The organism is Paenibacillus amylolyticus, assembly GCF_003719335.1.
Taxonomy (GTDB): domain Bacteria; phylum Bacillota; class Bacilli; order Paenibacillales; family Paenibacillaceae; genus Paenibacillus; species Paenibacillus amylolyticus_D.
In genome coordinates, this window is record NZ_RIAS01000011.1 from 1 (window position 1) to 223954 (window position 223954).

Sequence of the window (223954 nt, forward strand, 5' to 3'; positions counted from 1 at the left end):
GCTACGCAGGGGCTTGGCCCCTCCTGCGACCGGACTTTCACCGGCTAGAAGATGCGTGCTTTGCTGGGCACGCCTCACAAAAAAAGCTCACGCCACTTGGGCGCAAGCTGCTCCATATTTCAACCTAATTTAACCTCGCAGACGTTCAGTGTACAGCCGATTCGTGCGTTCAAATCCAATATACCGGGTTCCCTTGAAGGAGAGCCGTCCTTCATCCCCCTCCGCACACATACCATATTCTTCGCCATTCACTTTGAATTCCAAGCGGTCACCGCTCTCTACTTCAAAAGTGACGTAATAGAACGTTCGTGCGGCAGTCGTGGTGCCGGATTCGGAAGGCGGCTGGCTCATCTTTACCCGTCTGCTGGTGATGCGAGAGTGTACAGTCAGCAGAGGCTCCGCATTGTTGCGCCCCCACCTCCATACTTCTTTGCCCATCGATAACAGCACGATACTCAGAATCAGGACAAATGCCAACGGAAAGACGGTTCCAAACAAATCAAACATCCAGGATGATTCAATGCCCATGTCTCTCCCCTCCGTTCATACTTCGGACAGCCAGAGTCTTGACCCGTCTTCTGTAATGTATATGCGGACGAACACAGAACTTGTTAACCTGATGAAATATTTAGATCGTATATCTTAGGCAGAAAACCGATTTTATTTTGAAAATACTTAGCAATCCTTTAACCTTTCTATAGGGTAATATATTACGCAGTTTTAGTTAGAGAATCAGGCTGCGGCTCAATCACAATATAGGAGTTACGGCTGAAAGGAAGCCATGTGTTCCATAACGACTCCAGTTCAGTTACACTCATCTTTCGATTGTACTGTGCTTCATCACAATTCCGCTTGAAATCCAGTGACTCTGCCAGATAAAAATGAGTTTCATCATACCCGACAACAGGCACAAAGTGCAAAAATCGCCGGTCCGAATGAACCCTGATGAACAAAATAACAGGTACGCCACGGCTAATCTGCCTCTTTAACGTAGTGACATTACCACGCAAATACGTTGCGGGGTACCCGAGTTTTTTGAAAAAAACAATTATCGCTTTTGGATAAAAGGTGCCATCCAGTAATTTGCGCGGATACCTCCGATACAGCTCATTTCCTTCTGACTCCATGCCGAAATGCCTTAACACATATGCACTGGAAAATGCCGCGCATTCGACGTTCTTCTGTACCTCTGTCTTATTCGGAGTCCGGATAAAGTATGTGGAGGGCACTTTGACACTGTATATATCATCCTTCTTCGGTAGGCTGTAATAGCGATAAATTAACCAGAAGACTATTAGCCATAAAAAAATATTGGATATCATGTCGAAACTTCCTCCTGCCAATCTCTGGAAAGTAAGCTGTAGGTCACAATGTTCTCATAATGATCATATAACCACTGAGCCTGTCTGGATGTGCCTTCGTTTATAAATCCGATCTTCTCAGGGATGGCTCTGCTTTTAAGGTTATTCTCTGCGCATTGAATCATAATTCGGTTTAACTTCAATTCATTAAATAAATATGTACTCAATTTTTGAATGGAGGTTGTAATGATGCCCTTCCCTTGAGACGATTCCGATAGGAAATATCCTATGCTCGTCGCTTTGTTTTTCCAATCGATATAGTGCAAACCCAGCATGCCCACCAACTCTTGGTTTAACCATATTCCTGCATCGAAACCATTTCTTTCTTCGTAGTTACGTGTCCACATTTCAATGACCGTATCCAAATCCTCAGGAGATTGTCGTTTATCAACCCACAACAGCCACTCTCTTAGAATCACCCGGTTCTCATCAATTAAGGAGTATAGTTCATCTCGATCTTGGTATTGTATCAGCTTTAACTGAATAGAATCATTGACTTGAAAAGGAAGCATGCAATCCCTCCAATCATCCATATATGTTACGTCCTGAATATTTTCGTAGTCCAGACATCCGAATTTTCTACCAGTTCGCTCTGACCCACTGCTCAATCTGTTTCGCAGCTTCCTCGGAAGACAGATCCGTAGTATCCACCGTCGGCATCGCCGGGTCAAAGGCCTTATCCGCATGCTGCAACAGCCAGTTCGCAAAATTACGATGATCTTCAATCGCATTTTCGTCCCAGCCCCGTGCTTGCAACCGTGTCTCACGCGTTGCATCATCACAGTGCAGGTTTATGTAAAGAATACGGTCAAATCGTTCGATATAGTTCGAGGATGCAATATTTTCGGGTACCATCGTGCCACATAAAATGGTGCCTCTTCCGCTTAACGAGATGCTATAAGCAACACGCAGCCAGTTCTCTTTGGCAATCTGCCAATCAACGTTGTCAATGATATCCATATCAAAGACATCAAATTCAGGCAATAGCTTGCGAACATGCGATGATACCGTTGTTTTTCCCGTACCGCTCGCACCTGTGATAACAAATAAAGGTAGTTTACTCATTAGAATAATCCTCCTGTTGTGTTTTATAAACTCTAATCTTGCTGAATATCTCTAGACTTCCATTCCGCCGCCCTTAATCCGTACATCACTCGGTGTAGAAATCTCCCATTCAAAAACTCATAATCTCGCAGCTCGCCTTCACGTTGAAAACCTAGCTTCTCAGGTATAGCACGACTTCTCCGATTTTCAGTTGCTGCACCAATCTCCACTTTATTCAAGCCAAGCTGCTCAAATGCATGCTCAATAAGTACGTTAACTGCTTTCGTGATAAGTCCATTTCCCTCGTATTCCTGGCCCAGCCAATAACCAATCTCAGCCTTCCTGTTTCCAAGGTCAATGTCACAATATCCAATCGAACCAGCCAGATCACCTTGAAACCAAATCCCTAACCAGTATCCTTCCTCCTGCGCATAGCGTAGACGGGTGCGTTTGATAAAACCTGCTGAATCTTCTTCAGTCAAAGTCATGTCTGGAATTCTGAGCCAGGCTCCGAGATGTTCCCGGTTTCGATCAATTAATCGAAATAACGCTGCTGCGTCATTGGATGTAAAAAGCGAAAGGTACGCTGTATCTGTTCTATCTAAGGCATGTTTAAACATAATCAATCCTCCCGGAGGTTTATTCTAAAGCCTCCTTAATCTGCTGCCAGCCAGCTTCAAATCTTAGATCGGTCTATATTCCCCTTGAAAATGGAATTGGTAGTCATTGCAGCCCTTCAACAATCTTGTGCGTCATTCGACTCGCAAAAGCAAAGTAACAACCACATGGAGCGAAGCAAACTAACCCTACAGAAGTTGCTTTTTTAAATCCATCCGTATGTACGTTTTGTCGTAACTTGAACCATCTTCATTATGGTAAACAGCATGCTTGGAGTAAGGTTCAGAGATGGCATGATAGCCGTGCTCCGAGATCAGCTTGATCATTTTGGGATTTTCAATAGGATCAACACTCACAAACATTTTGCTATAACCCAATTCTTTCGCACGTTCTTCTCTATACCGGATCAATGCTGACCCAGCACCTTGACCGCGATATATTTCCTTAACGTACAGATCACTTAATTTAGGAACCAGCTTTCCTTGTAATTTAAGAACAGCAAACCCCAGAATGGCGCGATCCTCATCATCGGTTTCAGCAACCGCTACGATGACTTCTTTTTTTTCCTGCTGTTCCATGTAGGACATGAATAACGGCTCGTTGTTACGAACAGAACAGAGTCCTGCGATGTCCCTAGCGACAGCTGTTCTTACAATATATTTCATGGCTTTGTACCTCCACATTCCGTTCACGACATTACTGACAAAGTCTCTCCAAAATAACAGCCACCCCGTCATTTTCATTCGTTTCTGTCATCTCTTTAGCTCTGCATTTCAAATCCTCAATGGCATTCCCCATCGCGACAGGCCAACCACATCGATCAAATAGACCGATATCATTTACATCGTCTCCAAACACCATCACCTCTTGCATTGCAACACCCTTGGCATCGCAGATCATAGAGACGGCATGTTCCTTGGAAGCATTTAGCGCCGAGACTTGCGTTAGTTCACCTTGATCGGTGACCAATATGTTCAACTTCCCTTCAAAGCGTTCTTGAAAAGCCAAACGGTCTAGATTTCCTGTGAAAAGGATCTTGGAAGCTTCTTGTTGTTTAAGTTCCATCAATGATCTGACAATCGGCTGTCCTTTTACTTTCATAATGGTCTCTGCATCATAGGGCTTCAAACTCATCCATACATCTCTCACTTCTAAACTAATGTCCAGATCCGGGTTACATGCCAAACAATAGTCTAGAACCTCAGCTGTTAACGCAGGTGTAATTCCAATATGATTGTGACTTCCAGTATGTCTGCAATTTGTATACGCGCCGTTGTAATACACAAATGAACCGATCTCCAGCAATTCTGCGGGCAAAAAAGCTTTCACTGCCCTCGGTGGACGCGCCGTCGCAAATATGAATTTCATCCCACGATGGGCACAATCCAGAATCGCCTTTACGTTTCGCTCGGAAACTTCTTTGTTTGCCTTCAATAGGGTTCCATCCAAATCTACAACGATAACTGGAAATTTCATAGGTTCTCCCCTGTCCCACTTCTGTACACTTTTCAAAAAAAGTTATATATTCCATCTTCGAAATATCGATATTCTTCTTCCGTTAATCTCCGTTTGCCATACGCATCATAAAAGATATGTTTGTCCCGCTCATCCTCGAATGCATTCGTTTTCGGTCGAATGGCTAAGGCCACGTCATAACGGGGATCACCATAAGCCGCTCCCGCCCAGTCGATCATTCCCACGACCTCACCATCACGGACGAGCACATTATCGATGGTAAAATCACCGTGAATTAAGGTAGGTTGCACCGTGCTTGGTCGGTTCTTTTTCAAATGTGTGAGCAAATGTTCATTCCCGTCTATTGAATAATGAGCCAGATTATACTCCGCCTTGGATAACATCGTATCGAGCCAAGCAGACTCTTTACGTTGCCATTCCATTGGACAAGGGCATTCATGCAATTTTCTCAGACAGCGTCCGAAGCTGGTAATTGCCCTTTCCTTATCCTCTTGAGACGGATGGCTGGCAAGAAATTGCCTCAACGATATTCCTTCTATATAATCCATCAACAGCCATCTTGATTGATGCTCTGCACAAAATGAATGCGTTTTCGGGATAGGTAACCCCTTTCCTTGAAGAAGCTGCATGGCGATATGTTCGTCAGATAACCATTCGTTGTAGAGTTCATGTTCTGTCTTTTTGATAACATATCTCTGATCTGCTGTCTCCAGAACGGCAACGGTAGACGTGTGACCTTGCCTTGGAAATGTAATTCGCTGTACGGTTCCAATCTGTCCCAATATCTCCGATGGAATATCTGCAAGTTGCACGGGATGTCCTCCTCCACCTAAGTGAGATGTTTAGTACAGTTATAGAGCGAGCAATCCCACCGAGGAGTTCCGCTATGCAAGTGTGTTACCGATGTGTTTGATAGATTTTCACGAATATCTATATGAGAAAGAAGTCTTTTCATGGTAAGGCTAAGAAATGCTCCGTGGCTTACAACTAATATATTCTCACCTGCGTGTCGGTTAGCTAAGTCGGCAAGGCACTGCCTTCCCCTTTTTACAATAGATTCATGAGATTCAATCCCCAAATCCAGCTTGGACCAGCCATAACCCCACCGATTTACACGTTCCTGCTCCGTCGTACCTTCAATCTGTCCGCAGTCCATCTCGCGTAACCGCTCATCCACACGTATTTCAATCGAACTCGCTTCGCCAAGGATCGAAGCCGTTTCCAATGCTCTGGACAAATCACTTGAATAGATATATTGCCATTGTTCCGATCGAATTCGGTCAGCAAGCAAATGTGCCTGTCTTCTCCCCTCTGCATTAAGCGGGATATCGGTGTGCCCTTGTGTCCGATATTGATCGTTCCAGTCCGTCACGCCGTGCCGAATAATTCCTAATGTAGCCATATGTATTCCTCTTTTCTAGTACCGTTCATCCATTCCTGCATCTTCCATGTAAAACGAAGCTAACACATACATCGACGGTTCGTCAATGATTGGTAGCGTGCACTTATTAATTCGCACAACATAGAGTCCTCGTATATGTATTTTCTCTATCAATCTCAACTTCAATTTGTTTAGTCACAACTGATGCATTATCATCAGCAAGATATTTCTGTAATTTGTCACTCATTTCGTTATTTCTTATATTTCATTTCTTCATAAAAAAATAGCCTGAAGAACTGCTCTCTGGAGCAGTCTTCAGGCTATTTCAGTCTATCTATTTTACGGTGATGAAATACATAATGGTATCTCCACCAGGAAGATCTGCCACAACTGCAACACTACCTGGCTTCAAGCCTATGACTAATCCTTGTCTATTTAGATAAATAGCGTCGTATGGTGGAGCACTGGAAATAAAAAATCCAGAACCTGTGAGATTAATCGACTCACCAACTTTAATAGTAATCTCAGCGTAATAATTGTCTTTGGCCGTTACATCTTGGTTAACCACGGTCATAGCTGGATTTTCATTAACTGCTGTACTACTGTTAGCAAAAGAAGTTGACCCTAAGGAGAAACAAGCAGTTAGTGATAACAAACCTAATAATAATTTCTTTTTCAAAATTATCACTCCTTATTATGGAATATATATCCATTATATAGTAATATAAGAATAAATAAATATATTCTAAATTTATATAATTATTTGAAATTTATATTATAATCAGCACCTCTATGCCATGCAATCAGGGAATTGCTCTATAATTCAGAGTCCGTAGCCGTTCCCTTCAACATCAATCCCTCTATTACTATCAATCTTAGTAACCAAGATATCCATGTTACCGTCTAGTTCCTCCAGTGACTTGAATTACTGACCAGTTACAAAGTGATTTCTTGGGATAAAGAAGAAAATTTTTCTCTATAAATAATGTGTTGTAGGATATTTGAGTTTTACAAAAAGAAAAACCCCCTTTCGGGGGTAAATCGTTGATACAGCGCTATTTTCAGCTCCATTTTCTTTCACTAGGCGTACATCATATCCATGAATCCACGGGTTACATCTACGCCTTCTGCTGGTTCCGGCTGGTCTTTCTCTGCATGTGCAGCCATGCAAGCTTTCACTGCTTCTTCAGTGGTACAACGGTTAGCATCGTCACATGTGTAGCATAAGTGAAGCATGTATCTTGTTAATTCATCCGCCTGCGTGAATTGAGTTTGACCGTTGGTTCTCATCTTCATCACTCCTTTTCTTCTTGAGTTAAATATAACATCATTTTCACGATTTATTTGTGATTTATTTCACAATGTATCAAAAAATTAAACTAAAAATAAAGGGAAAACCTCATCCGAGATTTCCCCCTACTCTTTCCACTTCTATGCTACTTCCATACCCGAGATTTAATTCTGATTAATGCTCGATCTCATTCGTTAAACGGAGTAGCGGCACATTAAAGAACTTTCCAATGTTCTCCGCCATCTACGGTTTGCAGTAGTAGCGATCGTTTGGCATCGGTGTTCTCCACTAAGATCCAGCCGAGCTTCGGCGATACCATCTGCATTTTCACAATTTCAGGATAGTCTTTGAAAATCTTTTCTAAAACACTGCTCGCAGGATAGGCTGTCCATGTTTTTCCTGTATCTTTCGTGTAATACATGATGCCCTTCTGCATTGCCCAGCCTTCGGACGGACTCAGAAACACAGGCGGCAGATTGCGGTTGATCCCTGTTTGTTTGTTCAAGTTAAACGAGTACTGCTTCCAGCTTACTCCACCATCTGCTGTGAAGAAACCGCTGAATGAGTTGCTCTCTCCACTGGCACAGGACAAGGACATCCAGGCCGACTTGGCTTCACGTCCAAAAAATTGAGGTGCACTAATCGTGAAATTACCACAAGCTTTGAATTTATCCCGGTCAAAAAAGGAAGAACCCGTTCTCCACTGTTCACCACCATCTGATGTCACATACAGCTTCGGTGTACCGAACTCTATGGCAGTCAGGAATCCATGCTTGGAGTCTGAAAATGTCATACCCGTGGTGTAGCCACGTTTTGAAATTTCACCCGTTTTGGATTTATCCTTGTCATCACTGGAAGTCATTCGCTCCCAAGTTGTACCTCCATCCTGAGTACGATACAGGTTCTTGTCCTGTTTACCAATTCCCGTATCTAGCGTCGTCAGAACCCAGCCTTTCTCGGGAGAGACAAAGGATATTGCTGTTACCTTATCCGTCTTCGACAAGGAAGACAAACTCCAGCTCACGCCTCCATTATTGGTACGCAGCACAATCGTATCTGTGCCTCCCATCCCCTCTCGCACAATCCAGCCATGCATACGATCTACAAAATAAATACTTTCTCCATATTTCGGATTAGCCGGGAATTGCACATTCTCTGAAGGTGAAATGTTGATCCACGTTTTTCCCTGATCCTGAGTGTAATAGAGCCGGAGCGCATTACGTGTAACTCCCCAGGCCAAGCCGCCGTTATCGTTAATGAGTTGAAAATCGGTCAAACGTGTCTGAATTTGATATTTGGCCATCTCCGCTGCTTCGGTGTTATTGTTTGTCGGGGGTACAACGGTAAGGGTCTGACCAACGTTACCGCCGTCATCCTGTTCCTGAGGTTCTGCAACTGGCGGCTGTTCCGTTTTGGTACATGCAGCCAGCAACATCATGATGCCTATAGACAGCAGGGCTGTCTGCGCGATTTTTTTCCATTGCAAACGCAAGTGGGTTCCACCTCTCTCATTCATCAGACAGACGCGCATGTCCTGTGACGAAGTTATATTTACGATTCATCAGAATCCACTGCTCCTATTCTACCACAAACTTCGACCTAAAGGCTCATACCGATGGGTAACTTGACGAATGTTGAATATGTTTGCCGATTTTTGTCCTCTAATAAAAAATGTTGGTTATTTTTTGATCGTGTGAAGTCCATTTAACTACGTTTTTAGCGGATTTTTTCTGGTAACTGGGATATGTTGTGAAAAAAGTTATAGACAAAACTCGCTTTATCTCCTCATATCCCTTAATATGGATGGTAGTATACCCAAAAAGGAGAGGATAAAGATTATGACAACAAGTTCAGCATTGAAGCCCAGTCGTGTCGTTATTATTGGCATGGGTGCGGTAGGAACAACAACGGGGTACACGCTTATGCTCAGACAGCGTTCGTCCGAGTTGGTATTTGTGGATGTGAATCATGACAAGGCAACCGGCGAAATGCTGGATATGAACCACGGTTTACCATTTACCGGTGGCGTTAAAGTGTGGGCAGGTGACTATTCCGACTGCAAAGATGCTGATATTATTATCATTACTGCGGGTGCTTCCCAAAAACCAGGCGAGACTCGTATTGATTTGCTGAAGAAAAATGCAAGCATTTTCAAAGACATCATTGATCGAATTACCGAAGTCAACTCGCACGGTATTTTGTTGATTGCTACGAACCCTGTCGATATCTTATCCTATACTTCCTGGAAACAAAGCGGCTGGCCGGCATCCCGGGTCATCGGCTCAGGTACATTGCTGGACAGCGCACGATTCCGTTATCTGATCGGTAAAAATAAAGGCATCGACCCCCGCAGCATTCACGCTCACATCATCGGTGAACATGGGGATTCAGAGGTGCCTGTCTGGAGTCTGGCAAACGTTGCGGGAACAGACCTTGAACTGGACGAAGAAACCCAACAAGAGATTTTCAACAGCACCAAAAATGCAGCTTACGAGATCATTAATGCCAAAGGAGCCACTTCCTATGCCATCGCCTTGGCGCTTGATCGTATTGTAGCTGCAATTCTTGGTAACGAAGGCTCCGTGCTAAACGTTTCCACACTGCTTGAAGATTATAACGGCGTTTCAGACGTATATCTGGGTGTTCCTTGTGTCGTCGATCGCCATGGCGTGCGTGAAATTCTGCCTCTTCCGTTGAATGAAACCGAGAAATTGGCTTTTCAGGCATCTGCGAACAAATTAAAAGAACAGATTGCCGGACTGGAATAACCTATACTTTTATACATTAGAATAAGACCATCCAACAACTCTGCATAGAGTTTGGGATGGTCTTTTGATATTATGTGACAGGACACTCCACTTCCTCACAAGATTATCGTTTAATTTCAGCCGTTCATGATTATCATTAATGATTTCAATCTTTGCCTTTTCTTTATTTTTAGTTTACATAATAATAATGACGGAAACTAAAATTCAGTTCACAATCATACCTCCAGCGAGACCTACTAAAACGATGATCCATGGTGGACACTTCCAGAAGGTCAGTAGTACAAAGAGGATACATACCAGCGCAAAATCAGCAGGCGACAACACAGCTGTTGTCCACAATGGTTGATAGAGTGCGGCTAGCAGAAGACCTACAACGCCTGCATTGATTCCAGCTAACGCACCTTGCATATGCGGATTACCGCGAAGCACATTCCAGAAGGGCAACGCACCGATAATGAGCAAAAATGCAGGTAAAAATATAGCCATTGTAGCAATAAACGCTCCTGCTCCGCCCATCGAAACGGCCCCAAGATACGCGGCAAAAGTAAACAAGGGGCCAGGAACCGCTTGTGTTGCCCCATATCCAGCTAGAAAGTCATCTCTGCTCACTAAACCGTGAGATACGAGCTCTTGTTCCAGCAAGGGTAACACGACATGCCCTCCACCAAATACCATGGAGCCTGCTCGGTACATCGAATCGAAAAGAGCGATCCACTCCATGTTTATGGCCTGCCGCAGGATTGGCAACAGGACAAGCAGACCTGCAAAAGCGATTAAACAAAGCACAGCCAAGCTGTGACGTATGGGAACATTCATTTTGACAGCAGGAGCGGCCGGTACATTGCGGTACACCCACCAACCAATGAAACCTGAGAATAGGATCAATACGACCTGACTATAAGGAACCGTCCATAGTAGAGCAGTCGCGGCCACGGACACAGCGATGGTAATCCTCACTTTATCCGGGGTAAGCTTCTGAGCCATGCCAAGTATAGCATGAGCAACAATCACCACAGCTACAATTTTTAAACCGCTAATCCAGCCCGCATGGCTCACATCGTAACCTTTTAAAATAAAAGCAAATGCCACTAATATGAGCACGGATGGAAGGGTAAATCCAATCCAAGCCATTAATCCACCAAGCAGACCTGCACGCATGACACCGATCCCAATCCCAACCTGACTACTGGCTGGTCCAGGGAGAAATTGACACAAGGCCACAAGATCAGCATAACTCTGCTCATCCATCCATTTTCGTTTGCGTATATACTCATTATGAAAATAGCCCAAATGCGCTGTCGGGCCTCCAAAAGAGGATAAACCCAGCTTGGCAGCAACCATAAGCACTTCCCATAGCGTCCGCCATCGGTTTCGTGTAACAGCTTGATCCTGGTCATTCGAAGCTGGATTGCCCGTCTTCATGCTCGCCCATCTCTCCTAGCAGGTCATGTGTTGTTGTGAACTGGAAGTTTGACATCCAGCAAAGCCATCGCCTCTTCTTTTTCCCTGCTGGTGACATGGGTGTATACCGTTGTCGTTTGAATGGAGGCATGTCCAAGCAGTTCCTGTACCGTGCGCAGATCTGCTCCACGCCGCAACATCATGGTCGCGAACGAGTGACGCAGCTTATGGCTGGAATAGCTTTGGCGCTGATGAACAGGAGCTTCCTGCTGGAAGCGTTCGAAGGTTTCAGTTGAGATGAGTTGAATGCTGCGAATGGACAGACGCTTTCCCTTTTGCGATACAAACAGGGCTTCTTCCTTCTCCCCTCTCCACGGATTCAGCCGCTCTTCAAGAGCCTGAGATAACACTTCTGCAACCGTCTCAGGAACTGGGATCGATCTCCATTTTCGTCCCTTCCCGAACACATCGAGTGTGCGTCGCTCGGGGTTGTAGTCTTTACAATTGAGGGCATGGACTTCTCCCACCCGAAGTCCCATATAACCCATTAGCAGGAACAACGCCAGGTTGCGGATGCGATATTTCCCTTCGACGGATGCCAAAAATCGCGTCAAACCGCCTTCATCTAGAAAGACCGGAGCACGATTTTTCTCGGTTTTGGACTTTTTGATGCCAGAAGCCGGATTGCTCGCCAGCACTTCGAGTTCAATGAGAGACTTGTAAAAGCAGTTGACTGCCGCGTGTTTACGGTTCCGGGTAGCATCACTCACGCCACGCTCCCGTGCACGAGACAGAAAAGCAAGCACATTCAACTTTTTCACCTGCTCCAGCGACTTTCCTTGGATAGAGGTAAGGAATTCTGTTACGTCCCCCGTGTAGGATTTGACCGTATATCCGGTGTATCCGGCATCCTTCATCCAGATATGAAAGGCTTGCAACTCATCCCCATACTGCTCCTGAACCTCTTCATTGATCATCTGCTCTTGTCACCTCCACTGACTTCAATTGTACTGACTGACGTGAATGCAATGTATTTCTACTTCAAAATCTGTTTACTATTGCAGAACGCAGATGCTTAACTTAGTGGAAAATCAAGCTCTTCGACGATCACGACATCAGCCATCAGCAAAATCATCTCCGGTTTCCCCTCACGACGTGTGAGCACAAACGACGGGATCGGATTTTCATGAAGCTCATTGACTGATTCCGCCACTTGAACATACAGATCCAGATGAAGTGTCTCGCCTTCACCTGAAATATCAATGACAGGCCAATCTTTTCGTATACAATCAGCCCACAAAGCCAGCTCATTCGCTGGAATGATACTTAACTGCTGCACATTTGTATCAATCGGATATATCGCTTGCCGCTCTGGTTCATCCCCAAGCTTGTCCCATGGTAATGCATAAGCAGCTTGATCGCTTGGTGGGGAATACAGGGAGTAACACCACGGGGTGATGCCCCATACAACCATCATCAGCCCTTCTTCGAGCAATACATCCAGGCGACCTTCCGTGAAATGTTCAATTAAATTATGATTACCTGGCCCAAAAAGTTCCTCGACTCGCTTCGCGAGACGATCCAGATCCGCCAGAATGAATCCTCTTCGGCCATAGGAGTCGAACACATGATGATTCCGAGTCCATGCTGCAGATGGTGAATCGAGTATTGAGGCAACTGCCGGGAACAACGTGATATGTACAGTATTCACTTGTGCGTATTTCACCATCGCTAGCTGTTCCGGTTCTAACGGACCTTCTGCGATTCGGGGTGTTTTTCGGTGCAAAGCAACGCGAACCTCATATTCCCCCTCTTTATAAGGTGCGAGATCAAGTTCAATCGGATAACTTATGCCTTGAATCGAAGCGATTGAAATCTTGCTGTTCTCAGTTAGACGAACCGCATATTGTACATATGATATTTCGGCTCCATACAGAACATTAGCATCCTCACGGTGCACAGGTGTCTGCAATAGCTGGGCGATGACGGATACTTTGCGACCATCCTCCAGATGTCGCTGCGGATCGATGTCCAACTGCAGATCTTCTGTTTCATTCACTTGTGATATGATCAGCTTCGCCTCGGCGAGAACGTTTGAATCCGCAAGTGCAAACCCAAAATTCGACGAGTGTTCATTAAAATGGTTATGTAATGGTTCTTTCATAAGTTAACCCCTCTCTTCGGTTCTGATTGCAGATCACACCCCCAAATATATTTCATATTTGGTTCAGCCGCAACCCCGACCTGCTGTTACATCCAACATGTTTCCTTTAACCTTTACCCATGTGAGTGACAAATTTAACTCTGCAAACTTCTTTTAATCTTTAGTTTTAAACATCTCATTTTAACCAGCTACCCCTATATTGCGGCACAGAAAAATCCCTGTTCCTTCGCTTGGCGAATGGGGAACAGGGAAAGATTCAAAGCTTATTTTTTTGATTCACTTCCGCCGAAGCGGATTCAGATGACTATGATGACGACCATAGGCAAAATAAATAATTAATCCGATAATTAGCCAGCCAAAAAAAGTAATCCATGTTAGCGCTGCGAGACGAGTCATTAAATAGAAACAGCCGAGAGCACTCAGAATCGGGATCAGCGGCACCAGCGGAACACGGAAACCTCGTTTGAGATCAGGGTTATTTTTACGCAATACGATAATCCCGATACTCACTACAGCAAATGCAAACAACGTACCGATGTTCGTAAGTTCGGCCAGATGGCCAAGAGAAATGAAGCCGGAGAACAGTGCAACAATGATACCTGCGAGCCAGCTACCCACGGCCGGAGTCTGACTTTTGCCACTTACCTTGGAGAAAACGGGAGATAATAGTCCATCACGCGACATGGAATAGAGCAGACGGGTCTGACCATACATCATGACGAGCAATACCGTTGTAATTCCCGTAATGGCTCCGAGGGATACAATCCATGACAAGCCGTTTAATTGAACAAATTCAAAAGCAAACGCAACCGGATCACTAACATTTAACATGTTGAATGGCACAATGCCCGTGAGAATCAGAGATACTACAATATATAGAACAGTACAAACGGCGAGGGATGCAATAATACCAATCGGCAGATCCCGCTGGGGGCGTTTTACCTCTTCCGCTGCAGTTGACACGGCATCAAATCCAATATAAGCAAAAAACACTGTAGCTGCACCCGCCGTTACACCCGAGAAGCCAAACGGTAAGAAAGGATGCCAGTTCGCTGGCTGCACGTAAAACACACCCACACCGATGAAAATAAGTACCACGATAATTTTAATCGCTACCATGATTCCATTCGCTCTGGCCGCTTCCTTCACTCCTCGGGTAAGCAGGAACGTAATGATTAATGTAATCAGAGCCGCTGTAATGTCAAAATACGTGCCTTTTTCCGGATTCAATGCACTCGTTAACGCATGAGGCAACTCTAATCCGAACCCGGATAATAAGGTCTGGAAGTACCCCGACCAACCGCTGGCTACAGCCGCACTCGCAAAGCCATATTCCAGAATGAGATCCCAACCCAGAATCCACGCGATCACTTCACCAAATGCGGTGTAGCTGTACGTATAAGCACTTCCCGATGCCGGGATGGTGGAAGCAAATTCAGAGTAACAAAGGGCAGCAAACGCACAGATGATGCCTGCCAGTAAAAAGGATAATACCAGACCCGGGCCTGCATACTTGGCAGCTGCGACACCTGTCAGTACAAATATGCCTGTACCAATGATCGCTCCTACGCCAAGCGTTGTTAAGTCGAAGGCACTGAGTGCTCTCTTTAACGCACCGCTTTCATTCGTTTGGCTGGCAATCGGTTTTTTGCGAAATAACACACTCATTCTTTCATTTCTGCTCATACGCATGTTCCTTTCATGGTGAATCTCGAATGTGTTGCCGCGTAACTACGAAGAAATAACATTTCTCATCTGTTCTACGAAAAACTCATTTGTTCTATCTTATCCATCACCTATAAAAACCTATCGAATTCTACACGTTATCGCGTTGAATGATTAAATTTATTTTTGAAGATGGCTTATTTTGACCTTTATGCACGAAAAATATCACGCTATGCTGCCTATGCTCCAATATGAAAATGGATTTAAATAAAAACTGCGTATAATTTATATTATACGCAGTTTTTTGAAGACTTTTTATAGATCTAAATCTAACTTTTATCGTTGTTAAATGAATTTATGTGAATGAACTTCTTTTTCGTCTTTTTTCGCTGTCATTTCTTCCCCTAATTCGTCTGATGATCTGCCTTCTGTCTTCCTTCCTACTGCTTCCTGCTCTTACTATCTAATTCGGATTGTGCCCGTATTGTTCGAAATGAAAGTAGCCGCTAAGAGTTTAGCGGCTACTTTCATTTCGAACAATACGGGATATATTCAATTCTCTAACCAATGATCATACTAACGGGTATTTCACTACGAAACTTTTAATCCTAACCCAGATCTTCCCCGTTGGATTCAATTACTTTTTTATACCAGTAGAAACTGTTCTTTTTACTTCTTTTCAGTGTTCCTTTGCCCTCGTTATCCTTATCTACGTAAATGAAACCATAGCGCTTGGCCATTTCACCCGTGGAAGCACTCACAATATCAATGCAACCCCAGGCTGTATAACCGATCAGGTTAACGCCGTCACGGACAGCTTCTCTCATTTGTTCAATGTGAGCACGCAAAAACTCAATTCGGTACGTATCGTTAATAGTGCCATCCTCTTCAACGACATCAACTGCACCCAAACCATTCTCTACAACCATCATCGGGATGCGATACCGATCATAGACGTGGTTCAAAACATACCGGAGTCCAACCGGATCAATCTGCCAGCCCCAGTCCGTCGCTTTCAGATATGGATTTTTGTATCCACCAAAGACATTACCTTGGGTTTCATCACCCTCTGGACGCGTACCGACCACGTGAGATTTATAGTAGCTAAAGCTATAGAAATCAACACAACCTTGTTTTAGCACTTCTTCATCGTCATCTGCCATTTGAATGTGAATATGTTTCTCTGTAAAATATCTCTTGGCAAAGTCAGGATATTCTCCTCTAACTTGTACATCACTGCTCATCATATTGTTGATTTGATCCATTCTTAGCGCTTGTAACATATCTTCCGGTTTACATGTACTTCCGTAGCCATGACTGTAATTGATCATACAACCGAGTTTGAAGTCTGGATTGATCTCATACGCAAGTTTGACAGCTTTGGCACTCGCCACGAATTGATGGTGCAATGCTTGAAATCTCATCTGCGTGCTGTCTACTGATGTGTTGTTAAATACACCGCCATTTTTATCAACCAGAAGTCCTCCTGCCAAGTAGGCACCTGCTGGAACAATCAGGCTATTAATCTCGTTAAAGGTGATCCAATACTTTACCACATCTTTGTAACGATTAAAGATTGCGTCGCAATACCTCACGTAACAATCGATCATTTCCCTGGAAGCCCAAGCGTTGAATCTCTTAGTTAAAGCAAACGGTGCTTCATAATGGGAAATTGTAACGATCGGTTCAATGTTATACTTTTTCAATTCATTGAACACCTTGTCGTAAAATTGAAGCCCTGCTTCATTTGGGGTCACATCGTCTCCGTTAGGGAAAATTCTGGACCATGCAATGGACATTCTGTAACAACGGAAACCCATCTCTGCAAACAAACGGATATCTTCCTTGTAATGATGGTAAAAATCTATCGCTTCATGTGAAGGGTAATGAACCCCCTCTTCAGTCGTTATCGTAATGCGACGGGGAACCGTGTGGGTTCCGCCTGTCATCATATCGGCTGTGCTTGCCTTTTTACCATCAAGGTTCCAGGCACCTTCATATTGATTCGCCGCTGTCGCACCACCCCACATAAAAGATTCAGGGAAACCATTGTTGTTATTCATGAACCATTCCTCCTTAAATTACCTTTAAATAATTTTGATCAGTTTTTCTCCAATCGTAATCGATGTCTTGTCCGTGTTGATCACATCTACAAAATCATGGGAGTTCGTAACGATAATTGGGGTAGTCAGGTCAAAGCCTTTCGACGCAATCGCATCTGTATCAAACTCAATGAGCAAATCTCCAGCTTTTACAGTATCGCCTTCTTTGACGTGAACCTTGAAATGCTCACCTTTCAGCTTTACGGTATTCATTCCGATATGAATAAGAAGCTCCGCACCATCATTCGAACTAATACCGATGGCATGGGACGTAGGGAAAACCGCAGATACCACACCGCTCGCTGGCGCAACGAGTTTTCCAACCGTAGGTTCAATAGCGATCCCTTTTCCCATAGCACCAGTTGCAAAAGCTTCGTCCTTAATCATGGATAACTCTAGAACTTTACCAGTCAACGGAGCAGTGAGGACATGTTCAGAAACACCAGCAACAGCTGTACGATCGTTCGTAGACGTTTTTTCTTGTGTTACTTGATTCTTTCCATCCTCAGGTACATCTTCAAATCCCAAGATCAGAGTCATGATGAATGTAACTACAAATGCAATCACACAACCAATTGCGGCATGAACCAAATTCCATGGATGATCCGTGATAAACGCCGGCAGGGTAGCTATACCTGCAATACCTAGAGCCGATCGAGCTACACCGAACAATCCGACATATATACCCGCTACAGCGCCACCAACGATTACTGCGATCAGTGGTTTTTTCAAACGTAGATTTACACCAAACAAGGCAGGCTCGGTAATTCCGAGCAAGGCAGTGATGCTCGTAGAATATGCAACTTGTTTAAATGCTTTATTTTTAGTTCTGAGAGCAACTGCAAGTGCAGCGGCACCTTGAGAAATATTGTGTACAAGCATACCCGGACCAACAATGCTATCCGTTTTCGTCTGTGCATAAGCCGTAAGCACAACAGGCCCCAAACTATAATGCATACCCGTCATAATCAAGAACGGGAATGCCCCGCCGATAATACCCGATACTAACCATCCTGCATGCGTATTAACAAAAGAAACGGCTGACGCAAGGTAGTTACCCGCGATGGCACCGATTGGACCCAGTACAATCAGTGTTAGTGGAGCCATAATAAGAATAACAATCAACGGTTTAAGAATGGATTTAATAACCGATGGAGAATACTTCTCCGCAAAGCGTTCAACATACGATAAGATCCATACAGCTAAAATTATCGGAATAACCGACGAAGTGTACGTCGCCGGAGTGACAGGCAGTCCTAAAAACTTAACAGGCTTACCTGCAGACATCAACGCCCCTAATGCAGGATGCAACAGAACACCAGCAATGGTTAATGCAAAGCCCACGTTAGCTTTAAGCTTAACAGCCGCACTCCAGGCAAGCAGCATCGGCAAGAAGTAATACGCCGCATCACCGATAAAGGTCATAATTGTATTGAATTGTCCATCCAGATCAACGAGATCAAATGTTTTCAAAATAAGAAGAACGGCTTTGATCATCGCACAACCAATCATGGCTGGCAGGATTGGTGTAAAGATTCCGGAGATCGTGTCCAGAAGCGTAGTCAGTTTTCCTTTTTTCACAGTAGGAGCATCATTGTTCGTTGCAAAGTTCCCCAGCTTCGTCAAAGCTTTATACACATTGTTTACCTCGTTACCAATAATGACCTGATACTGCCCGCCACTGCTGGCAACACCCACAACACCTTGTACATTTTTTAATGCTTCATTGTTCGCAACCTTTTCATCTTTCAGATTGAATCTCAATCTTGTAGCACAGTGTGTTACACTATCTACGTTTTTTTCTCCACCGACCAGTTTTAAAATCTCGGCGGCTGTGCTTTCATGTTTCATGTACTGCTCCCCCTCAAACTTTTTTAGGTATAAAAAAAGACCTAGAATTCTATCGAATATAGATATGCTCTATACACGATGGAACTCTAGGTCTTGCCTGCCTCACCAGTAACAATCCTAGTATATTCATTATAGTGGACTGATGGATCAATCCTTCTCTTCATCAATGACCCTTTTGATATGAACCGTTAAATATACCAATTCATCTTCTGTTAATTCTTTTCCATAATCGACCCGAATCAGCTGTGCAATTCGGATACTGCATTGATATTCATTTGTATACTTTTCTTTAATGATATGGAGAAAATCACTATCACCGCTTTTCAAAACCGTATTATTAAACAAGCGATAGGCGAAAAATTTCAAATGAGTAACAAGTCTGGAATAATGGAGTGAGCTTTCATTAAAATGAATATTAAACTGATATCGAATAATATTCAAGACTTTATGAATGAACTGTGTAATCTTCATGGTTTCTTCCATTTCAGATCCCAGTTCTGCATTGACAATATGAAGCGCAATGAACCCCGCCTCATCTTCAGGCAGTGTAATGTTAAATTCCTCATTAATCATATCCCGGGCTTTCATAGCCACGCGAAATTCATTGGAATAAAACGCTTTAATCTCTGACAATAAAGCATTATTGAAATTCATACCTTGCTTATAACGTGCCACTGCAAAATTAATATGGTCCGTTAACGTTAGATATATATTTTCATTAAGTTCCTTGTTTAAGGACTGCTTGGCGTACTGAATGATACTATCGGATACACGAATATACTCCATCGGGATTTGTGCCAGCAGGGCATATAATTTACCTGTAACATTTTTGGATTTCAGAAAAAATTCTTTTTCAATCTTGACTGTGTCCACATCGTCTCCCTTTTTCTTCTGAAAACCAATGCCACTGCCTAAAAGCATCATCTCCTGGCGCCGTTCATTGACTGCACAGACGACATTATTGTTAATAATTCGTGTGATCTTCATCGGAATCTCCTTTTAAAATGAAACGTTAACAGAATTTAGCAACAAAAAAAGACCATTAATTATGCAGACATGAAAAAATACAATTCTTCATGTTTGCATTATCAATCGGTCTTGCCTGCTGATCAGTAACAATCCTGATTAAATTCATTATTAACTTATATGGCTATCTTAGTAGAAAGCGTTCTATTTGTCAACATAGCTTACTTCAACCCCAATATAATGTGAAAACAACCTACGAAAAACGGATTAGAAAAGAGCCGTATTGTGGATGAACGGCCCTTTTGCTTTATTTATTTTATAGACAGCTCTATTATGAGAAAACAACCCGATTCGCATCGGACATCCGATATTGCATCAGCAAATATTCCTTACTCTGCGTGGCTTTGCGCCGAATTTCATCCAGATCGACATGCAACAGCTTACCCTCTCGCTTCACAGGTTTTCCCGCAACAAAGACCGTATCGACATTAGACGGATTCGCAAACTGCACAACAGCACCAATCGGATCATGCACAGGGAAAAGGTTCAAGTCCGTCGTGCGAATCATGATCACATCCGCTTCTTTTCCCGGTGTAAGCGAACCTGTTTTATGCTCCAGTCCTAAAGCCCTTGCACCCGCGGAGGTTGCGAATCGCAGCACCTGGCTTGCCTGCAAACTGAGTTCACCCGGCATCTCACCCTGTTGCAAAAGGTACTCATTCGTTCTGGAACGCTCAGCTTGCAACGCAAATTTCATCTGTGAAAACATATCTCCACCCGTCGAAGTCACGACATCTACGCCAAGTGTTGGCGTACCCCCATGCTCCAAAAAGTATCCTGTAGCCGGGTAACCATGTCCCATCATCATCTCGACTTCAGGTGTGACCGACAACGAGGCTCCGCTGTCCGCGAGCATTTTGAATTCATCCATGCCCATCGTATTGCCATGAACAACATTAATGCGCGGGCTGAGTAGTCCTGCTTCATACATTCGACTGATTGAACGATCTACTGATCCCCAGCTGCCGAACCCGACATGCATCGAACAAATCGCGTCCAATTCTTCTGCAAGCTGGATGTCCTGCACCGTTGCATCCCAATGGCTAAACTCTGGTCCTCGAATAGCAAGTCCATAAGTGAGTAATTGATCATTCGAAGAGAAATATCGCTCTTTAACACCTCTAACATTTTCGGGATACGATAACTTGCTGTCTCGATTCCAATACGCCGTTTCCCCTGGTACACCATGGGCAAAAACAGCACGAATTCCTGCATCCCCGAGTCCTCGAATCAACTCATCCGTATGTTCAGCCGAATATGGCATACTCCAATCCAGTACCGTGGTGACGCCTGCATTAAGCGCTTCCAGAGATCCCAGCAGATTGGCGATATAGCTGTCCTGGGGACGAAGCTTGCTTCCCATAGCTCCATAGTACAAATTTTGCAGATAGACGGGGAGCGACCAGTTTGTTCCGGCTGTTTTGACAAGCGATTCCCACATATGCCGATGTGTGTCCACCAGCCCAGGCATAATAATCATACCTGAAGCATCGATGACCTCAATATCTGCATCGGATACCTCGATATTGGGCTGAATAGCTGCGATCAAAGAATCCTGAATAAGTACGTCTGCCCGGTTATACTGACCAATACGAGCATCCATCGATAATACACAACCGTTCTTCAAAAGATAACCTGTCCTCATGAGACACCTCTCCAATCGTAATGGTTTGTAAAATGATCTGATCCGCATTGCTTGTTCTTACATAAGATTTATGACTATATTTTTGCTAGTATATATACATTATATATCAATTGTCGATATTTATCAAATTCTGGAAGTGCTTCCTTCGACCATATGAAGATTCACGGATTATAAAGGTTGGACTTCGTTGGTGAACTTGATTATTATGTTTCACTCTTTTCCCCATTAGAGTTCAGTTTACGTTTAGCTCGAAAACGCCTAACCTTCATTAGATTGCCGCACATCTTATCATCGCAATATTTCTGTGTTCTGCTCCGGGTATCATCATAGAAGATCCAGCGGCAGTCCGGATTGTCACAGGATCGAATTCTCTTTCCTTCGCCCTCTACGAGTGTCATGGCAAAATCAGCGGCAACCTCCGCCATCACCTGAACCCAATGTGCATGGATGGGAACCAGTGCAACTTCCAATCCTTGTTCCTGTAATACTAATCGTCTGATGACTTCCCCCGCCCGCATAAAATCGTTCAACCAAGCTTGATCCTTCTCAGTGAAGGGCGTTCCGATAGACAATCGAATAGCCAGAGACTGTAAATCATCTCTAAAACTTCTCATTGTGGATTCCTCTTCAATCGAAGCCGGTACTGGCGCTTCTAATTGCCACCGATTTAAAAAGTCTTGCTGCCAGCTTGCGTTTCCCAGCCTGTCTTCTGATCGATCCCCACCACGCCAATCATGATAATCACTGTTTACAAAATCAGTCCATAATCTATCCATAAGAACCCCCGTTTAATGTAACAATCTAAATTAGATAAAGATGGTTACATTCATTAAAATTGTGTTATATTAATTGTAACCATTTCAACCCATATTAGCTAGTTACCATCATGATGAAGCAAGAACGAGATGAGTCTGACAAGAGAGGAATGAAATTCAAAAAATGAAAACAGTCACCACAGCACTAGATGTATTGGTTATTCAGAATGAAGATACCTGGGATCAATGTAACTGGATCGTCCCATTGTCAAAAGCTCTTGAGGGACTGAACGCCGAACAGGCTGCCTGGGTTCCGACTTCAGGTGGACTGAGCATATGGCAACTGGCCAATCATATGTTTTATTACAACCAACGGATTTTGGAACGTCTTCAGGGAAAAGCACCGTCTGTACCCGCTGCTGATTCAAACGTAGCTACATTTGGTATTTCCGGTGATCCTTTGAATGAAGCTGGCTGGAGCAAGCTTATGGAACAAACCACTAAACTGGCTGAGCAGTTGCGCGATACCCTTGCTACATTACAGGAAGCGAAACTTGAGGAAGCTTATATGGATTCCGAACAAAACTGGGCTCAGACGCTTGCCCGCTGGGTTCTGCACGATGCTTATCATGCAGGTCAGATTGTGCAGTTGCGGAGGCAACAGGGATGCTGGAGTATTGTTTTCTAAAAAAACACTTGAACTGATAGCGTTTACAGGAATAAGATGAACTTCATAAGGTTACAACTTGTTCAATACACTAATTAATTGAATAGGATCTTCGGGGTAGGGTGCAATTCCCAACCGGCGGTGATGTTCTTATAGAACCAGCCCGCGACTCGCTGTCAATGATGACTACCTGGCAGCGACTGACTTGGTGAAATTCCAAGGCCGACGGTACAGTCCGGATGAGAGAAGATCAACACAACGGCAAGCCGTATTTGGGAAGTCTTTTTCCCTGACGTCTTGTCTTTGAATGATCCCCCGTTTATTTGGCGTACGCCAAGGACGGGGGATTTTGTCGATTTTGCCAACTGAAGATTCCGTGTTCTGACGAAGGAGTCCTGAATATGGAAAACACATCAACTGCATCAACAATGTATCGCAAGGAACGAAGCAACACCGGATTTTGGCTGGTTGTGCTAGGCGCAGCCCTCTGGGGCGTGGACCCCTTATTCCGCATCCTTTTGCTAAAAACGATGACTTCTACACAGATTGTTCTAATCGAACACATCATCGTCAGCCTTTTTGCCATACCCGTATTATGGAAATTTCGTGATGATCTGAAACAATTGCGTGCACGTCACTGGCTTGCTGTCATCTTTATCTCATGGGGCGGATCTGCCCTGGCAACGGTATTATTCACTTTGGCCCTTACCCATAACGATCCCAACACGGTATTGTTGTTGCAAAAAATGCAGCCACTTTTCGCGATTGTACTTGCGAAATTGTTATTAAAAGAAACACTCCCGCGTCACTTCGGCGGATTGTTCATCATTGCACTCGCTGGAACGTACCTGCTTACGTTCGGCTTCTCACTGCCGCTCGGCAACTGGAATAATTGGATTCATGCAGGCAGCCTCCTGTCTCTTGGTGCCGCAGCTTTGTGGGGCGGTTCAACAGTCATGGGTCGGCTGATGCTGGGGCAGGCTCGATATGAAACGGTGACCTCCCTTCGTTTTGTCGTTGCCCTTCCACTCCTGATCTTCATGACCTGGAATGAAGGTGCACCTTGGACACTGCCGACTGGAACAGGGGCACAGGCTGCTGTTATTTTGAATATTCTTGGTCAGGCGCTTTTACCAGGTTTGCTGAGTTTACTCTTGTACTACAAAGGATTGTCTTCCACCAAAGCTTCTGTTGCAACCCTCGCCGAACTCAGTTTCCCGATGGCCGGCGTGCTTGTAAACTGGATTGCTTTCCGTACGCTGATAACCTGGGAGCAATTGCTTGGATTTATCCTGATCTGGATCGCCCTGTTTGCAATCTCCAAACAACAGGAACGTTCTACACCGATTGCTGAAGCTGCACCTAAACTTCGCACGGAGTAACTCATTTTCATATATGCAAGCAAATAAAGCACTGTTTCACCTTTCGAGGTGAGCAGTGCTTTTTCTTCTGTTACTTTTCTTCTATCATGATGGCTTGTTATTTTGTCTTTTGTCTGCCTAGGTGGTACGATGGCTTATGGAACTTGGAACAAGATATCAAGCAGGAACTATTTTCAGAGAGGAACGATTACTAATGTCTTCATTCTCATATACCTCCTATGACGCTATAGGACTCGCGGAACTGATTCGCTCCCGGGAAGTATCCCCGGTTGAATTGCTCGAAGCTGCTTTTGCACGTCTGGAAGAAGTGAACCCACAACTTAATGCCGTTATTCGTACATATGAAACTCGTGCCAGGCAGGAAGCCACCAATGTTCGTCCTGGAGAACAGCCATTTGCAGGTGTGCCGTTGCTGCTCAAAGATATTTCTCAATCCTTGGAAGGTGAATTTCTTACCTCTGGCTCACGACTATTTAGCGAGCATCGTGCTCTTCGCAACTCCAATTTCGTAACTCGTCTGCTCGAAGCAGGCTTTATTGTGATTGGACATACGAATACACCAGAATTCGGGCTAAAAAATATAACCGAGCCACGTCTACACGGGCCAACGCGCAATCCGTGGAATGTGAATCATTCACCAGGCGGCTCAAGCGGCGGTGCCGCTGCCGCTGTAGCATCAGGCATCGTACCGCTTGCCGGTGCAAGCGATGGCGGTGGTTCCATTCGAATTCCCGCTTCCTTCAGCGGTTTGTTCGGACTGAAACCAACACGCGGACGCACTCCCGTTGGTCCAGGTGTGGGAAGACAATGGCAAGGAGCCTCGATCGATTTTGCAGTATCTCGCTCCGTCAGAGACAGTGCTGCACTGCTGGATACTCTCCAGATTATCCAACCGGAGGCCGCATTCCATACACCTTTATTCCCCGGAAGTTACTTGGCTGATATGAACTATCCTCACCAACGCAAGTGGCGTATCGCCTATACGACGGATTCACCTGTGGGCACACCTGTCAGTGAAGAGGCCGAAGAGGCGGTGATGAAACTAGTCCGCTTTCTGGAAGCTCAGGGTCATCATGTCGAGGAAAAGTTAAGCCCAGTCAATGGCGTACGCCTGATGGAAAACTATTATATGATGAACAGCGGCGAGATGGCTGCCATGATTTCATCCATGGAACACGGCTTGGGTCGTTCACTCACCGCAGATGATATGGAGATTGAGTCATGGGTACTGACTGAAGCCGGCAAAAAAGTATCCGCTGCAGAATTTGTGCACAGTTTGGCCGAATGGGACGTGGCGGCTGCGCAGATGTCTAGGTTGTTTGAAAGGTATGATTTTTACATCACACCTGTCAATGCTTTTCCCGCACCACGGGTCGGAGAGCTGACGCCACATGCGGAGCAGATTCAACATCTGATGACTATCAGTGATTTGGATAAAACAGCGCAACAAGAGCTGATTTATGAGATGTTCAAGCCGAGCCTAACGTACACCCCGTTCACACAACTTGCGAATCTGACAGGTCAGCCAGCCATTAGTCTTCCTCTGCATTTGACTGCAGAAGGTTTACCAATGGGCGTCCAGGTTATGGCAACCAAAGGCCGTGAAGATTGGTTATTACATCTGGCCGGTCAGCTCGAATCAACGGAGTTGTGGGTTGGCATGGAAGCCAATCCCATGTTTCCAACCTCGACAAAAGCTTAAACATTTATAATTAGGGAAAGAAGCCAGCAGAACATAACTGTCTGGCTTTTTTTAATGGTGCAGAAATGACATCAAGAGTGTGAATTTGGATAAATTTGAATGATTCTCTAATAAGTTCATAACATCATTTTGGATGATAATTACAGTTGTCTATGTAACCATCTTTCCGACAACAATTTATTAGTTTACATAATAAAAGTGATGTAAATTTTAACTTAGCACTATTTTTCAACCGGATAAAATATTTCCTTCATGTGAACCCTAACGTAGTAAAAAAACTATTTTTGGAGGGATCATGGATGGGCATTTTAAGCGGTAATCCCAAAAACGAGCCGATGCATTATGGTGAAATTTATAGTGTATGGGAGTGCTCCATGGTAGCCAAAGGAGCTGTCTCTTGTTATCAGGCTTATATGAATCACGCAGGAGACAAGGATTTGAGGAAAATTCTAGAAGACTTGCTGGATCAGGCCAAACTGGAGATCAAAGAATGTGACGCCTTACTAACAGAGAACGGTATCTCGCCCGCTCCGACTCTTCCTGAGAGACCCATTGTGACATTAGAGGATATTCCTCCTGGTGCAAGGTTTACTGATCCAGAGATAGGTGCCAAAATTGCAGCTGATACTGCTCTTGGATTAATCGCCGCGAGTCAGACTATCGGTCAATCCATCCGTGAGGATATTGGTGCATTGTTTGCGAAATACCACGTTACCAAAACGGCACTTGGTGTACGAATTCTTCGTTTGAGCAAAGAAAAAGGATGGCTTATTCCCCCACCGCTGCAAGTGAAAAGACCGGATGGCGAATAAATTCTGACGTTTTAAACGAAGACATTTAAAGACAATCAAACACACAACTAAACACACAACACCAAAGAGGCCGAAATGAAGAATAACTTCTTCTTTTCGGCCTCTTTTTATTCGTACGACGTTATAAGGAACTCGGTACGCCCGTTGCGAAGGAATGTTCGAGATTTTAAAGAAATCATTTTTCTCGAAAGGCACACATGCATACAGACACCTTTGTTCTTCATTGTTTCCCTCCATAACTTTTCTGGGATGAAGTTGACCTGTCTTTCTGAAGATCCGAGACATTATTCTACGAATCTCGTAATGATTATACTACTTGAAATATAATAATAAGACAGCAAAACACGACCCCAATTCTCAGAGATCATGTTTTATGATGAAACCATAGACAACTTAGATTCAGAAGTAACCACCTGTTTAGCTTTAGAATTTCCTGTTCTTCACTTGATTCTGTTCCTTTGCTTACGAATACCTGTAATATGGAAGACGGCTCCCTTCAACGGATTGTTCTCGTCAGCCTTCTCCTTCTGCTCGCCTTGCTCCGTATTTGCAGCGGATGATGTTTTCTTGCGCTTACGCTGCACGATGATATCACTTAAAGCAATCAGAGAAATCAGCAACAAACTAATAAAGAAACCGGGCCGGCTTAGGCCATGAAAAAGAGTTCCTGTTATCGCCATACTGATCAGCACCAACCCAGTCCAGCGTTTTATGACATCTATGGTGCGGGATTTCAGCAACCGACCTGAGGAAAGCAAGATAAACAGCCAGTTATACATCAGCATTAACCCAGCGGCGGTAGTTACATATTCGTAGACTTTGCCGGGAAGCAGCAACGACATAATAATGGTACCCATCAAACCACATCCAATCAGACACAAGGCTAACAGGGGATATTTCTTCTTCCATTTCTTTGAGAACACCTTTGGCGCATCCCCCTCCTGTGCCAGTGTAATCATCATGGACGTCACCGCATAGAGCGATGCGGTCATCGTAGAGAAACCGGCCACAATCAGGACGCCGTTAAATAAATGCGGTACAAAAGCGAGGTGATCACTGCTGAGAGAAAGTACAAATGGACTCTCCTTTGGATTAAATGCAGACAGTGGTACCATCGTTAACGCCAGTCCAATGGATATAACATAGACCAAAGACAGCGAAATAAGCATGACTTTACCCGCCTTCGGAGCATCCTCCGGTTTTTCCAATCGATACGACATAATGCCGAGCACTTCAATACCTCCATACGCATAGAACGCAAACAGAAATGCAGACCATAATCCTAATGCCCCTTTCGGGAAAATGGAAGCCATGTCCATGGGTACCTTATGTGCATATTTGGTGCCTCCAATCCAGCCAGCAAGCAAGGCGATCGCCAGAACAAGAAACATGATTATAGCCGCTATTTTAATGACTGCGAGTACATTTTCAACCCGGTCGAATCCCTTGTTTCCAAAAAACACAATACATAAACCGACGATTCCATACCCCGCGGCAAAGATCCAGAGTGGCACGCTGGGAAACCAGAAACGCGAAAAGATAGAAAGTGCGGTCAACTGGCTCCCCATAATGAGAAGCTCCGAAAACCAATAGACCCATCCACTCGCAAAACCTGCCCATGTGCCAAACGCCTTCTTCGCATAAGAACGAAATGATCCTTGTTCCGGATGGTCCGAAGTCATGCGTGCCAAAGCATCAAAAACAACGTATGTACCTAACGCAGCAAGTGCATAAGCAATTACTACAGCGGGTCCCCCGATGGTAATAGCTAGACTTGAGCCGAGAAAGTAACCCGTTCCTATGGTCCCCGCAACGCCCAGTAAACTGAGTTGCCACCATTTCAATTTCTTTTCTTCTGATGATTTGCTTGAAACCTGACTCATTTCGTCATTCCTTTCCCTCTTGATAATCGTTGCAACAGGTAGTCTTCCCCAATTAGAGCAAAACATCTCCTTGAATATTTCTTCTAGCCTCTCAGCATAATACACAGGTAAATTCAAACAAATAGGAGGCACCATCATGAACCAATTTTCACAATCGCAACAGATTACGCAACTCGCCCAACAACTGACGCAACAAACACAACAAGCTTCCATGCAATATCAACAATTGCTGAGACAAGAGCAAAACAATGCTCAACAATTGGAACAACTAGCCCAGCGCGAGCAACAAGCAGCGCATATTATTCAAACGGCACTGCAAGGACATCAGACAGCCATTCAACAATTGCAACAGATTTCGAACCTTGCTCAACAGCTTGCAAATACTTCTTCACAGCATGTATCCTATATCGATCAACCGTATAATACGCCTAACACGACAATCCAAGGCCAAGGTCAGTCATTCGGCAATTTCTCCAACCAGCACCGCCAATAGATTGAAATTTTAACAGTAAATTGCAAATAACAAGGAGCTCAATTATGAGCTCCTTGTTTGCGTTTCAGCTAGTTGCTTTCTCTCTATAGTTACTGCTTGGAACATAACTGCATCGTTGATACGCATTTCACTGAACAGTCTACCCAATGTTTACTTTCATAAATGGACAGTCACCATTTTGCTTGCAGACGATATCCTATAAGTAAAAGGAGGCTTACTGATGTCGCTACTGTTTTCTTCTACTGATATGGAAAATGGTGAGCTCCCACTGGCTCTTTGGCAAAGGGATGCTTATCGTTTGTTCTCCGCCAAGATGAGTGACCGGGAGGCCAGGTTTCCCTGCATTCCTGCGACCCAGGCATACGCACTGGGCCATCTCCGATATGGATTTGTCTTCCAGTCCACACGTCTTTCTCTTGCGGAGCAATTATCAAAAATTGTAACGGAATATGGAGCTTCTTCACGTTCCTTCGGAGATTATTCATCACTGGTCATTTTTTTTGAAAAAGAAAAGGAATCCAAAGATGTGCTCACTTACGAACAATCCTTCTGGAACCTGTTAAGTGAGATGCGAGCTCTCGATACCGAATCATGGCCAGCAGATATCCCGGAAGACCCCGAGAATCCATTATGGGAGTACTGTTATAACGAGGAACGGTATTTCGTTTATTGCGGTACACCAGCTCACATCTCAAGACAAAGTCGCCATTTTCCTTATCTCATGCTGGCTATGACGCCTCGCTGGGTACTTGATTTATGGAATGAGCAGCCACAGCGGGCCGCAGCCATCGGGCCGAGAATTCGAGCCAGGCTTGCTGCCTATGACACGATTCCCGCACATCCTGAATTGAAGCAATACGGAGCAGAAGGAAACCTGGAGTATAAACAGTATTTTCTACGAGATGATGACACTGCCCCATCCAAATGCCCTTTTCTGCACTCTTTGTTGCAACAACCACAAGCAAAAGAATAACATCAATCGCATTCTAAACAAGCTCTCCTTCGAATAAGCTGTATACGAGCCGAGGTCCTGAGGAGAGCGTTTCTTTTTTTATTCCCATTCCATATGAAGAGATACATAGACTGCTAGAGCAAGCATCTTTTTTAAGTGGACAAGCTTTTTTTCCAGCAGCCCATCTTCTCAGAAAGGAAATGATTATGGAGATTTATGTAAAGTTTATCCTGATTGGACTTGCTATTGCCATGCCCGTAGGCGCAATCACGGTAGAGATGACCAAGCAGGGACTGCGAAATGGATTCCTTCATGGCTGGGCGGTTGGTCTAGGTGGCATGACACTCGATATGGCTTTAATCATTTCTATGTATTTTGGATTTGCTACGCTGTTATCTGTTCCATTCGTTCAGATTCCGCTATGGTTGGCAGGTGCAGGATTTTTAGCTTATTTGGGATACGAATCCATCCGTAATTCAGATGTCAACCTCATGACTACAGATGGAAAGGTGTCTCCAACTAAACCCTCCTTTTGGCGGACTTATCGTAATGGTTTACTGGTTGCGATCTCCCCGGGGAATCTGATGTTTTGGGTTTCTGTCTTTGGTGTTGTCTTATCAGACTCCTATCAATCGGCAGGCAAACTCAGTTTTATTATTGCGGCTATTGGAATATTATGCGGCATTATGCTACATGATCTTGGTCTGCTCACCATTGTATCCATCACACGCAAAATGATGAGTGCCAAGATGGTGCAGCTCGTTTCGAGCCTTGCTGGAGTTCTTCTGATTGGCTTTGCGTTCTACTTTTTATATAAGTTTGTCAGCGCACTGTGGCAAGTTATTTTTGAAGTATAAGCTCCTGTAAATTGTGTTGCCTACCATCCGATCATCCGAATCGCTGCACACCTTGCGTACAGCATGATTGAAAAAGCTGCCCTTTGATTGAGAAAGGAGCAGCTTTTTCTATTGACATTCGCCTCAGAATGTGAAGGTCCGTTTATACATTGCTAGTAGTTGACTGGAGTGCGATTGTTTGATAAATAGCGATGTAGCAGTAGAGCACATTGGGTCTCTCTATTGTGAATTTTTCATATATTGAAATTTTATAATTTAACTGTAAATCTAAACAATTCCTCCAGTTGCTCATCAACCTCGTACAGTAAATTCATCATTTGATCAGCGTAAGGCCCAATTGCAGCTCTGCTCTCACTAAAATGAATCCATTCCAATTCAACCGGTACAGGAACATGCCATACTAAGCCTTCCCAGAGGGTATCCATATTTTCGAAATAAGCTGGTTGCAGCGAAAATTCGGTCTGAAGTATAGCGTGCAGATCCTCTACACTTCTTATCGCTTTCCCATCAATTATTACTTTTTTCATCATCGTGATCTCCTGCATCCAATTTGTTTAGTGATCTTGATCGACTTTGCGTCGATTTGCGATAAACAGAGCAGCAACCATAACCAAGATGGCCATAGACCACCAGAACGTCGACATCGCTTGATCATGGTCAATGATAATTAATCGGATTACCGCTGTAATTCCGATATAAATAAAGTAACGAAGAGGGAAATGAAAATTAGACTTGAAGTACTTCACAATTAAAGCGATAAATTCAAAGTACAAGAAGAAAACGAGCAGCTCTGCTAACATTTCATAATAGCTATCCTGACGAGTTACAAAAGACTGATACACAATTTGTACGATATACCATGTCTCACTGATGAGAAGTGCGCTTAAAGCTAAGGCCAGAAAGAACAGGCAGATATTCAAAAGCGCTTGTAAAATGTGTGGTGTTTTTTTGAATTTAGTAATTAAATCTTTCATTTGTCATATCTCCTATTTCAATACATGATGTCAACTAACTGTTGCTTCATATGTTTTCTTCCTCGAAAGAGATACGTTTTGGCCGTATTTTCAGGTATATCATTCAATACACTGATATCTTTGACGGTCATCTCCAAGTAGTACCGCTGATAAAAGTAATGCCTCCATTTGCCTGGAATCTGATAAAATGCATCATTGATCCGACGTTTGCGCTCGGAAGAAGTCTCGTTCTGAATCAGCCTTTCTTCAGGACCAGGTTCATGGGACATTAGCTCAGATGTGGCATCCGGAGATTTATTTGAATCCTCTACATATAAAGAAGTTGTGGCAAGACTCTGTCTCTTTTTCTTGCGCAGAACGTCCAAGCATACATTTCTCCCAATGGTATAAATCCAATTTACGACATTCTTTTGGCTGTTCATTTGTTCGATATGCGTGTATACCCGCAGGAATGTCTCTTGCACGACATCATCTCGATCCTGTGGGTCGCGGAAATAGCGCGAAGCCAATCTCCATACCATCGATTGATAAGCGGCCATAAGTGAGGTGAAAGTAGATTGGGTTGCCAATAAGGCACCTTTCATAGGTTTCTCTATCGGGTTCATTCTGATTCCTCCACAGATGTAGTTAAACCCCTTGTGTTTTATTAAATTCATTTTAATACTACGGTTAGATCTTGGATTTCCTAAACCTCAATACAACACTATAATGTGTCCCATCCTGGTTCCTGAGAAATTGCCCTTGCATGCGGCTCATCATCCGGCTTATGATTCTCTCTCCCAGCCCTGTACTTTCTGGAGAAACCTCGGCAATTTTGATCGTATTGGCCAGTTGAATCTCAAACTTCTCCAGGCTAGAGTTGAATCTAATGCAGATTTCATCTTTGGGTTCTGCATACTTCAACAGATTAGACAAAATATTATCAAAGACCCGCCCGAGTTCCTCCAAATTTACCGTGATATAGACTTGCGGCAGTTCACCAATAATGCGGACTTTGAATTGCTCCTGCCGCAGAATGGCAACCTGATCAGATATCAGATCATAAATAGCCTCCTGCACAGCTATGCTCTCAAGGTCAGCCTCTTGCTCTTTATCCAAAAGGAAATAATCAAACAAATTATCGGACAACTTTTTAAGTTGAATGGCTTTTCCGTAGGCATCCGTGATGTAATGGCTATGTTCCGTCGCTTGGTCTCCGCGTTCTTTCTTGGCAAACTCCAAATACATGATTAAGGAGGTCAGCGGGGTCCGCATATCGTGCGACATTTCAGTGACAAGACTGCGGCTCTCCGCTTGTAACGCTTCAATCGCATCCAATTTATCCAGAAAGGCTTTACGAAGTTCCTCGATACTCTCAGCGATCATCGCTATTTCATCGTGGCCCCGAATCGTCATCTCATACTCCAGTTCTCCACCTTCAAGAATGTGAATCTCTTCATGAATCTTTCTCAGATAAGCGAGGCTTCGACGAATGCCCAGCAGTACAATCAACAGAAAAATCATCGTGGCGCTGAGTAGTTCCAAGGTAAAGGCGATATCGTAATATCGGGATGAGAAAAACCCGTCTACCGTTACTCTTCCCTCTCCATCTCTGAACATGACCGAAAATGAGTGTTTCTGAGCATACAGCGTTTCCTGCTCTATCCCATATCCAGACTCATCTTCCGCGGAGTAATTCGAATCATATTGCAGTAACTGGTCTTTGTAGATGGTGAGCATGATATAATTCTCTTTTTTCACCCATTCCCCAAATGCCTTGCGATCCATTGAAGATAGATTATTCGCCTCAACATATTTGCTAAACTTTGCAATGGATTTGGACGATTCACTTTCATAGTACGCATCAGAGTTAAGATACCTGTCAATCAGCCCACTACTTACCTTCTGCATCGTCAAAAAAATCAGACCACTTACCGTAGCAGCCACCAAGATGATTAAGGCTAATTTTTTGGTCAGCGTAAATTTACGGTGTGCCAAAACGGTATCCTCTCCCCCATTCGGTAAGGATATAAACCGGGTGAGCCGGATCATCCTCGATCTTTGCTCGCAATTTGCGAATGTGTACCATCACCGTGTTGTTTGAACAATAAAAATACGGCTGTTCCCATACGCTTTCGTATATATTTTGTGCAGAAAATATTTTACTGCGTTTGCTCATCAAGAGCTTCAGAATCCGATACTCCAAATCAGACAGCTTCAGTTGCTGACCTTCTTTGGAGACATCATTAAAATGCTCATTGACTTTTAGTTTACCTCCAACAAGAAACGTATCTTCGCTCTCTTTTTTCTCCTTGTAAATCTTATATCTTCGCAGCTGAGCAATGACCCGGGCGTGCAGCTCCTCTTCTGAAAATGGCTTTGTCATGTAATCATCCCCGCCTGCAAGAAGACCTTCCGTTTTGTCCAGAGTGCTCGATTTAGCCGTTAGAAACAGAATGGGAACGTTGGAATACGTTCTGATCTGCTTACATGTTTCAATCCCCGAAATCCCCGGCATCATGATATCCAAAATGATCAAATCCAGCCCGTCATCCACAAGTTGTAACGCACGTTGCCCGTCTCTCGCTATTAATACTTCATAGTTTGCCCGATGAAGGGACTCTTCTAATAGATCACCAATATCCTGATCGTCCTCTACAACTAATATCCGATGGGTCATACCCTTCTCACCTCATGATTCCTGATGTTATTTACGGTGCCTCAATATATATCGTCCACAAGAAACACTTACGTAATAAGATAAATCACAAATCTTAACCATTTATGAAAGCAATCATGCGTCACAAAATCGTCACAACTCCCATGAAATATAGCTCCCTTTCAGAAACTGTTAAGAATCTATCTTTATCGTTATTCAAGGTAAGAGTAACGTTTGCACACACCATGATTCACTTGATGTTAAACATAACGATGAAAAGGAGCAATGTTATGAATGAAAAAAAAGAGAACCTTGCGCAACCACTTCGTCCGAAGGAACGTGTTCATTTTCTGGACATCGTCCGTGGATTCGCCATGCTTGGTATTATTATTGTGAATTACTTTCTGATTGTAGACTCGGTGAAGGGATTTCATATGGATTCAAGCGATCTAGTCCACAACCTCGTTTCCACATTCGCCGAAGGAAAATTCATCACGTTATTTTCTTTTCTCTTTGGTGTGGGCTTCATGATTTTTATGGATAGAGCCGTGCAACGAGTAGAACATCCTCGAAAGCTTTTTGCCCGCAGGTTATTGATTCTATTCTGTGTTGGCTTATTGCACATTACTTTTGTATGGGTTGGCGACATTTTGACTTTTTACGCCTTAGCCGGATTTTTACTACTCGCGTTTTATGCTCGCACGCCTAAAACGATATTGCGCTGGATTATCGCGCTTATATTGATCCAATTTCTAGCTTCCGTATTTATGATGCTCTATAATGCGGTGATGAAAACTGCATCTTCAGACATGCCCACTTATTTTGATTTCACATTATCCAGTCATACCAGCTTTACCTATTTGGAGTCATTTGTAGCTCGCTGGGCAGACATGGGTGTGATGGCAGCTAGTTCATTTTCTACAGTTTATTCCATGTTCCAGATGTTCCTGATCGGTATGTATTTTGTGAAGATGGACTTCTTCACGACCATGGAAGCAAAGCAATCGATCTGGAAGCGAATCTGGTTCATCAGCTTGGCTGCATTCATCCTCACTCAGTTCAGCTCCATGATGAATACGCTTATTCCAGCTGAAAATACATTTTGGATGGAGCTTTTCATGGTTCTGGGTCAACAGGGAAACTTAACTGGAAGCATGTTTTATATGAGTAGCCTCGCGATGCTGTTATTGTATGTTCCTGCACTCCGAAAAGCATTAATGGTATTTACCAAAGTTGGACGTATGTCGCTGACTTGTTACCTCCTTCATTCCATCATTGGAACCGTGCTTCTGCTTCCATATGGATTTGATTTGGCTAGTTCTATAAAACCTATTGATACACTTATGCTCAGTATTGCTGTGTATGTTGTGCTCGTCATTATTGCCTCGTTGTGGCTAAAACGCTTCAACATCGGGCCAATGGAATCGTTCTGGCGTAAGCTTACGTATGGTAAGACTAACCGCGCTTCCAAAACAACTCCAGTCACGCTCGTTCAGCCATTGAACAGCGATTTGCGTCAATAAACGCTGTTGAATTTAAGAATTTCGGATAAGTCTGCCCAATACCAAAAGCCCCTTCGGGGGCTTTTTTCTATCTTTTTCGAAAAAGCATTTTCTATGAATGTAAACGTCCATCACTATCATCTTCACTTGTCACTCGTTACTATCATTGTCACTTTTAGTACGTGATATATGCTTTTCATGATTTGCTATTGTGAATTTTTCATATGTTGAAAATATAAAATAATTATATGAAATGGACAGGTCATTTTTTCTGCTCCTTCTCCATCCACTCTCCTTAAACACAAAAAAACTGCCCGAAAAGGCAGTTTTTCAGTAATTTAAATCGTTTACAACCTAGGATTACACAATTAAAGTGATCTGTTAATATTAACTCAGATTATATACGGCCTGTCCAGTCGGGTCTTGCTACTTCCTTCCAGCGTGCACGAATAGCATCATATAGCTCCTGCTCAAGCGCCCCCTTCGCTACCAAATCGGCGTTTTGCTGCCAGCGATCAGGTTTGGCGGTACCTACAATGGCGGTATGCACACCTTCGGTGCTCAGCGTAAATCGCAATGCGATGTCCACCACTCGTTGTGCTTCCTCGGTTAAAAAATCATATTTCAGCTCATTTAACCGTTTCCAATAGTGATAAGCATAATCCTCTTCTGTCACCGTATCATACATCCATGCTACGTTGGCAATGGGCCTTTTGGCGATGATTCCCATATTTCTTTTTCGCGCCTCAGGCAAAGTCAGTTCAATCGCTTCCTGATCGGCAATGTTCAATGATGTCTCCAGACTGTCGAATACATCTGTCCGAATGGCGTATAGTGCATCGGTCGAATCACCGCTATATCCGATAAAGCGAGTTTTACCAGCCTCTTTCGCACGCTGCAATACCTCGATTACATCCCCCTGCCGAAGTACTTCTTCCGAACAGCTGTGCAGATGCACGACATCCACATAGTCTGTTTTCAAGCGCTTGAGACTACGGTCAATGGTCTGTGCCAGCACTTTGGCATCCCAGTCGGGTCCATCCACACCCGCTGCATGTCCACATTTGGTGAACAAAAAATACTCCTGCCGGCGGTGTCCCAGCACATCACCGATTTTCTCCTCACTGTCTCCATAACATTCCGCAGTATCAATCATATTCAAGCCAGCATCCAAAGCACGATTCAGTAACACTTCTACGTCTGCTTTGGACGCATCCCGTATCTCAGAGCCGCCAAAACCAAGTGTACTGACTTTCATTCCGGTATTTCCGTAATTACGAAGTTCCATCATGATCCTCCTCCAAATCAGGTTTGTCGCTTAGACAAGGCAAAAAATAAGATAAAATAGGTTTTGGTACTGTTCTTACTAACGTATATACATGTCTACCTGTTTTCGCGTCAATACTTTTTCATATCGTACCTTATGTTATTACCCGTTTAGTCACATGGCGGCACAGTTTCTTAAACTTCTATCTAGAATCATAAATGAGGCCACGGCAACTTTTAGAAACCGTAGATAGACATGCCACCATCAACCAATAAAGTCTGACCTGTTATGTATCCGGCTGCCTCCGAAGCAAGAAAAACAACAGGCCCAACAACTTCTTGTAATTCTCCTACACGTCCAAGCGGTGTGCGGCTAATAATTTCTTGCAAATACTGCGGATCATCAAGTAACTTCTCGGTCAGTGGAGTGCGGAAATACCACGGTCCAACCGAGTTTACGCGAATGCCGTATTTACCCCACTCCAGTGCCAGCACCTTCGTCATATGGATTAAGGCTGCTTTGGTAGAACCATATACAACACCTGTTCGCAATGCGGTATGTCCGCCTACCGAGGAGATGTTAATTATTTTACCCTCCCCATACTGCTTCATATGCTGCCCTGCCAATTGTGAAGCGAAAAAAGCCGATTTAAGGTTTGTTTGCATGATCGTTTCCCACTGATCCTCCGTTACTTCCAGCGCTGGCGTCCGAATGTTCATACCTGCATTGTTTACGAGAACATGAATACGTCCCATCTCCGAAATCGCCTTCTGGAACGTCTCTGCCAGCTGTTCCTTAGAAGTGACGTCTGCGCAGAGCGCCAAAGCTTTACGTCCTGTCTGTTCAACAATAGTTGCGGCTGTTTCTTCAATCTCCTTCATGGTGCGCGATACAAGCACGACATTGCTTCCTGATTCCGCTAGACCGATAGCAAGCGCTTTTCCAATACCTCTGCCTGCCCCTGTGACTAGTGCTGTTTGTCCTTCGAGATGAAATGCTGGTGCGATCATGTTGTTAGACCTCCTTTGTTGTACTATAGGGTTCCAATTTACAGACTGTTTTTACGACTTCAGGTAACAAAATACTGACTGGGATTGCCCAGTTCAGGATGAAATTTTTCTCGAAAACGCCCTCCGGTATAATCCCCAATAATTTTACGCCAAAATGCCTGTGCGATCACATTGTTCCGAACCTGTGTCACTTTCCACCGCCCAGGGAAACGTCTAAATAATTCGTAAGCGGCATTGGTTCCAACGCCACTGCGTCGGTATTTTTGCATAACAAAAAATTCAGTTAGATAGTAGTCATTATCCTTGCTCCCGGGATCTAACTTCTCCACAAGTGCAAACCCCGCTGGTGCCCCATCACTCGTGATCAAAAAAGGAAACTTGCGGCCTTTCTCCGTCCAGAACGCATCCAGTCCCGGATATTCTGGGAAAATACCATTCTGATCTACATCAATATTCAGATATTTCGTAAAATCATAGAGATAAAATTGCATGAGATGCCGAATCACCTGACTGCGTTCGCGGGGAACCAGCTCAATCTGCATATTCATTTGGTTCGCCTCCTCTAGTCTGTATGTATACATACTGTAAACCTTTATAACATGAAGGGCAACAACGCGACAAATCGTAACCTGTGTAGCCCAATGCCTGACTCTTCCTCTCAACATAATCAAACAAGAAGATTGCATGTAAATTATGGTACACTTACTATACTTGTAGAAAAATAACCGTTCACAGGAGGTGCCGAACTTGACCAACGTGCAAAAAGAGATTGACCGACGCAAATTAGATGAAAAACTTCCATCCATGCCCTGGTTTGTTCAGCAATTCATTGACTATAAACTGCCTGATCTGTCTCCGTCCACACTGCTGGAGTATTTGAGAGATTATGATACATTTTTCAGCTGGCTGCGTGCAGAAGGGTTATCCCAAGCTGGTTCTAACCAAGGGGTAACATTGACCGAACTTGAAGTGCTGCGTATGGATTCGGTTACTGCGTACCGACTATTTCTGACTACAAAGCGTGAGGGAACCAATTCAAGAATTACGGTTTCACGCAAGCTTTCTTCCCTGCGGTCGCTATTTCATTATTTAAGCCAAATTGCTGAAGATGAAGACTTTTATCCCCTGCTTAAACGTAATATCATGGCCAAGATTGAGATCAAGCGCACTCATAAACCCAAAGACACTGCCGCGAAACTCAAAGGCAAGATATTGGAAGAGAATGAATTACTCGAATTTATCGGTTACATTCTTGAAGGCTATGCTACAGATATGCAAAAGAACAAACAAGCTCTTTACTCACATGAGCTGAACAAAGAACGGGATGCCTGCATAGCTAGCCTCATCCTCAACTCCGGTCTACGGGTATCGGAAGTGGTTAACCTGAATGTGGATGACCTCGATCTGGGTAACAAACTGCTCTATGTTTACCGCAAAGGTAACAACGATGAAACGTACAAAACGCCGGTATACTTCAGGGAACAGGCCAAAGATGAACTGGCAACCTATATGAATCTCCGGCAATCACGTTACCGCACACCCAAACGAGAAAAAGCGCTCTTTATTGCACTGCGTAACGGGGAATCCGAAGGCAGTCGAATGACTAAACGTGCGATTCAGGCGATGATCATGAAATACGCTAAATGTTTTGGCAAACCGTATCTTACCGTGCACAAATTACGCCATTCTTTTGCCACCGACTATTATTTGCAAAATGATATCTACAAAACGAAAGAGCAACTGGGTCATGCTTCTACTGAAACAACCGAAATTTATGCGCATCTGACCGACAAAACGATGTCCGAGGCCATCGAACGCCGCGTGGATGACAACGTCTAAAGCTAGCTAGACTCCTGTCCTAGGTTAAACTATACTACGTCTCGTCTCAATAAATGTGTTATTACAAGAGTCTCGCGGACAGTTGCACATGTGGATGGCCACTCTTGTCATGAAACCGTGCGCCGCGTGTTATACGCGATGAGAAATAAGCTCCAAAATGAAGTAACAGGCCATTCGAAGAAACAAGGTTAATCCAGAAAGCCATTAGAAAGCTATTCAAAATTTGATGGTCATTAACCATTCGATCGATGGCCTGTTGTCTCATCTGTGCGTAATGTTTTTTAGAAGCATTGATCAAAAATCAGTTGAATTGGGCATTATAACAGTTATATATTAAAATTGTTTATATTCAATCGAAGTTTCGTTTTATTTTAGATAGTCAAAACCCGCTAATCTTGTAGATGTACATCTATAAATGAATTAAAAGTTTACATAATAATAGTTACGTTTAGTAACGAGAGCCCTTACAGACCTTGATCACTCTAACGATCTCAGATGAGCTTATTTGGCCCGTATAAATCCCTCCGGAATTCTAACGATCACCAGAGACCTTATTTGGCTAAATACGTAAGTAAAACGACCATTTTCATATAAAATTCTTGAAATAAGCTCTCCTGTGATCGTTAGAAAATACAGCGAACCCTACTTCCGCATTTGATTCCCAAGTATCTACTTTTATAGTCATTCTTTCACTCACTTTACTTCCACAGTACTTGCCTTTACACGACTTGCTTTCTTTTGTTTGTTTTTCTTTCTTTACACGATTCCACTTAACATTTATTGTTTGGAAACACATCACTTACTCACACTACTTACTTACTTACTTACACGACTTACTATACATAGATAACATCCATTCTACTTTTCCATTCATTTTACTCTTCCTGTACCTTCCGCCTTATTTCCTTCCATTTTTCTGACTTTGACCGTGCTTTACTCTCTCCGCCCTCTCAAATTTTTGTGTTTCTTAATTCAATCAACGCACTCATTGTCAGATTTGGTATAGGTCGATTTTAGCTGAAGCAGCGCCTCTAAAACGGCTTCCCGTTCATGGAACAGGAAACTGGCCATAGCTCCTTTGCTTATCCCCTGTTTCTTATCAATCTGAGCACTTAATTTTTCCGTTCCTGCTGCCTTCATCAACTCCGGTGTCCAAAAAACAATGCCAACTACCTGTTTAAGCTTGCCAACCAGGGTCAGGTCATCGGCTTCGCGCACCATCACCAATTTGGGATACGGAGCATCTTTGAAACCTTCAATCACAATCCAGTCATAGTCTGAGAACTGATTCAACATATCGTTAAGCCGGGTGTTATGCTGCTTAATGATCGCCGTTCTTTTCTGAGACATCACCGCAACAGCTGCTGCACCTGCCTTGCCAAACTGATACGAGTCCGTACCTTCCTGGTCCATCTCAAAATGGTCATGTCCATCATGTTTAATCGCAGCGACCTTCAATCCTTTTGAAGCAAGTCCGGCGATTAATGCAGCTGTCATTGTTGTTTTACCTGTATTTTTATATCCAACAACTTGAATGATCTTTGGCTCTGAATCAGTCTTTTTATCCATTCTCGTTACCTTGCCTGCCCGGTTGGAAGTTTAAGGATTTTGACCTGCTCCCCTGCAGCTATGCCCTTTTTCTCAGGCGGAATTACAATGAGGCAGTCACTGTCTTTAATGGTGATCATGACACTTGACTCATCCACACGCGATGCAGCTGGAGCCGCAAATACTCTTCCATCTCGAATGATCGTACGTCCACGTACAAAACGCGTGAAATTGTTCACCTTTGCATAGCCGTCCTCCAAAATTACATTCCATTCTTCCAAATAAGGATGGGCATCTGCTTGCATTGCACGAAGTGTGGGACGAACAAACAGATTAAATCCAACAAAACACGCGCCCGGATTGCCTGACAATGCAAATAAAAGCTTGTCCTTATATATGGCAGCCGTAGTTACACTGCCTGGACGCATCGTGACTTTGTTAAAGAGAAGTTGCATCTGTTCTTCCAGCACAAGTTCGCCCATAATATCGTAGTCCCCAACGGACACGCCACCTGTCGTCACAACGATATCATTGTCACGAATCGCTTCCTCCAGTTTTGCCCTGGCTGTATTCACATCATCTGCAATGGCTCCGTACATGACCGGCTCTCCCCCCGCTTCAACAACCAGAGATCGTAACATATAGCTGTTGCTGTTGCGGATTCGACCCGGTTGCAGCGGCTCATGAACTTCAAGCAACTCCGTTCCTGTAGCAAAAATAGCCACCTTAGGTCGTTCAAAGACCGGCACTTCTGCCACACCAAACGTTGCCAGCACAGATTGTTCGCCTGCTCCGATTACAGTACCGGCCTCAATCAGTTGTTGTCCCACCTGCACTTCAAGCCCAATGGGAGTAATATTAGCCCCAGTCTGGATCTGACGTTTTAGAGCAATCCAGTGCTCACCTTGTTCTTGCTTGCTTTCCGTCATCTCCATCATAACGACAGCATCCGTGCCATCGGGTACTTGAGCACCGGTCATGATTCTTGCGGCCGTTCCAGGTGTAATAGTGTGTTCTGGTGTATATCCGCACGGGATTTCATCAATAACGCGAAACCACACTTGATGATCACTTGTAGCTGCAGCCGTATCTGCACTTTGAATCGCGAAACCATCCATACCTGATCTGCGGAAAAAAGGATACGCGTGCGGGGCTTCAATCGACACTGCAAGTGTGCGGCCGTGTGAATCAGCAAGGGGCACATGTTCAATCCGACCTGCGGATACCTGAGCAGCGATTCTGCTCTGTGCTTCCGACACTTGTACAGCCGTACGATGGAATTTGGCGGTAGTCATATCATATGAATGGGAACTTTGTTTCACAGTAACATTCCTCCTGAAGTCTTTTCTCATTTAAGAAAGTGTAGCCCGAATATATGCCGATGACAAGTCGATTGCTCACTGAATCAGAACAAAAAGAATGTTTAGGATACTCAAGGCCAACAGGTAACATGAAATACGCTGCCTTTGCACATAATAGCATTCGATAACGGGAGGTGATCGCGATGAATCATCATTGTGAATTATGCGGGAGAGAACCCGTTGAGACTACAGTTCATCATTTAACGCCAAAGGAAATGGGCGGTAGCTTCTTGCCCACAGCCAATCTATGTATTCCTTGCCACAAACAAATTCACTCGTTATATACAAATCGAGACCTCGTCACGCTGGGACTGACGGATCTGCAATCTCTGCGGACAGATGAACGAATTATTCCTTACCTGCGCTGGATACGCAAACAACCTGCTTCTACGATCCCTCGCGTTCGCAAATCCCATCACGTCCGTAAATCATAAAAAATAACAGTAACAAGGTGCTGCTGACATATTCGCCAGTCTCACCATGCTACTGTTATTTCGTCTTACATCATAATTATCCTATAAATCATAAGTATGAGGCTCTTCGAAATGTTATCTTCGCCTCATAATCCTGCCGCCACCGACCCTGGTCTTTGGCTTTTTGTAAGATTTTTTCGGTGAATCAAACAAGCCACCCAAACCTCCGCTACTTTTGTTGCGATCGATGCTTCCTCTACTTTGATCCTTTTTGCGGTCAAACAAACCGCCGCCAGAACCAACACTTGTGTCCTTATCACTGCCGCGCCGTGTAATGGAGCCTTTTCGCTCAACGGTAATAGGCGGAGCCAACTTTTTATCATTGCTCGTTGGCGCCCGATAGGATCCCGCACTCGGTTTGTACGTATCCCGTTCCGTGTATCCCCGATAGTTGCCTGACCCGCGTCCACTAAAAGTATCAAACAAATTCCCAATCAGGGTTGCCGTCAGATATCCTTGTAAAAAGGAAGAGCTATAGTTCTGACGAACATATTCCTTGGAATCGACTTCGACGAGCGTATCTTCTGGTTTCTTAGGATCTTGTTGCAAATGATAATATTGGTCTTGATACACCAGGAACATACGCTCTGTATTTTCTGCCGAAATCTGGTCGGGTTTTCGTTGATCGGACAGCTCCTTTGCCACTTCAGGAACCGTGCGATCTACAGCCCGATACACATAAGACGTGGATTGACCGCTGCCACTTACCGATTCAAGAGGATATGTATCTTGTACGGAAGGAGCTGCGCCACACGCAGACAGCAGAGACATCACAAGGCTGAGGACCAGCATTAACTTTAATCCATGTGCCAAGCGTTTTTTCATTGGAACCTCTCCTAGTTCGAACGAATCACTTTGATATCCGCAGGAAGAATGGACTCACCCTCGTAGAGGTTAAACCTTCTGTCTTGCCATTCCACACGAAGAAGTTTGTTATCATCCGATTGATACTGCCACACAAGCTGCTCACCAGCCTGACCATAAGGTGTTCTCCCCACGGTCTGAACCATACCTCCATACTCTTCCTCCAAATGATACACATGATCATCCAGTTCAAGAATCGTTGGCACCTCGTCAGGGGCATCAAGTCTCCCATCAATAGGCGTATACAGGGCATAACGTGTTATTTCACGTTCTTCTACATGCAAATATCGAAATGCACTTCCGTCCTGCAACGTTAATACAACTGCATTACGAGCCCGATTTTGTACCCTGCCAACCACTTCATAGGTAACTAAAGACACTTCGCAGATATCCCCAGGAGCAAGCTGGAGCATCGTTTTTTCCACTTTGGGCGGCTCGGGCTTTGTTAGTATTCCTTTAATACGTTTCCATACACTCATGCCAATTACTCCTGTTCCTTATCTTATCGGCTTACAAGCACGCTGCAATAATCAATGCGCCTACGATATGCAAAGCGCCGGAGAACAATCCATACCCTGTCTTACCTTGTTGTATTCCCGTATCCAGATCCAATGTGGCCCATTTGCGAATCATAAAGTGAACGACACTTTCCAGAATCAATAAAATGATGAAAGATACGACTGAAACAAGCAACGCTTCTCCAAGATGTCCTGCTGTTGAGATGGATGTTGCAAGCACGTATCCTTGCGCAAATAACTTCATCACCATCCGGGTCGTGACTGCCATATTGCCAGCTTTAACTTCTGCAAAATCCTTGTATTTCGTAAAGAGTGAATCCACATACATCAGTACAAACAGCAAAACCGAACCTGAAAACGTCCAGACCAGCATCGCCAAAATGTTCAAATCCATTTACACAGCCTCCACTTATCAACATGATCCGCATTTAAAAGCGAAGGAGAAACGCTGTTCCCCTCCGCTGGTTAACCCTGCTGAACGCCAAGGTGTTAGTTTTTATTTTCGTACTGTTTCATGAGTGCAGCAAGTTCATCCTCAACAGCCGCATCTTTACCAAGTTTCTCAAATTCCTCGTCAAGTGATTTGCCTTTGGAAGACATTTCGTTGCTTGCTTCAGCCTGAGCTTCCATCTGCATCATTTTCTCTTCCATACGTTTCAGGCCAGCACTTGCCGTGTCTGAGCTAAATCCATTCAGTGCTTTGTTGATTTCGGTTTGTGCTTTGGCTGCGTTATAACGAGCGACCAGCGTTTCGCGTTTATTTTTCATCTGCGTTAATTGTTTGCGCATCTCATCGAGTTTACCACGAAGATTGTCTGCGGACGCTTTGTTTTGATCGTAGCTGGCTTTGTATTCCACCATTTTCTCTTCCGCTGCTTTTTTCTCTTCCAGAGCGCGGCGAGCAAGGTCCATGTTCTGTGCACGCGCTGCCGTGTGAGCCTGCTCTTCACGTTTTTTCACGAGTGCTTCCTGTTCCTCGAACAATTGCTTGAACTTCTTCTCGATCGCGATTTGTGCGGCTACTGCTTTCTCTGCATCTTCCAGATCTTCTTGCATGTCACGGATATATTGATCCGTCATCTTGATTGGATCTTCAGCTTTGTCGATAATCGCATTGATGTTAGACATTGTCAGGTCACGTAATCTTTTAAAAATGGACATTAGGTTATTCCTCCCAGTGGATTGTGCATTGTATATAAAGATACATACGTTACAATCTGCAACTCGTTTCAATTTTACAAAAAAAAATTAAAACTTGATGACCACATCTAATATTAGGAGGATTACCACTTCAGATTTCACTTATCCAGACATTTAACTTTTGACTTGTTACCCGGAGAGTTCTACACTATTTTTTTATTCAAATGTTCATCCATTAGTCTCTCAGCAGTCAGCACGATCTCATCGATCTGCACTCGTGTAATGCTGTCAAAATGAATGCCCATAATAACAGTTACCGTAACTTTCAGTTGCAGAGCCGCTTTGCGAGCAAGACGCTCACATAGTTCTTGTTCCTTATGTCCCGGAATATGTACCGTCGTTCCACTAACCCGATCATGGTCAACATAGAATGTAGCTACAGCCCCAATATGAGCTTTACCACCCGTAACCAGAAATACCTTGTCCTGCCCTGCCTCGAAAACCTCTAAACGAATCGACTTCAAATCATATGTACTCATCGTCTCTCCACCTATCCTTCTCTATATGTTATATATGGTGGAATTATGGCTTTCATGACCTGATGATGCAATGAAACTTCTCACACACGCATAAAAGAAGCATGCAGCGGGCATACCATAGAGAACGCAATTTTGAAAAAAGGAGGCCGTTAACATGCGAATACGCCTCGTCTTGCTCGCACTCGTTACCATTATATGTTCTGGGGTTTATACAGCTCCTTTAGCCCCTGCTCCTGTGTCCGCTGCTTCATCGGAGGAACCTTCTGCAAACCCCAGTGATACACCGGCTTCTGACTCAGGTGTTAGAGAAGAACAGTTGACTCTAGGCCAACTCCGGCAGAAGTACGCAGATACGTTCAAAACCAATGGCCCTTCCACCAAACAAGTTGCGCTGACTTTTGATGATGTGCCTGATCCGAGATTTACGCCGCAGGTACTTGATGTATTAAAAAAATATAAGGTTCGTGCCACCTTTTTTGTTGTCGGCAGTCGTGCAGAGAAACACCCGGACTTGGTGAAACGTATGGTGAAAGAAGGACATATCGTCGGTAATCACAGCTACAATCATCCTGAATTCAGCAAGTTATCGATGACTGCCTTTCGCAAACAAATAGTACATACCGGCGATATTATTCACCGCCTGACGGGATATACGCCCAAAATGATTCGTCCTCCATATGGGGACATTAACGAAGAACAGTTGCGATGGGCTGCAAAACAGCACTACAGCATCGTGAATTGGAATGTGGATTCTCTCGATTGGAAAGGACTAGACAAGGAAAAGGTAAAACATAATATTCTGACCGCGGTGAAACCTGGTTCCATCGTATTACAACATGCTGGTGGCGGTACAGGTTCGAACTTGAAAGGTACAGTAGAGGCTTTGCCCGAGGTTATTGAGGAATTGCGAAACCGAGGGTATGAATTAGTTACATTGGACGAGATGCTTAAACTGCCAAAAGAAAAACAATAAATAATAAAACAGGGTGTCTCTCTACGTAATCATGAATCGTGCCTATCATGATTACGCAAGAACACCCTGTTTATGTTAATTCTCTATTCAACTCATCCCCCATATACAGACAGGGGAGGGTTTAAGCCTTATTTTAAAATGTACAACTCAATATCCTGAAAACCAAACGAACTAACAAACTGTTTGCTCCCAGGGATAAAGATGTCAATGCGATTTCCCTTAATTGCGCTACCTGCATCCAAAGCCGTTGCTACGAAAGCCTGTTTCGGCAATCCAGGGTGCGTATGACCTGTCACCAACACCTTGGTTCCAAAAGGAATAATCTTTGGATCCACTGCGATCGTGCCGAGTTCGAGCGGGTTGCCAAAATAATCAACGGGGCCCCATCCACCGTTCTCGGATGCATCCGCGGAATACGCTGTTGCTTTAACATTCAGCGTTTTGCTGTAGTCAAACGTTTTTCCCCAAGCCTGTACAACTTTATTATCTGTATTCACATCCAGGCTTGCAGCAGTAACCGTTTTTTCCTGCGACTTCGCTTGAACCGGTGCCGCTTCTACTTTGTTTTCGTTACCTGGGATTGTAATTTTCAAACCACCATAGATGTTATAAGGTGAGATGTCTTTGTTCGTTTTAATCAATGTGTTCATGTCAACGCCGTATTGCTTAGATAAGGTGAAGAAGGTATCCCCTTCTTTGGCCACATGAACGGAATCCGCGTGAGCCGGGACGGCTTGAATGAATAGAATGGATGTCAGTAGTGCGATGGCAGTTTTGGCTAAACGTTTCTTGTTATACATGGTCTTCCTCCCTCATGATGCCTGCGAAGTTAGTTGTCGGATTCGGATGGAGGAGCCCACCCTATAGGCTGTACGTGACACGCTGAAGCATTATGTATTCCTAATTCACCCCAAGCAGCATATTTCTGATATGCCTTCATATGTCTGCATTGTTACATCCCCCGCACTTCCGCTTCGGAAGTTTCGGCAGTCTTGAATATATCACAATTTTGTAACCTAAAGATGTAGTAAATGTTTCCATTTGGCGTTTTAATTCAATATACAGGTAACAGAAAAGTTACTTTTTCGGCTCTACCTTTTCTGCAAACAACAAAAAAGCGTTACCGGATCTTTCAATCCGATAACGCTTTTATTCTTTGATTCTATATAAAGAATGGGATGAATTAAAGTACTTTTGCAAGAAAGTCTCGAGTACGCGGATGTTTTGGTGCTCCAAACACTTCATCCGGGGTACCTTCCTCAACGATGACACCGCCGTCCATAAATAGAATGCGGTCACCCACCTCACGCGCAAAACCCATCTCATGCGTTACAATGACCATCGTCATTCCGCCTTCAGCAAGACGTTTCATGACTTCCAATACCTCTCCAACCATCTCCGGATCAAGGGCCGATGTAGGCTCATCAAACAGCATCACATGCGGCTGCATCGCGAGCGCTCTTGCAATGGCAATCCGTTGCTTTTGTCCACCGGACAGCTGGTTCGGATATACATCTTTTTTGTCCGCCAAACCGACTGTCTTTAGTAGATCCTCGGCAATTTTGTTAGCCTCATCCGTGGATTGTTTTTTCACCTTGATCGGAGCAATCGTGATATTTTGCTGAACCGTTTTATGAGGGAACAGATTAAAGTGCTGGAACACCATGCCCATCTTCTCACGTGTAGCATTAATGTTATGCTTGGGATCAGTAATCGATACACCTTCGAAATCAATCTGTCCCGATGATGGTTGCTCCAGCAGGTTCAGACAGCGCAAAAATGTACTTTTTCCCGAACCCGAAGGACCAATAACTACAACGACCTCACCTTTGCCAATCGTCACGTCAATGCCTTTCAGGACATCGTTTTTACCGTATGATTTGTGTAATTGTCTAACGTCTATCACTTGCACCCAACTTCCTTTCCAATCGTCCGAGCAGCTTGGACAGAATAAATGTCATGACAAAGTAAATCGCTGCCGCAATAATGAACGGGTTCAGACCCTGGAACGTAAGATTTTTGACTACACTTGCCTGATACATAATATCCACCATGCCAATGACGGAAATAATCGATGATTCTTTAATGATCGTTACGAACTCGTTACCAATGGCCGGCAAAACGGCCTTAAAGGCCTGCGGCAGAATAATATAACGCATCGCTGCGCCTCTGCCCATCCCCAGTGAACGAGCTGCTTCCAGTTGACCACGATCTACACCTTGAATACCGGCACGGAAAATCTCGGCGAGATACGCACCGCTGTTAATAGAAAGCGTCATAATCCCTGCTTGAAGTGCTGAGAAGTTAATACCGAAGGTTAAGGACACCCCGTAATAGATAATCATGAGTTGTACCAGCATTGGCGTCCCGCGGATTACCTCTACATAGGTTGTACCAATCCAGCGGAGAATCGCCATATTATGAAGACGGAACAGGCAGATAATCAGACCGATAATAACTCCGAATAATACGCCCAGAGCCGACAACAGAAGTGTGTAACCGATACCTGTCGCATATAAGCCTTTATATTCCCAAAACAGTTGAAAAATGTTTTGAGATTTGTTGACTTTATCAGCCATCAAGAGACTTGCTTCCTTAACCATCTCGTTGATTTTATCTTCGCTTTTTAATCGCTCTAAAGTTTGGTTTACAGCGGTTAACAGCTCTGTGTTGCCTTTACGAATCCCGACAGCAGCCTCAGCCTGTTCTTCATCAGGAACTGCTGCAGCAAGACCGATAATGTCATCCAGGTAGCCAGCGGCTACGGTATCTTCTACAATAGCTGCGTCAACACGTTTCGTTTGCAATTGAAGCACGATGTCGGAGATTTTATCCAGTGAAGTCAGCTTTGCACCAGGGATCTTTTGTCCGATGGTTTCTTGAATGGATCCCTTTTGCACACCAATTTTAACATTTTCCAGTGATTTCATGTCCGGATATTTATCCTTGTCGACATTACGAACCATAATCACTTGTTTCGATTTGTAATACGTATCTGAGAAATCGATGCTTTTCTTACGTTCATCCGTCGGTGTCATGCCCGAGACGACTAAATCTACACGACCACTTTGAAGCGCGGGCAAAAGTCCGTCGAAGCCCATATCCTCGATAACGAGTTCAGCGCCAAGATCCGCCGCAATTTCTTTGGCAATGGCAATATCAAATCCGACGATTTCGTCTTTGCCATTGATGACTTTGTGGAATTCATATGGTGCAAAATCGGCACTTGTCCCGAGCACCAGTTTTTTACCGCCTGAGCTGTTGTCTGTTGTTCCGCTCGCCAGCGCTGCAGGTGCAGCAGCCGTCAGAAAAAGAAGGAACGTTAACAGCATTACGGTATAACGACTTATTAATTTCAACCTTGTTCTCCCCTTACAATGCTATAATTACGATTACTTACTGATTCGTCAGTCATGTTGATGACTGAGTCATTATAAAGTACAATGCATGATTATGCAATGCATTTTCAAGATCAAATCTTGACTTGTTTCTGAAAAAATACTGCAAACATGTTATACTCATGGAGTTATTTTCATTTTTGCCTAAGGAGTTAAGCCATGACAACAAATAAAACCCAAATTTTTAACGTTATTGATCAATATGCTTCCCGTTTCAAAGACATTTCATCATATATTGGAGCCCATCCTGAACTTGGAAATGAGGAATATCTAGCCTCCGCCCGTTTGAAGGAAGAATTGTCCTATCATGGATTTGAAGTACAAGCTCCAATTCTCGGACTGGAAACAGCTTTCATCGGTACTTATGCTTCGAGCAAGTCTGGCCCGACCATTGCCCTACTATGTGAATATGATGCTTTGCCTGAAATTGGTCATGCTTGCGGACACCACCTGATCTGTATGATGAGCCTTGGGGCAGCCGTTGGCCTGAAAGCCATTGTGGATGAAGTCGGTGGGACGATCAAGGTGTTTGGTACACCTGCAGAGGAGACACGCGGGGCTAAAGTTCCGATGGCGGAAGCAGGGCTATTTGATGATTGTGATGTTGCGCTTATGGCACATCCTTATTATGCCTACGAAAAATCAGGCAGTTCCCTTGCCATTGATGCTGTGCAATTTGAGTTTCATGGCAAATCTTCACACGCGGCAGCAAGCCCGCATGAAGGGATCAATGCTCTCGATGCGGTCATTCAAACGTTCACTGGAATTAACGCCTTCCGGCAGCAAGTGAAAAGCAGTGTTCGTATTCATGGAATCATTAACAGCGGCGGACAGGCTGCAAACATTATTCCGGACTATGCTTCTGCTCAGTTTTACGTGCGTGCAGCCACACGTAAAGAACTGAATGTGCTGACCGAACGGGTCGTTCGGATTGCACAAGGCGCTGCACTTCAGACCGGATGTAAACTCGTGACATCCAACTACGAAACATCCTATGATGAGATGGTTACGAATGAGACCTTCTCTGACGCGTTCAGTCACAATTTAATTGAACTTGGTATTCCGCAGGAAGAGATTGTCACTGGAAACGACCATGGCTCTATGGATATCGGTAATGTTTCCCTGAGATGCCCAGCGATCCATCCTTATATCCGTGTTGTTGATGAAGTTCATACACTGCACTCCATTGAATTCCGTGATTTGGCGTTGCAAGAACGCGCTCTGGACGGCATGATTTTGGGAGCCAAAGCGCTCGCGGCTACAGCTTATGATGTTCTGAGCAAGCCTGAACTACTGCAAGCCATCCGTGAGGAATTTGAGCAAATCGCTCGCTAAAACTGCTTGTATTCGATTACAGATACACCGAGCTATCTTTAAAAAAGAAGGACCGCATGTGATTCTGGGGTATGTTTGGACCGCATTGAATGATTTAATTCAAGTCTGGCATCCAAACTTACTCCATTTTTTGTAATAGCAAAAGCCGCAGTTTTTAAACTGCGGCACTCCATACGTAAATATAACCTTATTTCTAAATCACATCTGAATTCGACGATAAATATCCATATATTCCTCCGCCGATACATCCCAGCTGTATTCCCCGCTCATTGCGTTTTTCACAATTTTCTTCCACTCATCCGGCTTCCGATAGAACTCTTCTGCACGCCGAATGGTATTCATCATGTCATGTGCATTAAAACTAGTAAATGAGAAGCCGTTACCTTCTCCTGTGAACTCATTGTAAGCTTGGACCGTATCGTTTAATCCCCCAGTTTCCCTTACCAGTGGTACACTTCCATAACGCAATGCCAGCAACTGGCTGATTCCACACGGCTCAAATTTGGATGGCATCAGGAAGATGTCACTACCCGCATAGAAACGACGAGATAACCCGTCATTGAATGTGATCTGTGCTGACATTTTTAATGGATACCGATTAGCAGCCTCTTTGAACCAATGTTCATAAGCTGAATCTCCAGTCCCCAGCACGGCGAATTGAATGTCATCGTAGTAGAGCAGTTCATCCAGAACACGGCATACCAGATCCAATCCTTTGGAGTCAACGAGCCTGGTCACCATGACCATCAGTGGTGCATCTGGACGAACCGGAAGTCCCAGTTCTTTTTGCAATTCGATTTTATTCTCGATTTTTTTCGACAAGCTTGATCTATATTTGACTGCAATTTTATTGTCTGTTGCCGGGTTATAACTTTTGGTATCAATGCCGTTCACAATGCCGCTGAAGCGATCCCCGAGCGAACTCAGTAATCCATCCAGTCCATACCCATAATACGAAGTCTGCACTTCTCTGGCATAGGTTGGGCTTACCGTTGTCACATGATCAGAATACACAATACCTGCTTTTAAGAAATTGACATTCCCATAATATTCGGCGCCTTCCATCGTAAAATACCGATCATCAAGCTCCAAAATTTCGCTGAACAATTGGTGCGGAAATACACCTTGATACAACAAATTATGTATGGTGAAAACCGTTCGGATTTCACTATAAAACGCATCATGTGCATAGTGAGCCTTTAACAACAACGGAATCATACCCGCATGCCAATCATGTGTATGCAGAACGTCCGGCTTAAAATCAATCTGTGGGAGCACCTCAAGCACCGCACGGTTAAAAAATGCAAATCGCTCGCCGTCATCCATGTACCCATAAACGCCATCCCGTGCAAAATAGTACTCATTGTCAATAAAATAAACTGGAATTCCTTCATACTCCAGCATTTCAATGCCACAGTAGGCTCTGCGCCAACCAAGTGGAACATCTGTCACGAGCACAGGTTTCATCGCTTCTTTGTACTCTTCAGGTATCCCCTTATATTTCGGCAAAATGACACGTACATCTGCTCCGTTATTTTTCAACGCCTGCGGCAGAGCACCGATTACATCAGCCAGCCCCCCCGTTTTGATAAACGGATGGGCCTCTGCTGCTGCAAATAATATATTCATGCCTTAGTCCCCCTCTTTGGTTTAGACTTGCTATTTTCTTTTTTTTCAGTAATTTTTTCCGTCTTTTTTTTCGATTTCACGGAAGCGCTACCTTCAGCGATGGGCTCCGTTTTCCGGCGTGTATTCTTTTTTAAAATAACGATACTTAGCGGCGGTAAATCCACTTCCAGGCTGTTTGCATGCCCGTGAAATGGAATCTTTTCCGTAGGGATCAGCATATCATTAACTATCCCTGAACCACCGTAATCCGAATGATCACTATTCAATATTTCGGTATACATACCGGGACGCATGACGCCAATCCGGTAACGCTCCCTTTTGACAGGCTGAAAGTTAATGAGCACAAGGAGTGTATCCGCAGGTTTTTTTCCTTTGCGTACATATGAAATGACACTTTGGCCCTGGTCATCCGGAGTGATCCACTCATAACCGTCAAAGGAATGATCAAGCTCCCATAAAGCTTTTTCACGGACGTACAGCTCAGAAAGCTCGCGCTCGAACTTGTGCAGGCTGCGGTGACTATCATAGTCCAGCAAAAACCAGTCCAACTGATCTTCATCTTTCCATTCGATGAACTGGCCAAACTCTCCACCCATGAACAACAGCTTTTTGCCCGGAAATGTCATGAAATAACCGAGGAACGCACGCATACCCGCAAATTTCTGCTCATAACTTCCTGGCATTTTGTTCAAAAGGGACTTTTTACCATGCACCACCTCGTCATGAGAAAGTGGAAGCACATAATTTTCAGAAAAGGAGTATACAACCGGAAATGTTAGCAAATGATGTTTGGAAGCACGTTCATGAAAATCAGATTCCATGTAATCTAACGTATCATTCATCCAGCCCATGTTCCATTTATAGTTAAACCCCAGACCACCCTTGTCTACTGGCATGGTGACCATTGGCCATGCACTGGATTCTTCAGCCATCATTAAAGCATAAGGATAATATTCGAATACAGTGGTGTTCAACTGTTGTAAAAATGAGACAGCTTCTTTATTCTCCAGGCCACCTTCATCGTTTGTACGATATTGACCTGGTTCCTTTTCAAAATCAAGACGAAGCATACTCGTCACCGCATCAACACGGAGTCCATCAAAATGATACATCTCCATCCAGTACAGTGCGTTCGAAATAAGGAATGAGCGAACCTCAGGTTTGGAATAATCAAAACTAAGCGTTCCCCAGCCCGGCTTCTCGGCTAACATTGGATCTGCGTACTCGAAGAGAGGTGTACCATCAAACAGACGTAAACCATGCTCATCTTTGGCAAAGTGAGCCGGTACCCAATCCAGCAATACACCAATGCCCGCCTGATGTAGTGTATCCACCAAATACATCAGATCTTTGGGTTGCCCGTAGCGGCTTGTAGGTGCGTAAAAACCGGTATTCTGGTATCCCCATGACAGGTCATATGGGTGTTCACTAAGGGGCATCATTTCAACGTGGGTATATTTCATCTCAAGTAAATAAGGAACAAGCAAATCCGCCATCTCACGATAGCTATACAGGCTTCCATCGTCCTTACGCTTCCATGTACCCAAATGCATTTCATAAATATGTAGAGGTTTGTTATACATGGAGCGTTGTTTACGTCTCCATGCACCGTCATTCCACTTGTAACCTTCAAGGGAACTTGTGATTGACGCCGTTTGAGGACGAACTTCCGCTTCAAATGCATAAGGGTCTGCTTTGAGAATTTCAGTTCCGTTTTCCGTTAAAATACGAAATTTGTATAAAGTACCTTCTTCAATTCCCGGAAAAAAACGACTCCAAAATCCAGATTCGGGTATCTTATATAAAGGTTCCTTTTCCCCTTGCCATCCATTACGGTCCAGAGCCAGTCCCACTTCTACGGCATTGGGTGCCCATACGGTAAAACGGAATCCTTGACGGTGATCGCGAGTCTCAGGATGCGCGCCCAACATTCGATAACTGTGATGAAGATTACCTTCATGAAATAAATAAATATGATCAGATAACATATCCGGTTGTGCCAACGGTTCAATAGCCATGGGATCACCTTCTTTTCTCCAGAAAATAGATATAACGTTAACCATTACCCCATTCTAGCCAAGTTGAAAAGAAAAATGCGTTGTTTTAAAAAATGATGTATTTTTTCAGAATTTTTACAATAGCTATCGTTTCAGAAGCTTCGCTTTCGTTTACTAATGTACTACACTGCACAAATATTTTGGGAGGGAAACAATCATGTTTAATAAAGATTGCATCGCTATGCTGTTGGCGGGAGGAGAAGGAAAGCGATTAGCTCCTTTAACCTCGAGAATTGCAAAACCCGCTGTACCGTTTGGCGGGCACTATCGGATCATTGATTTTCCTCTCAGTAACTGCGTTAACTCAGGGATCGACACTGTAGGTGTTCTGACGCAGTACCAAGCGGAATCATTGCACGAACACATTGGTCAAGGAGAGCCATGGGCACATGGTGATTCAAATGAGACCGGAATCTCCTTGCTTCCATCTTATCATACAGGAAATGACGAATACTTGGGAACTGCGGATGCCATATATAAAAATATGGACTATATTGACCAGCAAAACCCAGAAAATGTTCTAATTTTGTCGGGCGACCACATATATCATATGAATTACCGCGAAATGCTTGAAACACACAAGGCTAATAATGCAGCAGCAACTATTTCCGTAATGGAAGTGCCTTGGGACGAAGCTCACCGCTTCGGAATTATGGCTGCAGATGAAAACATGCGTGTGACCGAATTTGCTGAAAAACCAGCTGAACCAAAAAGCAACTTGGCCTCCATGGGGATTTACATGTTTAATTGGCAATATCTGAAACGTCACTTGCTTAAGGATGCTGCGAATCCAAATTCCAGTCATGACTTCGGAAAAGACGTTATTCCACAGATGTTAAATGAAACCAATTCACTTTACGTATATAACTTCAATGGCTACTGGAAAGATGTTGGTACGGTGAAAAGCCTTTGGGATGCGCATATGGATCTGTTATCTAACGAAGAGAACTGGAGTCTGCAGCGAGAAGATTGGCCTATGTTCACCCGCGAATGGCGCTCCAAACCAAGCGCGATCAAAGCCAGACAAACTCAAATGGAACATCTGGCTTCCATGATTCACGACTCTTGCGCTATTGAAGGCCGTGCTGAACGCTCCGTCATCTTCTGCGGTGCTGAAGTTGGCAAAGGCTCTGAAGTGCTTGACAGTGTTATTATGCCTAATGCACGCGTAGGCCGTGGTGTTCATATCGAACGTGCTATTATCGGCGAAGGAGCCATTATCAAAGATGGTGCCATTGTTAAAGGTACAGCAGATGAAATTGTTGTAGTAGGTCCGAATGAGATCGTCGCACCTAAACCAGCCGTACGTACGCAACCTGTACGTATTCTCAAAGAAGTGTATGAAAAAAGTGGTCGTCTCCGTGCTGGTGAATTATCCTCATAATTTCCTTATGATGTTCCTTAGATGTAAAAAGGCGAGCCATTATGGCTCGCCTTTCTGGTCTCACTGTATATGATGTTTATTGTCTGCTACAACCGTATCTGTGACAATGACGAATTAGCGCTTCTCGCCCTCCGTTGATGGGTCATGAGCCTGTATTTGGTCATTCTGGTCTGACTCCGAAGTTACGTTTGCCGCTTTCCCAGGTTTATCAGCTTCAATCAGCGCTCCCCCACTTGTCATATCGTGTTCCACTGGCGCTATCTCTTGCTTAAGCATCGGTAAGGATACAGTCACCGTCGTCCCCGATCCAAGCTCACTTTGCATCGTAATGGTGCCCTCATGCAGTTCCACAAGCTCCTGGGTAATGGCAAGACCAAGTCCCGTACCCCCGTTTTGGTGATTTACCTGGAAGAAACGATCCCTTACTTTAATCAAATGTTCTTCGCTGATTCCGATACCTGTATCCTGCACAACGGCCACGATCTGATCATTTTCTTCTTTCACCGTGAGGAATATCCATGAGTTCTCATGTGAGAATTTGATCGCATTGTCCACGATGTTTAAAAACACCTGCTTCAAACGATTGCCATCACCATATACATTGTAAGCACGTGTCTCGTCCGTCTCCAACTTTAGATGTACCTGCTTTTGTTCAGCTTTAGCCCATACGTTCAGCATGGTCTCTTGCACAACTTCACGGATATTAACCGTGCCTTTAACCAGCTTCATCTGATTTTGCTGCAGTTTGGAGAAATCGAGCATCTCTTCCACGAGCCCAATCAATCGCTCCGTTTCCTTCGCGATGATCCCCATACCAATACGTGTTTCTTCCGGATCGTATCCACCTGAATCAAGCGTTTCACTCCAGCCTTTGATACTGGTCAGTGGTGTGCGCAGTTCATGGGAAATGGACGAAATAAAATCGTCTTTAATCTGATTACTACGCACAATTTCATGAGCCATGAAGTTAAGCGTTGATGCGAGTTCGCCCAGTTCATGTTTATAATTCCCTTTGACCCTGACATCAAGCCGTCCTTTCGCCATCTGAGCAGATACCGCTGTAATGCTATTAATTGGACGGACGATGGAGTTGGCCATTCCAATACTGATAATTAACACGATGGCCAGTACACCTACGCCTACGGCAATAGCCAGTAACCCCATGACAAGTAACTTGGAGTTTACAGATTCGAGCGAAGTCAGATAACGTACAATGTACGTATTTTCACCGCCCAGATCGAATTTATTGGCAACCGCCATCACTGATTCGCCGGTGTTGGGTTGTCTGCCAATCCATCGTCCCATATCCCCGTTTAAGGCTTGCATAATATCGCTCGTTTGTAATACCGCTCGATCTGATTCAAATGCTGTCGAACTCGCCAGCACACGACCATTCAGATCCAAAATTTCTAGTTCGGTATTATCTAACGCCAGACGCACCAGAAGCCGGGACAAGTTGTTATTGCCATCTTCCCCATTACTAGCTCTGGCAATGGGCTCAAGGAAGTCCCTGTTATTGGTAATATGCGTGCTGATGGTATTGTAAATGCTCTCATAATAATACCGCTGCACAGCTAGCATAAACACAAACTCAACAAGTACCAGAGCGAGGAAAACGACAATAAAGTAGTGTAATACGATCTGCCGCGTGATCCCCTTTTTGATCATTGATCCCGGCCCTTCCATTTGTACCCGTGACCCCATACAGTTTGCAGGTATTCAGGCTCGGAAGGATTGTTCTCAATTTTTTGACGTAGACGACGGATGTTCACATCAACAATTTTAGGATCACCCATATATTCTTTGCCCCACACATGGTCCAGTAGCAAGTCGCGGCTCAGCGGCGTATTTTCTTTTTCCAGGAAGAACTGAATCAAAGAAAATTCCGTGGGTGTTAATTCAATAGCTTCATTATTCTTTTTAAACTGTTTGGAGATGAGATCCAGTGAAAACGGCCCCGATTGGAACGTTACTTTAGCCGCAGTTTCACGGTGTACGTTAACACGACGAAGCAACGATTGAATTCGCGCAATCAGTTCAGTCGGGCTGAACGGTTTGCTTACATGATCGTCTGCCCCTACGGAAAGGGCATATACTTTATCCTGCTCCTGAACCTTGGCTGTCAAGAAAATAATACCGAGCCGTTCGTTCGTTTCACGAATCCGTCTGCATACTTCAAACCCGTCAATGCCGGGAACCATAACGTCCAGCAGTGCAAGATCAATATCGGGTACAGATTGCAAAATGCGTAAGGCCTCATGACCATCGCCAGCTTCCAGCACTTCGAATCCATTTCTTTTTAAATTAATGACGATAAAACTGCGGATGGATTCTTCATCCTCAAGAATAAGTACTTTACTCATCAAGTTCTTCCTTTCTATTCAGCTGAGAAGTTTTTGCTTAATGCGTCCTTGCCCGCCTCAGATTGTGCAACACGCGATGCAATCACTCGATCTTTCGTTCGAGTAATTTCCTTCCAGCTCTTTCCCTTTTCAAGATCCCACTGAGAAAACGTAAAATATTTGATCTCGGCTACGGTTTCATCCGTTTTGATCATTTTGAACCGAATATATTTTTCCTTCTCCGATTTGGTATCAATCGTGATCTTGCCATACCATTCTGGTTTTAGGTTCAGATGGAACAAATCCGCATCATCCCGGAACTGGAACGACACAAATTTCTTCCCCTCTTTACCATCCCACTGGTAGAAAGTATAAAACCACATTCGTGAATCAAATACGTAGTGCTCCCAGCCTTTGGGTGTTTCTTTTAATCCAAACTCAATAATACCATCATTATTCACATCACCGCTTAAAATTTTGTCATCTCTGTACGTTTGATCCGGTGATTTAAAAGCACTAACGAGTTTATTGTCTTTTACATACATGATCTGTGTAAACGAACTTCGATCATCGAGATCTGCATCCAGTACAATCCCCATTTTTCCATCCGCAATCTCACCGCCAAGGGCGTTGTACACTTCTTTAACCGTATAGTCCGTAACAACACGATCCATTTCCTTAAAACTATCATCCTGATACTGATATAATGCAATGCTGGCAAAACCACTGGCGTTCAGCGAAACCACAACAAAGTCACTCTTACCATCTCCGCTTAAATCCAGCGCGTTACCCTGCATATCATCAATAATCACCTGATTATACGGTACACCACCCAGCACTTGTTCCAAAACCCCGCCCTTGTAGGAGTATGCGGTCAAAGCTTTTTGATCCTGCAGGCTCACACCAAGAACGATATCCGGATTACCGTCATTTGTAATATCCATAACCTTGAATGATTCCAGTTCATTGCCTGGCACATCAAACGTCAGTTTTTTGACCCAGGCTCCTCCCTGCTCTTCCAAAATCATACCGTGGATACGCACATTCTCATTAGGGGTCTCGTAGAAAACACTCGCCTCGCGAATACCGTCACCGTTCAGGTCTTCCACACGAATCATACTGGTATTGCTCATATCTTTAGGCCGAATCAATTTACTTTCAGGCGGTGTTTCCTTTTGCACAATGTTATACAGTTTCTCTTTGTCCGTCGACATCATCGGCGGCTTCATTAGAAGCTTGGGGTCACTGATCACTGTACAGCCACTTAGCACGGTTCCGAGCAGAACAGCCATTGAACCCGCTGCCATGCAGCGTCCCCATCGCGAATTAAGCAATTTCATCACTCTTTTCATTAAGCACTCATTTTAAATCTGATTTTTCTCCTGTTGTGTCAATCTCCGTCCTCGTATATCAAAAACGATCCTGCCTTCTGCGATTCCCCAGATTCGCGAAGCATGTTTCTCTGCCAGTTCAATGGGCAACACGGCAATGACCGTAGCTCGTTCCTCTTCACACAATTTGCGCAGCGTTTCCAGTACAGCATCAGCCGTATGTGGATCGAGTCCAATGACAGGTTCATCTGCCAGAACAACCTTGGCACCATGAGCAAGTGCTCTTGCAATCGCTACTCGCTGCTTTTCGCCGCCGCTCATTTTTTCAGCAAGCTGATGCGCTTTATCCAGTAACCCCAGGCCTTCGAGGTGGTCCATCGCTCCCATGTAGTCATCTGATCGTACCATGCCTGTTGCCATTCTCCATAATGGTGTCTGACCAAAACGCCCGATAAGTACGTTCTTTAGAGCCGTTTTTCTAGGATATAACTGCGGGTTCTGTTCCAAGTATGCCCATTCCCGCCGGATTTTTTGTTTACCGCTCCAGCCCTCTTTCAAAATATCCATGCCGTCAACAGTAAAACGTCCTGAATCCCACGTCTCCTTCATCGCCAAACATTTCAGCAACATGCTTTTGCCGCTCCCGCTGGAGCCGACCACCGCAATCATTTCCCCTTGTTGCATATCAAAACGAATATCACGTAGAATCGGAATACGATCCGCTCCAACGGATTTGCTCAAGTTCTCCACTCTGATCATCGCGATGTCTCCTCTTGTCCATGTTTTTCCCTACTACTAGTGTACTCGGAAATGGACATCAATTTCCATGCGAACACCAGCTTCTATTTTAACACAAATTCCGCTTCGCGTTTACGTCGAAATGATAGTCCTGTGATACCAAAAATAAAGTACATACATCCAAGCATGACAAACATACTGCCAGGTGAAACCCAGTTGATCAACTGACCTCCCAGATTCGGTCCAACGATGCTTCCTATCGTGAAGTGAAAGGACGCTACCACATTGGCTGCGGGCAGCAACACTTTAGGTAAAATATCTGCGGCATAAGCGAGTCCCAGCGAGAAAAATGAACCGACGAGCCCTCCGGCAATAAGCAATAGCACAAGTGTCAGCCAGAAATGGGTACCCGCCAAAGGAACCAGCATAAATGCTAGACCGCCGCCCATTCCGGCTATCATAAGAATTATTTTTCGACCATATCGGTCACTTAATATTCCGAGCGGAAGCTGCAGGAATAGTCCACCAATCCCTATAAAAGGAAGCAAAGAGGCAATCTGATCGGTATCATATCCCACACGAAGTCCGTATACGGGAAAATTGCTGTTCATGCCTGCTTCCATATAACCGTATAAAAGAGCTGGCAACAGTGCATACCATGCCCAAGCGAAACTGCGGCGAAAGCGTCTTTCTGGAAGATGAGCATGTTCTGCTTTTTCCGGCTTCGTATCCGGAAGCTTCATAAGTACTAGAATGAGCACAGCCGCCATGCCAAGAAACAGCACTAAAAATGGAACAGCATCACCAAACCCGAGCAACTTGATTCCTAATGGCCCGATACTGAAACCCAGTCCATAAGACATACCATAAAGAGAAATATAACGTCCTCTTTTCTCTGGAGTAGTGACTAACAGCACCCACAGCTGTGCTGCATAATGTAAAGCACTGTCGCCGATACCAACAATCAGACGCAGTACAAACCATATTTTAATATCAGGAAAATACGGGAACAAGACCAAGGGAATCATAACCAGAATAAGACCACCAACAATTAGCTTTTTAAATCCCAATGCTCCCAGTAAACGTTCGGCTGCCAGTGTCATGGCGAATGAACCAATGTAGAGCGCAGCAGCATTTAACCCGTTTAACCCGGGAGACACCCCTTGCTGTTCCAGAAAAATGGATAAGACAGGCAGCAACAATCCCTGACTGATCCCCGCCGCAACAATCACGGTAATCAAAATCAAATAATTAAAAGTTGAGGGTGATATTTTAGATTTGAACATCAAAGCCACGATATTTCATTCCTTCTGCAAGCGCAAACAAAGAAAAATCGCCATCGCTGACGATCTCCAGGCTGTTATTCATATGGATGTATACTTTCTTATAAATCAGGACTAAGCCCTGAACTTGAACATTATAGTGGACAACGCCCGGTAAAACAAGCCATAATAGTACATAAGTCGCTGTGAATACCTAGATGTGACGGGAGGATTCTGCATCATTATGGCTTATCACGTTAAAATTGATGTTTCACCGATATATGAGATGCTCAACAGCTTTTTAGTTTATGTCACGAAAAAGTGGATTCAGCATCTGGACATTGGTCCTGAATGGATTCTGGACGTTGAGCGCAAGCTAAGTTCCAACGTGCGAGCTGCGCTTGCACCCGCTGCTACGTGGCCTTTTGACGATTTTGATGTCCTGTTCGCCTGGGCAGCATATAAGAATACAACTTTAGAAAATCAAGACTTTCTGGACATGCTCACAGAGCTTTCGGCTGACGAATTATTTGCGCGCGTATCGCCATTAATGCCGGAACTTACGATAGAAGAATCGACGCGTATTCGGAACAGCTACGTCCCATTATTGCGACTATGGGATCAGCACTATTGCCGGAACATTAGCGAAGATCATCGGGTTTGGCTCGAAGAGGATGCTGAAGAAAAACGCATTTTGCTCGAAAAAATGGGCCCTGAACTGTTAATTGAATATGCTACCGCAGGTGTTATAGTGGAGCCAATCGCTGGTTTAAACGAAGTGATTCTGTTCCCAACGGTGCATAACCGCCCTATTAATATGTACTGCTTTTATGAAGGCATGATGATTATTCAGTATCCCGTAGATATACCTGAAGAAAGTGAAGATGAGCCGCCAACGTGCTTGCTAAGGTTCACACATGCATTGGCCGACCCCGAAAGACTTCGTCTGTTAAGATACGTTTCCGACGAACCGAAGTCACTCTCGGAGATGTGTGAGGAGCTTGGTAAAGAACAAGATCCTGTCAAAGATCAGGTTACAGCTCTTCGCATTGCAGGTTTACTGCGCACACATTTACTAGGAAGTAATCGTAAAGAAAAATATAGCATCAGACCTGACGGAGTATCTGAATTGAATATGTTTTTAGAGTCCTACATTCGCATCTAACGAATTATTTTATAAGATAGTGAATGATCCGCAGGCAAGCGTAGGCAAGGAGTGAACTAGCGTTGACCTTATTTAAACAACATATCTTGTTTGACCTTGATGATACACTCGTGTATTGCAACAAATATTTTAATCTTGTTCTGGGTGAGTTCTTTGAGAACATGCAACAATGGTTTGACGGACATGCCCTGACCACACAGCAGATTCGGGAGAAGCAACTCGAAATCGATGTGACTGGCGTGAACAAAGTCGGATTTGCAAGTCACCATTTTCCACAGTCCCTGATTGATACGTATCGATATTTTTCTCGAAAATACGAGCGTGCGACATCAACCAAAGAAGAAACGTATTTGAGCAAACTGGGCATGAGTGTCTACACTCAGGACGTTGAGCCTTATCCGCATATGGTAGAAACGTTGGAGGAACTGAAGTCTGCCGGGCACTCCCTATACTTGTACACTGGCGGTGAGACCGTCATCCAGCAGAGAAAGATTGATCAGATGAAGCTCTCTATTTATTTCGATGATCGAATCTACATTCGTCAGCACAAAAATATTGAAGCATTGGAAGGCATTCTGTCCAAAGGTCCGTTTGACCGGCGAGCAACCTGGATGATTGGCAATTCGCTTCGTACAGATATTATGCCTGCCGTGAATGCCGGAATTCACAGCATCTATATTAAACAGCCTAACGAATGGCAATATAATATTGTTGAACTGCAGCCGAATCCGGAAACTTCGATGTATACCATCACAGCACTGGAGGAAGTCCCCAAAGTCATTCATGAGGATATCAAGCAGAAACAACAAAAAAGAACCCTTGGTTAAAGGGTTCTTTTTTGTTTACTTTCAATTATGCCTGTGATGCCTATGATTATGCTTCCTGTTTTTCACCGGATAATTGACCCGTGACTACATCTTTTAAAATAATACGAGCCTTCACCGTGCTTCCATCCTTACGTTTGAACGAAAGAACTTGCGTACTCCCCTTCTCTATCAAAGACTTCAGCATCGTACTTGTTATTTTTTTGCCAGCATATTCTTTCCAGACAACAAATGTACATCCTTCTTTGAAACGGGAACAGCCATAACCCTTCTTGCCCTCAATAATATGCCCGGTACAGCCAGGTGAAGGGCATGAAGCAAGTACTTCACGTGCGCCAGAACTTGCAGTGCCCGATTGCGCAGTTGCACCTTTGCTTGAAACCGAGTGTGCTGTTGATGTCTTGGTCGTTTTGCCAACACTCATAGCCTTATTGCCTGCTTTGTTGCCAGTTCCTCTCCCTTTCCCCTTACCTTTGCCTCTCGCATCTTCACCAAAGGCATCAGCAGCAGCCGGAGCCTGTACACGCACTTTTTCAATGATAGATAACGTAAACTTCTTGACGTTTTCCATGAACTTGTCCTGTTCAGCTTCACCTTTAGAAATTTGATGTAACCGGCGCTCCCATTGTCCCGTCATCTCAGGCGAGGTCAACAAATCTACACCGGCACGGCGGATCAATTCAATCGCTGTTCGTCCCTTCAGCGTCAGTTGCATCTTTTTCCCTTGCATCGTAATGTAACCTACGTTTTTGAGACGTTCAATCGTAGCCGCTCGTGTAGCTGGAGTTCCCAGACCGCTATCCTTCATCGCATCACGAAGTTCTTCGTTCTCGATCTGTTTACCTGCACTCTCCATTGCTTTGAGCAGTGTGCCCTCGGTGTAACTTTTGGGCGGTTGAGTGGCTTTCTCCTTGAACTCACTCTTCGTACATTGAACAGGCAAGTCAGGCTGTACAGCGAAAGCTTTGTCTGTCCATTCCTCTGCTTCCTCTTCTTCATTGCTATTTTTCTTCGCTTTTTTCTTGCCAGAAGCACCTTGTTCTTGATCGCCAGAACCAAGCACTACTTTCCAACCGATGGATAATAGTTCTTTTACAGACGTTTTGAACTGATGTTTCTCGACCTCCGTAAGAACCGTATGCTGTTTATACTCGGCTGCCGGATAGAAATGAGAAAGGAAACGTCTCACAATTAAATCATAAATATTTTGCTCATCCTTGGACAGCGTACCTGGTCGTTTCAACGTTGGCAAAATCGCATGGTGATCTTCCACCCGACTCGGATTGCAGACCCCTTTATTATTTTTATGCACCAATTCCGGCTTTGCACCCAAAGCCAGCTCACTGTACGTTCCGTTTTTAAGCAAATTCAGCGTTTTGTGCATACCTTCAATGTTCTGCTCTGTTACATAGTTGGAATTTGTACGCGGGTACGAGATCACTTTATGTTTTTCGTACAGGGCTTGAGCAATATCCAGCGTTTTTTTCGCCCCGTAACCATATTTTGCATTCGCTTCACGCTGTAAAAGAGTCAGGTCATACAGCCGGTATGGATATTCCTTGGTTTGTTTGGCTTCATATTTAATGATCTGACCTGTTTTGCCCTTTACACTGGTTGCAATAGCTTCTGCCGTTTCTGCATCCGTAAGTTTATCTCCTTGACGTACACCGCGGTATTCAACACCTTCCTGCCGAAACCAGGCTACTACTTCATAGAACGTCTGTGACTGAAATGCTTCAATCTCCATCTCACGATCATAGATTAGCGCTAGCACAGGTGTCTGCACACGTCCAACAGACAATAGTGCATTATGCCTGGTTGTAAACGCCCTTGAGGCATTCATGCCAATCAGCCAGTCCGCTTCACTGCGTGCACGGGCAGCATAAGTCAGATTTTCGAATTCTGCGGCATCTTTCAGTCCATCAAATCCACGCCGAATACTTTCAGCTGTCAAATCGGATATCCACAGACGCTTTACAGGCTGGCGCAGCTTCAATTGTTGCTGAATCAGAGCAAAAATATATTGCCCTTCCCTCCCTGCATCACAAGCGTTAACGATCGCTGAAGCACGTTTTGCGAGTTCGCCGATGATTTTGAGCTGATCCTTTGTCCGGGGATTCGGTACAATTTTGAATTGATCCGGAATGATCGGCAAGTCCGCAATGTTCCAGCGTTTGTACTTAGAATCATAGGCATCCGGTTCAGCCAGTCCAAGCAAATGCCCAATCGCCCAGGTGATAATGTACTGTTCACCTTCCAGATACGTGCGATTATTTTTGGCTTTTGGTTCTATGACGGCGGCAATGGTTCTCCCCATATCGGGTTTCTCCGCAATAACCAGTGTCTTCATCCGTCCATCTCTCCTCCTAACCGCCAGTATGACGGCAAAAAGGGGCCTTCCGCCGACGGAAGCCCCTGCTTCTGAAACTTATTATATCAGATTTTGGATTCAAGAGCACCTATCCGGGATGAATTAACCGGCTGCTGGCTCATCAAGCTCATGTTTTTGTCTGCATTCTTTACACACACCTTGAAAATCAAGTCGATGATCGGTCACAGCAAAACCATACTGACGCAAAACCTGTTGCTCCAATCGAAGCAATCCATCTTCCATAATTTCTTCCACACTGCCGCATTCCGTACAGATCAAGTGATGATGATGGTGTGAGCCGTCTGTGCTACGCAAATCAAAGCGTGCAGCTCCATCGCCAAAGTTAATTTTCTCTACAACCTGCAGGTCACTGAGTAGCTCCAAAGTGCGATAAACGGTTGCGAGTCCAATCTCCGGAAACTTTTCTTTCACCAGAAGAAATACTTCTTCCGCACTAAAATGATCTTTTTCATGTTCCAACAATACACGTACCGTCACTTCGCGTTGCTGAGTTAGCTTATATCCTTTATCAACCAATTGGCTTTTGATTTGATGAATTTGCTCTGAAATGGACTTGTCCCGATTACTTGCCATACGGGTGCACCTCCGTTATATGTTATGTTACCTGTTCTTACTTAAACGTATCTGCAATAATGTACTCAATTCATTGTCATTTTTATAAGACAGCATCGTCATAGTTAGCATTCAATTTCACACACCGAATCAATTGGTCTTCGATCTTATTTATAATAATTATAATATAATAATAAGTCTTTATCTTAGAAAATGCAATGCTCTTATTCACATTGTCATCAGAAATGGAAAAATTCACGGAAGATTTATAGATAAAAATGTATAGCAAATACCCCTCGCATATGCGAGGGGTATTCATGGCTTTATTCATAATGTAAAAAAATTTTATGAAATAAATTAAAAAGGCAGGAAGATTGAACGATGGTACTGGTTTATACCAGCACTGTTGCGCCCATCAAATATTTATCCACTTCACGAGCGGCTTCACGGCCTTCATTGATAGCCCATACCACTAGACTTTGACCCCGACGCATGTCACCCGCTGCAAATACTTTATCTACGTTGGTGTTGTATTTGCCATAACGTGCTTTCACGTTCGTACGGCGATCCGTTTCAAGTCCCAACTGCTCAACCAGTGTTTGCTCCGGTCCGTCAAAACCGATGGCAATCATCGCCATCTGCGCAGGGAATACACGCTCTGTGCCTGGAATTGGCTGATAAATTTTGCGGCCTGTCTCATCAACAATACGTTCGATTTGAATAGTGTGCAGTTCTTTGAGATTGCCCTCTTCATCACCCACAAATTTGGTGGTCATGATAGAGAATTCACGTGGATCTTGGCCAAACAATGCTTTGGCTTCTTCTTGTGCATAATCCAGTGTATAAACGTTTGGAAATTGCGGCCAAGGGTTGTTGATTGGATCACGCTCAAGCGGAGCCTGAGTATGTGTACCAAATTGCGTGATCGTACGGCAACCATGACGCAACGATGTAGCAACACAGTCAGAACCTGTATCCCCGCCACCAATTACAATGACATCTTTATCCTTTGCAGAGATATAGTTACCGTCCTCCAGGTTGGAGTCTAGGAAGCTTTTGATGCTTCCATTCAGGAAGTCCATCGCATAGTGCACACCTTTCAGGTCAGCACCTTCAATGTTAAATTCGCGTGGCTTGGTTGCACCGCCACACAGAACAACAGCATCATAATCATTAACAAGTTGCTCAGCCGGAATATCTTTTCCGATCTCTGTATTCGTAATAAACTGGATTCCTTCTGCTGCAAGCAGGTCTACACGGCGTTGTACCACTTTTTTATCCAGCTTCATCGTTGGAATTCCATACATTAATAATCCGCCGACACGGTCTGAACGTTCATATACTGTTACCGTATGTCCAGCCTTGTTCAATTGAGCCGCTGTTGCAAGTCCCGCCGGACCTGAACCGACTACAGCTACACGCTTGCCTGTACGTTTCTCCGGTGGCTGTGGAACAACCCAACCTTCTTCGAAACCTTTCTCAATAATAGCTTCTTCAATGGTTTTGATCGTTACAGGCTGACCAATCAGGCCCACTGTACATGATCCTTCACAAGGAGCTGGGCAGATACGGCCTGTAAACTCCGGGAAATTGTTTGTTTTGTGAAGGCGCTCCAGCGCTTCCTTCCACAAACCGCGATAAACGAGATTATTCCATTCTGGAATCAGGTTATGAACCGGGCAGCCTGACGTACCCCCAGTCATATCTATACCTGTATGACAATAAGGGGTACCACAATCCATACACCTTGCACCTTGTGTTCTGAGTTCTTCTTCAGCCATATGTTTATGAAACTCTTCCCAATCCTTGATACGCTCCGTTGGCTCTCGATCCGCAGGGAGCTGCCGTTTGTATTCCATAAATCCAGTAGGTGTAGACATCTTACGTTTCCCCCATCCGTTCTTGTCTTAATCCCTTCATGCGTATGGCTCTATATGAAATGGATTACTCTTTTAACCTGAGTTTTTGTCTATTGTATCACAAAATCTACTCAAAGATATTTCAATTATAGTAGCATTTACGACATTGAATATTAAATGGATTATCCGCATAATTATTTGTATTTTATACATCATATCGTTCAAATGAACGTATGGTCAATAGCTTAAATTTGGTCTTAAAACAGAGTATAATGCTTTTTTGCAAGCGAAAGTTGAGAACTGAAAAAGTAATAACGTCATATAAATGTAAGATAAATTATCATTAAATTCAAGCTTTTTAGAAAAATTTATGCTCATTCACGAAAATAAAGTTTGATTTAAAGCTTTACAACGTTGAAATCCTACAGTTCTTATACTATTCAACCATAAACGCAAGTTGATCCAATGTATATTATGCAAAATTCACCAGTCTATATGTCATATTGATGTAATAAAGTAATATTTCAAATGACTGTTCACAATCATTTCAAAAAACATAGAATAAAAAAAGACACTGTTCACGGAAAATTAGCGTGTTCAGTGTCTTTAACTTTTTTCTAACGTTTGCGCTCGTAAAACTCGAATGTAAAAGGATATACGTTTTTCTCATCCTGCTCGCCTTCGATCTGCTTCTTTAACTCCCACTCGCTCCAATCTACTTCCGGAAAAAACGTATCTCCCTCAAATTGTTCATGAATTTTGGTGACGACAAGCCGATCCGCAAACGGTAAAAACTCCCGATATACCTGAGAACCTCCAATCACGCAAAGCTCTTCACCTTGAGCAGCCTTCAGACCTTCTTCAATCGTATGTACGATCTCTGCTTGATCTGCTCTATAATTCAAGTCCCGGGTTACAACAATATTACGACGGTGAGGGAGTGGCCTGCCGCCGAATGATTCCCACGTATTACGTCCCATAATAATCGTTTTGTTTATCGTTTGCTGCTTGAAAAAAGCCATATCTTTTGGCAATCGCCAAGGAAGAGAGTTATTACGTCCAATCACACCATTCTCTCCCATTGCCCATACCAATTCAATACTCAAAAGCCGCACACTCCTTTCTATTTGAAACCGTCCATTTATAAAGGCTTCATCCTCACCGTTTCACAGATAATCGCTTATCGCTCATTTAGATTAGACTGCAATTGGAGCTTTGATGCCCGGATGATGCTCATAATTTTCAAATTCAAAATCTTCAAATTTGTAATCAAAAATCGAATCAGGCTTACGTTTGATCACCAGCTTAGGCAGAGCAAAAGGCTCCCGCTCTAACTGCGTTTTCACCTGCTCCACATGATTGGAATAGATGTGCACATCTCCACCCGACCAAATGAAGTCGCCCACTTCCAGGTCACATTGCTGTGCAATCATATGTGTCAAAAGCGCATAGCTGGCAATATTAAATGGCAGACCAAGGAACGTATCCACGGAGCGCATCGTCAGCATACAAGATAGTTTACCCTCAGCCACATAAAATTGAAACGCGAAATGACAAGGCGGTAATTTCATATTGTTAATCTCGGCCACATTCCACGCACTCACCAGATGACGGCGGGAATCCGGATTATTTTTAATGGAATCTACAACAGCAGCGATCTGATCTATTTTTTCCCCGTTTGGCGCTTCCCATGTCCGCCATTGAGAGCCATAGACAGGTCCAAGATCGCCATTTTCGTCTGCCCAATCATCCCAGATCTTCACACCATTTTCTTTCAAATAAGCAATATTCGTATCCCCACTCAAAAACCACAGCAACTCATGAATAACTGACTTCAGGTGAATTCGTTTGGTCGTTACAAGCGGAAAACCTTTGGATAAGTCATAACGGAGCTGTCTACCGAAGACAGATTGTGTCCCTGTTCCAGTACGATCCCCTTTGTGAACGCCGTTATCCAATATATCTTGTAATAAATCGAGATAGTTTTTCATGTTGGTATCTCCTCGCATCTCTATATATGTTACGCACTCATACCCAACTGGGCCACAGACTTCGAGAGGTCTGATCATTTAATTAGTTTACCATACTGGTCACGTTGGCAAAAGGCTCGAAACTTAATCAAAGCCATAGTACTTAAATACGAATAGTTTAAAACCCATATAACGCTTCAAAAGCAACATTTAACACAAATCAAAAAGAGGCGAACAACGCACTAGCGTTATTCGCCTCTTTTGAATTAACATATAATGCCGGACGAATCCGATGCTTCGATGATCTTAACGGGAAATGATGTGGATCGGGTGACCCATTACCAATTCCGCTGCTTCCATCACGATTTCGCCCAAAGTTGGGTGAGCGTGAATAGTAAGCGCCAGATCTTCCAAAGTTGCGCCCATCTCGATTGCAAGACCAAGCTCAGCAATCAGATTGGAAGCTTCCAGACCAACGATTTGGCAACCCAATACAAGGCCACTTTCTTCGTCAGCAACGATTTTCACGAAGCCTTCAGCATGGTTCAAAGATACTGCACGGCCATTGCCCGCGTAAGGGAATTTACCTGCTTTTACTTTGTAACCTTTTTCTTTTGCTTCTTTCTCCGTGTAACCTACGCTGGAGCACTCAGGATCTGTGAATACAACAGCTGGCATACATTTGTAGTCTACTACAGATGGTTGTCCAGCGATTGCTTCCGCAGCCACTTTACCTTCATAAGAAGCTTTGTGTGCCAAAGCAAGACCAGATACGATATCACCAATTGCGAAGATGTGCGGGATGCTAGTGCGACCTTGGTGGTCAACTTTAACGAATCCGCGCTCATCAACGTCAACACCGATCATATCAAGACCGAGTTCTCCGTCTGTATTAGGACGACGTCCTACAGTAACGAGCAGGTAATCTGCAGTTACTTCTTTGGACTCACCATTTACAGAATATTTAACAGTTACATCTTTATCCGTTTGCTCAGCGCTTTCCGCTTTTGCACCCGTTACGATTTCGATGCCTGTTTTCTTCATGTTTTTAGCCACAAGGCTAGTCATGTCTTTATCGAAACCTGGCAGTACAGTATCCAAACCTTCGATGATTGTTACTTTAGCACCGAATTTGGAGTACATTTGACCAAGCTCAGCGCCGATATAACCGCCGCCGATAACGATCATGCTTTTTGGTACTTCAGGCAAGTTCAATGCTTCTGTCGAAGAAAGGATGCGTCCGCCAAACGGGAAAGGTTTAAGTTCGATTGGACGGGAACCTGTTGCAATGATTGCATTTTTGAATTTGTAACGTGGTGACTCGTGATCGTTGAATACACGAGCTTCGTTTTCGTTGATGAACATGCACTCACCGTTGAAAACTTCAACTTTGTTGCCTTTGAGCAAACCAGCTACGCCGCCAGTCATTTTCTTAACAACGCCGTTTTTGAATTCTTGAGTTTTAGCAAAATCTACTTTTACGTTCTCGGCGGAGATACCGAAAGCTTCGCCGTGAAGAGCAGACTCATATTGATGCGCAGCAGAGATCAGAGCTTTGGATGGGATACATCCGCGGTTCAAACATACCCCGCCCAGCTCGGATTTGTCTACGATCAATACGCTTTGGCCCAGTTGTGCAGCACGGATGGCAGCTACATAGCCGCCAGGTCCTGCACCAATTACTAATGTGTCGATATTGAGAGAAGCGTCGCCTACTACCATATCTTACACCTCCATAACAAGCAACTCAGGGTTAGCGAGCAGCTGTTTAATGTAATTCATAAAGTTTTGTGCTGTTGCGCCATCGATGATACGGTGGTCGAAGCTTAAGGACAATGCCATTACAGGTGCTGCAACAACTTCGCCGTTTTTGATAACCGCTTTTTCGCTGATGCGTCCTGTACCCAAGATAGCAACTTCTGGGAAGTTGATGATTGGAGTGAAGAACATACCGCCAGCAGAACCGATGTTACTGATGGAGATTGTGCTTCCTCTCATTTCGTTCGCGCTCAGTTTGCCGTCGCGTCCACGAGCTGCCAGATCACGAATGGAATCAGCGATCATCCAGATGGATTTGCGATCAGCATCTTTGATTACAGGAACGATCAGGCCGTTGTCTGTATCTGTAGCGATACCGATGTTGTAGTATTTTTTGTATACAATTTCATTTGCTTCTTCATCAATCATTGCGTTCAACGCTGGGAATTGACGGGAAGCTGCAACCAATGCTTTAACGATGAATGGCAAGTAAGTAACTTTTGTGCCTTTTTTCTCTGCAATTGGTTTCATGCGAGTACGGAATGCAACCAGTTCAGTTACGTCCACTTCGTCCATGATTGTAACGTGCGGTGCAGTGTAAGCCGATTTAACCATTGCATTGGAGATCGCTTTACGGATACCTTTGAAAGGTACGCGCTCTTCTTCAAGGCGTTGATCAGCCGCTGCAGCTGCAGGTGCTGCGGATTTTTTCTCTTCTTGAGCCGGAGCTGCGGAAGAAGTTGCCGCTGCGGAAGATCCGCCGCCATTTTTGAAGGATTCCACATCTTCTTTGGTTACTTTACCGTTGTTGCCAGTACCGTTAACCTCAGCGATGTTTACACCTTGCTCACGAGCAAATTTGCGAACGCTTGGCGTAGCCAAAACGTCTTTTGCAGGAACAGCAGGAACGCTGTTGTTGCCGCCTTCTTGAGCTGCATTGGAGCTTGAAGCTGCTGCAGAAGAACCGCTAGTGTCTGCTCCGCCTTGTGCTGCGTCTTTCTCTTGCGCACCTTGGTCTTCAGCAGGAGCGTCGTCTTGCTCAGGCAGTTCGCCTTCTGCATCGATAACCGCTACAACTTCACCAACGTGGCAGATTTGACCGTCTTTAGCGAAAACTTCAGTTACTGTTCCGTTTACCGGACAAGGAACTTCAACAACCGCTTTGTCGTTCTGTACTTCCATGATGATATCGTCGTCAGTTACTTTGTCCCCGACTTTGATGTGCATCTTGATGATTTCGCCTTCGTGAAGGCCTTCGCCCAGTTCAGGGAATTTATATTCAAATTTAGCCAACTGAAAAACCTCCTTGATTATTTGCTCAATCCTGAAAACAACCCTTAGCTCCAAAAACCAACTGTTACTGCGAGCGCAAATAACTGTCAATCAAGGGACTAATGGCTGTTTACAGTGCAGCTTGCGCTACGATGTGAATCACCATACTGCGCCTTGCGGCATGTCAGATGATTGAATTAGAAGTTCATGACTTTGTTAACCGCAGCAACGATACGCGCCGGGTTAGGCAACCATGTATCTTCGATTTGTGCAAAAGGATATACCGTATCCGGGCCAGCTACACGCAGAACCGGTGCTTCCAAGTGCAGGATTGCTTTTTCATTGATTTGCGCAATGACTTCAGCCGCAACACCTGCGCTCTTTTGAGCTTCTTGTACAACAATTGCACGGTTTGTTTTCTTCACGGAAGCAACAACTGTATCGATATCGATCGGGCTGATCGTACGAAGGTCGATAACTTCAACTTTGATACCTTGTTTTTCAAGTTCTTCTGCAGCTTTTACAGAAGTATGAACCATCATACCGTAAGTAATGATGGTAACATCGGAACCTTCACGAACAACGTTCGCTTTACCCAATTCAACAACATAGTCTTCTTCAGGTACTTCTGCACGGAAAGCGTGGTACAGGTTCAAGTGCTCCATGAAGAATACTGGATCGTTGTCACGGATGGAAGCGATCATCAGACCTTTCGCATCGTAAGGGTTAGAAGGAACTACCACTTTAATACCCGGAGTTTGCGTGAGCAAACCTTCCAGAGAGTCAGTGTGCAATTCTGCCGCTTTTACGCCGCCACCAAATGGTGTACGGAATACGATCGGAGAATTGTATTTACCGCCAGAGCGGAAACGCATACGAGCAGCTTGAACTACCATTTGGTCAAGGGCTTCGAAGATAAAACCTACGAATTGAATCTCAGCTACCGGACGGAAGCCTTGAATACCCAAACCTACAGCCAAACCGCCGATTGCGGATTCAGCCAGCGGTGTATCAAATACACGCTCTTCGCCAAACTCTTTTTGCAAGCCTTCCGTTACACGGAAAACGCCGCCTACATTACCTACGTCTTCACCGAAAAGCAGAACGTTAGGATCACGTTTCAGCTCTACGCGAAGCGCATCACGAATTGCTTCTTTCATGTTCAATTGTGCCATTTGCTTCATTTCCTCCTTAAACATTGACAGTTCACATTTGAATTCATACATGTATACCGAGACACCAGTGCCGGCGCCGGATGTTTATGCTTTATCGGAAAAAACTTATTGGAAATCAGCTTTTTGCTCTTCCAAGTGCTTAGGCGTTTGTTCGAACATGCTGTCGATCAAGCCTGAAATCGTCATTTTCTCGGTTTTTTCCGCTTTTTTGATCTCTTCGTTCACTTTTGCTTTTGCTTCTTCTTTCACACGTGCTGTATCTTCTTCAGTCCACAGACCTTTTTTCTCCAGATATTTAGCGAAACGTGCGATTGGATCTTTTTCGCTCCACTCAGCCTCTTCTTCTTTCGTACGATACTTGGAAGCATCATCAGAAAGGGAGTGTGGACGGAAACGATAAGTTACCGCTTCGATCAAAGTAGCGCCTTCTCCGTTACGTCCGCGTTCAGCAGCTTCCTGAACCGCTTTGATAACAGCGAAGATGTCCATACCGTCAACTTTAACACCTTTGATCCCTGCTGCTACCGCTTTATGAGCGATGGACAGAGCTGCTGTTTGTTTAGCAAAAGGAGTTGTGATGGCATAACCATTGTTTTGTACAAAGAAGATAACTGGCAGTTTGTAAACACCAGCGTAGTTCAGACCTTCATAGAAGTCACCTTCGGAAGATCCGCCATCACCTGTGTACGTGATAACCACTTGTTTTTGTTTCTTCAATTTGTAACCCATAGCAATACCCATTGCGTGCAGAATTTGAGCACCAATGATGATTTGCGGCATCAATACGTTAACGCCGTCCGGAATTTGTCCACCATGCTGGTGTCCACGGGAGTACAAGAATGCTTGATAAAGAGGAAGTCCATGCCATACGAGTTGCGGAATGTCACGATAGCCAGGACATACAAAGTCTTCTTTTTCAATTGCAAATTCACTACCAACCATTGTAGCTTCTTGACCAGATACTGGAGCATAGAAACCAAGACGGCCTTGACGGCCAAGGTTTACTGCACGGTCATCCCAAGTACGGGTAAATACCATGCGATACATAATTTCTTTTAATTGATCGTCGGAAAGCTTAGGCATCATGTCTTTGTTAACAATTTCGCCGTCAGGAGACAGCACGGACAGAGCTTCTACATCCTCCGTGTATACTTCATAAGGAACCTTGCTCATTTTTTTCTTCACCTCAACAAAAAATTTGAATATCAAGTTCCGCTGTTATATTATTATTATACACCTGTTTCACTGCATACGTCAAAGAAATCCGTAATATTTTTATGTTTCCTTTTGGATTGTATGTATAACAGGGGTTTAATATTGGTATAACAGCATAATACATGATTGCGTGTTTGACCCATCCCCGCACCAGGTTAATCTTACCGTATTGCGCGGTCGAATGCAAAAATAACCCGGAAAGGTGACGTTTTATGACGGATTCCCGCTATTTGAAACGGACAATTGTTAAGGAAGAGATTGAAAGTCGTTACCTCGGTGAGAAACGGACCCTTCGCATCTATCTTCCTCCAGGCTACAACGAACTGCTTAGCTACCCTGTGGTGTACTGCCAGGATGGCGAAGAGTTTTTCAACTTTGGCCGCATCGCTACCACAGCTAACCGCATCATTCTCGATGAAGGTGCTGAACCTTTCATTATTGTAGGAGTTCAGGTAGACGTCTCTGTAAGGACTCAAGAGTACGCTCCGTTCGGCAGCCGGTTCGAAGCTTATACGAAGTGCTTTGCAGAAGAGATTATTCCCTATGTAGAAGAGAAATATCCTGTAAGACGCTCTCCGCAGGAACGTGTTCTTGCTGGTGATTCATTGGGAGGCAGTGTTTCATTGCACCTTGCACTAAAATATCCTGAGCTGTTCACCCGTGTCATCAGCATGTCTGGTGCATTCTACTCCGCTTCTCAGGAAATCTACGCTGCAGCCGAAGACTTGTCCTGGTTGTCGATCTGGATGATTGTTGGTTTGCAGGAGACGGCTTTCGAAGCCGATACCGGAACGTATGATTTTGTACAGCTCAACCGGGATACGCATGATCTGCTGGAGAAACGTGGTGCTCTTGTCTCCTATCAGGAGAAAGACGGGAATCACCAATGGGGCTTCTGGCAAAAGGAACTGCCTGATGCCTTGCTTTACTTTTTACAAGAAGGTTAATAGAAGACTGTTTCAAAAAGATCATGCAGAATGAACTAGAGGTTCAAGCAACAAATCAAATATTTCGTTGAACAGGCGGCTGCATAGCCGCTTTTCTTTTTAAGATTTTTCGCCGATTCGTTGTTACCGCTTACATTCATGCCCTGAAAAAGAAGCAGGAGCTTATCGTCGTTACGTTCCTGCTTCTTTGCCATTTCACCAATCATAACGGGCCACTCAAACTCGGCTTGTATTTCATCTAATCAAAATCAGGTTAAAGGATGCTCTTCTTCGATTCTCTTCAGCAGCACATCACAACCTGCATTCACCAGCTCGTACACTTCTTCAAAGTTCCCTGTGTAATACGGATCAGGCACTTCTCTCAGCTTTTCGTTCGGCAGCAAATCCATGAACTTGATAATCTGTGCCTCATCTCCGCCTGGCAGGCTGCGTACATTCTCTGCATTGGAATTATCCATACATATAATGTAGTCAAATTCAGTGAAATCTTCACTGACAAATTGTCTTGCTGTCATGTTGGCATAAGAGATTTGATAGCCATCAAGCAACTTACGGGTACCCTCATGAGGAGGCTTGCCCACATGCCAGTTGCCAGTACCAGCCGAATCAATCCGAATCTGTTCGCCAAGCCCCTTTTCAATCACTTTGTGGCGCATCACTGCTTCCGCCATAGGAGATCTGCAAATGTTACCGAGACATACATATACAACGTTAATCATGATAAAGTTACTCCCCCTTGCTCAAAGTTCCTTGGATTACGGATGGTGCATGTTGCGGAATAAGTTGCTCCGGCTTCAAACCGATGGTTTCGCTAGGCGTCAACGAGCGGCGCGGCAACTTCCATTTGTAGTGCACAGAACACATCCGGAAAAAGACTACTGTTGCAAAGCAGATCAGCAAACCAATATTTGTTGTAAACCAGCCCATTCCGATGGCAAATCCCGCTGCCATTGCCCATACCGCATAGATCTCATCACGAAGAACAAGTGGTTTACGTCCGGCAAGAAGGTCCCGAATGATGCCTCCGCCAATTCCCGTCAGTACAGCTGCAACGATTACAGCACTGATGGGATGACCCATATTAGCCGCATACAATCCGCCTTGAATTGCAAAGGCAGCCAGTCCAATTGCATCAAACAAAGCTTCAGTTCGTTTCCAGTGACTGATCCACTTCAAAGGCAATACAAAAGCAACAGCTACAGAAACCAATGCAAGCATGATTAAAGAGCCCTGACTCCATAATGTTGTTACAGGCACACCAATAAGCACATTTCGGATGACTCCGCCTCCGAATGCTGTTACAAGCCCAAGCACCAGTACACCCAAAATGTCATATTCCTCTTCCATAGCTACAAATGCACCGGACATCGCAAATGCGATCGTACCGATAATGCTGAATACTTCAAAAATGTGTAAGTCCAACCTGTTCAAACCTCACTTTTCAAGTCATCTCCATGTCGCTCTCCCCATTGTATCCGCGAGTACGGAAATTGTGCAACCACATTTTGTCGATTATACTGGTTTGGTGTATAGTTTTATACCTTAGCGTAGTATTTAGCTTATGATAAAAATCAAATGTTTTCCCTCTATAAATAAGGAAGGATGAAATAGAATGGACTATAAACGTATTGTCATCTTCACAGGTGGCCAACTCACGCAGGAATTTCTCCAGGAGATTCAGCCCGATGACGTTATTATTGCGGCAGACCGTGGTGCCTTGTATTTAATACAGCATGGCATCAAGCCACATATCGCAGTAGGCGACTTCGATTCGATAACAGAAGAAGAACGAGAGATTGTAAACAGTAACAGTGTAGAATTCATCGCTTGTGATCCAATCCATAAAGATCTGACAGATACCGAAATGGCATTTGAAACCGCTTTGGATCATGAGCCTACTCATATTCTCATCTTTGGTGCAACGGGCACACGAATGGATCATACCCTAGCGAATGTTCATATTATGGTTCGTGCTATGCAGCATCACATCTCCTGTGCGTTGCAGGATGAGCACAATTATATGACGTTAACCACCTCCAGTGCTATCGTCGAGCAACGTGGTTATACCTACGTCTCTTTGCTTCCATTAACGCATGAGGTCACTGGGATCTGCCTGGAAGGATTCATGTATCCTTTGGATCAAGCCACTATTCGCATGGGACAATCATTAGGAATTAGTAACAAGCTACTGGACAAGTCAGGAACAGTTACGATTGACAGCGGCCTGCTGCTCATTATTCAAAGCAAGGACTGAACATTAAAATGCTAAAATAGTAAGGTGTTTTAGAAGTTTATATGTGTCAAAAGCTAAAGCTCGACGTTCGTTTATTACGTTTTTGTAACCTTTATTTTGTGTTCTATATTAACTCAAATTAAGAAATCCCCTTGATTATCAAGGGGATTTTTGTTTTTCATCCTTTTCTAGATTCGTCAATGATTAATTTTTTGACATTTTTAATCGTATTTTAATAATTACACCTAAACTACTGTCCTATCAGCCTTTTTGCTTATGTATCCAATTTCTAGGGTGTTACAAACCTGTTATACTCGCTCTAGCAACTTAACGAAAACGAATTTTGGAGGTACTAACTACATGAAAACAAACTTCTTCATCCAAAAGGCCGTAACCGTCGGGTTGTGCGCTACACTAGGTTTTGGAGCTGTATTAATGACAAATGCACCTGTTGCACAAGCCGCAACGGCATCCGTATCAACAGGACAGCAAATTGTAAACTATGGTAAAAAATTTACTGGAACTCCATATAAATTTGGTGCTTCAACAACAACAACCAGATACTTTGACTGCTCTTCTTTCATGAAGTACATTTTCAAAAAGTATGGTGTAGATCTTCCGCGCACTTCCGTACAACAATCTAAAGAAGGTAAATTCGTCTCTAAAGCCAATCTTCGTGTTGGTGATATGGTGTTCTTCTCGAGCGGTAGCCGCTCTACGGGCTCTAACATTACTCACGTTGGCGTGTATGCTGGAAACGGCAAAATTCTGCATACGTACGGCTCTCCAGGTGTAACCATATCTGATCTGAACTCCGGTACGTGGAAAAGAACGTACATTACAGCTCGCCGCGTCCTGTAGTCCATCTGTTTCTATATAATCTAACTGACGACCGGATCAATTGATCCGGTTTTTTCATATCATCCTATCTTTTCTTACCCGGATTAACCCTTGTTCCAAACTGGAGAATGGTGGAATATTTAATAATCAGCTATCGACTAGCATATAACCTATCCCTCGAACCGTCTGGATCAACTTCACCTCTCTGCCTTTATCCACTTTCACCCGCAGATGTTTAATGTAGACATCAACTACGTTCGTATCCATGGCGAACTCATACCCCCACACCTCGCGTAAAATATCTCCCCGTGTGCAGGCCTCATTCAGATGTGAGGCTAAAAACTCCAATAATTCATATTCTTTCGGAGTCAGGTTCAAATATTGCCCTCCACGGCTAACTCTTCGCGAACGCAGATTAAGTCTGAGGTCTTGAACCATAATTATTTCCTCCCCTTCATGGGAAGAACTTGCGAATAACCGAAGCAGGCTGCGAATTCTCGCAAGCATAACCTTCCAATGAACAGGTTCCTCCATTACATCATTCGCTCCAAAATCAAGCCAATCAATCACCCGTTGCGGCGAAGCTTCAGGAATAATAACCATTAAAGGTGTAGATGAAATTGAATTCATCCATTTCTTCAATGCTATTCTATCCTGTTCACTCTGATTCACATCCTCAAACTCTCGCTCCACCAAAATAATGAGATGCGGACGAGCAGTCTTAACGTCCACCATGTCGTTCAATTCAAACCATTCTATATGCTTCACCTCATAGCCTGCGTCTTGCATGATACGCTCTATACGGCGCACTAAATCCCCAGTACCCACTAATATGATCGCTGTTTTCATCATTTCTCACCCGGCCCGTCTGGTTTCCGTTGCTACTTGGCATGCATTGTACCGTTAGGATGCCTTAAAATGAAAAAGTCCATCCCCGCGGAGAACAGACTTTGTCAATGAATGAGTTTTGATATTTTTAATGAGGGCTTAGCCGAAATACCGATGAACCAGCGTACGTGCTTCCGACGTATCTTTTGTACCATGAACAAGAACACGACCATCTTGAAAAATGACCAACCGATGTTGACCTGTTGTGAATGACACCAGAAAAGGATTCATTTCCACCTTTCCTTCACCAAGCCGTTCCAATCGATCTGCTGTCTGCGGAAGGTCCAGTTGCATGCGGCGCGCAGGACGAATCTGAACGGTATCCCTGCCACATAACACATCGGTTTTCTCAAGATTGGATGCAGAAAGAAACGGGTACGTAGCTGCCGGGCTGCATGATGCACATTCTTGCTTTTTTGCCCCGTCTACATTAATGGATATGTACTCATTCCTCCACACATCAAATGACAACAATTTACGGCGCAGAGCAGCTGTGTTACCGCTTAGCAGCTTCATCGCTTCCGCTGTCTGATTGGCCGTCACCATCTGCACCGCTTGAGGAATGATGCCAGACGTATCACAAGTATCCCCACCAAGCGGCACTTCTCCCAAGAGGCAGTTTAAACAAGGTGTGTCACCAGGAAGAAATGTAAACGTAATACCATAGCTGCCCACACATCCTCCGTAGATCCAGGGAATGTTGTGCTTCTGTGCCATATCATTAATTAGTAATCTTGTATCAAAATTATCCGTTGCATCCATGATTAAATCGGTATGCCCAACTAGTTCTTCGAGTTCATCCACTCGCACATCCATCACTTTGGCCTCGATGCGAACGGTTGAATTAATTGCTGTTAAACGTTTGACAGCCGCCATCGCTTTTGGCATGCGTTCAATCGCATCCTGTTCAACATAAAGTTGTTGCCGCTGGAGGTTACTCCATTCCACATAGTCCCGGTCTACAATGGTAATTTGCCCAACACCGGAACGCACTAACGTTTCTGCAATACCTGTTCCAAGTGCCCCAGCTCCAATAATTAAAACTTTGCTGTCTTTTAGCCTCGCTTGACCTTCTTTGCCGAGCGGAGCATATCGTTCCTGTCTGGAGTAACGACTACTCTGCTCCGCATGATGTAACTGATCTGTCATGTATGAACCATTCCTTCCACCGGACTGCTTGCTGCCGCATAACGTTTCACTGGAATTAAGCCTGCCGTATACGCCAGCCTGCCTGCTTCAACCCCGAGGCGCATCGCTTTTGCCATGACAACCGGATCAGCTGATCCAGATACAGCTGTGTTAAGCAATACACCGTCAGCCCCAAGTTCCATGGCATAAGCGGCATCTTTGGGGGAGCGTAAACCTGCATCTACAATAACAGGCACTGCCGCTTGCTCTATGATGATTTCAAGATTATAAGGGTTTATGATTCCTCTACCCGCTCCAATTGGCGAAGCTCCAGGCATGACTGCATGTACACCAAGCAATTGAAGCCGTTTAGCTAAAATAACGTCGTCCGAAATATAGGGCAACACGGTAAATCCTTTTTCGAGCAAAATGCTGCAAGCCTTGTACGTTTCAAGTGGGTCAGGCAGTAACGTTACTCCGTCTCCGATGACTTCGACTTTTATCATATCACAAAGCCCCGAAGCTCGCGCAAGCTCAGCGATTCTCACCGCTTCTTCCGCAGTCGAAGCTCCTGCCGTATTAGGCAGCAGCGTGTATTTGCTCAGATCCAGCGTATCCAGAAAGTGCTGCGCGCCTGTATCCTCCAGATTCAGACGGCGTACAGCAAAGGTAAGCACTTCCGTACCTGAAGCTTCCACGGCCTGACTCTGTACTTCCATATCGCTGAACTTTCCTGTTCCAAGCAACAACCTTGATTCAAAAGAGTATTTACCAATTGTCAACATCTTCTAACCTCCTAGGTTTTAACAACTTCCCAATACCAACTACCAAATCAACAAGATTCAGCCACGTCTACGAATTACTTTGCTCAGCCCCCTCCGACAAAATGAACAATCTCTATCCGATCTCCTTCTCTTAGCGTTGTTGTTTCATGGTGATCTTTGGTCAAAATATTACGATTCAACTCAACTACCACCGTTTTCACTTGCAAGTTGAATGAATGCAGTAATTTGTCAACACGATTTAACCCGTCGTCAACCTCCATCTTTTGGCCGTTCACGATAATGTTCACAACATCACTCCCTTTCTGTTCAATCGTTCGGGCGACAATGCTTCAATCCCGATCTCTTCCGCACGTTTCCCCTCTAATAGGTCTGCAATCCAGCGACCTGTGATTGCACTAAGCAATATTCCATTACGAAAATGACCATACGCTGTGTACAAGCCAGGTATTTGCTCGTATTTCCCTATATACGGTAGCCCATCAGGGGTGGAAGGTCTTATACCTGCCCATGCCCGCACAAAGTCTGCTTCTTTGATTCCCGGAATCCAATAACTTGCCGCTCCAAGTAATCGTTGCACACTATTAGCCGATACGCTGTGATCTTTTCTTCCTGGCAAACTGGTTGCGCCGATCCACACCTCTCCGTTGGCTTTCGGAACAATATAGACATCTTCTGCATATACCGTGCGATCGGGTCTGCCTCCAGCCTGATCTATAGGAAACCGAACGGCCATAATTTCACCTTTCACCGGACTTGAAGGCAAAGCGACCCCCACTTGATGCATGAGTTGCTCCCCTTGTAGGCCAGCAGCTATGATGATATGTTTGCAACACACCTCTCCCTTAGCAGTTTTAATCCCTCGAACACCATGGTTATCTACGACCAGACGAACATTTTGAACGCCTTCCAAAATGCGGGCACCCATCATTTCAGCCGACCTCGCATAAGCTCTCGTCAATGACACGGGCAACACTTCGCTCTCGAGCGATCGGTAATAAGCGCCGTACGTATCCCGATTCAACCATAGCGCTTCTCGTTGCACCGTGCTTCGATCCCACCAAAGTTGTTGCACTCCCGAAGTAGTATTTCGTCTATCCTTGTACTTACTTAGATCACTGTATGATCGAAAGGGTGTGATAAATCCGCTACGCCTTAAGCCAATATCCATACCAGTTATAGCGGATATTTGCTCTTTGTGCTTATGCAACAATTCCCTGCTTTCATGCGCGGCTTTTGCCATGAATGGATGTGCAAAATCTTCGCTTTCTGCTGCCAGCATGCCGGCAGCTGCACATGAAGCTCCGCTGGCAATCTCCGACTGCTCAACAAGAAGTACCTCCTGACCTCTGGATGCCAGTTCAAAAGCAATCGCACAGCCTATGACTCCACCGCCCACAATGATGGTTTCTGCATGACAGATTTCTGGGGTCTTCGTTGAATTTTCAGATGGGGTCAGCAGCTTAAACTTAGCATGATTATATGATGAACCTATGACTTTCTCAGGTTGACTCAGTCCGCTCTGTACCATTTTGTCATCTCCTTGTTTGAACAACGTTCACATCTTCTCGGCTTGGCATTATTTCCAGCTCTTGATCGGAAAGAAATCACATCACGCTTCCACAGCCTGTTTAAGGAGCGCAGCAGCATAACCAGGGTTTGCATGTTTCAACACACTTGAGATCACAGCAGCACCCCCGGCTCCCGCAGACCTGACAGCCCGAATGTTACACGGCTGAATCCCGCCGATTGCAATAACAGGAACCTTTACACTGGAGCATACTTCCGCCAATGCATCTAACCCTCTCGCTGCTACATCAGGTTTGCTTGCACTTGCATACACATGCCCAAAAAAAAGGTAATCTGCACCATACTCTTCGGCAATTTTCGCTTCGTGCAACGAATGCACCGATATCCCCAATCGAAGCCGCAGATCATGCTTGTTTTCCGGCTTTACTGTTAGTTTTGCTCTTTCCAGCATGTCTTGGCTCCAATGTATCCCTTGAAAAATATCACCAGGTGCAGCCCGTTTCGCGCCATTAATTACAATGCGGGAAGATGGAATACCAGACTCTGCCATCAACTTTGCCCAGTTGTATCGTTCATACAGTGAAAGATGCTTTTCCCGGATATGAATGTAATGCACGTAAGGCCAGATTTGCTTGGCTGCCTTCAACATAACTTCTTTTTCCCCTCTATTCGTGGATATTACATGTAGTTCAAATAAGGGGCAATCTTGTTCACGCTCTTGATCTTGCTCTGACATCCTGGCATTCAACCTTGTTCTCGCTCCTTTCAGCTACAAGCTTGGAGAAGTTGTAATGACAAATTTGTAATCAAAAAAGCCACTCCCGTAGGGGAGTGGCTGCGTATAAAAAGGTTCAGTTCAATAACAAACGTGTGACAAACCTGGTAAACAGTTCAATTAGTCAAACCGATAACTGTTTATTCGATATTCAAACGCTTGTCATTACGATGTAATAAGATCCCATTTTTACGTTAGGAATCAATTTACTACCGTTTTCGCTGAAACGCGCCACTTCCCTACGCTGGTATGATCCAGATCAGGTGCAAAGGGTCCAGAATCGCATTCTTCCATCTCAGCCGCATCGTGCGGCCCCCCTAGTGTTCATATGAAGTTGTAGCCTATATTACCACAATCGGATTTTTTTGTCATCGTGCTTTTTCGGACCACTCTTCTACATTCCATGTTTTGGTGACCCAGCCTTCATAAAAATCAGGTTCGTGCGATACAAGTAAAACGGTTCCCTTATATTCTTTCAACGCACGCTGCAGTTCAGCTTTTGCTGTGACATCCAGATGGTTCGTCGGCTCATCAAACAAAACCCAGTTGCTTTCACGCATCAACAGTTTGCACAATCGGACTTTGGCTTGCTCCCCACCGCTAAGCATGTTAAGTGGACGCGTAATATGCTCATTTTTGAGCCCACAACGCGCAAGATGTCCTCGCACCTCGTTCTGTGTCAAATGTGAAAACTCGTTCCACACATCATCGATCGGTGTAATATTTCCAGCTCGTACTTCCTGTTCAAAGTAAGCTGTCTCCAAATAATCTCCGAGAAACGTTTTTCCGCTTATTGGCGCTATTTTGCCCAGGATCGTTTTGAGCAGTGTAGATTTACCTACACCGTTGCATCCCACAATCGCGATCTTTTCGCCACGTTCAATCGTCATGGTCATCTTGGGGAGTAATGGATACGTATAACCGATCTCAAAATCAATGCCTTCAAAAACGGTTTTGCTGCTTGCGCGGGCATCCTTGAACTTAAATGTTGGTTTTGCTGCTTCGTCTGGCCGATCAATTCGCTCGACCTTTCCAAGTTGTTTTTCCCGGCTTTTCGCTCGACCAGAGGTCGAAGCTCGAGCCTTGTTGCGTTGAATGAAATCTTCCTGCTTTTTGATGTATTCCTGCTGCTTCTCGTAGGCATCAATATGCTGTGCTTTCTGCATATCTGCCATTTCAAGAAATTTTTCATAGTTGGCCGCATAACGCGTCAGTTTTGCAAATTCCAAATGATAGATGACATTAACCACTTCATTCATGAACTCTGTATCATGGGAAATCAATAGAAAAGCATATGGGTAGTCTTTCAAATATCTTGTTAGCCACTCAATATGCTCTACATCCAGATAGTTTGTCGGCTCATCCAATAATAGGGCAGTGGGTTTCTCCAATAACAATTTCGCAAGCAGGACTTTCGTACGTTGTCCACCACTAAGAGCAGCAACATCCCGATCAAGGCCAATTGCATTTAATCCCAAACCGTTTGCCATTTCTTCTACTTTTACATCGATCAGATAAAAATCGCCCTGTTCGAGTTGCTCTTGAATATCGCCCATTTCTTCAAGTAACTGCTCAAGTTTGTCTGGATCAGCATCAGCCATCTGATCCGTAATTGCCATCATTTGCTTCTCCAGTTCCAGTAGCGGCAGAAAAGCATCTTTAAGCACATCACGAATGGTCTTGCCTGGTGTTAACTTGGTGTGTTGATCCAGATAGCCATATCGAACTTTAGGCGTCCATTCCACTTTACCGCTATCTTTAAGCAATTTTCCGGTGAGGATATTCATTAGAGTTGATTTTCCTGCACCATTAGCTCCAACTAGACCCACTCGTTCTCCAGCAAGCAGACGAAACGAAACATTTTTAAATAACGTACGGTCTCCGAAATTGTGACTGACGTTCTCTACTGACAATAAACTCATAAGATGAGACTGCTCCTATCTATTTACATTACTTTTAGTTCACGTTCCAAAACCCTATTCTAGCACAGGTTCAGTCTTTTCTGAAAGTAATGACACATGGGCGGAGCAATCATATTCGAAATAACCTCTAGCGGCTGCCTGCTTTGCAGTTGTAAACACCTCTTCAGCACGAAAACCGGGGTTACAGGTGGCAGGATGATAATATTTAATTCCTGTTGAGGGGTCAATCCCGCCAACAACAGCCGTTTTTTTGACCAAACGGCCTCCACCAATGGCATAATTGTTAATCTTCTGATCCCCTACAGCGATACCCTGTATAAAAGCCATAATGCCCGTATCATTGATCGAATTGTACCAATCTTCCTGTGAGACCAAAGGCATCGTGAATACATAAGAGACACCATTTCTCCTAGCAAATTCATTATGTCGATTGATTACGTCCGCAAGCTCGTCCTGTATTCGGGTCACGATTCGGCTGCGCCGCACCTGTTCAAAAGTTGTAGAGTCCTGAAGCAGTGTAATCGTGGAATTCGAGGCCAGCTCCTCCTGAAATCCTTCGATCCATTTCCTTGCACCAGCATCATATGCATACACATAACCGTCAAGTGTAAAATTAATGCTATTTCCGTCTGAATCTGAATATGTATAAGGCTTTTTGGGACTCCACACATGCTTATGAGACTTTTCCATCTCCCCAGTCATCTCGGTTTCCTTGGCATAAATGTAATAACCATCGTAATCCATAACTACAATCGCTGGAATATAATCAAACATATGTTGAATCGCTGCCTTGTCATCCTGTATGCCCATGTTTAATGCCATCGTTTGGGTAAAGGTGGTCAGCGCCAGTTCCTTATCCGCTTTAACAAACTTGGCAGAATCATAACCTGCTTCAGCATGTTGTTTTTCATTCTGGTGCATGACTGCGCCAGCATCCATCACTGCAGTTTGTAACGCTGTTTTGTAGCGATAAGCCAGTTCATTGGCCTCTTGCGCATCATGCGTATGAAACGTGAGGATGTAAAAGAACGGGAAGAAAATGAGTACAAATACGATAGAAAGCTCAGTAATCTTCATTCAATACCATACCTCCATAAGAAGTAAAAACCGCAGAAGCCTGGACTGTACCTTGTAACCATTCTCGTATCATCATAGAAGGTGTGCGATTGGTACTTTTAAGTCTCACCGTGAAGAAGTCGCCCATATGGAGCGTATATCTGCGCCCAGGATCATCGATGGACAATGTGCTAGACAACGGATATAACCGGTCCTGAATCTGTGACAAGTAAAATGCATCATGAACAACTTCATATGTACCCGTGAAGCTACTCTGAATCATCGGATCTGAATAATGGGGGACATATTTTTTGTGTAAATGTTCCATCGAAATGTCATAGTTATTACCCGTTTGGGCTAACTGTTCTTGAAACTCCGCGAGCATTCGAGGTGAGATATATCCCTTAGTGCGGACAGCATCCACAAATCGTGTGACACTTTGAGTCGCTGCCAAGCGCGCAATATCATCCTGACGTTCAGCGGTCTCGGCCGCAGGATACACATAGAGCAGTAAAACAGCAAGCAATACCGCAAACAGTTTGGATACTGCATTGATCACTGACTCTCTACCTCCTTCCAAAAAGAAAGCTTTAACAATTCACCGGATTCACTTCGGTTATATTCAGATCGATATTTCCCATCTAGCTCAACTGGAATCACAACTGATCGATGTTCAAGTGGATCAATCACATACTCATGACCGTCTACCTCAACCCGAACCCTTGTACCTGTCATTTGCCGAACCGTATGCAGAACCTCAGCTCCGGTGTATCCGACCAAGCCACTTGTGTGAAGTGTCGTATGGACTCTGCCTTCCATAGCCGCATTTGTTTTCACCCTGTCGTTCAAGGCATCGTTTAAAATACGGATGTTCCTCTGCCCGTACAGGCAGGCTGTCACAAAAAGGACAACCGCCGTACAGAACAGCATCAGATGCTGTGTGTTCCGGGACATATTCAACCAGCTCCAGTCAGGATTGCTGGAAAATCAGACCTCTAACCACATTCGATCGGTCTTTTACGATAATTGCCTTAAATTTACCACTAGGATTAACATATTGATTGTCCTTTTCACTCATCGTCTGATTAATACTGCCTACCTTGTCATCAGGTGCAATGACAGAACCATAGTCCGCGTTATTAACATCCTGAGAGATGTTAAGCTGATTACCGTACCACTGTCCGCTTTTGTTTTTACCCGTAATAACCCGGATACCAAACTGGTCCTTGTCCGCATATTTCCGTAAAGCATTGGTCACTTGTGATCCACTGATGGTTGTTCCGTCATACACTGTAAATGCTGCCTGAGAAAGCTCGGTTTGAATATCTGCAAAATTATTTTGCGCCGTTTTGGTTGCCTCCTGCGCCGAAATAAATAACAAAACTACAATCGTAATCAGGGCAATCGTCAAAAATATCCCCGCTGCCACCTTTAAAGCACTAGATGCATTATTCATATTAAATACCCTCCTAAAGTGTTATGAATGATTATTTTTCAGTTCTTGTTCTTCGTAAAAGTCAAACACTACAGTTTCTGGATTTGCTCATAGTACATGTTCATCTGTACAAAACTCATGCCGACCAGCGGAATAACGAGGTACATGAAGATCAGAGCATACATGGGCGTAAAACCGATCGTCCTTCCCCATCCAGCCTTGATATCAATAATTTTGCTGTACTCCTGTTTGCGCTGTTCAAAATAAAAGGCCATCATGCTTTCTAGATCATCAAAAGCTTCACGAATGGATATTTTACCTAAAGCCAGTTGCAGTTTATCAATCAAACGTTGAAATTCAGGCAAACCTACCTCCTCTTTTAATTGTTCTAGCGCTTGTTCAGGGCCATGTTCGAAGTGCAACAAACACTTTTGTAGTGGCCTTTTGAATATGACAGCGAATCGATTAAGCCATTCTACAATCTCCTCGACAGACATCCGATCCATCTCTCGCAAAATCGATATCACCGTCTGAAATTGATAGATTTCATGCCTCATATCCAACCTTCGCATTTTACGCTGGAACAACATGAGCCAGATGGGCAGATTATAGCCCCCTATCCCTATGAGCAGCGCCAAAATAATCTCCCACCATCGCATATATTGGTTGTTATATGCCTCAATCTTGTCTATAATCCGCTGAATTGTCGCCGTCTGAGCATCGTGATCAAGCTGGACTGGTGCAAGCTGCAGCAGTGCATTGGAAATATCTTCGTATGTGGCTGCCCGCTTCATCTCAACATACGCCATAACCGCTCCATCCAGCGCCGTCTTCTCTCGGGCCACTTTCAAATCCGCCTCAGACATTGCACCAAACATGCGGTCATCCCTGATTGGATCGTGCAATATATGATTACGCTCAACTTGATGTAGTAAAAGAATCAATCCTACAGTCAGAATCAGACAACTTGCGAATAGCAATAATCTGCGTATAGCTACCCATTCATATTTCAGATCGGTACTGCTCTCTCTCATTAATCTGATCGTCTGATTGTATGGGGTCGTTCCCGGTTTGGCAGCAAAAAGCATAGCCAACCTCCGTAAAACAACATGTTTATACAAAAAGCGATCCAGTCTGGATTGTTTCTTCCCGGAACGGTAGCGGATTTCATCATATTGCTGAAGACGCTGTAACAGCAAGTAAGCAACAATGATGATAATGTAGATGGATATTTTAGTGATAAAACCAAGTTTGCCGCGATAAAAATCATCCATTGTCGGGAAACTGACCCGAGCCCAATGCTCAATTGGCCCTGTAAACAGTACAGGTGCAAGAGCAATTACGTTTAACCCTTGAAGCAGATAATCAAGCTTGTCACGCCTTAAAATCTCCAGGTGTATCTCCTGAGTCAGATTACCTAAACCTTGCAGATAAATGGAGCCCTGCTCCTTGTCCTTATCTCCGAACTCCATCACCATATAAGACACACCGGCAAAACCTTTGAGAAAACGATTTGGTGCCACTTCATAATATCGTTCAAGTGCTTCATTGGGGTCGGGAGAAGTCAAAGCTTCATAGATCAGCCTCACTTGCTCGGCGGCTTCTCCTGTACCTGCTTCGGACGCTTCGTACAATGCTTCCTCAACCATGCCATGCTGATGATACCGGTGTCTTACATCTGCGAACAAATCTAGCATTTGCACCAGCAGTTTTTTCTCGATACGACTCAAACACATATCTAACACAAGACTGTTCAGCACGATAGCGCACAGCATAGCCAGAAGAATAAAAGTTATCCCTGGCTGTAACCAAAACAACACGGTACTAACACTTCCGTACCCGCCCATAATAATCAGAACAACGTTCATCGTGACTCTCCGAAGCGCTGGTTCATCCCTGGCATAACGATATGAGATTCTTTTTTGCACTTGCAAAATATACATTGAAAGCAAGGGTATTTTCATACCGACATGATACGCCTGCAAGAGGAAACTTCCCCAATCTCTGTACTTCTTACCTTGAATATTCACGATTTTCCCCGTAGCGTACGTCGAAGCTGACTCTCTCCGCCTTAGCATATGAAGAATGATTAACGTGATGGCTAAACCAACTACACAAAAACTGACTACAACCAACAATATCCATTTAATGCTCATAGGTTCCACCCCAGTGTTGTCCAATAAACCGACCAAACTTCTCGGCATCTGGAAGTGTCATCTGCTCCTGCATATCCACGATGCTAGAAGCCGAGATCGGAGCAGTAGCCACATATTTTCCTTGATGATACTCTACGACATTTCTAAAAGTGAACCCTGCTCTTTCTTCCATGCTTTCCGCTTCGCGGGAATGGGGAATACATTCGGTAATCCGCTCAATATATCTGCGGCCCTCTGCATCTTTTTTCATATGAACATCAAAGTTAATGACACTGACAACCTGTTCTTCAGCAATATGTTCATGATGGAACATGCCTGTCTTGAGTAACGAATTCCGGAGTGAAAACACCAGATCACGGAAAGTTTTGGCGTGATGCGTAAACAGGGTAAACAAACTCGCCACCTGTGACATCTGAATCATCCAGGCAGCAACCTCATCACTCGCAACCTCACCGAGAATGTTCACTGTCCCATCTGTTTTTTTCTGTAGATCCAGTCCTTGCTGACCCGATATATGTTCCGTTTCCCGAAAACTCAGAATGTTACGGCGACTGTATATCCGTCTTAATTGCAGCTCAAATGCCATCTCCTGTACTCGCAAAGTATAGGAAGCATAGATATGTTTCACCATGGCCATCAGCAATGTAGTTTTACCAGAGCCCTGTGCACCCGTTACTGCCGTGATCCGACTACCTTTCATCAAATATTGCAGCAGTTCTATTGGCAATTGTGCGTTGTTACCTGTAATCAACTGTTCAAGGGAGGCGTTGGGAATATCAAACTTCCGAACAAAGAATGCCCAGGATTCCGCAAAAGGAGGACGCACAACGACCACACGTGAGCCGTCTTTCATCTCATTCACTTTATAACCGCTTGCTTCCGACAATTGACCAGGATAATTGTATTTATATATGTTCTGACACACTCGTTTCAACTCCCGGATGCTGCCAAAACTTAAGAAAGACAAATGAATGGACTTCCCTTTATAAAAGATCCACACACTCTCCATCCCGCTTAGCGGTTCCTCATTAATCTCATCCTCAAAAGCATGCTCCAGAAGATCATTCCAAGAAGCGGGTACATGATTTCCCGTATGTGGCAGTATCTCCAGAGCCCCGCTCACCCCTCCACTAACACCATCGATCCGTTGATCCCTGATTTCATCCACAACAGAGAATCCTTTGTATTGTTGGTAGATACGTTGCACGATAATTTCTACCTTTTCTCTAAATCCCAATTCCCGATATTCACATTCAAAGACATGCTGGATATCTTGCTCGGAAATATAATAACTGCCGCCATCTTCTGAGCCTTCTTCCAGCCTTAGTTTACCTAAGTCATAGGTATCAATCATTCTGGAGAGAGCATCTACTCCAAATCGCTCGCGGTATAAATAAAAGATAATATCGAAGCGATCTTGTACGCTTAACCGCTCTGGTTCAGCAAACATCATCACTTCATCGACATTAGACTTATTCAGACCAATACTTCGTGTCAGCAAGTCACCAATCAGATTTTTGACATACGTCTTGTCACTGATGCTTCCTGATACACAGCTTTTGAGCGCTTTTCTCATCTCAGCACGTTGATTGATTCTGCGGCGATACTCTTCTTCATGTAAACCCGCATCGGCAAGCTGGCTATGGCTTATTTCATGCAATGAATTTTTCACTTGTTCAATCAATGTCTCAAACGTAAAGGACTCCTGCTCAGGTATACGTTCACTTCTTTCCCGCATAAAGGCCCGATACTTAAACCATACATAACATATACCTGTAATTATAATAATTGTGATGAACGTCGCATTCCAGACCACTAGAGATTCAGGCTCCCCTTTCCAGCCTCTTCAGCACAGTACGCATCCCCGCACCGTCCATAATCAGGCAAGCGAGTTCAGCCATACTTGAGGCAAAACTCCCTTTTTGAACTTGTTTTTTCTCAGTCAGACTCTCAAGTTGCAAGTATCTGGGGACATCTCTGCGGTTGATCGCATCCAGATACCCGGTCGTATACGGAACTGCGGAAAGACTCCCCTTGTATCTAAAACCACGCTTAATATTGGCGAGTGTAGCACGAGAATTCGAATCATATTTATTGATAAGAACATGTAGTTTTCGTTCCGTTATTTGTTCAGGCAGAATTTTTTCGAAAAAGTGTTCCAGATTCCTCATATTCTGATTCAGAACAACGACAACAACATCAGCCTGCTGCAATATAAGTTGTGAATTCACATTAGATTGATCAGCATCCAGAAGTACAAGATCATAACATTGATTAGCAATCTCCAGCAGTTTTTTTATCAACTCCCCTTTTTCAATCGCAGAGCGCTCATTTCCATATACGCTTCCAGTCAGCAGATCGAGCCGCTCTTTCAACAACGGTTTGGTGTAATCCTTTAGGTTGTGTTTGTTAAGACTACCGCTAATAAATAGCCGTTCAACAGCATCCCAACCATTTTCTTCAAAAGAATACGATTTTTCGGTTGAGCTCTTCTCATCCTGAATTATGCCTGATTCTACCCCACAATTCGCGGGGCCTGTATTCACGAGCAATACTCTGGCTTTATACTGGAATGCTGTCGCATAGGCACTCATCAATGCACTTGAGGAACATCCCATTTCAGCAAAAGGACTCCAAAAAGCGATCGTACTCATGCCCTCATCCTCCCTGCTTCTTTGATCGCACGACAGCTGCGAACGCTCTCCCATCCAGTCAATTGTTCCACAACGCGGCATAAGGATTTTTTGTAATTTCTGGACAGTGGGCCGATATGCACACGGTTATAATGTTCATTTTCTAGCTTAACCGCAGCGCTCAGCTCATCCCACGGAAGAATCAGAGACTCCCCAGTCCACCGAAAAGGACCACCCTCAAAATAGGCCCAAAGATAATGGGCTTCAAGTCTACAATCCACGCCATTAATCAACATTCGTTGGAAAGTCAGCTCTTCAGGAAGCCCATGTTCGTTGAACAACTGTTCCAACCACCCTTTCCCTCGTTCCAGATTGTATCGTTCATAATCGCTCACCCAGACACGAACTTCTGCGGTAAGCCATAAATGACGTGAAGCAAAGTGTGATGTCTCGATGTCGTATAACACATAATCATAACTGTCCAGACTCTCACCGCTAATCTGCAAATGATGCTCTACCGTCATTGAAGTAACAAAATGACATGCGATATCAAATCCCTCGAATTCCACAACTTGCAATGATTGCTGACGATCTCCAACACCGTATCCATATTTTTGTTGCAACGTACCATCCACTAAGAGAACCCGCTTACCTGTTGAAGCAAGTATTTTACTCAGATATAACATCAGGTCATTTTTCTCACATAAACCTGCAAAAATCCAAATGTGCACTGATCAGCGCCCCTCAATCTCAATTTAATGTTGTTATAAGAATATCTGATCTAATTCAATTACTCATTTCCCGTCAGCAATTGCTGTTGCTCGTTCAAAGTTGAAGATTCGATAGGGTCTGATGCCTCTCCCGTATGATCTGTTCCCCTATTGCCTGATCCGTCGTTCCAGATCGTTCCATTAGCTTCAGGTGAATCTTGAACTGTTGGCCTTTTATTATACGTAACAGAAGATTGTGCCACATCTCGTTCGACACCATTAGATGGAGCTGACATGGAGGCAGCGAGCGAACTTTCGAGTGAACTTCGAACTTGTCTCGACAATTCCTGCTCGGCATGACGCACAATATTTGGATCACTCTCCAGCAGCTTTAACACTTCGGAATTGGCTGGATATGTCGGAATAGCTGCTGTCTGGAATTGTGGTTCTACATAGGTTAGAGCGTAGATTGAAGCTTTATGTAAATAGGCATCCACGATTGCACTGGACAATGACAAAATCTCCTCTTCTGTCATCGTAATCCATAGTGTTGCTGCGTTTAATCGTTCCACCTTTTTCTTGGACAAGAGGATATAGTCTTGACCTGTGGGAAACTGAATACGTACGTCGATCATGTCTCCTTTGGCAAGCGAAGAAGGCAGCAGCACCACTTGCAACTCGCGATTTCTTAAATCAGGCGATGCCGGTGTTCCCTCATACACCATTTCCGTTGTGATCGCTGTTCCTTTTTTTAGCTCAATTTTAGCTGACTGCCCTTCCAGCTTCTGCGAACTGGACCACAGATTGCGTGGAGCCTGAGCATCCGGTATCGCAATCAGTTTCAGATCCTCTGGTGAGATAAGTTCTCCCGCTTCGATATCCCTGATCGTTACCCACCCTCGGGCACCAGAATTCCATTGCTGTAACAATTCCGCTTCTTTCTCCTCATATGCTGACAGATAACGGTCCTCCATAGCGGACCTGACATCCTCTTTTGTGCTCAGCTGATAGAACACGTAACCTCCAAAAATCATACCGACAGCTCCTGCTCCAATCAGTCCTGCATAAATCAGTTGACGACTTTGTTTTCTTAATTTGGACAAAAGAGGCTCTCCTTTCCTAATCTTTTCTACTCATATACTTTTTAAGAGAAAAAAATGAACGTTTTGGGGTCTGCCTTACCATCAAATGCCCTAGAATCTGTGAAAATACCTTATCCATATGAGCATCCTTGTCAAATGGGTCCAGCTGCAGTGGCAATCCGTATACGCGGGATGTATCCAGTGTTATTCGTAAACGTTCCACCGCATCCGCTGCAGCGAGCGGAAGGCAGTAAATCCATTTCTCCCGGGGAAAGCGATAATGTGTTCGTACAAAAGCCCCAATCTCTGCTAGTTTCCATTCGGCACCAGAACCGATAATGATAGGCAGATCCGCACGCAAAAACTCCTCTAATCGATTCTGATCCTGTCCGCTACCTAGATCCATCACAATAAATTGATAACTACCGCCCAGCAGGGATAAAATGTCGGCTCGGCCAGACTGCTTCCAATAATGCACGCCATCCACCGCAAACTGCCTGCTTGATGCCACGGGTTTACCACCTAGAGCAATGTGCTGGATACGTGTAAATGATTGAGACCGAGGTGACATTTCGATCACCGCGACCTTAAAGTTCTGCCTCTCCAAATAGTGACTGATCGCTATCGCTGTATGAGTAACACCGGCCCCAGCAGAAACCCCTGTAAGTGCAATCACTCTTGTGCCCCCGCCAACCGTTAGTTGCTGATTTGAAGGGAAAGACATCATTCCCGGTACTCGAAGCAGTTCCTTCCTCACCTCATCCGCCGTTTGAAACCGTTCATTCACATCATATCGTAGCAACCGTCTAACAACAGGGATGTATGTTCGCGGGATATCGCTCCGTATAGAACTTTCCACGCCTTGAATCCATTCTGTGTAAGCTCCACTCGTCATCAGGTACAACATCAGGGCTCCTAGACCATATAGATCTGAACGGGCATCCGTTTGCCCGGAGCCATATTGTTCTGGTGCCGCAAATCCCGCAGTCCCGAGTTTTACCGTGTCTTCAGCATGATGCGTCTTATAACTGCGGGCAATACCGAAATCAATCAAGCGCACTTCATGCTCTGGTGTAATCATAATGTTGGACGGCTTCAGGTCCCGGTAAATGACAGGAGGATCCAATTTATGCAAATAACTCAGAACATCCAGTAATTGAAGCACAAATTCCATCAACTGTTCCACCGGAATTTTGCCCCGGCACTGTTTAAAGTAGTCACTCAGCGTCAAACCTTCAATATATTCCATGACCAGGTACGTATAACCCTCTTCATCAGGAGCAAAAAAATCAACAATCTGCGGAAGTCTCGGATGGCGCAATGATGTCAACAGAGCCGCTTCTCTCTCCATACTGCCTTCATAGGGCATCTTCGTGACACTTTCCTTCACAGCCCAGATTTTCCCTGGCAGCTTCAGATCCTCTGCCTCATACACATGGCTCATTCCTCCTGAACCAAGAATCGATAGGATACGATATCTTCCTCCCAGCAGGCTCCCGCGTTCTAGCCTCGCCGGATGTCTCATAGGTCTCCCTCCTTCCAAACAACATAAAAAGGGAAAGCTTCACCGAAAATGAGCATACTGGAATTCCAGTGATGTTCACTTTGGGATGCTTTCCCTCAAATTTATTGTCGTTATGGTTAATATTGGTATCATTATAGTACACATAATCAACCGTTGTAAAGCAGAATATTTTATAAGTTAAATGACTTAATATTTAATCATATAAAGTGTAATCTCTTCACGATTATGAAACAGTTGCTTCGAACGCTGAATCTGCATACGTGAACGCTCAAACGTATCGATCACTTCTTTTATAAGCGCAAGTGGTTTCTTGTGCAACAATTTTACCGTAACGATGGCTGTTCCTCCGGATTGAAGACTATACAGAAGGTCAGATACCAGTCTGCTCATCAACTTCGGACTCCAGCTCATATCACTTACAAGCAGATCGAACTCACCTTCGCGGAAGCGCACATCCCCTGCATTTTTTTTCAAAAACGTCAATTTAGGTGAAGCCAGTAAGGTTGCATCCATCTTCGCCGGGTCTACCGCGGTTACCTCAAGCCCGCGCTCAAGCAGGAATGATGTCCATCCCCCAGGTGCTGCGCCAATATCAAGTGCCTTGTGAAACGAAGTAAAATCAATACCAAACGTTTGCTCCGCTTCAAGCAACTTAAACTTGGCTCGTGAGATTTGTCCTTCTTCTTTCTGAAAACGGATCGCTCCACCACTCCAGTCGGACAGATTCTGTTCGGGTCTGGATACACCTGCATATAACATATCATTCGCAGCAAATACCGAAATGACATATTCCGCATCCCGAATAACCCATTCACAGCCCAGATCACCCAGTTTTTCTGTTAACATTTGTTTCAATGAAGCAGCGTTTTCGCGCCAAAAAGAACCCTCTGTTTTGCGAGTTTGCATGACGACCTTAGCCCCAGACAATTCCTTATGGTTCAGAATATACGCAATCAGTCTCTCCAGAGACTGCTCTGGATCTTCCGTATTCTCTTGAAATTGAACAGGCTGAATGTGACGCAAAAACGTCGGAGACTCTTGTAGAAGTCTAATCGAGACTTCTTCCTCTGCAACTGGCAAACCGGCTAGTAGAATCTCACCTGGAACCAGAACCGTGCTCTTCACTGCCCCAAAAGTGCGGCGTAACTCCTCCTGCGCATAAGGCGCAAAGCCATGATTGGCCGTGCATATAAAACGGGAAAAGTCTGTTTCTCCCGAAAACGATTGTGTACTCAACTTGTGTTACCCTCCAGAACGTACGCGTATCCATGGACGATCCTCATGCCACTGAACTTCCACCGGAATATCATACGTATGCTTAATTGTATCTTCTGTTAATATCTCATGTTTTGGCCCCGCCGCGGCAATACGTCCATCACGGATCAATGCGACATGGGTAAACAACGGCACGATCTCTTCCACATGATGGGTGACATACACCACCGTCATATTCCGCTGGCGCAGACGATCAATCTCAATAAGCATCTTCTCACGTTCGTACAGATCAAGACCGGCGCACGGCTCGTCCATAATAAGCAGCTTTGGTTCCGACATTAACGAACGTGCCAACATGACTTTTTTGCGTTCTCCCTGGGATAACGTTCCCAGCGGCTGATCTGCCAGTTTTGCGAAGCCCATCTCATCCAACAGATTCATCGCCTTTGTTTTCACTTCATCTGGTATCGTCTGATAAAAACGCAAAAAGGCATAGGCTCCTGTAGCGACAACCTCCCACACCGGATCACGTAAGGTCAGTTTTTCAATCAGGGTTTGGCTGATATACCCAATCTCCTTGCGAACCTCCCGGACATCGCATTGCCCGTACACATTACCGAGCACTTCAATGCGTCCCGAACTCGGAAACATATATCCATTCATCATTTCCAGTAATGTAGTCTTACCTGATCCATTACGCCCCAGGATAACCCAATGTTCCCCTGGTTCAATGCGTAAATGAACGTCATCAAGAATTTGATTTTCTTCGCGACGCAGCGAAATGTTCTCCATCACTACAACACTCATTTTAACACCGCCTTCCGAATCTCATTGAGCAGATGCTCGACCGAGTTCATCCGATAAACCATTCTGGGTACATCTTGCTCCCCATCAAACAACATTAAAGCCGGTACACTCGAAATCTGAAACTGCTGCACAAGCTCAGGAATATCATGAATATTCATCTCATATAAAACACCTTCTGGCAACATATGCTCAGCGACTTCCAGCATACGACGTGCCGCGGCACACGTTCCGCATAACGGAGTATAGATAAATACAGCTTGGGGCAACCCTTCCCATACACCGCGCATTAACATTTTAGACGTAATCGGCTTCAACATTTTTCAGCCTCCGCAGCCACTCGCAACATGACTTCACCTGTCATCGGACCGTTATGAATTATAACTGATTCAGGTTTGTTGCTATACAACATCTCGTACATTTGGCGTTTTCCATACATACTCGACGTATGTAAATAGATCTCACGCGGATAGAGCCCTTCCCGTACAATCGCCGCAGCTACTTCACCGCCATTCATCGAATCCGGCCCAAGTTCATAGTCCAGTGATAAAATGTCTACTTCGCCCTCTCGCAATAACAAAAGGCATTCCTCAGCATTGGTAGCCAAAACAAACCCTTTTGGACAAGAACGATAGTCATCCAGAAAAACATGCATCGTCTCGCACCTCCCTACTTATAACCAGGAACGCATGAGCTGTATATCTTCACGATGCGTTCCGTCTCCTCCTGTTTCCGTCTCCAGTACAACAACCGCTTGCTTAATATGGGGTGATTGCAGTAGTCTCTGCATCGATTTATAACCAATATGTCCATGACCAATTCTCGCATGTCTGTCTTTATTCAGGCCGGATGCATATTTGGAATCATTAAAATGAACTGCCGCCAGGTCATTCCAATATCCCAACTGCCTGCCTTTCTCTAACAAAACGGCCTCATCTCCGGCCTTCCACACCCCTGAAGCAAAAGCATGACAGGTGTCGAAACAAAATGCAATATGTTCTGGGAATCGACTCAGCTTGCGAATCTGGATCATTTCCTCCATCGTTGTTCCCATGGGTCCATGATCCCCTGCCTGATTTTCAAGTAAAATCTTGGATTCGCCTTGCCAACCTTCCAGCGCAGTGTCCAGACAGTGAATCAAATTACGATACCCCTCTAGCGGATCTTTCGTTTGAATATGGCCAAAATGAACAACTGTTCCAACAGAACCGCATGCATTAGAAATCTCAAGATCATTGCGAATCGATGAAACAATAGCATGAAACCCCGCCTCTCCACGGGTCATACCTAGTGCCGGATTCGTAGGATAAGGTGAGTGAGCAATGGATGCTAAACCATGTTCTCCACACCAGTCCCTGCACAGTGCAGCATCTTTCCGATCAAGACTTTTCAGACTAAGACTGCGCGGATTTTTCGGAAAATACTGAAAAGCCGTTGCTCCCATCTCATATGCTCTCTTGGCCGCCTGTAAAAATCCACCTTTAGTGCTTACATGTGCGCCGATGCCGGTTTTAGGCCTCATGCTGACATTGCGGACAGAAAAATGCCTTTTTGCCCGTAATCTCAACTCGTTCAATCGTTCCCCCGCAGCGAGGACAAGTTTCACCCTCCCGGTCATAGACCCGGCACTGCTCGTCAAACTTTCCTGTTTTGTTGTCTCCGTGCATTAGCGGCATTTCCATATAACCACCCTCGTGCGCAGCCTCACGCAACACCGATTGCATAGCGTGATACAGCCGCTCTGTCAGTTCAGTTGAATTCGCAATGTTCTGTGTTTTTGAGCTTGGTCTAAGTCCCGCAGCGAAGGCGATTTCATCCGAATAACAATTGCCGATGCCAGCGATAATATGTTGATTTACCAAGGTTGTTTTGAGTGTTCCCCTGCGACCTTTAAGCAGTGCAGCAAAACGTTCTTTATTCATCCTCCGATCCAGAGGCTCCGGACCTAAATCAGACATGGCTTCTTCCGTTTCCTTGGAAGACATCAGATGCAGATAACCAAGACGCAAACCGATGAAGAAAAGAATGTGATCTCCGAATTGAATTTCTACCTGTGTGGTGCGGTCAGGACGCTCGTCCTCTGTCCCCCAGAACAACATGCCACCTAGCATAAGATGCAACACAAGACGTTTGCCGTTTGCAAGGTGAAAAATCAGATGTTTAGCGCGCCGTTCCACAAATATAATCCGATTGCCTGTTAACTCATGTATGAACACATCAGCAGTCGTGTTGATCGTCTTTTCACGGTTCACAACTACCCCTGTTATCGGCAAATCAAGTATATGCTCGGACAATAATATCCTGTAATTTTCCATTTCCGGTAACTCTGGCATTCTTTATCTACTCCTTCTTGGAAGCCTGGCCTACCTTTTGGGCTAACCATGCAGTCAATGTATGCAAATCTTCAAAAACATGATCTGGACGTGCCTTCACGGCCTGAATATGTCCATCCAGATTTTCATGTGTAGTAATGCCTGTCAGAACAAGTATCGTTTCACAGCCTGCTGCCGCGCCTGCAGCAATATCCGTGCGCATATTATCTCCGATAACAGCCACTTCTTCTGCCTTCAAGTTCAACCGGCGGATGGCTGATCTCATAATAATGCTTGACGGTTTACCGATCACCGTTGGCTGCACGCCGGTCGCCGCCTCAATCGCAGCCCCAATCGTGCCCGCGCCGGGCGTTAATCCATCATCAGCTGGAAGCTGAAGATCAGGGTTAGTCATAATAAACTTAGCTCCCCCATTAATCCAGCGGAGTGCCTTCGTTAATTTTTGATAGGTAAATTCACGGTCGATGCCTTGGATCACAACATCTGGCTCAGCCTCCGTCAGAAATAAACCCGCTTCTTCAATGGCCTGTAACAGCCCACGTTCTCCAATGCATGCCACCTTAGCGCCGGGAGAATCTGCAGCAACGTATTCAGCCGCGGCTACAGCAGAGGTACATACCTCGGAAGCATCCGCTTCTATCCCCATGCCATTCAAATGATCGGCTACACCTTGGGGTGTACGGGAAGAATTATTGGTCACGAACAAATAAGGTACTCCCTGCTTTCGCAACGTGCGAATGAGCTCATCGGCTCCATCAATACGATGCCTGCCATGATACAATGTACCATCCAGATCGATCAGATAGGCCTTAATCATACATTGCACTTCCTTTCTTCACTCAGTTAACATTTCATCCCCTTAACAAAATCAGGCGATTCAAACAAACCTTTATACTATGTATTCAAGCATGTAGGATGGTTCAGCCTCATAGAAAGAGACACACAACAAGTCGAACCGGATCGAACACAGACGGTTTAACTCGCGCGCCTTCTGTACAAGCTTGTCATTTCCTGCGCTTTCCCGGAAAATAATTCAGAGAATTTCCCTGCTCATATTGCCCATCCTACACGCTTTCTGAACAGATTGCAAAAGGGACCTCGGGAACATTTCTCCCTCAGTCCCGTCTCATTCGCCGGTTGTTGATATAGCCTGCGTCATGAATCAAGGCTTCCGCTTTATTGCGGAGAATTGTGTTTCCCATGAACCACAGGAATCAGTTGGTGCTCGCTCGCAAGCCTTGTGTTCGGAAAGATGCTCTTTGCTTCTACAAGTAATGGCTGAAGCTGTTCCTCATCCTTATAACGAGAGCTGAAGTGAGTCATAATGAGCTGACCCACATCCGCCGCTAGGGCCGCTTCTGCCGCTTGTCTGGACGTACTATGATAGTACTCATGAGCAGTGTCGGCCAGATCATGCATAAACGTCGCTTCATGAACAAGAACGTCTGCGTCCTGAGCCAGAGGTTTCACGTTTTCGCAAGGACGCGTATCACCCAGAATTGTAATCACCATTCCGCGTTTTGGGGATCCTAAAACATCCTCAGGACGTACCGTATCACCACTGTCTAATGTAATTGTCTCTCCCCGCTTTAACCGTCCGAACAACGGGCCTGGTTTCAGACCGTAAGCCGCTAATTTAGCAGAATCAAGACTACCAGGACGATCTTTCTCGGTAATCCGATAGCCGTAACTGTCGATACGATGTTCAAGTAAGGCAGACTCTACAATAAAGCTGTCATCTTCAAACAGCACACCGCCAGTATGCTCAACAATGTTCAAGTCATAATTTAAGCGGGACTGACTAAGTTCCATCGTTGTTGCAATCATGCGTTCCGTCCCCGGCGGTCCATACACCGTGAGCGGAGTCGTTCCGCCCTGATATGCCCTGCTGGACAGCAAACCAGGCAATCCGAATACATGGTCACCATGCAGATGGGTAATAAAAATTTTCTCCAATTTGCTTAGTTTAAGCGGAGAACTTAAAATCTGATGCTGTGTCCCTTCCCCGCAGTCAAACAACCACAGCGCTCTGCGCTCATCCAACATGCGTAGTCCAATGGACGTTACATTCCGTTGCAGCGTAGGTACACCAGCATTAGTTCCCAGGAAATATAGTTCCATTCTGGATCGCACCTCTTTCTGTTGCCAGCAAAAAACCTCCGACCATGCGGAGGGCTTGCCTGAACAACTTATCAATTTATGCTTTTTCGACGTTAAAATATTTGGCCTGCGGATGGCTAAATACCATCGCAGATACCGATGCTTCAGGTTCCATCATGAAACCTTCCGTCAACTCTACTCCGATATCCTCAGGCTGCATCAGCTTAAATAACGGACCCTGATCTTCCAGATCAGGACAAGCCGGATATCCAAAGGATACTCGAATCCCCTGATAACGTGCGCCATGACGTTGTTTCATCGTCATGTCAGCTGGATCTGGGAAACCCCAGATATCCCTCATCATGTGATGCACCCGTTCTGCGAGTCCTTCCGCCACTTCAAGCGCTACAGACTGCAACGCGTGCGAACGTAGATAATCCCCCTGATCCTTCCATGCCGTCGAAAGCTCGCGCACACCATGTCCCGCAGTGACAACGAGGAAGCCTACATAATCCATTTCGCCGGATTCAACTGGCTTCAGGAAGTCGGAAAGACATAGGAAAGGCTCTACCTTTTGACGTGGGAACGTAAAGGTATGCAGGATGTTGCTGGTATCTTGCGGATCATAAATGATGACGCTATTGCCGCTCGACTGTGCCGGGAAGAAGCGATACATCGCATGAGCCTGAATGATTCCGTCACGAACAGCTTCCTGCATAATGCCATCTACGACCGCTTTCAAATCGGTTGCTTTAGGGTCACCCGCAGCGAGCAATTGCTCTACTGAACCACGAAGTCCCAAATGATGCCCGAGTAACATCTGCATGTTCACATAAGGCAGGATGTGTGATAACGGGTAATTCCGCAATGTATGACGTTCTAAATCAGGTGGTACAAGCACTGGATGATCAGCTGAAATGGCCGAGCGCTCAACGCGTGTAAGCTCAGGAAGTGCTTGAACCTCTCCCGCATTTGACGCATCAGCTTCTTTTTCCGCATCCATCTCCGCTTGCATCGATTCCCGTGTCACTGGATTCATCAGCTTGTTTGCCAGATCCAGACCATCCATTGCATCCTTCGCATAGACTACCATCCCGTTATATTCAGGACGAATCCGGTTTTTGGTAAACTTACGAGTCAATGCCGCTCCACCTACCATGATTGGCACATCAATGCCGGCTGTGCGCAGATCCTGAGCGGTAAGAATCATCTGCTGAGCAGATTTAACGAGCAAACCTGAGAGGCCAATAGCATCCACTTTTTCTTCCCTATACGCCTCAATAATACGCTCTGGTGGTACTTTTATACCCAAATTAATGATCCGGTAACCGTTATTGGACAAGATGATCTCTACCAAGTTTTTACCTATATCATGTACGTCCCCTTTAACGGTGGCGAGAATAATCTTGCCTTTAACAGAAGTTTCGTTCTTCTCCATAAACTGCTCCAGATATGCGACAGAAGCCTTCATCACTTCTGCGCTTTGAAGCACCTCAGCTACAATTAATTCATTGTTGTTAAAGAGACGTCCGACTTCTTCCATACCCCTCATTAATGGACCGTTGATGACTTCAAGCGCTGAATATTTGGCGAGAGCCTGCTCCAGATCGGGCAATAAACCCTCTTTGCTTCCTTCAACGACATAAGATGCGAGACGTTCTTCTAATGAAAGGTTAGAGATTTTTTCTTTCTTCTCTACCTTTTTGTTACGGAATGCAGCTACGAAGGCAGCCAGCGTATCATCGTTTGTATTATACAGAAGCTCTTCCGAGAGTCTGCGTTCTTCTTCAGGGATGGATGCGTAACGCTCCAGCTTCTCGGTATTCACGATGGCATAATCCAGCCCTGCTTTGGTACATTCGTACAGGAAAACAGAGTTTAACACCTCACGACCTGCTTCAGGCAGACCAAAGGAGATGTTACTAATACCCAGAATCGTATGACACTCTGGGAGCGCTTCTTTAATGATACGTATACCTTCAATCGTTTCTTTCGCAGATCCGATGTACTGCTCATCACCCGTACCTACCGGAAAGACCAGAGTATCAAAAATAAGGTCTTCTGGCTTCAACCCGTATTTGTTCACCAGCAAATCATACGAACGTTTAGCTACGTCAAGCTTGTCCTCGCGGCTGATCGCCTGACCACGTTCGTCAATCGTTCCCACAACTACGGCTCCGCCATATTTATGCAGCAAAGGAGTTACCAACTCAAATTTCTCTTCGCCATCCTCAAGGTTAATGGAGTTAATAATGGCCTTCCCTTGAGAATATTGAAGCGCTGTATCAATGACCGCAGCATCTGTGGTGTCAATCATCAGCGGAACCTTGACCTTTTTGACAACAAGTTCAAGGAACTTGATCATATCTTCCGTTTCCTCACGGTCAGGGTCCTGTACGCAGACGTCAACGATGTGTGCTCCGTTCTTCACTTGAGCCCGGGCAATTTCGGAAGCTTCTTCGTACTTGCCCTCGACAATGAGTCGTTTGAATTTACGTGAACCAAGTACGTTGGTGCGTTCACCAACCATATAAGGACGATTGTCCTGTTCGACATATACCGGTTCAATCCCTGACAATGCAGGCGGGTGTGTTCCGTTCAATTCTCTTGGGGGGTACTTGGCGAGCGTGTCACGCATGGCCCGGATATGTGCTGGCGTTGTTCCGCAACATCCTCCTGCAATGTTCAACCATCCCTGTTCTGCAAAAGCACCGATCTTCTGCGCAAGTGAATCTGGTGATTCATGATAGTTACCATTCTCGTCAGGAAGACCTGCATTTGGATAACAACTCACAGCAACAGATGCCATGCCAGACAGAGATCGAATATGGTCACGCATGAACTCCGGACCTGTCGCACAGTTTAGTCCCACTGAAATTGGGTTAAGGTGTTCTAGGGATATATAAAAAGATTCAATGTTCTGACCGGCCAGGGTCGTGCCCATAGGTTCAATGGTTCCTGAGATCATGAGAGGCAGCTTGATACCGCTTTGTTCAAACGCTTGCTGAATGCCAATGCTACCTGCTTTGACATTAAGAGTATCCTGTGAGGTTTCAAGCAGTAGCGCATCAACGCCTCCCTCTATTAAAGCGAGGGCCTGCTCAAAATAGCTGTCCACCAGCTCTTGGAATGTCACTCCACCAGTCACAGACAGCGTTTTGGTTGTTGGTCCCATCGCTCCGACCACATATCGTGGTGACTCCGGTGTGGAAAAACGATCTACTGCAGCTTTCGCAATTCTGGCCGCTTCGAGATTAATTTCACGTGCACGATCTTGAATATCGTATTCAGCAAGAACTACTGAAGTTGCACCAAATGTATTGGTCTCAATTAAATCGGCACCAGCTTCCAGATAATCTTCATGAATACGTTGGATCAAGTCTGGACGGGTTAGCACCAACATTTCATTACATCCATCCAGATCTTCGCCGCCAAAATCTTCGCTGGTCAGATCCACTTGTTGAATCATCGTCCCCATTGCGCCGTCGAGGATTAATATTCGTTGTTTTATTGCATCGTGTAGACTAAGCTTATCCAATATCTTCACCCCCGCAAAACGTTAAATCTTAGTTTAACAGAAACTTACTTAATGTGAAAGATCGGTTTTGCTCCCGAAAGGTCGCGAATTTGCAGGAATGAAGCAGAAATGTGAATCGACAAATTTTGAGCAATCCGATATAATATCAATTAATCCAAGTGGAAAAGAGGGAAAGCGTATGGCTGAAATTGTTATCCGAAATACGAACGAACGAATCATCGGAGACGAGAACGTTCGAAATTTCTTGAACAAATATGATGTATTATATGAGAAGTGGGACGCTTCCAAATTAAACACAGAACTGCAAAACAACTTCGGCTTAACCGATGATCAGAAGCAGGAAGTTTTAGAAACCTTCGATTACGAGATCAAAGACTTGGCGGCACGCCGCGGTTATCAAATCTGGGATGTAATCACCCTTTCAGAGCAAACACCAGACATCGAAGAAAAATTGGCCAAGTTTGAAGAGATCCATACGCATGCAGAAGACGAAATTCGCGCTATTGTTGCGGGTAAAGGTATCTTTGTTATTAAAGCAACCGATGATACGGGTTACTTTAATGTAGAATTGTCTCCGGGTGACGTTATTTCCGTTCCTGAAAACACACCGCACTTCTTCACTTTAATGGAGAACAAACAAATTATTGCGGTTCGCTTGTTCATCGAAAAAGATGGCTGGATCGCCGATCCGTACCCTGATCCAACGTTTATCAAAAACGCTTAATATGATTATATAAAATATTGTCAAAACGGAACGAACAGGGCAGCACCTTGTTTCGTTCCGTTTGTTTTCTATATTTCACGATACATTCTCTTTTCTTCCCATTGTCTTTCTGAAGCTTTAAATTAACTCCTCTTCTACTATGTTTTAACACTAAACCATTATGTAATGATATATTTTATCGATCTTAATTGTAAAGCTCTCCCCACATCTCTAACACACTATTCTACGTATAAAGAGCCTATGTAACACATTACTTGTTCCAATCACCTTTACCTTGGCAAAACAGCCTTACGTCCCAAAAAATGAGTTAATCCATTTACTGGAATAAAATACCTCTAAAAGGTTCATAGGATAAACCGGAGGTTTATCCCAATCCGTTTTTTAAAGAGTGCACTTTAGAAGTGTATCACTGCACTTTGCTTGGCCTTTATACTCAGCTTAAAAATTTCAAGGTGATAGTTTTTAGTAATAATAACTTATTATAACTCAGTCAATAGCCTCTGTTAACCAATTAAATATGCGCTCTGTGAGCTCCAGTTCTTTTTTGTGTAGGCCCTTAATTATTCGGACACACTTGCTAACGCTTTCATAATGAAGGGTTTGAGAAAAGATTGCTTTGGTAGTAATCGCTCTTAGGTACGTCCAGTCCGTAATAATTTCATCTACAAGTGGATTAATGAATTCGTTAGTTTTGTCCAAAAGGGTGGGATTAAGGTCATAAAGAGCCGACAATCTGTATTTTTCTGAACATTTTCTATAAATGGTGCTGCTTAGTGTTTCAATAATGTCCTCATTCTTTATAATGTCTTCATAATAATCAGCTAACGAAGAGATACTTTGGATTCCTTGCATAATTTCGTCCTGGTAATTCAGCATGTGATCTTTATAGTTTTTAAAACTTTCCTTATATATATCTAAGCTATTTTGGGTATCGAGATCAACAGAGTCAGATACAAATTCCAAAAAAAGAGGTCCCTTAATATCTTCACTCAAACAAGCTTGTTTTATATCCTCAAATGGTACACTGTACTTTTTATACTCCGTTATATCATCAACGATATAGACCTCGTTGCTCGTAGAATTATATCCATAAACCAATACCGGGTGCGGCCCATGTTGCTTAAGGTAGTAAAATTCCCGTCCTCTTTGATAATACAGATCAATATAAATAGCAACTGGATTTCCTTTGTAAAGTGATGTTATGATTTGGGATTTTAAAGTGCTTGCATCAGGTGAGAAATGATTTATTGTAATACCAATCTCACCCAATACTTGATCTAAACGTTTGACACTTACCACCTCGAGTTTAAAATATCCTCGATCTTTTATTTTATTTTCGTCAAATCTGTATATGGTTACGAAATTATTGATAATTGAGAACGTATCTTTATGATAATTAGCAGCTATCGTTAATAGGGAGTTGTGGATACAATCCAAAAAGGGATGGTTGCTTTGGGGGAACATCTTTTTCATACCTTTAAAATATTCGAAATCAGGAAGAGAGACAACATTATCCATGTAAAATAGCCTCCAATCAAAGAATAAGTACAAAGTTACGAGATCATGTGTGTGGAAGTGATATTGTGTAAGGCTGGTTTATACAGTGTCATTAAAAACTAAATTGCACGTAAATCTTTCTCGTAGTCATCATATAGGCAGTTATAAATCCTTTGAGGTATTTTAATTTATTAATTTGACTTTGTAGTATGAATGAATTTTCTCATTCAATATACCAATAATTGTAATACCTAAACTCACGATTGGCAATATTATGTTAATCTTTCCCAATTTTTTTCATTAAAATTTTCCAATATCAGATTATATATAATTCGATGAAATATTTTTTGTGTTATAAAACAAAAACAATCTTTACTAGGTAACGTAGATTAAAGTTACCTAGTAAAGATTGTTAAAAAAACATTCAATATAAGAAAAGAGATTTAAAAATTAGCGATTAAGTCTTCTAATTCAGACAAATGTTTAATCTCGTGGTTCGGTGAGTAACTTTCATTATTTGTTTTGTTCTCCCGGTTAATCCATACGGCGCGAATACCTGAAGACAACGCACCACGAATATCTGTTGTTAACTTATCGCCTACCATCATACTTTCTTCTGGTTGAACACCCAGTCTACTTAGAGCATGCTCAAAAATGGATGGATCTGGCTTACCTTTACCAAAGCTACCTGAGATAATAATCTCATCAAAAAAAGGAGATAACTCCGGAACGCCATCAAGTTTCTCTTGCTGTAAAGCAGGACAGCCATTAGTCAAAAGCAACAATTTATACTTTCCTTGCAAATGACGCAGCGTATCCATCGTTTCTTCATAAACATGAGGTCTCGATCTACGTTCTGCACCAAACTGCGAGGCCAGGCGCTCTGCAAGCTCTTCTTGATCGACACCCAGCTTTAGTAAACCGCGGCGCCAAGACTCCTTACGATAAATTGGAGCCAATTGTTCAAGCTGACGAAATTCCGGTTGTTCTCCTCCCGTAAAGTTCGCCCAAAGTCCTTCAAAAGGGTTAATTCCAATCATTTTGGTAAAAGGGAACGTTTCGTAAGATTCATATAGTTCACGCGCTTCGTTACGAACAGCCTCTTCGAGTGCCTCAGCATTAACACCTGTTTCTGTTGCCGCAATTAGACAAGTTTCATGAAAAGCTTCTCGAACACTTCGTTCGTCCCATAATAAAGTATCATCCAGGTCAAACATAATCGCTTTCAACGCCATTCCGATCATCTGCCCCTTTACACGTTAATTACTTATCAATCGTTTCTACGGTAATCTGGTGTGCTTTTGCAAATTTCAGCAACCGCTCGGTAATTGCTTCTGTATCGTAACGATTTAACAACTTGGTGAAAACCCATCTCTTTCCACGGCTGTTGTGTTCAATAACAACAGTACCCGGCTCAAATCGGAATTTGATAATATCGTCAACCCCGATGGATCGTTCACGATTCCCCTTCGTTGTGATGATCCGATTACTGCTAATTTTAACGTAAGGACGGCGGAGCATAAAAATGACAGCCAAAAATACATAGAGCAACATTGTGACCCAATCCCAGGTTGTCATCGGTGCTTTCACTAAAAAAGTACTCATGAACAGATACAAAAACGCCAAACCAATTAAAAAGATAGGGAACAAAAGGCTTCTTCCTTTGTAAATATCCTCACCTGGATTTCCTGTGATTGGTTGACCGCTTTTTTTACGTTGCTGATTCAATTGCTTCGAATTTTTCCGAACCGTTCTTTCGAACGAACGCCGCGACATGTGAATCCCCCTTATGTGTCTTGTATCGGCTTACATCATTACTATGTAAACCGATGTTCCCCCTTATAGTAAGCATCCCCAGCTAACATGAAGAAACCTAAATATCATAACGATATGTTTAGGTTTCGTAAATTAATGTTTGAGTTTGCCTTGGTGGCCTTGGCCCTTGTCGTCGTCAACAATCTCAATTGAATCGAGTTGCTGTCTAAAGTTGCTACGAATGTTACCCAAGTAAATTTCTCTCAATTTGGCACGTTCAGCAAGTTCTTCCTCTGATAGTCCAGTGGATTTCTGCTTGCGAGCCAATTCGTTAATACGTGCTACCAGACTATCTATATCCAAGCTTGTCCCCTCCAAAAATACAAAGTCATATTAACTTTGACATGAGAAAGGCGGCTTGTCAAGTTAGTACGCGCCAACCTATATAGATGCGCACTCTATTTAACAAACTGAGGTAATATTAGAACTTGTCCTGTCTGGATTGTTGCTGATTCAAGTTGATTCACTTTTTTGATTGCTTCTATATATACACGTGTATCCATCGACGTTGGTTTATGTTCCAAAGAAATACTCCACAATGTTTCTCCTTGTGATACAGCAATCTTACCGCCAGGTAGTAGATCATTCTCGTTACCAGCAAAGACAGTTAGAACCGTACTACATCCAATAAAGATAATTAATGAAGCAATTACCAGTTTAATTAATCCCGTAGAAAACTTAATACGTGTCACGAAGGTTCTGAATTGCCCTATATTAGACTTTACAGCTTCTGAATTTACTGGTTTATAAATGCTCTGATACGTAGAATATCTCATTTGTCCCCGCCTCCAAACGTTTGTTCCTATCTCTTGGAATCAATATAACACGAACATTTGTTTTGTTCAAGACTTTTTTAGAACAATTGTTCGCTCTTTTTTCGACATTAAAACATCTTTTTTCGTATTAAAAATTCTCGTAAAGAGCAATTAAACTCTCTTTTCAACAAACGAATGAGGCTGAATCGAAAAAAATATAGAAATAATAAGATTTCTTTAGAACTTATGTTTGTACGAACGGAGGTTCTATGTTATAATTTTCCCAAACGTTACTAAAATGGGGTTGATACGGTATGTCGAAGATATCCAGCAGGCAACAGGCTATCCTGGAGTTTATACGAAATGAAGTCCGTTTGAAGGGGTATCCTCCTTCCGTACGAGAAATTGGCGAAGCCGTTGGACTGGCTTCCAGTTCCACAGTGCATGGACATTTGGATCGTTTGGAGAAGAAAGGGTTAATTAGACGTGACCCAACCAAACCAAGAGCGATTGAATTGTTAAGCCAGGAAGAGTCTGAACATTCTCATCAGTTCGCCCACAGTGTTGCACGAATTCCTGTCGTGGGTAAAGTAACAGCTGGTGTGCCGATTACGGCAACAGAAAATATTGAAGACTACTTCCCACTCCCTACACATTATGTAGGGGAACAGAAGGTGTTTATGCTCTCCGTTGTCGGGGACAGTATGATTGAAGCCGGTATTGTTAATGGAGATTATGTAATCGTTCGTCAGCAACAAACTGCCGATAATGGTGACATTGTCGTTGCGATGACTGAGGACGATGAAGCAACAGTAAAGACATTTTATAAGGAAAAGGATCATATTCGCCTTCAACCAGAGAATTCAACATTTGAACCGTTGCGGTTGAAACACGTTAGTATTCTAGGCAAAGTCATTGGTCTTTTCCGAGATATTCATTAATTTATTTTGTTTTATTAAAATGCTAATACTTCATACCTGCTAGAATACGAAAGAGGTTGCCCTGATCAACAGGACAACCTCTTTCTTTGCTTTCATAGTTGGATTCATATCATTTCTAACAAAGCACTCTAATAAATGCGTTGAACAAAAGATTATTTGGTGCGTTTAAGAATGCTTTTGTGATGCGAGAATACTTCAAAGCTTTGTTGTCCATGGTAAGAACCCATACCGCTCTCTCCCACACCGCCAAATGGCAAATAATGCGAAGTCATATGGGATAGAGTCTCATTAATACAACCTCCACCAAAAGAAACCTGATTCAATACTTGATCCTGTAAAGCTTCATTCTCAGTAAACAAATACAAAGCGAGTGGTTTAGGACGACGAATGATTTCATCAAGCATTGGATTCAAATCACGATACGTAAATACGGGCAGAATAGGTCCAAAGATCTCTTCCTGCATTACTGGGGAATCCCAATCGACATTGCCAAGAACTGTAGGTTCAATCGTAAGCTGATCACGATTTGAACGCCCTCCCATTAAAGTCTTGCCATTCGTGAGGAAAGCGCTCAAACGATCAAAGTTACGTGTGTTAACGATATGGGGAAAATCTTTATTTTGCATCACGTCGTCCCCAAATTTATCACGAACCTCGGCTTTGATTTCCTCGATGAGTTGATCATATACCTGTTCATCTACTAATAAATAGTCTGGCGCAACACAGGTTTGACCTGCATTCAGAAATTTACCACGCACAAGACGTTGTGCTGCCAGTTTCAGATCAGCATCCTGATGCACAATGGCCGGACTTTTACCGCCTAACTCTAGCGTCACTGGAGTTAAGTGCTCTGCTGCAGCTTTCATTACAATACGACCCACTCCAGTACTACCTGTGAAGAAAATGTAATCGAATTTCTCCTTAAGCAGTGCTGTGCTCGTTTCAACCTCCCCTTCCATAACAGCAATGTACTCCTCCGGATATATTTCCTGAATGAGATCGCTGATTAAACGAGAAGTCGCTGGTGTAAGCTCAGAAGGTTTGATCACCGCACAGTTCCCCGCCGCAATCGCACCGATCAGCGGCCCAAACGCCAGTTGGCACGGATAATTCCAAGGCGCAATAATTAGAGCAACTCCATAAGGCTCAGGGTAAATCGTGCTAACGGCATCTGGCATTGCCGAGCTTGTTGGAACGCTACGCGGTGCAACCCACTCACGCAGATGTTCTAACGTATAATCCAATTCACCCAATACAATGCGAATCTCCGAGCCATATCCTTCTGCCTCTGATTTATTTAAATCAGCGCGAAGCGCGTCCAAAATACGCTCCTGGTATTTCTCGATCCCTTCTCTCAAGTTATGCAAAGCCTGAATCCGATACTCCACTGGTTTAGTCTGTCCTGTATTAAAAAACGTACGTTGTGTAGTCACAAGTTGTTTCGCTTGTTGTTCCAAAAATATCATCTCCAATTAATTTCTAAAAATTATATTGCTTAAAATTAAATTAATTATATCTTTTATATATGAAACTATCAACATACATTTGAAACAGGGCAGATGTCAAAAGACAAAATAAGTGGATCGCATGAAGCATATTTCTTTATTTTTTCAACGATTGCTTGTATGTTCTTATCTCTTTTATGAATTTTTCATATGTTGAATTTATTATATTTCTAACTCTTCATGTTCTTATTTGAGTTTAGTTTTCATTTTCCTATAGAGTTTAAAAACGATATGACCATTTATTTTCGCACAAAAATAAATCATATCTGCTAACTTATGTAATGTAGAAGCTAAGTACATTGATTTTTGACTTTCTTATTTTATCTTCATATATGAGGGACGTGATCTGAAGATAAATCTAGTAAACCATGTGACAAATGTTATTATTTTACATTGAATAATATGGTATTTTTAGAGAGTAAAGTTTCATTAATTCATTACAAATCTTAGGAGGTATTTGTATGAAAAAGAAAATGTGTTCACTCGGAGCTTTAACTGTTATTGTGGCAAGTATCGCTGTTCCAACATCATTAGCTACCGCTTCACCCTCTTCTCAAGATTCGGTAACTTCACAAAGTATTACGATTCAGGCAACCCAGAAATTTGTGAGATACTCAGACGTTAACAATAAATATGGAAATGCAAGTTATGTTCCACAGAGCTACACTTATGCTGATGGTGTTTGGTATGGAAGACTAACATTAACATCTACTACCTATTCAAACGGATTATATTACGGAAACTATGAGGGTTACGTAACTAAGATGGAATAATTTATTCTTTCAGAATAAATTCATGAGCATAACAAAAAGGAGCGAAAATTGTATGATAAAGAAATTACTTGCTGGCTTATTAGCTGTATCTGCATGTTTTTCAATTGGTTCTACGTCCTTCGCTGCGGATACGGGTATTTCAACACCTGCTTTATCGCTATCGGAAAGTTTTCAAGTGACAGCACCTCAAGCATTTTTTGAGCGAGACATTTACCTAAAAGTAGGCCAACCTGGTCAATGGTATAGCGGCTACACTTATGATGTAATCTATAGTGATGGCGCTTGTGATATTGGCCCTGATTTTTTGGTTACTCCTATTCAACCCGGGCTTACAGTTGTAAGTGCAAACCACGGTAGTTATATCATCCTTTTTAAGTTTCATGTAAGCTATTAGTTATTAAAGAACAAAACAAACATGGTGGGTTTATTTTTAATGCCCCTGTGTCGAGTTTACTAAAATAGCGCAGGAACCGTTAGAAACCCTCTGTAATGTAATTAAGCGCAAAAACAGCGCTCCGATAAGAGAGCGCTGTTTTTCGTGTTTCCTGTAACATATTTGTTAGGGCATTTTGTGGGCACTCACATTTTATTTTGCCTAGAAATGATTTATCCATAAAAAGAAAAACCCCTCACGCCAGGTGGCGCAAGGGATTCTGGTATTAGTACAACGTGATATATTGATCGCGTTCCCATTGGTGGACTTGTGTGCGATACATATCCCACTCAATTTCTTTCAGCTCGTAGAAGTGAGCCAGGGCGTGGTCGCCGAGAGCGTCACAGATGACTTCGCTGCGGATCAATTCGTTCAATGCTTCTTTCAGGTCAGCTGGCAAGCTAGGAATGCCTTCTTCCACACGCTCTTCTTCTGACATGATGTAGATGTTACGGTCGATCGGAGCCGGTAAGGAAAGCTCACGTTTGATTCCGTCCAGGCCTGCTTTCAATAAAACAGCCAAAGCGAGGTATGGGTTAGCAGCCGGATCCGGGTTACGAACCTCAACACGAGTACTCAGACCACGTGAAGCTGGAATACGGATCATTGGGCTACGGTTACTTGCAGACCATGCTACGTAACATGGTGCTTCGTAACCTGGCACAAGACGTTTGTAGGAGTTCACAGTCGGGTTAGTGATTGCAGCAAACGCACGTGCATGCTTCAGCGTTCCAGCCATGAAGTGACGCGCAGTTTTGCTCAGGCCCAGCTCGTCCGACTCGTCAACAAATGCGTTCTCATTGCCACGGAACAAGGATTGGTTACAGTGCATACCGGAACCGTTCATACCGAACAATGGTTTTGGCATAAACGTAGCATGTAATCCATGCTGACGTGCAATCGTTTTAACAACGAGTTTGAACGTTTGGATCTGGTCTGCTGCTTTCAGAGCATCTGCATATTTGAAGTCGATCTCATGCTGACCAGGAGCTACCTCGTGGTGAGAAGCTTCGATTTCAAAGCCCATTTCTTCAAGTGTAATAACGATATCACGACGACAGTTTTCGCCAAGATCTGTTGGTGCAAGGTCGAAATACCCACCTTGGTCATTCAGTTCGTTTGTTGGGTTTCCTTTTTCATCCGTTTTGAACAAGAAAAATTCTGGTTCAGGACCAACGTTAAAGGAAGTGAATCCCATTTCTTCGGCTTCCTTCAGGTTTCGTTTCAAGATGCCACGTGGATCACCCGGGAATGGGTTGCCATCTGGCAGATATACGTCACAGATCAAACGCGCGACGCGATTATCGGATACCCATGGGAAAATAAGCCAAGAGTCAAGATCCGGATAGAGGTACATGTCGGATTCTTCGATACGAACATAACCTTCAATGGAGGAACCATCAAACATCATTTTGTTATCCAAAGCCTTCGTTAACTGGCTTACAGGAATCTCAACGTTTTTAATCGCTCCCAGCAAGTCGGTGAATTGCAATCGAACGAATCGTACGTTTTCTTCTTTGGAGATGCGGAGAATGTCTTCTTTTGTATAACTCATGATTCCTCTCCCTTTCTTATCTGCGTATTTGGCTTGCATGTTATATTTGTACATTAGAATGTGCCACGGGTCAAGGAGTCTGACATCAGAAGTTTGAAATTCACCTTACCCGCCTCGTTAGGTGAATCGATTATTTTTTATTAAAAAACCGAGAAAGTTCACCTTGGATGAGAGATACCTGACCTGGTCTTTTACCTGACACCAGCTGTTGCTTCAGCAAACGGTGCAGCTGTGTATCGGACAGTTCTCTACGTTTAACTTCCGTATCCGGCGTAATCACCGTTGCTTCTTCAGACTCTTTTGAAACAGGATTCATCACTTGCTTAATGCCTGCAATGTTAACTCCTTTTTCAATCAGAGCCTTGATCTCTAGTAATCTCTCAACATCGTTAAAGGAAAACAAGCGCTGATTCCCTGACGTTCTTGCAGGAACAATCAGGCTGTGCTGCTCATAGTAACGAATCTGTCTCGCGGACAGATCGGTAAGCTTCATTACGATACCTATAGGGAATAAGGCCATATTTCTGCGGATTTCGTCGCCCATGTTCATCAACCTTCCAGTCATCTATTCTTGACCCTATTGTACATTTAGTTGTTACAAAGTGTCAATGACGTGTTAGATAAACTCACAATAATTTACGATCTTTCATTGCTTGTAATGCCATCAAAACGCCATATTTAACATGAGAGTAAGTTAACCCCCCCTGCATATAACCGATAAAAGGCTCTCGAATCGGCGCATCGGCGGATAATTCCAAGCTTCCTCCTTGAATAAACGTACCTGCCGCCATAATGACAGGATGCTCATATCCAGGCATATCCCAAGGCTCAGGAACAACATGGCTATCCACAGCAGCTGCCTGCTGAATGCCTTGTACAAAAGCAATTAAATGCTCAGCAGAGCTGAATTGCACCGCCTGGATCAGGTCAGTACGCGGCTCATCCCACGCAGGCTTGGTCACAAATCCGGATGCAGCAAACATCGCCGCTGCAAAAATACTTCCTTTGATCGCTTGACCCACGATGGTTGGAGCCATGTAAAGTCCTTGGTAGATGCCTCGCGTTGTCCCCAGCATAGCCCCTACCTCACCCCCAATACCAGGTGCAGTCAAACGATACGCTGCCAGTTGTACATACTTCTCTTTGCCACATATGTATCCTCCGGTTTCTGCTAACCCACCACCAGGATTTTTAATCAACGAACCTGCCATCAAGTCCACACCTACTTCTGTAGGTTCACGTTCTTCCGTAAATTCGCCGTAACAATTATCCACAAACACGATAACGTCTGGTTTCAACGTTTTAACACGCGCCACCATATCTGCAATTTCGGCAATTGTAAACGAAGAACGCCAGTCGTAGCCACGAGAACGCTGAATGCCTATAACCTTCGTTGCTGGCGTAATAGACTTTTCCACCGCTTCCCAATCCACTTGCCCTGCGTCTGTCAGTCCGGTTTCAGCATACCCGATCCCAAAATCACGGAGAGACCCTGTTCCGTCACCAGGCTTGCCAATCACTTTATGTAATGTGTCATAAGGCTTACCTGTGATGTACAACAGTTCGTCTCCTGGACGCAATACGCCAAACAGAGCGGTACTTATCGTGTGTGTTCCTGAGGCAAAATGAGGACGCACGAGTGCAGTATCTGCACCAAACACATCCGCATATACCTCGTCGAGCACCTCACGTCCGCGATCATTATAAGCATACCCCGTGGAGCCTGCAAAATGAAAATCACTTACTTTTCTACGCTGAAACGCATCAATTACCTTCCATTGATTGTGATCTACAATACGATCCACCTGATGAAGTTGTCCTTCAATCTGTCGTTCCACCTGATGTTGAAGTTCCACAATATTTGAATCAAACCTTGCCATCTTGCTTCATTCCCCTTTTATAGCACGAAACTGACGCATTCAATCAATTCTCGTGTCAACTTATCACATTAATATGTCATGAATGTTACAGTTCGATGAAATCTTCGAGTAAGTAGCTATACTTCTCATATTCACCTTTTTGCAGTTCAACTTGGTAAATGACATCATTCTCATCGTATTCGGCCCCGACAACGTCACCGATTTTATAGAGTACAGATGTCAGATCCCCACGTTCTGCCGGGATACGGAAACGCTTCGTATCGCCTGTCAGTTCAGCCTGAATCAATTCACGAACCTTGATCAAGTCTGATTCATCAAGTGCACTTATTTTAATATGTTTTTTATCCAAAGGAAGCATCTGTAGTTGTTCCGGCGTGCAGGCATCTTTTTTGTTATACAGCACAAGCTGAGGTTTGTCCCCTGCACCAAGTTGTTGCAAAATGGCATTAACTGTGCTCATCTGATCGTCACGCATTTCGGATGAAGCGTCTACAACATGCAAAATCAAATCAGCCTCATTCACTTCTTCCAGTGTTGCGCGGAAAGCCGCAACCAGATCGTGAGGTAGATTCTGAATAAAACCTACCGTGTCCGTCAGTACAATTTCTTTCCCACTCGGTAGCTCCATCGTACGTGATGTTGGATCGAGTGTAGCAAAAAGCTGATCCTGAATATATACATCTGCAGCGGTTAACTGCTTCAACAATGTTGATTTACCTGCGTTCGTGTAACCTACTAAAGCGACTTGAATAATCCCTGTTTTTTTACGACGTTCTCTGTGCAGTTTACGATGACGTGTGACTTCTTCGAGATGACGCTTTAGATCATCAATCCGTCCCCGGATATGACGACGATCTGTCTCCAGCTTGCTCTCACCTGGGCCTCTCGTCCCGATCCCGCCACCAAGTCGTGACAGGTTTTTACCATGCCCCGACAAACGCGGTAGCAAGTAGCTGTGCTGCGCAAGCTCTACCTGAATAATGCCTTCTCGTGTACTCGCACGCTGCGCAAAGATATCCAGAATCAGCTGTGTACGGTCAATGATTTTCAGATCCAAAGTCTCTTCCAGATTTCGAACCTGAGCACCAGACAATTCCTGATCAAAAATAGCCGTTGTTGCTCCCAGCTCGTCCGCAACCAAACGAAGTTCCTCCACTTTACCTTTGCCAATAAACCATTTCGTATCCCTTGTTTCCCGGTTCTGGGTTAATACACTGAGAACTTCAACGCCTGCGGTTTCAGCCAGCTTCACAAGTTCCTGTAACGAATACTCATGATTAATGCCTGAACGCTTTACCTCATCGGTAACCAGACTGACCAATATTGCTCGGTCTTTTTTGGTTGTATCTGTATCGTGCGTACCAATTGTCATATATATACCACTCCCCTACTCCGTATAAATACATTAAACCACGAAATCCCCGTGGCATGGTTAAAGCCGAACCGGTTAGCCCGGCCGGCTCTGTTAAAAGGTTATTATCGCTTACTTTCGTTCAAACTTCAAATCCTCTGTACGAATAGTCATCAGCTCCAGCTTACCCGGACTTCCCTCCGAGTACTGCTCCAATAAACGAACAGCCTGATGCCGGATCGATCTCTCAATCGCGTTCCTTACATACCTGGCGTTACTGAATGCGTGCAAGGAATCATTTTTTTCTTGTAAAAGATGCTGCTTTAACTTGAGTATGGTCTGCGGCATCAAAATATAATCACGCTCTTTGGCCATAATCTCAGAGATTTGAATCAACTGATCGATCGTATAGTCTGGAAATTCAACCTGAATCGGAAAGCGCGAAGGTAACCCCGGATTCGTTTGTAGAAAAAAATCAATTTCTTCCGAGTACCCGGCCAAGATCAGAATAAACTGGTTTTTATGATCCTCCATGGATTTTACAAGTGTATCGATGGCTTCCTTGCCAAAATCCTTCTCCCCGCCGCGAGCTAGACTGTACGCCTCATCGATAAACAAAATGCCACCTAGGGCCTTCTTAACTAATTCTCTGGTCTTCTGTGCCGTATGACCAATGTATTCGCCAACAAGGTCAGCGCGTTCTACTTCGATGAGATGCCCCTTATTGAGCACGCCCATCTTCTGAAACATTTTGGCTACGATTCTGGCTACCGTTGTTTTGCCCGTTCCGGGGTTGCCTTTAAAGATCATATGATACACGTGTGCACCACTTAGCAGACCCGCCTCGGAGCGCATCTGCGCAATCTGAAGAAATGCATAAATTTCAAACACCAAATCTTTGATATTTTCGAGTCCCACCAGTTGCTCCAGTTCACCCTGAATCTCCTGAAAATGCGCATGCTTTGTTATACTTTTGGCCGCTTGTACCGAGAGTGCTTCATCTTTAGCGAGTATTTGAGGTTCCTGGTTACGTAATACCACATTAATTTGTCTGGATGGTCTGCCTCCCGGTTGCCCTCCTGCAGCCATGACCCGTCCGTTCATTCGCCATCACCTCTATTTTATCGGGCTGATCTCTCCTGATTATTAATGTATTCTATCAGGTGCCCAGATATTAGAAGGATGTACAAGAAAAGTTCTGGCCAGAAAAATTCGTTTTAGACCTGGATGTTTTTGCGAAACTCACCATTCTCAAACAACGTCTGTCTATGTTTCAGTGATAACTGAAAGTATGGGAACACATGAGCATCAATGGCATGGAGCAGTTCCTTCGCCGTTTTGTTCGCAAGATCATAATCTCCGGTTGTAATATGTTTGCGAGACAAGGCATCCTCAAGCTCATCCTCATCCAGCAAAAAGATCTCTCCGTCCTTAAGCACAACTACGTCCAAGTAGAGATCATCAAACCACGGAACGCCCTGATCGGTAATTCCCTGACTACGGCAAGTGTCGATGTACCATTCTATAATCCGCTGCTGATCATCAAACATCGCTGTAACCACAAAGTGTTCTCCTTTCGGATAATACTGAAGCCAGGAATATCCCTTATCAGCGATACAAAAGGTTGTACCTCCATACGTCTTCCACAAGGGTTCTTTCAAATCCTGTATGGTATACAACGTAATGTAACCTGTAAAAATTTTGGACTGAACGAACCGGCATGTAAATTGTCGGTTCGTAATCCGGCGCCAGTTTGCGCGATCCCCGAATTTCCGTTTCATACGAACCCCTCTTTGCCGACTGCAGATCTACGATCCGCATTTTAGATTGGTGAACATTTATACGTCTGCTAGATAACAAGTACTAAAAATCTGCTCTATACAACGTATTACGAATAGCTACAGCTTACCATATTTAAAGGTTACACTCAAAACTAAGCTTGTTATGTCACTACCAACGGATCACATGATCTTGGATATTGAAGTACACTCTTTCTTTTATATATACAAAATAATAAAAACTGCTTCACCGGCGAACCGGGAAGCAGTTTTGAGCAAACATATATCTTATCATGAAACCCGATTCTTATCCTCCAGAACCGGATTGAGGCGTAGAAGGAGCTTCTGTCCCTCCACCGTCTCCACTGGTTCCACTATCTGGTGTAACGACTTGACCCGGTGTACTTACTCCACCATCACTTGAGCCATCACTTCCAGGATCGGTGGTTCCTTGACCTGGCGGAGTCCCGCCACCGTCCGGTTGACCATTGCCAGGACCTGATCCACCATTGTTACCATTGTTGCCGTTGTTGCCATTTCCATTTCCGTTGTTTCCGTTGTTTCCGTTATTCCCATTACCATTATTGCCATTCTCGCTTCCATTACCATTGTTACCATTCGGGTTGCCATTATCGACCCCGCCATTGTCCGGATTATCCGTGTCTGGTATTTCAGGATCAGTACCTGTACCAGGATCTGTACCCGGATCTGGTTGCTGCGGATCAATCTCTTGAGCTTCGATCATAAGCGAAATGGTATTGGATGGGCTGGTTTCCTGTGCGGAAGCCGTATCATAAGCCGTTACATAATACTCATAGGTTAGTCCAGGTAGCGCACTTAAATCCTGCGCACTTGTTGAGCCAACAGCGTCGATCAGATGAGTAAATTGCGCTTCCGAAGTCTCCTTCCGATAAACACGATACTGCGTATTCGCGTCGCCCGTTCCAGTCCAGCTAAGGGAAACAGTCTGCGTGGATGGATCATAGGAACCATTTAATCCGCTTACTGATAATGTCGGTTGCTGTGGTTCCTCCACTGGAGGAGGTGCCTGACCGCCGGCTGGCGTTTTGAATTCCTTCACAGGTACACCTTTTAATGCATCTCCCATGACTTTGGCAAAAAACGCTGCAGACAGCTTACTGCTGTTCTTTAGCATATGTTTTGCATCCGGATTGTCATACCCCATCCAGACAGCACCAGTCCACTCAGGGGTGTAGCCAACAAACCATACGTCACGGTTCGAACTGTTGCCAGCGATACCGCTTTGCACCGTTCCCGTTTTACCGGCTACTGGCCGATCCAGACGAGCGGAGCGTCCAGTACCGTCATTTACTACGTTTTGCAGCATCTGTGTAAGCTGGTATGCGTTCTGTTCACTCATCACACGTTTGGTATCTGATTTATCATGTTTATAGGTTGTTTTGCCTGAACTATCCTTAATTTCTTTAATGGAGTAAGCTTGTTGATACTCCCCAAGGTTAGCAAACGAACTGTAAGCTTGAGCCATCTCCAGTGTATTCGTACCTTTACTAAGACCACCCAAAGCAATCGCCAGGTTTTTATCCTGATCGGTCAACTGAATGCCAACACTTTTTGCAAAATTAACTCCGGTATTTACCCCGATCTTATCCAGCAACCAAACAGCAGGGATATTTTCCGACTTCGTAATCGCATCCGTCATACTGATCGTGGAAGAATATCCATGAAGGTTTCCGGGACAATAGTTTCCGAAACACTGCTTCTGATTACTGAGCTGTGAGTTCGCACTGTACTGTCCTGTCTCTAGCGCCGGAGCATAGGATACAATCGGTTTAAAGGCTGAGCCTGGCTGTCTTCGGCTTTGCGTTACACGACTGTAACCTTTCGTTTGGTAATCACGTCCGCCTAATAAGGCAACAAGGCCGCCATTTTCGTGATTCATAATGACCATTGAACCTTGAACCTGTTGATCATCCTTGCTGGCTTCAAACAAACTGTCATCCGAGAAGGCATTCTCCATTGCGGTTTGAGCCTGTGCATCCATCGTTGTATAGATTTTGAAACCGCCGATATTGAGATCATCTTCCGTCATACCCGTTACTTGTTCAGCTTCACGTAAAACGTAGTCAATAAAGGCTTGATATTTTCTGTCTTTCTCTGGACGTTTATAGTTGTAGTTAATTTCTTTCGCTTCATCCATCTCTGCTTTCGTGATATAGCCCTGCTCATACATGAGTTGAAGAACAACACCACGGCGTGCCTTGGAATCATTCGGATTGCTGACTGGATTGTAAGCCGACGGTCCTTTTGGCATAGCTGCCAAAGTCGCAATCTGCCATAATTTTAAATCATTTAAATTAGTGACCCCAAAATAAAACTCCGATGCTGCCTTGATTCCGTAACGCTGATGACCAAAGAAAATCCGGTTCAGGTACATCGTCAAAATTTCGTCTTTGGAAAACTTACGTTCCAGCGCCATCGCAATCGACACTTCGGTTGCTTTACGGAAGAACGTTTTGTCACGCGACAGGAACATATTTTTGGCCAGCTGCTGGGTCAGCGTACTGCCGCCCTCTACCATGGAGCGTGCCATGACATCTTTTACCGCCGCACGGCCAATGGACCAGATATCTACACCTTGATGATCATAAAAGCGTTTATCCTCTGTGGCCACAAAGGCTTCCTTGACCAGTTTAGGAATTTCATCAGATTCCACAGGTTCCAGCTTTTTGATTGACAGCTCGCCCATAATATTATTGTTGCGATCATATACTTTTGACGTTTCATTGATTGTTGTTTTATCCATGTTGGCTGTAAGCAGACGTTCACCACTAATTAAAATAAACAAATATCCGCCTAGCGCACAGAATATGGCGACTGCCATGGTGAAAAACAAAGTCCATCCAACGCGTTTCCCCGTAATTTTTTTCTTTTTAGAGGTCTTAGGTTTCGCTTTTGAGTTTGACTTATTATTGGTGTTGCGATTATTAGACCTCGATAACGGATCGTTTGGCATGTTACCTTCTGACTCCCTTTCAGTTGCATGTTTTCTATTTCTCTGGCGAGCACAAACTTAGATTAAACCTATTTTGCCCGGAATGAAAAGAACAACCCTTATTAGGTTGTTCTGTTTCAATACCTATACTTGTAGACGAAATGGTGTGTGAAAAGGTTTCGGATTTTTTTAAGCTTCGCCGCCGTTATCTTGCTGCATCAGCGATACGCTGCGTTGCGGCGTGAACGTGGAGATGGCATGCTTGTAGACCATTTGCTGGCGTCCGTCGCTGTCAATGACGATCGTAAAATTGTCAAATGCCTTGATCGTCCCGCGGATTTGGAAGCCATTGGTCAGATAGACCGTAGCCGGAATATTTTCTTTCCGCAGTTGGTTCAAGAACGTATCTTGGATGTTGATGGACTTGTTCATTAGCCGTACCCCCATTGGTTCATTTGAATTCGTAATGTAAGTATGATTCAATATCGCTGAGTAGCTTTCGTGCTATTATATCATGAACAGTTTCATATAATCCACAAAAACCCCTTGTCCCCTTTTTCGCATCCCCATGAGTAGAGAATTTAGAATTAGCAGACTTATCCATTATACACTGCCTTACAGATTTGCAAAAGAGGAACAAATTTCACGTAATAACCGTATAACAAGGCTCCACTTAACATTTTTTTCGCTTTATACCATGTCAATTAACATTACATAACTAGTAAATGGTTCCAGCGAGGAACGACCATTTACTCTATGAGAACGTTATGCTACAGCCTGAATAACAGACCAACTCCTCTTAATTTCGTTCGAAAAAACTCAAATTCCCGAAGAATGATCACTTAAATTTTATCCTGAAATCAGCGATTTGAATCATATTGAGAGAACCCTTTTTTTCATATCGGGTAGCAAACTTAATCAAAAATAAAAAACCTCCAGCTTTTCATTGAAAAGTAGAGGTTTCGTCTATCAAAATTAATTCAATGTACGTGTAATCAATTCACTTACTTGCTTATAATGGCCTTCAAAATTTTCGGTGTCCGTCATGTCCACCCACTGAATATCTTTCATATGACGGAACCAGGACAACTGACGTTTAGCAAAGCGACGTGTATCCCTCTTAAGCCACTCCACTGCAGCTTCCCAGCTAACTTCGCCTTGCAGATACGCGGCAATTTCCTTGTAACCCAAGCCCTGCATGGAAATATGACCTCGCGCAACTCCGCGTTCCAGCAAGGCTTTTACCTCGTCAACCAATCCTTGTTTGATCATCAGGTCGATTCGCTCTTCGACTCTTGCATATAACTTCTGGCGATCCATCGTCAAACCGATAATGAGCAGATCGTACGGAGACTCTTTTTTCTGAACAGCGAGCTGCTCCGACCATTTCTCTCCTGTAAGATGGAAGATTTCAAGCGCGCGTACAATTCTCCGTTGGTCATTCGGATGAAGACGATCCGCACTGGCTGGATCAACCTCCCTGAGCCGGTCATGAAGAGCCTGTGCCCCATGTTGCTGAGCATAACTGAACTGCTCTTCCCTGAATGCTTCATCTGAACCACTGTCTGAAAATTGAAAGCCATAACAGACCGATTCCACGTACAAACCCGTGCCGCCAACAATAAAAGGTAGTTTACCCCGTTCATGGATTTCAGGAATCAATCGTGTGCAACTTTCCTGAAACTCAGCTACGGAATAAGGATATTCCGGCTCATGAATGTCAATCAGATGGTGAGGAATGCCCTTCATTTCTTCCGTCGTTATTTTCGCCGTTCCGATATCCATCTCACGATAAACCTGCATGGAATCTCCCGAAATGACTTCACAGTTAAAAGCCTGTGCCAGTTCAATGCTCAATCTTGTTTTGCCTACAGCTGTGGGCCCAACCAACACCAGCAGCTTCGGTTTTGTTTTAACTTCCGCTCTCAACATTAATCACTCCGTACAAGGTTTTTGCATTCGCCCGATCCAGCACCTGGAATCCAAGTCGGTCAAACTCTGTGCTACCGCGTTTTTCTTTCATGACCACTCGCTTGCGGGCGACTCTCTTCGCCTCTATAATGCTCTCTTCCGCTAATGCATGAGCATTCGCATAGTTCCGTAAAGGCTTGATTGCACTCGAATCCATCATCGGTTCACGAAACATCGGATCAAAATAAACCGTATCACAGCTATGGTCAGGCAATGAACGAAGCAATTCCAGATGATCGTGATTTCGGAGTTCAATGCGCCGAAACGCCTCGTCTATGGAAGGCTCATTGCTTTCATAATGAGACATGCCATCAAGTAAAAGTGTATAGAGCGGCTCAGAACTTTCACAGGCAATCACGCTCCCTTGAACACCTGTCGCCACCGCAAAAACGAGTGAATCCGAGCCGAGCCCCGCGGTACAATCCACAACCGTATCTCCTTTGCGTACAGCACCTGCTTCCAGCATCGGATCAGGTTCTCCCCGTAACACACGTTTGGCACGTACGAATCCCATACTAGGGTGAAATTCAAGCTCGGATGCACCTTTCCGGAACAAGCGTGCCCTCCCTTTCAGCACCACCAGAATCTCCTGAACCCCGTATTGCTCAAGTAATTTGGGCAGAGATGTTCTGTTGCGTGCTACATAGGTGCCTCCAGTCGTAGCGGCCAATTGGCGCGCACGCTCTACCAGAGAAGGCGCCTCCTTGTCACCCGTCGTTATATACATAATATCCCCCTATAAAACTACATCACTCGTTTAAATAATTTTTCCAGATCATATGTTGAAAAAGAAATCACAATCGGCCGCCCGTGCGGACACGTGTATGGTTGCCGGCATGAGCCCAGACGCTGAATCAACACTTCCGCTTCCCGTTCGGTAAGCTTTTGATTCGCTTTGATGGAAGCTTTGCAGGAACACATAATCGAAGCGGCTTCACGCATCTTAGCCACATCAATGCTTCGCTCACTGAGAACCCATTCCGACATTTCCTCGATAATGTCTTTTTCGTCCCCTTTGGGGAACCAGTAGGGATGAGAACGTACACGAAAAGTTTGTCCACCAAAATGCTCCAGATATACCCCCGCTTGTTCAAACCAGGCGAGCCTTGCTTTTAGCTTTTCGGTCTCCGAAGGTGTGAATTCAAGGGTAATTGGCAACAACAATTCCTGTGAGGCCTGAGCCGGATTGCCAAACTTCTCGTAATAGTACTCGTAATTGACCCGTTCATGCGCCGCATGCTGGTCGATCAGATATAACCCTTCATCGTTTTGTGCAATCAAGTACGTTCCGTGATGCTGACCAATCAGACTAAGTTCAGGGAACGCAGGCATAGAAGGATCTGCGTGCATTGCAGCCGACAGTTTGGCTGGATCAGGTATCGATGTTTTTTTCCAGCTGCGTTCTCCTTTTTGACCTGCCGAAATGTACGGCGTACGGCTTTCCCTTACTGGAGCGCTGTAGGATGGTGCATGATACGCTTCGGTTTGACTCTCGTTAGCCGCTCGGGTTCCAGTTGTGCTCGTGGCAGCTACTTCGCCAGCACTTTCACCCGCATTGTTCCGAGAATGTTGGCCTGGATTCTCACGTTGATTTTCAGTTTTACAGGTATCCGAAGGTACGGGAGAGCCCACACCTCGATCCTCACCCATGATCTCCTGCAAATGATCATTCTTTTGATCAAAATGAGCTCCATTCAACAGATCAAGCGATCCATACGCTGGAGTAGATTCTGGTGGTGCATCAGGCAAAGGAGCCACTTGCGATAAAGCGGAAGAATTCTGCTGTAATGCTTCTGACCCATTACCTGCACCTGCTTCTGTACGTACTCCTGTTCCTGTTTCAATCTCCGCTGGTGCATCCAGATCGGAATGATCCTCTTCTACAATCGTAGATGGCGAGAGAGATGATCGCACAGAAGATGAAGGCAGCGTTTTGGAAGAATGCGTTTCTTGGGTGTCCTTCACATCTTTACCGTCTCTACTATCTTTCAGTTCTTTACCAAGCGGGCCGTGTTGACCATATCCTTCACTTACATCCTGCTCTTTCACAGGTCCACGAGGGAACAGAAATTGTTCCTGTATAAATGAACTGTCATCTCCACGTCTAATCTGCTGTTTCCGTACTTGTGGAATCAATACCTCTTGCCTTAAAATCCCACGCAGCGTGGTTTCCACAAACTCGTAAAGCTCCGCCTCTTTGCTAAAACGAACCTCGAGCTTCGCCGGGTGAACGTTCACATCTACGAGTGAAGGGTGCATTTCCAACTGCAACACCACGAGCGGAAAACGATTAATAGGCAACAACGTATGATAGGCTTTCAGAATTGCCTGATTTAACCCATAATTGCGAATATATCGTCCATTCACAATCGTTGACATCCCCGCACGGTTGGCACGTGTCCATTCCGGTAAACTAATCAGACCACTGATTTTGTAATCCAGATTTTCGCCCTGAATGGGAAGCATCGCTTTGGCCGCACTTGTACCATAGATTGCCGCAACGACTTGTAACAGATCACCATTACCCAGCGTTTGTAGCAACGTGTTTTCATTGTGACGAAGAGTGAACGAAATATGGGGATGCGACATCGCCATCCGATATAACACATCTGAGATGTGTCCCAGCTCCGTTTGAATCGTTTTCATATACTTTAATCGTGCAGGCGTATTGTAAAACAACTCCTTCACCACAAACTCTGTCCCCTGTGGTGATGTAGCGTCCTCGTGCGCACAGAGCCTACCGCCTTCAATCACGATTCGTCGTCCTCGCCCGTCGTCTCCACTAGCGGTCAGCACCTCCACTTTGGAGACGGCTGCAATACTTGGCAACGCCTCCCCACGGAACCCGAGACTTGTGATCTGAAACAGATCACGTCCGTGGGTTATTTTACTAGTCGCATGGCGGTAGAAAGCCGTCTCCAGATCATCCGGCTCTATGCCTGAGCCGTTATCCTTTACCCGGATGCGAAGCAGACCACCTTCCTCCACCGCCACTTCAATCTTTGAGGCCCCCGCATCCACTGCATTCTCCAGCAGTTCCTTTACGACTGATGCAGGGCGTTCAACCACCTCACCCGCCGCAATCTGGTTGGCAATATGTTCATCAAGCACATGAATTTTCGCCACAGGTTCTCCTCCTCCCGGTTAATCAGGATAATTGCTGTGCCTTTAATTTAAGTTCATTCAAAATTTGCATCGCCTGCAAAGGTGTCATATTCATCACATCAATATCTCTCATATGACGAATCAGTTCACGTGCAGGTTTATCTTCCACCATAACTGTTTTTGTAGGTTGCACAGTTGCTGGCTTCTCGTCGTCGAAGATGGACAGTTGCACAACCTCCTGCTGTCCCTGACTGGACCGATTCCCCGTACTGGGCTTGGCACTGCTACCATTAACGAACTCTGTCGTCTTCCCTTGAGATGACACATGTTCTACTCCTGTCGCCGTTTCTGTTACTGCAACAAATTCGCTTGTGTTTCGCTCAAGAATAAGAGGATTTTCCCTAGTAACAGATGATTCCAAACGACTTGCCGCCTGAGGCTCCGACTGATGCTGATCCTCTGACTGCTGTCTCGTTGGTGGTTTGTTCTCACTCGTAAACTCACTGCCAACCGCCACCTGTGATGCCGCTTGTTCGAAGCCATGCAGCAGTCCATTGGCACGCTCAATGATGCTGTCAGGCAGACCCGCAAGCCGTGCACAATAGATGCCATAACTGCTGCTTGCCGCCCCCGCAATCAACTTGCGAAGGAAGTTCACTTTGTCTCCGCTCTCCTGAACAGCCATCGAGTAGTTTGCTAGCTTGTCCAGGCTTTCCTCCAGATGAGCTAACTCATGGAAATGTGTAGATACGAGCGCTTTACAACCGATGACATCATGTACATATTCAATGACGGATTGGGCAATCGCCATCCCTTCACTGGTCGATGTTCCGCGGCCCAATTCATCAATGATGATCAGACTGCGCGGAGTTGCTTTTTCGGTCATGACCTGGATATCCGCCATCTCTACCATAAATGTACTCTGTCCGCCGATCAGATCATCAGCAGCACCGATTCGTGTGAAGATACGATCCATGATCGGAACTTCCGCTTGACCCGCAGGTACAAAACAACCAATCTGCGCCAGAATCGAGATGAGTGCCACTTGTCTCATGTACGTACTTTTACCAGCCATATTTGGTCCGGTAATCAGAAGAATACGCGCCTCTTCCTCAGTCATCGCAGTATGGTTGGCAATAAAAGCCCCATCACGCATGACGGCCTCCACGACTGGATGCCGTCCTTGCTCGACGACCAGATTATATCCATCCGTCAGCACAGGACGCACAAAATTACGCTCTGCACTAATAACTGCAAACGATTGATATACATCAATCTCAGCAACCTGCTCAGCAAGCTTCTGCAACCGAGCAATCTCCTGGTTCAAACGATCACGTAGCTCTGCAAATAGGCTGTACTCAATATCGACCATTTTATCCTGGGCTTCAAGGATAAGTGTCTCCTTCTCTTTCAGTTCAGGTGTAATATATCGTTCAGCGTTCGCAAGGGTTTGTTTGCGCTCATACCGTCCTTCGGGAAGTGAAGCCAGATTCGATTTGGTAATTTCAATATAATAACCGAACACTTTGTTGTACCCGATTTTTAGCGAGCGAATGCCCGTAGCTTCACGTTCTCTGGCCTCCAGCTCGGCAATCCACTGTTTACCATTTACCGAAGCTTCCCGAAGCTCATCCAGCCTTGCATGATATCCTTCGCGGATCAAGCCCCCATCTTTAACCGACACTGGTGGTTCGTCCACGATAGCCTGTCCAATCTCGTCACGCAAATCAGCGCAATCATCCATCATTTCAGCGATATGCTGGAGTGTTGCAGACGAAGATGCCGCGCAGTGGTGGCGCAGACTCGGAATTTTGTCCAGTGACGATTTGAGTGCATTCAGGTCACGACCATTCGCATTCCCAAAAGCAATTCGTCCCACCAGACGTTCCAGGTCATAGATGTCTTTCAGCTCAGCTCGCAGATCCTCACGCAGAATAAACTGGTTATACAAGGTATCCACTGCTTCCAGTCGTTCATTGATCTTTCCTTTTTGTAAAAGAGGTTTGTCCACCCATCGCCGCATCATGCGGGCGCCCATGGACGTCTCCGTGCGATCCAGCAACCACAGCAGAGAGCCTTTCTTGGAACGTTCTCGCACCGTTTCTACAAGCTCCAGATTACGGCGTGTAAACGGGTCAAGAATCATATAATGATCCGGCTCATACGTAGTGATTTGTGTCAATTGCCCAAGCGAGCGCTTCTGCGTTTCACTTAAATAAGAAAATAGACGTGCTACACATGCTTGACGCTCCGGCTCCAGCCTTGCCCACACCGACTCGCCGAACTGCTGACGTACGAGATCTTCCTTGCTTTTAGTCCATGCGGTATAAACCACCGGACGTCCAATCGGAGATGACTCGGATTCTACGAGCTCCAGCAAAGCTCCATCTCCCACAAGCTCAGACGGCTCATAGATGCCAATTTCGTCTTTAAGCCACTCTTTGGAATAAGGAACTGATGTAACGTACAGTTCACCTGTAGACAGGTCACAGGCAGCAAGAGCGAGCGTGTTTTGGTTACCGGTTAGACATACCATATAGTTGTTGGACTTGTCTCCCAGCGTCTTGCCTTCCATCACCGTTCCGGGTGTGACTACACGAACAATCTCGCGGCGTACCATGCCTTTGGTTACGGTCGGATCCTCCATCTGCTCGCAGATAGCTACTTTATACCCTTTCTCAATCAGACGCTGTATGTAATTTTCAGCCGAATGATAGGGCACGCCGCACATCGGAATTTTGTCATCTGTTCCCCCGTTGCGTGCTGTTAACGTGATCTCCAGTTCTCTTGCAGCATTGATTGCATCATCAAAGAACATTTCATAGAAATCACCTAGTCTGAAAAAAAGAAATGCATCTTGTGCTTCGGCTTTCACTTGCAAATATTGTTGAATCATTGGCGTGTACTGTGCCATGATATCGATCCACCATCCGTTCCTATGATGTCAGGAAGAAATGTCCCTGGAAGGCAATAAGGCGGTCAGGCACCAAGATCGCACCTCCGCCTTATGTTCGGGCTATCCGCCTGTTCCTTCAAGGGCATACTGCTTCATATCTTCCGTATCCTAACGTATTAAAAGTCCTATATTTCATTATAGCAAAAAAATGCCGCTTCTTCATGAGCCTGCCCGAATATTCCAAAGTTTACGGATATCCCGGCTCTCGTCCCAGGTATGCCCTCGTTTGAATTGCCTCATGAGGGGCGCCGCATATCGTTCATATCGAGTGTATCCAGGCAACTGTCTCAGATCGTCCATCAGTGAAGGGATGTATGCCATCATGGCATCTCGCTTTCCTTCATAAAATGCGGAATGGACCGCCGTCTGTGCTAGAGGACGCTGTTTTAACTGATCGTAGTCGTATGCAATCAGACCTGCAAGAGCAACAACCCCTTTAGCAACAACCGGAGAAACAAGAAAACTCGGCAGTGTCCGATATTCAAATCCACCATAGGATTTCAGGCGAAAATCACCTAACGTTCCGTACCTTGGTCTTCTTCCTGATCCGCGTGGATCTTGCAACACTGCCAGTGGCAGCGCCAAATAATTATCTAGTGCACGCAGTAATCCCCCGGTTAGTTGCACGCCACTAAAATGAATATGACCGCCCAGCGGCAATCCTCGTTGCGGCATTCCACCTGCCTGCCAGATCAAAGAGGAATCACTGATACTGCGTGACGCAGCCGCGAACGCTCGCAACAGATGCGACAACAACTCACGCGGCTCTGTACTCGGAGCTGGACGAAGCTCGGCAACAGGGTACACCCGTCTGCCACCGATCGTTACTGAATCACAGCCTGCGATACCTGTACGTTCGAGAAAACGAGAGGCAGGTACGATTTTGGACTCGGGCATTTGTACCAGTAGAAATTCCGGGTCCATTCCGAGCACAGGAACCCGGTTCTCCTGCCGTTCCTGGTTCAATAATGTCTGATGTTGCTGCCAGCTATGCCTATAAAGCAGGGCAAGATCTGTTACACCTTTCCACGGGTCGGGATTAACCGAAATGACTGCACACCCGCCATTACCCGAAGCTTCCAAACGGACAGTCCCATGATCTAATCCCAATGTATACAAGGTCTTGATCGCAAGCCGTTCTACCCGTTTATAAACAGATGATGCCGCTTCACGATCCAGTTCGCTTTCCTGTCTCGCTCCCATTCCGCTAGTGTCTCTGCGTATGATCCGAATGGCCTGAAGACAGCTGATATGCACAACATACCGTACACGCAGCCCCGCTTCCCGCTTACGTTGCTCACTCGTGGACAGCACTTCGATCCCTGCTTGCTTTAACCGAGTTATGCGTTCGCCAGCGCTCAGACGTGTATATGCTCGAACGCCCTTTTCGGCTTCTTCCATGACGTCCATTCCGTCCCTCCTTCCGCCACGTTCTTGCTTATCAAAAAAAAAAGACTCCGCAGCCGCGGAGCCTTCCCGTTAAACACTTCAGGCACATGATCAGGCTCGTCACAACCCATTTTTTGTACTTTATGAAAGAAAGAGGGCTTACGCCCTCTTCACCGCACCTTATCGTGCATATGATACCTTAGGTTATGAAGATCACTTTCGCTTTACGGATGAGCGGTTTACAACTCGTCATCCAGCAGGTCCGGATCGAGATCATCATAGTCTCCATCCGCGCTGCCATAGTCATAATCCTTGTCTTCGTAATCACCGCATCCATCCGTGCACACCTTCACACATACTTTGGTTTCGGCCACGAGCTCTACAGCGAATTCCCGCTCAACCCGGATAATTACGCTGCCGCCGCCCGCGGACACTGTGGCTTCCACACAGCTTGGTTCCTGCGTTGCATCCGCAGATACCTCTACTGTGGAAGTCCGGTGTTTCGGGTCCAGATAGGACAAAGGCACATGTTCTACATACGATACCGTTTCTTTGGCTACATCCGTCTGTGAGTTTTTGTCATAGGAATACCAAATGTTGATATCGTAAGTACCAATAACTTCAATTCCGTCCCCCGCTGATACGGCTTCATACTGGTGGTTGATAATCCAAGCCCCCAAAATACTGGTCGGACCATTTGGCGGAGTCACGGTATGTGTTACGGTAGAGAACTTACGACCTTTGCCGCAGATCGCCTTCGTGATAATCTCTCTACATTGATGTTTATGACTCAATGACATCTTTAAACCTCCTCCATACAATCATTCACTACAAGTGTATGCAGGACATCCGTCTAGGGTGACAACTATTTTCTATGATTCGTTTACAGATTGCGAGCGTTCTGAGATTGGAGAAGGCGCTTTGTCCTTTTTGGCGATTTTCAGATACATGGAGAGCTCGCGGCACAGCTGGAGAATAGCGGAACGCATCTCGAATTCTTCTCTTGTATCCGGCAGCTCCATTTGTCTGAATTCTTCCTGCACATCAGCAAGCAACTTCTCCGTTCGTCCCGTGTACGATTCGGTCAACACGTCTTGACTAAGCTGGTCAAACAGCTCCGCTACCATCTCGGCATGAGGCATTTTCTGATAGACCTGGGATACAAGATGCATCATATGCTGTATGGAATCCAGTTGGGTTTTACGCATATAAAAGTATACGCTCCAGCCTTCATTGGGATGAATGACCTGGTTCTCCAGTGATCGTTTGGCTGCCTCAATTCCGCCGAGAACGGCTTTATCCGCTTCAATTAGTTCTTTGCCTGCCCATACTTCATTGGGGTTACGCAAGGTTGTGGCGAACTCCCGGAAGATTTTCGAAAACAATTCATCAATGCGTTTGCGTATCCGGAACATCTGTGGATCAGCCGCCGGCATATACGCCAGATTCACGACCATCGCTGAACCAAGGCCGATCAAGAGCAGCGCAATCTGTACAAGAATAACATGCACATCCATCTCTCCACCGCTAAATACCCGAAACACCACAACTGAGCCTGTCACAATGCCTTCCTTAAAGCCTACCCGAACAATCACCGGAAAAGCCGTTAGTATGTATACTGCCAGCACCCAATAATGGAAGCCGAGAAAGTGAAAAAGTACACTTGCAAACAAAAGACCAACCACGGATGCAAAAAAACGTGCCGATATCGTTCGAATACTCCTTTTTCGTGTAACATCCACACCCAGAATCGCGAGTAAGCCTGCTGACGTTGGTCCTGGCAAACGGCACCAGTCCGCAATCAGTACAGCCATCAGCGCTGCGATTGCCGTTTTAATGACTCTAAACCCCATTTAATATTCCATCTCCTCTAAGCTGTACAAAAGTTTGCGGCCCGTATGTCGCCTGTTTTCATCATTTTCATGTGCTCGTCCGGCGTATATCCCTCTGCCTAGACAGTTATAACACCCCAGCCTTAGTATGACTCCGCCGGTTACAAACTAGACGACATCAACCGGCATGCAAAAACATGCCGGTCACAGAAACATGCCACGAAGAAGAAACACTGCCCTTTCAATTGCGGTAACAGAAAGAGTCTAAACCTGCAACTGACCTATGCTCATCGCGTGTTTTTCTGCCCGGCATGAAGGTTTTCCTTCCATCAAATATCCTACTTGATTTTACAATTGGGGGCAACGTGACACCTCTTGTGAAATTGTATACATATGATGAACACTTGTAAAACGGCTCTGTCAGTCACTTTTCATTTTCGAGCTATGATCTGCGACCAGACGATAGTAACTTGCGTTCTGCATATACAACCAGTTGATACATCGCTGTAGCTACGGCCGCAATGATAAGCAGGCTTGATAACACAAGAGTGAAGTTGAACACTTGGAATCCGTAGATAATTAAATATCCCAGACCCTGTTTGGCGACCAGAAATTCACCGACGATGACCCCAACCCAGGCCATACCCACATTGACTTTTAACGTAGATACAATTGTAGGAAAAGAAGCAGGAAACACAACCTTGGCAAAAATATCAGATCGTTCACCACCAAACGTGCGAATAACCTTCACATAATTGGGATCAACTTCATTAAAGCTGTTGTACACAACAAGTGTTGTTATGATTACCGTAATGGAAAGGGTTGTCATCACAATGGCTGTAAATCCCGCCCCGAACATGACGATAAAAATCGGACCGAGCGCGACCTTCGGCATGCTGTTGAACACAACCATGTAAGGATCGAGCACTTTGGACAAAAAAGGAGACCACCAGATCAGAACAGCAAGCAACGTTCCGACAAGTGTCCCCAATAAAAACCCGACAACCGTTTCACCTACGGTTACCCCGACATGTGCCCATATTTCGCCGCTGACGACATCCTTGCCAATCTGAGCAAAGATTTTGCTAGGATAACTGAAGAGCAACACATCAATCCACCGCAGTCTGCCCGCCAGCTCCCAGAATAAAAACATACCAACTAACATGGACAACTGAACCGCAAAAATATGCTGCCGCCATCTGACCATCTTACGATTATGGTCACGTTGGAGTTCTTCCAGCCAAACTTCACGTACTTCCTGCTTTCCTTGATCTGGAATTTTCTGACTCACGTATTTTTCTCACCTCCTCCAGACTGAACAAGTTCATCCCAAAGTGACTGGAACAACTCATTGAAGCCTGCCTGCTCCCTTGCATGGAAAGGCTGTGCCAGCCGAATCTGTTCAGGAATATCGAATTCACGTCGAATGCGTCCGGGGTTGCGATCAAGTACGATGACCCGGTCGCTGACTGCAATGGCTTCAGACAAATCGTGTGTGACCAGCACCGAAGTTTTGCCATACTGTTTTAACGTATCTGATACAAGATCTTCGAGTTGTAGTTTGGTTTGATAATCCAAAGCCGAAAACGGCTCATCAAGCAGCAGTATTGCTGGATCTGTAGCCAATGTTCGTACGAGGGCTACCCGCTGCCTCATGCCTCCCGACAATTCCGATGGGTACTGCTCTTCTGTCCCCCCAAGTCCCATACTGACGAGCAGTTCACGGGTACGCTCTCTGCTCTGCACGTCCAGATTCCCTGTCAACTCAAGCCCGATCAGTGCATTATCCAGAATGGTGCGCCAGGGGAACAGATAGTCTTGCTGCAACATGTAACCCATATTGGCAGAGGGACCCTGAACAAGCTTGCCTTCGACTTCAACCTTTCCTCGGGTGGGCTTCAGCAGTCCAGCGATGATTGACAGTAATGTTGTTTTGCCGCATCCGCTTGGTCCCACCAGACTCACGAACTCCCCTTGATTGATCTCCAGATTTAAATCCTCGATAACAAGTGATGCTTCTCGTTCACTAACATACACTTGAGAGATATTCTCCAGTCGGATCACGTTTCCGGAATCAGGCATTGCCTGCTCACTTCCTTCCCTGGAGCGCCTGTTCTGCATATGACGGATCGACAATGGTGTTCTGTTCAACCCGCTCTTTTAATTCTCCCGCAGCGCTCATCACACTTAGCAAATTGTTCCACTCATCACCATCAATGATCGGATCTGTTGCATATGTGCCTTGTTCCTTGTACCTGCTTACGCTGCTGGTTAGAATCGCTGGATCAATGTCTTTGAAAAACGGGGTAATCACTTGTGCAATCTCCTCCGCTGTATGGGAATCTACCCAAAGTTGAGCTTTGTGCAGGGCATTCGTGAATTTTTGTACGAGTTCTTTGTTTTCGTTCAGATAACTTTGTTTGGCCATAAAAACCGTATAAGGCAGAATCCCGCTTTCCGTTCCGAACGATGCCACCACTTTCCCTCGGCCTTCCTGTTCAAAGATCGATGCCTGTGGTTCAAAGAGTTGAACATAGTCCCCTGTACCTGAAGCGAAGGCAGATGCAATATTCGCAAAGTCCACATTTTGAATCAGTTCCAGATCACTGGACGGGTTAATGCCATGTTTGTTTAAAACAAACTCACCGGCCATTTGCGGCATTCCGCCCTTGCGCTGTCCGAGAAATACACTTTGCCTTAATTGTTCCCAATCAAAGTTGTCCTGGGCATTTCGAGCGAACAAAAACGTTCCGTCCGTCTGGGTGAGCTGAGCAAAGTTAATGACCGGGTCTTCTGCCCCCTGTTGGTAGACATAGATGGACGTTTCTGCACCCACTAGTGCAATATCCACCGAACCCGCAAGCAATGCCGCCATCGTTTTATCTCCACCAGCCGTTGTTTGAATATCCACCTCAAGCCCTTCTTCTGCAAAAAAACCTTGAGCCGCGGCTACATATTCCGGTGCGTAAAATACAGAACGGGTCACTTCACCAATCGTAATCTTGGCTTCGTTCTCTTCCCTGTTGCAGCTCGTCAGCGCCACAATAAGAATCAACAGAATTACAATGCCCCGGACAAACCATGGCGTATATTTCATTTGATTTCCCTCCTTTTCTGAGTTCAACAGTTTCTCTTTACTATGAATATGCCGAGGCCCAGTAAAAGGTTAAGAACTTGCACGCAAAAAAAGCCAACCAGAAATTTCTGGCTGACTTTCATGCGGACGCGTTATAATTTATAGATTTCAGCGTACTTGGCTTCCAAATAATCTGCCAAATAATCCGGATTCAGCTCTTCACCTGTCACTGCAACAATTAACTCAGATGGTGTACGGCTCTTGCCGTAGCGATAAATCTTGTCTGTAAGCCACTCTTTAATTGGAATCAGATTCCCTTCAGCAATCAGACGATCGAACTCCGGCATCTCCTGACGTAACGTATGCATAATCTGTGCAGCATACATGTTGCCTAAAGAATACGATGCAAAATAACCGAAATCTCCGCCGGACCAATGCACATCCTGAAGCACACCTTCACCATCGTTCGTTGGCAGAATTCCGAGGTATTCTTTGTATTTGTTGTTCCATGTTTCTGGCAGATCCTTCACTTCCAGCCCTTCATTAAACAACATTTTCTCAATCTCATATCGAATAATGATATGCAGATTGTAAGTCAGCTCGTCCGCTTCAATTCGGATTAGAGAGCTCTCTACCCGGTTTATTGCACGGTAGAAATCTTCCAGCTTCACTTCGCTCAGTTGCGGGAAATGTTGCTGTAGATCTTTATAATAACGTGTCCAGAAAGGTAAACTGCGTCCAATCATATTTTCCCAAAGACGGGACTGGGACTCGTGAATCCCCATCGAGGTGCCTTCGGCAAGAAGCGTACCAGCGAGACTTTCATCGATATTTTGCTCATATAGGGCGTGTCCGCCTTCGTGCAGAGAACTAAAGATCGCACTGGTTACATCGTCTTGCAGGTAGTTGGTTGTTATTCGAACGTCACCTGGATTCAGGCCTGTAGCAAATGGATGGACACTTTCGTCCAGACGGCCTGCTTCAAAGTCATATCCCATCTGTTCCAGAATAAACAGACTGAATTTCTCCTGTTGCTCGGTGTCAAAAATCTGCTTTAAAAAATCTGTATTGGGCTTATTCTCCGCCGCATTGATTTTCTCTTGAAGTGGGACGAGACGCGCTTTGAGGCGGGCGAATACAGCATCTACCTTTTCCACCGTCAATCCGGGTTCGTACATGTCCAGCAATGTATCATACCTTGTATCCTTGACGCCCCAATAGTCGATAAACTCCTGCTTGAGTTTCACGATATCGGTGAGATATGGTGAGAATCCGGCATAGTCACTGTTATGTTTGGCATCTTCCCAAGCCGTCTCCGATTTGGCAGTAAGTACGGTATATGCCTGAACTTTTTCAGGTGGAACCGACTGACTGCGATCATACTCCTTCTTGCACTCTTCCACTAGGCGGCGGTCAGTGTCTTCGAGTTGCTCCAGCACATCAGGTTGGGTCAATGTATCTAGATAAGCTCTCATCTCAGCGGAGGTTTGCAGTTTGAATGCCTCGGTAGAGAGCAACCCCAGCGTCTCCGAGCGAGTGGGAACGCCTTTTTTCGGTGCTCCTGTGCGTAAATCCCAGTGAAGCAAACCAATGGCTTCGTGATAACTTTTAATTTTGCGGGCCAGAATAAGGAAAGATTGCAAATGTTGCTGTGTTTGTTTGTCCATTGTTACCGCTCACCTCTTCAAAAAAAATTTGTACACCCTATTGATGATACTTTTTGCATTGCGTATAATCAACTTTTGACAGAAGTATAATGCGTTATGCTTCTAAAATAGGGATAACGCGGTCTACTGACTGCGGTGCTCTAACTAATCAAAGGCGTGTAGGACAAGCTGCATCTCATGCAAATGACCGTGCTCGTCGTATTGGATAACAGGAGGCAATGGACATGAACAACATTCAAGAGATTTTGGCTTACAACAAATCATTTGTCGAGACTAAAGAATACGAGAAGTATACGGCTAGCAAGTTTCCAACCAAAAAGATGGTCATCATCACTTGTATGGATACCCGTCTTGTAGAGATGTTGCCGAAAGCGATGAACCTGAAAAATGGCGATGTGAAAATCATCAAAAATGCAGGTGCAATTATCTCCCAACCTTTTGGTAGTGTTATGCGTTCTGTATTGGTTGCTATCTATGAATTGGGCGCTGATGAGGTGCTGGTGGTAGGTCATACAGAATGTGGTATGGCTTCCCTGCATGCTGAAACGATGATTGGTCACATGACAGAACGTGGAATTTCCGAAGAGGTGATGTCTACGCTTGAAAATTCCGGCATTCGTCTGCAAAAATGGCTGCGCGGGTTTGACAGTGTTGAAGAAGGGGTAAGAGGAACTGTGGACGTGATTAAGAAGCATCCATTACTTCCTCCCAATGTACCTGTTCACGGCATGGTGATTGACTCTGCTACAGGCGAGCTTGATCTTGTTGCTGACGGGTATGAACAACAGGCATCTCTCTAAATGGTTTGGAGTGCGGACCTTCATGGTTCGCACTTTTTTTGTCTAAATTAAGGCAGTTATCCTCTCAGGTTGTCAAACCATACAGTTTCAGTGTACACTTTTATGAAAGCGGTCAACGAAACGCAGGAAGGGTTGTTTCGTTGGCCCAGCCCTAATATTAAGGAGACATGTGCATGAACATACTTTCCTATGGATTGCTCGGGCTGCTTACCCGCGAGGAGTCTTCGGGTTATGATCTAATGCTGAAGATTCAGCCGCATTGGCAGGCCAAACACAGCCAGATCTACCCGCTCCTGTCCAAGATGGAAAACGAAGAGTTACTCGCCTCCCGCTGGGTACAACAGTCTGACAAACCGGACAAAAAAATGTATGCAGTTACGGAAAAAGGCATTCAGAAGTTACTGGAGTGGATGATTACTCCGGTTACAGCGCCCGTAACGCGCGATGAATTCAATCTTCGTATTCTTTGTGTAGGTATTGCCGAAGATGGAAGCATGAGACGTATCCTGAATGAGCGGAAAAGCTGGTTCATGGAACGTATACGGTATTTCGAAGAATTGAAATCACGGATACCGCAAGATAATCTTCGGGTAGGCAACCGGGATTTTGGAAGTTACATTTTGGTGCAAAAAGGTTTAATGCATGCCCAGACGGGGCTGGAATGGTGTCATTGGGTCACCCAGCTTCTCGATGGTCAAGCGGCAATTCAAGACCCGAGTCCAAGTATTTCAGAATTTTAAATTAATTTTGAAACGTTACAGAAGGTTGGCCCGTAATACTACAGTAAGGCCCATTTTAGGGAGTTAAACAAATTTAATCAGGGGGTTACGATCTATACAATGAAGAAAAAATTCGGAATTAAACATCTAATGATGGTTTTCATGGCGTTTACACTACTGTTCGCAACGGTTGGTGTTACGAATCCAGACAGTGCTGATGCAAGACGAGGCGGCGGTGGATTCAAATCCGGTACGAAGAGTTACACGAATACCCCTAAGAAATCAGACAATAACGTAAGTCAGTCCAATTCCCGTAACAATTCCAATTCTGGCGCAGCAGCGAATAACCGTGGCGGATTCTTTGGCGGTGGCGGCGGCTTCATGAAAGGTATGATGCTGGGTGGTCTGGCAGGTATGTTGTTCGGCGGACTGTTTGGCGGTATGGGAGCACTGGGTAACATTCTTGGATTGCTCGTGAACGTAGCCGCAATTATGTTGATCGTTATGTTGGCTATGGCGTTGTTCAGAGCCATTACCAATCGTCGCAAACCTGCTGCGGATGGTCGTTATGACCGCCGTGACGATCGTGATGATGATCGTAATAGAAACGGACGGTACTAAGCTCTATGGTTCTAAGTATGGACGAGATTGTGAATGCAATTTGCATTCATATGGCAGAGCGTAAAGGTGTACGTCCTACAGACGTAAATGTGGAGCTAAGCTGGGAAGAAGATACAGGTTATTCCGCAGAAGTCTGGATTCAAGGTCGCAGTCAGTTTCTCGTAGAATCCAACATGATTGAAGCGATTCTTCGCTACTTGCACAGCGAGTACAACATTCGTGCGTATCGTGAAGACGTTACTCTCGATCTGGATGAAGAAATTACTGCGATTGTCAATCAACATTAAAATTTCGTGTGAAGCATCGACTTAGTATACAAAAGACCGCCTCCCCTCTGTCGTCTGACAGCATGGGAGGCGGTCTTTTTGGTTGCTTGATATGCAATTCTATTAAGGTTAGTGCTCGGACCTGTATTATGATTCGATTACAAACCAGTCATGCTTGCATGCTCAGTAACTATGATTGAAGCTTCACCAGGCTGTAGTTCTTTTTACCTTTACGGATAATGATGAATTTGCCACCGATCGCGTGCTCTGCAGATACCGTGAATTCAAGCTCGGTGATTTTTTCACCGTTCATGGAGATCGCTCCCTTGGTCACATCCTCACGAGCTTGGCGTTTCGATGGCTCCAAACCAAGATCCACAAGCCAGTCTACAATATTTTTAGGTTCACCATCTGTTTCGTATGTTGGCATTTCCTTGAAGCCCTGCTCGATCTCATCTGCTGTCAGGGAACGAATATCACCGCTGAACAAAGCTGCTGTGATACGTTTTGCCTGCTCCAGCATCTCTTCGCCGTGAACGAACTTGGTCATTTCCTCAGCCAAGGCTTTTTGCGCTTCACGTTTATGCGGCTCTGTTTCCACTTTCTCTGCCAAGGCTTCGATTTCTTCTTTGCCAAGGAATGTGAAGTATTTCAGGTATTTAACCACATCGCGGTCATCTGTATTCGCCCAGAACTGGTAGAATTCAAACGGTGTCGTTTTATTCGGATCAAGCCAGATCGCACCACCAGCTGTTTTACCAAACTTCGTACCGTCTGACTTCAGCATCAGTGGGATTGTCAGGCCGTAAGCTTTCGCTTCAGAGCCTTCTTTTTTACGAATCAGATCCAGACCGCTCGTAATGTTACCCCATTGGTCAGATCCACCAATCTGTAGTTGTACATCCTCCGTTTGGAACAGGTGAAGGTAATCTAGAGATTGCAAGATTTGGTAGGAGAATTCCGTGAATGAAATTCCGCCTTCAAGACGGCTTGCTACTACATCTTTTGCCAGCATGGTGTTCAGGTTAAAGTTTTTTCCATAGTCACGCAGGAACTCGATGACGTTAATCTTATGTGTCCAGTCGTAGTTGTTAACCATGCGAACCTGATTGTCGCCGTCGGTAACAAATAACTTTTTCATCTGCGCTGTTAACGCATCTACATTCTCTTGCACTTGCTCCAGTGTCTGCAAAGAACGTTCGGACTGACGGCCACTTGGGTCACCAATCGTACCTGTTGCGCCGCCAATCAGGATCACCGGACGGTGACCGGCCAGCTGGAAACGTTTCAGCATCATAAACGGAATCAAGTGTCCGATATGCATACTATCACCTGTCGGGTCTACACCACAGTACAGGGAGATCGCTTTGGTCTCCGTCAGTTCACGTAGCCCTTCCGCATCCGTTTGTTGATTAATGGCGTCGCGCCACTGTAGTTCGTCAATAATGTTCATTGTAATAACCCCTTTTCTATCATCAAAATTCAGTCATGACTTACGTTTTGCTACGAATTCACACAGCTGCGGGCATTTTTTGAACACAAAAAAATCGCCGCCTTGTCATCACAGACACAGGGACGATTAGAATAACCGTGGTACCACCCAAATTGCATGGACAACCTCTCCGAACGTTCATACGCTCGAAAACAGCGATCCATACCACTTTCAGCAAGTTATCGTTTGCCCATCCGCTTGGCATTACCCAAGTACTCCAGAGTGTAATTCGCAGCCCTTGTATGTATCAGGTTCCATCAACCCCTGACTTTCTGTAACAGGGACAAAGCCGCTACTGCGCTCTATCAACGTAATTCATGTATTTAATTATAGCCAGTATAGCGAAACGTTCTGCACATTGCAAGCGCAAGTACTCCGATATTCAACTGACCCATATCAAAGAGTAGTTCCGAACAGAAAAAAATGCATGCTGGAAGACAATTTCCTGCGAAAATAACTATAACCTGATCCGAAGCTGGTCATGGTAATAAGCATACGCCTTCTCCGCAACCTGATCTTCGTTATTCCAGAGCTGCTGATCCAATTCGTCCAGAAGCTCTTCTTGCTCCGTCTCCAGATATTTCGGGATGTCCCATAACCCAGTTAGTCTAGGATCGTTTTCCAAATGCTCAAAACAAGCATACTGTTGCTTTACATTGCTCAAGACCTGATTTGCGCCAATTGTTTCGAGTGCCCTGCAAGCGATCTTATAAGCCTCTTCTCCCCAGTTGCAGAAGAATTGTATAAAACCACCATTATAGACATCTGCCTCAAACAGCCACAACGCTGCAATCTCTTGCTCTGTCGGAGAAAGCGCAGCCCATCCTTGCGCAGACTGGTTCTTTTTTTCTACAAAAGTCAATGCATAATCATACCAAACATCCTGAATGTCCTGTTCGCTCATATCGAAGATTTCCCCTTCCTGGGTTGAACTGTTTCCAGTTCCTGGCGTTTACCCTCTTGATGCCAAATTAAGTATGGATCACCGATCGCTTGAAAAGCGGCCCGTACGTTGTCTTCGATCTCTTGCCACACTTCACTTGTATAATCGAGATGGGTGTTAACGTTATCAACACCGTACTTCTTAAGCAGGCTCACATGGGCAGCTGTAAAAATCATATCTTCCAGCAGCCAATAGAGGACCTCCTCCACGTGCTTCAGCTTTTTAATCAGGGACGGTACACCGCGTTCATAGATTGTAACGATATAATGTCCATCGCCTATTTCGACATATGGTGCACCTTCCCATTTGAACGACTCCCCCAATCGGTTCACATAACTTTCCATCTGTACCATCGGATAAGAAGTGCGTGATAATAATTCACGCAGTTGCCCGACTAGCTCCTGCATGTTTAACAAATTGGACAAAAATTCACCTTCCTTCTCTAGCATCTAGGGTGAGAGATCAACCGCATATAATAGATTATAATGGCTCCCAATGAAAAAGCTGCCTCTCGGCAGCCTCACCTTTTCCTCTCAGGTTCACAGAGATGTTAATGTTAAGTCCCACAAAACGTCTTATACGAAGGATCACAGGACACGGGTATCGCACCAAATGCTTCTTGCTCCGGAGTGTAAGCATAAGGAGATTGAAGAATATCCAGTAAAGGCTGGATCAAGCTGTAGTCTCCGTCCTGCTCGGCTCGCTCCAGCACTTCCTCTACCTTCTCGTTCCGCGGAATCACTACTGGATTGTTTCGCTTCATCTGTTGCATTACTTCATCGCTGGACTCCAGTTGTCTACCTAATCTGTCTTGCCAGCGTGAATGCCACTCTTGAAAATCGGACTTGTCCTTAAGTATGAAGGTTTCCAGTTTGTTCAGCGTTAGCGCCACGAACGTATTCGTGTAATCTGCAGTGTGCTTTTCCATCAGATCGAGCAAGTCCTTAATCAAGGTCTCATCTTCGGCTTCTTCCTTAAAAAGACCGAGCTTAGCACGCATCCCCGATAACCAGTGGTGGTGATACAATTCAGAGAACTGTGCTATGGCATCCTGAGCGACTTGCACAGCCTGTTCTTCATCTTCATGCAGCAACGGCAGTAATGTCTCAGCAAAACGAGCCAGATTCCAGCCCGCAATGTATGGTTGATTGCCATAAGCATATCGGCCTTGTCTGTCAATTGAACTGAACACCGTAGCTGGGCTATACGTATCCATAAAAGCACAGGGGCCATAGTCAATCGTTTCCCCGCTAATTGCCATATTGTCTGTATTCATTACCCCGTGAATGAAGCCTACGTGTTGCCATTTTGCAACAAGCTGCGCCTGAAGTTTGATCACTTCCTGCAGCAAGCTTAGATAACGCTGTTCGTTACCCTCAACCTGCGGGAAGTGACGACGTATAGTGTAATCTGCAAGCGCACGTAAATCCTCTACCGAACCAAATTGGGCTGCATACTGAAAAGTGGCTACTCGAATGTGACTGGCCGCGACTCGAGTGAGAATAGCCCCTGGACGTTCTGTTTCACGATAAATGTTCTCCCCTGTAGAGACAACAGCCAAGCTTCTTGTCGTAGGAATTCCCAGACCAACCATCGCTTCACTGATAATGTACTCCCGAAGCATTGGGCCAACGGCAGCACGTCCATCCCCTCCGCGGGAATACGGCGTCCGTCCTGAACCTTTTAACTGAATATCGACTCGATCCCCTTGTGGAGTAATCTGTTCACCCAGCAACAAAGCACGTCCATCCCCAAGCATATTAAAGTTACCAAATTGATGGCCTGCATATGCTTGTGCAAGAGGAACGGCTCCGTCTGGTATGTTATTACCCGCAAAAATAGCTGTGCCTTCGGGGGTTTGCAACATATCCGCATTCAGCCCCAAGCTGACCGCCAGTGTTTGATTAAAAATGATCCAGTCTGGAGACTGGACAGGTACGGCTTGTTGTCTTGTATAAAATGTTTGAGGCAGTTCTGCATAACTGTGTTCCAGATTCCAGCCTGCGTTTAGATCGCTTTTTTCCATGGGTCACACTCCTTCTCCTAACAAAGGACAATTTCCTTTTATATTCATGTAGCATTTGTGAACCCATGCTCATTTATGTCGTGGCATGAAAATTCCAAAGTAAAAGCCGTTCTTGTCTGACGTGATCATCCGGCATGAAACCAAATGGTTATTGGTATTTTACTTCGCAGGGATCGGATAATCTGTTACAATCACGTTCTCAATCCAGCCATCCAGAGAAGCTACAAATGCCCGATGTGCAGGATGCGGACCGTAGGCTCGCAAGGCTTCCTGATCTTCAAATGTCACTCTTAATCCAAGGGTGAACCCTTGAATGCGATCGGTTTCCTCCGTTACATTCACGCCCGCCGTAAGATCAACAATCCCAGGAATTTGATCCTGTAACGCAAGCAACTGAGCTACAAACTCATGTTGCTTCGCAGGTGTGATTTTGTCGTTAAATTTAAAAATAACCAAATGTTCAAACATACCATCCCATCTCCTTATCCATTGGAGGAAAATCTTACATTTAAGTGGCTGAAAATCTTTCATCTCTACCATTCTTATTTTAAATTAAACATAAACTGAACTCAAATAGATGTTCTCGATTCACCGCTCCGGTATAATAAGCAATATTGTTCAAGAATTCAGCCTCAGGTGCACGTTATAATCACCTAAACATGCCAGAAAGAAGGTGCATCATGAGTCGCGAAGTGCGAACCGTCGTTTATGATCCAGATTTGCATCTGGAAGCTTATCAATTTGAAGGCATCATGCAGAAATTCCCCAATCATTTTCATGACTATTATGTGATTGGATTTATTGAAGAAGGGAAACGGCATCTGATCTGCAACAACCAGGAATACCTATTAAACAGCGGTGACATCATTATTTTTAACCCCCAAGATCCTCATGCCTGTGAGCAGGTAGATGGAAGAAAATTGGATTACCGTTGCATCAATATTCAGCCAGAAGTTATGCTGGATTACGTGCGTGAAATTACTGGACAAGCCTATCTGCCAAGGTTCTCCACCCATGTTCTATATCAAAGTGAACTGGTTTCCTCGCTCCATGAGCTACATCAGTTCATACTTGAGGAACAGCATGATTTCTGCAAAGAAGAGATGCTTTTCTTGCTGCTAGATCAACTTCTGAAAGATTACACTGATACAGAGACGGCTGAAGCTGAACAGAATATAACGTTGGAGATTCGGCAACTGTGTGATTATATGGAAGTCCATTACACGGAAAACATCAGCTTGAATGAATTATCCGAGCTTTCGGGGTTAAGCAAATACCATTTACTGCGACAGTTTACTCGTCAAAAAGGCATATCTCCCTACCGATATCTTGAAACGATACGGATCAATCAAGCCAAACGTCTTTTGGAACAGGGACTACCGCCTATAGATGTTGCTGCTCAGACGGGCTTTAGTGATCAAAGCCATTTCACCAATTTTTTCAAAAAACTGATTGGTCTAACGCCCAAACAATATCGTCGTATTTTTAATCACGGTGCCGAGACTAAACGATTGCAGGAAAACAAACGATGACTTTAATACGTAATCATAACCCTGTTGCTGGACACCTGCTTGCCCTATTTACCATTCTCATCTGGGGAACTACCTTTGTTTCAACAAAAGTATTGCTGAAAGACTTCACACCTGTTGAAATTTTACTGTTCCGTTTTCTGATTGGTTATCTCGTCCTTTGGATGATCTATCCATGTACTCAGAAAGTCGTTTCTTGGCGGGAAGAAGCCTTATTTATGGGTGCAGGTTTATGCGGAGTGACCTTATATTTTCTCATTGAAAATATGGCTTTGGTATATACGACAGCTTCCAACGCAGGCATCATTGTATCCGTTGCTCCTTTCTTCACCGCTGTACTTGCCCACTTTTTTCTGGATGGGGAACGGTTAACAGGCCGCTTTCTAAGTGGATTTGGCATTGCGATGAGTGGCATTATCCTGATTACCCTCAATGGAAGCTATATGTTGCAACTTAATCCCTTGGGTGATCTACTCGCCTTGATCGCTCCTGCGGTGTGGGCCGTGTACTCGGTTATGATGCGTAAAATCGGGTTACGAAACTATAATATTATAGGCGCAACACGTAAAGTGTTTTTCTATGGCCTGCTATTCATGTTACCAGCGTTGGGTTTAGTTGAATTTGACCTGAATGTCGCAAGATTCACACAATTCACCAATTTAACGAATCTTCTCTTTCTCGGTGTGGGCGCTTCAGCCCTCTGTTTTGTGACTTGGAATCAAGCCGTAAAAATATTAGGAGCTATCCATACAAGTGTGTATATCTATCTCGTACCCGTGATTACAGTGGGTTCATCTGCCTACTTTCTTCATGAACGAATCACATGGGTGAGCATATTAGGCGTATCCCTTACGTTGTATGGATCTTACATTTCGGAGAGCAAGACGAGAGGGAAAAAGCACAACCTATTTTCGGCAAAATTACGCCGCAACACATAACTAACTTCTCGTTAGAAGTTACGTAAAAACGTGCACAATGTAAAAACACGATCCCTAGCAAACGGGGTCGTGTCTTCTGCGTCCTTTTCTATAAAATTAACTTATACCACAGAGCTCGGGCAAGCCCATCACTACTCATCCCCTGCTTCGTCATGATCTAACTGAGACATGAGCAATTCCAACTCCTGTTTCTCCAAATGTCTCCATTCCCCTCTTTTCAGTCGTTCATCTAAACTAATATTCATAATCCGAATGCGCTCCAACTTTAAAACCCTGTACCCAAGTGCTTTGCACATTCGGCGTATTTGCAGATTAAGCCCCTGTGTCAAAATAATTCGAAAGACGTTCTCGTCTTGCCTGTACACCTCGCATGGTTTGGTAACGACATTCAGAATCTCCACACCTTGTGACATCGATTGAAGAAATGCATCAGTAACCCGTTTGTCCACGGTGACGACATACTCCTTTTCATGGTGATGCTCCGAACGCATCATTTTGTTCACGATATCTCCGTTATTCGTAAGCATAATTAACCCCTCTGACGCTTTATCCAGCCGGCCGACTGCAAAAATGCGTGAAGGATAATTCACAAACTGAATGATATTGCCCTCAACATGTTCAGCTGCCGTGCAGGTAATGCCAACAGGTTTGTTCAGAACGATATACACGGCCTCCGGATTCCGCTCTGGAATCTTCTCTCCATCCATCAGCACAATGTCTCCCGGTGCAACCGTATCTCCTTTTACACATACCCTGCCGTTGATTGTGATTCTTCCAGCTGCAATGCGCCGAGCCGTTTCCCTGCGGGAGAAATGTCCCGTCTCACTTATGTATTTGTTAATTAACATAATTCACCGCTTCTCATCATCGTAATCTGTATATTCATACGTTCTTTCATGCCTTAGATCAATCATTTCGTTTACCTTATAAAAAGCTGAACCTCATCTTCTCATGAAACGATTAGTGACGCAATAGAGTTACTTTCGACACCAATCTTAGGATAGGACAGGATGAATCAAAAAAAGAAAGCCCTCGCCAAACTTTAACATAATTTTACAATAAAAAGCTTGTACAATTTCAAAATTATGGTATAAGTTATATATAAAATAAACATTTATTTCAATTTATAAAAATGTTATCCACTTAGGAGGTAGACAGTTTGAGGAGAATATTTGTTTTAAGCTGCGGTTTCTATCTGTTGATCGGTATAACCAGCGTTGTACTCGGCGCGCTTCTGCCTGTTTTACTGCCTCATTATGAACGCGGCTACAGTGACGGAGGCTTTTTATTATTTTTGCAGTTTCTCGGATTCCTTGTCGGTGTCATTGTTTCTCCCTCCTTGACAGCCAAAATCGGTCGAAAATGGATGCTTACCCTCGCGTTGCTCTGTATTATTGCCGCTTATTTGGTGCTCGGATGGTTGCCTTCGTGGAACGTCCTGCTTCTGTTGACCATTATTGTGGGTTTTGGCTCGGGCATCATTGAACCTTCCGTTGGTGCCTTCACGATTGAATTTACAGAAAATCAGAAAGCAGTCGCCATGTCCAAACTGGATGTATTTTTCGCCCTGGGCGCACTTCTCATCCCCGCGGCAGCTGCTCTGTTCATCTGGCTGGGCCAGTGGCATTTGACGTTCTTCACGGTTGCTGCATGCGCGCTCATCCTCATGGTCCCTTGGGTCACCATGCCTCGTACTGCTGCACAATACCTCGAACAGGCTGGCGAAAACACGATACAACAGGGAACAAGCAAAACCAGTTATTCCAAAAAACATCTAGGGTTGCTCTCCCTCTTCGTTGTCTTTTTCTTTGTTTATATGGGACTGGAGCTTGGATTGATGAATTTCCTGCCCTCCATTCTGGTAGAACGTCTAGAACTGAAAGAATCTATCGCTTCCCTAAGTGTATCTATTCTGTGGATTGCCATGATTGTAGGTCGCCTTTTCTCTGGCAAAATCGCTGAAGCCGTCAATTATATGCCCTTCTTGATCTGGAGCACGATAGGCACCCTTCTGTTTACGGTTTCCATGGTATTCGTGTCCGGCCAATGGGTAACGTATGGGCTAATCTTTGGAACAGGATTATTTATGTCGGGTTTATTCTGTATCGCACTCGTTTATGCAAATGTGCTGATTCCCGGCATGACGGAGAGGACAACGAGTATATTGATTGCCTCCGGCGGTATTGGCGGTGCAACATTACAGTACCTCACCGGTTGGAGTATGAGCGCATGGCCGATCGTCGGCACTATCATGATTTTAGCCGGATTTTGTTTGCTTTTATTGCTGACATTGATCCTCTCCCACCTGTGGAACACTCGAAATGAATCGTTGAACTCTACATTCCCACAACAAACCAAAGAAATATAACTTGTAAGGCTCACTCACTTCAACACTTGAAAGGAGGGATGCCCAACCTATCCGGTATGAATCATATTGTTCACCTAGCTAGTACACTAAACTATTGGAGGAATCCGAATGCAAACTTTAACCAATAACCGCTTTACAGTCGGAAAAGGGATTAAGTTGATTGACGATTCAGGTGTGGAATATCTAGATGGCGTCTCGGGTACGTTTAATCTGTCTTTGGGATACAATCATCCACATGTTGTCAATAAAATTCAGGAACAAGTCGGCAATCTTACACATATGTCCTCCTCCTTCACCGAACCTTACGTCAATGAAGTACTGGAACACTTGATTGAGTATGCTCCGAACAATATCGATGCCGGATGGATGCGGGATATTACCGGGTCTACAGCCAATGAGTGTGCGACTAAAATTGCCCAGAAATATACAGGATCAACGGATATTATCAGCCTGTACCTTTCTCACCATGGACAGACCCAATTTGCAACGGGCATCTCAGGTAATGCCTTTAGACGCAAGCGTTTCCCTAACTCGTCAGCCCCCAATGCGGTTCATGTACCCGCACCATATTGTTATCGTTGTCCGTTCAAAAGCGAAAGTAGCGAGTGCGGATATCAATGTGTTGAAGCGATATCTGATGCTATTGAGTATGCCAGCTCAGGCTCGGTTGCTTGTATGATCATTGAGCCCATTCTCGGAAATGGCGGTAACATCGTTCCACCACTAGGATATTTTAAGCGCCTTCGCCAACTATGTGATGAGAACAATATGCTTCTCATTGCCGATGAAGTCCAAACGGGTGTTGGACGAACGGGTACGATGTTTGCTAGCGAATTATTTGATATCAAGCCCGATATGATCACACTTGCCAAAGGCCTTGGCGGTATCGGCGTACCTGTAGCTGCAGTTCTGATGCAATCTCGATTGAATGTACTGGAAAAACATGAGCATTCTTTCACCTCAGGCAGTAATCTCATCTCGATCACCGCTGCCAAGTCCACACTGGAAGTGGTCTCAGAACCGGGATTTCTGGATGCGGTCAAGCGAAAAGGAATTTTGCTTGGGGGACTGCTACAGGAACTCGCTTTGAAATATCCTAGCATCGGTGAAGCCCGCGGAGTGGGACTCATGTGGGGACTCGAAATCGTAGGTGATCAAAATGAGCCAGATACTCCAAAAACTAACGCAATCATCGACCGCGCTTTTGATGATCAACATTTGATTCTGCGCAGTTCGCGGTACGGCTTCGGGAACGTCGTTAAAGTACGCCCTTCTCTGACAACGACCGAAGACGAACTGGTTGAGATTGTTGACCGATTGGATTCTGTGCTTGCCAGCGTTCATTAATTATCGGAAGTGTTATGGAGAAAATGACATATGGACTGAATTTATGTAGTTTCTAAAAATTTAAGGAGGTTCTATCATGCTTGCATTAGTATATAAATCCGCATGGGATGTCGCTCTTGAGGAACGACCTGTTCCCGAAATTACCAGAGATAATCAGGTGCTTGTACGTATACGGGCAACCGGGGTCTGCGGAACAGATTTAGGCATTGTTAGCGGAAAATATCATGCGATTCCTTCCGTCATTCTTGGACATGAATCCGCAGGTGAAGTGATTGCTGTCGGCTCCGCCGTCACGACACTGCAACCAGGAGATCGTGTCGTAATCGATCCTACGTATTACTGCGGTCAATGCGAGATGTGCAGAACAGGCAGACAGAACCACTGTACTCACAAATCCGTGACGGAAACGGGAGTAAGTGCAGACGGTACGTTCACAGATTATTACGTCACAGAAGATCGCTTTTTATACAAATTAAAAGATCATGTAAGCTATGAAGAAGCAACATTAACCGAGCCACTAAGCTGCATGCTGACAGGCATTAACCAGATTCATTTGTTGCCGAATTTCAGAACGATTATTCTTGGTGCCGGACCCATTGGCATCCTGTACAGCTACGCACTCGCTTCCAAAGGCGTAACAGGAAGTCTTGTCGACATCTCGGAAGAACGTTTAGCGATCGCAGGCTCCATTGCACCAGACCGCTGGCAAGTTCATGCTTCCTTTGAGCAAGCGATCGCAGACATTGCCCCTGCAACCGGACAAGTCGATATGATTGTGGATACCACTGGTGTTGTAGGCACTCAAGTACTGTCACAGCTCGCCAGTGGCGGCTATTTGATGCTGGTTGGCTTACGGGATGGGAATACGTCCTTTAACCCGAAGGAAGTTGTGGATCGCAGCCTGAAAATTATCGGCTCTATTGACTCCCTTGGAACGTTTGCCACCGCACATTATATGATCGAACAACAGATAATTCCTGCCAAAAAAATTATAACCCATTCCTTTCCGCTGGAAGATTATGAAGAAGCGTTCCGCACACTTGGATGTGATATACAGGGACGCACCCTACAGGCCTCATCTCACGCCATCAAGGTTGTGCTGCAATCCAATTAATTCGTTTTTCGCAGCTTGCTGGAATGCTGAACAAAAAGCGGTTACACTAAAACATATGGGACTTCATTCAGAGGAGGAATGCAGCATGACAGCAGATCAGGTGGCTGGACATCCGGACAGGAATCAAATAGAGGATGAACATCGTCACGTTTCAATTCAAGGGGTCATCTTTGATATGGATGGCGTTCTCATTGATAGTGAGCCGATTTATTTTGAGATAGAACGGAGTTCATTTGATCATTTTGGGGCAGCTGTGACGGTGGAAGAACATCATTCTTTTGTCGGTGTCACGCTAGAATCCATGTGGCAACAAGTCATCGACAAATATCAGGTTAAGGCGCCGCTGGAAGAGATTCTTGCGTATCATCAGCAGCATGTCATGGAACAGATGTTAGCTCATGCCGAACTAGTTGCTTTGCCTGGGGTAGAACGGTGGATTCAATGGTTGCATGAACAGCAAATCCCTATTGCCGTTGCCTCTTCATCCCCCCGGGCACTTATTGATCTAATTATGGAGAAAACGGGATTAGGGTCATACTTTGAAGTTCGCATGACTGGAGAAGAGGTTGAACATGGTAAGCCTGCACCGGATATTTTCCTCGCAGCTGCTGAACGGATCGGTATTTCACCCGTAAACTGCCTCGTTATTGAGGATTCACGCAACGGAGTTCAAGCTGCCAAAAGTGCAGGCATGCGTTGCGTCGGCTATCATAATCCGGGATCGGGCAATCAGAATCTGTCCAGAGCAGATGTGCAAATTTCCAGTTATGATGAGCTATGGACATTGAAGGATACGCTACCTTTTGAGAGCGTTGCACCGGACTTACCAAGATCAATCTAATATCATAATATCTATACTGAAAACTTGCATATTAACAAACACGAAATAAAATTGAATAGCGCAAAACAAACACGAAGCAGCTCAATTCCAATGAATTGAAGCTGCTTCGCGTTTTGCTTGCTGCATGTTTTGTAAAGCATAATAAACTTAAAATGCCGTCGGAACTAGCTTAACCCGAAATATCCAGACTTCTGCCCAGATTGGGGTGGGGAGCCGGCGTTGACTTTAACAACTCGTTCATCTGCTGACCCTGCTGCTCTGCCATATCTTTGGTCATCGACATGACTTTTAGACTTGCCGCCTGTGCCATCGAAGCTTGACTCATTGCCATTGACATTGCTGCGATATCCATGTGATCTCTCCTTCCTTATCTTCGCATGTAATCGTACTCATTATATATCGGTCAGAAGGGAAGCCATTGTTAAAAACCCGGTAAACATATCAACAGAAAGAACAGCCCAAACAGCTGTTAATCACTGAAAACAGTTGTTTGGGTTGTTACATAAATTAATAACTTTCCGATGTAATCAAGTCAAGATCGTCGATATGAACCTCAGGGTTCGTCACCACTTGTTGAATGATAGAAACAAAGTGTTTTTGAATTTGTTCAACCGTAGCGATGTCATATAGCTTAGCATTGTACATTAATATGATTTTCATTTGCTCATGGGGTTTAATAATTAAAGTAAAATCGAAACTATTGTGTTCCGTTCCCCCAACATTCGAGATTTCAAGCGGCATTTCACCTATTTTGCCCAAATCCTCCAGTCGATCCTGTACCGGAAAATTTTGATACACGACCACATGGCTAATCAAGGCTTGTTTTTGCTTAGTCAAATTTTGAATATCATATAACGAGTACGTATCATACGCATGTGAATCCACAGCTTGTACTTGGGTCCTTTTCATCAGTGTGATAAAGGATTCTTCGCCCTCAGCCCGAATACGAACAGGAATGGCATTAATAAATAGTCCAATCATGCTTTCAATCCCAGGAATAACTGGTGGTCTGCCCGATACAACACTGCCAAATACGACATCTTTACTTTCATTATATTGCTGCAGTAATACGCCCCACGCGGTTTGCATAAATGTATGCACCGTCACCTGTTGTTGCTCCGCGATTTGTTTCATTCTCTGAACCAGTGCCTCATCCAAATGACAGTTTAGCGTTCTGGAATCCTGTCTTTCATGCTGCGGTTTAGTTTTCCCTCCAGGTAATCTGGTTTGTCCCTCATAACCTTCTAGGTACCGACTCCAGTAGGTTATCGCTCCTTCATTGTCCTGCTGCTCCAACCATTCGATGAATTCACTATAGGGTGTTAACAGGCTCATTTCAGGTTTTCGATTTTCCCGAATCGCAAAATAATTTTCGAAAATCTCTTTGCTGATCAGAGACATACACCAGCCATCCATCAAAATATGATGAAAACTCCAAATGACATGATAATTTTCTGGGGCTGTTCGTATAACAGACATCCGTATTAACGAATCTTTTTGCAAGTCGAATCCTCTAGCCTGATCCTGCTTGATGTGTTGCTCGATATACGTTTTACGCTGCGATTCGCTTATGCCTGTTATATCCTCAACTTTAAATTCAAATTTCTTCTCTTGATAAACAATTTGAAGGGGAATGTCCAGCATTCCAGTGTAAAAATTAGTTCTTAATATCGCATGTTTTTGCATGATTTGATCCAGGCTTTGTGCAAAAGAGGCAATATCCAAATCTCCGGCCATATCAAACAAGATTTGTACAAAGTACGCACCCGAAACGGGATTCCGCTCACTTTCGTACAGCATTTCCTTTTGCAAAGGGGTAAGTGGATACACATTCTCAATTTGACCGATACTTCGGGTATACTCAACCATTTGATTCCATTGCTCTATCGTCAATCCCTTAAGTGAAAGATCACTTGGGGTAAGCTCCCTTTGTTCTTTAGTGATGCAATGCTCGATTACTTTACGAAGGTTTTCCTTATAAGAATAGGCCAGCTGCTCCATCGTTTCTCGTTGATATTGTTTCTGACTATAATTGATGGACAGTGACAACTCCCCTTCTACAACGATACTGTTGATATTAAGCACAAACGGTCTCTTGTTATTTTCACTAACGGAAGGTCCACTGGAATAGGTCGAAAATTGAATACCAGCCTGGTCCGAATCCTGGTTTATTTGACCCATATAATTAAAACTGATTTCGGGATTTTGCTCTAATTGGTCTTCTTCAATCCATGCTGACAAGTACCTTAAGATCCCGTAACCGATCCCTTTACTCGGGACCTGGCGCAGTCTTTCCTTGACAGACTTGATTCTTTTGGATATGTCAGCTCCCGTTTCCATCGTAATCATGACTGGATACATGCTCGTAAACCATCCCACGGTACGTGTAATATCCAGCTCTGGAACAATATCCTCCCTGCCGTGCCCTTCCAGGTTCACGACCACTTTATCCATGCCTGTCCAATCATGAACCGCCATTCCCAAAGCCGTTAGCAAAATGTCATTAATCTCCGTATTGTACGCACGATGGGTCTGTTTTAATAACTGCTCCGTTTCCTCTGCCGTCCAATGCAAGGTAATCGTTTCGCTGTCTTTTCCAATGCTTTCTTTACAATCCATATCTTTAGGCAACGGAGTTCGCTCGACTTGATCCACAGAACACCAGTAAGCATATTCCTGCTTCATCACAGGCTGAACAGCAAAGGCGGATAACTCTTCTGCCCATTGTTTAAACGACGTCGTTTTTGGAGGCAGGCAGATTTCTTCCCCTCTGAGGAACTGATCATACCCCGTTTGAATATCTTCATACAAAATACGCCATGATACCCCATCAATCACCAGATGATGAATGGCAAAGAGCAAATGATCCCCTTCAGCGCATTGAAACAAGCCGAGTTTTATCAATGGACCGTGAGACAGATCCAAGCTGCTCTGGATTTCTTTTGCTTTCATTTCAATCAAGGGTGCCGGATCAGTTTCATTCTTCAGATCGAAGATATGCAAACTGTATAATCCCTCTTCTTCAGTTCCACGGTTCCACGCTTGATATCCGCCCTCTGGTACTTGACGATAAACGATGCGAAGGGCATCATGCTGCTTGACGATTTTGTTCATGATGCTGTGAATGAAGCCGATATCGAACCCATCTTTGCGGAAGAACATCATTTCCTGGTTGTAATGATGTGCGTCCACCATGTTTTGATCAAAGAACCAGCGCTGAACGGGTGTCAGTCTGACTTCCCCTGTCACTTCCCCTTGATCATAAGAAGTGTTCACAGAGGTGACGTGTTCACTTAATTGGGATACGACCGGATAGGTGAAAAAATGCTTCATTTCCACTTTATAGCCTGACTGAAGCAATCGTGACGCCACTTGAATACATTTGATTGAATCTCCCCCGAGCTCAAAGAAATGATCTGATCTGCTGATTCTCTGAACACCAAGCACGGCTTCCCAGGCGGAGATAATTGCTTGTTCTACTGGGCTCTGCGGTGCCTCATATTCGGCTATCTGATCTACATGTTTTTGGGGTAAAGGTAATGCCTTCCGGTCAACCTTACCATTGGAAGTTAACGGAATATGATCTACATGAACAAAATAAGACGGGATCATGTAATCCGGGATTTCATGAGCTAATGCTGATCTAATCTCCTTGGCTGACAATGCACTGCTACCTTTCCAATAAGCACATAATTGCTTGGATCCGTCCTCCTGTTCATGGGCGATTACAACCGCTTCTTGGATCGTTTCTATTTTTAAAATAGCGGTCTCCACTTCTCCCAGTTCAATTCGATAACCCCGAATTTTCACCTGCTGATCGATCCGTCCCAAATATTCAATATTTCCATCTTCCAGCCATCTGGCTGCATCTCCAGTTCGGTACATCTTTCCTTCAGTGATCCAGGCACGTTCTACGAATTTCTCTGCTGTCAACTCAGGGCGATTCAGATATCCCCTGGCCAGTCCCTCTCCTGCGACATATAACTCTCCCGGAGCACCAATCGGCTGCAGCTGTTGATGCGTGTTCAATATATAGGTCTGCAGTGTCGGGATCGGTTTACCAATGTTGCTTTTTCCAGCCTGTATCTCAATTTCAGTAATTTCCTTATAGGTCACATGAACGGTGGTTTCCGTTATGCCATACATATTGATTAACTGAATAGATGGATATTTCTCTCTCCAGTTTTTTAATAAAGCCGGATTGAGAGCTTCCCCTCCAAAAATCACTTTTCTTACATTCAGCCTTTCTTCTTGACTTGTTAACTCCTCCTGAAGGAGATGGTAGAAATACGTTGGCGTTTGATTCAAAATGGTTACTTGCTCATCTCTTAACAATTGTAAAAATTGCTGCGGACTTCTAGCTGTCATTTGGGGGACGATAACCAGTTTGCCTCCATAGAGCAAGGCACCGTACATTTCCCATACGGAGAAATCAAAGCAAAAAGAGTGGAACAGCGTCCATGTATCTGATGATTTAAAATCAAATCTATTTTGACTGTTAAATAACAATCGAACCACATTTTTATGTTCAATGCATGTACCTTTGGGTCTCCCTGTTGTTCCCGAAGTATAGATTACGTAGGCCAGCCCTGTTCGGTACACGTTTACTCCCAAGTTGGAATCATCTTCATGGTAAACATCTAAATCGTCGAGGCAGATGCTTTCTCCTGTAAAAGAGATACGTTCCTGTACATGCCGCTGCAGCAACAATACATGTACATCCGAATCTTCAAGCATGTAATTCACACGTTCCTCTGGATATTCCGGATCAATCGGTACATACGCACCGCCAGCTTTCAAAATCGCAAGCATTCCCACGACCATGTCTAACGATCGTTCAGCGATAATTCCAATTAACTGATCTTGTTGAATCCCTTTAGCATGCAGTGCTCTTGCCAATTGATTGGCTTTTCTGTTCAGTTCATGATAGGTAAGCTGTTGACCTTCGAACACAACCGCGACGTGTTCAGGAGTTCGTTCTACCTGTTCTTCAAACAGTCCATGAATCGTTTTGTCCATAGGGTATGTGGCCTTCGTGTCATTAAAAGATTCCAATATCTGCACTTTCTCCTGTGCTGTCATCAGGTCTATATCATCGATGGGGACATATGGATTCAGGGCGACCTGCTCTAACAGTTGAATCAAGTGCCCTTGGATCCGTTCTATGCTTGCGCGATCATAGACATTGGCATTGTAGTAGAACATACATTTCATTTCTTTGCCCGGTTTGATAATCAGGTTAAAATCATAATTGGTTTGTTCATCTGCTTCTACATTCGTAATGCGAAGAACTGTCTGCTCTTGATCCCCAAACTGTTCAGTAATGCCTTGTACCGGATAATTCTCAAACACGAGAATGTGATCAATCAAATTTTGCTTTTGCTTGGTTTCCGCTTGAATCTCGTATAATGGATACGTTTCATGCGGATGCGAAGCGACAGCTTGCTCCTGAATCCGTTTCATCATCGCCGCGAATGTTTCGTTTCCTTGCGTTTGAATTCGCACAGGGATCGTATTAATGAATAGGCCGATCATACGTTCAACACCAGCAATCCCTGCGGGTCTGCCTGATACCACACTCCCAAATACGACATCCGCACTGTTGTTGTATTTCTGCAGCAACATTCCCCAAGCCGTCTGCATCAGCGTGTTCAGCGTTACCTGATTCTGACTTGCAACCTGTGTGATGCGTTCAGTTAATTCCTGACTTAGTGGGCAAATTAGATTTTCGGATTGATATTCGCTGCTTTTTCGAAGGTTATGCTCTTTTGGCAAAGCGGTCTGCTCCTCATAGCCTTCCAAGTAGTCACTCCAGTATTTCAGTGATGCTTTACGATCCTGTTTATCTAGCCATTCAATATAGTGTTTGTAAGGCGCAGCTGTTTGTTGTTCACTTTGCCGTCGTTCCAGGATTGCAAAATAACCATCGAACAGCTCCTGGATCACAAGAGAAAGACACCAGCCATCCATTAAAATATGATGATAATTCCAAATGAAACGATAGGTTTGATCATCCGTCTGCAAAATCGATATCCGCATCAACACATCCTTGGACAAATCAAAACCTTTATTTTTATCTTTTCGAATATAAGCTGCCACGTATGCGTCACGATCTTCTTCCTTCATTTCTCGCAAATCTTCATATAGAATCCCATTTGGTTTATGACGGTAAACCACTTGTAGGGGACCGTGTTTCCATCGGCTATGAAAATTCGTTCTGAGAATCGAATTCCGCTCGATCAGTTGATCCAAACTTTTAGCAAATGCTTTCACGTCTAACAACCCATGAAGATCCAGCGTCGTTTGAAGCACATAAGCTTCCGAATTCGAATGAAGTAAATCATGAAATAACATTCCATTTTGCATCGGAGACAGCGCATATATGTCTTCAACTTCACCCATGAGTTCAGCTTCGCGAACCAGACCTTCCAACTCTTCAATGGTCATGCCTTTCAAAGATAGATCACTTGGTGTCAATTCCGGCTTCTCTTTGCTCAAGCAGTGTTTTATTAATTGTTGCATATGATTTTTGAAATAGGCCGCCACTCGTTCCATCGTTTCTTTGTGATACTGTGTGCGGCTGTACTTCAAGGACAATGACAACTTTCCTTCCATAATCAAAGCATTTACATCAATAAGAACATTTCTTCTATGATTCTCGCTTGCTGTAGCTCCGTCTGAATAAGGTGACATTTGCATCCCACTATGTTGAAGGTCCTGATCGAATTGTCCCAAATAGTTGAAGCTAATTTCAGGATTCAAGGTAAATGGAGTCTCTTTCCGGTGTATACTTAAATATCTTAAAATCCCGTATCCAATCCCTTTTTTAGGGATATTGCGAAGGACCTCTTTGTTTGTTCTAATAAGCAGAGATATATTGGAATGTTCTTTCATGTTAAGCACAACGGGATATTGGCTTGTAAACCATCCGACCGTTCGTGTAATATCAAGATCCGGAATAATAGATTCTCTGCCATGTCCCTCTAGATTCACAAGAACTTGATCACTGCCCGTCCATTGATAAATCGACATACCTAATGCAGTAAGCAAGAGATCGGCAATCTCCGTATTATACGCACGATTTGCATGTTTCAATAGCTGTACTGTTTCCGCTGCCGTCCATTCCAGCGTTAGTTCTTCGCTGTCTTTTTCCAGGGCATCGTTCGTTCTGAAATCGGTCGGTAATGGCGTAAAGGAGGCTTGTTCCATTTCTCTCCAGTAGTCCAATTCCTGTTTCATAACTTCGCTGTCCGCATACAACTGCAGCTGCTCCGCCCATAATTGAAACGATGCCGTTTTCTGTGGTAGCTGCATCGGTTTTTCAAGCATGAATTGTTCATAGCTCTTTGATATGTCTTCAATCAGAATTCGCCATGAAACCCCATCGATCACCAAATGATGGATCACAATCAATAGATGATCGCCGTCTGCGCATCGAAATAAACACAACCTCATCAAAGGGCCGCGCTCCAAGCTGAACAACCGTTGCAGTTCATTGGCTTTCTTCGCGATTTGATGAGATGGATCTGCTAACGACGTGAAATCCATCATTTCAAACGTATAGAATGATTTTTGTGAGTCCAGCCCTTGATTCCACGGCTCATAACCTTGTTCTTTGTAATGATACTCCATGCGTAGTGCATCATGATGCTCAATCATTTTATCGAACACGTGGCGAAGGGGGGTCTCGTGAAAACCTTCTTGCCGATATAGCATAATGGACTGATTATAGTGATGGGGATCCACCTTGTACTGCTCAAAAAACCAATGTTGGATAGGCGTCAGTGACACTTTGCCCGTAACGGTTCCCTGCTCTGATGTTGTGCTCACGGGCTGAACATGCGGAATCAGGCTTGCAATGGTTGGGTTCTTAAACAGATGTTCCATCTGTACCTGATAACCGGCCTGATATAACCTCGACGAAACTTGAATGGATTTAATCGAATCGCCGCCCAGCTCGAAAAAATTATCCCGGAGTCCAATGTTTTGTACCCCCAGCACACTTTCCCAGATAGATACCAGCTGTTGTTCCATGATGGTACGCGGCGCTTCGTATTGCATTCCCTTCAGCATATGTTCTTTGGGAGAAGGCAGTGCTTTGCGATCCACCTTTCCATTGGACGTAAGCGGCATCTGATCCAGCTGTACAAAATAGGATGGAATCATGTAGCTTGGCAAATGCCAAGCTAACTCTTCCCGTAGCTCCGCAATGGTCATTGCTTCTGCTCCTACGAAATAGCCACATAATTGCTTTGTTCCCGCTTCATCTTCAATAGCGATCACGATAGCCTCTTGAATCCGGGTTATATTTAAAAGGGCACCCTCCACTTCACCAAGTTCAATCCGGTATCCACGAATTTTCTCTTGATGGTCCATTCTTCCGATATATTCAATATTTCCATCGGGCAGCCATCTTGCAAAGTCACCCGTCTTGTACATCTTCGCTCCAGCTACAAACGGATCATCGACAAACTTCTCTGCCGTCAGGTCAGAGCGATTCAAGTAACCTCTGGCGATCCCCGCTCCCGCTACACATAATTCTCCCTGCACTCCAACAGGCTGCAATTCACGGTGTTCACTTAAAATGTAGACTCTATTGTTCGCAATTGGCTTTCCAATCGAGATATATTGCTCCGTCGAGTTGATCGGAAGAACAGTAGATACCACACTATTTTCAGTCGGGCCATACTCGTTACATACTTCGATCCGTGGATTGATATGTTTCAATCGATGTATTAAAGAAGGCACAATTTTCTCTCCCGCTGCGACTACATTTTTCATCGAAGCCCAATCCGCAGCTTGCGCTTGTTCCAAAAGAGTCATCAAGAAACTAGGCGGGCTTTGAATATGCGTAATTGCCTGTGTTTTGATCATCGAATTGATGGCCACCGCATCTTTACACTGCTGCCCGTTCAATACGTACACGGTTGATCCAGAGATAATCGGGCCAAAAAAGTGAGTAATGAACGAATCAAACACAAAGGGATTCAGCATTAACACCCTGTCGTTTCCGCTAAAATGATAAAAGTCCGATTTCCATTGCAAGGAATTCACAATGCTGGCGTGTTCAATCATGACACCTTTGGGGTTGCCCGTTGTCCCTGACGTGTAGATCATATATGCTAGGTCACTATCACTGGCCGAATACTCCAGATTTAAATGACTGTTACTGCAGTGGGCATCATCTTCGAGAAAGACAGACGTACCCTCATATGATTCAGGTATTTGGATGTGACTGTGATGCAGCAACCAAGCCGCATTTGAGTCCTCAAGGATAAACTGGATACGATCTGCCGGATATTCTGGATCAATGGGAACGTATGCCCCCCCAGCTTTCAGAACACCCAATAATCCCACAATCATTTCCAGCGATCGTTCTGCCATGATTCCAACGAATTGCCCTGTCTGCAATCCCTTTGCTTGAAGTGTGCGAGCCAATTGATTGGACTGTTGATTTAAATCTTTGTAGGTTAATACACTGCTCTCAAATACGACTGCAGGGTGATCCGGCGTCCGCTCCACCTGTTCTTCAAATAATTGATGCATTAACTTATGCTGTGGATAAGCCACTTTTGTATCGTTAAAATCGAACAACAGTTTGTTCCTTTCGGAAACTGACAACAGTTCGACGCGACTTAACTCCAGATCGGGTTGGTTCAATAGAATAGCGAACAATTGATCGAGATGCTCTGCAGCTTGAACCATATAATCTCGATCATAACGCTCTGCGTCATAGGTTAATTTTAATTGAATAGTCTCGTTATCCAGATCAAACTGAAATATCGTGGCTGCTCTTACGTTATTGTCATCAGAAACCGTTTGAGCTTTCCCTAATGAAACCAATGTATGGATCATAGGTACGTGATTCGAATCGTACTCAATGCTTAAACGTTCAACCATTTTTCTGAAAGAGATTCGTTGATGTTGAACAGCCTCACTGAAACTGACCTTCATTTGATTAAATATAGACTTGAAAGACATCGTATGATCGATATTATTTTTTAAGAGGAGAACCTTATTTGACAGCGTCAGGTCACTGTTCTTCTCTTCCATCGCTCTCATGCCCATAATTATTTGGGTTTCATTGGTGTATTTATATAAAAGACACTGAACTCCGGATAATAATATCGTGTACATGGCCATTGGGATGTTTCTTGAAATAGATTTGATTTTAGTAGATACTCCGTCTGATAATGGTTTATTAATGTAATTTTGTTGGTTTATATCGTATGTGTGTTTGGAATTGATCTTGCAATAAGGCAAATGAACAAGAACATCATCTTCTTGGAATCGGCTCTCCCAATACAATTCTTGTTTCTTAAATATAGACATACGACACCCCAATCAGAATTTATATTTTATATTCACTTAGAAAAAATCCATCTCGATCAGATCGGCCAGTGTACCTTCATTCATGTCCTCTTCAGGGAATTTAATCTGATTGATTTCAATATGAGGTTCACAGCCTATCGTTGTCAGAATTAGAAGCAAGTGTTGTGACATGGCTGCAATCGTGGTTTTTTCAAATAGAATTGTGCTATATTCAAAAGCGGCATCAATCTGCTGATCCGACTCGGTAACATACAGTGTTAAATCAAACTTGGATACGCGATTATTTGGAGCAACTGGCATACAGGTGAGACCATCCATATGCATCTCTGACGGACCTGAATTTTGCAATACAAACATCGTGTCAAACAGCGGGTTCCGCCGTGCATCCTTGGTCAGATTAACTTTTTTGATTAATTCCTCAAACGGATAATCCTGATTCTCATAAGCGTTCAGCATATGTTCTTTAACTTCCAGCAGATATACTGCAAATGTTTTATCCGCTGCAGGCTGATTTCGAACAGCAAGTGTATTCACGAACATGCCCATCACCGGCTCCAGCTCCGCATGTGTTCTTCCCGCAATCGGCATACCCACGATGATATCCTCTTGTCCACTATATTTAGACAACAAAATGGTATAAGCCGCGAGCAGGATCATGTATAACGTTGCTCCCGTCTGAGTTTCCAATTTTCTCAGGCTTATGGCCAGGTCTTCGTTCACAGCAATTTCCAATAAATCCCCCTCATAACGCAGCGATTCGGGTCTTTCATAATCTGTTGGCAATTCCAATAGAGGAATTTGCTCACTGAAGACCCCGAGCCAATACCGCTCCTGCTTTTTCATCCAATCACTGTGAAGTTGGAATTGCTGCCACTCCGCATAATCCTTGTATTGAATTCGAAGAGGAGATAGCTCTTCTCCACGATATAACTGACCGAGTTCGGACATTAGAATCTGCACAGATAGTCCATCTGCAATGATATGGTGCAGATCCACTAACAGTACATGGCAATCCTGTCGCAGTTTAATCAGCCCTGCTCTCATAAGCGGTGCTTGTCCCAGATCGAAGGTACGAATAAACTTCTCTACCTGGTCTTCCACCTCTTCTTCCACTGCCTGAATGGATTCAATGACAAACTTCACTTCAGGATATATGATTTGTCTGGGTTCTCCTTGGATGACTTTGAAAGCAGTCCGGAGCGATTCATGACGATCTACTAACTGCTGAAAAGCTGCCTCCAATCGTGTCCGATCCAGCGCTCCTTCCAGCATAAACAGGCCTGACATGTTGTAGATGAGCTCCTCACCGGCTTTCATGCTCATAATGTACATTCTCATTTGTGCAGAAGAAATAGGATAATATTCTTTTTCCGTCGCTTGTGCAATAGGCTGGTTAACCTGCTGCTCCATCTGATTAATGTACTGGGCCATTTGTTCTATCGTCTGCCATTCAAATACGTTTCTGACTGAGATACGAACACTCAGGTTTTGATTGATTTTGTACACCAGCTTTGTCGCGCGTAAAGAGTTGCCTCCTACATCAAAGAAACTGTCTCTTATACTGATTTTATCTATACCAAGTACGTCCTCCCAAATGGGTAGTAACGTTTTTTCCAAGGATGTTCGGGGTTCGATATATTCACTTCCCGTTTGTATGTTTTCTAGTGGAGGCGGGAGTAAACGTCGATTAATTTTCCCATTGGAGGTCAGAGGCATATTATCGAGCTCTATAAAGTAAGCTGGAACCATATAATTGGGCAGCAGGGCAGCGAGATTTTGTTTCAACTCTCTAACGGTCTTTTCGGAATCCGCCGTAAAGTAGGCACATAGAGATTTGTCTCCGTTCTCATCCTCATGTGCGATCACGATGACTTCTTTCACACCTGGTACAAGTAATAATGCTGCTTCAACTTCACCCACTTCAATTCGGTAGCCTCGAATCTTGATTTGATGATCGATTCGCCCCAAATACTCGACATTGCCGTCCGGTAGCCATCTCACCAGATCTCCCGTCTTATACATCGTCGCTCCTTGGACGAAGGGATCACGCACGAATTTTGCTGCTGTCAGTTCAGGCAAGTTCAAATATCCTCTACCTACTCCGTCACCTGAAATGCACAATTCCCCAACAACACCCACAGGCTGAACCTTTTCATGATTGTTTAATACATACAGACGGTTATTGCCTAATGTTCGGCCAATCGGCAGATGATTTTTTCTGTTTTCTGTATCCAACTCCTCCGGAACAACACGATATGTCGCAGCATCGACACAGCATTCAGTCGGACCGTAAACGTTAATTATGGTTGGCAGCGAATGGTGGAGTGAAAATAAAGCAGTGAATTCAGCCACACTTTGCTGAGAAAGAGCCTCTCCGCCAATGAGCATATATTTTAATGAACTTCCGTGAACGTCTCTTGCCCTGGCAAGCAATTTCAGGTGAGCAGGTGTACCGTCGGTTACCTCAATTTCATACCGCTTGTAATAATTCATTAGCTCTTGTCCATCCCCAACCGTTTCCTTGTCTACAACAAACAAGGCATGTCCCGACAGCAGCGCGCCAAAAATCTGTTTGACCGATGCATCGAAATAGTAAGGAGCTAGTACTGCAACATGCATACCGTTATGTGATTCATTCATAACCTGGCTGAACAGCGAGGTAACTAAATGTTGAACCTGACGATGTTCGATCATGACGCCTTTTGGCATCCCCGTTGTACCGGAAGTATAGATTACATATGCCAGCTGGCTGGAATCTCCTACCCGTTCTAAGTTGGAGAGATTAGATGCGTAGCTTTTTTCATCGTTTAAATCCATAATTTTCCCATCGAAAATGATCCTTTGTTTCAGATGCTCTTGTGTGACCAAAACCATTGCTCCTGAATCACGCAAGATATGCTGGATACGCTCTTCAGGAGAATCCGGATCAAGCGGTACATATGCCCCGCCCGCTTTGATAATGCCCAAGATACCAACAATCATATCCATGGAACGCTCTGTCATAAGGCCTACGAGTTGATTCGCGCATACCCCTTCAGCTCTTAGCGTATATGCCAGCTGGTTCGCCCGTTCATTCAATTGACGATACGTTAATTGCTGCTGATTACCATAACTAACAGCCAATTGGTCAGGTGATCGTTCTACCTGTGCCTCGAAGCGTTCCTGAAGGGTCTGATCCCGGGAATAGTCGATTGCGCTATCATTAAAATCATGTAATAGAACGTACTGCTCCTGTTTAGACAGCATTTGAATATCAGACAATACAACATCCGGTTCGATCACGATGTCTCTGAGGATATTCAGCAGATGTGTCTTCATTCGGTCGATGGTATTCCGTTCAAATAGATCTGTCTTATAATTCAAGTGCATCTCCAGACACTCGTGATCATCTTCAACGATGAACATCAGATCATATAATGATACGCCGACATTGCTCTCTCTCACTTTGAAACTGCAATCTTTTTCCTGCCTTTGGTTCAACGCTGTATTTTGAAAAATATACATGGTATTAAATAATGCTGTTCCTGTCGACTCGCGATGTATGTTTAATTTTTCAACAAGATGGTCAAATAGATAGTCTTGGTTGTTCAATGCATCGAGGGATTGATTTTTGATCTCCTCGAGATAGGATCGGAACGACTTATTTGCCTTAGGCTGTGTTCGAATCGCTACCGTCTGAATAAAGACACCTACAATACGCTCAACATCTGGATGATTTCTTCCTGAGGTTGGCGTCCCTACGATAATGTCCTCTTGAGCCGTATACCGATGAAGCAACGTATTATACGCGGCTAACAACACCATAAACAATGTGGTGCCTGTCTGTTTGGCAAGACTGTTCAGCGAATCCTTCAAGTGGTGATCCAAAACAAAAGACAGTCTTGAACCAGCCGAAGTCACATAGGGTGTTCGAACAAAATCGGTAGGCAGATTCAGACTAGGTATCTCCCCACTGAATTGATCCAGCCAATATTTCTCCTGCTGACTGTAGTTTTCACCTGTCATGTAGTCTTTCTGCCAAGCAACAAAGTCCTTGTATTCAACCTTGATTTTCGGCATGTTTCTTCCGTCATATGCATCGATAAGTTCATTCGTTAGAATACCAACGGAATAGCCGTCGGATATAATATGATGCATCTCAATGAGAATCTCTGCATGATCATCGTTAACACGAATGAATTCCGCACGTATTAACGGAGCTTGGGAGCAATTAAACGGTTTGGTAAACGCCTTGATATGCTGTTCAAATGAGTCATAGCTTTGCTCCGAGCGTTTCACTTGAAAATCAATCGATGGGGCAATGGCTTGATAAAGTTCTCCTTCAACCAGATGAAAACTGGTGCGAAAAGCTTCGTGACGCTTCACCATTTGTTCTAATGCATCAATTAATCTAGCTTCATCTATATCTCCTCTAACGGTCAGATGACCGCACATATTCTGGAACACACTATTGGGCTCAAATTGATCCAGAAAATAGATTCGTTGTTGTGCAGGAGAAGTCTCGTAAAGCTCTTTGACCTCCAGTGGTCTAATCGGAACGATTGGGCTTACGTTCTCGTCTGTAATCAGACTGGCAAGCTCCTTCAGATGTCTATTCTTGAATAATTGAACGATCGAAATATGTTGTGCAAACTGCTGATGGACTTTGGTGAGCATCACAGTCGCCTGGAGAGAGTTGCCTCCGAGATCAAAGAAGTGATCATTTCTGCCCACTTGATCCAGAGACAATACGTCCTCCCAAATCCGCGCCAGCTTTCGTTCAATATCATTGAGCGGATACGCAAACTCGGCAGTATGCCTAATGCTAACAGCACGTTCTGTTTTAAACTGATTGTACATATCGTCTAATTGTGCCTGTTGTTGATCTGTAAATAATGTCAACGACAAGATCTCAGCTTCAGGACGACTGACCATACGATGCAGTAAACCTATAAACCCTTCAGACCACAATTTCATGATCTCATGTCCAATCAGATCGGTATTGTAATCAAAATCGAGATAAAGTTCATGGCTTACATCCGTAATATTTAGAAATAAATCATATGAAATATGTTTGATCGGATACGACACAAGCTTCGTTTCAATATTATCGAATTGAAGGTGATGAATCGTTCGATCCATATTAAATAAGATGCGGGTCTCCGGTGCGCTCGTAGAGGCAAGATGCTCGGATACAAGCGTTAATGGAACATACTGATGTTCCATGACAAGAGCCAACTTCTCCTTAAGCTGAACAATATGGTCCGCAACAGACTGCTCCGTTAACAAGCTGTGATGAACAGGTACAATATTGACGCAGTTGCCCATCAAAGCATTTTTCCTCATATGAGATTGACCTGCCGTAGGCACTCCGATCACAAGCTGAGACTGCCCTGTGAGCCGATGTAAATATAAATGAAACGCGGCAAACATCGTGACAAACAAACTGTTTTTATTATTTATACTTAATGCTCGCAAGGATGCTGTTAAGGAATGATCCAGTTTCATGGAGTATCGTGCGCCTGAATATCCCTTTTGCACCTCAACGGACTGTGCCGTTGGTAGAACTACGTTCGGATAGGATAAGGAAAATTGCTTTTGCCAGAACTGCAGCCCTTGGTCATACGCACCTCTGCCCTGTTGAAGCCGCTGCCAAGTTAAATACTGACGAAATGGAGTGGCTTCTGGCAATTGAACTGGAGTTCCTCGAATAAGAGAAGAATAAATTTGTTCCAATTCTTGAACAAATAAAGCAATCGACCAGCCATCTGCAATAATATGATGAAAGGTAAGCACCATAACATATTGATTCGCTGCCTGTTTAAGCAACGTAATTCTAAACAAAGGTTCCCCTGATTGCAGATTGAATGCTTCACTCGCGTCGCTAGATAACCAATCGGATATTTCCTGCTCTTGCTTCTCGCCAACATACATGGAGAAATCCAGCCATGTGCAGTGAAATTCCATTACTTCCTTGATTTGTTGTGTCTCACGATCCGCATGAATAACAGTTCGCAGAGCTTCATGACGCTGTATGATCTGATTCACAGCTTGTTCTAGAGCGGACGGGTTCATGTCGCCCTTCATTTTCAAAATAATACTCTGATTTAATGCCGCATTTGCATCTTCACCGTGTAGTGTAGTTAGTAATAATTGCTTTTGCTCCAATGACAAGGCAATTTCCATAACAGGTGAAGCACCAGGAATAAAGCCCAGTTCCCGCAATTCACTGATCGTCTCTTTCACAATCTTAATGATTGTATTCATGTCATCCATGGAATGAACTGTAGATATAAAGCAGTTGCGACCTTCCCAAATATATAAACCTTTATGGATTAGATGGTAGAAAAATAACTCCATATCTCCAAAGGAAATAAATCTAAACAGTGATCCAAAGTTCACCATCTGCATAGGCACATTCGATGTTTTAAAAAACTCATTTAATTCCTTTACAAGATAATCTGTTCTTTCATTTAATTCGTCGTATAAAACTCCTGCTTCGGATTGAAGATGCTGCAGTACGGCTAACGTTACTCGCATAGTAAGCGGATGGGTACAGAATGTTCCACCAACAAAGGTTTTTTTGTCTGCGTCAGGAGGGAAAGAAGAATCACCAAAATTCCAGGAGCCTCCGTCTACAGCATTCATATATTCAGCTTTGCCCGCAACGATGCCAATTGGCAGCCCGCCGCCAACCACTTTTCCATAGGTAACCAAATCCGCCTGAACTCCAAACCATTCCTGTGCTCCACCCAATCCGATCCTAAATCCAGTTATGACTTCATCAAAAATAAGTGCAGTACCAGATTGTATAGTAATCTCTCTAAGTTCATGTAAAAAAGGCGTTGGTTGCAGATCAGGTCTTCGACTCTGTACTGGCTCAACAAGCACAGCAGCCAATTCATCACCCATACGACGAATCAGTTCAAGGGATTGCGGATGGTTATAATTCAGAATGATCAAATCCTCCATAGAACTTTTCATAATTCCAGGAGCCATGGGCAGTGCAGAAGATAAAATATTTCCGGGGTCCGCTACTCCTAATACGCCGTCATGTGTACCATGATACGACCCGGAAAATAATACAACTTTGGAACGTCCCGTTACTGCCCTTGCCAAACGAAGCGCAACCATGACAGCTTCAGTACCCGAATTATAAAATGCGACACGCTCTACACCTGTCAGCTCTGAAATTTTGACTGCAACATCTCCTGCCAGATCGGACATAGGGCCTAATGGAGGCATCTGTCCTTGAATGCTCTCAGCCATAATATGTTGAATAAACGATGGATTATGACCAAACAAATTCACACCAAACCCCATCGTCAAATCCAAATATTCGTTCCCGTCTACATCCCATATTTTGGACCCATCAGCACGTGCAGCAATGATGGGGTACACCATTTCCTTCCAATAAGAACGAAACCCAGCAACATTACGATTGTTGGCATGTACATAACGGGTTTGATTGGTTTTTAGCTTAGAGCCCTTGGTTTTAGCAGTATATTTGGCTATAAATTGTTCAATATATTGGTTCTGCAAATCTGAGAATGGACTTTCTTCTTGAATTTTCAGTGATTGATACGGTATAAACGGCTTGATTTGTTTGGAATCGAGATTAGATGTAACGTTTTCCGTTCGAATCCCCTTACCATTTTCATTGTTTGCTTCCATATTGGGCACTTCTCTGACCTTTTTAACTTCATTGAGTTCATTAAGTTCATTGAGTTCATCGTGTTTAGGATGTTTCATTTGCGAATGATTCACTTGAGCAGCTGTTTGCTCACCCAATAGCAAATTCAGACTTTTTAATTGGGATTCCATCAGCTGAATGGCAGACATCACAATTTGGTCTGAATTCGCTGATGATCTGGCCGGATTTGTATGAGGCACCGATGCAAGATGTTGTTGTTCAGAATGTTCCTGTTCTGGCGCATCATCTAAGTGTGCAGACATATCAAAACCCTTTGTATTCTCTGACACATATTGCACTAAGGAATGGATATTCGTAAGATTCTCAAAAAACATCTCCATCGGAATATCCAGGCCAAACCCGTCTAATATCTCTTTCTTGATTTGCACAAGGATGATGGAGTCCAGTCCCATCTGCAGAAAATGGGCATGTTCATCTAGTTCTGCCAGTTTCAGACCGGATGCGCGGCTGATGCTTGTCTTAATTTTCAATTGTACATCGTTTGTTTTTTTCTCCATTGGAACCCCATTCCTTTCTACCTTATGTTTTGCAGATACCGGTTGTTTGACTTCGATCCAACACCTTTTCTGCTCAAAAGGATATAAAGGCAATGGAATTTTAGGGATGATCTCGCCTTCGTACAGCCTCTCCCAATCGATCACTGCCCCTTGTGTAAATAACTCACCGAATGAACGTAATGATTCTGCCTTTGGCAGTGCATAGAGATGATCGGAAGCGATAGCCCTGTCTTTTTTGGCATAGCCAAAATAAACGTCGGAAATCTTGTTTTCTCCATGTGCAATTTGTTTCAATTTTCCATACAGTTCCTGTGCACTCTTTGCAACGATGGCAAGCCGATAATCCAGACTAGCCCTTCCCCTACTTGCTGTGTAACAGATTTGTTGAACGCTAACGTTGCTGTGCTCTTCTATATACTGAATATACATTCTGATCAGGTCATTCAGTGCCCGTTCATTAAGAGCAGATAACACAAATAGGTGAGGCTCTTGATCCGATGTTTGTTGTACTGTCTGTGATGGAACATATTCTTCAAGAACCACATGCGCGTTTGTGCCGCTGAAGCCAAACGAGCTGACCCCGCATCGTAAAGGTCGATCTTCGTCAGTCAAAGCCATCAATTCCTGATTCACATAAAAAGGAGAAGATTCAAATTTCAGTGCCGGATTAGGCTTATTAAAGTGGACCAACGGCGGAATCGTCCTATGTTGTAACATGAGAACAGATTTAATTAATCCGGCGATACCCGCCGCTTCAAAACTATGTCCTATGTTGGTTTTAGCGGACCCGATCGCACAAAATTGTTTTCGATCCGTATATTTTTCAAAAGCCTTACGTAAAGCATTAAATTCAACGGGATCACCTAATTTGGTGCCTGTTCCATGTGCTTCTATGAAATGCAGTGTATCCGGTGAAATGCCAGCCTCTCTCCACGCCTGTTCAATGACATTCGTCTGTGACTCGGGATTAGGCGCTGTTATACCAACCGTTCTACCATCTTGATTAATCGCACTTCCTTTGATTACGCCATAGATATGGTCGCCGTCCTGCATGGCTTGTTGCAATGGCTTCAGCATAACCGCTCCAACACCTTCACCAAAGCCTGTACCGTTCGCGTCTTCGCTAAACGTTCGTGTCAATGCATCTGGAGATTCCATATCCAGTCCGATACTGATCGGTAACAACGCGGTTCGAATCCCTCCTGCAATAGCCATCTCACAATCTCCTGCAAGCAAACCTTTACATGCCATATGAACCGCAACAAGCGAGGAAGAACAAGCTGTATCAATTGTCAGTGCCGGACCCTTCAAATTTAAAAAATATGCGATTCTGCTCGCCAGTACAGATGGTAAATTTCCAATAATATAGTGTTTGATCTCTGAAGGATAACTTGCCGTGATAAGTCGTTCATAATCATACCCAACTTTGGAATAACCCACATACACGCCAACATGACTGCCATTAATCCCTGCACCTGCATACCCCGCATCTTCGATCGTATGCCATGCTGTTTGCAAAAACATTCTTTGATTCGGGTCCATAAATTGGGCAGTTCTCGGGGTTAATCCAAAGAATGAATAATCAAATTGATCGATTTGATCTAAATAACCGCCTTTGATCCATTCCAGTTGATCCGTTTCATTCCGAATGGACTGAATATAATCCGTTGCGTCTTGTATCCGATGCTCAGGATAATCCTGAATATAGTGCTTTCCCTCTTCTAGGACACGCCAAAAATCACTTGCATTCGATGCTCCGGGAAAATTCATAGACATACCAATGATGGCTATATCATTTGATGATGACTCATGTTCCCGAGCTGGGTGGACTTTTTTATTTTCACTGCGACTACCAGCCAAATATCCTGCTAAATCCGTTATTGAGGGATAGGTAAAGAGATCCGTAACGGCTATCTCTTCTCCATATTTCTCTTCGATACGTTCAGCGATCTGGGCCAGCTGCAATGAAGTTGCACCCATATCGAAATAGCTATCTTCAACTTTAATCCTTTTCCCCACCAAAACATCAGAAAATAGGGATATCAGTTCCCGTTCCAAGACTTGAACAGAAACGGTTTCCATTTCTCTTCCTGTATCCTTCATAAGTGCTTCTTGGATAAGTGCAGATTCTACTGAAAACTTTCCAGCTTCATATTGCTTGGCTAACTGATAGCGCTGAATTTTTCCGCTCGTTGTTTTCGGTAATTTTTTAATAGGCAGTACTTCCTTGACACTCCATCCTCCATGGATATATAAATGCTTTTTAATTTCTTTTACGAGTGGCAGAAAGTGTTCGATCTTTTTTTTATAAACGACAAAAACGATAATTTCTTCGCTCTGACTATTCGAATCGTACACACCGCAAGCCGCAATTCTGCCGAGTTCAATCTCGTGCAATTGAATAGCTACACGCTCGATGTCATGAGGATATATATTTTTACCATTCATGAAGATAATGTCTTTCTCTCGTCCTGTGACCACAAGAGAACCGTTCATGGTAAAGCCCAAATCCCCTGTAATTACCCAACCATCACGAGTAAATACGTTCTCGGTTGCCATCTGATTATTGTAGTATCCTTGGGTGACGTTATCTCCCTGAATTTGTATCCTGCCGATAACATAATCTGGAACGGGATTCATATCCTCATCACATATTCGGACATGACAATAGTCCACAGCTCGACCAACGACAGCAAACGATGCCACATGCTCTGCATCCTTCTCGACTTCAATGACATGCTCAACAAAATTCAGGTGATCGCGGTGTACATATACCGCAGCAAATTCTTTCTCTGTTGGAGGAAAGCAGACTGCCACGGATGCCTCTGCTAATCCATACACGGTAAACATAGCCGTTTTCTTCAACTGATAGGCTGATAACACATTCAGAAACTCATGGCAAACCTCTGGTAATATAGGTTCGGCACCATTATAGATGACTCTGACACATGATAGATCCCATCCATCGGCCTTGTCTTCACGGAAAAAATTCAAAAAATACTTGTAACCAAAGTTAGGAGAGGAGAGGATAGTGGCTCTATGTTGATTGACTTTTTTCATCCATAGAATTGGTTTTCGAATAAATAGTTCCGTTGGGATCAGATATTGATGAATACCCGCCACGAATGGAACGAGGTGGAATCCGATCAAACCCATATCATGGGTGAGCGGCATCCAAGAGAGGAAACGATCATCCGAGCTGATTTTTGTACCATTGATTGCAGCACACGCATTGTATATCAGGTTTCGATGGGTGAGCATAACACCTTTGGGATCACCGGTTGATCCAGACGAGAATTGAATAAATGCCAGGTCGTCCGACTTGGGCTCGTTATATCTAACAACATCATACTTATATACCTGGTCATGTATTATATCCGTTCTTTTCTCCAGCTGATGATGGAAATCTGACATTTCATGCTCCAAAGCAAAATTTTTCATTTTACCCAGCACTTTCTCAGATGCAATCATGAAAGGGTCCTTCAGCAAATCCCAAATACGGTATACTTTCATATTTTGTTCTTCATCTTCACCAATACTTACAGGTACAGGTATCATTCCACCCAATATACAAGCCCAAAATGCGACAATAAATCGTTTGTTTTCTTGAATCTGAAAAATAATCTCCTGCCCTGGTTTTATGCCGATTTCTTGTAGATATCCCAAATAACCTTTGGCTTCGTTAAATAATTGACGATAGGACATCAAAGTTTCCATTTTATCAGAATCAATAAAACGAATACCTCGGTCTGTTGTATTACTTCTGTCGCGAATAACGTCTACGAGTGTTTGAAATCGACTGGTATACATATCTCTCCTCCAAATGAATCATCTCTGTGTAACTTATCTAATTAGTTACACATATTTACTGCAAAATTTTACCATAGAAATATATGTATTTTCAAGAAAATTATTGTTACTATTTGGTAAAATATAGTTTTCGATGAAGAGTGACTATTTACACATTTTGATAAAATAGATACATTTTCAAGTAAATCCAGTATAAATCCAATGCCAAATAGGCTGCCTCAGATGAGGCAACCTGGAGTGTATAGCAATTGGTGAAGCCAGTAATCTAAATCGTACTTATCATCGCTTTTGCGTTCATTGGGGATTGCTTGGCTGCAAAAATCAGCTCACACAGCACAATTGAATCCTGTATTTCAGCTTCGCTAAGTTCATGGCGAGGATTGTCTAGCTGTTCTTTCATCCGTTGTAATTTAGGAAATAATGGCTCAACTGTTTTGTTGTATATTGCCGGGTCCTGACTGTAATTCCGTGAAGTGAGTGCTGTGCTCATCAGTTGAGACAACTTATGTTTTCGTATGGTTAAGAGTTTGTCTTGTCTTGCCTGTGAGTTCGCGAGTATCGTTAAATCGGAAGGTTGACCTAAAGAATAAGGTACAATGTTCTTCGCTATTTTATTCATAAGACTCACTAGCACTTGTTTGGAACCCAGTTCAATGACCTCCGTAACCCCTTGTTCCACTAAGTAGTGCATGGACTCTAACCACCTTACTGGCCAAGTCATTTGTCTATTCAAATAATCTACAACGGATTGGTCCGACGGATAGGGCTTCGCTGTGACATTGGAAATGATAGGGTATGCTGCATGATCATATTGATATTGATCTATTTCAATCTTGAATTGTTCTGCCGCATTTTCCATCATGGGAGAATGATATGGACCGGATACCTGAAGATAAGAATGTTTTGTTCCTTTGAATGCCGTTCTTCTTATGACCTCTTGTACAGATTGGCGGTGGCCCGAAATAACAAACTGCCGGTTCGCGTTTATACAGGCAACACAGACAGGTCGTTCGTTTATAGACACTTCTTCACATATTTTTTGAAGCGTACCGATTGAGATATTGGAAATAGCCGCCATGGTACCTTGTTGATCTGGATCTGCATTGTGCATAATCATGCCTCTTCGTCTTACAAGTTGAACAGCCTCTCGGAAAGATAGAACTCCCGCGCATACGAGAGCCGAATATTCTCCCAGGCTGTGCCCGGCCATATAAGCCGGTTTCACTCCAATTTCCTGCATATAGATCTGAAATGCAACAACACTAACGGTTAACAGTGCGGGCTGGGCGTTCATCGTTAATGTCAATTCATTCATGTTTCCTTCAAAACACAGCTTTTTTAAATCGAAAGAAATAGCGTCACTAGCTTCTTCAAATAAATGCCTGGCTACATCAAATTGATTCCAGAAGTCTCTTCCCATCCCAATGATCTGAGAACCTTGTCCAGGAAACAACAGGGCGATATTACTCATCTGGTGTCCTCCATCTATTCAGTTTCATATTCCTCCAACCTCCGTTTAAACCCAATAAATTCCTTGTTTTCAAAATTCATATTAAACTTTCATACTAAGATATGCAATAAGCTCGGGTATAAAATAAAAACAGACACCTCCAACTACAGAGATGTCTGTCTTAACGGATTGAATCTTATGATTCTCTTTTTCTCAAGATTTAAATTAACCCATGCTTCACAAAGCTATGATATAGTCCATCTTCTTCCACGGAGCCTGTGATATCATCGGCAATTGCTTTCAGCCCAGGCTTCGCATTGCCCATTGCAATCCCTATAGCACAGAACTCCAGCATCTCGGCATCATTCATGCCATCGCCGATGGCCAACGTATCTTCTCTCGACATTCCCAGATGCTCTAACAGATCAGCAATCGCAATCGCTTTGTGGATGCCCGGAATCATCAATTCCCCGCTGCCCTCTCCGAAAACAGGCACAGTACATTGAATCACTTCGAATTTGCCTTCAAACTCCTCTTTGATGCGTTCAAACGGGACGACTTCACTTTCCAGAAAACAGACCTTGTTTACGTCGTCTTTATACAGATCGGCTTCACCATAGGTTAATCCTGCAATAAACGGATGAGGTTTTGTTTCCTTTTTCTCCAGAGCAACTGGATCATTCTCGATATCTCCATAGATGCGGCGTTCCAGATGAGTCTGAAGATTACTGCTCGCATACAATGCAGAGTTGGATTCGAGATAGAAATCAATGCCGTTTTCATTGAAGAAATCGACCATATGACGAACATCTTCTGCAGTTACTTTTTTGTGATATAACACATCTGCTCCGTATTCAACGTACCCTCCGCCTGCTCCAATCAATCCGTCAAAGCCTACATCCCAGATCGAATCATAGATCTCAGCCTTAGAGCGGCCTGTGCATAAGTACAGCAGATGTCCATTCTTACGCGCTTGTTTACAAGCCTCTTGAGCAGACAATGGGATGTTACCGTCATCGTCTACCAACGTGCCATCAATATCAATAAATACGATTTTTGGTTTTGTGTTGCTCATCTGTTATTCCCCCAGTTGTATTCTCTGTCTGAAACCTTACGTTTTACTGTACTACGCGTTCCGAGGTGTTCGTTGATCAATCAACTTTTCTAGAAATTCAGCAAAAGAATCCGCATACACTTCGGGCTCTCCATTAAAGTAATCTAAACGCATCACCTTGAACTCCCCGCGTGCATCAGTCATTCGTGTATCGAAATAATAATATTCATCCTCATCCGGGATAAATAGTTCCAGCTTGCCTTCCTGCTTTGCCTGTTCATCTGCAAGTCTGTAGATATAGAGAATGTCCGTATCCGTGTACTCTCTGTGCTCTGATGAAGTAATTGTTAAAATTTGTGTCCCGCTTAACATCGCTTGCCCATAATTGAGAAGCCACCACCGGTAGGAAGGCGGTAACAAAAACCCCAGTTCCTGTTCAACTTCAACGATCCAGCTTTCCTCGACTTGACGGTTCGGGAACCATTTTAACGCCTTTGTGTGGGCCAGTTTCTCAATCAGACTTGTGTACATTCCTACATCTCTCCGATCTAAAATTTGATGGGTTTGTCCATATGCACGATCTGCCATTCATTCTGCTCTTCCGTAATAAAAGTGAATCCTTGACGTTCCCAGAAATCTACGGCTCCCGGCAGAAAACGATGGGTGTGCAGATATAACGTTGTATATGGCATCTGGTTTACGAACTGCTCCAGTTCCCTCACCAAGAGTGAGCCAATGCCGTACCTGCGGTAGGCAGGATCAACGTAACATTTTACAATCTCAGCTGCAGCGTGTTCGGGGTATCGACCATCAATAACCTGAATTCGTCCATCGTAAGGAATAATACCGATCGAGCCGATAATGCCCGCTTCACCCAATCGCGCAATCACAAAAACAGTATCCTTTCGGTTCATATAATGTTCGCTGAACTGTTCAAAATCCTTGGGAAGTACGCTGTGATCCATCATGGGAAATACTTCGCTACGCACACCCATAGCAAAATGAATCGCTTCCTGTATCTCATGGGATTGAACAGGTCTTACTTCCGGTTTCATCTGATGTTCTGTCAACCATATCACATTCCTTATTTTCGATTATAGAATACTTCTCTTCATCTTAACGAATTAAGACAAACCTATGAATCTATCTATACTCCCGACCAATTTGGAAGCAAGCCCGCGCATTTTCATAGATTCCGCATAGGATAAGGCGTGTCAGAATCCAATATAGAAAGGGGTAAAGCCGATGTGGTTATGGTTAGGCATCTTGGCCGTTTTCATTTTGATATCCACTTGGTTCACCCTTCGCTATGTCGACCAAAGGGAAACAAATACATTCGACCCTCACGCCCCACATCAACTGTTAATCAAGTTCAAGGAAGGTACAACCCCTGATCAGATGCACACCCTTCATCGAAAAGCGAAATGTAAAGTTGCCGAAACTTATGAAGACCTCGGGTGGTATCGAATCGAATCTCGCAAAAAAATGCACCGGATGCTCAAACAGTACAAGGACCATGATCTCATAGAACATGCACATCCCAACTATCTGGTTGAAGCTTCCTTTATCCCCAATGATCCCTTCTTTCCTTATCAGTATAATCTCACCAAAATCAATGCGCCCGCTGCATGGGATATCAGCCAAAGTAACAGCTCGATTAAAATTGCTATCATTGATACAGGTGTACAGTTGAATCATCCCGAACTTGCATCCAAACTATTGCCTGGTTACGATTACGTCGATTATGACAACATCCCGGAGGACGGAAATGGTCATGGCACCCATGTTGCCGGTATCGCCGCTTCCATCACCAATAATGGTGTTGGCATTGCAGGCACAGCACCTCTTGCTTCCATCGTACCGCTTCGTGTGCTGGACAACAACGGCCAAGGAACGATTGGCAACGTAGGCAACGGGCTTGTTTTTGCAGCCAATAACGGCGTTCAAGTCGTCAATCTTAGTCTGGGTGGACCGACAGGAGGTACCTTCCTTCAGGATGCAGTTCAGTATGCATGGGATCGAGGAGCTGTCATCATTGCAGCAGCAGGTAATGACAATACGTCATTCCCGATTGTTCCTGCGTCGTATGCCAACGTCATCGCTGTTGCATCCACCAACTCTTCCGACCTAAAATCAAATTTTTCTAACTATGGCTCCTGGGTGGATATGGCTGCACCAGGGGATACCATCCTCTCCACGTATCTTGGTGGTTCGTACGCCTACCTTAGTGGAACGTCTATGGCCGCTCCTCAAGTTGCCGGTGTGGCTGCTTTACTCGCATCTCAAGGCAAAACGAATGCCCAAATCCGGGATGCCCTATGTTTCGCTTCAGATCCCGTATCCGGTTCAGGCATCTATTGGACGTACGGAAGGCTGAATGCTCATCAAAGTGTGCAAGTCCCTTAATGATGCGTCCGTTCATTTACCGCTAACATAATAGGTTGACCCGTGTTTCCTTATATTTCATCGTCAATATGCAAATAAAACGATAGAGCTTCTACAAGATAGAAGCTCCATCGTATTTATTGAAATGTATTTGGTTTTACAGTTTTGCAGCCCAAATTTCAATTTCAATCTTGATCTCAGGTAGACCTAACTCTGTAATATATCCAATGGTCATTGCAGGATAATCATGATCGAATAATTGCTCCCATTCACCGTAAAGGTAATCCCAATCTATTTTCTCCGTTGCCCATACATTCACTTTTATAATATGTTCAGCATGCAAATCTTCGGATTGCATAACGGTTTTGATATTGTGAAATGTATTGGTGACTTGTTCATTCAACGTATTCGGAAATTGACCATTCACATCTACGCCAACCTGCCCTGATGTCACAAACAACTCTGCATTTCTCGGAATTTTTGTGATATGCGTATAATTCCCTACAGGGGATGGCATATTGGTTGGATTTTTTCTCGTAATTTTTTCATTTGTCATGTTCATTACCTCATCATTCCTAAGATTTTTCTACGGGTTTTCATTATTTTGATCTCCATTTGGGCAGACTTCTCCCGTGTTTTGGATTCTAGAAAAATACCGCAGTGGAGTATCCATATCCTGAAGATATAAACGCAAGTGATTTTTTCTTCATGGCTGATACTCCCCCTTCTTAGTTGACAAGATTTTCTACATTAATAAATTATAATAAAACTCATAACACGAGTCAAACGGACGTCAAGCCAATGATTCCTTATCAAACCAAAAACAATCCCGTGCGAACAGGACTGTTCTTGGTCTACTTTGATTTGTAGAATAACTTACTTATATGAGCACCTGAAATCAGAAATATTGTGCTCCATTACTTGCGATAACCTCTTTGTACCAATGGAAGCTTTTCTTTCTTACACGACGAAGTGTTCCGCTTCCATCATTATTTCTGTCTACATAAATGTAGCCATATCGCTTTTTCATCTCACCCGTGCCTGCGCTAACCAGGTCAATAGGTCCCCAGCTGGTGTAACCGATCAGTTCAACGCCATCCTGAATCGCTTCGGCCATCTCTGCGAAGTGGCTATTCAGATACTCAATACGATAGTCATCTTCAACCGTGTCATCATCCAGCAACACATCGGTTGCACCGAGTCCATTTTCGACAATAAACAACGGTTTGCCGTAGCGATCATGAAGCTGGTTACACGTAATACGAAGCCCTTTGGGGTCAATGGTCCAACCCCATTCGGACGCTTGAAGATACGGATTTTTCACCGATCCAAATACATTGCCTTCGGTGGAGTCCTTCAACACTTCCGGATCAGCACTTGTACAACGGCTTGCATAATAGCTGAAACCAATGTAATCAACCGTATGCTGCTTCAATATTTCGGCATCTTCCGGCTGCATCTCAATACGGATATTATTTTCTCTGAAAAAACGTTTGGTATAACCCGGATACTCTCCTTTGGATTGTACATCGATAAAGAAGAATGATTCCCGGTCTTTATCCATCGCTTTCCACACATCTTCCGGGTGTGAACTATAAGGATATACCGTACCCGCAGCCAGCATACATCCAATCTGTGCACTCGGAATGATCTCGTGACAAGCTTTAACTGCCAACGCACTTGCAACGAGCTCGTGGTGAGCCGCCTGATACAACACCTGCTCTTTGTCCTCGCCTTCCTGAAGTACAATCCCGGCACCGATATAAGGCAGATGAAGCAGCATGTTGATCTCGTTAAACGTCATCCAGTATTTCACTTTATCTTTGTAGCGATTAAACAGTGTTTGGGCATAAGTTTCGAAAAAGCCGACCATCTTGCGGTTTTTCCAGCCACCGTAGTTTTTCACCAAATTCACAGGCACATCAAAGTGACAGATCGTGACAACGGGTTCAATATTGTACTTCAGCAATTCATCAAACACATCGTCATAAAATTGAAGTCCTGCTTCATTTGGCTCTGCATCATCACCATTCGGGAAAATCCGTGCCCAGGCTATTGAAAGCCTGAGGCACTTGAATCCCATTTCGGCAAATAACGCGATATCTTCCTTATACCGATGGTAAAAATCAATCGCATCATGTGAAGGGTAAAATTCTCCTTCTTTTGGTTCAAACGAATCCAGGTTACCCAGCGCAATCGGAAAACGATTGGCTCCAATAGGGATCAGGTCAACGGTCGTTAACCCTTTCCCTCCTTCCAGATAAGCACCTTCCAGCTGATTCGCTGCCGTTGCTCCTCCCCAGAGAAAATCATCTGGGAAGGCCTTCATTTTTCCGTACATTTGAATTGTTCCTCCTATTCATCATAGATAGGCATTTATGATCCGATTCGATCAGTTCAAGCACGTACTAGTTCAGTACTGTCAGCAGTTTATCCTGCTCGTTCACAGTCTGACTTTTAGTAGGGACAACGTCGAGATAACTGGAAGTATTGGTGATGATTACTGGAGTCACGATTTCGTAACCCGCATCTTTAATCGCTTGCAGATCAAACTCCATAATCAGATCACCTGCATTGACACGATCACCATCTTTGACATGCGCAGTAAAGTGTTGGCCTTTCAATTGCACCGTATCTTGACCAATGTGAATCAGCATCTCTACTCCATCATCTGTAACAAGACCAATTGCGTGTTTGGTACGATATACGGTTTGCACAACACCTGTAATCGGGGACACAACTCTACCACTTGTTGGACGAATGGCAATCCCTTTACCCATATGTTCTCCTGCAAACGTAACATCGTTAATTTCTTTCAGTTCAACCACTTCACCAGCCATCGGGCTAACAATTTCATAACGGTTATTCGGGTTAGGATCAAGTACAGGTGCCGGAGCTGGCGCAGCTTCTACTTTTTCTTTGAACCCAACAACGTAAGTCAGGATAAAACCGAGAACGAAAGCAACCAGCGTTGCAACAATTGCCATGTAGAATGAGGAATCCAAACCGGTTTCTTTGTTAATAAAAGTTGGGTAACCGAATACACCAAGTCCACCAATCATATATATTTTTGAACCAGCATATCCTAGAATTCCGCCTCCGATACCACCTGCAATACAGCTCATAATAAATGGTTTTTTCAACGGCAGTGTAACACCGTAAATAGCAGGTTCGGTTACACCGAAAATACCCGAGATAAATGCTGGAATACTAAGTGATTTGATTTTCGCATTTTTGGTTCTGAGCAATACCGCAAGTACTGCACCAATTTGAGCAAATGAAGCCGCGAAGGACATCGCGATAACTGGATCAGCGCCTGATGTACTGAGATTGAGAAGCGCAACCGGAACCAGTCCCCAGTGAAGCCCAAACAATACGAATACCTGCCATAACCCACCGATAATCAATCCCGTAACAATCGGACTTAATTCATAAATGTTGGTTGCTCCAGCACCAATCAACTGTCCTGCCCATGTAGAGATTGGACCAATAACCAGGAATGTTGCCGGAACAATAACCAGTAAAGTGAAGAATGGTACAAGGAATGTGCTTACTACTTTTGGAATTACGTTTTTGAAGAATCTTTCTAACCTTACAGCTACAAATGTAGCGATAATGATTGGAATAACAGATGAAGAGTACTCCATCAAAATAACGGGCAAACCCAGGAACGTAATGTGAATCGGTGATTCAAACAATGTGCCTGTAAACAAGGTATACAATGGATCGCCTGTTTTAAGCCCGGCTAACGTCGGATACACGAGAGAAGCACCGATGGCCATACCCAGAAATGGGGAACCGCCGAATTTTTTGATTGCCGTATAACCCAGGAAGATCGGGAAGAAATAGAAGAGACAGTCTCCAGTTGCTTTCAGCAGCTGATACGTACCTGAATCCTGCGTGAGCCAGCCGAAGGCCACAAACATCTCGTTGAAACCTTTGATCATCCCCGTTGCTGCCAGCAATCCAAGGAGTGGTGTGAATACACCCGAGATCATATCAATAAATCGACTGAACAATCCCACTTTTTTACCCGAAGTATCCGCAGATTCCTCAACCTGCCCTTCCGTTGGGAAATTACCCGCTTTGACCACTGCTCTATATACATCCGGCACTTCATTGCCGATTACGACCTGATACTGTCCTCCGCTCTGCATGACTGTGATCACACCCGGCAGATTTTTAAGCTCTTCTGTTTTTGCTACGCTTTCATTTTTCAGTTTAAACCGCAATCTCGTTACGCAATGGAATACACTGTTTACGTTCTCAGGTCCACCAACCCGTGACAGAATGTCTTTTGCTAATTGATCGTAGTTGCTCATTGTCATTCTTCCTCTCTAAGTAGACTCCCCATGCTTGTGAAACAAAGAAAACCTGAACTACTGAACAATCACAACGTACCGGAAATCCGGAAATCAGTCATGTTATTCAGCAATTCAGGTTTTGCCCTTAACGGTTGCAACCCTGTAAGGCTGTACACATTGATATTTGATTATTTTTGCTTGGCAAGCACATCGATTCATTCCTAAATCTTACGGCCCGGAATTGCCTGATTTAACAGTAACAATCCGTTTGGATAATGTATGCGCTTACTTCTTGAGATCATCATAGTACATCCGGCCTATGTTTGCAAGCACTTTTTTTATTTATTTGTTAAAGCACATGATTATTCAGAAGTTGCATTGACCACTCGCTCTATATGAATGGTTAAATACATCATTTCTTCGTCAGTTAGTTGATAGGTGTAGTTATTTTCAATAAATTTTTTGATTTTAACAGAGCACTTGTGTGCATCCGGGTATTTTTTCTGAATCATCTGGAATAGCTCATCATCATTGTTGCTCTTGTAATGCTTCCCTTTCACCATCCGCTGCGCGAAGTACTTCAGGTGCGTAACAAAACGGGTGTAGTTCAAGGCATTCTCATCAAAGTCTATTTTGAAGTGATATTTGATCACGGTCAGAATCTCCTGCATCACCTGCGTCATGCTACGTATATTAGGCATCTCTTCGTTAAGCGCTGCGTTCACAAAATGCAATGCCATAAATCCGGCCTCATCTTCCGGCAAAAGCACTCCAAATTGATCACAGATCATATTTAACGCTTCAAGCCCTACTTCATACTCGTCTTTATATAACTGTTTGGTCTCCCATAACAAGCCATTCCGAATCGGAAGATTGTTGCGGTACCGCTCAATGGCAAAATGAATATGATCTGTGAGATGCAGATAGATACTCTCATTTAACTTTTTACCAAGCTTCAGCTTGGCATACGCGATAATTTCTTCGGAGACTTTCATATATTCAAGTGGAATGCTGGCAATTAATGCCTTGAAGTTTTCCTGAATATCTTCATTCTGTAAAGTAAAGATCTTGTCAACATGCTGGTCAGAGATCAGATCACCCGCCTTTTTTTGAAAAGCGATACCTCTACCAATAACAATAACTTCCTGTTCATCTTTGATGGCGACTACCGCATTATTGTTTAACACCTTCTCGATTCTCACTTCATCACTCCAATATACAGAAAAAGGCAAACCATACCTGCGCCTTGAGGTTACTGGACATGCCCTTATCTCTTCAATGTGAACTATATGTGCGTTCATGGTATTACATTTCACTGTTTTATGCAACTAGAAAACGCTAACATCCTCTGATTGGGATTATGTTTTTTTATTTTTGTTGTCCCGTTCCAATTCCGCTTCAATCTTCCGATTAATAACCTCCATTCTCTCGGATGAGATTCGATCTATATCTTTGTATTCCTGATCTGCCTCGTAATCTTCTGACTCTTCCCTGTTCATTAATTTCAAATGATTTTTGATCGTCCGTATATCTTCGCGTATATACATCGTCTGCCTGTATTGATCAACAACAACAGCAAAGATGATCCCTCCGACAATGATGGGTCCGAAAGGAAACAAAAAACATAAAACAACACCAACTAACAAAAGCATTAAAAAGTACACCTTTTTCCTCCTGTATAAAAGATTATTTCAGTCGTTGCATGAAGATTGTCAAGCATAATTGTCACATGTATAAAACTACAAATCAAAATGCCGCTGGATCAATTGCGCCGTTTGCTCCAACGGTCTTCTCCCAACGGCTTGCGGTCCAAAATAATAACCAGGTCAATAAGTATTTCCCTACTATAATGTAATTCTGTGTGAGCTTTGTCACAGCAATCAGTTCATATTTGCGCTATTTATTCCATAAATTTCATTTAGGCATATTCCATCATCATAACCTTTTTGAGGTGAATAAAAAAGAGATTTCCAAAAACCCTATGAAAAGGGCTTGAAATCTCTTTGTATTTGTTCACATCTTTTTAAGAAAATAATGAAATTATAATTACCGTCCGATGAGAACCCATCCCCATTTTAATCGACGCAGACCCATAGCACAGAGCCAGGAGAATAACAATGCCGCAATGTAAGATAACACAATGCCAAGACTGAAGTGACGGGCAAGATCATCGGTAAGCTCGCGTCTCCAGAATAGTAAAACCAAAGGATGAATTAAAAAGATGCCAAATGCCAAGGTTCCCAAAGAATCCATAAATCGAGATACTTTATATTCCTTACGTCGTTCTCTTGTACCTACTCTTTCACTCAGAATCAGGAGCATCAAACAAGCAGAAAGTATAAATATATTTCGAATAAGAAACAGCAATACATAGGTCACAATCGGCCATTCTAGCAGTGTTGTTTTAATCGTTCCGGTGGCATACAAGGAAATCGCTGCTCCACATATAAGTGCGACCATCAGTGCATAACGGTAATGAAGCATTTTTTTCATCGCCCATTCGAAGTTCAGGCCGATCCAGGCTCCAAACCCAATCACAATAAGATAACTCGGAAGCAAACTGCCTGTTCGCTCAAAGTGAAATTTCAAGTGCAAGGCATAGAACAGTGCTTGACCCGCTATAAAGTATAAAGGCATATAGCGTCTAAACCAAGGCTGTTTTGTCAAGGAAATTAACCAAGGAAAAACAATGTAAAATTGAAGAATAATCAAAAAAAAGTATAAATGAGTATGTGCCGTTCCTTGTACCAGCTGTTTGACAAGCTGCATACTGCTCTCCAGTGGTTCTTTGCCAGCCAACCACTTTTTGATGACAAAATAGATTAGAGACCAGGCGACATACGGTACAAATATATAAAATATTCGCTTCTTGTAAAAAGAAGTCATCCAGCCCTTCTCATTCAGCTTGGCGCTGTAGTTATAAAACAAAACCAGCGAAGATAAAAACAAAAATGCCGGTACGGCAAATTGCAAAAAGGTATTCCAAAAGTAAAACAGATCATGATCAAACGTGTTTTTAGGATAATGCGCAACAGCTGTTGATGTCGCATGAATAGCTACAACTGCCATAATCGCGATAGCACGATAGAGATCCAGATATTCTATGCGCCGGGGGCGATTAGCCGGTGGACTCATACATATAACCTCACTTGTGTCTTAAAATAGAAAGATAGTCTCCGGCAATCCAGATTCCAAATCTTATTTTAATCAGCTAGCGAGGAGATTACAATCTTAATTTGGAATATATTCAGTAAACAAGGTTTAGCTACATTCACTATCTTCATTCATCAACTTGTAGGTGAATCGATATTTCCCAGAGCCTAAAGTCATAGCCACATCTGTGCCCGGACTGTTCAAAAATTGAAATTCAGCAGATTGATGAATCAGACTGCCGTTCTCCCTAATCGTTTGACGATCGGCATTCGGCAGATGTATCTCTGCTCTCGTATTGGCAGGAATCTGAACACAGAGTTCCATTTCCCCATGTGTCTGTTGACGCCAGCTAGACTTCACTTGGCCATACATACTCTCAAAACTCGCATCTGCCCATTCCAGTCCCGGACCTGGATATGGCTTGATATGAACCCTCTTAAATCCGGGCTGCTTTTCATCTGGCTGAATGCCTGCCACGTAACGATACAACCATTCTCCTATAGCACCATATGCATAATGATTAAACGAGTTCATATCAGCACTCCACAGGCTCCCATCCTCCCTCATGCCATCCCAATGCTCCCACACCGTTGTGGCTCCCTGCGTCACTTGGTATAGCCAGGACGGATAATCCTCCTGCAACAATAATTCATAGGCTAGATCATTCCTGCCCATATCACTTAGTACCGGATTCAAATAAGGCGTTCCTACAAAGCCGGTTGTAAGATGATTTTGTGTTTCTTTCAATAGTTCAGTCAATTGCATAGCAGCACGAGTACAGGCTGATGTCTCCAGCAGATCAAACTGCAAGGCAAGCACATGCGCTGTTTGCGTTGGAACCGCTAGTCTGCCTGCAGGAGTGACATATTCATCTTGGAATGCCTTGACAATATTTCGATGCAGCTCATCATAATACGTAACATCTTCCAATTTACCTAGTGCAGCCGCAGCTTTACGAGTCAATGAAACGGAGTATGCATAAAATGCAGTCGCAACATAATGGATGTCCGTCGCCCCAACGTAACTGCCTGGTTTGGAATCCAGTGCAAGCCAGTCCCCGAAGTGAAACCCTGTATTCCAGAGGAAGGCATTCTCTCCCTGATCATAGATATATGCAATCCATCTCTGCATACTTTCATATTGATCCTCGAGCAGTCGCATGTCCCCATACATTTCGTACATGACCCATGGACAGATCACCGCCGCATCTCCCCAGGCAGATGAGGAATGACTTGTATCTCCCCAGCCTTCGGAGATCAAGCTTCTCAGGTCTGGGACAAAAAACGGCACTCCCCCATCTTCTCCTTGCTCCGCTCGCAAATCCCGAAGCCACTTCGTAAAAAAGGGAGCTGTATTCATCAGATAAGCGGAGGTTCTGATGAACATCTGTGCATCCCCTGTCCATCCCAGCCGCTCATCCCGCTGCGGACAATCCGTGGGTACGTCAACAAAGTTCCCTTTTTGTCCCCATAAAATATTGTGATGGAGTTGATTAACCAACGGGCTGGAGCAAGAGAAGTGGCCTGTACGTTCCATGCTGGAATGAAGGACAACTCCCGTAAACTGATCTAAAACAACCTCTTCCGGGAAACCAATTAATTTCACATAACGGAATCCTTGAAATGTAAAATGAGGCTCATATGTCTCCATCCCTTCTCCTTTGAGGGTGTAATGTATCCTTTGTTTCGCAGCACGAAGATTATCGATATAAAAATTCCCCTTGTGATCCAGAATTTCGGCATGGTGTAGTTCAACCGTCTGCCCTGCATCCCCCTCAATGCTGAACCTCACCCAGCCTACCATGTTCTGTCCCATATCCAGTACGCGATCTCCTTGCGGTGTTGTCAGCAAAGCTACGGGCTGAAGTTGCTCCATCTGCTTGACAGGTACATTTTCTTGCGCGACGATGATGTCCTTCGGATAGGAAAGGACTTGAGCGGGTAACCATGCACCTTGAGATTGATCTCCCCAGTCGCTCTCCATACGCGCATCATAGGTCTCCCCCATATAAATATCTGACATGCGAATGGCACTTGGTGCAGCAGACCACTCTTCATTCGACCCGATGATCTCTTCCGAGCCATCAACATATCGAATATGAAGCTCCAGCAGTAAAGCAGATGTAGAACCGAAAATCTCTCGTTCTTTATTCCAACCAAGATGCCCCAGGTACCAGCCATCTCCAAGATAGGCTCCAAGTACATTTTGTCCAGCCTTAAGCTGATGGGTCACCTCATAAGTCTGATATTGCAAACGCTTACTATAAGTCGTCCAACCTGGCGTAAAATAATCCTCACCTACCCGAGTATGATTCAGATGTAACTCGTACATGCCAAGTGCCGTAGCATAAATGGTTGCACGGAGAACAGGTTTCACAATCTCAAAGTATCTTCTCATGCGTGGACAGGATGAATCAGGTTCACCAGGTATGCTGGCTGTAATCCACTTTCCGGTCCAATCGGTGCTGAGTTCCATGCGTCCCATCTCGAAATAAGCGGCTTCAGACCACCCTGAGGACTCTTCAAATGCATCCCGAACCTGAACCCGGTAAAAATACCGCGTTCGAGCAGCAGGTTGAAAACCTTCAAGCTCGACATGAACAGACTGATCTGATTTCAGCTCTTGTGTATCCCATATGATAACTGCAAAATCGGGTGTATGAGATAGCTGAACCTGATAAGACGACTGTATACAGTTCCGACGATCTGATTCCAGCTTCCAGCTCAGTCGGGGTGACCTGACATCCAAACCAATTGGATTCAACCGATATTCACACCGAAGGTCACTGATCTTTAACATGTTGTGCTCATCCTCTCCATCATGGCTTCCCTTGGCAGGTTACGATATAATTATATCGATTCCAGGGTGTGAATTATCCGGTAAAACGGACTGTTTCACCCCCCGATACAGCCATCTGTGGGAAGGAGAAACTGTATATGAAAAGGTCTGTAGAATTATTGAAAAGCGAGGCATTCCTGAACCGTCCACTACAGTTATTCGTTAATCGCTGTTTTGAGAACTTTATGATGCCTTTTCACACCCATGATTTCGTTGAGTACAGCTATGTTGCTGAAGGTAGAGGGTTTCACCACATCGGTGAAGATACCGTCCCTGTCAACAAGGGCATGTTATTTGTCATTCCTATCGGAATTCCTCACGTCTTCCGACCAGTGAGTACGGATGCAACAAAAGCACCCCTGATCATCTATAACTGCTTGTTTAACGCCGAATTAATACAAGCTTTGAAACATTTTCTTCGGGATGAGGACATCGTACAACATCTGATGGACCTTGAGCAAAATCGGCAGCAGTATATCTCCGTTACAGATCATTCCGGCCGTTTGGAAGAATTAATGTTACAGTTATACCGTGAATTCTCCGTTCCCGGGCCAGGTTCACTTGCGATGTTAGACACGCTGGTTAGCCAATTGATTATCATGACTTACAGACAGGATCAACAGATGAAGTATGTGGACTCCACTCCACATCAACCCATGTTTCATGACATGGAATCCATCCTTCATTACCTCAGGCAGCATCTTGGCGAACGTATCCTCATGAAAGATTTGGTTCAGTTATCCCGGTGGAGTGAGAAAAAGATTGGAAGAATGTTCGTTCGTTATACCGGACAGACATTTAGATCCTATGTACAACATCTACGCATTCAAAGAAGTTGTGAGCTGTTAAAGCGATCCGGCCATAAAGTGGGTATCATTGCTGAAATGGTTGGCTATCAGGATATGGATTCCTTTCATGCTGCCTTCAAAAAAATAACGGGTGATACCCCGCTATCCTATCGCAAAAAATCCAGAGTATAACTTCTGCTCTGGATTACGGTAGTATGGTTAAATGTTAAATATGAAGACCTAAGGGCAGCAACATCTCATCTATGTACAGCTTCGCACCTTTCCAGGACGACATCTGGGGAAAGCCGTATTGCTCACGTTGTTGTCTGTTCCACGGATGCGGGATACAGATGACTTTCCGTCCACCTTCAAAAGCCGGAATCAGATTATGAGGCCCGTCATCGATTAAAAGGTCGAATGTGAGCAAGTTTTTGCGTTTGCACGTTATGAATTGTTCCAGTTTAATAAACGGCATATGCATCTGCAGCCACTTCCACTTCTCCAATACCGTCTTAGGCTCTGCTGCCGTAACGATAAGAAGATCATACGCATCGTTTAACTTCCGCATCTCTTCCACCACATACTCATCATATAACTCCAGTTCCTCGAACAATCCGGGTCGCCCGTAAAACACCTCATGGGTACTATCCGGGTGACGCAAGTGAGTGGTGTCCCAATCTACCATATCTTCATAATGAAGCAGATGAGTTGGAAAGCTCTTGTTGTTATGATAAATGGCCCGTTTAACTAGTTGACAGATCGTGTCATCCATATCTACCGCAATAATCGGTTTTCTCATCTTCATTCCTCCCTGATACGAACACAGTATATCATCTCATCCGGGATGCAGTCATTCTTTTTACATGTGAGTAAAATAAAAAGACTTTGCTCCGAGGTAAACAACCGCGAAGCAAAGCCTGTTACGTTCGTTCTTGTATCAATCCAAATCCTTGCCGTTTGAAGCGATCACTTTTTGATACCAGTCGAAGCTTTTTTTCTTGAAACGATTCAATGTCCCTTGTCCGTTATCATCCTGATCCACATAGATTACACCGTACCTTTTGGACATTTCCGAGGTAGATGCGCTGATAATATCAATAGCTCCCCAGTTTGTATATCCCATTAGCTCCACACCGTCCATGACCGCTTCCTTCATTTGTGTAATGTGTTTACGGAGGTAGTCAATCCGGTAATCATCCTGAATGGAGCCGTCTTCCTCGACCTTATCTTTCGCGCCGAGTCCATTTTCCACCACAAACAAAGGCAGCTGATAACGATCATACAGCTCTTTCAGTGCAATACGCAGCCCAACCGGATCAAGCTGCCAGCCCCATTCCGTGCGCTCCAGATTCGGGTTTTTGATCGTACTGTATAGATTTCCGCCCGTAACACCGTAATCCTCAGGATTCACCGCGGACACCAGGGAAGTATAATAACTAAATGATATAAAATCTACCGTATGCTTACGCAGTATTTGCTCGTCTCCAGGCTCCATGATCACGTTAATTCCATGATCTGACCAGTAACGAGTCATAAACGACGGATAACTCCCGCGAACTTGTACATCGGTATGCAACAGGTTGAGTTGATTGTCGATTTGAGCTTGCAGTACATCTTCCGGATTGGACGTCGCCGGGTAATGGATCATACGAGCCAGCATACATCCAATCTGGAACTCTGGGTTAATCTGACGTGCTCTCTCGGTCACCAAACTACTGGCTACAAACTGATGATGAAGCGCCTGATAGGACGCCTGCATAACGTTATCCACCCGATCCTCAATGATGCCTCCACCTGTAAACGGCTCAATAATCGTGGTATTGATCTCATTGAACGTCAGCCAGTATTTTACCTTCTCCTTGTACCTTGTCATGACCGTTTCTGCATATCTCACAAAATGTTCAATAACCTCACGGCCTGCCCAACCGTTATATTTCAGTACAAGTGACATCGGCATCTCGTAATGAGAGAGGGTTACCAACGGCTCAATATTGTATTTCCGAAGCTCATCAAACACCTCGTCATAAAAACGAAGTCCTTCTTCGTTTGGCTGTTCATCATAACCGTTCGGGAAAATACGTGGCCAGTTAATAGAAAGTCGGAACGTTTTGAACCCAAGTTCGGCAAACAAGGCTATATCTTCTCTGAAACGATGATAAAAATCAACGCCGTACCGTTTCGGATACCCTTCCGAACTGTAATGTGCCATTGCCTTCTCGACCTTGTCAGTGGTCACATGCATCAACTCTCGCAAATTGGTATAGTCCTTCTTCTCAAAATAAGGAACCATGTCGGCCGTAGACCAGCCTTTACCACCCACATCAAATGCGCCTTCAGCCTGGTTGGCAGCGATCGCGCCGCCCCATAAGAACCCTTCGGAAAACCCTTGTCGATTGTTCATATTGATCTCTCCTTGTTCACAGCTTCGCCTTCAATACGTTCTCACCCATTTGGATATTTCCCAGTTGTATAGGGGTAATGTCTTTATAATCGACCGTATTAGTCACAACCATAGCGGTTGTTATGTCATATTCCTTCGCAATCTCATCCAGTTCAAAGGTTAGCAATAGATCACCAGCCTGTACGCGTGTCCCTGCTGACACATGCGAATCAAAATATCGTCCACGCAGCTTCACTGTGTTGATCCCAACATGAATAAGCAGCTCCATACCCTCATCACTGCAGACAACAATGGCATGTTTGGTTTTGAAAACATTCATCACCGTGCCCGTAACCGGGGACACCAGTTCACCCAAGGTAGGAACAAACGCCACACCCTTGCCCATCAATTCATCACCAAAGGTAGGATCATTTACTTCTTGCAGCGGGATAGCTCTGCCTGTCATCGGAGCATAAGCTATGGCATCCCCCGTTGGTGCAGGGGCACCAGGATCCTCCATGTTGACGGGTGCTTCAATCTTAACTGCCTTATCTGTTGTCACATTAGCGTTAGTGGCACCTGGAGTAAATTTGGCCAGTGCCTCAGCGTCCCCCTCCTCTTCTTTGATCCCGAACAGGATCGATACAATCGTACCTACAACAAACGCGATAATCATGCCTCCGAAGGAATACAGGAAGGTCTGTCCAACAAGAGACGGCAACCCAGGAAGTCCGCCATTACCCGCGAGTACATAGGCTTTAGCGCCGAATGCCAAGGCGAAACCGCCACCTACTGCACTACCGATCATCGCAGCGGCAAATGGCTTTTTATATTTCATGTTAACCCCGTACATCGCCGGTTCGGTTACACCCATCAGAGCCGTGAAACTCGTTGACAGAGCAACGGTTTTAAGTTTTTTATCATTAGCACGGAAGAACACACCGAGTGTTGCACCAGCCTGACCCATGTTTGAAATAAATGTTAGCGGCAGGAATTTGTCAAAACCGAGTGTAGCAATATTACTGAGAATAATCGGCACAAGTGCGTAGTGCATACCTGTCATGATAATCAGTGCCATGGCACCGCCCAGTACGATACCAGCGATCAAGCCACCTTCGTTCAATAGCCAGTTAATCCCACCGGACAAACCGTTACCAACAAATGTACCCAATGGTCCAATCGCAATCAATGTGACTGGAACCATCACCAGGAGCGTAATCAGTGGCACAAGCAAAAGCTTGAGCGCTGCAGGGATGATCCGATCCACCCATTTTTCAACATAAGACATCAACCATACCGCCAGCAAAATCGGAATAACCGATGAAGCATAGCTTACTGCTGTGACTGGAATACCTAGAAACGCCACCGCTTCTCCGCTGGAGAGCAAGGCCCCCATGTCGGGATACATCAAGGCTGTACCCAGTGCAATCGCTACAAATGGATTACTGCCAAACTTGCGGGCAGCGCTGACTGCAATCAGCAGTGGCAAGTAATGGAACACACCATCACCAATCGCGGACAGAATGCGATACGTATCTGTTCCCGCGGACATCCACTCCAGCGAAACAAACAGGGCAAGTAACCCTTTTAGCATACCCGCTGCTGTAATGGCCGGAAGCATCGGAGCAAATACACCTGCAATCGTTTCAAAGATGCTCAAGATCACATTTTTACTTTTTTCCGGTTTGGCCTGCTTATTGTCTGCGTTTTGCTGAATGGACGGTTCTTCCTTTACCATCGCATCAAATACTTTGGATACATCATTACCGATGATGACTTGGAACTGATCTCCCGAAATGTTGGTGCCCATTACTTTATCCAGCTGTTTTAAAGCGCCGCTGTCGACGTTGTCATTGCTTTTCAGATCAAAGCGCAGCCTTGTAACACAGTGATACACCGAGTTGATATTGTCTTTTCCACCAACGGCTTTGATGATATGCTGTGCCGTGTCTTGATGTTTCATCTGATTTCCTCCTCATTTTTCCCATAAAAAATACCCGAACAAAACTACGCAGATGTACCTGCGTACCTTCATTCGGGTATTGCCTGATTAAACAGTAACAAGCCCATTGAATATGAAAATGTATTATGTGATACATAACCTGAAACCAATTGCATGAAGGTGCTCACGCTAACATTTTGGAAAACGTTACGCTTCCCGTTTTGTCTTCATCAAGCGCTCTAGATGCAATGTCAGGTACAGTTGCTCCGAGTGAGTCATATCGTACTGATAGTTTTTATGGATAAACGTCTCGACCTTGCCGATACACTTGAACGTCTCCGGATAGTTTTTCCTTACCACCTCATACAGATACTCTTCCGCATCATCATGAGTTGAATGAGTAATGACTCGCTGACAGAAGTATTTCAGATGTGTGATAAACCGGAAATAGTTCACGCCATCCTCATCCAATTCGACGTTGAAGTGATATTTGATAATGTTCATAATCTCCTGCAACAACTGCATCAGATGCGTGACATCATTCATCGAATCGTTGACTTCTGCATTAATGAAATGCAGCGCAATATTGCAGATTTCGTCTTTCGGGAATTCGATATCCAGTCGTTCTTTGAGCAAAGTGAGCGCTTCTCTGGCCACATCATACTCTGCCTTATAGAAATGCTGCACTTCCCACGAAAGTGGATTACGTGTAATCATTCCCTTTTCCAACCGCTGAACAGCAAAATGAATATGATCGGATAAGGAGACATATATCCCGTCACTGATCGTTTTACTCAGCTGTGTTCGTGCCAGCGTCACGATATCATCGGTTACCTGCAGAATTTCAATCGGCACTTCAGCGACGATGGATTTGAACTTTTCATATATCGATGTATCCTGAAGACGAAACACCTTTTCAATTCGCTCTTCGTCAATCTCATCGCCAGCTTTGAACTTAAATCCGATACCCCGGCCGAGGATCAGCAATTCTTTATTTTTATCATCTACCGTGCTGACGATGTTGTTATTAAATATCTGTTTGATAATCATAATGGACCCACCTGGTTTTTTTTGAGACATAAAAAAGGGCAAAACCAAAATAGAAATAATAAAATCATTTCCATTGTGGTTTTGCCCGCTTTACCGGTAACAAGCCTCGCAAATAGTCTAGCATAAGCTGAAAACGGTGTCAACTACAGGCATAAGGTAAAAATTTAGAGTATGCAACATTTTCCTTTTCATCCACGTTAATAGTGTATCCAACTATAAATATCTAATGCAATCACAATTACATTTACGTAACAGGAGGAATAATCATTGAAAAAATTGGTCTCGATCACCGCAGCTATCACTTCTATGTCACTATTATTATCCATAGCTCCCGCCGCTTGGGCAGAATCAAGTCCTACTTCCGTGGTTCAGGATGTTTCAAATACGCTGAATCTGGATCAAAAAGTGACTAAACAATTAACCGACGCCATCACAGCATTGACTGGAAAACGAACCGTTCAATTCACATCTGCAGACACTGCATTTGATGATTGGGTTGTTAATAGCACGTTAACTGGCACAGCCGAGGCTGATATCACTCAAAATTATAATTCCAAAAAGGAAAAAGTTACTTCTACCCTAATCAATTATAAAGCCGATGATCTTAACAAAGTATTGGATCAAGCTTTATACAACAAAATACAAGTGTTCCTGAAATCGTTTGATAAAGACAACAAATTCAAAGCGGATGCCTTCTGGCGAGTTAAACAAGATGTAAACGACAGCGGACTCAAAAACTACTGGGTGATCTGGGGACATGACCAAAGTTTATACGTCGATGTGGATCATAACAACCAATTATCAGCAAGTATTCTTTATGACCTTAAGGATGCACGGGCTACACTTACAAACAAAGCCCGAAACACACTCAAAATACTTGGCATTACATCCATTAAGGCATTTGATTATTCATTGCTTACCCAAAAAAACAAAGATACACTCTGGGTATATCAAGATGACAGTAGTATAAACTCTGTACACATTGGAAGTAACACTGGAAAAGTGTGGAAGGTAATCAATCAATTCGGCACGGACTGGAACAATGATGCTGATTTTAAGAAGTCTTTTGCTAAGCCTAAGCTGAGTAAAAAGAAAGCCCTCTCCGCCGCAGCGCCAAAAGTAAAATCGATCTTTGGCCTGAATTTAAAAGGATACAGCGTTCGTATTCAAGATAACCAATACACCTTTACGAAAAAAGGAGCCACTACTCTCATCGGTAAAATCAATAAAAAAGGTGCCTTTTATTCTTTTGAAGCTATTCCCGTAAATGGAGTACGAAACTAAATGTACGTTTGATGACAGAACAAAACAGCCCCTTCTATCGCGAAGGGGCTGTTCATTTATTGCCCAAAGGTTACGTTGATCTGCACAATCTCGGAACGGCTACTTGTCCGGATTGGCGGTCCCCAGAAACCATATCCTGAGGTGACAATCGAGTGCATGGAGCCCTTTTGCAGATAACCCCAATCATTCTCATAGATCGCTTGTGTTATGAATTGAGCCGGTGCAATCTGTCCCCGGTGTGTATGACCCGATACGACTAAATCAACGTTGTTCTTCTCGGCGATATCCAAATCGTACGGCTGATGATCCAGCATGATTACAGGCTGATTCAGATCTGTATTTTGCATAAGTGTTGCTACGTCTGCCCGATCTTCTTCCGTTCGGTCTTTCCGTCCAATCAATGTAATTTTGTTATCCAGTACGATTTTGTCATCATACAGCACCTGCATATTGCTTTTCTCCAATGCAGCGATGAGATCCTGGGTAGGTCCGTCAAATTTATCATGGTTCCCAAGTGAAGCATATACGCCATAAGGAGCCTTGATTCCACTAATAATATCGGCAATACCACTCTTCTCATACATCGCCAGATTGTCATCGATCAGGTCACCCGGATATAAAACGAGGTCTGGTTTGAGGGCATTAATCTCCTCTACCATCCGTTTCGCATGAGCAGGACCAGACAACAGTCCAAAATGCATATCCGCAGCCATGACAATATTCAACTTGTCTATGCCTTGCACCTTTTTATCAATCTGAATGTTATATTGTCTGACGACCGGGCTGTACGCGTTGAAAATTCCGTATCCCATTGTAGAGATCAGTAAAACCAGCGTAACTACACCCGCCCATTTGTGAGCGTGATGTCTAGGAATTCGCGTCAAGCGCAGAAGCCATAACGTCAGGTGTACAACAGGCAATATGAGCAATAATAGTGAGAAAACCGCCAGCCAATAGGAGCCGATGACACCGAGAAACGAAATGCTGCCAAATATGCGTGCCAAAATAAAGGAAGCGGCCAGAAAAACAAGTGCTGTGATATACAACCAGCGAAATCTGGCTGCCACCACGGGTTTCATCCAACTCCACCCGCTCCAGCCTATGTAGAAGACTAACAATCCATATACGAGCAAAAACAGGATACCTATGAGTACAAACATGCCTAGCCTGACCCCCACCTTCAAAAAGTTATGTACTGCAATTTTAACGGAAACAAATCCGTCTGAAATAGTATAACGTAAACAGAGGTGTCTCAGCATCTTTTACAGACTACAGATGGGTACATTTTATTACAATTTGATGATAATAAATTTTGAAGAGTTTTCCCTCTTTTTCACCAACCGTACATGCCGATGTTGTGCCAAAACAAAAAAACACCTCTGCAACTCTCCCCTGAGTAAACTCAAAAGGACTGTTGCAGAGGTGCTTATATTAAAAAATTACTCGTTAGTATCCATCCATTGGAAATGGAATGAACCTTCTTTGTCCACACGTTGGAATGTGTGTGCACCGAAGTAGTCACGTTGTGCTTGAAGCAAGTTTGCTGGCAAACGCTCTGTACGGTAGCTGTCGTAGTAGGACAACGCGCTGGAGAAGCCTGGTACTGGAATACCTTGTTTCACCGCAGCGGCCACCACTTCACGCCATGCATCCTGGTAGGATTCAACGATGTTTTGGAAGTATGGATCAAGGAGCAGGTTTTTCAGGGCTGCATCTTTGTCGTATGCTTCCTTAATGTTTTGCAGGAACTGTGAACGGATAATGCAACCGCCGCGGAAGATCATCGCGATGTTGCCGTATTTCAGATCCCAGCCATATTCGTCGGATGCGGCACGCATCTGTGCGAAACCTTGAGCGTAGGATACGATTTTACTTGCGAACAGTGCTTTGCGTACGTTCTCGATGAATGCTTTTTTGTCACCGGAGAACGCTTCTGCCTTAGGTCCGTTCAGGATTTTGCTGGCAGCGATACGCTCGTCCTTCATCGCCGACAAGAAACGGGAGAATACGGATTCCGTAATCATGGACAGTGGTACGCCGAGATCCAGCGCGCTTTGGCTTGTCCATTTGCCTGTTCCCTTTTGTCCAGCGGCATCCAGAATGACATCAACCATCGGTTTGCCTGTTTCCGGATCGTATTTGGAGAAGATGTCCGCTGTGATCTCGATCAGATAGCTGTCAAGTTCACCTTGGTTCCACTCGGAGAAGATTTCATGTAACTCTTCTACGGAAACGTTCAGTACGGATTTCAGCAAATGGTACGCTTCACCAATCAACTGCATGTCACCATACTCGATGCCGTTATGCACCATTTTAACGTAGTGTCCCGCACCGTCAGGTCCGATATACGTGCTGCACGCATCATCGCCAACTTTGGCAGAAATCGCCGTCAGGATTGGTTCTACAAGCTCATACGCACTTTCCTGACCACCTGGCATAATTGCAGGACCTTTCAGCGCGCCTTCTTCGCCACCGGATACACCTGCACCGATGAAGCGGAAACCTTTGGCTTCCAGCTCTTTGCTACGACGCTGTGTATCAGGGAAGTACGCATTACCACCATCGATAATGATATCTCCTTGATCCAGGTGAGGAAGCAATTGCTCAATAGTAGCATCCGTTGCTTTACCCGCTTGTACCATGATCAGAATTTTACGTGGTGATTCCAAAGAAGCTACGAACTCTTCAATGGAAAACGTTCCGATCAAGTTTTTACCTTCTGCTTCTTTCAGAAGATCATGCGTTTTCTCCGGTGAACGGTTAAATACCGATACCGAGAAACCTTTACTTTCAATATTAAAAGCCAGGTTTTTCCCCATTACCGCAAGTCCAATGACACCAATCTGTTGTTTACTCATTATGTCCTCCCGATACTCCATGATTTATATATATTTTCTGTTAAACCTTTTCCCCACGTACGGATATTATTGTACTGTTTTTTTCCAGTCTGCTGCAAATTTCTCCATCCCTTGATCTGTCAGCGGGTGTTTGGAAATTTGTTCAATGACTGCAAATGGAACTGTTGCAATATGTGCTCCAGCCATCGCTACGCGTGTAACGTGATCCGGATGTCTCACGGATGCAGCAATGATCTGTGCATCCAGATTATGTGTGCGGAACAGTTCAGCTACTTTGGCTACAAGTTGTACGCCGTCTTCGGAGATATCGTCCAGACGTCCCAAGAAAGGAGATACGTATGTTGCACCTGCGCGAGCTGCAAGCAACGCCTGATTCACGGTGAAGATCAAAGTCACGTTTGTTTTTACACCTTTTTTAGTCAAGTAACGGCAAGCTTCCAGACCTGCAAGTGTCATTGGCAATTTAATCGTGATGTTTTTGTCGTTGTTATTGATTTTGATCAATTCGTTCGCTTGGGCGATCATTTCTTCAGCAGTCAGCGCATCCGGCGTTACTTCAGCGGAAACAGACTCGACTTCAGGCACAAGCTTCAAAATTTCTTCGATGCGGTCTTCGAATTTCACGCCTTCTTTGGCTACCAAGGAAGGGTTAGTTGTTACACCAGACAATACACCGATTTTGTATGCTTTTTGAATGTCTTCCACGTTAGCTGTATCGATAAAAAATTTCATGATTAAAAACCTCCGATTAGTTTGATTTTTTAGTTTGTTTTGGCATTAGATGTTTCCGTTAACTGCCATCGGTACATCGCTGTCTTGCTCAGAAATCAGTTCATTAGGTTCGTCAAACCACCAATGATGACCTTCCGCCTCAAGCATGGCATCCGACTCCGCTGGTCCATAACTTCCTGCCGGATATAAGTGGAGCGGAAGCAGATTTTCATTAAATGCATCCAGAATCGGTTGCACCCAAGCCCAGGATAACTCAACTTCATCCCAATGTGCAAAGAAGGTTGGATCGCCATGCAACGCATCGCGAATCAAGTTCTCATAAGCTTCTGCCAGATCTCCCTGATTAGGAGCAAGGTCAATATGAACGGGCTTGAATTCCCCTTTATTTTCAGGATCACTTGCGTTCAGTTGCAGTGTCATGCTTTGATCCGGGCTCATTTCGATCACAAGCAGGTTCGGTTTCGAACCGTTGTTCTTGATCAGGTGACCTTGGCCTGAAGGTTCTTTGAACTCAATCACGATCCGTGTTGATTTCTCCTTCATTCTTTTACCCGTACGGATGTAAAACGGAACACCTCTCCAGAAGAAATCATCAATTTGCAGCTTCGCGGCAATAAATGTGTCATTCATTGTGTTCTCTGCAACACCTGGTTCATCTGTGTAGGCATGTACCGGTTTTCCTTGAATGCTACCTGCAGCGTACTGTCCACGAATGATGCTTGCACCGACCGTTTGCTTCTGCAGTGGCTGAATGGACTCCATGATGTGTTTTTTCTTCTGGCCCACATTTTCGGAAGTGCTGTTATATGGAAGCTGAATAGCCATCATCATAAGCAATTGCAGCATATGATTTTGGAACATGTCACGCACAGCACCTACATGATCATAATAGGATGCGCGTTCTTCAACACCTACAGTCTCATTTGCCGTAATTTGTACGTTAGAGATGTAACGGTTGTTCCAGAGAGCCTTCATAATCGGATTGCTTTGATGAAGTGTCTCCAGCTTCTGAACCATCGGTTTTCCCAGGTAGTGGTCAATCCGATAAATCTCTGCCTCTGTGAAGGATTCACTCAGCTTGCGGTTAAGGTCGCGTGCCGACTGTAAATCATGACCAAATGGCTTCTCAATGACGAGACGTTTCCATCCTTGTGTTGAACCAAGCCCACTTGCCTGAATATTTTCAGCGATCGGCTCGAAGAATTCCGGACCAACCGAGAGATAAAACAAGCGATTGGATGGAATACCAAGTTCAGCCTCTCTTTGCTCAACCAATTGAAGCAACTTTATATAATCTTCCTTATGCGTGATATTCAATACACTGTAGCGAAAAGCTTTTACAAATGATTTTACTGATTCATGATCTCCTTGACGTCTAGAGAACTCATGCAAAGATTTTTCCACTTGAGCTTGGAAAAATTCATCCGACCATTCTCTGCGGCCCATGCCGATCAGGGAGAAGGTTTCAGGAAGCTTTTTCTCAAGGTACAGATTATATAGGGCAGGATATATTTTTCTTTTGGCTAAATCTCCAGTAGCACCAAATAAAACAATTGTTGTTGGTTCCATCTTACCGTGCTCCTTCCAAGTAACTCTGGTTTCTTTGTTGTAGTTACACTATAATACGTTTTATAGCCATACAAGTAATTAATATATTTCACAGGAGCTATAGACGATATCTATGACAACAAATTACGAATTATATAAAGTCTTTTACTGGGCTGCCAAAACGGGCAGTCTGACCCAAGCCGCCAAAGCCCTTTACATCACACAACCTAGCGTCAGTCACGCGATCAAACAGTTGGAAGACAGCTTCGGACTTACCCTGTTCTATCGAAACTCTAAAGGCGTTGCATTAACTCAAGAGGGTGCGAGCCTTTACTCCTATATCGAACAATCCCAGATTCTAATCTCACTTGCAGAAGAAAAAATGGCCGCGCTAAAAAATCTGGATAACGGGGAACTTCGGATTGGAGGCAGCGACTCCCTCTTCAAACATTACATGTTATCGTATCTGGAGGAGTTTCATATTCAGTACCCTAACATCAAGCTGCATCTAAGCCATGGAACGACACCGGAAGTCATTACGTTTCTAAAAGAAGGCAAAATCGATCTTGGGGTTGTCCGTATGCCCATCGTTGACCCACAGCTGGAAGTGCGGGAGAGCATCCAACTAAAGGATTGTTTTGTTGCTGGTGAACGATATGCCCAGTTGAAGGGAAAAGTACTGACCCTCGAACAATTGCTTGAACATGAGCTTATCCTGTTTTCTCGTAACAGTCGGGTTCGGATGGCAATCACAGAACTCTTCAATCATTATAACTACACGTTAAAACCAGAGATCGAGGTCGGCAGTGTTGACCTTCTGATTGAATTTGCTCGCCGCGGCTTGGGGATCTCCTATGTCACACGAGAATTTATCTCCAAAGAGCTGGAAGAAGGCTCTCTCTTCGAGATTCAGCTTGACGTTCCTCTCCCTCCTTCTCATGTTGGGATCATGACAAAACGGAACATGCCGATCTCCTCGGCTGCGAATCACTTTATGGACTTAATTTTCAAAGGACAGGCGGACAGCCCGAGAACATGATCTGAGCAGAACATGATAAAGAGCCTCAAGGCCCTGCATGCAGGATCTTGAGGCTCTTTATCTTTTTTATTTTTAAATAAATTAAAGTGATTACTGGACGCAGTTAGCATTAGTCTTTTAATGGCTGACTAGATAAGTAGCGTCCAGAATCAGAGCCACTTTTCCGTTCCCCAAAATGGTTGCACCAGAGAGGTGATTCATTGCTCCGAGGTACGTTCCAAGCGACTTAATGACCACTTCCTGATTTCCGATGATCTCATCCACGGCATACGCTGAAATTTTATCAACGGAGCGCACAATAACGAGCGGAATCGTCTTCGACTTACGATCTTTACGCGGGTATTGCAGCTTATCACACAGCCGGTAAAAAGGCACAATGCGCCCATGGTTCAAAATGGATTGCTGTCCCTGAATCATCTGAATCTCTTCCGGTTTAATACGTACGATCTCCGCTACGTTATACATCGGCAGAACCAGTACCCGGCCTGACACATTTACTAACAGACCCTTGATAATGGCCAGAGTAAGCGGTAAACGAATCGTGAACGTCGTGCCTACACCGACCACTGTGTCAATATCGATGATACCATTCAGCCTTCCAATCTGGCTTCGTACAATATCCATGCCAACACCTCGGCCAGATACGTCACTAACGGTTGAAGCCGTGGAGAACCCTGGTTCAAAGATCAGATGGACAGCTTCCTGTGCATTCAAACGAGCCGCTTGCTCTTCAGTTATAATGCCTTTTTTCAGCGCGGAAGCTTTAATCTTCTCCCCATCAATACCCTTACCATCATCCGAAAAACGGATTACCACATGATTTTCTTCATGATAAGAAGTCAGTTTAATTCGACCTTTAGCAGGTTTGTTCTGTTTGGCTCGGACCTCGGCACTCTCAACGCCATGATCGGCACTGTTTCGAATCAGATGGATCAGCGGGTCGCTGAGTTCCTCAATAATCATGCGATCCAGTTCAGTCTCTCCGCCTTTAATAACCAGTTCAATATCTTTGCCAAGCTTCTGAGACAAGTCCCTAACCAGTCTCGGGAATCTGTTCAACAATTGCTCGATAGGCAGCATTCTCGTTTTCATTACGCCATCTTGAAGTTCCTTGATGACTCTGCCCATATGGTCGGATACCCCGCCAATGCTTTGAAGTACTGGGGAAGACTCCTTCCGTGCACCCGAACTACTCAAGTCTGCAAGAGAGGTCTGGTCAATAAGCAGTTCACCGACGAGATTCATCAAATGATCCAGACGCTCCACGCTCACGCGAACAGTAGGCTGGGTGGACTTCATTTTATCTTCTTGAAGGGGAACCGAGGTGTCGGATTTTTCTATTCCAACTGTCATTTCATTCTCTATGAATTCAGTTGTTACAGCTGCCTCTTCTGTCGCCAAAATATATGGGCCTACATCAATGCTCTGAATATCGGAGTCCCCGGATAACGCGCTCTCAATTTGTGCTTGATCCAACTTAGAAGCGATAATGATGACAAACTGATTATACTGCGCCTCTTCCCCTTGCTCTTCCTGCCCCTTCTCCTGGATGGAAGTTGCTAGTACACTACCGCACACATCTTCCACTCGTTTGCACAAGATATGATATCTGGCTGCTTTCATTAAACAATCTGTGCTTAAAACGATACGGATAGAAAAAATCTGTTCCCCTGATCCAAGCCCTTCTGTGACTAGGTTAAATTCTCCAGGTAACATCAGAGATTGCCCCTCTTGTACAACCGAAGATGGATGATGAATCATGTCATGTATCTCTTTTACCACCGCACGGAAATCAGAGTAAGCTGCCCCTCGCACATACTGATCTCTAAGCACTCTCATCGCATCCAATGAACGGAAAAGCGTATCAATCAGTTGTGCAGTAATGTCCGGTTTTTTCGAACGCACCCATTCCAAGGCATACTCCACTTCATGTGTCAGATCACTTAGTTCACGAAAATCCATAGTCGAAGCCGAGCCCTTGATCGTATGAGCTGCTCGAAATAAGGTTTGCACAAGTTCCACTGAAGGTGAAAGCTCAAGTGCAAGCAAGGACTGATCCATCCGTTCCAATTGATCATTCAATTCTTCGATAAATATGTCGCGATAGGCGGACAAATCCATCATTGGTGCATTCCCCCTAACCGCCCAATATTTCATCCAGCTTCAAAATACCTACCAGATTCTCTCCCTGTTGCCCAACGCCCTGAAAAAATGTTTCGAGATGACGTCCGTGACCGCCAGAAGGCGGGTGTATTTCCGAATAAGTTGTGACTTTGCTGACTCGATCTACAATCAAACCGATATATTCATCCTGATAACGCACTACAATAATTCGGGTCGCCCGAGTATCCGCTTCATCTGCCATGCCGAGCAAGTTGCGAAGGCTCATAACGCAGACGACTTTACCACGCAGGTTCATAACCCCTTTAATTTCGGTGCGACTAAACGGAATATCTGTAATGCTTTGCATTTTTATAATTTCATGAATTTCTTCGATTCGAATAGCACAGGTTTCTGCGCCGACAGATAATTCGATATATTGTTCTTTCTGAAGTGAAGACATCGTTTCACCCTCAATTCGTTATTATGACTGTGTTTTGAAAGCCGCCGCAGAATTTGCCAACTCTTCAGCAAGGTGTGCGAGCGATTGACAGGTTGCTGCCGTCTCTTCGGATGCTGCCGCAGATTCCTCACTGGATGCGGAAATCGACTCTACCGAGCTCATTACCTCAGCAGCTTGTGCCGCCTCTTCCTCACAAGCAGCCGCAATTTCATTGACTTTCTGAGAAGAATTGTTGACCATCTCAATGATCTGATCAAAGGCTTGTCCTGTTTTGGATGATTGCTCCACACTATCCGAAACGGCTTGCACACTTTGTCTCGTATTCTCCTGCATCACTTTGATGATCGTTGTGATTTCTTTGGTCGCTTCACCACTACGTTCGGCAAGCTTACGAACTTCATCAGCTACAACAGCAAATCCTCTTCCTTGTTCTCCTGCACGAGCTGCTTCAATCGCTGCATTTAACGCAAGCAGGTTCGTCTGTTCAGCGATGTCGTCAATGACTTCGATAATGTCGCCAATTTTGCGTGAATCTTCTTCGAGCTTCGCCATTTTCATATTCACAGCTTGCATACCTTCCAGTGAAGTTTGTACAACATGGCCACCTGCACGTGCTGTTTTCACCGTATCATTGGACAATTCGGCAGCTTCTTCAGCACTTGCAGCTACAGAGTTGATCGCGAGAGACAACTCCTTAAACAATTCGGAGATGTTCGCTGCTTCACCGGACTGACTTGTGCTCGTACTTGCGATTTCCTGTGTACTTGCCGAGATTTGCTCAGACGATGCCGCAACGCTCTGTGAATTCATGACAATGTTATTGATTAATTCTCTAAGATTATCCACCATGCGGTTAAGTGCAGAAGCAAGTTGACCAACCTCATCTTTTGAGGAGATATCAGACTTGAGGGTCAAGTTTCCGTTAGAAACTTCTGTAGCCAACCCAAGCATAGCCATAAGAGGTCTGGAGATGGAGCGAGAGATCACAAATCCAATGATAATGCTAAAAATAATAGAGCCAATGACCAAAACAACGGTAACTGTGAATGCACTTGTGTAAGCTGCCTCAGACTTCATATTGTTCTCTCCCGCCAGTTTCACGTTCAGATCCACCAGACCACCCATCGTAGCGAGGGCTTCATCACCAGGCGGTTTGAGTGTATCTTTCAAGAAAACGATAAATCCTTGATCATCATCGCTTTTTGCCAGTTCTATACCTTGCTCAAAGATCCGCATGTAATTGGAGTACTGTGTATCGAATTTGCTAAGGAGCTCGCTTTCTTCGGGGGTAGTTGCCAGAGGACGGTATCCATCAATTTGATTCTGAATGCTTGCTTTAATGTTATTAATATTATCGACGATACGATTTTGCTCTGCGGCACTCTTTTCAAAGTTAAGATCACGAATGTTAACCCGCATTCTCTGGTAATTCATTTGGGCACCGCTCAAGTCTTTTACCGACATCAGATTGTTGTTGTACATTTCTTTCATGTGTTCATTCGTGCTTCTTAGTGTAGCAATTGAGTACACTCCAAGGATCGCAAGAATCAGAGATACAACCAAAAATGCTGAGATAATCTTTGTTGCTGTTTTCAAGTTGCCGAACCACTTCATTTGATCTCCCCCTAAGTTTCTTCGTGTCCAGTTATGTAAATTAAGTTTGCTAATCCATTCTATGGATCACTCTCTAGACAACATACGATGTATTTCGACAGAAATATTAGAAAACTGAATAGATAAATTTCTTTTTTGTAAAATTTCGTTTCTATGTAAAATTTTTATGATTAATAAAGCACTTGTTTTTATTTAAATAAATACTAACAATCTAAAATTAATTAAAAAATTTTTCATATTAACGAAATTTATATCTATGTTTTTATACATATCTCTTTTCATAGGAAAGTAATACCAATGTTTATTTTTTTACTTGGACCTATATGTTAGTTCATAGTCCTTTCGACCAATTCATATGAATAATCAACAGAGATAGTCGGAATCACCTGCTCAAAATTTCTAATAATACGACTTAAGACTAATAATAAAATCAATAATATGATTCAATTGAACTATAAAAAAACAATCAAATTCACTATACATGAGTTTGATTGTTTTCTAGATTCATATGCAGTTTTCAGCTGTCTCAGAATCAATCGAACTTATATTTATGCATATTCTTCCATCTGATCCAGCTCTGTCAGACGGTCCTTGATTCGCTGTGGAATAAGTTCAAACAACTCGTTCCATGTCATAAACACCTCCGGTTTCAACAGATACTCTTCAAACTGCATGGAGGGGACAAATGCTTTGGTTTGCAGATGTTTTTTAACACGCGCATCGATTTGTTCATTGGTTTGAAAAAACGGTTCAAACATCTCATTTACAAGCAAGCCATCACATCCCGCCTCAACGCCTGCTGCACTATACAGATTGGGTAACAATTCAAATACAACCGGTAATGGTGAAAAGGCGTGTTTCCCCGGCTGGGAGTACAGGCACACATGATGACTAACCAGATTAACTCTATCTTTTAACAGCCCTCTTAATACTCTCCCATGAAAGCTTGCTTCACAGTCTACCACTTCTCCATTATGTCCCACATACACCCATACATGCTCCATCTCATAGAGATGTCCGATCTCATAATCCCACCATATCGCATATTCGATAACATACTTTACTGCTTCAGAAGGAAACTGTAACTCTCTACGAAATGATGGAGACGGCCCAGAATGCTCAAGCACGGACACGCCAACGAAATCCGGATAAAAAGGTTCATTCTGATCAAACATGATTACTGGTGCATAACTTAATGCTATTTCCAGCCACTCATTTTTAGCAATAGTCATAGAAGAATCCTCCATTTTCATTGGTGTTACTCCTATAGTAACAGAGAGAGGGTGAATGGCGTCAACTTACGCAAAAGTAAAACCTGCAACCGAATATACGCAGTTGCAGGTTGGGAATGATCTTCCGTTCATTCAGGCTAAATCCTTGATTATTTCGGTTACCATTATTCCCTTGGCGCCTTGGAAGCTTTGGAAGCTTGAATGGAGGTATCCGAAACGTCTGTTCCACAACCAATATTAGGGCCAAGAATGGCATCATTCTGGATGGATGCAACCGCTTTGGCATAAGCTTCTTCATCCAGACAATATGCGCGGTGAGCAACCTCCGGCGGTGTAGCCGCAAGAAAATCTGCCCCAAATACAATATCCGGTGTCGGTTGATCAAATATGGTCAGCACATATACGCCATCGGTCTCCGCAACAAACCAATGAAACCAGCCTTTTGGAAAAACAACCACTTGCCCCGGCTTCAAACGATACGTTATCCGTTCACGTGTGAACGGATTAAACACGGATGCTGTAATCTCACCGCTGATTACGACGACCATCTCGGTTACATTGGGGTGCCAGTGGGGCTGCACAATAATCCCTTTACTCAGATAGACATTAAAAAAACCATTTTCAATCGTTGGCAACTGCTCTCCAAATAATTGAGTGACGTAGTTGTTTGGATCTCTCTGGTAATTTACCACAGCATTGGAATCCGCGGCCAGCGGAACATTGGGGGATTTCAAGATCGGATTGATCATCAGTAATATTCTCCTCCTTGGGCAAACATCTCGTTGTTGTACTGTATGCTGGGAAATCATGAGATAATACTGCAATCAAGCTATGGCATTGAATTGAGAAAAATTATCCCTTATAGCCTTTATTTTTGTACAAAAAGAAGACCACAGCCTATCCCCTATTCAAAGGGAAGAAGCTGTGGTTTTCCTTAAATTTATTCTACTGATTTATGAAGCCTCAACCGTTGTTCCACAATACTCACAATCCGTGAACTGTTTCCGATAAACCTTTACCTTAGCCCCACACCCCGAGCATGTCACTGAAACTTGTCTTGGTGCTTTTTCAACCTTTTCCTCCAGCTTTTCTCCATCTTCTTTATCATACTTGTCACTGTTTATATTTATCTCTGTGTAGCTAAATGATTGGTTATTTGTATGAATCACCGTATTACTATTGTAACTTGAGTAACCATTCCCAATTTCTTGGGGTCGATAAGCATTTTCTGTTGCCGGGTCTGAATCACTCTCATAGTCCCCGCCATAAAATTGTTTTTGAGGAACCTTTTTTCTTTGGAGTAATTTAATCGCTGAAAATATAAAAATAAATTCAAATACGGAGAGCTCAATGAAGATAAAAGGTTCACTTATAATTTGTTTGTGATAACCTGCATTAAAAAAGCCAAAGGGTATACCAATTGCACCGATCAAAAAAAACAATCCAAAAAACGCTCTGATCATGATAATTCCTCCAAAGAACACGTTATACACACTCAATTAATCTATCACAAGTCCTCACTCATAAGCTTCTAGCAAGTCAGTGAAACTACGAAATTCTCACCGTTGTCCCACAATACTCACAATTTGCCGACAGATTTGGATAAACCTCCACTTTGGCCCCACATCCTGAGCAATGAACGGATACCGGTTTATTCGATTCGTTGTAGTTACCTTTAGGATGCATATCCTTAATTTGTTCTTGTTGATTTGCTGCATATGGATCATTACGAGCCGATTTAGAACGAGATTTAGGTCGACCGCACATTTTTATTCCCGTAACCAATACAATAACACCAGGAGTAAAAAGTACTATTAAACTAAAAACGGCTAGACCCGCTTCATCCGCCATCATCATTAATGAGAATAGAATGGTTATAAACGAGATTATGATTAAAATAATTCCAAAAAACCTCTTCACTTGCTTCTCCCCCTAAAACATGGTTAAGATTTGAGCGAAAGAATCTGTTGATTTCTTTCTTTTAGACGAGACATCAATCGGGATAATTGCATAGCCACACGTTCACTATTCCCTACTTCTCCTGCCTCATACTGAGTAGACAGTTCTTCTTTCAACAATTCAATATCTATAAGAATCTGACGATCATTATACTGCACGCCAGCTGGTGCGATTGGATCGCTATATTTAACCAGCTCAATGATGGCTTCTACTGACTTCCTGTCCTTTTCCACATTCAACAATGGATACTTATCCATCATATTAAGCAACTGATACATGGCGTTCTCAATCGATTTCCAGTCAGCAATATTCAATTGTTGGTTGGCTTCATGCTCACTTCCTGATCGAATATAGATCATTAAAATAGCGCACAAAATGAAAGTAAGAGCCGCAGTGATTACATGTAGCAAAACAAACCAGCGCAGTGCATGATCTGCGAAACCTACGAATAACGCATAAAAAATGACACACCCCAGATAAATGCTTAATACAATGCCTATAGCCGTGTAACCTGGGACAAAGCGTTTAAAGCGATCCATATTTTGCATCACATGACGCACATAAAACCACAAAGTCGTCATCGCAACATACGATGCGGCAAGATTGATCCAGAAGGGGAATGATAGAATATCGTTGCTAAACATCGTAAATGAGATGACCGAACTTAAAATTAAACAGACGAGATAGATTACATCTAGAATAAAAACGTTGCTCCGTTTCGCCATCACTAAGCCTGCCCCCCTTCTTGCAGATTATTTCCGCAATCGAGACAGAATTTCTGACCAGGTTGTACTTCATGTTGACATTGACTACACTTCAACGTTAAACCTGTACCACAGTTTCCACAAAATTTGGTGTGCGGCCCATTCATATGATTGCAATTTGGACATGGCCTTGGCATCGGTTCGTGACACTTCACGCATTCAGACGCATTCTCCGCATTATCAGCCCCACATGAAGGACAAGCATAATATTTGTCACCGCAGTTCGGACAAAATTTGGTGCCTTTCTCCATCGTGTGACCACAATGATTACAGTCCGTCGTTGCGGATTTTTCAGCTAATGATTTGCCGCATTTACTGCAAAAAGAGCTGTGTTCCTGATTCGGATGTTGACAATGCCCGCACAAGCGTACGGCAGACGTTTCTGTTGATGTAGACATCACTTTGGACATTTGAGACATTCCGCTACTAAACGAACCTCCCAAACCAACGCCCATACCCATGCCAAGACCTGCGCCCATAATATCAGACTGCATACTTCCTTCATTCTTGGCTGCACCTTCAAGCGTGTCGAATGAACGTTCCTGCTGATAGGTGTATCCAATGATATCCATTTCCGCCTTGCGAGCGAGCGCTTCCCGTAATCGAATGACCGATGGGTCTTCTTCGGGCAAATTGACATTATGAATGTATAGATTGATAAGTTCGATTCCAAACTCGTCAAATGTAGAAGCTACGTTGTCTGCAAAGTGTCGTGATATTTCAGCGATATAAGCATTGATTTCTAACACACTTACTTTTCTATGTATTAAATAGGAAGATAGCATCGAATTGATATTCATCGTAATTAATCCACGGAAGTAATTCACCATATTGAGCTGATTAAACTCTGGCAGTGTTCCTACAAGTTTGACTAAAAATTTTCGTGAATCTGAAATTTTCATGCCCATTTGTCCAAAAGCTCTAACAGGCACAATTATATTATACTTAGGATCCTGAACCTGAATCGGATTGGCAGTTCCCCACTTGACGTCCATAGCACTTACTTGATTCACATACCAGACTTCTGCCGCAAAAGGAGACTTTCCTCCGAATGGAAGGTTAATAAGTCGGTTTAGTATCGGGATATTCGCTGTACTTAACGTATGCCTGCCTGGCCCGAACAGATCAAGGGCCCTTCCATCCTTAAAGAGTATAGCCTGTTGAGATTGATTTACAATTAACTGAGTCCAAGTTCCCAATTCAGTCTCCGGATGTTTCCAGGCAAATACGTCAGGTGAACCGTCATACTTGATTACATCAATAATAGCCATATTCTATTCCTCACTTTAGATTAAAATACTAGATTCGAACAACTATGATTCCACTCAACACGAATCATAAGATATACTAATATTCGTCAATTATCGCGTTTTTTCATGTTTAGGCATTGCTATTTTACCATTTCTAACCTGCTTACGCACTAGTATAGTTCATATTTCATGAGATATTTTTCCTATTTAGGCATCTGTGGGAGGAAAAATCAAAAACCTCTTGCAAGCGCAGCCGCGTTATGCAAAAGGTTAAATAAATGAACTCACCACTCTATCTAATTCAAAAGACGTTCGATGTAAACCTCAGGCTCGTCCAGGAATTGTTCGAATGTGCATAGTGTGCCCTGTTCCTGATGTTCGATATCGGCATATCCTATCATCTTTTTGCTTGGATTCCAGACGATGAGCATATGAGAGTACTGATCCAGATCAGAGGATAAACGAAGCAGCTTCTGCCTGCCCATCTTCATCTCCACCGTATCTGTCAACGAAAAGAATTCAATATAACCAACGCCAGCGGGACAGCTCGGCAGGTCCATTCGGCGTGAACCTTCGGTCAAAAAACGGATTAACGTTTCGGGAAGTTTGTATGATTTTAATGCATGCAGTTTATTGCTCAGATTATGGAACTCCTCAGGCTCGTGTGATTTCAAATATTCAGCCATTTCACTATTTTTCTGACTGACCGCAATCGTATAGGCCCGCTCCCCATCTTTCTCCTGCAACGTTACATCCGCACCTTGTTCCACCAAAAATTTGACCATTCGCATACTGTTCTGGCGTGTAGCTACGGTAAGCGGTGTCGCCTTATACGGATAGACCATATCCGGCTCATTGTAGTTGATGTCCACACCCTCATTCAGCAGGTATTGAACCGTTTTCATATCATGATCCGATACCGCTTTCCTTAACGTTTTGCCGCCATATTTTCGAAGGTCCAGCCCAAGCTCGTTCAGCACCGAAATATTCTTTTTGTTCCCGTAATATGCCTCGTCGTATGCACTCGATTTTAACCGGCTTACTCCGTTCAATTTTGATCCTTGCTCAACTAAATAACGAATCACATCTGCTCCACAGTAGCGCGCAGCATATAAAATGGCTGGATGGTCTTTGGCATTGATCTCGGCTCCTCGCTCCACAAGAAGTCTGACAACCTTAGACTGATTGCAGATCAATGCCAGGTCAAGCGGACGAAGCGTAATGTTTGAGCTTAATGCTATCTTTTCTTCCAAGTCCATGCCTTGCTCTATATAGGTTTCAACGCGGGTAACATCCCCTTGATAGATTGCGAGGGCTGGATCAGGCAACGTTTTGAACGTGCCTTGATTACCGATTTTGTACATAAGGTTGGCCTCCTCTGCAATGATAATATTGAAATTCATGTTTGTTGAGCTACACAAATGAATATGCTAACATAGTGGGCAACCCTTTGGAATCTACATACTAAATACACAACGAGCACAGAAAGGACACTATGAATTCCTCAAACCTTCATCATACATTGCAACATATCATTCCACCGCTGGATCTTAGAAGCTGTCTGGTCAGTGTACGCGGGGAGATCGTTTACAAGCACTACCGGAATGTACAGGCTGAGACACATATCGCTAAAATTAATTCATGTACCAAGAGCATCATCTCTGCGCTCATCTGTATCGCCATGGATCAAGGGCTACTGCCCGAGGCAGGCACGCCATTATCTACCTTTTTCCCGGAACTCGTTTCTGATCCTGACCCACGTAAACCAGCGATTACCTTGGAGCAGCTGCTTACGATGACTGCCGGATTTAACTGGGACGAGTTTGGCGGACAAAATTCGTTTCCACGGATGACACGGACGGATCATTGGGTCAACTTCGCTTTAGAACAGCGTTTGCGACATGAACCTGGCACACATATGGAATACAATTCGGGAGTTTCCCAGATTCTATCTTCAATATTAATGCAACATGTAGGCATGAGTGTGGCAGCGTATGCTGAGAGTTATTTATTTGGCCCACTGGGCATTCAAGATTATGAATGGGAGCAAGATCCCCAAGGTGTACACACAGGTGGTTTTGGCCTGAGGCTGCTGCCATCCGACCTGCTCAAATTCGGGCAACTCTACCTTCAGGAAGGGAAATGGGAAGGAAAACAGCTTATTTCCAACCAACTTGTCAAACGTTCAACGCAGCCCTTCATCACAGTTTCTCCGCAAAACCATGGCAGCTACGGTTGGCACTGGTGGGTGGACCAATATGCAGGTCAACATCTTGACGATAACTCGCCATCCCAGCCTGCTGAACAAATGAATCACGAACCACTGAGCTATTACTATGCGAGAGGATTCGGTGGCCAGTATGTATATATTGTTCCCGAGTTGGAACTTGTGACCGTGTTAACCAATGACAAACGCAAGAAGGAAAAGCCGCCCATCGACGTATTCCCCAGATTCATTCTGCCTGAATTGTGGAAGCTAGCTCACTTGTCCAGTTGAATTTACAATAATTCCAAGAGAAATATTGCAAACCTAAACCCTTGCCTGGATTGCGTGATCGTTAAGCGGACAGGCAAGGGTAACTCAATCTTGAGAATTAGCTCGCTACGGCGTTTTCCCTTCTGTCCGTTTCTAGGTAATTGTCTACGATCCCAAATTATTCTGCCTCACCACTCCTTTTACACCATTGCTTCCTCTACAGCCAACGTTATAGGATAAGGCCCTGACTCCTGATTCGATACAACCACAAGTTGAACCCCCTGCTTCGGATATACGCCAGACATAAACGAAACACCTGGGTCAAAACCCATGACATGCGTTTTAAATATCTCTTTTTCACGTAACTCCAGCCATATCCCCAAACCATAAAATTCCTCGTCCTCATCGTGTGCGTAGGGTGTCAAGAGATGCCGTGTCATCTCCTCACCTAACAACTTGTGTCCCAGCAGAGCATCCCAGAAACGGATCATATCTGGTGCAGTTACATAAGCTCCACCATCTGCTCCACCTTGAACGGGGATCGAAAAAATATTACTAGTCCATGTCCCGTCATCAGCATCGATATATCCAATAGCTGTGTTACGCGGAAGCTGATCTGTCAGGAAATAACCTGAATCTTGCATGCCGGCTCGTTTAAAAATATGTTCCTCCACGTATGTGGTAAACGCCATGCCAGTGTATTGCTCCACAATGAGTCCCAGTACGATAAATGCCGCATTGTTATAATGAAACTTCTCACCAGGAGCAGACTTCATTGGCAGATGTTGAAACATGGGCAGAAAATCACTGAGCTGTCGCATCGCGTACACGGGTCTGTCTTTCCACAACGCTGAAAAATCATCCATCACTTCTTCATCAAAATAATCCGGTACGCCAGAAGTATGAGTCAGCAATTGGTGTACTGTGATCTCCGGATCCCACTCGGGAAATGGAAGGTATAGGACATCCTTTAATTTGGAATCTAACGTAAAATGTCCTTGCTCAATCAACTGACCTATACTTACAGCTGTGAAAACCTTACAGCCCGAAGCAATACCAAAACGTGTATTCATATCATTCAGAAGCTCATCACTACGGTTCGCATACCCTCGCACGATCTGAAAAAGAGTATCACCCTTCTGTTTGCACAACACAACACCCGAAAAATCCTTTTGTTCCATAACCTCTCTGACTTTTTCCGTGATCTTTACTGTATCCAGCATATCGAAGCACCTACCCTTTCTTATCATTGGTTTGTAAACTTCGTTGGTCTGGTCCAGACCCTCTCGCATTCAGCAAATAATATAACGTGAGATAGATGGTAAGAAGAAACGTTCCAAAGAACATACAAAACGCCAAAGAGGGCCGGCTAACACTTTCGTGCATCAGCCTGATTAACAACTCGCGATTGGTCAATGCATCCCAGCTGTTCAAACGATACACTCGTCCTAGCAAAACACCATAACTTCCAAGAGCTGTTCCACCCAGTACAAATATCCATGATGCCGCACGTCCCAACCGATCATAGACGATTTCCTGAATCTGATACATTGATAGGAAGCCGATCAGCAACCCTGCCCACACAAACATCAGCACAACCATCAGATCATACCAGTAGTGGAATGCCGCGCCGTTTCCCGAGAAATACCTTGAGCTCCTTGACGTCAAATGCAATAAATCCGTCACGATATAAGAAGAGTTGGGAAAAAACAACAGCCACATCATCGCACTTGGTACGGCAATCCATGCGGCTCCTTTCCACTTCAGACGTCCCAAACCATAGGTTAGGGATGAGAATACAAATGGAATCCAGCCCAAGAACAAATTCCAGATCAGGAAACGGAAATACCGCTGATCCAGCCAATCGGCCGCAATGTAATACAACCCCAGCGTGATAACCGTAACTGCACTAAGAAAAACAAACATGTGCACATAATTCAGTTTTCTCAAAACATATAACCTCACTTGTGTTGAATTCAATGAACGCTTCAGTTATGGTATATATTTACTAGTTTTCAAATCTATTAGATCATACCATGTACAACACGAGAATGAAATTTATGATAGATAAACTAAATCAAACAGTAATATAAAAACAAAAAAACGACAGTCCGTTGTATAGGCTCCTGTCGCTTATTGAAGAGGTCACAGTAAACATTTCTTTACTATAATCAGTTCAATGATTGAACGCTTTCCAGCTTATGTGGATTGACCATAAGATACACGCCATGGATTCGCTTTCCTGAAGGATCCATTTCCAAACATAGTACTTCTGAAATTTGCCCATCTTTCATCAGAGCGAGTTGAGGCTCTCCGTTAATGAATGCAGGCTTCCACTCTCTTTCTCTCAAGGGCCGAAGCACCCTAGGAGAGGTAAGGATGGCGAGCACCCCCTTGTGTACATGCATTGTTCGCATAATCGTGCGTACTACACCGCCGCCATCCGCTGTGAATACAGGCTGATCTGTAAGCAGCTCCAGCATAGCTGAAACGTCATGTTGTAGAAATGCCGTCGTGAAACGACGAAGCACGTCTTCTTTGGTTGTCCAATCAATGTGGTCGTGCTCTATCGCTGGAAGTTTTTCGGGTAGGTTTCGTCTGGCACGACTGTAAATCTGTCGACAGTTGCTCTCCGTTTTTCCCAACCAACCGGCAATCTCCGAATAGTCATGCTCAAAGGCTTCGCGTAACACAAAAACAGCCCTTTCGAGTGGAGATAGACGTTCCAACATGACCAGATAGTCAT

Annotated in this window: 189 protein-coding genes, 3 riboswitches and 1 other annotated feature; of the genes, 38 read left to right on the top strand and 151 right to left on the bottom strand. The window is 44.2% G+C overall.

The genetic code is table 11. The annotated features are described in order from the left end of the window. Positions 1–129: 129 nt before the first annotated feature. The 12 genes from EC604_RS18925 to EC604_RS18980 form a co-directional block, all read right to left on the bottom strand. On the bottom strand, positions 130–528 hold the full coding sequence (locus EC604_RS18925; RefSeq protein ID WP_123065652.1) for a DUF2500 domain-containing protein: 399 nt from the start codon (positions 526–528) through the stop codon (positions 130–132). A gap of 182 nt (positions 529–710) precedes the next feature. Then, positions 711–1322, bottom strand: a complete 612-nt coding sequence (locus tag EC604_RS18930) for a C39 family peptidase (RefSeq protein ID WP_123065653.1) — start codon at positions 1320–1322, stop codon at positions 711–713. Beyond that, positions 1319–1873 (bottom strand): GNAT family N-acetyltransferase, encoded by a 555-nt coding sequence (locus tag EC604_RS18935; RefSeq protein WP_123065654.1) that lies wholly within the window; start codon positions 1871–1873, stop codon positions 1319–1321. The genes EC604_RS18930 and EC604_RS18935 overlap by 4 nt, the downstream gene beginning before the upstream one ends. Before the next feature lie 67 nt (positions 1874–1940). Next, positions 1941–2426, bottom strand: a complete 486-nt coding sequence (locus EC604_RS18940) for an AAA family ATPase (protein WP_123065655.1) — start codon at positions 2424–2426, stop codon at positions 1941–1943. A 32-nt stretch (positions 2427–2458) separates the two neighbouring features. Then, the gene (locus EC604_RS18945; RefSeq protein ID WP_123065656.1) at positions 2459–3025 is read right to left on the bottom strand and encodes a GNAT family N-acetyltransferase; all 567 of its coding nucleotides are present in this window, start codon (positions 3023–3025) and stop codon (positions 2459–2461) included. A gap of 186 nt (positions 3026–3211) precedes the next feature. Then, positions 3212–3688, bottom strand: coding sequence for a GNAT family N-acetyltransferase (locus tag EC604_RS18950; RefSeq protein ID WP_123065657.1), 477 nt, complete (start codon positions 3686–3688; stop codon positions 3212–3214). A 31-nt stretch (positions 3689–3719) separates the two neighbouring features. After that, the gene (locus EC604_RS18955) at positions 3720–4499 is read right to left on the bottom strand and encodes an HAD family hydrolase (protein WP_123065658.1); all 780 of its coding nucleotides are present in this window, start codon (positions 4497–4499) and stop codon (positions 3720–3722) included. A gap of 32 nt (positions 4500–4531) precedes the next feature. Then, a complete protein-coding gene (locus tag EC604_RS18960; RefSeq protein ID WP_123065659.1) occupies positions 4532–5311 on the bottom strand; it encodes a phosphotransferase in 780 nt (259 codons plus the stop codon). 17 nt (positions 5312–5328) lie between these two features. Beyond that, positions 5329–5901: a histidine phosphatase family protein gene (locus tag EC604_RS18965; protein ID WP_123065660.1), complete on the bottom strand. Its 573-nt coding sequence runs from the start codon at positions 5899–5901 to the stop codon at positions 5329–5331. Between the two features lie 313 nt (positions 5902–6214). Further along, entirely contained in the window at positions 6215–6559 is a 345-nt protein-coding gene (locus EC604_RS18970; RefSeq protein ID WP_123065661.1) for a hypothetical protein, read from the bottom strand. Positions 6560–6960: 401 nt separating this feature from the next. Next, a complete protein-coding gene (locus tag EC604_RS18975; RefSeq protein WP_123065662.1) occupies positions 6961–7170 on the bottom strand; it encodes a hypothetical protein in 210 nt (69 codons plus the stop codon). Between the two features lie 215 nt (positions 7171–7385). Beyond that, positions 7386–8663, bottom strand: coding sequence for a WD40/YVTN/BNR-like repeat-containing protein (locus tag EC604_RS18980; protein WP_161556983.1), 1278 nt, complete (start codon positions 8661–8663; stop codon positions 7386–7388). A gap of 346 nt (positions 8664–9009) precedes the next feature. On the opposite strand from EC604_RS18980, the gene EC604_RS18985 reads away from it, so the two are divergent. Next, positions 9010–9939 (top strand): L-lactate dehydrogenase, encoded by a 930-nt coding sequence (locus tag EC604_RS18985; protein ID WP_123065664.1) that lies wholly within the window; start codon positions 9010–9012, stop codon positions 9937–9939. Between the two features lie 204 nt (positions 9940–10143). On the opposite strand, the gene EC604_RS18990 is transcribed toward EC604_RS18985, so the two are convergent. The 9 genes from EC604_RS18990 to EC604_RS19030 form a co-directional block, all read right to left on the bottom strand. Beyond that, positions 10144–11361, bottom strand: a complete 1218-nt coding sequence (locus EC604_RS18990) for a chromate transporter (protein ID WP_123065665.1) — start codon at positions 11359–11361, stop codon at positions 10144–10146. 23 nt (positions 11362–11384) lie between these two features. Continuing rightward, positions 11385–12317, bottom strand: coding sequence for a tyrosine-type recombinase/integrase (locus EC604_RS18995; protein WP_123065666.1), 933 nt, complete (start codon positions 12315–12317; stop codon positions 11385–11387). A gap of 98 nt (positions 12318–12415) precedes the next feature. Then, on the bottom strand, positions 12416–13504 hold the full coding sequence (locus EC604_RS19000) for a hypothetical protein (RefSeq protein WP_123065667.1): 1089 nt from the start codon (positions 13502–13504) through the stop codon (positions 12416–12418). Positions 13505–13780: 276 nt separating this feature from the next. Then, entirely contained in the window at positions 13781–15172 is a 1392-nt protein-coding gene (locus tag EC604_RS19005; RefSeq protein WP_123065668.1) for an amino acid permease, read from the bottom strand. A gap of 605 nt (positions 15173–15777) precedes the next feature. Next, the gene (locus EC604_RS19010) at positions 15778–17232 is read right to left on the bottom strand and encodes a glycoside hydrolase family 1 protein (protein ID WP_123065669.1); all 1455 of its coding nucleotides are present in this window, start codon (positions 17230–17232) and stop codon (positions 15778–15780) included. 24 nt (positions 17233–17256) lie between these two features. Next, complete coding sequence (locus tag EC604_RS19015; RefSeq protein ID WP_123065670.1) at positions 17257–19122, bottom strand: beta-glucoside-specific PTS transporter subunit IIABC; 1866 nt, start codon at positions 19120–19122, stop codon at positions 17257–17259. 147 nt (positions 19123–19269) lie between these two features. After that, positions 19270–20109, bottom strand: coding sequence for a BglG family transcription antiterminator LicT (gene licT / locus EC604_RS19020; RefSeq protein WP_123065671.1), 840 nt, complete (start codon positions 20107–20109; stop codon positions 19270–19272). Between the two features lie 310 nt (positions 20110–20419). Next, the gene (locus EC604_RS19025; protein WP_123065672.1) at positions 20420–21793 is read right to left on the bottom strand and encodes an amidohydrolase family protein; all 1374 of its coding nucleotides are present in this window, start codon (positions 21791–21793) and stop codon (positions 20420–20422) included. Positions 21794–21996: 203 nt separating this feature from the next. After that, complete coding sequence (locus EC604_RS19030; protein WP_123065673.1) at positions 21997–22569, bottom strand: CGNR zinc finger domain-containing protein; 573 nt, start codon at positions 22567–22569, stop codon at positions 21997–21999. A 163-nt stretch (positions 22570–22732) separates the two neighbouring features. Between EC604_RS19030 and EC604_RS19035 the strand changes: the two genes are divergently transcribed. The 4 genes from EC604_RS19035 (at position 22733) to EC604_RS19050 (ending at position 27111) form a co-directional block, all read left to right on the top strand. After that, complete coding sequence (locus tag EC604_RS19035) at positions 22733–23236, top strand: DinB family protein (protein WP_123065674.1); 504 nt, start codon at positions 22733–22735, stop codon at positions 23234–23236. Positions 23237–23319: 83 nt separating this feature from the next. Continuing rightward, a riboswitch (FMN riboswitch) is annotated at positions 23320–23470 on the top strand. A 146-nt stretch (positions 23471–23616) separates the two neighbouring features. Next, a complete protein-coding gene (locus EC604_RS19040) occupies positions 23617–24597 on the top strand; it encodes a DMT family transporter (protein WP_123065675.1) in 981 nt (326 codons plus the stop codon). A gap of 193 nt (positions 24598–24790) precedes the next feature. Further along, positions 24791–26299 (top strand): amidase, encoded by a 1509-nt coding sequence (locus tag EC604_RS19045; protein ID WP_123065819.1) that lies wholly within the window; start codon positions 24791–24793, stop codon positions 26297–26299. 299 nt (positions 26300–26598) lie between these two features. Beyond that, positions 26599–27111: a DUF3231 family protein gene (locus EC604_RS19050; protein ID WP_123065676.1), complete on the top strand. Its 513-nt coding sequence runs from the start codon at positions 26599–26601 to the stop codon at positions 27109–27111. Positions 27112–27551: 440 nt separating this feature from the next. On the opposite strand, the gene EC604_RS19055 is transcribed toward EC604_RS19050, so the two are convergent. Further along, entirely contained in the window at positions 27552–28994 is a 1443-nt protein-coding gene (locus EC604_RS19055) for an amino acid permease (RefSeq protein ID WP_123065677.1), read from the bottom strand. Positions 28995–29130: 136 nt separating this feature from the next. On the opposite strand from EC604_RS19055, the gene EC604_RS19060 reads away from it, so the two are divergent. The 3 genes from EC604_RS19060 to EC604_RS19070 all read left to right on the top strand — a co-directional run bounded on the left by EC604_RS19060 (position 29131) and on the right by EC604_RS19070 (position 31296). After that, positions 29131–29487 (top strand): AMP-dependent synthetase and ligase, encoded by a 357-nt coding sequence (locus tag EC604_RS19060; protein ID WP_123065678.1) that lies wholly within the window; start codon positions 29131–29133, stop codon positions 29485–29487. Positions 29488–29707: 220 nt separating this feature from the next. Beyond that, positions 29708–30460 carry a YqcI/YcgG family protein gene (locus EC604_RS19065; RefSeq protein ID WP_123065679.1) on the top strand — a complete coding sequence of 251 codons (753 nt, stop codon included), beginning with the start codon at positions 29708–29710 and terminating at the stop codon, positions 30458–30460. 185 nt (positions 30461–30645) lie between these two features. Continuing rightward, positions 30646–31296 carry a LysE family transporter gene (locus tag EC604_RS19070; protein WP_123065680.1) on the top strand — a complete coding sequence of 217 codons (651 nt, stop codon included), beginning with the start codon at positions 30646–30648 and terminating at the stop codon, positions 31294–31296. A gap of 248 nt (positions 31297–31544) precedes the next feature. Here the strand turns inward: EC604_RS19070 and EC604_RS19075 are convergent, their stop codons facing one another. The 5 genes from EC604_RS19075 to EC604_RS19095 form a co-directional block, all read right to left on the bottom strand. Next, positions 31545–31823 (bottom strand): barstar family protein, encoded by a 279-nt coding sequence (locus EC604_RS19075; protein ID WP_161556984.1) that lies wholly within the window; start codon positions 31821–31823, stop codon positions 31545–31547. A gap of 27 nt (positions 31824–31850) precedes the next feature. Next, entirely contained in the window at positions 31851–32270 is a 420-nt protein-coding gene (gene psiE / locus EC604_RS19080) for a phosphate-starvation-inducible protein PsiE (protein WP_123065682.1), read from the bottom strand. A 17-nt stretch (positions 32271–32287) separates the two neighbouring features. Beyond that, positions 32288–32875 carry an RNA polymerase sigma factor gene (locus EC604_RS19085; RefSeq protein ID WP_161556985.1) on the bottom strand — a complete coding sequence of 196 codons (588 nt, stop codon included), beginning with the start codon at positions 32873–32875 and terminating at the stop codon, positions 32288–32290. A 64-nt stretch (positions 32876–32939) separates the two neighbouring features. After that, positions 32940–34247, bottom strand: coding sequence for a HAMP domain-containing sensor histidine kinase (locus EC604_RS19090; protein WP_123065684.1), 1308 nt, complete (start codon positions 34245–34247; stop codon positions 32940–32942). Then, positions 34234–34929: a response regulator transcription factor gene (locus EC604_RS19095; RefSeq protein ID WP_123065685.1), complete on the bottom strand. Its 696-nt coding sequence runs from the start codon at positions 34927–34929 to the stop codon at positions 34234–34236. Before EC604_RS19095 ends, EC604_RS19090 begins: the two co-directional genes overlap by 14 nt. A gap of 269 nt (positions 34930–35198) precedes the next feature. Here EC604_RS19095 and EC604_RS19100 point away from each other — a divergent pair, with 269 nt between their 5' ends. Continuing rightward, the gene (locus EC604_RS19100) at positions 35199–36431 is read left to right on the top strand and encodes a DUF418 domain-containing protein (protein ID WP_123065686.1); all 1233 of its coding nucleotides are present in this window, start codon (positions 35199–35201) and stop codon (positions 36429–36431) included. Positions 36432–36807: 376 nt separating this feature from the next. On the opposite strand, the gene EC604_RS19105 is transcribed toward EC604_RS19100, so the two are convergent. From EC604_RS19105 to EC604_RS19115, 3 genes are all read right to left on the bottom strand, one after another. After that, positions 36808–37698 carry an aldo/keto reductase gene (locus EC604_RS19105; protein ID WP_123065687.1) on the bottom strand — a complete coding sequence of 297 codons (891 nt, stop codon included), beginning with the start codon at positions 37696–37698 and terminating at the stop codon, positions 36808–36810. A 215-nt stretch (positions 37699–37913) separates the two neighbouring features. After that, positions 37914–38687 carry an SDR family NAD(P)-dependent oxidoreductase gene (locus EC604_RS19110; protein ID WP_123065688.1) on the bottom strand — a complete coding sequence of 258 codons (774 nt, stop codon included), beginning with the start codon at positions 38685–38687 and terminating at the stop codon, positions 37914–37916. 59 nt (positions 38688–38746) lie between these two features. Next, a complete protein-coding gene (locus tag EC604_RS19115) occupies positions 38747–39235 on the bottom strand; it encodes a GNAT family N-acetyltransferase (protein ID WP_123065689.1) in 489 nt (162 codons plus the stop codon). A gap of 199 nt (positions 39236–39434) precedes the next feature. On the opposite strand from EC604_RS19115, the gene xerS reads away from it, so the two are divergent. Beyond that, on the top strand, positions 39435–40526 hold the full coding sequence (gene xerS, locus EC604_RS19120) for a tyrosine recombinase XerS (RefSeq protein WP_123065690.1): 1092 nt from the start codon (positions 39435–39437) through the stop codon (positions 40524–40526). Positions 40527–41498: 972 nt separating this feature from the next. On the opposite strand, the gene mobB is transcribed toward xerS, so the two are convergent. Continuing rightward, entirely contained in the window at positions 41499–42095 is a 597-nt protein-coding gene (mobB, locus tag EC604_RS19125) for a molybdopterin-guanine dinucleotide biosynthesis protein B (protein ID WP_123065691.1), read from the bottom strand. Between the two features lie 5 nt (positions 42096–42100). Continuing rightward, complete coding sequence (locus tag EC604_RS19130; protein ID WP_240037028.1) at positions 42101–43396, bottom strand: molybdopterin molybdotransferase MoeA; 1296 nt, start codon at positions 43394–43396, stop codon at positions 42101–42103. Positions 43397–43578: 182 nt separating this feature from the next. Here EC604_RS19130 and EC604_RS19135 point away from each other — a divergent pair, with 182 nt between their 5' ends. Further along, positions 43579–43869, top strand: a complete 291-nt coding sequence (locus EC604_RS19135) for an HNH endonuclease (protein WP_123065692.1) — start codon at positions 43579–43581, stop codon at positions 43867–43869. Positions 43870–43983: 114 nt separating this feature from the next. Here EC604_RS19135 and EC604_RS19140 read toward each other — a convergent pair whose 3' ends face one another. The 5 genes from EC604_RS19140 to EC604_RS19160 form a co-directional block, all read right to left on the bottom strand. Continuing rightward, a complete protein-coding gene (locus EC604_RS19140) occupies positions 43984–44733 on the bottom strand; it encodes a DUF4247 domain-containing protein (protein WP_123065693.1) in 750 nt (249 codons plus the stop codon). Positions 44734–44744: 11 nt separating this feature from the next. Further along, complete coding sequence (locus tag EC604_RS19145) at positions 44745–45251, bottom strand: DUF4178 domain-containing protein (protein ID WP_123065694.1); 507 nt, start codon at positions 45249–45251, stop codon at positions 44745–44747. A gap of 31 nt (positions 45252–45282) precedes the next feature. Further along, complete coding sequence (locus EC604_RS19150; protein ID WP_123065695.1) at positions 45283–45684, bottom strand: DUF350 domain-containing protein; 402 nt, start codon at positions 45682–45684, stop codon at positions 45283–45285. Between the two features lie 95 nt (positions 45685–45779). Further along, positions 45780–46451: a PspA/IM30 family protein gene (locus tag EC604_RS19155; RefSeq protein WP_090916647.1), complete on the bottom strand. Its 672-nt coding sequence runs from the start codon at positions 46449–46451 to the stop codon at positions 45780–45782. A 182-nt stretch (positions 46452–46633) separates the two neighbouring features. Further along, positions 46634–46969: a hypothetical protein gene (locus tag EC604_RS19160; RefSeq protein WP_123065696.1), complete on the bottom strand. Its 336-nt coding sequence runs from the start codon at positions 46967–46969 to the stop codon at positions 46634–46636. A 154-nt stretch (positions 46970–47123) separates the two neighbouring features. Between EC604_RS19160 and EC604_RS19165 the strand changes: the two genes are divergently transcribed. Then, positions 47124–47942, top strand: a complete 819-nt coding sequence (locus EC604_RS19165; protein WP_123065697.1) for a polysaccharide deacetylase family protein — start codon at positions 47124–47126, stop codon at positions 47940–47942. Between the two features lie 128 nt (positions 47943–48070). On the opposite strand, the gene EC604_RS19170 is transcribed toward EC604_RS19165, so the two are convergent. The 3 genes from EC604_RS19170 to EC604_RS19180 all read right to left on the bottom strand — a co-directional run bounded on the left by EC604_RS19170 (position 48071) and on the right by EC604_RS19180 (position 51301). After that, positions 48071–48742 carry a 3D domain-containing protein gene (locus EC604_RS19170; protein ID WP_123065698.1) on the bottom strand — a complete coding sequence of 224 codons (672 nt, stop codon included), beginning with the start codon at positions 48740–48742 and terminating at the stop codon, positions 48071–48073. Positions 48743–48744: 2 nt separating this feature from the next. After that, positions 48745–48941: riboswitch (cyclic di-AMP (ydaO/yuaA leader) on the bottom strand. Positions 48942–49125: 184 nt separating this feature from the next. Beyond that, positions 49126–49848 (bottom strand): amino acid ABC transporter ATP-binding protein, encoded by a 723-nt coding sequence (locus EC604_RS19175; RefSeq protein WP_123065699.1) that lies wholly within the window; start codon positions 49846–49848, stop codon positions 49126–49128. After that, complete coding sequence (locus EC604_RS19180) at positions 49835–51301, bottom strand: ABC transporter substrate-binding protein/permease (protein WP_123065700.1); 1467 nt, start codon at positions 51299–51301, stop codon at positions 49835–49837. The genes EC604_RS19175 and EC604_RS19180 overlap by 14 nt, the downstream gene beginning before the upstream one ends. A gap of 198 nt (positions 51302–51499) precedes the next feature. Between EC604_RS19180 and EC604_RS19185 the strand changes: the two genes are divergently transcribed. Next, the gene (locus EC604_RS19185) at positions 51500–52675 is read left to right on the top strand and encodes a M20 family metallopeptidase (RefSeq protein WP_123065701.1); all 1176 of its coding nucleotides are present in this window, start codon (positions 51500–51502) and stop codon (positions 52673–52675) included. A gap of 198 nt (positions 52676–52873) precedes the next feature. Here the strand turns inward: EC604_RS19185 and glgA are convergent, their stop codons facing one another. After that, positions 52874–54304: a glycogen synthase GlgA gene (glgA, locus tag EC604_RS19190; RefSeq protein ID WP_123065702.1), complete on the bottom strand. Its 1431-nt coding sequence runs from the start codon at positions 54302–54304 to the stop codon at positions 52874–52876. Next, a complete protein-coding gene (glgB, locus tag EC604_RS19195; protein ID WP_123065703.1) occupies positions 54301–56322 on the bottom strand; it encodes a 1,4-alpha-glucan branching protein GlgB in 2022 nt (673 codons plus the stop codon). The genes glgA and glgB overlap by 4 nt, the downstream gene beginning before the upstream one ends. 196 nt (positions 56323–56518) lie before the next feature. On the opposite strand from glgB, the gene EC604_RS19200 reads away from it, so the two are divergent. Next, a complete protein-coding gene (locus EC604_RS19200) occupies positions 56519–57745 on the top strand; it encodes a glucose-1-phosphate adenylyltransferase (protein WP_123065704.1) in 1227 nt (408 codons plus the stop codon). Between the two features lie 114 nt (positions 57746–57859). Here the strand turns inward: EC604_RS19200 and EC604_RS19205 are convergent, their stop codons facing one another. The 5 genes from EC604_RS19205 to EC604_RS19225 form a co-directional block, all read right to left on the bottom strand. Next, complete coding sequence (locus tag EC604_RS19205; protein WP_123065705.1) at positions 57860–59413, bottom strand: sensor histidine kinase; 1554 nt, start codon at positions 59411–59413, stop codon at positions 57860–57862. After that, a complete protein-coding gene (locus EC604_RS19210) occupies positions 59410–60108 on the bottom strand; it encodes a response regulator transcription factor (RefSeq protein WP_090916668.1) in 699 nt (232 codons plus the stop codon). The genes EC604_RS19205 and EC604_RS19210 overlap by 4 nt, the downstream gene beginning before the upstream one ends. Positions 60109–60122: 14 nt before the next feature. Beyond that, the gene (locus EC604_RS19215; protein ID WP_205127939.1) at positions 60123–61439 is read right to left on the bottom strand and encodes a hypothetical protein; all 1317 of its coding nucleotides are present in this window, start codon (positions 61437–61439) and stop codon (positions 60123–60125) included. A 12-nt stretch (positions 61440–61451) separates the two neighbouring features. Continuing rightward, a complete protein-coding gene (locus EC604_RS19220; protein WP_123065707.1) occupies positions 61452–62177 on the bottom strand; it encodes a phosphonate ABC transporter ATP-binding protein in 726 nt (241 codons plus the stop codon). Between the two features lie 83 nt (positions 62178–62260). Beyond that, positions 62261–63442 carry an MFS transporter gene (locus EC604_RS19225; protein WP_123065821.1) on the bottom strand — a complete coding sequence of 394 codons (1182 nt, stop codon included), beginning with the start codon at positions 63440–63442 and terminating at the stop codon, positions 62261–62263. Positions 63443–63662: 220 nt separating this feature from the next. On the opposite strand from EC604_RS19225, the gene EC604_RS19230 reads away from it, so the two are divergent. Further along, positions 63663–64583 carry an ArsR/SmtB family transcription factor gene (locus EC604_RS19230; protein WP_123065708.1) on the top strand — a complete coding sequence of 307 codons (921 nt, stop codon included), beginning with the start codon at positions 63663–63665 and terminating at the stop codon, positions 64581–64583. Between the two features lie 62 nt (positions 64584–64645). Then, complete coding sequence (locus EC604_RS19235) at positions 64646–65410, top strand: HAD family hydrolase (protein WP_123065709.1); 765 nt, start codon at positions 64646–64648, stop codon at positions 65408–65410. A 46-nt stretch (positions 65411–65456) separates the two neighbouring features. Here EC604_RS19235 and EC604_RS19240 read toward each other — a convergent pair whose 3' ends face one another. From EC604_RS19240 to pdhA, 9 genes are all read right to left on the bottom strand, one after another. Then, positions 65457–67757, bottom strand: coding sequence for a type IA DNA topoisomerase (locus EC604_RS19240; protein WP_123065710.1), 2301 nt, complete (start codon positions 67755–67757; stop codon positions 65457–65459). Positions 67758–67880: 123 nt separating this feature from the next. Continuing rightward, the gene (locus EC604_RS19245) at positions 67881–68372 is read right to left on the bottom strand and encodes a Fur family transcriptional regulator (protein WP_275670045.1); all 492 of its coding nucleotides are present in this window, start codon (positions 68370–68372) and stop codon (positions 67881–67883) included. 371 nt (positions 68373–68743) lie between these two features. Then, complete coding sequence (locus EC604_RS19250; RefSeq protein ID WP_123065711.1) at positions 68744–70231, bottom strand: glutamate synthase subunit beta; 1488 nt, start codon at positions 70229–70231, stop codon at positions 68744–68746. A 596-nt stretch (positions 70232–70827) separates the two neighbouring features. Beyond that, positions 70828–71316, bottom strand: coding sequence for a dihydrofolate reductase (locus EC604_RS19255; protein WP_123065712.1), 489 nt, complete (start codon positions 71314–71316; stop codon positions 70828–70830). Between the two features lie 90 nt (positions 71317–71406). Beyond that, the gene (gene thyA / locus EC604_RS19260; protein ID WP_123065713.1) at positions 71407–72201 is read right to left on the bottom strand and encodes a thymidylate synthase; all 795 of its coding nucleotides are present in this window, start codon (positions 72199–72201) and stop codon (positions 71407–71409) included. Positions 72202–72486: 285 nt separating this feature from the next. Beyond that, a complete protein-coding gene (lpdA, locus tag EC604_RS19265; RefSeq protein ID WP_123065714.1) occupies positions 72487–73902 on the bottom strand; it encodes a dihydrolipoyl dehydrogenase in 1416 nt (471 codons plus the stop codon). Positions 73903–73905: 3 nt separating this feature from the next. Next, on the bottom strand, positions 73906–75231 hold the full coding sequence (locus tag EC604_RS19270; RefSeq protein ID WP_123065715.1) for a dihydrolipoamide acetyltransferase family protein: 1326 nt from the start codon (positions 75229–75231) through the stop codon (positions 73906–73908). 176 nt (positions 75232–75407) lie between these two features. Further along, positions 75408–76385, bottom strand: coding sequence for an alpha-ketoacid dehydrogenase subunit beta (locus EC604_RS19275; protein WP_111271698.1), 978 nt, complete (start codon positions 76383–76385; stop codon positions 75408–75410). A 105-nt stretch (positions 76386–76490) separates the two neighbouring features. Beyond that, positions 76491–77558 (bottom strand): pyruvate dehydrogenase (acetyl-transferring) E1 component subunit alpha, encoded by a 1068-nt coding sequence (pdhA, locus tag EC604_RS19280; protein ID WP_090916691.1) that lies wholly within the window; start codon positions 77556–77558, stop codon positions 76491–76493. A 254-nt stretch (positions 77559–77812) separates the two neighbouring features. On the opposite strand from pdhA, the gene EC604_RS19285 reads away from it, so the two are divergent. After that, positions 77813–78547 (top strand): alpha/beta hydrolase, encoded by a 735-nt coding sequence (locus tag EC604_RS19285; protein WP_123065716.1) that lies wholly within the window; start codon positions 77813–77815, stop codon positions 78545–78547. A gap of 35 nt (positions 78548–78582) precedes the next feature. On the opposite strand, the gene EC604_RS29955 is transcribed toward EC604_RS19285, so the two are convergent. From EC604_RS29955 to EC604_RS19295, 3 genes are read right to left on the bottom strand one after another with little or no spacing between them, the layout of a single operon-like run. Continuing rightward, positions 78583–78753, bottom strand: coding sequence for a hypothetical protein (locus EC604_RS29955; RefSeq protein WP_161556987.1), 171 nt, complete (start codon positions 78751–78753; stop codon positions 78583–78585). A gap of 42 nt (positions 78754–78795) precedes the next feature. Beyond that, positions 78796–79266 (bottom strand): low molecular weight protein-tyrosine-phosphatase, encoded by a 471-nt coding sequence (locus EC604_RS19290; protein WP_123065717.1) that lies wholly within the window; start codon positions 79264–79266, stop codon positions 78796–78798. Between the two features lie 7 nt (positions 79267–79273). Next, complete coding sequence (locus EC604_RS19295; RefSeq protein ID WP_123065718.1) at positions 79274–79969, bottom strand: trimeric intracellular cation channel family protein; 696 nt, start codon at positions 79967–79969, stop codon at positions 79274–79276. Positions 79970–80159: 190 nt separating this feature from the next. On the opposite strand from EC604_RS19295, the gene EC604_RS19300 reads away from it, so the two are divergent. Continuing rightward, positions 80160–80801 (top strand): thiamine diphosphokinase, encoded by a 642-nt coding sequence (locus EC604_RS19300; protein ID WP_123065719.1) that lies wholly within the window; start codon positions 80160–80162, stop codon positions 80799–80801. A gap of 339 nt (positions 80802–81140) precedes the next feature. Beyond that, positions 81141–81641 carry a C40 family peptidase gene (locus EC604_RS19305; RefSeq protein WP_123065720.1) on the top strand — a complete coding sequence of 167 codons (501 nt, stop codon included), beginning with the start codon at positions 81141–81143 and terminating at the stop codon, positions 81639–81641. 126 nt (positions 81642–81767) lie between these two features. Here the strand turns inward: EC604_RS19305 and EC604_RS19310 are convergent, their stop codons facing one another. The 26 genes from EC604_RS19310 to metH all read right to left on the bottom strand — a co-directional run bounded on the left by EC604_RS19310 (position 81768) and on the right by metH (position 109172). Then, positions 81768–82469, bottom strand: coding sequence for a response regulator transcription factor (locus EC604_RS19310; RefSeq protein WP_205127940.1), 702 nt, complete (start codon positions 82467–82469; stop codon positions 81768–81770). 138 nt (positions 82470–82607) lie between these two features. Beyond that, the gene (locus EC604_RS19315; protein ID WP_123065722.1) at positions 82608–83657 is read right to left on the bottom strand and encodes a ThiF family adenylyltransferase; all 1050 of its coding nucleotides are present in this window, start codon (positions 83655–83657) and stop codon (positions 82608–82610) included. Next, the gene (locus EC604_RS19320) at positions 83654–84421 is read right to left on the bottom strand and encodes a thiazole synthase (RefSeq protein ID WP_123065723.1); all 768 of its coding nucleotides are present in this window, start codon (positions 84419–84421) and stop codon (positions 83654–83656) included. Before EC604_RS19320 ends, EC604_RS19315 begins: the two co-directional genes overlap by 4 nt. An 83-nt stretch (positions 84422–84504) precedes the next feature. Then, positions 84505–84708 (bottom strand): sulfur carrier protein ThiS, encoded by a 204-nt coding sequence (gene thiS, locus EC604_RS19325; RefSeq protein ID WP_123065724.1) that lies wholly within the window; start codon positions 84706–84708, stop codon positions 84505–84507. Then, positions 84705–85973 (bottom strand): glycine oxidase ThiO, encoded by a 1269-nt coding sequence (thiO, locus tag EC604_RS19330; protein ID WP_161556988.1) that lies wholly within the window; start codon positions 85971–85973, stop codon positions 84705–84707. The genes thiS and thiO overlap by 4 nt, the downstream gene beginning before the upstream one ends. 57 nt (positions 85974–86030) lie before the next feature. Beyond that, entirely contained in the window at positions 86031–86684 is a 654-nt protein-coding gene (locus EC604_RS19335; protein WP_151458101.1) for a thiamine phosphate synthase, read from the bottom strand. 258 nt (positions 86685–86942) lie between these two features. Next, positions 86943–87052, bottom strand: a riboswitch (TPP riboswitch). A 39-nt stretch (positions 87053–87091) separates the two neighbouring features. Further along, positions 87092–88645 carry an ABC-F family ATP-binding cassette domain-containing protein gene (locus tag EC604_RS19340; protein ID WP_123065727.1) on the bottom strand — a complete coding sequence of 518 codons (1554 nt, stop codon included), beginning with the start codon at positions 88643–88645 and terminating at the stop codon, positions 87092–87094. A 54-nt stretch (positions 88646–88699) separates the two neighbouring features. Beyond that, entirely contained in the window at positions 88700–89722 is a 1023-nt protein-coding gene (locus EC604_RS19345) for a hypothetical protein (protein WP_123065728.1), read from the bottom strand. Further along, complete coding sequence (locus EC604_RS19350) at positions 89709–90260, bottom strand: hypothetical protein (RefSeq protein ID WP_123065729.1); 552 nt, start codon at positions 90258–90260, stop codon at positions 89709–89711. Before EC604_RS19350 ends, EC604_RS19345 begins: the two co-directional genes overlap by 14 nt. After that, positions 90257–90655: a hypothetical protein gene (locus tag EC604_RS19355; RefSeq protein WP_123065730.1), complete on the bottom strand. Its 399-nt coding sequence runs from the start codon at positions 90653–90655 to the stop codon at positions 90257–90259. The genes EC604_RS19350 and EC604_RS19355 overlap by 4 nt, the downstream gene beginning before the upstream one ends. 16 nt (positions 90656–90671) lie before the next feature. Further along, complete coding sequence (locus EC604_RS19360; RefSeq protein ID WP_123065731.1) at positions 90672–91157, bottom strand: ABC transporter permease; 486 nt, start codon at positions 91155–91157, stop codon at positions 90672–90674. 68 nt (positions 91158–91225) lie between these two features. Then, entirely contained in the window at positions 91226–93292 is a 2067-nt protein-coding gene (locus EC604_RS19365; RefSeq protein WP_123065732.1) for a hypothetical protein, read from the bottom strand. Continuing rightward, positions 93282–95108: an ATPase, T2SS/T4P/T4SS family gene (locus tag EC604_RS19370; RefSeq protein WP_240037030.1), complete on the bottom strand. Its 1827-nt coding sequence runs from the start codon at positions 95106–95108 to the stop codon at positions 93282–93284. Before EC604_RS19370 ends, EC604_RS19365 begins: the two co-directional genes overlap by 11 nt. Positions 95109–95115: 7 nt before the next feature. After that, a complete protein-coding gene (locus tag EC604_RS19375) occupies positions 95116–95946 on the bottom strand; it encodes a hypothetical protein (RefSeq protein WP_123065733.1) in 831 nt (276 codons plus the stop codon). Next, positions 95943–96656 carry a hypothetical protein gene (locus tag EC604_RS19380; protein WP_123065734.1) on the bottom strand — a complete coding sequence of 238 codons (714 nt, stop codon included), beginning with the start codon at positions 96654–96656 and terminating at the stop codon, positions 95943–95945. Before EC604_RS19380 ends, EC604_RS19375 begins: the two co-directional genes overlap by 4 nt. 59 nt (positions 96657–96715) lie before the next feature. Beyond that, positions 96716–97738 (bottom strand): SAF domain-containing protein, encoded by a 1023-nt coding sequence (locus tag EC604_RS19385; protein WP_123065735.1) that lies wholly within the window; start codon positions 97736–97738, stop codon positions 96716–96718. Positions 97739–97754: 16 nt separating this feature from the next. Then, complete coding sequence (locus tag EC604_RS19390) at positions 97755–99242, bottom strand: serine/threonine protein kinase (RefSeq protein WP_123065736.1); 1488 nt, start codon at positions 99240–99242, stop codon at positions 97755–97757. A gap of 186 nt (positions 99243–99428) precedes the next feature. Further along, on the bottom strand, positions 99429–100478 hold the full coding sequence (locus EC604_RS19395; protein ID WP_123065737.1) for an SAM-dependent methyltransferase: 1050 nt from the start codon (positions 100476–100478) through the stop codon (positions 99429–99431). Positions 100479–100484: 6 nt separating this feature from the next. Beyond that, positions 100485–101264, bottom strand: coding sequence for an ABC transporter ATP-binding protein (locus EC604_RS19400; protein ID WP_123065738.1), 780 nt, complete (start codon positions 101262–101264; stop codon positions 100485–100487). Beyond that, entirely contained in the window at positions 101261–101578 is a 318-nt protein-coding gene (locus EC604_RS19405) for a thioredoxin family protein (protein WP_429350498.1), read from the bottom strand. The genes EC604_RS19400 and EC604_RS19405 overlap by 4 nt, the downstream gene beginning before the upstream one ends. Next, the gene (locus EC604_RS19410) at positions 101575–101916 is read right to left on the bottom strand and encodes a cyclic-phosphate processing receiver domain-containing protein (protein WP_123065740.1); all 342 of its coding nucleotides are present in this window, start codon (positions 101914–101916) and stop codon (positions 101575–101577) included. Before EC604_RS19410 ends, EC604_RS19405 begins: the two co-directional genes overlap by 4 nt. Before the next feature lie 18 nt (positions 101917–101934). Further along, positions 101935–102783, bottom strand: coding sequence for a deoxyribonuclease IV (locus tag EC604_RS19415; protein WP_123065741.1), 849 nt, complete (start codon positions 102781–102783; stop codon positions 101935–101937). Beyond that, on the bottom strand, positions 102773–103594 hold the full coding sequence (locus EC604_RS19420) for an Fpg/Nei family DNA glycosylase (RefSeq protein WP_123065742.1): 822 nt from the start codon (positions 103592–103594) through the stop codon (positions 102773–102775). Before EC604_RS19420 ends, EC604_RS19415 begins: the two co-directional genes overlap by 11 nt. Before the next feature lie 7 nt (positions 103595–103601). Beyond that, positions 103602–104411, bottom strand: a complete 810-nt coding sequence (locus EC604_RS19425) for a TIGR01457 family HAD-type hydrolase (RefSeq protein WP_123065743.1) — start codon at positions 104409–104411, stop codon at positions 103602–103604. Between the two features lie 359 nt (positions 104412–104770). Further along, positions 104771–105715 (bottom strand): ribonuclease Z, encoded by a 945-nt coding sequence (gene rnz / locus EC604_RS19430; RefSeq protein ID WP_123065744.1) that lies wholly within the window; start codon positions 105713–105715, stop codon positions 104771–104773. A 76-nt stretch (positions 105716–105791) separates the two neighbouring features. Next, positions 105792–109172: a methionine synthase gene (gene metH / locus EC604_RS19435; protein WP_429350354.1), complete on the bottom strand. Its 3381-nt coding sequence runs from the start codon at positions 109170–109172 to the stop codon at positions 105792–105794. Positions 109173–109410: 238 nt separating this feature from the next. Between metH and EC604_RS19440 the strand changes: the two genes are divergently transcribed. Then, a complete protein-coding gene (locus EC604_RS19440) occupies positions 109411–109956 on the top strand; it encodes a cupin domain-containing protein (RefSeq protein ID WP_123065746.1) in 546 nt (181 codons plus the stop codon). Positions 109957–110442: 486 nt separating this feature from the next. Here the strand turns inward: EC604_RS19440 and EC604_RS19445 are convergent, their stop codons facing one another. From EC604_RS19445 to EC604_RS19465, 5 genes are all read right to left on the bottom strand, one after another. Beyond that, positions 110443–111474 carry a hypothetical protein gene (locus EC604_RS19445; RefSeq protein ID WP_123065747.1) on the bottom strand — a complete coding sequence of 344 codons (1032 nt, stop codon included), beginning with the start codon at positions 111472–111474 and terminating at the stop codon, positions 110443–110445. A 422-nt stretch (positions 111475–111896) separates the two neighbouring features. Further along, positions 111897–112688 carry an HAD family hydrolase gene (locus EC604_RS19450; protein WP_123065748.1) on the bottom strand — a complete coding sequence of 264 codons (792 nt, stop codon included), beginning with the start codon at positions 112686–112688 and terminating at the stop codon, positions 111897–111899. Between the two features lie 28 nt (positions 112689–112716). Next, positions 112717–113229: a hypothetical protein gene (locus tag EC604_RS19455; RefSeq protein ID WP_090916770.1), complete on the bottom strand. Its 513-nt coding sequence runs from the start codon at positions 113227–113229 to the stop codon at positions 112717–112719. A 132-nt stretch (positions 113230–113361) separates the two neighbouring features. Then, positions 113362–113571 (bottom strand): DUF896 domain-containing protein, encoded by a 210-nt coding sequence (locus tag EC604_RS19460; protein WP_123065749.1) that lies wholly within the window; start codon positions 113569–113571, stop codon positions 113362–113364. Between the two features lie 95 nt (positions 113572–113666). Next, positions 113667–114044: a LysM peptidoglycan-binding domain-containing protein gene (locus EC604_RS19465; RefSeq protein WP_123065750.1), complete on the bottom strand. Its 378-nt coding sequence runs from the start codon at positions 114042–114044 to the stop codon at positions 113667–113669. Positions 114045–114337: 293 nt separating this feature from the next. Here EC604_RS19465 and lexA point away from each other — a divergent pair, with 293 nt between their 5' ends. Then, on the top strand, positions 114338–114964 hold the full coding sequence (gene lexA / locus EC604_RS19470; protein WP_123065751.1) for a transcriptional repressor LexA: 627 nt from the start codon (positions 114338–114340) through the stop codon (positions 114962–114964). A 152-nt stretch (positions 114965–115116) separates the two neighbouring features. Here lexA and EC604_RS19475 read toward each other — a convergent pair whose 3' ends face one another. Continuing rightward, the gene (locus tag EC604_RS19475; protein WP_240037032.1) at positions 115117–116421 is read right to left on the bottom strand and encodes an aldehyde dehydrogenase; all 1305 of its coding nucleotides are present in this window, start codon (positions 116419–116421) and stop codon (positions 115117–115119) included. Between the two features lie 509 nt (positions 116422–116930). On the opposite strand from EC604_RS19475, the gene EC604_RS19480 reads away from it, so the two are divergent. Next, entirely contained in the window at positions 116931–117242 is a 312-nt protein-coding gene (locus tag EC604_RS19480) for a hypothetical protein (RefSeq protein ID WP_123065753.1), read from the top strand. Between the two features lie 52 nt (positions 117243–117294). Beyond that, positions 117295–117636 carry a hypothetical protein gene (locus tag EC604_RS19485; protein ID WP_123065754.1) on the top strand — a complete coding sequence of 114 codons (342 nt, stop codon included), beginning with the start codon at positions 117295–117297 and terminating at the stop codon, positions 117634–117636. Between the two features lie 265 nt (positions 117637–117901). Here the strand turns inward: EC604_RS19485 and glnA are convergent, their stop codons facing one another. The 19 genes from glnA to EC604_RS19580 form a co-directional block, all read right to left on the bottom strand. Beyond that, positions 117902–119230 (bottom strand): type I glutamate--ammonia ligase, encoded by a 1329-nt coding sequence (gene glnA, locus EC604_RS19490; protein ID WP_090916813.1) that lies wholly within the window; start codon positions 119228–119230, stop codon positions 117902–117904. Positions 119231–119360: 130 nt separating this feature from the next. Next, positions 119361–119774, bottom strand: a complete 414-nt coding sequence (locus EC604_RS19495) for a MerR family transcriptional regulator (protein WP_056689944.1) — start codon at positions 119772–119774, stop codon at positions 119361–119363. Positions 119775–119856: 82 nt separating this feature from the next. Next, positions 119857–121110: an aminotransferase class I/II-fold pyridoxal phosphate-dependent enzyme gene (locus EC604_RS19500; RefSeq protein WP_123065755.1), complete on the bottom strand. Its 1254-nt coding sequence runs from the start codon at positions 121108–121110 to the stop codon at positions 119857–119859. A gap of 85 nt (positions 121111–121195) precedes the next feature. Further along, positions 121196–122482, bottom strand: a complete 1287-nt coding sequence (hflX, locus tag EC604_RS19505; protein WP_123065756.1) for a GTPase HflX — start codon at positions 122480–122482, stop codon at positions 121196–121198. A gap of 111 nt (positions 122483–122593) precedes the next feature. After that, positions 122594–123565, bottom strand: a complete 972-nt coding sequence (locus EC604_RS19510) for an AAA family ATPase (protein ID WP_123065757.1) — start codon at positions 123563–123565, stop codon at positions 122594–122596. A gap of 113 nt (positions 123566–123678) precedes the next feature. Then, positions 123679–124242, bottom strand: a complete 564-nt coding sequence (locus EC604_RS19515) for a DUF402 domain-containing protein (protein ID WP_111273673.1) — start codon at positions 124240–124242, stop codon at positions 123679–123681. A gap of 304 nt (positions 124243–124546) precedes the next feature. Continuing rightward, the gene (locus EC604_RS19520; protein ID WP_123065758.1) at positions 124547–127234 is read right to left on the bottom strand and encodes a transglycosylase domain-containing protein; all 2688 of its coding nucleotides are present in this window, start codon (positions 127232–127234) and stop codon (positions 124547–124549) included. Between the two features lie 168 nt (positions 127235–127402). Further along, on the bottom strand, positions 127403–127645 hold the full coding sequence (gene hfq, locus EC604_RS19525) for an RNA chaperone Hfq (RefSeq protein WP_090916826.1): 243 nt from the start codon (positions 127643–127645) through the stop codon (positions 127403–127405). 543 nt (positions 127646–128188) lie between these two features. After that, entirely contained in the window at positions 128189–129145 is a 957-nt protein-coding gene (gene miaA, locus EC604_RS19530; RefSeq protein ID WP_123065759.1) for a tRNA (adenosine(37)-N6)-dimethylallyltransferase MiaA, read from the bottom strand. Beyond that, entirely contained in the window at positions 129126–129911 is a 786-nt protein-coding gene (locus EC604_RS19535) for a class I SAM-dependent methyltransferase (protein WP_123065760.1), read from the bottom strand. The genes miaA and EC604_RS19535 overlap by 20 nt, the downstream gene beginning before the upstream one ends. Before the next feature lie 17 nt (positions 129912–129928). After that, on the bottom strand, positions 129929–132310 hold the full coding sequence (gene mutL / locus EC604_RS19540; protein WP_123065761.1) for a DNA mismatch repair endonuclease MutL: 2382 nt from the start codon (positions 132308–132310) through the stop codon (positions 129929–129931). Between the two features lie 22 nt (positions 132311–132332). Beyond that, positions 132333–135203 carry a DNA mismatch repair protein MutS gene (gene mutS / locus EC604_RS19545; RefSeq protein WP_123065762.1) on the bottom strand — a complete coding sequence of 957 codons (2871 nt, stop codon included), beginning with the start codon at positions 135201–135203 and terminating at the stop codon, positions 132333–132335. A gap of 201 nt (positions 135204–135404) precedes the next feature. Next, positions 135405–136655: a putative amidoligase domain-containing protein gene (locus EC604_RS19550; protein ID WP_240037035.1), complete on the bottom strand. Its 1251-nt coding sequence runs from the start codon at positions 136653–136655 to the stop codon at positions 135405–135407. Between the two features lie 218 nt (positions 136656–136873). Next, positions 136874–137434, bottom strand: coding sequence for an outer spore coat protein CotE (locus tag EC604_RS19555; RefSeq protein WP_123065763.1), 561 nt, complete (start codon positions 137432–137434; stop codon positions 136874–136876). 72 nt (positions 137435–137506) lie between these two features. Further along, complete coding sequence (locus tag EC604_RS19560; protein ID WP_123065764.1) at positions 137507–138487, bottom strand: aromatic acid exporter family protein; 981 nt, start codon at positions 138485–138487, stop codon at positions 137507–137509. 421 nt (positions 138488–138908) lie between these two features. Further along, the gene (locus EC604_RS19565) at positions 138909–139673 is read right to left on the bottom strand and encodes an ABC transporter permease (RefSeq protein WP_123065825.1); all 765 of its coding nucleotides are present in this window, start codon (positions 139671–139673) and stop codon (positions 138909–138911) included. Between the two features lie 80 nt (positions 139674–139753). Continuing rightward, positions 139754–140548, bottom strand: coding sequence for an ABC transporter ATP-binding protein (locus EC604_RS19570; protein WP_123065765.1), 795 nt, complete (start codon positions 140546–140548; stop codon positions 139754–139756). 7 nt (positions 140549–140555) lie between these two features. Then, positions 140556–141563 (bottom strand): ABC transporter substrate-binding protein, encoded by a 1008-nt coding sequence (locus tag EC604_RS19575; RefSeq protein WP_123065766.1) that lies wholly within the window; start codon positions 141561–141563, stop codon positions 140556–140558. 131 nt (positions 141564–141694) lie between these two features. Beyond that, complete coding sequence (locus EC604_RS19580; RefSeq protein WP_123065767.1) at positions 141695–143209, bottom strand: carboxypeptidase M32; 1515 nt, start codon at positions 143207–143209, stop codon at positions 141695–141697. Between the two features lie 224 nt (positions 143210–143433). On the opposite strand from EC604_RS19580, the gene EC604_RS19585 reads away from it, so the two are divergent. From EC604_RS19585 to EC604_RS19600, 4 genes are all read left to right on the top strand, one after another. After that, positions 143434–144009, top strand: coding sequence for a beta-class carbonic anhydrase (locus EC604_RS19585; protein WP_123065768.1), 576 nt, complete (start codon positions 143434–143436; stop codon positions 144007–144009). Between the two features lie 173 nt (positions 144010–144182). Continuing rightward, on the top strand, positions 144183–144749 hold the full coding sequence (locus tag EC604_RS19590; protein WP_123065769.1) for a PadR family transcriptional regulator: 567 nt from the start codon (positions 144183–144185) through the stop codon (positions 144747–144749). A gap of 99 nt (positions 144750–144848) precedes the next feature. Continuing rightward, positions 144849–145349 carry a hypothetical protein gene (locus EC604_RS19595; protein WP_123065770.1) on the top strand — a complete coding sequence of 167 codons (501 nt, stop codon included), beginning with the start codon at positions 144849–144851 and terminating at the stop codon, positions 145347–145349. A 5-nt stretch (positions 145350–145354) separates the two neighbouring features. Continuing rightward, entirely contained in the window at positions 145355–145636 is a 282-nt protein-coding gene (locus EC604_RS19600) for a YxcD family protein (RefSeq protein ID WP_090916857.1), read from the top strand. A gap of 169 nt (positions 145637–145805) precedes the next feature. On the opposite strand, the gene tyrS is transcribed toward EC604_RS19600, so the two are convergent. From tyrS to EC604_RS19625, 5 genes are all read right to left on the bottom strand, one after another. After that, a complete protein-coding gene (gene tyrS, locus EC604_RS19605; RefSeq protein ID WP_123065771.1) occupies positions 145806–147068 on the bottom strand; it encodes a tyrosine--tRNA ligase in 1263 nt (420 codons plus the stop codon). Positions 147069–147183: 115 nt separating this feature from the next. Next, positions 147184–147425: a binding site (T-box leader), on the bottom strand. 139 nt (positions 147426–147564) lie between these two features. After that, positions 147565–148011 (bottom strand): DMP19 family protein, encoded by a 447-nt coding sequence (locus EC604_RS19610; protein ID WP_123065772.1) that lies wholly within the window; start codon positions 148009–148011, stop codon positions 147565–147567. Beyond that, positions 148008–148457, bottom strand: coding sequence for an Imm63 family immunity protein (locus EC604_RS19615; RefSeq protein ID WP_161556989.1), 450 nt, complete (start codon positions 148455–148457; stop codon positions 148008–148010). Before EC604_RS19615 ends, EC604_RS19610 begins: the two co-directional genes overlap by 4 nt. Positions 148458–148606: 149 nt before the next feature. Beyond that, the gene (locus EC604_RS19620) at positions 148607–150076 is read right to left on the bottom strand and encodes a protein adenylyltransferase SelO (protein WP_123065774.1); all 1470 of its coding nucleotides are present in this window, start codon (positions 150074–150076) and stop codon (positions 148607–148609) included. 159 nt (positions 150077–150235) lie between these two features. Next, complete coding sequence (locus EC604_RS19625; RefSeq protein ID WP_123065775.1) at positions 150236–150544, bottom strand: Dabb family protein; 309 nt, start codon at positions 150542–150544, stop codon at positions 150236–150238. 212 nt (positions 150545–150756) lie between these two features. Between EC604_RS19625 and EC604_RS19630 the strand changes: the two genes are divergently transcribed. Together EC604_RS19630 and EC604_RS19635 are read left to right on the top strand one after the other, a co-directional pair. Further along, positions 150757–151608, top strand: a complete 852-nt coding sequence (locus EC604_RS19630; RefSeq protein ID WP_123065776.1) for a helix-turn-helix domain-containing protein — start codon at positions 150757–150759, stop codon at positions 151606–151608. A 5-nt stretch (positions 151609–151613) separates the two neighbouring features. Continuing rightward, complete coding sequence (locus tag EC604_RS19635) at positions 151614–152543, top strand: DMT family transporter (RefSeq protein WP_429350497.1); 930 nt, start codon at positions 151614–151616, stop codon at positions 152541–152543. A 131-nt stretch (positions 152544–152674) separates the two neighbouring features. On the opposite strand, the gene EC604_RS19640 is transcribed toward EC604_RS19635, so the two are convergent. Continuing rightward, positions 152675–153391 carry a pseudouridine synthase gene (locus EC604_RS19640; RefSeq protein ID WP_123065778.1) on the bottom strand — a complete coding sequence of 239 codons (717 nt, stop codon included), beginning with the start codon at positions 153389–153391 and terminating at the stop codon, positions 152675–152677. A 311-nt stretch (positions 153392–153702) separates the two neighbouring features. On the opposite strand from EC604_RS19640, the gene EC604_RS19645 reads away from it, so the two are divergent. The 4 genes from EC604_RS19645 (at position 153703) to EC604_RS19660 (ending at position 158213) form a co-directional block, all read left to right on the top strand. Continuing rightward, positions 153703–154911, top strand: a complete 1209-nt coding sequence (locus EC604_RS19645) for an MFS transporter (protein WP_123065779.1) — start codon at positions 153703–153705, stop codon at positions 154909–154911. 108 nt (positions 154912–155019) lie between these two features. Next, on the top strand, positions 155020–156258 hold the full coding sequence (locus EC604_RS19650) for an aspartate aminotransferase family protein (RefSeq protein WP_123065780.1): 1239 nt from the start codon (positions 155020–155022) through the stop codon (positions 156256–156258). Positions 156259–156334: 76 nt separating this feature from the next. Beyond that, the gene (locus EC604_RS19655; RefSeq protein ID WP_123065781.1) at positions 156335–157372 is read left to right on the top strand and encodes a zinc-dependent alcohol dehydrogenase; all 1038 of its coding nucleotides are present in this window, start codon (positions 156335–156337) and stop codon (positions 157370–157372) included. 85 nt (positions 157373–157457) lie between these two features. Then, on the top strand, positions 157458–158213 hold the full coding sequence (locus EC604_RS19660) for an HAD family hydrolase (protein ID WP_123065782.1): 756 nt from the start codon (positions 157458–157460) through the stop codon (positions 158211–158213). 169 nt (positions 158214–158382) lie between these two features. Here the strand turns inward: EC604_RS19660 and EC604_RS19665 are convergent, their stop codons facing one another. From EC604_RS19665 to EC604_RS19695, 7 genes are all read right to left on the bottom strand, one after another. Further along, positions 158383–158565: a YjfB family protein gene (locus EC604_RS19665; protein WP_123065783.1), complete on the bottom strand. Its 183-nt coding sequence runs from the start codon at positions 158563–158565 to the stop codon at positions 158383–158385. 155 nt (positions 158566–158720) lie between these two features. Further along, the gene (locus EC604_RS19670; RefSeq protein ID WP_123065784.1) at positions 158721–168545 is read right to left on the bottom strand and encodes a non-ribosomal peptide synthetase; all 9825 of its coding nucleotides are present in this window, start codon (positions 168543–168545) and stop codon (positions 158721–158723) included. Positions 168546–168581: 36 nt separating this feature from the next. Next, positions 168582–180545, bottom strand: coding sequence for a non-ribosomal peptide synthetase (locus tag EC604_RS19675; protein ID WP_123065785.1), 11964 nt, complete (start codon positions 180543–180545; stop codon positions 168582–168584). Positions 180546–180810: 265 nt separating this feature from the next. Then, positions 180811–182016, bottom strand: coding sequence for an ACP S-malonyltransferase (fabD, locus tag EC604_RS19680; protein WP_123065786.1), 1206 nt, complete (start codon positions 182014–182016; stop codon positions 180811–180813). Between the two features lie 199 nt (positions 182017–182215). Then, entirely contained in the window at positions 182216–183070 is an 855-nt protein-coding gene (locus tag EC604_RS19685; protein ID WP_123065787.1) for a Cof-type HAD-IIB family hydrolase, read from the bottom strand. A 51-nt stretch (positions 183071–183121) separates the two neighbouring features. Further along, entirely contained in the window at positions 183122–183637 is a 516-nt protein-coding gene (locus EC604_RS19690) for an SMI1/KNR4 family protein (protein ID WP_240037037.1), read from the bottom strand. After that, entirely contained in the window at positions 183598–184104 is a 507-nt protein-coding gene (locus tag EC604_RS19695; protein ID WP_123065826.1) for a GNAT family N-acetyltransferase, read from the bottom strand. Before EC604_RS19695 ends, EC604_RS19690 begins: the two co-directional genes overlap by 40 nt. A gap of 190 nt (positions 184105–184294) precedes the next feature. Here EC604_RS19695 and EC604_RS19700 point away from each other — a divergent pair, with 190 nt between their 5' ends. After that, positions 184295–185455 (top strand): S8 family peptidase, encoded by a 1161-nt coding sequence (locus EC604_RS19700; protein ID WP_123065789.1) that lies wholly within the window; start codon positions 184295–184297, stop codon positions 185453–185455. Positions 185456–185591: 136 nt separating this feature from the next. Here EC604_RS19700 and EC604_RS19705 read toward each other — a convergent pair whose 3' ends face one another. The 7 genes from EC604_RS19705 to EC604_RS19735 all read right to left on the bottom strand — a co-directional run bounded on the left by EC604_RS19705 (position 185592) and on the right by EC604_RS19735 (position 195690). Then, positions 185592–185990 (bottom strand): RidA family protein, encoded by a 399-nt coding sequence (locus EC604_RS19705; protein WP_123065790.1) that lies wholly within the window; start codon positions 185988–185990, stop codon positions 185592–185594. A 342-nt stretch (positions 185991–186332) separates the two neighbouring features. Continuing rightward, a complete protein-coding gene (locus tag EC604_RS19710; protein ID WP_123065791.1) occupies positions 186333–187775 on the bottom strand; it encodes a 6-phospho-beta-glucosidase in 1443 nt (480 codons plus the stop codon). 67 nt (positions 187776–187842) lie between these two features. Next, the gene (locus EC604_RS19715; RefSeq protein ID WP_123065792.1) at positions 187843–189756 is read right to left on the bottom strand and encodes a beta-glucoside-specific PTS transporter subunit IIABC; all 1914 of its coding nucleotides are present in this window, start codon (positions 189754–189756) and stop codon (positions 187843–187845) included. A gap of 344 nt (positions 189757–190100) precedes the next feature. Beyond that, positions 190101–190940, bottom strand: a complete 840-nt coding sequence (gene licT, locus EC604_RS19720) for a BglG family transcription antiterminator LicT (protein WP_123065793.1) — start codon at positions 190938–190940, stop codon at positions 190101–190103. 156 nt (positions 190941–191096) lie between these two features. Then, complete coding sequence (locus EC604_RS19725; RefSeq protein WP_123065794.1) at positions 191097–191402, bottom strand: hypothetical protein; 306 nt, start codon at positions 191400–191402, stop codon at positions 191097–191099. Between the two features lie 382 nt (positions 191403–191784). Continuing rightward, positions 191785–192873 carry an acyltransferase gene (locus tag EC604_RS19730; protein WP_123065795.1) on the bottom strand — a complete coding sequence of 363 codons (1089 nt, stop codon included), beginning with the start codon at positions 192871–192873 and terminating at the stop codon, positions 191785–191787. A gap of 126 nt (positions 192874–192999) precedes the next feature. Beyond that, positions 193000–195690 carry a family 78 glycoside hydrolase catalytic domain gene (locus EC604_RS19735; protein WP_123065796.1) on the bottom strand — a complete coding sequence of 897 codons (2691 nt, stop codon included), beginning with the start codon at positions 195688–195690 and terminating at the stop codon, positions 193000–193002. A 137-nt stretch (positions 195691–195827) separates the two neighbouring features. Here EC604_RS19735 and EC604_RS19740 point away from each other — a divergent pair, with 137 nt between their 5' ends. Next, a complete protein-coding gene (locus EC604_RS19740; RefSeq protein WP_123065797.1) occupies positions 195828–196709 on the top strand; it encodes an AraC family transcriptional regulator in 882 nt (293 codons plus the stop codon). 34 nt (positions 196710–196743) lie between these two features. Here EC604_RS19740 and EC604_RS19745 read toward each other — a convergent pair whose 3' ends face one another. The 4 genes from EC604_RS19745 to licT (EC604_RS19760) all read right to left on the bottom strand — a co-directional run bounded on the left by EC604_RS19745 (position 196744) and on the right by licT (EC604_RS19760) (position 201889). Then, positions 196744–197316 carry a 5' nucleotidase, NT5C type gene (locus EC604_RS19745; protein ID WP_123065798.1) on the bottom strand — a complete coding sequence of 191 codons (573 nt, stop codon included), beginning with the start codon at positions 197314–197316 and terminating at the stop codon, positions 196744–196746. Between the two features lie 138 nt (positions 197317–197454). Beyond that, the gene (locus EC604_RS19750; protein WP_123065799.1) at positions 197455–198918 is read right to left on the bottom strand and encodes a glycoside hydrolase family 1 protein; all 1464 of its coding nucleotides are present in this window, start codon (positions 198916–198918) and stop codon (positions 197455–197457) included. A 16-nt stretch (positions 198919–198934) separates the two neighbouring features. Continuing rightward, positions 198935–200860, bottom strand: a complete 1926-nt coding sequence (locus EC604_RS19755; protein ID WP_123065800.1) for a beta-glucoside-specific PTS transporter subunit IIABC — start codon at positions 200858–200860, stop codon at positions 198935–198937. A 186-nt stretch (positions 200861–201046) separates the two neighbouring features. Further along, a complete protein-coding gene (licT, locus tag EC604_RS19760) occupies positions 201047–201889 on the bottom strand; it encodes a BglG family transcription antiterminator LicT (RefSeq protein ID WP_123065801.1) in 843 nt (280 codons plus the stop codon). A 267-nt stretch (positions 201890–202156) separates the two neighbouring features. Here licT (EC604_RS19760) and EC604_RS19765 point away from each other — a divergent pair, with 267 nt between their 5' ends. Beyond that, entirely contained in the window at positions 202157–203173 is a 1017-nt protein-coding gene (locus EC604_RS19765; protein WP_123065802.1) for a hypothetical protein, read from the top strand. A 56-nt stretch (positions 203174–203229) separates the two neighbouring features. On the opposite strand, the gene EC604_RS19770 is transcribed toward EC604_RS19765, so the two are convergent. The 4 genes from EC604_RS19770 to zwf form a co-directional block, all read right to left on the bottom strand. Then, entirely contained in the window at positions 203230–204333 is a 1104-nt protein-coding gene (locus tag EC604_RS19770) for a metallophosphoesterase (RefSeq protein ID WP_123065803.1), read from the bottom strand. Positions 204334–204612: 279 nt separating this feature from the next. Continuing rightward, a complete protein-coding gene (gene gndA, locus EC604_RS19775; RefSeq protein WP_123065804.1) occupies positions 204613–206031 on the bottom strand; it encodes an NADP-dependent phosphogluconate dehydrogenase in 1419 nt (472 codons plus the stop codon). Positions 206032–206097: 66 nt separating this feature from the next. Further along, a complete protein-coding gene (gene fsa, locus EC604_RS19780; protein ID WP_090916923.1) occupies positions 206098–206763 on the bottom strand; it encodes a fructose-6-phosphate aldolase in 666 nt (221 codons plus the stop codon). Positions 206764–206808: 45 nt separating this feature from the next. Next, a complete protein-coding gene (zwf, locus tag EC604_RS19785; protein WP_123065805.1) occupies positions 206809–208332 on the bottom strand; it encodes a glucose-6-phosphate dehydrogenase in 1524 nt (507 codons plus the stop codon). Positions 208333–208444: 112 nt separating this feature from the next. Here zwf and EC604_RS19790 point away from each other — a divergent pair, with 112 nt between their 5' ends. Continuing rightward, a complete protein-coding gene (locus EC604_RS19790; protein ID WP_123065806.1) occupies positions 208445–209350 on the top strand; it encodes a LysR family transcriptional regulator in 906 nt (301 codons plus the stop codon). A gap of 117 nt (positions 209351–209467) precedes the next feature. Here the strand turns inward: EC604_RS19790 and EC604_RS19795 are convergent, their stop codons facing one another. The 10 genes from EC604_RS19795 to EC604_RS19840 all read right to left on the bottom strand — a co-directional run bounded on the left by EC604_RS19795 (position 209468) and on the right by EC604_RS19840 (position 220096). Then, positions 209468–211474 (bottom strand): chemotaxis protein CheA, encoded by a 2007-nt coding sequence (locus EC604_RS19795; RefSeq protein ID WP_123065807.1) that lies wholly within the window; start codon positions 211472–211474, stop codon positions 209468–209470. 13 nt (positions 211475–211487) lie between these two features. Beyond that, complete coding sequence (locus EC604_RS19800; RefSeq protein WP_123065808.1) at positions 211488–211913, bottom strand: chemotaxis protein CheW; 426 nt, start codon at positions 211911–211913, stop codon at positions 211488–211490. Positions 211914–211934: 21 nt separating this feature from the next. Further along, positions 211935–213527, bottom strand: coding sequence for a methyl-accepting chemotaxis protein (locus EC604_RS19805; protein ID WP_123065809.1), 1593 nt, complete (start codon positions 213525–213527; stop codon positions 211935–211937). A 548-nt stretch (positions 213528–214075) separates the two neighbouring features. Beyond that, positions 214076–214759: a hypothetical protein gene (locus tag EC604_RS19810; RefSeq protein ID WP_123065827.1), complete on the bottom strand. Its 684-nt coding sequence runs from the start codon at positions 214757–214759 to the stop codon at positions 214076–214078. Positions 214760–214923: 164 nt separating this feature from the next. Next, entirely contained in the window at positions 214924–215508 is a 585-nt protein-coding gene (locus tag EC604_RS19815; RefSeq protein WP_123065810.1) for a cupin domain-containing protein, read from the bottom strand. A gap of 204 nt (positions 215509–215712) precedes the next feature. Then, a complete protein-coding gene (locus EC604_RS19820) occupies positions 215713–216222 on the bottom strand; it encodes a hypothetical protein (RefSeq protein ID WP_123065811.1) in 510 nt (169 codons plus the stop codon). Positions 216223–216307: 85 nt separating this feature from the next. Then, entirely contained in the window at positions 216308–216679 is a 372-nt protein-coding gene (locus EC604_RS19825; protein ID WP_123065812.1) for a hypothetical protein, read from the bottom strand. A gap of 23 nt (positions 216680–216702) precedes the next feature. Then, positions 216703–217443, bottom strand: coding sequence for a hypothetical protein (locus EC604_RS19830; protein ID WP_123065813.1), 741 nt, complete (start codon positions 217441–217443; stop codon positions 216703–216705). A 2-nt stretch (positions 217444–217445) separates the two neighbouring features. Then, positions 217446–218753 carry an SPFH domain-containing protein gene (locus EC604_RS19835; RefSeq protein ID WP_123065814.1) on the bottom strand — a complete coding sequence of 436 codons (1308 nt, stop codon included), beginning with the start codon at positions 218751–218753 and terminating at the stop codon, positions 217446–217448. Positions 218754–219028: 275 nt separating this feature from the next. Next, on the bottom strand, positions 219029–220096 hold the full coding sequence (locus EC604_RS19840; RefSeq protein WP_123065815.1) for an ankyrin repeat domain-containing protein: 1068 nt from the start codon (positions 220094–220096) through the stop codon (positions 219029–219031). Between the two features lie 131 nt (positions 220097–220227). Between EC604_RS19840 and EC604_RS19845 the strand changes: the two genes are divergently transcribed. Continuing rightward, positions 220228–221229, top strand: a complete 1002-nt coding sequence (locus EC604_RS19845) for a serine hydrolase domain-containing protein (RefSeq protein ID WP_123065816.1) — start codon at positions 220228–220230, stop codon at positions 221227–221229. A 179-nt stretch (positions 221230–221408) separates the two neighbouring features. On the opposite strand, the gene EC604_RS19850 is transcribed toward EC604_RS19845, so the two are convergent. From EC604_RS19850 to EC604_RS19860, 3 genes are all read right to left on the bottom strand, one after another. Continuing rightward, on the bottom strand, positions 221409–222431 hold the full coding sequence (locus EC604_RS19850) for a serine hydrolase domain-containing protein (RefSeq protein ID WP_123065817.1): 1023 nt from the start codon (positions 222429–222431) through the stop codon (positions 221409–221411). A gap of 10 nt (positions 222432–222441) precedes the next feature. Continuing rightward, a complete protein-coding gene (locus EC604_RS19855; protein WP_123065818.1) occupies positions 222442–223158 on the bottom strand; it encodes a DUF1361 domain-containing protein in 717 nt (238 codons plus the stop codon). Between the two features lie 221 nt (positions 223159–223379). Beyond that, positions 223380–223954, bottom strand: a 575-nt coding sequence (locus EC604_RS19860) for a sigma factor-like helix-turn-helix DNA-binding protein (protein WP_275670046.1), incomplete at its 5' end; no start/stop codon positions are given.

Excerpts from the sequence above, each read along its gene's own strand:
- EC604_RS19145 (WP_123065694.1), bottom strand. The coding sequence starts at position 45,251 with ATGAGTGTATGGAAACGTATTAAAGGAATACTAACAAAGCCCGAGCCG.
- EC604_RS19805 (WP_123065809.1), bottom strand. The coding sequence starts at position 213,527 with ATGAAGTGGTTCGGCAACTTGAAAACAGCAACAAAGATTATCTCAGCA.
- EC604_RS19850 (WP_123065817.1), bottom strand. The coding sequence starts at position 222,431 with ATGCTGGATACAGTAAAGATCACGGAAAAAGTCAGAGAGGTTATGGAA.
- EC604_RS19360 (WP_123065731.1), bottom strand. The coding sequence starts at position 91,157 with ATGAATAATGCATCTAGTGCTTTAAAGGTGGCAGCGGGGATATTTTTG.
- EC604_RS19205 (WP_123065705.1), bottom strand. The coding sequence starts at position 59,413 with ATGATCAAAAAGGGGATCACGCGGCAGATCGTATTACACTACTTTATT.
- EC604_RS19705 (WP_123065790.1), bottom strand. The coding sequence starts at position 185,990 with ATGACAAATGAAAAAATTACGAGAAAAAATCCAACCAATATGCCATCC.
- EC604_RS19620 (WP_123065774.1), bottom strand. The coding sequence starts at position 150,076 with ATGGAAAAAAGCGATCTAAACGCAGGCTGGAATCTGGAACACAGTTAT.
- EC604_RS19425 (WP_123065743.1), bottom strand. The coding sequence starts at position 104,411 with ATGATTAAGGCCTATCTGATCGATCTGGATGGTACATTGTATCATGGC.
- licT (WP_123065801.1), bottom strand. The coding sequence starts at position 201,889 with ATGATTATCAAACAGATATTTAATAACAACATCGTCAGCACGGTAGAT.
- EC604_RS19290 (WP_123065717.1), bottom strand. The coding sequence starts at position 79,266 with ATGATTAACGTTGTATATGTATGTCTCGGTAACATTTGCAGATCTCCT.
- EC604_RS19695 (WP_123065826.1), bottom strand. The coding sequence starts at position 184,104 with ATGAAACCGGAAGTAAGACCTGTTCAATCCCATGAGATACAGGAAGCG.
- EC604_RS19390 (WP_123065736.1), bottom strand. The coding sequence starts at position 99,242 with ATGAGACATCCGGCGAGGCTAGAACGCGGGAGCCTGCTGGGAGGAAGA.
- EC604_RS19005 (WP_123065668.1), bottom strand. The coding sequence starts at position 15,172 with ATGAGTGTGTTATTTCGCAAAAAACCGATTGCCAGCCAAACGAATGAA.
- EC604_RS19315 (WP_123065722.1), bottom strand. The coding sequence starts at position 83,657 with ATGACAGATCAGTTACATCATGCGGAGCAGAGTAGTCGTTACTCCAGA.
- metH (WP_429350354.1), bottom strand. The coding sequence starts at position 109,172 with ATGGGGACGATGATTCAACAAGTGGATCTGACCAGCGAAGATTTTGGC.
- EC604_RS19665 (WP_123065783.1), bottom strand. The coding sequence starts at position 158,565 with ATGGATATCGCAGCAATGTCAATGGCAATGAGTCAAGCTTCGATGGCA.
- EC604_RS19835 (WP_123065814.1), bottom strand. The coding sequence starts at position 218,753 with ATGGCTATTATTGATGTAATCAAGTATGACGGTTCACCTGACGTATTT.
- EC604_RS19535 (WP_123065760.1), bottom strand. The coding sequence starts at position 129,911 with ATGTATATAACGACGGGTGACAAGGAGGCGCCTTCTCTGGTAGAGCGT.
- EC604_RS19820 (WP_123065811.1), bottom strand. The coding sequence starts at position 216,222 with ATGATCAGAGCGTTTTTTGGATTGTTTTTTTTGATCGGTGCAATTGGT.
- EC604_RS19150 (WP_123065695.1), bottom strand. The coding sequence starts at position 45,684 with ATGGATTTGAACATTTTGGCGATGCTGGTCTGGACGTTTTCAGGTTCG.
- EC604_RS19595 (WP_123065770.1), top strand. The coding sequence starts at position 144,849 with ATGAAGAAAAAATTCGGAATTAAACATCTAATGATGGTTTTCATGGCG.
- EC604_RS19755 (WP_123065800.1), bottom strand. The coding sequence starts at position 200,860 with ATGAAACATCAAGACACGGCACAGCATATCATCAAAGCCGTTGGTGGA.
- EC604_RS19055 (WP_123065677.1), bottom strand. The coding sequence starts at position 28,994 with ATGAGTCAGGTTTCAAGCAAATCATCAGAAGAAAAGAAATTGAAATGG.
- EC604_RS19730 (WP_123065795.1), bottom strand. The coding sequence starts at position 192,873 with ATGAGTCCACCGGCTAATCGCCCCCGGCGCATAGAATATCTGGATCTC.
- EC604_RS19740 (WP_123065797.1), top strand. The coding sequence starts at position 195,828 with ATGAAAAGGTCTGTAGAATTATTGAAAAGCGAGGCATTCCTGAACCGT.
- EC604_RS19310 (WP_205127940.1), bottom strand. The coding sequence starts at position 82,469 with ATGAAAACAGCGATCATATTAGTGGGTACTGGGGATTTAGTGCGCCGT.
- EC604_RS19675 (WP_123065785.1), bottom strand. The coding sequence starts at position 180,545 with ATGTATACCAGTCGATTTCAAACACTCGTAGACGTTATTCGCGACAGA.
- EC604_RS19340 (WP_123065727.1), bottom strand. The coding sequence starts at position 88,645 with ATGAGTTTATTGTCAGTAGAGAACGTCAGTCACAATTTCGGAGACCGT.
- EC604_RS19670 (WP_123065784.1), bottom strand. The coding sequence starts at position 168,545 with ATGTCTATATTTAAGAAACAAGAATTGTATTGGGAGAGCCGATTCCAA.
- EC604_RS19025 (WP_123065672.1), bottom strand. The coding sequence starts at position 21,793 with ATGAGGACAGGTTATCTTTTGAAGAACGGTTGTGTATTATCGATGGAT.
- EC604_RS19300 (WP_123065719.1), top strand. The coding sequence starts at position 80,160 with ATGGACTATAAACGTATTGTCATCTTCACAGGTGGCCAACTCACGCAG.
- EC604_RS19110 (WP_123065688.1), bottom strand. The coding sequence starts at position 38,687 with ATGATCGCACCAGCATTTCATCTCGAAGGACAAACAGCACTAGTCACA.
- EC604_RS19685 (WP_123065787.1), bottom strand. The coding sequence starts at position 183,070 with ATGAGCAACACAAAACCAAAAATCGTATTTATTGATATTGATGGCACG.
- EC604_RS18935 (WP_123065654.1), bottom strand. The coding sequence starts at position 1,873 with ATGCTTCCTTTTCAAGTCAATGATTCTATTCAGTTAAAGCTGATACAA.
- hfq (WP_090916826.1), bottom strand. The coding sequence starts at position 127,645 with ATGAACAAGTCCATCAACATCCAAGATACGTTCTTGAACCAACTGCGG.
- EC604_RS19660 (WP_123065782.1), top strand. The coding sequence starts at position 157,458 with ATGACAGCAGATCAGGTGGCTGGACATCCGGACAGGAATCAAATAGAG.
- fabD (WP_123065786.1), bottom strand. The coding sequence starts at position 182,016 with ATGAGTAATATCGCCCTGTTGTTTCCTGGACAAGGTTCTCAGATCATT.
- EC604_RS19245 (WP_275670045.1), bottom strand. The coding sequence starts at position 68,372 with ATGGCAAGTAATCGGGACAAGTCCATTTCAGAGCAAATTCATCAAATC.
- EC604_RS19485 (WP_123065754.1), top strand. The coding sequence starts at position 117,295 with ATGATAAAGAAATTACTTGCTGGCTTATTAGCTGTATCTGCATGTTTT.
- EC604_RS19085 (WP_161556985.1), bottom strand. The coding sequence starts at position 32,875 with ATGAACCCGATAGAGAAACCTATGAAAGGTGCCTTATTGGCAACCCAA.
- EC604_RS18965 (WP_123065660.1), bottom strand. The coding sequence starts at position 5,901 with ATGGCTACATTAGGAATTATTCGGCACGGCGTGACGGACTGGAACGAT.
- EC604_RS19225 (WP_123065821.1), bottom strand. The coding sequence starts at position 63,442 with ATGTTCAAATCTAAAATATCACCCTCAACTTTTAATTATTTGATTTTG.
- EC604_RS19230 (WP_123065708.1), top strand. The coding sequence starts at position 63,663 with ATGGCTTATCACGTTAAAATTGATGTTTCACCGATATATGAGATGCTC.
- EC604_RS19200 (WP_123065704.1), top strand. The coding sequence starts at position 56,519 with ATGTTTAATAAAGATTGCATCGCTATGCTGTTGGCGGGAGGAGAAGGA.
- miaA (WP_123065759.1), bottom strand. The coding sequence starts at position 129,145 with ATGTTGAGAGCGGAAGTTAAAACAAAACCGAAGCTGCTGGTGTTGGTT.
- EC604_RS19795 (WP_123065807.1), bottom strand. The coding sequence starts at position 211,474 with ATGATGGATTTGTCCGCCTATCGCGACATATTTATCGAAGAATTGAAT.
- mutS (WP_123065762.1), bottom strand. The coding sequence starts at position 135,203 with ATGGCACAGTACACGCCAATGATTCAACAATATTTGCAAGTGAAAGCC.
- EC604_RS19015 (WP_123065670.1), bottom strand. The coding sequence starts at position 19,122 with ATGAAACATGAAAGCACAGCCGCCGAGATTTTAAAACTGGTCGGTGGA.
- EC604_RS19700 (WP_123065789.1), top strand. The coding sequence starts at position 184,295 with ATGTGGTTATGGTTAGGCATCTTGGCCGTTTTCATTTTGATATCCACT.
- EC604_RS19495 (WP_056689944.1), bottom strand. The coding sequence starts at position 119,774 with ATGGGCGACGAAATCCGCAGAAATATGGCCTTATTCCCTATAGGTATC.
- EC604_RS19630 (WP_123065776.1), top strand. The coding sequence starts at position 150,757 with ATGAGTCGCGAAGTGCGAACCGTCGTTTATGATCCAGATTTGCATCTG.
- EC604_RS18985 (WP_123065664.1), top strand. The coding sequence starts at position 9,010 with ATGACAACAAGTTCAGCATTGAAGCCCAGTCGTGTCGTTATTATTGGC.
- thyA (WP_123065713.1), bottom strand. The coding sequence starts at position 72,201 with ATGAAAAACTATCTCGATTTATTACAAGATATATTGGATAACGGCGTT.
- EC604_RS19570 (WP_123065765.1), bottom strand. The coding sequence starts at position 140,548 with ATGCCTGATTCCGGAAACGTGATCCGACTGGAGAATATCTCTCAAGTG.
- EC604_RS19035 (WP_123065674.1), top strand. The coding sequence starts at position 22,733 with ATGAAAACAGTCACCACAGCACTAGATGTATTGGTTATTCAGAATGAA.
- EC604_RS19345 (WP_123065728.1), bottom strand. The coding sequence starts at position 89,722 with ATGAAGATTACTGAGCTTTCTATCGTATTTGTACTCATTTTCTTCCCG.
- EC604_RS19065 (WP_123065679.1), top strand. The coding sequence starts at position 29,708 with ATGTCGCTACTGTTTTCTTCTACTGATATGGAAAATGGTGAGCTCCCA.
- psiE (WP_123065682.1), bottom strand. The coding sequence starts at position 32,270 with ATGAAAGATTTAATTACTAAATTCAAAAAAACACCACACATTTTACAA.
- EC604_RS18945 (WP_123065656.1), bottom strand. The coding sequence starts at position 3,025 with ATGTTTAAACATGCCTTAGATAGAACAGATACAGCGTACCTTTCGCTT.
- EC604_RS19135 (WP_123065692.1), top strand. The coding sequence starts at position 43,579 with ATGAATCATCATTGTGAATTATGCGGGAGAGAACCCGTTGAGACTACA.
- EC604_RS19320 (WP_123065723.1), bottom strand. The coding sequence starts at position 84,421 with ATGTTGACAATTGGTAAATACTCTTTTGAATCAAGGTTGTTGCTTGGA.
- glgB (WP_123065703.1), bottom strand. The coding sequence starts at position 56,322 with ATGGCTATTGAACCGTTGGCACAACCGGATATGTTATCTGATCATATT.
- EC604_RS19710 (WP_123065791.1), bottom strand. The coding sequence starts at position 187,775 with ATGTACGGAAAAATGAAGGCCTTCCCAGATGATTTTCTCTGGGGAGGA.
- EC604_RS18955 (WP_123065658.1), bottom strand. The coding sequence starts at position 4,499 with ATGAAATTTCCAGTTATCGTTGTAGATTTGGATGGAACCCTATTGAAG.
- EC604_RS19735 (WP_123065796.1), bottom strand. The coding sequence starts at position 195,690 with ATGTTAAAGATCAGTGACCTTCGGTGTGAATATCGGTTGAATCCAATT.
- EC604_RS19745 (WP_123065798.1), bottom strand. The coding sequence starts at position 197,316 with ATGAGAAAACCGATTATTGCGGTAGATATGGATGACACGATCTGTCAA.
- EC604_RS19590 (WP_123065769.1), top strand. The coding sequence starts at position 144,183 with ATGAACATACTTTCCTATGGATTGCTCGGGCTGCTTACCCGCGAGGAG.
- EC604_RS19375 (WP_123065733.1), bottom strand. The coding sequence starts at position 95,946 with ATGAGTACGATCGCTTTTTGGAGTCCTTTTGCTGAAATGGGATGTTCC.
- EC604_RS19520 (WP_123065758.1), bottom strand. The coding sequence starts at position 127,234 with ATGCCAAACGATCCGTTATCGAGGTCTAATAATCGCAACACCAATAAT.
- EC604_RS19830 (WP_123065813.1), bottom strand. The coding sequence starts at position 217,443 with ATGGCGAAACGGAGCAACGTTTTTATTCTAGATGTAATCTATCTCGTC.
- EC604_RS19600 (WP_090916857.1), top strand. The coding sequence starts at position 145,355 with ATGGTTCTAAGTATGGACGAGATTGTGAATGCAATTTGCATTCATATG.
- EC604_RS19615 (WP_161556989.1), bottom strand. The coding sequence starts at position 148,457 with ATGCAGGAGCTAGTCGGGCAACTGCGTGAATTATTATCACGCACTTCT.
- EC604_RS19655 (WP_123065781.1), top strand. The coding sequence starts at position 156,335 with ATGCTTGCATTAGTATATAAATCCGCATGGGATGTCGCTCTTGAGGAA.
- mobB (WP_123065691.1), bottom strand. The coding sequence starts at position 42,095 with ATGGATAAAAAGACTGATTCAGAGCCAAAGATCATTCAAGTTGTTGGA.
- EC604_RS18975 (WP_123065662.1), bottom strand. The coding sequence starts at position 7,170 with ATGAGAACCAACGGTCAAACTCAATTCACGCAGGCGGATGAATTAACA.
- EC604_RS19455 (WP_090916770.1), bottom strand. The coding sequence starts at position 113,229 with ATGTCGCGGCGTTCGTTCGAAAGAACGGTTCGGAAAAATTCGAAGCAA.
- EC604_RS19335 (WP_151458101.1), bottom strand. The coding sequence starts at position 86,684 with ATGTCAGAGCAAGATCAAGAGCGTGAACAAGATTGCCCCTTATTTGAA.
- EC604_RS19625 (WP_123065775.1), bottom strand. The coding sequence starts at position 150,544 with ATGTTTGAACATTTGGTTATTTTTAAATTTAACGACAAAATCACACCT.
- EC604_RS19610 (WP_123065772.1), bottom strand. The coding sequence starts at position 148,011 with ATGAGCGAACAGGACATTCAGGATGTTTGGTATGATTATGCATTGACT.
- gndA (WP_123065804.1), bottom strand. The coding sequence starts at position 206,031 with ATGAGTAAACAACAGATTGGTGTCATTGGACTTGCGGTAATGGGGAAA.
- EC604_RS19550 (WP_240037035.1), bottom strand. The coding sequence starts at position 136,655 with ATGGACGTCATGGAAGAAGCCGAAAAGGGCGTTCGAGCATATACACGT.
- EC604_RS19650 (WP_123065780.1), top strand. The coding sequence starts at position 155,020 with ATGCAAACTTTAACCAATAACCGCTTTACAGTCGGAAAAGGGATTAAG.
- pdhA (WP_090916691.1), bottom strand. The coding sequence starts at position 77,558 with ATGAGCAAGGTTCCTTATGAAGTATACACGGAGGATGTAGAAGCTCTG.
- EC604_RS18990 (WP_123065665.1), bottom strand. The coding sequence starts at position 11,361 with ATGAAGACGGGCAATCCAGCTTCGAATGACCAGGATCAAGCTGTTACA.
- EC604_RS29955 (WP_161556987.1), bottom strand. The coding sequence starts at position 78,753 with ATGATTGGTGAAATGGCAAAGAAGCAGGAACGTAACGACGATAAGCTC.
- EC604_RS18995 (WP_123065666.1), bottom strand. The coding sequence starts at position 12,317 with ATGATCAATGAAGAGGTTCAGGAGCAGTATGGGGATGAGTTGCAAGCC.
- EC604_RS19040 (WP_123065675.1), top strand. The coding sequence starts at position 23,617 with ATGGAAAACACATCAACTGCATCAACAATGTATCGCAAGGAACGAAGC.
- EC604_RS19580 (WP_123065767.1), bottom strand. The coding sequence starts at position 143,209 with ATGGACAAACAAACACAGCAACATTTGCAATCTTTCCTTATTCTGGCC.
- lpdA (WP_123065714.1), bottom strand. The coding sequence starts at position 73,902 with ATGGTAGTAGGCGACGCTTCTCTCAATATCGACACATTAGTAATTGGT.
- EC604_RS19070 (WP_123065680.1), top strand. The coding sequence starts at position 30,646 with ATGGAGATTTATGTAAAGTTTATCCTGATTGGACTTGCTATTGCCATG.
- EC604_RS19105 (WP_123065687.1), bottom strand. The coding sequence starts at position 37,698 with ATGGAACTTCGTAATTACGGAAATACCGGAATGAAAGTCAGTACACTT.
- EC604_RS19410 (WP_123065740.1), bottom strand. The coding sequence starts at position 101,916 with ATGCATGTTTTTCTGGATGACTATCGTTCTTGTCCAAAAGGGTTTGTT.
- EC604_RS18950 (WP_123065657.1), bottom strand. The coding sequence starts at position 3,688 with ATGAAATATATTGTAAGAACAGCTGTCGCTAGGGACATCGCAGGACTC.
- EC604_RS19560 (WP_123065764.1), bottom strand. The coding sequence starts at position 138,487 with ATGGGGTTTAGAGTCATTAAAACGGCAATCGCAGCGCTGATGGCTGTA.
- EC604_RS19045 (WP_123065819.1), top strand. The coding sequence starts at position 24,791 with ATGTCTTCATTCTCATATACCTCCTATGACGCTATAGGACTCGCGGAA.
- EC604_RS19770 (WP_123065803.1), bottom strand. The coding sequence starts at position 204,333 with ATGTTTGTACTCATAGGTATCCTGTTTTTGCTCGTATATGGATTGTTA.
- EC604_RS19115 (WP_123065689.1), bottom strand. The coding sequence starts at position 39,235 with ATGAATATGCAGATTGAGCTGGTTCCCCGCGAACGCAGTCAGGTGATT.
- EC604_RS19555 (WP_123065763.1), bottom strand. The coding sequence starts at position 137,434 with ATGTCATTGAGTCATAAACATCAATGTAGAGAGATTATCACGAAGGCG.
- EC604_RS19240 (WP_123065710.1), bottom strand. The coding sequence starts at position 67,757 with ATGAAGACACTGGTTATTGCGGAGAAACCCGATATGGGGAGAACCATT.
- EC604_RS19690 (WP_240037037.1), bottom strand. The coding sequence starts at position 183,637 with ATGGCAGATCGTGCATATGGACAAACCCATCAAATTTTAGATCGGAGA.
- glgA (WP_123065702.1), bottom strand. The coding sequence starts at position 54,304 with ATGAATATATTATTTGCAGCAGCAGAGGCCCATCCGTTTATCAAAACG.
- EC604_RS19275 (WP_111271698.1), bottom strand. The coding sequence starts at position 76,385 with ATGGCACAATTGAACATGAAAGAAGCAATTCGTGATGCGCTTCGCGTA.
- EC604_RS19100 (WP_123065686.1), top strand. The coding sequence starts at position 35,199 with ATGAATGAAAAAAAAGAGAACCTTGCGCAACCACTTCGTCCGAAGGAA.
- zwf (WP_123065805.1), bottom strand. The coding sequence starts at position 208,332 with ATGGAACCAACAACAATTGTTTTATTTGGTGCTACTGGAGATTTAGCC.
- EC604_RS19210 (WP_090916668.1), bottom strand. The coding sequence starts at position 60,108 with ATGAGTAAAGTACTTATTCTTGAGGATGAAGAATCCATCCGCAGTTTT.
- EC604_RS19840 (WP_123065815.1), bottom strand. The coding sequence starts at position 220,096 with ATGTACAAAATCGGTAATCAAGGCACGTTCAAAACGTTGCCTGATCCA.
- EC604_RS19715 (WP_123065792.1), bottom strand. The coding sequence starts at position 189,756 with ATGAGCAACTACGATCAATTAGCAAAAGACATTCTGTCACGGGTTGGT.
- EC604_RS19515 (WP_111273673.1), bottom strand. The coding sequence starts at position 124,242 with ATGAAACGGAAATTCGGGGATCGCGCAAACTGGCGCCGGATTACGAAC.
- EC604_RS19185 (WP_123065701.1), top strand. The coding sequence starts at position 51,500 with ATGACAACAAATAAAACCCAAATTTTTAACGTTATTGATCAATATGCT.
- licT (WP_123065671.1), bottom strand. The coding sequence starts at position 20,109 with ATGAAGATCACACGAATTATTAACAATAATGTCGTCTGTGCAGTCAAT.
- EC604_RS19030 (WP_123065673.1), bottom strand. The coding sequence starts at position 22,569 with ATGGATAGATTATGGACTGATTTTGTAAACAGTGATTATCATGATTGG.
- EC604_RS19000 (WP_123065667.1), bottom strand. The coding sequence starts at position 13,504 with ATGAAAGAACCATTACATAACCATTTTAATGAACACTCGTCGAATTTT.
- EC604_RS19640 (WP_123065778.1), bottom strand. The coding sequence starts at position 153,391 with ATGTTAATTAACAAATACATAAGTGAGACGGGACATTTCTCCCGCAGG.
- EC604_RS18925 (WP_123065652.1), bottom strand. The coding sequence starts at position 528 with ATGGGCATTGAATCATCCTGGATGTTTGATTTGTTTGGAACCGTCTTT.
- EC604_RS19500 (WP_123065755.1), bottom strand. The coding sequence starts at position 121,110 with ATGGCAAGGTTTGATTCAAATATTGTGGAACTTCAACATCAGGTGGAA.
- EC604_RS19285 (WP_123065716.1), top strand. The coding sequence starts at position 77,813 with ATGACGGATTCCCGCTATTTGAAACGGACAATTGTTAAGGAAGAGATT.
- EC604_RS19575 (WP_123065766.1), bottom strand. The coding sequence starts at position 141,563 with ATGAAATATACGCCATGGTTTGTCCGGGGCATTGTAATTCTGTTGATT.
- EC604_RS19415 (WP_123065741.1), bottom strand. The coding sequence starts at position 102,783 with ATGAGGCCTAAAACCGGCATCGGCGCACATGTAAGCACTAAAGGTGGA.
- EC604_RS19810 (WP_123065827.1), bottom strand. The coding sequence starts at position 214,759 with ATGACTATTGCTAAAAATGAGTGGCTGGAAATAGCATTAAGTTATGCA.
- EC604_RS19510 (WP_123065757.1), bottom strand. The coding sequence starts at position 123,565 with ATGAACGGACGGGTCATGGCTGCAGGAGGGCAACCGGGAGGCAGACCA.
- EC604_RS18940 (WP_123065655.1), bottom strand. The coding sequence starts at position 2,426 with ATGAGTAAACTACCTTTATTTGTTATCACAGGTGCGAGCGGTACGGGA.
- EC604_RS19215 (WP_205127939.1), bottom strand. The coding sequence starts at position 61,439 with ATGAAAAGAGTGATGAAATTGCTTAATTCGCGATGGGGACGCTGCATG.
- EC604_RS19365 (WP_123065732.1), bottom strand. The coding sequence starts at position 93,292 with ATGAGCATTAAATGGATATTGTTGGTTGTAGTCAGTTTTTGTGTAGTT.
- EC604_RS19480 (WP_123065753.1), top strand. The coding sequence starts at position 116,931 with ATGAAAAAGAAAATGTGTTCACTCGGAGCTTTAACTGTTATTGTGGCA.
- EC604_RS19445 (WP_123065747.1), bottom strand. The coding sequence starts at position 111,474 with ATGGATAATGTTGTCTCTCTTCCTGATTTCGAATATTTTAAAGGTATG.
- EC604_RS19250 (WP_123065711.1), bottom strand. The coding sequence starts at position 70,231 with ATGTCTACACCTACTGGATTTATGGAATACAAACGGCAGCTCCCTGCG.
- glnA (WP_090916813.1), bottom strand. The coding sequence starts at position 119,230 with ATGAGTTATACAAAAGAAGACATTCTCCGCATCTCCAAAGAAGAAAAC.
- EC604_RS19400 (WP_123065738.1), bottom strand. The coding sequence starts at position 101,264 with ATGAGTGTTGTAGTGATGGAGAACATTTCGCTGCGTCGCGAAGAAAAT.
- EC604_RS19800 (WP_123065808.1), bottom strand. The coding sequence starts at position 211,913 with ATGTCTTCACTTCAGAAAGAACAATATATCGAATTATCTGTCGGCGCA.
- EC604_RS19585 (WP_123065768.1), top strand. The coding sequence starts at position 143,434 with ATGAACAACATTCAAGAGATTTTGGCTTACAACAAATCATTTGTCGAG.
- EC604_RS19155 (WP_090916647.1), bottom strand. The coding sequence starts at position 46,451 with ATGTCCATTTTTAAAAGATTACGTGACCTGACAATGTCTAACATCAAT.
- EC604_RS19565 (WP_123065825.1), bottom strand. The coding sequence starts at position 139,673 with ATGGTCAGATGGCGGCAGCATATTTTTGCGGTTCAGTTGTCCATGTTA.
- EC604_RS19050 (WP_123065676.1), top strand. The coding sequence starts at position 26,599 with ATGGGCATTTTAAGCGGTAATCCCAAAAACGAGCCGATGCATTATGGT.
- EC604_RS19220 (WP_123065707.1), bottom strand. The coding sequence starts at position 62,177 with ATGATCAGAGTGGAGAACTTGAGCAAATCCGTTGGAGCGGATCGTATT.
- EC604_RS19355 (WP_123065730.1), bottom strand. The coding sequence starts at position 90,655 with ATGTCCCGGAACACACAGCATCTGATGCTGTTCTGTACGGCGGTTGTC.
- rnz (WP_123065744.1), bottom strand. The coding sequence starts at position 105,715 with ATGGAACTATATTTCCTGGGAACTAATGCTGGTGTACCTACGCTGCAA.
- tyrS (WP_123065771.1), bottom strand. The coding sequence starts at position 147,068 with ATGAACATTATTGACGAACTACAGTGGCGCGACGCCATTAATCAACAA.
- EC604_RS19170 (WP_123065698.1), bottom strand. The coding sequence starts at position 48,742 with ATGTATAACAAGAAACGTTTAGCCAAAACTGCCATCGCACTACTGACA.
- EC604_RS19305 (WP_123065720.1), top strand. The coding sequence starts at position 81,141 with ATGAAAACAAACTTCTTCATCCAAAAGGCCGTAACCGTCGGGTTGTGC.
- EC604_RS19440 (WP_123065746.1), top strand. The coding sequence starts at position 109,411 with ATGGCTGAAATTGTTATCCGAAATACGAACGAACGAATCATCGGAGAC.
- fsa (WP_090916923.1), bottom strand. The coding sequence starts at position 206,763 with ATGAAATTTTTTATCGATACAGCTAACGTGGAAGACATTCAAAAAGCA.
- EC604_RS19790 (WP_123065806.1), top strand. The coding sequence starts at position 208,445 with ATGACAACAAATTACGAATTATATAAAGTCTTTTACTGGGCTGCCAAA.
- EC604_RS19845 (WP_123065816.1), top strand. The coding sequence starts at position 220,228 with ATGAATTCCTCAAACCTTCATCATACATTGCAACATATCATTCCACCG.
- EC604_RS19420 (WP_123065742.1), bottom strand. The coding sequence starts at position 103,594 with ATGCCAGAGTTACCGGAAATGGAAAATTACAGGATATTATTGTCCGAG.
- EC604_RS19160 (WP_123065696.1), bottom strand. The coding sequence starts at position 46,969 with ATGAGTACATATGATTTGAAGTCGATTCGTTTAGAGGTTTTCGAGGCA.
- hflX (WP_123065756.1), bottom strand. The coding sequence starts at position 122,482 with ATGACAATTGGTACGCACGATACAGATACAACCAAAAAAGACCGAGCA.
- EC604_RS19165 (WP_123065697.1), top strand. The coding sequence starts at position 47,124 with ATGCGAATACGCCTCGTCTTGCTCGCACTCGTTACCATTATATGTTCT.
- EC604_RS19815 (WP_123065810.1), bottom strand. The coding sequence starts at position 215,508 with ATGATCAATCCGATCTTGAAATCCCCCAATGTTCCGCTGGCCGCGGAT.
- lexA (WP_123065751.1), top strand. The coding sequence starts at position 114,338 with ATGTCGAAGATATCCAGCAGGCAACAGGCTATCCTGGAGTTTATACGA.
- EC604_RS19450 (WP_123065748.1), bottom strand. The coding sequence starts at position 112,688 with ATGGCGTTGAAAGCGATTATGTTTGACCTGGATGATACTTTATTATGG.
- EC604_RS19465 (WP_123065750.1), bottom strand. The coding sequence starts at position 114,044 with ATGAGATATTCTACGTATCAGAGCATTTATAAACCAGTAAATTCAGAA.
- EC604_RS19075 (WP_161556984.1), bottom strand. The coding sequence starts at position 31,823 with ATGAAAAAAGTAATAATTGATGGGAAAGCGATAAGAAGTGTAGAGGAT.
- EC604_RS18930 (WP_123065653.1), bottom strand. The coding sequence starts at position 1,322 with ATGATATCCAATATTTTTTTATGGCTAATAGTCTTCTGGTTAATTTAT.
- EC604_RS19060 (WP_123065678.1), top strand. The coding sequence starts at position 29,131 with ATGAACCAATTTTCACAATCGCAACAGATTACGCAACTCGCCCAACAA.
- EC604_RS19750 (WP_123065799.1), bottom strand. The coding sequence starts at position 198,918 with ATGAACAATCGACAAGGGTTTTCCGAAGGGTTCTTATGGGGCGGCGCG.
- EC604_RS19140 (WP_123065693.1), bottom strand. The coding sequence starts at position 44,733 with ATGAAAAAACGCTTGGCACATGGATTAAAGTTAATGCTGGTCCTCAGC.
- EC604_RS19095 (WP_123065685.1), bottom strand. The coding sequence starts at position 34,929 with ATGACCCATCGGATATTAGTTGTAGAGGACGATCAGGATATTGGTGAT.
- EC604_RS19010 (WP_123065669.1), bottom strand. The coding sequence starts at position 17,232 with ATGAATAACAACAATGGTTTCCCTGAATCTTTTATGTGGGGTGGTGCG.